Source organism: Hymenobacter sp. NBH84 (genome assembly GCF_014217645.1).
GTDB classification, from domain to species: Bacteria; Bacteroidota; Bacteroidia; order Cytophagales; family Hymenobacteraceae; genus Hymenobacter; species Hymenobacter profundi.
In genome coordinates this window covers 2,119,590-2,350,275 of the sequence record NZ_CP043644.1, presented here as the reverse complement: position 1 = coordinate 2,350,275, position 230,686 = coordinate 2,119,590, and the positions used below count along the sequence as shown (strand labels likewise).

General features: G+C 58.0%; 190 protein-coding genes, 3 tRNA genes and 3 pseudogenes (2 of these 196 only partly in view). 99 read left to right on the top strand and 97 right to left on the bottom strand.

The features are described 5' to 3' along the window. From F1C16_RS09845 to F1C16_RS09820, 7 genes and pseudogenes are all read right to left on the bottom strand, one after another. Positions 1–2,078: the 5' portion of a flotillin family protein gene (locus F1C16_RS09845; protein WP_185284143.1), read on the bottom strand. It extends 97 nt beyond the left edge of the window; the window shows 2,078 of its 2,175 coding nt (coding positions 1–2,078); it begins with the start codon at positions 2,076–2,078; its stop codon lies off the left edge, out of view. A 140-nt stretch (positions 2,079–2,218) separates the two neighbouring features. Continuing rightward, complete coding sequence (locus F1C16_RS09840; protein ID WP_185284142.1) at positions 2,219–2,617, bottom strand: PH domain-containing protein; 399 nt, start codon at positions 2,615–2,617, stop codon at positions 2,219–2,221. A gap of 32 nt (positions 2,618–2,649) precedes the next feature. After that, positions 2,650–3,312 (bottom strand): hypothetical protein, encoded by a 663-nt coding sequence (locus F1C16_RS09835; protein ID WP_185284141.1) that lies wholly within the window; start codon positions 3,310–3,312, stop codon positions 2,650–2,652. 294 nt (positions 3,313–3,606) lie between these two features. Further along, a complete protein-coding gene (locus F1C16_RS09830; protein ID WP_185284140.1) occupies positions 3,607–3,825 on the bottom strand; it encodes a hypothetical protein in 219 nt (72 codons plus the stop codon). A gap of 55 nt (positions 3,826–3,880) precedes the next feature. Then, the gene (locus F1C16_RS09825; RefSeq protein WP_258049095.1) at positions 3,881–4,363 is read right to left on the bottom strand and encodes a PspA/IM30 family protein; all 483 of its coding nucleotides are present in this window, start codon (positions 4,361–4,363) and stop codon (positions 3,881–3,883) included. A gap of 112 nt (positions 4,364–4,475) precedes the next feature. After that, a pseudogene (locus tag F1C16_RS22995) lies at positions 4,476–4,589 on the bottom strand (PspA/IM30 family protein); the annotation flags it as partial. 176 nt (positions 4,590–4,765) lie between these two features. Then, positions 4,766–5,164: a YbjN domain-containing protein gene (locus F1C16_RS09820; protein WP_185284139.1), complete on the bottom strand. Its 399-nt coding sequence runs from the start codon at positions 5,162–5,164 to the stop codon at positions 4,766–4,768. Between the two features lie 208 nt (positions 5,165–5,372). On the opposite strand from F1C16_RS09820, the gene F1C16_RS09815 reads away from it, so the two are divergent. Further along, positions 5,373–6,149 carry a LexA family transcriptional regulator gene (locus F1C16_RS09815; RefSeq protein ID WP_185284138.1) on the top strand — a complete coding sequence of 259 codons (777 nt, stop codon included), beginning with the start codon at positions 5,373–5,375 and terminating at the stop codon, positions 6,147–6,149. Positions 6,150–6,268: 119 nt separating this feature from the next. Here the strand turns inward: F1C16_RS09815 and F1C16_RS09810 are convergent, their stop codons facing one another. The 3 genes from F1C16_RS09810 to F1C16_RS09800 all read right to left on the bottom strand — a co-directional run bounded on the left by F1C16_RS09810 (position 6,269) and on the right by F1C16_RS09800 (position 9,164). Continuing rightward, positions 6,269–7,057: a TerC family protein gene (locus F1C16_RS09810; protein ID WP_185284137.1), complete on the bottom strand. Its 789-nt coding sequence runs from the start codon at positions 7,055–7,057 to the stop codon at positions 6,269–6,271. A 48-nt stretch (positions 7,058–7,105) separates the two neighbouring features. Then, complete coding sequence (locus F1C16_RS09805) at positions 7,106–8,035, bottom strand: J domain-containing protein (RefSeq protein WP_185284136.1); 930 nt, start codon at positions 8,033–8,035, stop codon at positions 7,106–7,108. A gap of 226 nt (positions 8,036–8,261) precedes the next feature. After that, on the bottom strand, positions 8,262–9,164 hold the full coding sequence (locus tag F1C16_RS09800) for a histone deacetylase (protein ID WP_185284135.1): 903 nt from the start codon (positions 9,162–9,164) through the stop codon (positions 8,262–8,264). A gap of 1,003 nt (positions 9,165–10,167) precedes the next feature. On the opposite strand from F1C16_RS09800, the gene F1C16_RS09795 reads away from it, so the two are divergent. From F1C16_RS09795 to F1C16_RS09785, 3 genes are all read left to right on the top strand, one after another. Beyond that, positions 10,168–11,484 (top strand): PcfJ domain-containing protein, encoded by a 1,317-nt coding sequence (locus F1C16_RS09795; RefSeq protein ID WP_185284134.1) that lies wholly within the window; start codon positions 10,168–10,170, stop codon positions 11,482–11,484. A gap of 80 nt (positions 11,485–11,564) precedes the next feature. After that, positions 11,565–13,142 (top strand): TROVE domain-containing protein, encoded by a 1,578-nt coding sequence (locus F1C16_RS09790; protein WP_185284133.1) that lies wholly within the window; start codon positions 11,565–11,567, stop codon positions 13,140–13,142. A gap of 1,068 nt (positions 13,143–14,210) precedes the next feature. Continuing rightward, positions 14,211–15,482, top strand: a complete 1,272-nt coding sequence (locus F1C16_RS09785) for an RtcB family protein (RefSeq protein WP_258049094.1) — start codon at positions 14,211–14,213, stop codon at positions 15,480–15,482. Positions 15,483–16,083: 601 nt separating this feature from the next. Here F1C16_RS09785 and F1C16_RS09780 read toward each other — a convergent pair. Both F1C16_RS09780 and F1C16_RS09775 read right to left on the bottom strand, forming a co-directional pair. Continuing rightward, on the bottom strand, positions 16,084–17,037 hold the full coding sequence (locus tag F1C16_RS09780) for a nucleoside hydrolase (protein WP_185284132.1): 954 nt from the start codon (positions 17,035–17,037) through the stop codon (positions 16,084–16,086). Between the two features lie 146 nt (positions 17,038–17,183). Further along, positions 17,184–17,699, bottom strand: a complete 516-nt coding sequence (locus tag F1C16_RS09775) for an MOSC domain-containing protein (protein ID WP_185284131.1) — start codon at positions 17,697–17,699, stop codon at positions 17,184–17,186. A 450-nt stretch (positions 17,700–18,149) separates the two neighbouring features. Here F1C16_RS09775 and F1C16_RS09770 point away from each other — a divergent pair, with 450 nt between their 5' ends. Together F1C16_RS09770 and F1C16_RS09765 are read left to right on the top strand one after the other, a co-directional pair. Then, positions 18,150–18,602 (top strand): Dps family protein, encoded by a 453-nt coding sequence (locus tag F1C16_RS09770; protein ID WP_258049093.1) that lies wholly within the window; start codon positions 18,150–18,152, stop codon positions 18,600–18,602. Between the two features lie 329 nt (positions 18,603–18,931). Continuing rightward, a tRNA-Leu gene (locus tag F1C16_RS09765) sits at positions 18,932–19,013 on the top strand. 108 nt (positions 19,014–19,121) lie between these two features. Here F1C16_RS09765 and F1C16_RS09760 read toward each other — a convergent pair. The 5 genes from F1C16_RS09760 to F1C16_RS09740 all read right to left on the bottom strand — a co-directional run bounded on the left by F1C16_RS09760 (position 19,122) and on the right by F1C16_RS09740 (position 26,592). After that, positions 19,122–20,486 carry an NFACT RNA binding domain-containing protein gene (locus tag F1C16_RS09760; protein ID WP_185284130.1) on the bottom strand — a complete coding sequence of 455 codons (1,365 nt, stop codon included), beginning with the start codon at positions 20,484–20,486 and terminating at the stop codon, positions 19,122–19,124. Positions 20,487–20,714: 228 nt separating this feature from the next. Next, positions 20,715–21,077, bottom strand: coding sequence for a cupin domain-containing protein (locus F1C16_RS09755; RefSeq protein ID WP_185284129.1), 363 nt, complete (start codon positions 21,075–21,077; stop codon positions 20,715–20,717). A gap of 86 nt (positions 21,078–21,163) precedes the next feature. Next, positions 21,164–21,934, bottom strand: a complete 771-nt coding sequence (locus tag F1C16_RS09750) for an MBL fold metallo-hydrolase (RefSeq protein WP_185284128.1) — start codon at positions 21,932–21,934, stop codon at positions 21,164–21,166. Positions 21,935–22,039: 105 nt separating this feature from the next. Beyond that, the gene (locus F1C16_RS09745) at positions 22,040–22,417 is read right to left on the bottom strand and encodes a response regulator (RefSeq protein WP_185284127.1); all 378 of its coding nucleotides are present in this window, start codon (positions 22,415–22,417) and stop codon (positions 22,040–22,042) included. A gap of 62 nt (positions 22,418–22,479) precedes the next feature. Further along, on the bottom strand, positions 22,480–26,592 hold the full coding sequence (locus F1C16_RS09740; protein ID WP_185284126.1) for a PAS domain S-box protein: 4,113 nt from the start codon (positions 26,590–26,592) through the stop codon (positions 22,480–22,482). A 157-nt stretch (positions 26,593–26,749) separates the two neighbouring features. Here F1C16_RS09740 and F1C16_RS09735 point away from each other — a divergent pair, with 157 nt between their 5' ends. Both F1C16_RS09735 and miaA read left to right on the top strand, forming a co-directional pair. Continuing rightward, entirely contained in the window at positions 26,750–27,880 is a 1,131-nt protein-coding gene (locus F1C16_RS09735) for a glycosyltransferase (RefSeq protein ID WP_185284125.1), read from the top strand. Positions 27,881–27,950: 70 nt separating this feature from the next. Next, a complete protein-coding gene (gene miaA, locus F1C16_RS09730; RefSeq protein ID WP_185284124.1) occupies positions 27,951–28,853 on the top strand; it encodes a tRNA (adenosine(37)-N6)-dimethylallyltransferase MiaA in 903 nt (300 codons plus the stop codon). Positions 28,854–28,855: 2 nt separating this feature from the next. Here miaA and F1C16_RS09725 read toward each other — a convergent pair whose 3' ends face one another. Continuing rightward, entirely contained in the window at positions 28,856–29,479 is a 624-nt protein-coding gene (locus tag F1C16_RS09725) for a hypothetical protein (protein WP_185284123.1), read from the bottom strand. A gap of 146 nt (positions 29,480–29,625) precedes the next feature. After that, positions 29,626–30,597, bottom strand: a complete 972-nt coding sequence (gene pfkA / locus F1C16_RS09720) for a 6-phosphofructokinase (protein WP_185284282.1) — start codon at positions 30,595–30,597, stop codon at positions 29,626–29,628. 269 nt (positions 30,598–30,866) lie between these two features. On the opposite strand from pfkA, the gene F1C16_RS09715 reads away from it, so the two are divergent. After that, complete coding sequence (locus tag F1C16_RS09715; RefSeq protein ID WP_185284122.1) at positions 30,867–31,310, top strand: TerB family tellurite resistance protein; 444 nt, start codon at positions 30,867–30,869, stop codon at positions 31,308–31,310. A gap of 137 nt (positions 31,311–31,447) precedes the next feature. Here the strand turns inward: F1C16_RS09715 and F1C16_RS09710 are convergent, their stop codons facing one another. The 4 genes from F1C16_RS09710 to F1C16_RS09695 all read right to left on the bottom strand — a co-directional run bounded on the left by F1C16_RS09710 (position 31,448) and on the right by F1C16_RS09695 (position 34,329). Beyond that, positions 31,448–32,641 carry an aspartate aminotransferase family protein gene (locus F1C16_RS09710; protein WP_185284121.1) on the bottom strand — a complete coding sequence of 398 codons (1,194 nt, stop codon included), beginning with the start codon at positions 32,639–32,641 and terminating at the stop codon, positions 31,448–31,450. A 185-nt stretch (positions 32,642–32,826) separates the two neighbouring features. Further along, on the bottom strand, positions 32,827–33,249 hold the full coding sequence (locus F1C16_RS09705) for a Spy/CpxP family protein refolding chaperone (RefSeq protein ID WP_185284120.1): 423 nt from the start codon (positions 33,247–33,249) through the stop codon (positions 32,827–32,829). Positions 33,250–33,309: 60 nt separating this feature from the next. Continuing rightward, positions 33,310–33,744, bottom strand: a complete 435-nt coding sequence (locus F1C16_RS09700; RefSeq protein ID WP_185284119.1) for a hypothetical protein — start codon at positions 33,742–33,744, stop codon at positions 33,310–33,312. Between the two features lie 30 nt (positions 33,745–33,774). Continuing rightward, positions 33,775–34,329 carry an RNA polymerase sigma factor gene (locus tag F1C16_RS09695; protein ID WP_185284118.1) on the bottom strand — a complete coding sequence of 185 codons (555 nt, stop codon included), beginning with the start codon at positions 34,327–34,329 and terminating at the stop codon, positions 33,775–33,777. Positions 34,330–34,565: 236 nt separating this feature from the next. Here F1C16_RS09695 and F1C16_RS09690 point away from each other — a divergent pair, with 236 nt between their 5' ends. Further along, a complete protein-coding gene (locus F1C16_RS09690) occupies positions 34,566–36,452 on the top strand; it encodes a sugar-binding domain-containing protein (RefSeq protein ID WP_185284117.1) in 1,887 nt (628 codons plus the stop codon). Between the two features lie 74 nt (positions 36,453–36,526). Next, positions 36,527–39,271 (top strand): glycogen debranching protein, encoded by a 2,745-nt coding sequence (locus F1C16_RS09685; protein WP_219733474.1) that lies wholly within the window; start codon positions 36,527–36,529, stop codon positions 39,269–39,271. A 143-nt stretch (positions 39,272–39,414) separates the two neighbouring features. On the opposite strand, the gene F1C16_RS09680 is transcribed toward F1C16_RS09685, so the two are convergent. Further along, positions 39,415–40,164, bottom strand: coding sequence for a DUF481 domain-containing protein (locus F1C16_RS09680; protein WP_185284116.1), 750 nt, complete (start codon positions 40,162–40,164; stop codon positions 39,415–39,417). Positions 40,165–40,377: 213 nt separating this feature from the next. On the opposite strand from F1C16_RS09680, the gene F1C16_RS09675 reads away from it, so the two are divergent. The 3 genes from F1C16_RS09675 to F1C16_RS09665 all read left to right on the top strand — a co-directional run bounded on the left by F1C16_RS09675 (position 40,378) and on the right by F1C16_RS09665 (position 46,781). Then, positions 40,378–42,258, top strand: a complete 1,881-nt coding sequence (locus F1C16_RS09675) for a mechanosensitive ion channel domain-containing protein (protein WP_185284115.1) — start codon at positions 40,378–40,380, stop codon at positions 42,256–42,258. Positions 42,259–42,441: 183 nt separating this feature from the next. Further along, positions 42,442–44,055, top strand: a complete 1,614-nt coding sequence (locus F1C16_RS09670) for a family 43 glycosylhydrolase (protein WP_185284114.1) — start codon at positions 42,442–42,444, stop codon at positions 44,053–44,055. 71 nt (positions 44,056–44,126) lie between these two features. After that, positions 44,127–46,781 (top strand): alpha-L-rhamnosidase, encoded by a 2,655-nt coding sequence (locus F1C16_RS09665; RefSeq protein ID WP_185284113.1) that lies wholly within the window; start codon positions 44,127–44,129, stop codon positions 46,779–46,781. 73 nt (positions 46,782–46,854) lie between these two features. On the opposite strand, the gene F1C16_RS09660 is transcribed toward F1C16_RS09665, so the two are convergent. The 10 genes from F1C16_RS09660 to F1C16_RS09615 all read right to left on the bottom strand — a co-directional run bounded on the left by F1C16_RS09660 (position 46,855) and on the right by F1C16_RS09615 (position 58,062). After that, entirely contained in the window at positions 46,855–47,448 is a 594-nt protein-coding gene (locus F1C16_RS09660; protein ID WP_185284112.1) for a T9SS type A sorting domain-containing protein, read from the bottom strand. 116 nt (positions 47,449–47,564) lie between these two features. Next, positions 47,565–48,320, bottom strand: a complete 756-nt coding sequence (locus tag F1C16_RS09655; protein ID WP_185284111.1) for a hypothetical protein — start codon at positions 48,318–48,320, stop codon at positions 47,565–47,567. 355 nt (positions 48,321–48,675) lie between these two features. Next, entirely contained in the window at positions 48,676–49,632 is a 957-nt protein-coding gene (locus F1C16_RS09650) for a transketolase family protein (RefSeq protein WP_185284110.1), read from the bottom strand. 173 nt (positions 49,633–49,805) lie between these two features. After that, a complete protein-coding gene (locus tag F1C16_RS09645; RefSeq protein ID WP_185284109.1) occupies positions 49,806–51,200 on the bottom strand; it encodes a VWA domain-containing protein in 1,395 nt (464 codons plus the stop codon). A 148-nt stretch (positions 51,201–51,348) separates the two neighbouring features. After that, positions 51,349–52,236: a transketolase gene (locus F1C16_RS09640; protein ID WP_185284108.1), complete on the bottom strand. Its 888-nt coding sequence runs from the start codon at positions 52,234–52,236 to the stop codon at positions 51,349–51,351. A gap of 203 nt (positions 52,237–52,439) precedes the next feature. Continuing rightward, positions 52,440–53,843 (bottom strand): hypothetical protein, encoded by a 1,404-nt coding sequence (locus tag F1C16_RS09635; protein ID WP_185284107.1) that lies wholly within the window; start codon positions 53,841–53,843, stop codon positions 52,440–52,442. Positions 53,844–53,928: 85 nt separating this feature from the next. Then, complete coding sequence (bcp, locus tag F1C16_RS09630; protein ID WP_185284106.1) at positions 53,929–54,375, bottom strand: thioredoxin-dependent thiol peroxidase; 447 nt, start codon at positions 54,373–54,375, stop codon at positions 53,929–53,931. 141 nt (positions 54,376–54,516) lie between these two features. Further along, positions 54,517–55,071 carry a lipocalin family protein gene (locus tag F1C16_RS09625; protein ID WP_185284105.1) on the bottom strand — a complete coding sequence of 185 codons (555 nt, stop codon included), beginning with the start codon at positions 55,069–55,071 and terminating at the stop codon, positions 54,517–54,519. Positions 55,072–55,141: 70 nt separating this feature from the next. Beyond that, complete coding sequence (locus F1C16_RS09620) at positions 55,142–57,175, bottom strand: M23 family metallopeptidase (RefSeq protein WP_185284104.1); 2,034 nt, start codon at positions 57,173–57,175, stop codon at positions 55,142–55,144. A 272-nt stretch (positions 57,176–57,447) separates the two neighbouring features. Continuing rightward, the gene (locus F1C16_RS09615) at positions 57,448–58,062 is read right to left on the bottom strand and encodes a fumarylacetoacetate hydrolase family protein (protein WP_185284103.1); all 615 of its coding nucleotides are present in this window, start codon (positions 58,060–58,062) and stop codon (positions 57,448–57,450) included. Between the two features lie 240 nt (positions 58,063–58,302). Here F1C16_RS09615 and F1C16_RS09610 point away from each other — a divergent pair, with 240 nt between their 5' ends. Both F1C16_RS09610 and F1C16_RS09605 read left to right on the top strand, forming a co-directional pair. After that, positions 58,303–59,139, top strand: a complete 837-nt coding sequence (locus F1C16_RS09610; protein ID WP_308461655.1) for a M48 family metallopeptidase — start codon at positions 58,303–58,305, stop codon at positions 59,137–59,139. 17 nt (positions 59,140–59,156) lie between these two features. After that, positions 59,157–59,741, top strand: coding sequence for a hypothetical protein (locus tag F1C16_RS09605; RefSeq protein ID WP_185284102.1), 585 nt, complete (start codon positions 59,157–59,159; stop codon positions 59,739–59,741). A gap of 362 nt (positions 59,742–60,103) precedes the next feature. Here F1C16_RS09605 and F1C16_RS09600 read toward each other — a convergent pair whose 3' ends face one another. From F1C16_RS09600 to F1C16_RS09580, 5 genes are all read right to left on the bottom strand, one after another. Next, complete coding sequence (locus F1C16_RS09600) at positions 60,104–61,327, bottom strand: 5-(carboxyamino)imidazole ribonucleotide synthase (RefSeq protein ID WP_219733472.1); 1,224 nt, start codon at positions 61,325–61,327, stop codon at positions 60,104–60,106. A 23-nt stretch (positions 61,328–61,350) separates the two neighbouring features. Further along, entirely contained in the window at positions 61,351–61,863 is a 513-nt protein-coding gene (gene purE / locus F1C16_RS09595; protein ID WP_185284101.1) for a 5-(carboxyamino)imidazole ribonucleotide mutase, read from the bottom strand. Between the two features lie 52 nt (positions 61,864–61,915). Then, entirely contained in the window at positions 61,916–62,161 is a 246-nt protein-coding gene (locus F1C16_RS09590) for a hypothetical protein (RefSeq protein WP_185284100.1), read from the bottom strand. 132 nt (positions 62,162–62,293) lie between these two features. Continuing rightward, positions 62,294–63,571: a dihydroorotase gene (locus tag F1C16_RS09585; protein WP_185284099.1), complete on the bottom strand. Its 1,278-nt coding sequence runs from the start codon at positions 63,569–63,571 to the stop codon at positions 62,294–62,296. Positions 63,572–63,650: 79 nt separating this feature from the next. Further along, complete coding sequence (locus tag F1C16_RS09580) at positions 63,651–64,631, bottom strand: aspartate carbamoyltransferase catalytic subunit (RefSeq protein WP_185284098.1); 981 nt, start codon at positions 64,629–64,631, stop codon at positions 63,651–63,653. A 45-nt stretch (positions 64,632–64,676) separates the two neighbouring features. Here F1C16_RS09580 and F1C16_RS09575 point away from each other — a divergent pair, with 45 nt between their 5' ends. The 3 genes from F1C16_RS09575 (at position 64,677) to F1C16_RS09565 (ending at position 66,517) form a co-directional block, all read left to right on the top strand. Then, a complete protein-coding gene (locus F1C16_RS09575; protein ID WP_185284097.1) occupies positions 64,677–64,814 on the top strand; it encodes a hypothetical protein in 138 nt (45 codons plus the stop codon). 784 nt (positions 64,815–65,598) lie between these two features. Beyond that, positions 65,599–65,811 (top strand): hypothetical protein, encoded by a 213-nt coding sequence (locus tag F1C16_RS09570; protein ID WP_185284096.1) that lies wholly within the window; start codon positions 65,599–65,601, stop codon positions 65,809–65,811. Between the two features lie 502 nt (positions 65,812–66,313). Next, positions 66,314–66,517: a hypothetical protein gene (locus F1C16_RS09565; RefSeq protein WP_185284095.1), complete on the top strand. Its 204-nt coding sequence runs from the start codon at positions 66,314–66,316 to the stop codon at positions 66,515–66,517. 13 nt (positions 66,518–66,530) lie between these two features. Here F1C16_RS09565 and F1C16_RS09560 read toward each other — a convergent pair whose 3' ends face one another. After that, positions 66,531–69,203: a glucosidase gene (locus F1C16_RS09560; RefSeq protein ID WP_185284094.1), complete on the bottom strand. Its 2,673-nt coding sequence runs from the start codon at positions 69,201–69,203 to the stop codon at positions 66,531–66,533. Positions 69,204–69,754: 551 nt separating this feature from the next. Here F1C16_RS09560 and F1C16_RS09555 point away from each other — a divergent pair. Next, complete coding sequence (locus F1C16_RS09555; RefSeq protein WP_185284093.1) at positions 69,755–70,666, top strand: LEA type 2 family protein; 912 nt, start codon at positions 69,755–69,757, stop codon at positions 70,664–70,666. 129 nt (positions 70,667–70,795) lie between these two features. Here F1C16_RS09555 and F1C16_RS09550 read toward each other — a convergent pair whose 3' ends face one another. The 4 genes from F1C16_RS09550 to F1C16_RS09540 form a co-directional block, all read right to left on the bottom strand. Beyond that, the gene (locus tag F1C16_RS09550; RefSeq protein ID WP_308461654.1) at positions 70,796–72,415 is read right to left on the bottom strand and encodes a bifunctional alpha,alpha-trehalose-phosphate synthase (UDP-forming)/trehalose-phosphatase; all 1,620 of its coding nucleotides are present in this window, start codon (positions 72,413–72,415) and stop codon (positions 70,796–70,798) included. Further along, a complete protein-coding gene (locus tag F1C16_RS23210) occupies positions 72,303–73,019 on the bottom strand; it encodes a trehalose-6-phosphate synthase (protein WP_308461653.1) in 717 nt (238 codons plus the stop codon). The genes F1C16_RS09550 and F1C16_RS23210 overlap by 113 nt, the downstream gene beginning before the upstream one ends. A gap of 36 nt (positions 73,020–73,055) precedes the next feature. Further along, a complete protein-coding gene (locus F1C16_RS09545) occupies positions 73,056–73,901 on the bottom strand; it encodes a cyanophycinase (RefSeq protein WP_185284092.1) in 846 nt (281 codons plus the stop codon). A 294-nt stretch (positions 73,902–74,195) separates the two neighbouring features. After that, positions 74,196–74,630, bottom strand: coding sequence for a hypothetical protein (locus F1C16_RS09540; RefSeq protein WP_185284091.1), 435 nt, complete (start codon positions 74,628–74,630; stop codon positions 74,196–74,198). A gap of 339 nt (positions 74,631–74,969) precedes the next feature. Between F1C16_RS09540 and F1C16_RS09535 the strand changes: the two genes are divergently transcribed. Both F1C16_RS09535 and F1C16_RS09530 read left to right on the top strand, forming a co-directional pair. Further along, entirely contained in the window at positions 74,970–75,689 is a 720-nt protein-coding gene (locus F1C16_RS09535) for a YetF domain-containing protein (protein WP_185284090.1), read from the top strand. Positions 75,690–75,695: 6 nt separating this feature from the next. Next, entirely contained in the window at positions 75,696–76,388 is a 693-nt protein-coding gene (locus F1C16_RS09530) for a DUF421 domain-containing protein (RefSeq protein ID WP_185284089.1), read from the top strand. 335 nt (positions 76,389–76,723) lie between these two features. Here F1C16_RS09530 and murC read toward each other — a convergent pair whose 3' ends face one another. After that, a complete protein-coding gene (gene murC, locus F1C16_RS09525) occupies positions 76,724–78,112 on the bottom strand; it encodes a UDP-N-acetylmuramate--L-alanine ligase (protein ID WP_185284278.1) in 1,389 nt (462 codons plus the stop codon). Positions 78,113–78,553: 441 nt separating this feature from the next. Here murC and dnaB point away from each other — a divergent pair, with 441 nt between their 5' ends. Both dnaB and proC read left to right on the top strand, forming a co-directional pair. After that, a complete protein-coding gene (gene dnaB / locus F1C16_RS09520; RefSeq protein WP_243900256.1) occupies positions 78,554–80,095 on the top strand; it encodes a replicative DNA helicase in 1,542 nt (513 codons plus the stop codon). Between the two features lie 157 nt (positions 80,096–80,252). Further along, positions 80,253–81,056, top strand: coding sequence for a pyrroline-5-carboxylate reductase (gene proC, locus F1C16_RS09515; protein WP_185284087.1), 804 nt, complete (start codon positions 80,253–80,255; stop codon positions 81,054–81,056). Positions 81,057–81,095: 39 nt separating this feature from the next. On the opposite strand, the gene F1C16_RS09510 is transcribed toward proC, so the two are convergent. Then, the gene (locus tag F1C16_RS09510; RefSeq protein WP_185284086.1) at positions 81,096–81,464 is read right to left on the bottom strand and encodes a helix-turn-helix domain-containing protein; all 369 of its coding nucleotides are present in this window, start codon (positions 81,462–81,464) and stop codon (positions 81,096–81,098) included. Between the two features lie 216 nt (positions 81,465–81,680). Between F1C16_RS09510 and F1C16_RS09505 the strand changes: the two genes are divergently transcribed. The 3 genes from F1C16_RS09505 to F1C16_RS09495 all read left to right on the top strand — a co-directional run bounded on the left by F1C16_RS09505 (position 81,681) and on the right by F1C16_RS09495 (position 85,921). Next, entirely contained in the window at positions 81,681–82,277 is a 597-nt protein-coding gene (locus tag F1C16_RS09505) for an FMN-dependent NADH-azoreductase (protein WP_185284085.1), read from the top strand. A gap of 253 nt (positions 82,278–82,530) precedes the next feature. Continuing rightward, positions 82,531–83,364 carry a 4,5-DOPA dioxygenase extradiol gene (gene ygiD / locus F1C16_RS09500; protein WP_185284084.1) on the top strand — a complete coding sequence of 278 codons (834 nt, stop codon included), beginning with the start codon at positions 82,531–82,533 and terminating at the stop codon, positions 83,362–83,364. Positions 83,365–83,461: 97 nt separating this feature from the next. Then, positions 83,462–85,921: a M1 family aminopeptidase gene (locus tag F1C16_RS09495; RefSeq protein WP_185284083.1), complete on the top strand. Its 2,460-nt coding sequence runs from the start codon at positions 83,462–83,464 to the stop codon at positions 85,919–85,921. Between the two features lie 42 nt (positions 85,922–85,963). Here the strand turns inward: F1C16_RS09495 and F1C16_RS09490 are convergent, their stop codons facing one another. Further along, positions 85,964–86,398, bottom strand: a complete 435-nt coding sequence (locus F1C16_RS09490; protein ID WP_185284082.1) for a helix-turn-helix domain-containing protein — start codon at positions 86,396–86,398, stop codon at positions 85,964–85,966. Positions 86,399–86,497: 99 nt separating this feature from the next. Between F1C16_RS09490 and F1C16_RS09485 the strand changes: the two genes are divergently transcribed. Next, positions 86,498–87,358 carry an SDR family oxidoreductase gene (locus F1C16_RS09485; protein ID WP_185284081.1) on the top strand — a complete coding sequence of 287 codons (861 nt, stop codon included), beginning with the start codon at positions 86,498–86,500 and terminating at the stop codon, positions 87,356–87,358. A gap of 152 nt (positions 87,359–87,510) precedes the next feature. Here the strand turns inward: F1C16_RS09485 and F1C16_RS09480 are convergent, their stop codons facing one another. Beyond that, complete coding sequence (locus F1C16_RS09480) at positions 87,511–88,347, bottom strand: MIP/aquaporin family protein (RefSeq protein ID WP_185284080.1); 837 nt, start codon at positions 88,345–88,347, stop codon at positions 87,511–87,513. 105 nt (positions 88,348–88,452) lie between these two features. Beyond that, positions 88,453–90,822 carry a TonB-dependent siderophore receptor gene (locus F1C16_RS09475; RefSeq protein WP_374940600.1) on the bottom strand — a complete coding sequence of 790 codons (2,370 nt, stop codon included), beginning with the start codon at positions 90,820–90,822 and terminating at the stop codon, positions 88,453–88,455. A gap of 294 nt (positions 90,823–91,116) precedes the next feature. On the opposite strand from F1C16_RS09475, the gene F1C16_RS09470 reads away from it, so the two are divergent. Beyond that, positions 91,117–92,451: a PepSY domain-containing protein gene (locus F1C16_RS09470; protein ID WP_185284078.1), complete on the top strand. Its 1,335-nt coding sequence runs from the start codon at positions 91,117–91,119 to the stop codon at positions 92,449–92,451. A 10-nt stretch (positions 92,452–92,461) separates the two neighbouring features. On the opposite strand, the gene F1C16_RS09465 is transcribed toward F1C16_RS09470, so the two are convergent. Together F1C16_RS09465 and F1C16_RS09460 are read right to left on the bottom strand one after the other, a co-directional pair. Next, positions 92,462–92,914 carry an ankyrin repeat domain-containing protein gene (locus F1C16_RS09465; protein WP_185284077.1) on the bottom strand — a complete coding sequence of 151 codons (453 nt, stop codon included), beginning with the start codon at positions 92,912–92,914 and terminating at the stop codon, positions 92,462–92,464. 243 nt (positions 92,915–93,157) lie between these two features. Then, positions 93,158–94,186 carry a bile acid:sodium symporter family protein gene (locus F1C16_RS09460; protein WP_185284076.1) on the bottom strand — a complete coding sequence of 343 codons (1,029 nt, stop codon included), beginning with the start codon at positions 94,184–94,186 and terminating at the stop codon, positions 93,158–93,160. A 326-nt stretch (positions 94,187–94,512) separates the two neighbouring features. Here F1C16_RS09460 and F1C16_RS09455 point away from each other — a divergent pair, with 326 nt between their 5' ends. From F1C16_RS09455 to F1C16_RS09440, 4 genes are read left to right on the top strand one after another with little or no spacing between them, the layout of a single operon-like run. After that, entirely contained in the window at positions 94,513–95,256 is a 744-nt protein-coding gene (locus F1C16_RS09455) for a hypothetical protein (RefSeq protein ID WP_185284075.1), read from the top strand. Between the two features lie 9 nt (positions 95,257–95,265). After that, positions 95,266–98,022, top strand: coding sequence for a carboxypeptidase-like regulatory domain-containing protein (locus F1C16_RS09450; RefSeq protein WP_185284074.1), 2,757 nt, complete (start codon positions 95,266–95,268; stop codon positions 98,020–98,022). Between the two features lie 6 nt (positions 98,023–98,028). Next, on the top strand, positions 98,029–99,171 hold the full coding sequence (locus tag F1C16_RS09445; RefSeq protein WP_185284073.1) for a DUF4249 domain-containing protein: 1,143 nt from the start codon (positions 98,029–98,031) through the stop codon (positions 99,169–99,171). 3 nt (positions 99,172–99,174) lie between these two features. Next, positions 99,175–101,586, top strand: a complete 2,412-nt coding sequence (locus F1C16_RS09440; protein ID WP_185284072.1) for an MG2 domain-containing protein — start codon at positions 99,175–99,177, stop codon at positions 101,584–101,586. Between the two features lie 81 nt (positions 101,587–101,667). Here the strand turns inward: F1C16_RS09440 and F1C16_RS09435 are convergent, their stop codons facing one another. Both F1C16_RS09435 and F1C16_RS09430 read right to left on the bottom strand, forming a co-directional pair. Then, complete coding sequence (locus F1C16_RS09435) at positions 101,668–102,714, bottom strand: LLM class flavin-dependent oxidoreductase (RefSeq protein ID WP_185284071.1); 1,047 nt, start codon at positions 102,712–102,714, stop codon at positions 101,668–101,670. Positions 102,715–102,900: 186 nt separating this feature from the next. After that, positions 102,901–104,499, bottom strand: a complete 1,599-nt coding sequence (locus F1C16_RS09430; protein ID WP_185284070.1) for an MDR family MFS transporter — start codon at positions 104,497–104,499, stop codon at positions 102,901–102,903. A 134-nt stretch (positions 104,500–104,633) separates the two neighbouring features. Between F1C16_RS09430 and F1C16_RS09425 the strand changes: the two genes are divergently transcribed. Both F1C16_RS09425 and F1C16_RS09420 read left to right on the top strand, forming a co-directional pair. Further along, the gene (locus F1C16_RS09425; RefSeq protein ID WP_185284069.1) at positions 104,634–105,404 is read left to right on the top strand and encodes a TSUP family transporter; all 771 of its coding nucleotides are present in this window, start codon (positions 104,634–104,636) and stop codon (positions 105,402–105,404) included. Positions 105,405–105,461: 57 nt separating this feature from the next. Next, on the top strand, positions 105,462–105,662 hold the full coding sequence (locus tag F1C16_RS09420) for a hypothetical protein (RefSeq protein WP_185284068.1): 201 nt from the start codon (positions 105,462–105,464) through the stop codon (positions 105,660–105,662). 3 nt (positions 105,663–105,665) lie between these two features. Here the strand turns inward: F1C16_RS09420 and F1C16_RS09415 are convergent, their stop codons facing one another. Then, positions 105,666–106,133, bottom strand: coding sequence for a hypothetical protein (locus tag F1C16_RS09415; protein WP_185284067.1), 468 nt, complete (start codon positions 106,131–106,133; stop codon positions 105,666–105,668). A 196-nt stretch (positions 106,134–106,329) separates the two neighbouring features. On the opposite strand from F1C16_RS09415, the gene F1C16_RS09410 reads away from it, so the two are divergent. The 3 genes from F1C16_RS09410 to F1C16_RS09400 all read left to right on the top strand — a co-directional run bounded on the left by F1C16_RS09410 (position 106,330) and on the right by F1C16_RS09400 (position 111,084). Further along, on the top strand, positions 106,330–107,355 hold the full coding sequence (locus tag F1C16_RS09410) for an SDR family oxidoreductase (RefSeq protein ID WP_185284066.1): 1,026 nt from the start codon (positions 106,330–106,332) through the stop codon (positions 107,353–107,355). Between the two features lie 317 nt (positions 107,356–107,672). Then, on the top strand, positions 107,673–109,697 hold the full coding sequence (locus tag F1C16_RS09405) for a tetratricopeptide repeat protein (protein ID WP_185284065.1): 2,025 nt from the start codon (positions 107,673–107,675) through the stop codon (positions 109,695–109,697). A gap of 220 nt (positions 109,698–109,917) precedes the next feature. Then, entirely contained in the window at positions 109,918–111,084 is a 1,167-nt protein-coding gene (locus F1C16_RS09400; RefSeq protein WP_185284064.1) for a hypothetical protein, read from the top strand. Here F1C16_RS09400 and F1C16_RS09395 read toward each other — a convergent pair. Further along, positions 111,060–111,233, bottom strand: a complete 174-nt coding sequence (locus F1C16_RS09395; RefSeq protein ID WP_185284063.1) for a hypothetical protein — start codon at positions 111,231–111,233, stop codon at positions 111,060–111,062. The genes F1C16_RS09400 and F1C16_RS09395 overlap by 25 nt on opposite strands. A 28-nt stretch (positions 111,234–111,261) precedes the next feature. Between F1C16_RS09395 and F1C16_RS09390 the strand changes: the two genes are divergently transcribed. The 10 genes and pseudogenes from F1C16_RS09390 (at position 111,262) to F1C16_RS09350 (ending at position 121,248) form a co-directional block, all read left to right on the top strand. Beyond that, the gene (locus F1C16_RS09390) at positions 111,262–111,891 is read left to right on the top strand and encodes a response regulator transcription factor (RefSeq protein WP_185284062.1); all 630 of its coding nucleotides are present in this window, start codon (positions 111,262–111,264) and stop codon (positions 111,889–111,891) included. 65 nt (positions 111,892–111,956) lie between these two features. Continuing rightward, positions 111,957–113,513 (top strand): tail fiber domain-containing protein, encoded by a 1,557-nt coding sequence (locus F1C16_RS09385; RefSeq protein WP_185284061.1) that lies wholly within the window; start codon positions 111,957–111,959, stop codon positions 113,511–113,513. A gap of 57 nt (positions 113,514–113,570) precedes the next feature. Next, a complete protein-coding gene (locus F1C16_RS09380) occupies positions 113,571–114,404 on the top strand; it encodes a glycine-rich protein (protein WP_185284060.1) in 834 nt (277 codons plus the stop codon). Then, a pseudogene (locus F1C16_RS22990) lies at positions 114,389–114,586 on the top strand (hypothetical protein); the annotation flags it as partial. The gene F1C16_RS09380 and the pseudogene F1C16_RS22990, both read left to right, overlap by 16 nt. A 6-nt stretch (positions 114,587–114,592) precedes the next feature. Further along, on the top strand, positions 114,593–115,429 hold the full coding sequence (locus tag F1C16_RS09375) for a tail fiber domain-containing protein (protein ID WP_308461658.1): 837 nt from the start codon (positions 114,593–114,595) through the stop codon (positions 115,427–115,429). Positions 115,430–115,495: 66 nt separating this feature from the next. Beyond that, complete coding sequence (locus tag F1C16_RS09370; RefSeq protein WP_185284058.1) at positions 115,496–117,226, top strand: hypothetical protein; 1,731 nt, start codon at positions 115,496–115,498, stop codon at positions 117,224–117,226. A 42-nt stretch (positions 117,227–117,268) separates the two neighbouring features. Then, positions 117,269–119,017 (top strand): hypothetical protein, encoded by a 1,749-nt coding sequence (locus tag F1C16_RS09365; protein WP_185284057.1) that lies wholly within the window; start codon positions 117,269–117,271, stop codon positions 119,015–119,017. Positions 119,018–119,029: 12 nt separating this feature from the next. Beyond that, the gene (locus F1C16_RS09360) at positions 119,030–120,445 is read left to right on the top strand and encodes a T9SS type A sorting domain-containing protein (protein WP_185284056.1); all 1,416 of its coding nucleotides are present in this window, start codon (positions 119,030–119,032) and stop codon (positions 120,443–120,445) included. Between the two features lie 211 nt (positions 120,446–120,656). Further along, on the top strand, positions 120,657–120,881 hold the full coding sequence (locus F1C16_RS09355) for a hypothetical protein (protein ID WP_185284055.1): 225 nt from the start codon (positions 120,657–120,659) through the stop codon (positions 120,879–120,881). A 130-nt stretch (positions 120,882–121,011) separates the two neighbouring features. After that, on the top strand, positions 121,012–121,248 hold the full coding sequence (locus F1C16_RS09350; RefSeq protein WP_185284054.1) for a hypothetical protein: 237 nt from the start codon (positions 121,012–121,014) through the stop codon (positions 121,246–121,248). A gap of 242 nt (positions 121,249–121,490) precedes the next feature. On the opposite strand, the gene F1C16_RS09345 is transcribed toward F1C16_RS09350, so the two are convergent. From F1C16_RS09345 to tkt, 4 genes are all read right to left on the bottom strand, one after another. After that, positions 121,491–123,137 carry a hypothetical protein gene (locus F1C16_RS09345; protein WP_185284053.1) on the bottom strand — a complete coding sequence of 549 codons (1,647 nt, stop codon included), beginning with the start codon at positions 123,135–123,137 and terminating at the stop codon, positions 121,491–121,493. A gap of 279 nt (positions 123,138–123,416) precedes the next feature. Beyond that, positions 123,417–123,770, bottom strand: a complete 354-nt coding sequence (locus F1C16_RS09340) for a spore germination protein GerW family protein (RefSeq protein ID WP_185284052.1) — start codon at positions 123,768–123,770, stop codon at positions 123,417–123,419. Positions 123,771–123,897: 127 nt separating this feature from the next. Next, positions 123,898–126,708 (bottom strand): bifunctional transaldolase/phosoglucose isomerase, encoded by a 2,811-nt coding sequence (locus tag F1C16_RS09335; RefSeq protein WP_185284051.1) that lies wholly within the window; start codon positions 126,706–126,708, stop codon positions 123,898–123,900. A 227-nt stretch (positions 126,709–126,935) separates the two neighbouring features. Further along, complete coding sequence (gene tkt / locus F1C16_RS09330; RefSeq protein WP_185284050.1) at positions 126,936–128,987, bottom strand: transketolase; 2,052 nt, start codon at positions 128,985–128,987, stop codon at positions 126,936–126,938. Positions 128,988–129,223: 236 nt separating this feature from the next. On the opposite strand from tkt, the gene modA reads away from it, so the two are divergent. The 5 genes from modA to F1C16_RS09305 all read left to right on the top strand — a co-directional run bounded on the left by modA (position 129,224) and on the right by F1C16_RS09305 (position 133,071). Beyond that, a complete protein-coding gene (modA, locus tag F1C16_RS09325; RefSeq protein WP_219733471.1) occupies positions 129,224–129,985 on the top strand; it encodes a molybdate ABC transporter substrate-binding protein in 762 nt (253 codons plus the stop codon). A 168-nt stretch (positions 129,986–130,153) separates the two neighbouring features. Further along, complete coding sequence (modB, locus tag F1C16_RS09320) at positions 130,154–130,828, top strand: molybdate ABC transporter permease subunit (RefSeq protein ID WP_185284049.1); 675 nt, start codon at positions 130,154–130,156, stop codon at positions 130,826–130,828. Next, on the top strand, positions 130,825–131,676 hold the full coding sequence (locus F1C16_RS09315; RefSeq protein ID WP_185284048.1) for an ATP-binding cassette domain-containing protein: 852 nt from the start codon (positions 130,825–130,827) through the stop codon (positions 131,674–131,676). The genes modB and F1C16_RS09315 overlap by 4 nt, the downstream gene beginning before the upstream one ends. An 85-nt stretch (positions 131,677–131,761) precedes the next feature. After that, positions 131,762–132,622 carry a DNA-formamidopyrimidine glycosylase gene (gene mutM, locus F1C16_RS09310; protein WP_185284047.1) on the top strand — a complete coding sequence of 287 codons (861 nt, stop codon included), beginning with the start codon at positions 131,762–131,764 and terminating at the stop codon, positions 132,620–132,622. A 44-nt stretch (positions 132,623–132,666) separates the two neighbouring features. After that, the gene (locus F1C16_RS09305; RefSeq protein WP_185284046.1) at positions 132,667–133,071 is read left to right on the top strand and encodes an STAS/SEC14 domain-containing protein; all 405 of its coding nucleotides are present in this window, start codon (positions 132,667–132,669) and stop codon (positions 133,069–133,071) included. A gap of 181 nt (positions 133,072–133,252) precedes the next feature. On the opposite strand, the gene F1C16_RS09300 is transcribed toward F1C16_RS09305, so the two are convergent. Then, positions 133,253–134,131, bottom strand: coding sequence for a membrane-binding protein (locus tag F1C16_RS09300; RefSeq protein ID WP_185284045.1), 879 nt, complete (start codon positions 134,129–134,131; stop codon positions 133,253–133,255). A 215-nt stretch (positions 134,132–134,346) separates the two neighbouring features. Beyond that, the gene (locus F1C16_RS09295) at positions 134,347–136,665 is read right to left on the bottom strand and encodes a hypothetical protein (RefSeq protein ID WP_185284044.1); all 2,319 of its coding nucleotides are present in this window, start codon (positions 136,663–136,665) and stop codon (positions 134,347–134,349) included. Between the two features lie 396 nt (positions 136,666–137,061). Between F1C16_RS09295 and F1C16_RS09290 the strand changes: the two genes are divergently transcribed. The 3 genes from F1C16_RS09290 to F1C16_RS09280 all read left to right on the top strand — a co-directional run bounded on the left by F1C16_RS09290 (position 137,062) and on the right by F1C16_RS09280 (position 140,386). Further along, positions 137,062–137,493 carry a YsnF/AvaK domain-containing protein gene (locus F1C16_RS09290; RefSeq protein WP_185284043.1) on the top strand — a complete coding sequence of 144 codons (432 nt, stop codon included), beginning with the start codon at positions 137,062–137,064 and terminating at the stop codon, positions 137,491–137,493. 39 nt (positions 137,494–137,532) lie between these two features. Then, on the top strand, positions 137,533–138,387 hold the full coding sequence (locus tag F1C16_RS09285) for a YsnF/AvaK domain-containing protein (protein ID WP_185284042.1): 855 nt from the start codon (positions 137,533–137,535) through the stop codon (positions 138,385–138,387). Positions 138,388–138,583: 196 nt separating this feature from the next. Next, a complete protein-coding gene (locus tag F1C16_RS09280) occupies positions 138,584–140,386 on the top strand; it encodes a glycoside hydrolase family 15 protein (protein ID WP_185284041.1) in 1,803 nt (600 codons plus the stop codon). Between the two features lie 105 nt (positions 140,387–140,491). Here the strand turns inward: F1C16_RS09280 and F1C16_RS09275 are convergent, their stop codons facing one another. From F1C16_RS09275 to F1C16_RS09265, 3 genes are all read right to left on the bottom strand, one after another. Continuing rightward, positions 140,492–142,684, bottom strand: a complete 2,193-nt coding sequence (locus tag F1C16_RS09275) for a bifunctional alpha,alpha-trehalose-phosphate synthase (UDP-forming)/trehalose-phosphatase (RefSeq protein WP_185284040.1) — start codon at positions 142,682–142,684, stop codon at positions 140,492–140,494. A 575-nt stretch (positions 142,685–143,259) separates the two neighbouring features. Beyond that, positions 143,260–143,487 carry a hypothetical protein gene (locus tag F1C16_RS09270; protein ID WP_185284039.1) on the bottom strand — a complete coding sequence of 76 codons (228 nt, stop codon included), beginning with the start codon at positions 143,485–143,487 and terminating at the stop codon, positions 143,260–143,262. Positions 143,488–143,853: 366 nt separating this feature from the next. Next, positions 143,854–144,867, bottom strand: a complete 1,014-nt coding sequence (locus tag F1C16_RS09265; RefSeq protein ID WP_219733470.1) for a chemotaxis protein CheB — start codon at positions 144,865–144,867, stop codon at positions 143,854–143,856. Positions 144,868–145,045: 178 nt separating this feature from the next. Here F1C16_RS09265 and F1C16_RS09260 point away from each other — a divergent pair, with 178 nt between their 5' ends. Both F1C16_RS09260 and F1C16_RS09255 read left to right on the top strand, forming a co-directional pair. After that, a complete protein-coding gene (locus F1C16_RS09260; RefSeq protein ID WP_185284038.1) occupies positions 145,046–148,117 on the top strand; it encodes a CheR family methyltransferase in 3,072 nt (1,023 codons plus the stop codon). A gap of 168 nt (positions 148,118–148,285) precedes the next feature. Further along, positions 148,286–149,941, top strand: a complete 1,656-nt coding sequence (locus tag F1C16_RS09255) for a PAS domain S-box protein (RefSeq protein ID WP_185284037.1) — start codon at positions 148,286–148,288, stop codon at positions 149,939–149,941. Between the two features lie 7 nt (positions 149,942–149,948). Here F1C16_RS09255 and F1C16_RS09250 read toward each other — a convergent pair whose 3' ends face one another. From F1C16_RS09250 to F1C16_RS09240, 3 genes are all read right to left on the bottom strand, one after another. Further along, on the bottom strand, positions 149,949–150,188 hold the full coding sequence (locus tag F1C16_RS09250; protein ID WP_185284036.1) for a hypothetical protein: 240 nt from the start codon (positions 150,186–150,188) through the stop codon (positions 149,949–149,951). Positions 150,189–150,436: 248 nt separating this feature from the next. Beyond that, positions 150,437–150,508, bottom strand: a tRNA-Glu gene (locus F1C16_RS09245). Positions 150,509–150,974: 466 nt separating this feature from the next. Further along, positions 150,975–151,046: transfer RNA gene (locus tag F1C16_RS09240), tRNA-Glu, on the bottom strand. 338 nt (positions 151,047–151,384) lie between these two features. Between F1C16_RS09240 and gap the strand changes: the two genes are divergently transcribed. The 5 genes from gap (at position 151,385) to F1C16_RS09215 (ending at position 154,868) form a co-directional block, all read left to right on the top strand. Then, positions 151,385–152,392: a type I glyceraldehyde-3-phosphate dehydrogenase gene (gene gap / locus F1C16_RS09235; RefSeq protein ID WP_185284035.1), complete on the top strand. Its 1,008-nt coding sequence runs from the start codon at positions 151,385–151,387 to the stop codon at positions 152,390–152,392. Between the two features lie 147 nt (positions 152,393–152,539). Then, positions 152,540–153,406 (top strand): diacylglycerol kinase family protein, encoded by an 867-nt coding sequence (locus F1C16_RS09230; protein ID WP_258049091.1) that lies wholly within the window; start codon positions 152,540–152,542, stop codon positions 153,404–153,406. A gap of 111 nt (positions 153,407–153,517) precedes the next feature. Next, a complete protein-coding gene (locus F1C16_RS09225) occupies positions 153,518–153,862 on the top strand; it encodes a translation initiation factor (protein ID WP_185284033.1) in 345 nt (114 codons plus the stop codon). Positions 153,863–153,897: 35 nt separating this feature from the next. Further along, entirely contained in the window at positions 153,898–154,467 is a 570-nt protein-coding gene (locus tag F1C16_RS09220) for an HPP family protein (protein WP_185284032.1), read from the top strand. Continuing rightward, positions 154,464–154,868 (top strand): DUF1622 domain-containing protein, encoded by a 405-nt coding sequence (locus F1C16_RS09215; RefSeq protein WP_185284031.1) that lies wholly within the window; start codon positions 154,464–154,466, stop codon positions 154,866–154,868. The genes F1C16_RS09220 and F1C16_RS09215 overlap by 4 nt, the downstream gene beginning before the upstream one ends. Before the next feature lie 137 nt (positions 154,869–155,005). Here the strand turns inward: F1C16_RS09215 and kdsB are convergent, their stop codons facing one another. Beyond that, complete coding sequence (gene kdsB / locus F1C16_RS09210; RefSeq protein WP_185284030.1) at positions 155,006–155,752, bottom strand: 3-deoxy-manno-octulosonate cytidylyltransferase; 747 nt, start codon at positions 155,750–155,752, stop codon at positions 155,006–155,008. 177 nt (positions 155,753–155,929) lie between these two features. Between kdsB and F1C16_RS09205 the strand changes: the two genes are divergently transcribed. The 4 genes from F1C16_RS09205 to F1C16_RS09190 all read left to right on the top strand — a co-directional run bounded on the left by F1C16_RS09205 (position 155,930) and on the right by F1C16_RS09190 (position 161,473). Beyond that, complete coding sequence (locus F1C16_RS09205; protein WP_185284029.1) at positions 155,930–156,916, top strand: LysM peptidoglycan-binding domain-containing protein; 987 nt, start codon at positions 155,930–155,932, stop codon at positions 156,914–156,916. A gap of 226 nt (positions 156,917–157,142) precedes the next feature. Further along, entirely contained in the window at positions 157,143–157,925 is a 783-nt protein-coding gene (locus F1C16_RS09200) for a TIGR02757 family protein (protein ID WP_185284028.1), read from the top strand. Positions 157,926–158,146: 221 nt separating this feature from the next. Further along, positions 158,147–158,770, top strand: a complete 624-nt coding sequence (locus tag F1C16_RS09195) for a DUF4136 domain-containing protein (RefSeq protein WP_185284027.1) — start codon at positions 158,147–158,149, stop codon at positions 158,768–158,770. Positions 158,771–159,025: 255 nt separating this feature from the next. Further along, positions 159,026–161,473: an endonuclease MutS2 gene (locus tag F1C16_RS09190; RefSeq protein WP_185284026.1), complete on the top strand. Its 2,448-nt coding sequence runs from the start codon at positions 159,026–159,028 to the stop codon at positions 161,471–161,473. 225 nt (positions 161,474–161,698) lie between these two features. On the opposite strand, the gene F1C16_RS09185 is transcribed toward F1C16_RS09190, so the two are convergent. The 6 genes from F1C16_RS09185 to F1C16_RS09160 all read right to left on the bottom strand — a co-directional run bounded on the left by F1C16_RS09185 (position 161,699) and on the right by F1C16_RS09160 (position 167,598). Beyond that, positions 161,699–162,682, bottom strand: a complete 984-nt coding sequence (locus tag F1C16_RS09185) for a mechanosensitive ion channel family protein (RefSeq protein WP_185284025.1) — start codon at positions 162,680–162,682, stop codon at positions 161,699–161,701. 104 nt (positions 162,683–162,786) lie between these two features. Beyond that, positions 162,787–163,818, bottom strand: coding sequence for a UDP-N-acetylmuramate dehydrogenase (gene murB / locus F1C16_RS09180; protein WP_185284024.1), 1,032 nt, complete (start codon positions 163,816–163,818; stop codon positions 162,787–162,789). A 262-nt stretch (positions 163,819–164,080) separates the two neighbouring features. Next, complete coding sequence (locus F1C16_RS09175) at positions 164,081–165,478, bottom strand: sugar MFS transporter (protein ID WP_185284023.1); 1,398 nt, start codon at positions 165,476–165,478, stop codon at positions 164,081–164,083. A gap of 132 nt (positions 165,479–165,610) precedes the next feature. Then, positions 165,611–166,027: a DUF1810 domain-containing protein gene (locus F1C16_RS09170; RefSeq protein WP_185284022.1), complete on the bottom strand. Its 417-nt coding sequence runs from the start codon at positions 166,025–166,027 to the stop codon at positions 165,611–165,613. A gap of 6 nt (positions 166,028–166,033) precedes the next feature. Then, positions 166,034–166,471 carry a hypothetical protein gene (locus F1C16_RS09165; RefSeq protein WP_185284021.1) on the bottom strand — a complete coding sequence of 146 codons (438 nt, stop codon included), beginning with the start codon at positions 166,469–166,471 and terminating at the stop codon, positions 166,034–166,036. Between the two features lie 149 nt (positions 166,472–166,620). Further along, positions 166,621–167,598 carry a hypothetical protein gene (locus tag F1C16_RS09160; RefSeq protein ID WP_185284020.1) on the bottom strand — a complete coding sequence of 326 codons (978 nt, stop codon included), beginning with the start codon at positions 167,596–167,598 and terminating at the stop codon, positions 166,621–166,623. Between the two features lie 236 nt (positions 167,599–167,834). Between F1C16_RS09160 and F1C16_RS09155 the strand changes: the two genes are divergently transcribed. The 3 genes from F1C16_RS09155 (at position 167,835) to F1C16_RS09145 (ending at position 171,446) form a co-directional block, all read left to right on the top strand. Then, positions 167,835–168,989 carry a class I SAM-dependent RNA methyltransferase gene (locus F1C16_RS09155; protein WP_258049089.1) on the top strand — a complete coding sequence of 385 codons (1,155 nt, stop codon included), beginning with the start codon at positions 167,835–167,837 and terminating at the stop codon, positions 168,987–168,989. A gap of 48 nt (positions 168,990–169,037) precedes the next feature. After that, complete coding sequence (locus tag F1C16_RS09150; protein WP_185284018.1) at positions 169,038–170,798, top strand: M14 family metallopeptidase; 1,761 nt, start codon at positions 169,038–169,040, stop codon at positions 170,796–170,798. A gap of 66 nt (positions 170,799–170,864) precedes the next feature. Further along, a complete protein-coding gene (locus tag F1C16_RS09145) occupies positions 170,865–171,446 on the top strand; it encodes a hypothetical protein (RefSeq protein WP_185284017.1) in 582 nt (193 codons plus the stop codon). Positions 171,447–171,460: 14 nt separating this feature from the next. Here the strand turns inward: F1C16_RS09145 and F1C16_RS09140 are convergent, their stop codons facing one another. From F1C16_RS09140 to F1C16_RS09115, 6 genes are all read right to left on the bottom strand, one after another. After that, a complete protein-coding gene (locus F1C16_RS09140; RefSeq protein ID WP_185284016.1) occupies positions 171,461–172,264 on the bottom strand; it encodes a hypothetical protein in 804 nt (267 codons plus the stop codon). A gap of 135 nt (positions 172,265–172,399) precedes the next feature. Beyond that, positions 172,400–173,638 carry a bifunctional 3,4-dihydroxy-2-butanone-4-phosphate synthase/GTP cyclohydrolase II gene (locus F1C16_RS09135; RefSeq protein ID WP_185284015.1) on the bottom strand — a complete coding sequence of 413 codons (1,239 nt, stop codon included), beginning with the start codon at positions 173,636–173,638 and terminating at the stop codon, positions 172,400–172,402. Between the two features lie 60 nt (positions 173,639–173,698). Then, complete coding sequence (locus F1C16_RS09130; RefSeq protein ID WP_185284014.1) at positions 173,699–174,922, bottom strand: glycosyltransferase; 1,224 nt, start codon at positions 174,920–174,922, stop codon at positions 173,699–173,701. A gap of 11 nt (positions 174,923–174,933) precedes the next feature. Further along, the gene (locus F1C16_RS09125) at positions 174,934–176,181 is read right to left on the bottom strand and encodes a glycosyltransferase family 4 protein (protein WP_185284013.1); all 1,248 of its coding nucleotides are present in this window, start codon (positions 176,179–176,181) and stop codon (positions 174,934–174,936) included. Between the two features lie 141 nt (positions 176,182–176,322). Next, on the bottom strand, positions 176,323–178,362 hold the full coding sequence (dnaG, locus tag F1C16_RS09120) for a DNA primase (protein ID WP_185284012.1): 2,040 nt from the start codon (positions 178,360–178,362) through the stop codon (positions 176,323–176,325). A gap of 101 nt (positions 178,363–178,463) precedes the next feature. Continuing rightward, the gene (locus tag F1C16_RS09115; protein WP_185284011.1) at positions 178,464–179,117 is read right to left on the bottom strand and encodes a head GIN domain-containing protein; all 654 of its coding nucleotides are present in this window, start codon (positions 179,115–179,117) and stop codon (positions 178,464–178,466) included. Positions 179,118–179,271: 154 nt separating this feature from the next. Between F1C16_RS09115 and F1C16_RS09110 the strand changes: the two genes are divergently transcribed. From F1C16_RS09110 to F1C16_RS09100, 3 genes are all read left to right on the top strand, one after another. Then, positions 179,272–180,372, top strand: coding sequence for an Mrp/NBP35 family ATP-binding protein (locus F1C16_RS09110; RefSeq protein WP_185284010.1), 1,101 nt, complete (start codon positions 179,272–179,274; stop codon positions 180,370–180,372). A 55-nt stretch (positions 180,373–180,427) separates the two neighbouring features. Beyond that, positions 180,428–180,763, top strand: coding sequence for a NifU family protein (locus F1C16_RS09105; RefSeq protein ID WP_185284009.1), 336 nt, complete (start codon positions 180,428–180,430; stop codon positions 180,761–180,763). A 227-nt stretch (positions 180,764–180,990) separates the two neighbouring features. After that, positions 180,991–181,935 carry an ADP-ribosylglycohydrolase family protein gene (locus F1C16_RS09100; RefSeq protein WP_185284008.1) on the top strand — a complete coding sequence of 315 codons (945 nt, stop codon included), beginning with the start codon at positions 180,991–180,993 and terminating at the stop codon, positions 181,933–181,935. Positions 181,936–182,051: 116 nt separating this feature from the next. Here the strand turns inward: F1C16_RS09100 and F1C16_RS09095 are convergent, their stop codons facing one another. Next, a complete protein-coding gene (locus F1C16_RS09095) occupies positions 182,052–182,408 on the bottom strand; it encodes a four-helix bundle copper-binding protein (RefSeq protein WP_185284007.1) in 357 nt (118 codons plus the stop codon). A gap of 176 nt (positions 182,409–182,584) precedes the next feature. Between F1C16_RS09095 and recQ the strand changes: the two genes are divergently transcribed. Continuing rightward, positions 182,585–184,816, top strand: coding sequence for a DNA helicase RecQ (gene recQ, locus F1C16_RS09090; RefSeq protein ID WP_185284006.1), 2,232 nt, complete (start codon positions 182,585–182,587; stop codon positions 184,814–184,816). An 81-nt stretch (positions 184,817–184,897) separates the two neighbouring features. Here recQ and F1C16_RS09085 read toward each other — a convergent pair whose 3' ends face one another. Beyond that, positions 184,898–185,593 (bottom strand): bifunctional precorrin-2 dehydrogenase/sirohydrochlorin ferrochelatase, encoded by a 696-nt coding sequence (locus F1C16_RS09085; protein ID WP_185284005.1) that lies wholly within the window; start codon positions 185,591–185,593, stop codon positions 184,898–184,900. 271 nt (positions 185,594–185,864) lie between these two features. Between F1C16_RS09085 and F1C16_RS09080 the strand changes: the two genes are divergently transcribed. From F1C16_RS09080 to F1C16_RS09070, 3 genes are all read left to right on the top strand, one after another. Then, entirely contained in the window at positions 185,865–186,869 is a 1,005-nt protein-coding gene (locus tag F1C16_RS09080; RefSeq protein WP_308461652.1) for a LexA family transcriptional regulator, read from the top strand. A gap of 11 nt (positions 186,870–186,880) precedes the next feature. Further along, a complete protein-coding gene (locus tag F1C16_RS09075; protein ID WP_185284004.1) occupies positions 186,881–187,600 on the top strand; it encodes a pirin-like bicupin family protein in 720 nt (239 codons plus the stop codon). A 323-nt stretch (positions 187,601–187,923) separates the two neighbouring features. After that, the gene (locus F1C16_RS09070; protein WP_185284003.1) at positions 187,924–188,628 is read left to right on the top strand and encodes a GAF domain-containing protein; all 705 of its coding nucleotides are present in this window, start codon (positions 187,924–187,926) and stop codon (positions 188,626–188,628) included. A 65-nt stretch (positions 188,629–188,693) separates the two neighbouring features. Here the strand turns inward: F1C16_RS09070 and F1C16_RS09065 are convergent, their stop codons facing one another. Together F1C16_RS09065 and F1C16_RS09060 are read right to left on the bottom strand one after the other, a co-directional pair. After that, positions 188,694–190,553, bottom strand: a complete 1,860-nt coding sequence (locus tag F1C16_RS09065; protein WP_185284002.1) for a M2 family metallopeptidase — start codon at positions 190,551–190,553, stop codon at positions 188,694–188,696. A 105-nt stretch (positions 190,554–190,658) separates the two neighbouring features. Next, positions 190,659–191,345, bottom strand: coding sequence for a GNAT family N-acetyltransferase (locus F1C16_RS09060; protein ID WP_185284001.1), 687 nt, complete (start codon positions 191,343–191,345; stop codon positions 190,659–190,661). Positions 191,346–191,544: 199 nt separating this feature from the next. Between F1C16_RS09060 and F1C16_RS09055 the strand changes: the two genes are divergently transcribed. After that, positions 191,545–192,330 (top strand): sterol desaturase family protein, encoded by a 786-nt coding sequence (locus F1C16_RS09055; protein WP_185284000.1) that lies wholly within the window; start codon positions 191,545–191,547, stop codon positions 192,328–192,330. Between the two features lie 67 nt (positions 192,331–192,397). Here the strand turns inward: F1C16_RS09055 and F1C16_RS09050 are convergent, their stop codons facing one another. Beyond that, on the bottom strand, positions 192,398–193,345 hold the full coding sequence (locus tag F1C16_RS09050; RefSeq protein WP_185283999.1) for a zinc-dependent peptidase: 948 nt from the start codon (positions 193,343–193,345) through the stop codon (positions 192,398–192,400). Between the two features lie 205 nt (positions 193,346–193,550). On the opposite strand from F1C16_RS09050, the gene F1C16_RS09045 reads away from it, so the two are divergent. Beyond that, positions 193,551–193,808 (top strand): hypothetical protein, encoded by a 258-nt coding sequence (locus F1C16_RS09045; RefSeq protein ID WP_185283998.1) that lies wholly within the window; start codon positions 193,551–193,553, stop codon positions 193,806–193,808. An 84-nt stretch (positions 193,809–193,892) separates the two neighbouring features. Here the strand turns inward: F1C16_RS09045 and F1C16_RS09040 are convergent, their stop codons facing one another. Next, a complete protein-coding gene (locus F1C16_RS09040; RefSeq protein ID WP_185283997.1) occupies positions 193,893–194,255 on the bottom strand; it encodes a low molecular weight protein tyrosine phosphatase family protein in 363 nt (120 codons plus the stop codon). 209 nt (positions 194,256–194,464) lie between these two features. On the opposite strand from F1C16_RS09040, the pseudogene F1C16_RS23340 reads away from it, so the two are divergent. From F1C16_RS23340 to F1C16_RS09015, 5 genes and pseudogenes are all read left to right on the top strand, one after another. Further along, positions 194,465–194,623: pseudogene (locus tag F1C16_RS23340) on the top strand (integrase core domain-containing protein); the annotation flags it as partial. 197 nt (positions 194,624–194,820) lie between these two features. Further along, on the top strand, positions 194,821–195,210 hold the full coding sequence (locus F1C16_RS09030) for a MerC domain-containing protein (protein WP_185283996.1): 390 nt from the start codon (positions 194,821–194,823) through the stop codon (positions 195,208–195,210). 28 nt (positions 195,211–195,238) lie between these two features. Beyond that, the gene (locus F1C16_RS09025; RefSeq protein WP_185283995.1) at positions 195,239–195,688 is read left to right on the top strand and encodes a hypothetical protein; all 450 of its coding nucleotides are present in this window, start codon (positions 195,239–195,241) and stop codon (positions 195,686–195,688) included. Between the two features lie 179 nt (positions 195,689–195,867). Beyond that, positions 195,868–196,125 carry a hypothetical protein gene (locus tag F1C16_RS09020; RefSeq protein ID WP_185283994.1) on the top strand — a complete coding sequence of 86 codons (258 nt, stop codon included), beginning with the start codon at positions 195,868–195,870 and terminating at the stop codon, positions 196,123–196,125. Between the two features lie 83 nt (positions 196,126–196,208). After that, positions 196,209–198,002 carry a M14 family metallopeptidase gene (locus F1C16_RS09015; RefSeq protein ID WP_185283993.1) on the top strand — a complete coding sequence of 598 codons (1,794 nt, stop codon included), beginning with the start codon at positions 196,209–196,211 and terminating at the stop codon, positions 198,000–198,002. A gap of 85 nt (positions 198,003–198,087) precedes the next feature. Here the strand turns inward: F1C16_RS09015 and F1C16_RS09010 are convergent, their stop codons facing one another. The 3 genes from F1C16_RS09010 to F1C16_RS09000 all read right to left on the bottom strand — a co-directional run bounded on the left by F1C16_RS09010 (position 198,088) and on the right by F1C16_RS09000 (position 201,737). After that, complete coding sequence (locus tag F1C16_RS09010; protein ID WP_185283992.1) at positions 198,088–199,551, bottom strand: DUF3526 domain-containing protein; 1,464 nt, start codon at positions 199,549–199,551, stop codon at positions 198,088–198,090. An 83-nt stretch (positions 199,552–199,634) separates the two neighbouring features. Next, a complete protein-coding gene (locus tag F1C16_RS09005) occupies positions 199,635–201,029 on the bottom strand; it encodes a DUF3526 domain-containing protein (protein WP_185283991.1) in 1,395 nt (464 codons plus the stop codon). Then, on the bottom strand, positions 201,030–201,737 hold the full coding sequence (locus F1C16_RS09000) for an ABC transporter ATP-binding protein (protein ID WP_185283990.1): 708 nt from the start codon (positions 201,735–201,737) through the stop codon (positions 201,030–201,032). It abuts the gene before it with no gap. A 482-nt stretch (positions 201,738–202,219) separates the two neighbouring features. Here F1C16_RS09000 and F1C16_RS08995 point away from each other — a divergent pair, with 482 nt between their 5' ends. Further along, on the top strand, positions 202,220–202,516 hold the full coding sequence (locus F1C16_RS08995; RefSeq protein WP_185283989.1) for a hypothetical protein: 297 nt from the start codon (positions 202,220–202,222) through the stop codon (positions 202,514–202,516). Between the two features lie 215 nt (positions 202,517–202,731). Here the strand turns inward: F1C16_RS08995 and F1C16_RS08990 are convergent, their stop codons facing one another. Then, complete coding sequence (locus F1C16_RS08990; protein ID WP_185283988.1) at positions 202,732–202,932, bottom strand: hypothetical protein; 201 nt, start codon at positions 202,930–202,932, stop codon at positions 202,732–202,734. 129 nt (positions 202,933–203,061) lie between these two features. Beyond that, entirely contained in the window at positions 203,062–204,465 is a 1,404-nt protein-coding gene (locus F1C16_RS08985) for a DEAD/DEAH box helicase (protein WP_185283987.1), read from the bottom strand. Between the two features lie 170 nt (positions 204,466–204,635). Between F1C16_RS08985 and F1C16_RS08980 the strand changes: the two genes are divergently transcribed. Further along, a complete protein-coding gene (locus F1C16_RS08980; protein WP_185283986.1) occupies positions 204,636–205,979 on the top strand; it encodes an NAD(P)/FAD-dependent oxidoreductase in 1,344 nt (447 codons plus the stop codon). 168 nt (positions 205,980–206,147) lie between these two features. Here the strand turns inward: F1C16_RS08980 and F1C16_RS08975 are convergent, their stop codons facing one another. Next, the gene (locus tag F1C16_RS08975) at positions 206,148–207,104 is read right to left on the bottom strand and encodes a YihY/virulence factor BrkB family protein (protein ID WP_185283985.1); all 957 of its coding nucleotides are present in this window, start codon (positions 207,102–207,104) and stop codon (positions 206,148–206,150) included. Positions 207,105–207,279: 175 nt separating this feature from the next. On the opposite strand from F1C16_RS08975, the gene F1C16_RS08970 reads away from it, so the two are divergent. Next, positions 207,280–207,726 carry a DUF2062 domain-containing protein gene (locus tag F1C16_RS08970; protein WP_185283984.1) on the top strand — a complete coding sequence of 149 codons (447 nt, stop codon included), beginning with the start codon at positions 207,280–207,282 and terminating at the stop codon, positions 207,724–207,726. Positions 207,727–207,867: 141 nt separating this feature from the next. On the opposite strand, the gene F1C16_RS08965 is transcribed toward F1C16_RS08970, so the two are convergent. The 4 genes from F1C16_RS08965 to F1C16_RS08950 form a co-directional block, all read right to left on the bottom strand. Then, positions 207,868–208,836 carry an enhanced serine sensitivity protein SseB C-terminal domain-containing protein gene (locus tag F1C16_RS08965; protein WP_185283983.1) on the bottom strand — a complete coding sequence of 323 codons (969 nt, stop codon included), beginning with the start codon at positions 208,834–208,836 and terminating at the stop codon, positions 207,868–207,870. 169 nt (positions 208,837–209,005) lie between these two features. Continuing rightward, positions 209,006–209,422 carry a cytochrome c gene (locus tag F1C16_RS08960; RefSeq protein WP_185283982.1) on the bottom strand — a complete coding sequence of 139 codons (417 nt, stop codon included), beginning with the start codon at positions 209,420–209,422 and terminating at the stop codon, positions 209,006–209,008. Beyond that, a complete protein-coding gene (locus tag F1C16_RS08955) occupies positions 209,419–210,123 on the bottom strand; it encodes an SCO family protein (protein ID WP_185283981.1) in 705 nt (234 codons plus the stop codon). Before F1C16_RS08955 ends, F1C16_RS08960 begins: the two co-directional genes overlap by 4 nt. Beyond that, complete coding sequence (locus F1C16_RS08950; RefSeq protein ID WP_185283980.1) at positions 210,120–210,551, bottom strand: hypothetical protein; 432 nt, start codon at positions 210,549–210,551, stop codon at positions 210,120–210,122. Before F1C16_RS08950 ends, F1C16_RS08955 begins: the two co-directional genes overlap by 4 nt. Before the next feature lie 267 nt (positions 210,552–210,818). Here F1C16_RS08950 and F1C16_RS08945 point away from each other — a divergent pair, with 267 nt between their 5' ends. The 7 genes from F1C16_RS08945 to F1C16_RS08915 all read left to right on the top strand — a co-directional run bounded on the left by F1C16_RS08945 (position 210,819) and on the right by F1C16_RS08915 (position 221,279). Next, positions 210,819–211,496, top strand: coding sequence for a response regulator transcription factor (locus F1C16_RS08945; protein WP_185283979.1), 678 nt, complete (start codon positions 210,819–210,821; stop codon positions 211,494–211,496). A 174-nt stretch (positions 211,497–211,670) separates the two neighbouring features. Beyond that, on the top strand, positions 211,671–213,047 hold the full coding sequence (locus tag F1C16_RS08940; protein WP_185283978.1) for a HAMP domain-containing sensor histidine kinase: 1,377 nt from the start codon (positions 211,671–211,673) through the stop codon (positions 213,045–213,047). Positions 213,048–213,242: 195 nt separating this feature from the next. Then, complete coding sequence (gene rluF / locus F1C16_RS08935; RefSeq protein WP_185283977.1) at positions 213,243–214,364, top strand: 23S rRNA pseudouridine(2604) synthase RluF; 1,122 nt, start codon at positions 213,243–213,245, stop codon at positions 214,362–214,364. A gap of 348 nt (positions 214,365–214,712) precedes the next feature. Then, on the top strand, positions 214,713–215,018 hold the full coding sequence (locus F1C16_RS08930) for a hypothetical protein (protein WP_185283976.1): 306 nt from the start codon (positions 214,713–214,715) through the stop codon (positions 215,016–215,018). A gap of 58 nt (positions 215,019–215,076) precedes the next feature. Next, positions 215,077–216,228: an efflux RND transporter periplasmic adaptor subunit gene (locus F1C16_RS08925; protein ID WP_185283975.1), complete on the top strand. Its 1,152-nt coding sequence runs from the start codon at positions 215,077–215,079 to the stop codon at positions 216,226–216,228. 107 nt (positions 216,229–216,335) lie between these two features. Further along, positions 216,336–219,503 carry an efflux RND transporter permease subunit gene (locus tag F1C16_RS08920; protein WP_185283974.1) on the top strand — a complete coding sequence of 1,056 codons (3,168 nt, stop codon included), beginning with the start codon at positions 216,336–216,338 and terminating at the stop codon, positions 219,501–219,503. 306 nt (positions 219,504–219,809) lie between these two features. Next, a complete protein-coding gene (locus tag F1C16_RS08915; protein ID WP_185283973.1) occupies positions 219,810–221,279 on the top strand; it encodes a TolC family protein in 1,470 nt (489 codons plus the stop codon). A 155-nt stretch (positions 221,280–221,434) separates the two neighbouring features. Here the strand turns inward: F1C16_RS08915 and F1C16_RS08910 are convergent, their stop codons facing one another. Then, positions 221,435–222,595 carry a LacI family DNA-binding transcriptional regulator gene (locus tag F1C16_RS08910; protein WP_185283972.1) on the bottom strand — a complete coding sequence of 387 codons (1,161 nt, stop codon included), beginning with the start codon at positions 222,593–222,595 and terminating at the stop codon, positions 221,435–221,437. Positions 222,596–222,920: 325 nt separating this feature from the next. On the opposite strand from F1C16_RS08910, the gene uxuA reads away from it, so the two are divergent. The 5 genes from uxuA to F1C16_RS08885 form a co-directional block, all read left to right on the top strand. Further along, complete coding sequence (gene uxuA, locus F1C16_RS08905) at positions 222,921–224,171, top strand: mannonate dehydratase (protein ID WP_185283971.1); 1,251 nt, start codon at positions 222,921–222,923, stop codon at positions 224,169–224,171. 78 nt (positions 224,172–224,249) lie between these two features. Further along, positions 224,250–226,349: an alpha-glucuronidase family glycosyl hydrolase gene (locus tag F1C16_RS08900; RefSeq protein ID WP_185283970.1), complete on the top strand. Its 2,100-nt coding sequence runs from the start codon at positions 224,250–224,252 to the stop codon at positions 226,347–226,349. Between the two features lie 38 nt (positions 226,350–226,387). After that, entirely contained in the window at positions 226,388–227,206 is an 819-nt protein-coding gene (locus F1C16_RS08895) for an SDR family NAD(P)-dependent oxidoreductase (RefSeq protein ID WP_185283969.1), read from the top strand. Between the two features lie 30 nt (positions 227,207–227,236). Further along, a complete protein-coding gene (locus F1C16_RS08890; RefSeq protein ID WP_185283968.1) occupies positions 227,237–230,365 on the top strand; it encodes a TonB-dependent receptor in 3,129 nt (1,042 codons plus the stop codon). Between the two features lie 155 nt (positions 230,366–230,520). Further along, positions 230,521–230,686 carry the 5' portion of a RagB/SusD family nutrient uptake outer membrane protein gene (locus tag F1C16_RS08885; RefSeq protein WP_258049084.1) on the top strand. Its footprint extends 1,652 nt past the window's final position, so only the first 166 of its 1,818 coding nucleotides appear in the window; the start codon lies at positions 230,521–230,523; its stop codon lies beyond the right edge, outside the window.

Below are 230,686 nucleotides of genomic sequence, written 5' to 3'. Positions count from 1 at the left end.
CCAGCTTGGTTCATCATCTTCAGCAGCAGCGCCGAGACGCTCAGGTTCTTCATGTCCTCACTGCTCAGGCCGAACTGATCCACGAAGCGGCGCAGGTTGGTTTTGAAGTCGCCACCGCCGTTGCCGTCGAGGGAGAAGAAAGCGTCCTTCACGGTGCCTAGCACCTCGGAGTTGTGCACGGCGCGGTCTACCATTTTACCCTTCGTGATGGAGCCGATGATCTGGTCGAAGAACATCGTTTCCCCGCCCACGATGTCGATTTTGGCGGCTTTGAGGGCCTCGCCAATCACATCGGCTTGCGAAGCGGCAATGTCTTTCTGGATGCTGATCTGGGCCAGCTCCACCGACTTCTCTTTGTCGAGGCGCAGCTTGAATTCCTCGTGGTCTTTGCCTACCCCGTCGAGCTTCTTCATGGCGTCGGCCTTGGCCTCGATGCCCTTGGCTTCCACCGCAAATTTTTGCTCCGATACGGCGGCTTCGGCCAAGCCCTTCTTCTGGTCGGCGTCGGCGCGGGCCTGAATGATGTCGGCGTCGGCGAGGCCTTTTTCGCGGTTGATTTTGGCGGCTACCAGACCCAGCTTTTCGTCGGCTTCGGCCTGCGCACCGGCTTTGGCCTGAATGGCCTGCGCCTCGGCGGTAGCGGTCAGTTGCAATACGGTGGCTTCCGACTCGCCTTCTTTCTGGCGGGCAGTAGCTTTGGCCTGCATCACCTGCGCTTCGGCTAGGCCTACTGCAGCGGCTTTGCTGGCTTCGGCTTCAGCTAGCGTGCGGATAGCCTGGGCTTTGAACTCGGCAGAGGCTTTCTCGGCTTCGGCGTCAATCAGGGCCTGCTTAGCGCGGAACTCGGCGGCCTGGCGCTCCATATCGGCGTTGCCGACCATGGCTACCGTAGCGGCTTCGGTTTCCTGCTTGGCCGCCGTGAGGGCTACTAGCTTGTCGCGCTCGGCCAGGGCCTGGGCGCGGGTGTCCTTGATCTTTTCTTCTTCCTGCACCGTGGCTTTTTCCACCACAATTCGCTCCCGGATAATCGTCTGGATGTTCTTTTTCTCTTCTTCCAGCGCCTTTTCCTTTTCAATCTGGGCCAGGGCCACAATCCGCTCGCGCTCGTTGGCTTCCAAGGCTTTAGCCTGGGCCACGCGCTCAGTTTCCACGGCGTCGGTGCGCTGCTTGTTGCGCTCGGCTACCAGCACCTGCCGGTCGCGGTTCTGCTGGGCAATGCCTACCTCTTCCTCGGTGGCGATGCGGGCGCGCTCCGATTTCAGTTTTTCTTCTTGCTGTACCTTCTCGGTTTCGGCCAGCTCTCGGGCCTTGATGTTGGCAATTTCACGCTTCTGCTTTTCCTGGTTCTCAACGAGTTGTTTATCAAGTTGCAGAATGGTTTCCTGGGCTTCCACGTCCTGCTTCTTGATGGTTTTTTGCATCTCGCGGGCAATGGAGTTGGCTTGGATTTTCTGCTCCGAAGTCAAAGCCACAATCTTCTTGATACCCTCGGCATCCAGAATATTATCCTGGTTGAGCGAGGCCAGCGGCGTTTGCTCGAGGTAGTCGATGGCGCAGTCGTCGAGCACGTAACCGTTCAAGTCAGTGCCGATAATGCGCAGAATTTCCAGCTTGAACTGCTCACGGGAGTTATATAATTCGATGAAATCGAACTGCTTGCCTACCGTCTTCAATGCCTCTGAGAACTTGGCATCGAACAGGTTTTCCAGCGCGGCTGGGTCAGAAGCGCGGCGCGTGCCGATGCTCTGCGCCACCTGTACCACGTCGTCGTGCGTCTTGTTGACACGCACGTAGAAATTGACCTTTAAATCAGCCCGTAGGTTGTCTTTGCACACCAATCCTTCGGAACCAGCCCGCTGGATGACGATGGTCTTCAAGGTGATGTCCATCACCTCCAGCTTGTGCAATACGGGCACCACAAAGATGCCGGAGAAGGATACCTTCGTGTCGCCGAGGCCGGTGCGCACAAGGGCCTCGCCCTGCACGGCCTTTTGATACATTTTGACGAGCAGCGCGAACAAGCCCAGCAGCAAAAAGCCGATAATGAGCAGCACTGCCCACGATAATTGAGCAACCATAGAAGTAGGGAGTAAGAGTAGGGAAATAAATTCGGGGAAAAGATTAATCAAAGAGGGTATCCAACAGGCCCTCTACCAAAGATTCGGCCACGGACTCGTTGAGCCATTGCCAAGAGCGTTTCAACCGATGAAGCATGGTGCTAGCCTACCTGAATCTGTAGGTTCACTTGCCGCAGCACTTCAATGAAATTCGCCTTATCGCGGGGCGACACTAGAATTTCGTCGTAGCGATTGTAATAGATCTTCAAGCGGTCAAGTGAAAGCGCGGGCGAGGAAAGCACGTTGTGCGAGGGCTTGATGCGGGTGATGCTGGTAACCGGTATCTGCCATGTGAGTGGCCCAGATACAATGCGTAGCATCTGCGTCTGCGGCTGCACCTCATAATAGGTAGACCGCAACAGCCATATCATAAAGACTAAAGAAGGCAGTATGAAAACCGGAACGACGTATGCCCCGTCGGCTATGGCCATCATACTGATTACCAATTGTACTAGCAAGATGGACCCAAACGACCACCAGCTGATTTTGGAAACGAACATGTGGGGTAGGGTAGGAGACATGGCGATGGTGGTCAGATAGTTTCGTACGGTTCAATGAGGTAGCAGCGCCGTTGCGCGTCGAAGTCGATGACCAGGGCCGAGTCACCCTTGCGTAGCTCGGTGACCGAGGCGGCGCGCACGTTGAGTACCAATGGCGCGCCGCTGGTTTGCGGCACCGCTGCTTGGCCCATGCGCTCGTGCGTGGTGGATAGGAGCACGGTGCATATCTTGCCCAGCGGTTGCCCGTCGGCATCGTGGTCTTTTTCCAGTGCCGCGAAGAGTTTAACGAAGGGCATGGTAAGCACCTTCGCCAGAAAAAGGCTTCCTACGAGCAATGGAAGCAGGAAAACTATACCTAATAACCAAAAAGTATTCTGCGTATAGTAATTGAGCAGGATGCTGCCAGCCCACAAGGGTAGGGCCACAAAGCTTAGAAACACCATCAGCGGCACGCGGCCCAGGTTGAAAAAGACCAAGGCATTGTTCAACCAATCTACCCCTACCTCGCCGTGGTGCAGGTGCAGCCCGGTGTGTGCGTCGAGGTCAACATCTGCGTCGGTGGCTACGTCCACGTCCAGCGCATCAATATGCACCAGCCCTACCACAACCGTGAGCCAGTAGAGCAGCACGAACACCAGCAGCCCGGTAGGGACCAAGTTGGGCGGCGAAACGGCGGCTTGTAGTAGCTCAGTCATGACGAGGGAAGAAAAAAGCCAAAGGGTACTTGCGCAGAAGCTGCGTTCTGTACTCAGACGTTAGATTGGGGTAGTAGAGAGTTGCCGCTTTAACTCGTTATTCTCAGCACGAAGGCGATGCGTATAGCGACCAAAGGCTATGGTATATAATATGAGGCCCGCTGGAAATAGTCGAACCGCAGCAGTGGAATCGAGCCAACCAAACCAGTGTGAAAGAATAACAGCACTCAGTATAGCGGCACCGCTCCAATGAAATAGCTTCTCTTTGGCAGTCATCGATAGAAAGCGTAAAAATTATAGCTGTTGATGCTGAGTTAGCTGCTCCTCCAACTCTATGTTGCGCTGGGCCAGCCGGCCCGCATACTGGGCGTACACCCTATTCGTCAGAATGCTACAGAGTAGTATCGCAATCATGCCCCAACCGGGGTCGAGCAGGTGAAACAGGCGCAATCCAACCACCACAATAACGATCAGCGAAGCGGCGTAGTAAAGAAACTTTTCGGTGGTAGTCATGAGAAGGAAATGGTTGGTTTGCTAGCTGTTAAGACAGATTACGTCGCCCTTTTTTCTACTCCGTGAGGCCCAGTTTCGCCTTCAGCGCCTGCACATCGGCGGCGGCTTGGCTGGTGCTGCTGCCAGCCAGGGCTTTGTCAATCTCGCCGTCGATGCTTTTGCTTTCGTTGGCGATTTGCCCGTACGATTCGGCTAGTGCTTCTTCCACGGCTACCTTTTCCTTCATGCGCTCCAGCAGCGCCACCGTGCCCGACGAATCGAGCTGAGCCAACTGTTTGTTGATGGTTTTGGTGGCGGTGCTCACCGTCTGACGGGCCTTTAGGGTCTTCAGCTCGTTTTCCCACTGCGAAAGGGTCTGCTTGAGCTGCTGCACGTTCTCGCTCAGCTGCGCCGCCGACTTCTCAAACTGCTCCTGATCCTGGGTAGCGCGGGTGGTTTGGGCTTCGTTCTCGGCTTTCTTGAGTAGGGCTTCGCCGGCTAGCCGGTCGGCTTCGGCGCTGTCCAAATCGCCCTTGTGTGCGCGTTGTAGTAGGAGCACAGCCTTGTTTTCGTAGTCGAGGGCCTTGGAGCGGAAGTTTTTCGCCCTCGTTGCGCGCCCGGATGGCCATGGCTTTCACCTCGGCCAGCGCTTGCAGGCTCTTGTCGAGGTCCTGGCGCAGGTCGCGCAGGCCTTGCTCGGTGAGGTGAATGGGGTTTTCGAGCTGGTCGACAGCGGCGTGGGCTTCCGATTGCCCAATTTTGAAGAGGCGGGATAAAATGTTCATGTTGTTGATTTTTAATAGGTTGACTATTGATTTATTCTCTGTGTCTTTGTCATCCTGAGCAGAGAGAAGGACCTTGTCACATCTGCCCGACAGGCGTACCAACGACTCGTTCTCTCGTGAGAAGGTCCTTCGCTCTGCTCAGGATGACAGAGACTCTTACAGGACGATAGAAATTCTCAGCCCTTCGCGAAGCCAATCAGCTCCTCCGAATACTCGCTCAGCAGCAAACCCAGCGAGTTGAGCACGGCTTCCAGCTCCTGCCGGCCAGTGGTTTCAATTTGCAGCGTATCGCGGAAAATCACCTTGCGGCCCGATTCATCCAGGGCAAAAGCGCCGTGAATGATGTCGCGGTTTTTCTGGAGCAATTGCTGGTACACCTCGCACGAGGGCGCGGGCAGCTCCAGCAGGTATTGCTCCAGCAGCAGCAGCGGATCGGCGCAGCCAATCACCAGATTGCGAATGCCCAGCTCCGGCTTATCGACCACTAGGATGCCATCGGCTTCCACGGCCCGGCGAATGTCGAAGCCCAGCTCTAGCAGGTAGTTTTGGATGGTAGGGAAGTAGCAGTTTTTCATAGCAAGAGAAGGAAAAGCATCCATAACGTTGGCAACTTAACCAGATAGAGCCACCGCCGGAAACCGGAACATTTTTCTGGTGGTAGCCCAGGCTCAAAAAAATAGCAGTTGTAAAAATGCTTCTGGTTGTATTGTAGTAGCTTTACGCTACAAGAATACTAAAAGTTGAAGATAAGCTCAAAGTTTGAGCATAAATATTTTTTCGCGCATGACTTATATCGGAAAGAACATCCGCAAAATAAGAACTGTTAAGAAGCTGAGTCAGGCGGCTTTCGCTGATTTATTTGGTCTAGCTCGGCCCAGTGTTGGGGCTTACGAAGAAGGAAGATCGGAGCCGAAAATGGAGACGCTGATCCAGATTGCTCAGCATTTTGGCTTATCAGTAGACTTGCTACTAACGAAAGAGCTAACCGTAAATGAGCTCTACAATTTTGATATTTTTCAGGAAGCATTGAAGGAAGCTCCTGTGGAAGAAGCCGCTTCCGAAGCCGACCGTCAAGCTCTGCTGACGCCGCTGGTGCCTGCCCGACGCATACTGGAATATATTGTAAACTACCACGATAAGAGTTTTATCGATGGGTTGCAGCCGCTCACGTTTCCGCACACGCTGGGGCCGGTAACGCGGGCTTTTGAAATCAGCGGGGCCGATATGCAGCCTACCTTGCGCCACCAGGATGTGGTGCTGTGCTGCCGCGTAGACAAGGCTGTGCCGGTGCTGCACGTGGGGCGGCTCTATGCGTTTGTCACACAGAGCTGGCTGCTGGTGCGCCGCCTTGCCGAGCGCCTACCCAACGATGTGCTCAAACTACGAGCCGACAACCGCGACTATCCTGCGCAGGATTTTGCGCTCAGTCAAGCGCTGGAAATTTGGGAAATCAAAGCGCAGTTTACCACGCACTTGCACACGCCTACCTTGCTAGAAGATCGGGTGCAGGTATTGGAGCGTCAAGTGGAAGAATTGCTGGCCCGCATTGAGGGCTCGTGAGAACGTTGTTTCGCACAGAGTTAAAGGAGTAAAACAGGGAGTTAACAGGGGTCTGTTCATATAACTGAACTTCCCTGTTAACTCCCTGTTTTACTCCTCTAACTCTGTGCGGAATGGAATTATTCGGCGTTGTGCGTCTGGCCCTGGTGGTGAGGAAAGCCAAACAGCCAGGACGTGAGGATGGGTACCAAGAAGATAGCGACCGTTAGGACCGTGAGGCCTACCTCGGCGGCAGTACTGGCCAGAAACTCGCTGACGGGGTGTTGGGGTAGGAAGTGCTCAAACAAAGAGAACAATAGCTTCAGACCCAAAATGACGATGATGAGGAACGCGGCCGTTTCAAGAAAAGGGTATTTGCCCATGAGCACCACGAACGACTGCGCCACCAGTCGCATGGCCAGAATGCCGATAAACACGCCCGCACAAATCAGAATCAGATTGTTGGTGAAGGCCACGACGGCAAATACGTTGTCGATAGAGAAAGCCAGGTCCATTAGCTCGATAAGGGCCACGGTGGCCCAAAAGCCTCCCAGCAAGCGCTTGGTGGTGCGGTATATCCAACTCTTTTCCTTTTCGACGGTTTCTGCCTCGTCCTCTTCTGCGGTGGGTTTCTTGCGGAAATGGTCGTAGGCAAGATACAGCAGGTAGAGGCCGCCAATGGGCTTCAAAAACCAGAATTGAATCAGAAACGAGGCAAAAACAATGCAAAGCGCCCGGAACACGTAGGCGCCAAAAATGCCGTAGCGTAGTGCCTTCACACGCTGGTCGCGGGGCAGGTCGCTGACCATAGTAGCCAACACAGCAGCATTATCGATGGACAGTAAGCTCTCGATAATCACCAAGTTGCCTACGATAGCCAGCGAGGGTAGGGGGTGCGCGAGGATGTCTTGTAGGTGCGGAAGAAACATAGAGAAAAAGCAGTGCGAAGCGCCAAGGTAAGGAAGCTAGCGCAATGGTTAGAGGGTAGCGTGCGTGGCGGCCAGCTCGCGTAATAACGCACGCAGGTCGGTGGGCGTGTGCAGTTGCCGGGCTACCTGGGCCAGATAATCCGCTTCGGTGCGCAGCTGGCGCTTGAGCTGGCGCAGGCCGGCCTCCTGCTTTTTAGGCGTACTCCCCAGGAAGCTCCACGGGCCAAACTTCACTTCGTTGAGCTGCTGGCGCAGGTCGTGGAGCTGGCGGCGCAGGGCTTCGGTGTAGCGGATAAGTAGGGAGTCGTCGGTGGGCTCGGTTTCGTCTTCGGCCAGCAAATGCAGCAGCGTGTAGAGGTCGTGGGCCTCGTAGGCTTGCGTGATGCGCTGCATGCGGGTGGTTTTTTCGGCGGCCCGGGCGGGGTCGCGCTCTAGGTCGGGGTGGTTGGCGCGGGCCAGGCGGCGATACACGGTTTTGGCATTCACCAGCAGGCTTTGCTGATCTTGCTCTGCTTGTAGGGCCTCGGCGGCAGCGGCGCGCTCGGCTTTGGTCTGCCGCCGCGGGGGGCGTTCGGGCTCAGCGGCTGGCGTGGTAGCCTTCCCCGTTTCGGACTGCTGGGGAGGGGCGTATTTTAGTAAAATATCCAGGGTTTCTATCCCAAAGCGCTCCTGCAAATCCTGGGCGTTGGCTACTAGCAGCTCCGTAATTTGGCGCTCCTCGTCCCGGCTGAACGCGTTCCACAGCAAGGCATCTTCCAACGGCGCAAACAACGCTTGGCGGGCCGTCACCACGGCGTCGGCCAGCGGGCCTACCTGCTGCCAGTACCGGCGCCGGGCTTCTGCCTGCGTCGTTTCGGCCCGGCGCAGCTGCTCGCGCAGATTTTCTACCTCCACCAACGCCCGCTGGAAGGCTTGCTGGGTGAACATATTGGCCGTGAACGGACCACTGGAAGGCGTAAAAGAAAGCGGAGCCGACATGCGCGGGTACTAAATCAATGAATTCAACGAGACTACTCTATAAAGCCGCAACCCGGCCGGATGGTTCGGGGAAATACGGAGTAGGCGGGCCTTTGAATGAGGTAAAGTGGTTTTCATAGCTGTTCTTAAATAGATATGCCGATTACCCCACCCCCAGCCCACACTCGCAGGATGTCGCGCATCAAGCGAGTGTGGGCCGGGGGTGGGGTCACGGGGGTAAGCCTCCCTACCCCCACAGCGCATACGCCACCCGAAAGGTGTTGCAATGCGCGTCTACAATATCGGCGAGGCGCTCGGAGTAGCCGCCGCCCATGCTCACGGCCACGGGTAGGCCGCGTTGTTGGCACAGACCCAATACCAGTTCGTCGCGGCGCTGGCAGCCGGCTTTGGTGAGGGCCAGCTTGCCCAGTTTATCGGTGGCCAGCACATCTACGCCGGCTTGGTAAAACACGAAGTCTGGCTGCACCTCGTCGAGTAGGCGGGGTAGGGTTTGGCCGAGCAAGTCGATATAAGCCGTATCGGTGGTACCTAGAGGTAGGGGCAGGTCCAGATCCGATTGCTCTTTGCGCAGTGGATAGTTGGCCCCGGCGTGCATGGAGAAAGTAAACACGCGCGACTCATCACGGAAAATGCTGGCCGTGCCGTCGCCCTGGTGCACGTCCAGATCCACGATGAGCACCTGCCGGGCCAGTTGGTGGTGCAGCAGGTAGGCGGCGGCAATGGCCTGGTCGTTGAGCACGCAAAACCCCTCGCCTCGGTCGGCAAACGCGTGGTGGGTGCCGCCGGCCAGGTTCAGGGCCACCCCTTCGCGCAGGGCGTGCCGCGCCGATTGCAGTGTGCCCGCCGAGCTACTGAGGGAGCGAAGCACCAACTGCGGCGTTTGGGGTAGGCCCAGCCGCCGCACCTCCGCGGGGGAAAGCTGTTGGTCGCGCACTTTGCCCCAGTAGTCTGGTGTGTGCACCCGCAGCACGTCCTCTTCGGCGCACAGGCCGGGGTCATAAAAATCCTCGGGCGGCGCGATGCCTTGCCATAACAACTGCTCCCGAATGAGGGCGTACTTCGCAATGGGAAAGCGATGGGTAGGGGGTAGGGCAAGCGTGTAGCGGTCGGAGGTAGCGAGGCGGGGCATGGCTACCTACAGACGTAGCGACGCGCAGCGGTGTTTCGTTATGGAGCTATTGGCGTTACTGTAGATTCCTGCACAATGTATATTGGGCGTGTGCAGATGCATGCTTGCGTCTCGTTGCCTGCGTTGTGTAGGGTTTGTTGTTCAACAACGAGACGATGCGTCGCTACACCACAATAATGTATGCGCGATAAATAAAAAGTGGTGCCAATTAAAAGACACTCTTTTAATACGATATTCAGGATAGATAAGCGTGGGTAAAACTGGAATTACTAAGCATGGAGTAGTCGAATATAAAATTTATAAAATATTTTTTATTTGACTATTGATTTATAAAATAACCTTCTTACCTTTGACACGTTCAAAGCACAAAATACAAATAATTCCAACGACTTCACTCGTCATGCAGCGCCATTTTAATCAATACCCCATGCCATTAAGCTCGCTGGATAGCAAGATCCAGCCGGGGTTCGGCGCGCATACCACAACGTGAGGTTTCACCGATAGAAACTACACAGTGCGAAACGCCCGAATCCCACCAGATTCGGGCGTTTTGTTTTATCTCTACCTACTAGTTTACTCCTAACTACCTTACTGTTATGTTACCTATCCAATTCCTTTCGCCCTCTTTCCCGGCAGCTGTTCGCTCTTGTTACATCGATAGCAACTCGTGGAAATCAGTCGATAGCTGCCCGCGAAAACGCGGGTAATTACTCTTGGTGATTTATTACCAGAGGTAGTAATAAATCACCAAGAGTAATAAATAAAAAAATATTTCCTGTGAGTGAACAGCTAAAAAAATAGCTGATAGGTAACATATTGTCTTGTTTTAGATAAATATGTAACGGTAATTAATTAAAAATTGCCGAATGATTTTGTGCACCCTTTTTACGCAAATTATTATGTACGACGCTTTTCGACTTCTGCTTTATCCGGTGGCTTCTATGCCTGCCGCATCACCTACTTCTTTATTCGGTAATCGTCCCCGCGAGGGCACCCCCGACCGATGGCTAACCGCTACAAACCCTTATCCCACGAAGCCTGGCAAGCTGAACAAGCAGTAATTATTCTAGCAGCCTCGCGGCGTCTCGACTGGCGCCGCTGGTCGGCTACCCAGCAGGTAGAGTACCTGTGCTCCTTCAATGGGTCGTTGCCCGTGGTGGAGGCCCACTTGGGTGCTGGCTCGGTGCTAGTCGAATTCTACCGCAATTGCCTGCACAACCGTTCTAATGCGGAGCAGCAGCAGTGCAGGAAAGTACTCTTAGCCCTAGCTTATAAGCGCAGCGAACTACTGTGGCGCCCCGAGCTAAGCGTTGTGCTGGCCGCACTGGTTCGGTTTTACCCCCAGCGCTGCCGCGAACTGGCCGAGTGGCAACCCCGCAGCCGCAACCCGTTTCGGCAGCTGGAAAGCCTGGTGCGGCACTTGTTCGACCAATACGGCGACCTACCCACCTGGGTGCTGAATGCCTGGACAGCCAATCGGCTGCATGATGGTATCAACATCGCCGACCTGACGACGCATTTGGGGCGGGGTGGCGCCCTCCGGACGTTTCACAAGCTGCCGGTACCCCTCACTCGAAAGCTGGAACATCATCTGCGCCAAGCCCCAGCTAACTACACTTTTCTGGAAGCGTTGCGCTATGCTCAACTGGTCGCTCGCAACCAGTTGGCGTGGCTAGGACCAGTGCTCGACTCGCGCCTTGGGCGTGGAATCAGCCGCGACGACGAGTTTTATCTACGCGTAGTCGATTTTTTTGCGGCTGCTCCGATGGTTGACCCGCATCAGTTTGGGCCGGTGTGCGACTGGATTCACCAGAAGCGCCGGGTAGGCATCGGCGACGAGCCCGCTCAACCCGGCTTCTCGCTGAAAGGTAGGTCGATGGCGGGGGTGCTGGCCCACACGGCTAAGTGGCACCGCCAGTTGGCCCGAGCGCGCAACAGCCCCGATTCTCGTCACCCTCAGGAGACATTTGCCTCCACCTGGGAGCCGCTACCCGTGCCCAACTTCACGGGTGGTGACAGGGGGCAGGTGCGCATCACGCAACTAAGCAGTTACTGGGAACTGATGGATGAAGGAAGTACTCTGCACCATTGCGTGTCGTCCTACCTAAACTCCTGCCGGCGCGGACGGTGTGGTATCTTCTCGCTCACCCTCAATGGCGTACGCACGCTTACCCTGGAGGTGCTGGCCAATCGCACCATCATACAAGCCCGCGGCAAATACAACCGCCGCATCACCGACACCGAGTATGTGTGGGTGACCCGCTGGGCCGCCGAAGCCCGCCTGCTGATACCAAAGCATCTGTTTGATGCCGGTAGGTAATACCTGCTCGTCGTGTCGAGTACTAGGAGACATCCTGCATGCCACCGGCGATGCGCTAACCTTTTGATTATTTGCTTTCTATGCGATTCAATACCCACTCTAGCAACCCCTCGGCGCCTACTGCCGTGAACCACGAAGGCGCGCCTGCTTACCAACTCACACCGCAGCTGGAGCTGTACGCTGCCGTGGCTACTGCGGCCCTCAGCAACCAGTTCTATGAATCGGCCGGCACGCGCTTGCAGCGGTTGCGCCAGCTAATTGCCCAGAACGACCCGCAGTTTGTGGCTCGGTTGGCGGTGTACGCCCGCGAGCAACTGCACCTGCGCTCGGTACCCTTGGTGCTGGCCGTAGAGCTGGCCCAGGTGCACCGCGGCAACGACCTCGTGAGCCGCCTAGTGGCTCGCGTGGTGCAGCGCGCCGACGAAATTACGGAGGTGCTAGCCTATTATGCTGCCGCCAACCAGCGCCAGGGCACCAAAACCCTGAACCGCCTCTCCAAACAGGTGCAAAAAGGTCTGGCCTTAAGCTTCAACCGTTTCGACGGCTACCAACTGGCCAAATATGATCGCGCCGGCCAGGTACGCCTCCGCGACGCCCTGTTTCTGGTGCACCCCACCGCCAAAAGTCCCGAGCAGCAAGCCCTGTTCGACCAACTGGTACGCGGCGAGCTGCCTACTCCCTACACGTGGGAAACCGAGTTGTCGGCGCTGGGGCAGCAGGCGTTTGCTACGGATGAGGAACGGCAAGCGGCCTTTCGGCAGAAGTGGCAGGAGCTGATTGGCAGCGGCAAGCTGGGCTATATGGCTCTGCTGCGCAACCTGCGCAACATCCTGGAGGCCGACGTATCGGGTGCGGCGGTAGCGCAAGTGTGCGCTACCCTCGCCGACCGCACAGCGGTGGCGCGCAGCAAGCAGTTGCCCTTCCGGTTCCTGGCTGCCTACCGCGAGGTAGTAGGCCTGGATGCAGGTTTGCTCCGGCGTGCGGCCGCGGCCATCGGCATCGGCAGCAGCAACGGCCACGTGCCCGCGGTGCTAGCAGCGCTGGAAACGGCCATCAGCCACTCGGCCCACAACCTGCGCGGTTTCGATGCTAATACGCGGGTAGTCATCGCCTGCGACGTGTCGGGCTCTATGCAACAGCCTGTGTCGGCGCGCAGCAAAGTGCTGCTCTACGACGTGGGACTGGTGTTAGGCATGTTGCTACAAAGCCGCTGTCAGCACGTGGTGGCGGGTATGTTCGGAGATATCTGGAAGCGAATCAGCCTGCCCAAAGGCTCGGTGCTGCGCAACGTGCAGGAGCTCTACCGCCGCGAAGGTGAGGTAGGTTACAGCACCAACGGGCACCTGGTAGTGCAAGACCTACGCCAGCGCCAAGAGGTGGTCGAGAAGGTAATGATCTTCACGGACTGCCAGCTCTGGAACAGCCAGCACAACGGCGATACCCTGACCGCCGAGTGGCGCGCCTACCGCCGTGCGGTGGCTCCGCAGGCCCGCCTCTACCTCTTCGACCTGGCCGGCCACGGCACGGCGCCGCTGGCAGTGCGCGAGCAGGATGGGGTAGCCCTCATCGCCGGCTGGTCCGATAAGGTGTTCGATGTGCTGGCAGCCCTGGAAAACGGCGGCTCAGCCGTAACGGAAATAAAAAATATAACTCTGTAAATCAACTACACGCGGCTCAGGGAGCGGCAGATACACTAAAGCGGCTGCCGCTCCCTCCTAATACATATCCACTTGTATGAAACGCTAAAACAACATCTTTCTACTCTATAGGCAAGGTGCCGTAGATGGGCGCTACTTCGTGGTTATTTCTTCGGCATAGTAGGGGCAACCCCTACAACCGCCTGCGGGTTCGATTCCCGACTCTGCTACCCAGCGGAGTAAAGAAAATGCCGCCCGCCGCCTGTTGCCCTTGCTAACGGGGAGAAAGAAAATACCGTGTTGGGTGTCATAGCGGAGCGTTACTTCGGGTCGCGGGTTTGAGTCCCGCCTGCTCTTCGGGAGTAGTAGCTCAGCGGGTAGAGCAGAACGGCGTTTTGCGCTGTGTCTTTCGCTCCACGCTTTGTTGCCCCAACATTCTTTTTGCATCGGGTGCCGTAGGGTAGCCATACTTCGCACTCTTAATGCCCAGGTTGCGGGTTCGAATCCCGCCGGTTGGTACTAGCCAATCGTAGCTCAACTGGCAGAGCAGGACTGGAGGCTGCGCGCTTGTTGCCCCGGTGCTTTTGTTTATATCTGACAGGTGCCGTAGCATAGCCTTCCTTCGCTTGGGGCGCTGAGGTCGTGGGTTCGAGTCCCACCTGCTTCTTGAGGCAGTAGCTCAGTTGGTTAGAGCACAGTTTAACGGTGGCTATGCGTTTGTTGCCCTGTCAGTTTTGATAGGAGAAAGGAAGGTGTCGTAGAGTAGTCATACTTCGTACTGAAAATACCAAACGACTATTCGTTTTCACCCTTCCTACCTCTTACTGCCTACTACCAGATGCCGTAGGTCCGCGCTACTTCGACCTATCACGTCGGCTATCAGCCACGCGCGAACCGCCCGTTGCTCTGGTAGCAGTAAGCAACCAGTTAACCATTCAACAATCAACCATTTAGCATAATGGCACAACAACTACGCGGCAACGACCTTCGCCAACTGGGATTCCGGAAGGTCGGGCCATTGGGCTCGCGCTGGCACAATTGCAGCGCAAGCACCTCAAAAAACTTTCGCACACGGAGCAGCTGGCCTTGTTGCAACACCTGCTCGCCAACCCTAACGACTACCTCACCCACCTCGACTGGAGCCACACGGCGGCGGCCTTGCTGCCGCCCCCATCGCGCCACATTGCCCTGGCCGAGCGCAAGCCCTACGCCTTGTTCGGGGCCGAGCACATCGACCAAGGCGCCATCCATCAGATGGAAACGGCCATGAAGCTGCCCGTGACAGTGGCCGGCGCCCTCATGCCCGACGCCCACCACGGCTATGGCCTACCCATCGGGGGTGTGCTGGCCACCGATAACGCTGTGATTCCCTACGCCGTGGGCGTGGACATTGGCTGCCGGATGGCGCTGTCGGTGTTTGCGCTGCCGCCCAAGCACCTGGAGCAGCGCGTGCAGGAGCTGCGCAAACTGCTGATCGACAACACCCGCTTCGGCAACCGCGACGTATTCCGCCACGGCCAGAAGCTGGACCACGCCGTGCTCGACCGCGCCGAATTCCAGGAAATCAGTTTTCTGCGGAATAAACTGGACACGGCGGCTACCCAAATTGGCTCGTCGGGCGGCGGCAACCACTTTGTGGAGTGGGGCATGGTGGATATCCTCGACCCCGCCAACGAACTGGGCGTACCGGTGGGGCAGTATCTGGGGCTGTTGTCGCACTCCGGCTCGCGGGGGCTGGGCGCCAGCATCGCCAACCACTACACCAAACTCGCCAAAGACGTGTGCCAACTGCCCAGCGAGGCGCAGCACCTGGCCTGGCTCTCGCTGGAAAGTGAAGCCGGCCAGGAGTACTGGGCTGCCATGAACCTGGCCGGCGACTACGCCTCGGCGTGCCATCACCAGATTCATCAGCGCCTGGCTAAGGCCCTAGGCGAGCGGCCCCTGGCAAAAGTGGAAAACCACCACAACTTTGCCTGGAAGGAACGTCTGGCCACTGGGCAGGAGGTAGTGGTGCACCGCAAAGGCGCCACGCCGGCCGGCGCGGGTGTGCTGGGCGTCATCCCCGGCTCCATGACGGCCCCCGGCTTCATTGTGCGAGGTAGGGGTGAGGCAACGTCGCTGGCATCGGCCTCGCATGGGGCCGGGCGGGCCATGTCGCGCACCCGCGCCAAGCAGGAACTAGGCGAAGCAGACGTGCGCCGCTACCTGCAACAGCACCACATCGAGCTGATTGGGGGCGGGGTAGACGAGGCCCCTCAGGCCTACAAAGACATCCACGCCGTGATGGCCAGCCAGCACGATCTGGTGGATGTGTTGGGTACCTTCACACCGCGCATCGTGCGGATGGAAGGCGGCGTGTAACCCTTGCTAGTAAAAGCATGAAAAAGGCACGGATACCTAGGTGTCCGTGCCTTTTGTGTGTTGTTCTACATGAAAACGTACGATAATGCTGCGCAATTATCGTGTTTCGGAACCTACCTGTGCTACACCGCACGCTGACTGCGGCGCCGACAGTGTAGTAGGCGCTTAGCACAGGGGTAGGAGCGGGAAGATGATCGGGTGGTGGCGTTACAGACGGAAGAGGTAAGAATGACCCCACTGGAAAGCAGCAGCAGCGCTAAGGCTGTAAGCGTAAGGGGCGAAGAAGTGTTTGAATTCATAGGGTAGGAGGTAAAGAGCGGAAGCTTATCAAGTAGGTATCAATAAGGCAGAAAGCAGTGTGCCGTAGAACACAGTTAGAGTTGCTGCGTAACCGCCAGGAAGTAGCAAAAATTATAAAAAACCTAGTTCATTGTAAAATACGAACTTATGCGCTTCCTGGTTTAGCTATAGCGCAAACTGACTACGGCTCGACCGGCAAGCCAACTTCACGCCATTTTAGTCACAGATTAGAAAGATGCTGTTTCACCTTTCTTTTGACCATGGTAGCTGATTTGACCACGACAGCTGAGCTGTACTCTGTTCACAGAGGTTGCCGCAGCTGTCGGAATAGATAAGCGTAAAAATCTTCTTTTCGCACGTTTACGGCCATTTTCACCCATTGCCCCGAGCCGGGGGCGCGGTGGGTATTGCCGGCGCTGGCGCCCATGGGCGTCGCTTCCAGCTCTACCATTTCAAAGTCAAAGGCCTCTGGAATAGCGAGGTAGCTGGTCGTCAGTACGTCCCACATAAAGTAGGTGTACTCGTAGGCCGGAATAGTATCAATGGTAGTCGCCCAAAACTGTCCGGCCAGATTGGAGAAAAAGTAGTCCGACTGCCGGGCCAGCTGTTGCAGAAAATCGAAGCTGACGGGCACGTGGTTGGTGGCATCTAGCGGCACGATGGTAACGGGCAGCCCCGCCCGGAACAGCTTGTGCGCCGAAATCGGGTCCCAGAATACATTCCACTCGGCGGTGCCGTTGTGGTTGTACGTCTTCACGTTGCCGATAACGTCCACCGCGCCACCCATCCAGACCACCTCGCCCACCTTGGCTGCCAGGGTAGGGTCCTGTTCCAGCGCGTGCACCAGGTTGGAGCACGGCCCCGTGAGCAGCACCGTAACCGGGCCAGGCGCGGTGGCCAGCTTGCGCCGGATAAAGTTTACGCTGTCATCGTAGTGGGCCGCGCCTGGGGTGTCTACGTTAATCATATCCGGCAGCGCGTTTAGAATCTTGGGCTTGGCCCGCCAGTCGGAGGGGAAGGCATTTATGCCGTGGTAGTTGCCGCCGCTTACCTCAATATCCGTGCGCTGGGCCAGCGCCAGCAGCTTGTGCGTGGTCAGCAGGGCGGTTTCCAGGTAGCAGTCGGCGGGCGTTACGGAAATGCCCAGCAGCTCAATGTGGGGCATGTGCAAGAGCAGGAGCAGCGACAGAAAATCGTCTACCCCGCCATCATGGTCAAACAAAACATACTGCTTGGGTAGGTGTATATCAGGCATATGAAGAGAATGAGTAAGGGAAGCAACCTATGCAGTAAAGTTGGAGTGCTTTCATTAGAATACAGCTGGGCGCGAGCTAGGCAGGCATAAAAGTAGGCGCGGTAACCAGACGCGTGCAGCTTCAGCCTCTGCCACCAGAAAAAGCGCTACACTACTACCTGCACGGCATCGCCTACCCGAATGGTACCGCCGTGCAGAATGCGGGCCGTGAGGCCGCCGTGGCCGCGCATGGCGTTGTAGCCGCCCGGCCCCAGCTCTTCTTCCATTCGTGAGCAGGGGTGGCACTCGCCCGTAATTTCCAGCACTACCTCGTCGCCAATGCGTACCTGTCGGTTTTTCAGCGCCAGCAGGTTCAGGCCGCTCACTACTAGGTTGGGGCGCAGCCGGGCCGGGTCCACGGCTTCCGTCAGTCCCAGGTAGCCAGCCACAGCGGGTAGGTGCTCGGCCTGAATAAGCGTAATCTGCCGCTTGCCGCCGGGCTTGGGGCGGGCATGGTCGCCGGAGAGGTGGCGGTCGGTTTCCACGGTAGCTTCCTGCATGGTCACCATCGGCGCACGGCGCACCGGCCGAATGCCAATCCACTCCAACTGGCCCACCTGGGGTAGGGTGTTCAGCAAACGGGCAATTGTTGATTTATCGTCTCCGACGAAAGGAAAAGGCATGGGCGGAAAGCTGTAGAAGATGTAGGAAAACGGCGTCGGCGGCAAGATACGGGACCTATTGCCAGCGTGCGTGTCTCTGTATGTGTAAAATAGGGGCAAGACGGTTTTGCCCAATGAAATTAGGTTAACCCCGGCCGTAATTGTGCGTACATAGAGGCAGGTCGGCCACAGGATGCGTAGGTAGTTTACCACGCATTGGTCTACCCTTCCAAACTGTTTACTGTCTTGTCATGGCCCTTCCAAGCACCAATAAAAAGGCTCCCGTAGCCGCCAAAGCCGCTCCTGCAAAAGCAAAAGAGAGCAAAAAACGCCGTTGCAGCTCCTAACCCGGCCGTCAACGTACAGCCTATCCTGAATCAACAACAAAATGCGCCGGCTCCTATCCAGAAGTACGGCACCGTATCGCAGCGCCTACCCATTGGGCTGAGCGAGGATGTTCGCCGCGAAAGCGTGGAACTGCTTAATCAGCTGCTAGCTGACACGTGCAGCCTGCGCGACATGTACAAGAAACACCATTGGCAGGTAGTAGGTCCTACCTTCTACCAACTGCACTTGCTGTTCGATAAGCACTACGAAGAGCAAAGCGAACTAGTAGACACTATTGCCGAACGCATCCAGATTCTGGGCGGCGTGGCCGTAGCAATGGCTGCCGACATTGCCGAGCTAACTAGCATCCCACGCCCACCCCGCGACCGGGAAGAAGTGCCCGTGCAGATCTCGCGTCTGCTAGAAGCTCACCAGATCATTCTGGGACAGTGCCACGACATTGCCAAGAAAGCCGATGATTCCGGTGACGACGGCACCAACGATATGGTAATCAGCGACGTACTGCGCGCCAACGAACTGCAAGTATGGTTCGTATCGGAGCATTTGGTGGAAGCGCCGCTCACCCAGTCGGAATAGTCCTACCCCACTTATAAAAAGGCCCCTGACCAGTAGTATTGGTTAGGGGCCTTTTTTGTAAGTATGTGCGAGCCATGCTGCTTAGCCGGCTATACATTGCGTTTGAAAACGCTTTATAATGAAAGAAACAGGTAGTGCGAAAAAAAATATTAATCTGTTGCAGGCTGATAATGAGCCGAAAACTACTGTTTAACCAATACGACAAGAGAAAAATACGCCTCAGGACTTGCATGACCGATGTCATCCTCCTACTTTTGTGCCCACTTCGCCGCCTCAGCGAAGCCAGAAGCTTGCTTTTGGACCCAGAAGTTGTGTTTTTCTAGCCTACTGCGCACGTGGTGAAACTGGTAGACACGCCATCTTGAGGGGGTGGTGCCTTCGGGTGTGGGAGTTCGAATCTCCCCGCGCGCACTTCAATAAAGTCCGACCTACATAGGTCGGACTTTTTGTTTGTAGGTAGTATGCAGCCAGCCGCTTGCATCTGTAACTACGCGAAAGGGCGCTTCACTTACTTACTGGTTACGCGCCTACGCGCTCAAACGGATTACCGGGCACTACCAGTACCACCCGCTCGCGTTCTACCACTACGGCGCCCGGTGCGGCGCCTTTGGGCTTGCGTACAAACTTCTTGGGTGTCACGGTAACGGGACACAGCGAGTCGTGCTGGCGGCGCGAGTACCACGCGGCCAACTGGGCAGCACGTTCTACCACAGGCTCGGGAACCGGCTGACCCGACCGATGCCGAATCACCACGTGCGAGCCGCTCACGTCTTTGGCGTGCAACCACAAGTCGTCTTTATGCGCATATTTCTGCGTGAGTAGGTCGTTGTTTTGAGCGTTGCGGCCCACCAGAATCGTAAAGCCGCTATCCGTAAACACCTTAAACGGCAACTCGTTGCTTGTGACTTTGGCTTGGGTAGCCGGGTCGAGGCCGTGCTTCTTGCGCCAGGTACGGAGCGTGCGTAGATCAGTCAAGCCAGCTAGTTCTTCTAACCGCTCCAGGCACCAGAAAGCCTCGGTTTCGCGCTGCTCGATGCGTTGACTGAGCTGTTGCAGCTCGATTTGCTGGTTTTTGGCTTTGCGGTAGAGGTTTTGAGCCGTGCGCTGGGGCGTTTCGGTGGGCTTCAGCTTGATAATGCGCGGCTGATTATCCTGGTAAAAATCAATGACTTCCACCTGTGCCGCCCCAACCGGAATCTGGCTTAAGTGGGCCATAATCAGGTCGGCAGTTTGGCGGTAGCCGGCGGTATGCTCCAGTGCATGGCGACGCGTGCGCGCCATCTGGGCGCTGGTGCTGGCTTCCTCGGCGCGCTTCTCCAGCGTCTGGCGCACCTGGCGCATCTCCGTCTCATACGCCCGCCGACTCAGGAAAAGCGGTACAAACTCGCGTAAGGCGGCAATAGGGTCGGCGGCGGGTAGGGTTTGCAGTACCTCCCCGAGGGGCAGTAGGCTCAAGCGCGTACGGCCATCCAGCAGCACAATGTAGAAGTACGCAGGCTGTTCCAGTTGCCGGATAACAGCCTGTACTAACTCCTCCCGCTGGGGTAGGGGCGCGGCGTCGTAGCCGTGGGCGCGCAAGTAGCGGGCAGGTAGGTCGCTAAGGGCGGGGTAGCGACGGAGTGGGTCGGCCTCGTGGGAGCGGGTGCTGGTGTCCGGCGCCGCGGTAGGGGGTAGGGGCTGAATGTCGGCGTCGGCGGTATAGCGCTGGTGAAACAGCTCGGCGGGCGCATCCAGGGTAGGGCGGAAGATGGCGTTGGGCCTGGGGCCGAATAGCTTTAGCAGCAGGGTAGCGCCGTCGGTGAATGTGAATTGCAGAATCCGGTCCTGCGGCAGCACATCCACCTGGCCTACCTCGCGTCCCAACAAATCGGGTAGCAAATCCACGGAGTTTTTGCCGGGCGCGGTGGAACGTCTCGGGCAGAGCCAGCGCCGGAAACGCCGCCGATAGTTGGGCTTTCAGCCAGAACTCAGCCGCGCCGTTGGTTAGACCAAGTACCAATTCATCTTTCTCCTGCGAGAAGCACGTAGCTACCCGATAGCCCGCTAACGCTTGGGTTAGGGCAGGAGCAAGTAGGCGCAGGAAGTAGTAATTGGTATGCAATAGAATTGCCGTTAGATCTGCTCCAGCGTATGGCGAGTCCGCTCACTTTCTATATCACCAGTATTCACCGTTGACTGTGGCTCGATCATCATAATCCAAGTTTCCCCTTCACTATGCGGACGATGATCTGTGCCACGAGGCACTACCAGTAACTCACCGGGGTTGATTTCGGCGGTTTGACCATCGCGGAAATCAATGTACAATCGGCCTTTCACAACCATGAACAGCTCGTCCTCCTGAGCATGATTATGCCAGATAAATTCGCCCTGCACACGTGCGATTTTAATATGCTGGTCGTTCAACTCTCCAATAATGCGCGGATTCCATTGATCGGTGAATTGCGCAAACTTATCCTCTAGCTTAATGACCTTCATAGAACGGTGGCGTTGTACTGCTACAGTAAATAAATGTATTCGTGAGAATGATCTGCTGATGCTTTAGTCTATACCCTAAAGCAGTCCTAATCCAGCATTATCTGCAACCCATCGTACGCCAGCCGCACAAAGTCCGGCAGCGTTGCCTCTACCTCGTGGTGCAGGCCTAACTGGTGACTGATGTGGGTAAGGTAGGCTTGTTCAGGAGCCAGGTCTTCCAATAGCTCCAGAGCCTCGGGCAATGAAAAATGCGAAATGTGCTTTTCGTGACGCAGGGCGTTGAGTACAATCACCCGCGAGCCGCGCACCTGGGTCAGTGCCTCTTCCGTCAGATAGTTGGCGTCGGTGATGTAAGTGAAGTCGCCGATGCGGTAACCGAGCACGGGCAGCCGGTAGTGCAGGGCTCGAATGGGCTGAAACGGCACGCCTTCCACCAAAAACACCTCTGTGTCGCTGGTAATCGGGATGGTTTTCACGCGGGGCACACCGGGGTACTTATTCTCCGCGAAGATGTAGGCAAACTCCTGCCGCAGCTGGTTGAGCACGCGTGGCTCAGCGTAGAGCGGCATGTCGCGCTGCTGAAGGAAGTTGTAGGAGCGAATGTCGTCGAGGCCAGCGGTGTGGTCTTTATGCTCGTGGGTGAATACGAGGGCATCCAACTGCTCAATCCGCTCGCGCAGCATCTGTTGCCGAAAATCGGGCCCCGAGTCAATCACAATGCTTTTGCCCGCTACCTGCACGTGCACGGCCACCCGCAGGCGCTTATCGCGGTAGTCCACCGAACGGCACACGGGGCAGTGGCACCCAATCACGGGCACCCCCTGCGACGTGCCCGTGCCGAGAAAGGTAATCTGCATTATCAATTAAGAATTAAGAATTAAAAATTAAGAAGTGAGCGTAAAATCAACAGGCATTGATACACTCCCAATGCCTCAGATTTCTAATTCTTAATTCTTAATTCCCTACCCCACATGCTGCTTCACCACGCGCACCAGCGCGTCGAAGTCAAGGGGTTTGGGAAGGTAGTCGGTTACGCCAGCCTCGCGGAACTGCTCCATCGAGTAGTTGTTGGCGTTGCCGGTGATGGCAATAACCGGGATTTGTGCAATGCGCGAATCGGGGTTGCGGCGGATTTCGCGGGTGCACTCCATACCGTCCTTCACCGGAATATTAATGTCCATCAGAATGCAGTCAATCGGCTGGCTCTCAACCTGCTTAATGACTTCACCCCCATTTTTTGCCGATATGATGCGGTACTTTTGCAGCTCGAGTATTTTCTTGGTGAGGTTTAGAATAACGGAGCTGTCTTCCGCAATCAAAATAGTTTTCGAATCAGCCATGCGGGTAGTTGTGTTGAAGATGTAGGTTGGGAAAACGTGATGGATAAGATCAGATTTGCCGGTTACGGCACTTGCGTGACCTGCTGATATACGGCCTTAAACTGCGCAAAGTAACGCAGTAGGCGTTGAAAATCCTGAACAACGTTGGTCGTTTCTCCTTTCTTGAGGTCATGCTCCAGCTCTTTAGCACCTTCGGCCAGCCGGTTTATGCCCAGCGTGAAGCCTGTACCCTTCAACTGGTGCAAGTGCGGCAGAATAGCTTCGAAGCGCCCGGCACTCACCAGGTTACCGGCTTCGGTAAGTAGCTGCTCGGCCTCAGTCTCAAAATCGGAGTAGAGGCTGGCCGCGAAATCGTCGCCGCCCAACTGCCGCAACTGGTTGATTACTTCGGCATCGATGCAGCCTTCCAGCTCTTCGGGCGCCAGCTCCTCGGCGGTTACGGGTATGGGCGCGGGCGTGGCGTCCACTGTAGTGGGGGCGGGCTCGGCGGGGGGTAGGGCCGTGCCCATATCACGCGTGGGCAGCACGGCTCGCTCGGTGGTGCTAGTCCAGCGGCGCAGCACGGTGTAGAGGTCCTGCGTTTTCACAGGTTTCGACACGTAGTCGTCCATTCCTTCCTGCACGAACCGCTCGGCATCCTCCTTCATGGAGTAGGCCGTCATGGCGACCACCGGCGGGCACTGTTTACCCAGGCGACGCCGGATTTCGTGCATAGCCGTCACGCCATCCATCTCCGGCATCTGAATGTCCATGAAGATGATGTCGTAGCGGTTCTTGGGCGAGTCGGCCTTGCTGATGGCCTCGAAGCCATCGGAAGCCATTTCTACGTGGCAACCCAGCTTATCGAGCAGGCGCGAGGCTACCTTCTGGTTGATAGGGTTGTCGTCGACGAGCAGCACCCGCGGCACCGACTCGAAGCGGACTACCTCCTGGGTCCGCTCGCGGGCCATCGTGCGCTGGTGCAGAATTTCCTCCTCGTTGTGGGCAACGTCGCACTGAATGGTGAACCAGAACGTGCTGCCTTCCCGCACGTGCGAATCGACCCCAATCTCGCCGCCCAGTAGATCGGCTAGCTGCTTACTGATGGCCAAGCCCAAGCCCGTGCCGCCAAAAGCTTTGGTAGGGGTAGTATCCAGTTGGGTGAAGTTGGTGAACAGCAGCTTGGCGTCTTGCTCCGAAATGCCAATGCCCGAGTCTTGCACCGCAAAGCGCAGCGTGTGCCGCTCTCCATCGGTGGCAATAGACGACACCTCAATGCTGACTGTGCCTTGGTTGGTGAACTTGATGGCGTTGGACGTGAGGTTGGACAGGATTTGCAGCAACCGCGTTTCGTCGGTAAGGATGAAGCGCGGCGTGTGGGGCGTCACATGATACGTGAACTGCAAGTCCTTCTGGCTGGCACGGTTGGCAAACAGCGAGTGAATCTTGTCCAGCGTGTAGTACAGGTCCAGACCGTGGGCGTGCAGCTGTAGCTTGCCGGCTTGGATCTTGGACAAGTCCAGAATATCGTTTAGAATGGCCAACAGCGCTTCCGACGATTTGCGCAACGTGTCCACGTAGTCTTCCTGCTCCTCCGACGTCACCGTCTGATGCAGCAGGTCAATCATGCCAATGATACCATTCATAGGCGTGCGCAGCTCGTGGCTCATGTTAGCCAGGAACTGCGTTTTGGCTTCCAGGGCAGTTTCGGCTTCGTCCTTAGCGCGGCGCAAATCGTCCTGAATCTGCTTCAGTTCCGTAATGTCGCGCCCGATGCCCTCTGTGCCGCCCGTCTGCCCCGGCGCAGGACGGGCATTGATGAGCATACTCACATAATGCCCGTCTTTGTGACGGATGGACGTTTCAAAGTTGCGTAGTACGCCCTTTTCCTTGATTTCTTGCTGTAAACGGTCGTAATCGGCCGGGTCGGCGTAGTGCGAGGGTAGGTGCTTGCCAATGGCCTCTTCGGGCTGGTAGCCCAAGGCTTCATATACCGATGGGCTCACCAGCGTGACGTGGCCGTTCTCGTCGGTACGGTAGTAAATATCCTGGAACGACTCGAAGATGGCGCGGAATTTCTCCTCCTGCGCCGCCAATTCCAGCTGCGAGGCCTTGGTCTCGGTGATGTCGTGGGCCATGCCCGATATTTCCTCAAACGAGCCGTCGTCGAGGTAAATCGGGTTGAGGTAGATTTCACGCCAGGTATCGTGGCCGCGGGCGTCGCGCAGGCGCACCTCAAAGCGCTGCGGATGCCCCTCAAAGGCCAGCTTGTAGTTCTCTACAAACAAGTCGCGGGCCTCTTCGGCTACCATGGCAAGGTCGGCCTGCCACAGGTTCACGTTGAGGGTAGGGTACACCCCGTTGTTGCGCAGGAAGTAGGCAGCGTAGTTGCGGTTGAAGGACGTCAGGCGCGAGTGCGTATCCACGGACCACATCAGGTGGGAGCCACTCTCGAAAATAGCGTTTAGGCGCGCATTCTGCTTATTGATCTGGACCTCATTGCGCTTGCGCTCAATAGCCAGGGCTACCTGGTTGGAGATAAAGTGCAGAATCTCAATGTCGCCCACCGCGTAAGCATCGGCCTTGTGGTAGTCCTGCACGGCTATAACGCCGATGATTCGCTCCCCAATGCTCAGGGGAGAACACAGCATTACCTCCGGTATCACACCGTAGGCGGTAACGGACCCGTTGCCGATCAGCTCCTCCAACTCGGCCCGCAGCAAAAATTGCGGCCGCCCCGTGCGAATAATATACTCCGACACCCCGGACGAAAACGGCCGCGCCTTGGTGGGCTGTTCGTTAGAAGAGCTTTGGTCTACATAATACACAAACTGCAACTGCGTGCGGGCGTCGTCGCAGAGGGCAATGTAGAAGTTGTTGGTTTCAATAATCTTGCTCAGTTCCCGGTGAATGGCCCCGTACAGCGCATGCAAGTCTTTGGAGCTAATAGCCAGGTTGGCAATGCTATAGTACACCTTCTGCAAGCGCTCCGCCTTAATTCGGTCGGTGATGTCGTGCAGAATGGCGCGGGTGCTCACAGGCTCGTCTTCCTGCCAGGCGCAGGAAATGGAACCAATAAGATGCACTGGCTTACCGCTTTTCGTCAGGAAAACGGTTTCCAACTTATTGACTTTCTCGCCCTTATACAGATTGCGCAGCTGATAGAGCAGCTTGGCTTTATAATAGGGGTGCACCACGTCGTTGAGCGTGAGCTGGGGTAGGTCCTCCTCCGAGTAGCCCAGCTTTTCGCGCCAGGCCTTGTTCACGGACAAAAACCGGTTGTCGACGCTCAGATTCTGAATCAGGTCGTGGGCATTGTCGAAGAAATCCTGGAGGCGGTTGCGGTTATCGTTGAGGGCGCGGGCCGTCACGTGGCGGTCCGTGCGGTCGCGCCCGATGAAGAACATACCCGTCACGTTGCCGCTCAGGTCGCGGGCCAACTCAGCGTGCCAGAACACCTGCCGGGACTTGCCGGAACGGGTCAGAATCACCCGCTCCATATCGTCTGCCTCCTTTTCGCCCCGTACAACCACCTCAAAGTGCCGCCGCCGGGCGTCGCGCTCGGCCGCTGGCACAAAGAGAGCATGGTAATTTTTACCTAGAATCTCGTCGCGGGTGTACTCCGTGAAGTTGAGGAAAAACTCGTTGACGTCCAGAATTTTACCTTCCGGATCAATGAGTACATAAGCTTGGTCGGTGCGGCTGAGCACATCGCGCAGCTCGCGGCGAGTACGGTCGAGCAGGCCCGCTTGGTCAGGAAGGCGCTGGGCCGGCCGGGGTGCCCGCGTAATATCGCGCAGGGTAAGCTGCACATGAGCACCCATTGGGGTAGGTATACGGTGCAGGGTCACCCACCCATCGAGGCGAGATTGATTGGTGCCCAGGCCATGCCAGGTTTTAGCGTAGGTTTGGCCGGTGCGGGCCGTATCGAGCACGGCTTCACGCAGCATGATATCCGATTGCCAGAAATCTTCACCGCTGGTGCCGCCGTGGGGACGGGTAAAGCTCATCAGACCGGCCATGAGCAAGTGGTTGCGGGTAGTGCCCAGCAAGTGGACTGCCGTCCGGTTGCAGTCGATTAGCTTGCCTCGCTCGTCGTAGAGCAGCAGTGCATCGTACGCATCTTCAAATAAAGCCCGATACAAAGCATCGGCGGCAGTGGCACCTGGAGTAGCGGGCAGAGAGCGAGTAGGCATTAGAAAAGTAAAATCCGAGCGACAGGTAATGCGGCCGTAAGCTAGTAGGCGTATTTATTAAAACAGGCTAATTTCCTAAATTTGTCAAAAATAACTCAATTTTCAGGCTTCTTCCTCAGGAATTTATCCAACAAGCGCAACTAGCGTCTTTTCGAGTATGCGCTCTTTGCTCTTCGCCGTTACGACCGATCTGAATTATGACCAACGGATGCAACGGATCTGTGGTAGTCTGGCCCGGCAGGGCTACCATGTAACGCTGGTAGGCCGCGCCTGGCAACAGTCGGAACCGCTGCAATCACAACCATATCAACAACACCGGCTGCGGTGCTGGTTCACGAAGGGCAAGCTGTTCTATCTGGAATTCACCGTACGCCTGCTGCTCTACCTGCTGCGGCAGCGGGCCAGCGCCTGGTGCGCCATCGACCTAGATACGGCTTTGCCCGTATGGCTGCGCGCCCGGCTGGGAGGGCAGCCCTTTGTGTACGACGCGCACGAACTATTTACGGAAGTGCCCGAGGTGGTGAGTCGCCCCGCGGTGCAGCGCGCCTGGCGGTGGGTGGAAGAGTTTATTGTGCCGCGCACGACGTTGGCTTACACGGTAGGGCCCGCGCTGGCAGGGGTGTTTGAGACCCGCTACGGCCGGCCTTTTGCTGTAATTCGCAATATCAGCCAACTTACGGTGGCAGAGAAAAAGGCACATTTGCCGACTCCCGAGAGCTATATTCTCTACCAGGGCACACTAAACGTAGGGCGCGGCCTGGAGGCGCTATTAGACGCCATGCCGCACGTGCAGGGGCGGTTGGTGCTTTGTGGTGAGGGCGACTTATCGGCGGAGCTACGGGTGCGGGCCGAGCGGCTGGGGCTGCTGGCCTCGGGCAAGGTAGAATTTCGAGGCTACGTGCTGCCCAACGAGCTACGAGCCGTGACGAAGAGGGCGGCCGTAGGTATTATGCTGCTCGAAAAGCAAGGCTTGAGCTACTATTATTCGCTGGCCAACAAGTTCTTCGACTATCTGCATGCGGGCGTGCCACAACTGATAGTAGACTTCCCCGAGTACCGAGCGCTAAACGATGTGTATGATGTAGCCGAAGTGGTGGCCCTCACGCCTGCGGCTATTGCGCACGCGCTCAACCAGCTGCTACACTACGCGCCCGGCCGCTACCAGCAGTTGGTGCAAAACTGCTTGCAGGCGCGACAGGTACTCAACTGGCAGCACGAAGAGCAGCACCTACTACAGCTGTATGCTGGTTTGTGGCCGGCCCACGAAGCACAGCCTACCCATGGGTAGGCTGAAACCGTCGTATTTTTGCGAGACACTGTATTGTCCTTGCTGCGGTGGTCAGATTTTTTACTTCTCTATGCTTGATCTTGCTTCGCTGGCTGCGGCCACTCGCCCTACCTTGTTGGTTATTGCTGGCCCCACGGCCGTGGGCAAAACGGCGCTGTGCGTAGCACTGGCTCAGCAGCTAGGCACCGAAATCGTGTCGGCCGACTCGCGGCAGTTTTTTCGGGAGATGAGCATTGGCACGGCCAAGCCTACCCCGGCCGAGATGCAGGGCGTACCGCACCACTTCATCAACTCGCATAGCATCACGGAAAGCTACAATGCTGGCCGGTATGAAGTTGATTGCTTGGCGCTGCTCGATCAGCTGTTTCAGCGGCACCGCGTGGTGATTCTGACGGGCGGCTCGGGCCTGTATTTGCAGGCCGTAACGGATGGCTTTGATGCCCTACCTACTATCGACCCGACCGTGCGGGTTGGTATTCAGCAGGAGCTGGCGGCGCATGGCCTACCTGCACTGGTAGCAGAGCTGGCCCGCCTCGACCCAGTGGCGCACGCCCGCATCGACCCGCAAAATCCGCAGCGCGTAGTGCGGGCTTTGGAGGTGACGCGGGGCACTGGGCAGCCTTTTTCCAGCTTCCACGGCCAGCAAACCAAGGTGGCACGACCCTTCGACGTGGTGAAGATTGCGCTGAGCCGCGAGCGGGAGGAACTCTACCAGCGCATTGACCAACGCGTGGATGAGATGCTGGCCGCGGGCCTGCTGGCCGAGGTAGAAAGCGTGCTACCCTACCGCCAGCACAATGCCCTGCAAACGGTGGGCTACCAGGAAATCTTCGGCTACCTTGATGGCGCCTACGACTGGGCGGAGGCTGTGCGTCTGCTCAAGCGCAACACCCGCCACTATGCTAAGCGCCAGCTCACATGGCTCCGCCGCGATGCGCAGTACCAATGGCTGCACCCAGCCGAAGTAGGGTAGGGCTAGAAGCGCCTCCCTACCTTCAACTGCAACGTGGCCAACGTATTACCGAACGTATCATTCTGAAAAGAAGCTTTGCCGCCAGCCAACCATTGGCGGTCGATGCCAAGGGCTACATCCAGGTTCAGGGAGAGCATGTAGCCAGCATGTACGCCCTGTTCATGTTCTAGATAGTTAACGGCGCCTCCCAAACCTGCATCCCAACGAGTTTGAGGTGCTCCATAGCGGTTGGAATAGCCTACGTAGCCACCGCCACCTACGGCAAACAGCACCTGCCTATTATTGCCAAAAGGATATAGGTAAAATTCGTGTTCCAGATTGGTAGCCTGGTAGGTCATGGCATAGGGCACGTTCACACCGGTACTGCCAGGCCGTGGAATTGGGTCGTACACCGTTGAAACAGACTCTCGGCTGCCACCAATAAATGCCAGGCGCGTACCTGTGCCTAGGTGGCGCCCGAAGAGCGGGGCATATTCCACATGAGCTTTCAGGGCCTTGTAGTCGCCGGTGCCTACCAGCGCAGAGCCTACCCCCAGTTGGATGCTGGCCGGACGTTGAGCAACAGCAGAAAGCGATGAAACACAGAGCGCAGCCACCAGGCCGGCTACTTTGTAAAAAATCAACATGAATGCGAACGATAAGAATACTTGTATAAGAACGGTGGTCAAGATAAAGGATTGTTGACTACAGGTTACTACTATATAGTAAAAAAGCAACGCCTCCATGTAGGAGGCGTTGCTTGTAAGTAAAAGTCGCACACGCGACTGTTTAGCTACGAGTTCAAAATCTCTACCATCCGCATAAAGCTCTGGTTGATAAGCTTTTTCTTGCTGATGGTGTCAGCGAAGGGAGTGTAAACTAGCTTCTTATCCACAATGCCGGCCATCACGTTGCGCATGCCGTTGACTAAGCCCTCTACGGCTGCAATACCGATCTGAGAGCTGAGCAAACGGTCGGCGGCGGTGGGCGAGCCCCCGCGCTGAATGTGCCCCACGATGGTGACGCGGGTATCGAGCTGCGGAATAGCCGCCTTCACGCGCTTGGCTACCTCGTGTACGTTGCCCTCTACCTCTCCCTCGGCCACAATCACGATGAAGGACGTTTTGGAACGCTTCCACCCCTCGCGCAGCGTGTCAATCACGGCTTCCGTAGACATTTGCGTTTCCGGGACCATCACGATTTCGGCGCCGCCGCCAATGGCGCACGGAATGGCAATGTAGCCCGAGTCGCGACCCATCACCTCAATAAAGAAGCACCGGTCATGCGAGTCGGCCGTGTCGCGGATTTTGTCGATGGCCTCTAGGGCCGTGTTCACGGCCGTATCGTAGCCGATGGTGTAATCCGTGCCGAACAGGTCGTTATCAATCGTACCGGGCGCGCCTACCGTGGGAATGCCAAACTCTTGCTCGAAGAGGGTAGCGCCCGTGAAGGTACCGTTGCCACCAATGGCAATCAGGCCTTCAATACCGTTGTTCATGAGTTGATCGTAGGCCTGCTGACGGCCTTCTTTGGTCATGAATTTCTGGCTGCGAGCCGATTTGAGGATGGTGCCGCCTCGCTGCACTGTGTTGGAGACGGAGGCCGAGTCGAGCTTCACGAACTCGCCCTTGATCATACCCGAGTAGCCGCGCATGATTCCATAGACTTCGATGCCGTGGTAAACGGCCGTGCGCACCACGGCCCGAATGCAGGCGTTCATACCGGGCGCGTCACCGCCGCTGGTGAAAACTGCAATACGTTTCATCATTATGTTCCTTCTGTGCTACCCGTAGGGGTGGCAGTGAGGCAGCAAAGTTGGTGAATCTGCACGGAAAGTACAGCGTCTGGGCAAGGAAAGACAAAATCAGGGTGTGTAAGCCAGCTTTTTTTTCTGAATTGCGTAAGCGGAGCTATTGGAAGAATCTTAGCTTTCTTTTAACTTTCACAACTTACTGACATTGTAAGCTGGCCTTACAGCGTCATGTACGCTCGTTGCCGTGCCCGCCCTTTTGTCATTTCTAAACCCCGCCCAGTATGTTTGGTTTTTTTGAAAACGAGCAGACCAAGAAAGTGAAAAGCCATCTGCTGAACCTAGCCGCACTGGCTAAAGCAGACGGACACATCGACGAACGGGAAATGAATTTTATCGTGTCGGTGGGCCGTAAAAACGGCATGCGGGCCGGGGAAGTGCGCGATATCGTGGCAAATTCCAATACCGGCGCACTCATCATCCCCGACAACGACTCCGAGCGTTTCGACCAGATTTTTGACCTCGTGGACATGATGCTGGCCGATGGGGTAGTGGACGAAAACGAAATGGACTTCTGCGTAGGCATGGCCGGAAAGTTGGGCTTCCGGCAAGCCATTGTGGGCGTATTGGTGCGCAAAATCTCCATGGGCGTGCGCGACGGCCTACCCCGCGAGCAAATCAAAGAAGACACCCAAAGCTTTCTGAGCCAGAACAGCCAGGCAAACTGATTGCATCTGGGAAGCGGAAGTAATTCTCTGTCATCCTGAACACAGTGAAGGACCTTCTCACGTAGAAACGAGTCGTTGTTACGATAGTCGTTCTCGCGTGAGAAGGTCCTTCACTGCGTTCAGGATGACATTTTTTATTACCCCACCACAAACTCCACCGCCCGCAGTAGCGCGGCGCAGGCCTCGTCAATCTGGTTGTTGGTGATGATGAGAGGCGGGGCGATGCGCAGAGAGTTGTCGCAGAACAGGAACCAGTCGGTGAGAATGCCTTCGTGAAACAGGGCGCGGTCGATGATGGGCTTGAGCACGTCGAACGACTCGAACTCCACGGCCATCAGCAAGCCGCAGCCGCGCACTTCCCGAATGGCCGGGTGCTGGAGCTGCGCCCGAAAGCGCGCCGCTTTCTCGGCTACGCCCGCCAGTAGGTTTTCCTCCTGAATAGCGCGCAGGGTAGCCAACGAGGCCGCGCACGATACTGGGTGCCCGCCAAACGTGGTGCAATGACCCAGAATTGGGTTGGTCTTGAAGCCCGCCATAATCTCCTGCGTGGAAATGAAGGCGCCGATAGGCATACCGCCGCCCATACCCTTGGCGCAAAGCAGAATATCAGGCTCGATGCCGAACTGCTCGAAGGCCCAGAAGGTACCGGTGCGTCCAAAGCCGCATTGGATTTCATCCAGAATCAGCAGGGCGCCTACCTCCGTGCAGCGCTGGCGCAGGGCGGGTAGGTACTCCGGGGCCGGCACGCGCACACCCGCTTCGCCCGCCACCGTTTCGATGATAACCGCCGCTGTGCGCTCCGTAATAAGCGCCAGATCGGGCAGGTGGTTGGGCTCGATGTGGCGCACATCGGGTAGGAGGGGGCGGTAGCTACGCTTGAATTCCTCGGACCCCGTGACCGACAAAGCACCCTGTGTAGAGCCGTGGTAGGCGCGGTGGCAGCTCACCAGTTCGGTGCGGCCGGTGTGGCGCTTGGCTAATTTGAGGGCACCTTCCACAGCCTCGGCGCCTGAGTTGGTGAAATAAACGGTATCGAGCTGTTGGGGTAGGGTCTGGTGCAGGGCCTCGGCCAGCAGTGCCGGCGGCGCCGACACCAGCTCACCGTACACCATCAGGTGCAGAAACTTATCAGCCTGATCCTTAATGGCCTGCACTACGCGCGGGTGGCGGTGCCCCACGTTGCTGACGCCAATACCGGCAATCAGATCAAGGTAGCGGCGGCCGTCGGGGGCGTACATATACACGCCTTCGGCCCGTTCAATCTCCAACAGCAGCGGAAAATCGGAGGTTTGCGCTTGGTGGCGCAAGAAAAGCTGGCGAGGGGTAAGCATCCCGCAAAGATACCGAATGGTGAAGTTGTGAAGTTGTGAATGTTAAAGCGTCTGTCATCCTGAGTGCAGCGAAGGACCTTATGCCAGTTGAACGATAATCGTATTAACGACCTCGTTCAACTGGCATAAGGTCCTTCGCTGCATTCAGGATGACAGACGCTTTAACATTCACAACTTCACCTTTTTCACCTTCTCCGGCTTCGGGTTACGCGCTGTAATACTTCGCGGGTGAACTGGCGCTCGGCGGTGTAGAGCTGGCTTACTTGCCGGATGCTCAGGACTTTCTGAAACTGTCGAAGGTAGTCTTTATCAAGGTCTACTTCCTGCTGGCGTAAGGCCAATACCTGATTGAGATTGTCTTTGAGTTGCTGGTCGCTGAGGGTTTCGGGGCGGGTGGTGCGGAGCTGGCGCGAGCGTTGGTTTAGGTCGCGGCGCTTGGTGGCGTACTCGTTGTAGATGGGCCAGAACTGCTGTGCCTGCTCCTGCGTGAGGGACACCTTCTCGGTAAGGTAGGCAATGCGGGCGTTTTCGAGCTGGTTGAGACGGCCGCTGGGGGCAGTTTGCGCTACGCCGTGCAGGCTCAAGGCCAGCAAGAGTAGGAGCAGCAATGGGCGAATGGTACGGTGAAAAAAGGGAGACAACGGGTGCATGGCGGAGAAATCAGGCTTTTATAAGTACGAATCATCGGTGGGCTGGGCGTCGAGGGCGCGTTGCAGCTCGTCGGGGGAGGCGTGCAGGTAGCTGGCGGCGGTGGCAGGCGCGGTGGCCGACAAATCAGCCAAATCGGCCAGGGTCACGCGGGAGTCGTTGGCCAGCAGGTACTGCACCAACTCCTCCTGCGGCACGGCGGCCAGGGTAGCCGACGCCGAGGTAGGCGTAACGCTAAGCACCAGCGACGCCGCAAAACCTCCCAGCAGCAGCGTAGAGGCCAACGCGGTGCGCAGGGGTAGGGGCAGGCGACTTAGCCAGCTGAAGGCCGGTGCTTCGGTGGGCTGCACGCGGTCCATCACGCGGCGCGGCAGCTGCTCGAAGTACCCGGCCGGGGGCGGCGCCAGCGGATACGGCCGGCGCGGGTGGTCATCCAGACGAAAAGGCGTGTTCATATGCATTAGAAGCGGCGCAAGCCGCAGGGTTTAATCGTTGACAGACTGAGTGGTAACGTACTGCTCAATTTTCTTCACAGCGTGGTGGTAGGAGGCCTTCAACGCTCCCACCGACGTGCCCGTGACATCGGCCATCTGCTCATAGGTCATGTCCTCATAGTATTTCAGGTTGAATACTAGGCGCTGTTTGTCGGGCAGGCGCAGAATAGCTTTTTGCAGCTTTTGTTCTACCTCGTCGCCGGAGAGCAAGCCGGGGTCGGCTTCCACTTTGGCTAGCAACTCGGCCCCCACATCATTAAGAGGTAGGAAAAACTTGCGCCGCTTGGCCGACAGGAAATTCAGGCACTCGTTGGTGGCGATGCGGTAAATCCAGGTGAAGAGGCTGGCATCTTGCCGGAAATTCTCCAGGTTCTTCCACACTTTCACAAAGGTGTCCTGCGTGAGGTCGTCGGCGTCCTGATGGTCTACCACCATTTTGCGCACGTGCCAATACACCCGCTGCTGGTACTTGCGCACCAACTGGTTGAAGGCCAGATTTCGGGAGGCCGGATCAGCAAACTTGGCGAGTATCTCCTGGTCTTCCAATCAGAAGCGGGGTTAGGGCGAAATAGAATGTGTTCTGGTTAGACGCAGGGAGTGGGGTAGGGTTTAATTGACCTATGAAAAACAAATTCGGGAGAGCCATGCGCCCCAGGGCGAAATAGGGAAGGACGTTCGTAATGGCGCTACGGGCAGCCAAAAGCCAGCGCCTGTCGTACTACCGGAGGTCGGCTAGCGTTTCACCTATACGTCTCCCATTTCCGTCATCAACCCGCCCCTGCATGGACCTCACCCATTCCAACTACGGCCTATCGGCCAGCAAAGAAGAAGAAGAGTATACCGCCGTTGCTGGCGAAAAAACGCCTGTTGCCTACCCCGACGAAGACCCCGGCAACCCCTTACCCCGCGCCGTGCTGCGCCTCAACAACCACCAGCTGCTCGATGGAGAGTGGAAGTTTGCCGTGGATACCAACGACGATGGTCTGCACAATGGTTGGCACCTGGGCCACGACTACCAGCACACGGCGCAGTGGCCGGGCTCGGTGGAAATGCACATGGCCGCCGCCAAGGGAGAACCCAGCCCCATTGCCTGGAAAGACAAAGTAGTGGTGTGGTATGAGCGCGAGTTTGTGCTGCCCGAGCGCGATGAAGTGGAGGAGCGCTCCATGCTCCAGCTCACCTTTGGCGCCTGCGGCTACGAAACCCGCGTGTGGTTGAATGGTCACCCGTTGCAAACTATTGAAGGCGAAGAGATTCACTACGGCGAATACACGTCTTTCTCCTACGAGCTACCCGACGAAATCCTGCACCTTAGCAACCGCCTCACCGTGCGCATTGCCGACACCATGGATGCCGAAACGCCCCGCGGCAAGCAGGAGTCGCACGTGTATAAGCGAGGCGGTATCTGGTACCAAACCTACACCGGTGCGGTGCGCTCGGTGTGGCTGGAAATGGTGGAGCGCAACCGCCTCCGCTCCCGCGTGGGGGTAGTGAGTGTGGTAGAAGACCAACTGGTGCGCTTCAACTTTACCCTGCGCATCCACGACCCTGGGCAGTATGTGATTCGCTTGCAAGTGTTTGGGAAAGATTCGGATGAAGCGCAACCACTGGCTACCTCCGATTTTTTGATGCTCTTGGAAGCGGGCCAGCGCGAGCAACGCGTGGTGATGGAGCTGCCCGGTGCCGAGCTATGGTCGCCGGCCTCGCCCCATCTCTATCGGCTGGTAGCCCAGCTCATTGATGCCAATGGCTACGCGGCTCAGATAGAAGCGTATTTCGGCCTGCGCAAGATTGAGGCGCGGGGTTGCTACGTGTACCTGAACAATGAGCGCATCTACCTCGACGGCATCCTCTACCAGCCCGGCACAGCCACTTACGCCGAGATGCAGCGCCATTTCTACGCCATGAAGGAGCTGGGTTGCAACCTGGTGCGCGTGCACATTGCCGGCGTCGACCCGCGCATTTATAACCTGGCCGACGAACTGGGGCTGCTGCTATGGGTGGAAGTGCCTAGTCCGCACAGCTCCACCACGCGTAGCCGGCGCAACCACCGCGCCGAGCTGCTACGCATGGTGGCGCTCATGGAAACGCACCCGTCCATCATCATCTGGAGCTTGTATAATGAGGATTGGGGCGCGCAGGACATTGCCACTAACAGCAAAACCCGGCAGTACATCGTGGATACGTACCACTACATGCAACTGGCGCACCCGCAGTTTTTGGTGGTAGACAACGACGGCTGGCACCACATTTCCTACCTGGGTAGGCTGAAGTCGGACCTGCTGACGGCCCACCTCTACACGCCCGACGCCAACCGCTGGCGCGAGCTGCTCGACCGATTGGTGCGCGGCGAACTGGAAGGCACGGCCGCTTTCCCCCTAGTGGTAGGCGACCCATTTTTCTACCGCCGCCAGGTGCCGCTGCTGGTAAGCGAGTGGGGCGGCTTCGGCTTTCCCGACTACGGCGGCCCCCAGGACGATGCCGAGCGCGCCGAGCGCATTCGGCTGTTCAAGGACGAGCTGCGCGCCCGCCCCATTGCCGGCGACGTGTACACCCAGGCCACCAACATCGAAGACGAGCGCAACGGCCTGATCGACCCGCACACCGGCGAGCTGAGTGTGCCGGCCGGGCTGCTGGCCTCGGGGCCGCCACCCGCGCCGTTGGGGTAGGGAGCGGCGTGCGTACTTTTGCCCGTCAGTACGAGCCTGCTCACCCCGCCCGCAATCCTGCATTTGCCATTTCCATGAAACATTCGCTTTGGCCGGCCGGCCTACTGCTGGCCGGCGCCTTGCTACCTGCCTGTCACATGCAGAAACCTACGGCCCCTGCCGCCGCCGCTACCACGTCCGAAACCCTGGCTGCCGCGCCGGCCGTGTGGCAGTCGGCGGCCTACACGCTCTACCCTGACCGCGTGGTGCAGGGCGAGTTTGAAGCCAGGGCGTTGTCGCGCACGGAGCTGGTGTCGAACTACCAGAGTCCGGCCAACGCATTCGTAGATCCGCGCATTGAGTTCAAATTCAGCCTCAACGGCATAGACAACGAGCTGCCGGTAGGGCGAAACCACATGCTGGTAGCAGTACCGAAAGCAGGCCAGAACGGGCCGTTGGAAACGCCCGTGATACCCTTCGGACAGCATTTCACGGACCCTACCCCGGTGCCGGTCAACACCTATCTGGCCCCCAACACTGCGCTGAAGATTCGGCTGGATATGCGGCCGGTGCTGGCGGCGTTCAAGCAGCAGGGATACTACACCACCGCCAAAGGCGATAAGCTCTACCAAGCCGACTTCAAGCACGTGTTTGTGGCGGGTAGCGTGGCGCCGCTGAGCTGGGATTTTGATAATCTGGTAAACAAGCCGGAGTTGGAACTGAAGGACCCCGACGGCGACGGCATCTACGAAGTGACGCTCACGCTGAACGCGCCCGCCAACGCCAAAACCACGGCCGGCCGCTGGCAGCAAACCATCAACACCGACGACTTTCCGCAGTACCACTCCGACTACCCACTTAGCGACGCGCTCTATAACCTGGCCCTGGAGGAAGCCTGTCGCGCCGTAGAGCCCGACAGCACCTTCCGCACCGGCAAGGAGTGGGCCGGCGTTTGGACCCGCGACATCAGCTATTCCATTATACTAGCACAGGCCACGTTGCAGCCCAAAGTGGCCATGAACAGCCTCCTGCGCAAAGTCACGCCCGAGGGCCGCATCATTCAGGACACGGGCACGGGCGGTGCCTACCCCTGCTCCACCGACCGCATGGTGTGGGCCGTGGCCGCCTGGGAAATCTACAAAGTGACCGGCGACGAAGCCTGGCTGCGCAAGGTCTATCCCATCATCACGAAGTCTATCGAAGACGACGTGCAGAATGCCTACGACCCGGCCACTGGGCTGGTGCGCGGCGAGTCGTCGTTTCTGGACTGGCGCGAGCAGACTTACCCGCGCTGGATGCAGCCCGTGGACATCTACCAGAGTGAAAACCTGGGCACCAACGCCGTGCACTACCAAGCCAATGTGGTAGCCGCCCACATGGCCCAACAATTGGGCGATGCCGCCGCCGCTACCCGTCACCAACAACTAGCCGCCCGCATCAAGCAGGGCCTCAACCAGCACCTATGGCAGCCCGACAAAGGCTACTACGGCCAGTTTCTGTACGGGCGCAATTTCCTCACGCTTTCCCCCAAAGCCGAGGCGCTAGGCGAGGCGTTGAGCGTATTGTTCGGCGTGGCCGAAGGCGAGCAGGCGCAGCAGGTGGTGAGCAAAACCCCTACCGTTCCTTTCGGCGTTCCGTGCATCTACCCGCAGATTTCGGGCATCCCGCCCTACCACAACAATGCCGTGTGGCCCTTTGTGCAGAGCTACTGGGCGCTGGCCGCCGCCAAGGCCGGCAACGAGGCGTCCGTAATGGAAAGCATTGCCGCCATCTACCGCCCCGCGGCGCTGTTCCTGACCAACAAGGAAAACTTTGTGGCCGAAAATGGCGACTTCGCCGGTACGCAGATCAACAGCAGCAACATGCTTTGGAGCCTCTCCGGTAGCCTAAGCCTGGTATATAAGGTGCTGTTTGGAATGCAGTTTGAGGCTGATCGGCTGGTGTTTAAGCCCTTCGTGTCGCAGGCGTTGCAAGGTACGCGCACGCTCACGGGCTTTCGGTACCGCCAGGCGCTGCTGGACGTGGAGATGAGTGGTTTCGGCAACCAGGTGCAACGCATTACCCTTGATGGTCAGCCGCTGGCCGGTGCCGCCGTGCCGGCTACCCTCACCGGTCGCCACCAGCTCCGTATCGTGCTCACCAGCCAAGCGCCCGTAGCCGCGGCCGTGGCGCGGGTAGCCAACCGCTTCTCGCCCGAAACGCCCGTGGTTGCCTACGCTAACAACCAACTGACGTGGCCGTCCGTGCCGGGCGCCACGGCCTACCAACTCCTGAAAAACGGGCAGTTGGCCGGCCGCACCACCGAGCCGCATTTTGCTGTGTCGGCTGGTGAGTATGCAGAGTACCAAGTGGTAGCGGTAGGCGCGGCGGGGCTGGAGTCGTTTGCCAGCGAGCCGCTGCCGGTGGGTAGCCAGTCCCAGCAGGTGCAGCTAGAAATGGTGGCTGCCAAGTCGGCCCTACCTTACAAAGGGTTCTCGGGCAAGGGTTTTGTGGAAATCAGCCAGACGGAGAATCGTACGCTCACCATTCCCGTAACCGTGGTCGAAGCTGGGCTGTACGCTGTGGATTTTCGGTATGCCAACGGCAATGGCCCTGTCAACACCCAAAACAAATGCGCCATTCGCACGCTGCGGCGCGGCGCCGAGCTACTGGGCACGGTAGTGCTACCCCAGCGCGGCACCGGCGAGTGGTCGAACTGGGGCTACACCAACCCGCTGCCGGTGCGCCTACCCAAAGGCAAGACCCAACTGACCCTGACCTTCGAGCCCGCCAATGAGAACATGAACGGCGAAGTCAATCAAGCTATGCTGGATTGTATGCGGGTGGTGAAGTTGCAGTAGTAAATAGAACTGTCATCTCTTCCCATCTGCCATCCTGAATGCAGCGAAGGACCTTATATGCCTGAACGAGTCGTTGTTGCGAGCATCGTTCTAGCGCGATAAGGTCCTTTGCTGCACTCAGGATGACAGATGCTTTTCAATGCTCACCTCTTTGTAGAGTAAGAAAAACCAACGGTAATATTCGTGTTATCAGGGACTTTACCTTCGCTGTATTGGCTTTCGTGGGTGTAATTGTAGCTGAAGTTGAAGGCTAGATGATTGGTAAGCTTAAGGGCGGCCGTGGAGACGTTGCTGAAACGGTAGTTATTGAAGTTAGCCAAAGACGGCTGATAGAAGGTGGTAGAGCTAACCGTCAGAATTTTAATGGAATACGCTACTTTCAAGCGCACTGAGTTGCGAGCGGTGAGCTTGAAGGTACCGTCCTGGAAGTTGGTTTTCTCCCGAATAATCAAATTGCTGATCGACACTTCCCGCCCCAGCGTATCGGAGTAGAAAGCCCAGCCCGGCCCGGCGCCCAGCTGCACGCGGTCGGTGATGCCGCGCAGGTTACTGCGCTCAAATCCCCCGATGGCATAGGCCCGGAAGCGGCCCTTGTAGTAGTAGGGGGTAGCATTGAGCAGCAGTTCGCGTTCCCGCAGCAAGCCATCCTGCTTACCATAGATAAAGCTGCCATTCAGCGGCAGGCCATAGTGCTGACCCCTAGTGAAGGTGAGGGCCTGAGTGGTCGACAACAGCGCTCGGTTGACGCCACCTTTGCTGAAAGCACCCGTCAACTGACTGTTGTAAACAATGAGCGTGGTATCGCGCTGTTGTTGGTTTTGGGCGCGGGCCGCTGGGGCCACGAGCAGCAGAGCCGCCAGGAACAACAGGCAAAAGCAGTACAGTTTTGGCATAGAAATCGAGCTGAGCGAGCCGCAGCAAGTAGCCGTCGGCAACAGCAATAGGGCAAGGGAGCAAGTGCTCCCGTCTGGGTATGGAGAGCCGCAAAGGTAAGGCCGCCACCCCGACTTGCTGGTGCGTGGTATTGAGAGCTACCAAAGTATATTGCACGATAAGCCTCCGTATTGCAGCTTATTCCTCACGTTTTATGAGTTTGTTTTAGAAAGATGAGTATTCGCTTTTGGCGCTATTTCCTGTTGATAATAAGTGTGTTGTGCGTAGGAGAGCAGGCTGTGGCTCAAGCGCCCGCGCCTACCCGCCGCGACTCCGTGCGTACCCAGGCCCTCAGCACCGACACGCGCCAGCTACGGCAGCTCGACTCGCTGCGGCGCCAAAACACCGACCGCCTCGCGCAATTGCAGCAAGAGCTGCTCTCGCTGAAAGGCCAAGGCCAGGACCGCACCCGCGAGCGGGAGCTGGTGCAAGAGCTACGCACCATGCAATGGGCCGACTCGCTGCGCCACTTGCGCGCCCGCCAGCACATCGACTCGCTGAAGCGCCACGCCCGCGGCTACCCCGTAGTGCCGCATGATGATACACTGTTCTACGTGTATACCAAGCTGGGGCCATTTTCGCCGCAGGAGCGCGCCAATCTCATTGCCGAAAAAGTGCAGCGCCTGGAGTCCGACGTGTTCTTCCGGCCCGATTCCCTGCGCCTCTACCCCTCAGAGCAGACCATCGACCTGATGTATGGCGCCCTGGTGATACAGAGCATTTCCGACAACGATGCCCTCTGGCTCGACACCTCCCGCGACTCGCTGGCCGTGCGCTACCGGGCACGTATTGTGGAGGTGGTAGCGGCCTACAAGCAAGAGCACAGCTTGTATAATATACTGAAAGAGATTGGGTTGGCGCTGTTGGTATTGGTGGTGTTCTACTTTACCATACGTTTCGTCAATCAATTTTTTCGCTGGGTGCAGCGCAAGCTTATAGACCACGAAACCACGTGGTTTGGGGGCATCAAGCTGGGCACTTACGAGCTGTTTACGCCCCGGCGCGAGCTGGATGCAGCCTTGCTGCTGGTGAACGTGCTACGCTGGGTGGTCATTTTTCTGGTGATTTACCTAGTGCTGCCCGTGCTGTTCAGCATCTTCCCCGGCACCCAGGACGTGGCCGATACGCTGCTGGGCTACGTCATCACGCCCCTGCGCAAAATGCTGCTGGCGCTCTGGAACTACCTGCCCAACCTCATCACGATTGTGGTGGTCGTCACGGTGTTTCGGTATATTTTGAAGGGCGTGTACTTCCTGAAAGAAGAAATCCGCCAGGGGCACCTCACCATTCAGGGCTTCTACCCCGATTGGGCCAACCCTACCTACCAGATTGTACGGGTACTCATCTTCGCCTTTCTGCTGGTTGTTATCTTTCCCTACCTACCGGGTTCCGATTCGCCTATCTTTAAAGGTGTTTCGGTGTTTCTGGGCTTCCTATTCACGTTTGGTTCGGCGGGGTCGTTGTCGAACATTGTGGCCGGGCTGGTGCTCACCTACATGCGCGCTTACAAACTGGGCGACCGGGTGAAAATCGGGGACGTAACGGGCGACATCATCGAGAAAAACCTGCTCGTCACGCGCATTCGCACCATCAAAAACGAGGAAATCACCATCCCAAATTCCTCCATTATGAGTAGTTACACCACCAACTACACCAGCGCCGCGCCCACGCTGGGCTTGGTGCTGCACACCACCGTCACCATCGGCTACGACGTGCCGTGGCAGCAGGTGCACCAGTTGCTCATCACCGCCGCACTGCAAGCCGAAGGCGTCCTGCCCGAGCCCAAGCCCTTTGTGCTGCAAACCAGCCTCGACGACTATTACGTGAGCTATCAATTGAACGCCTACACCCGCGAGGCCAGTAAGCAGGCCGTGCTCTACTCGCGTATTCACCAGAACATTCAGGACCAGTTCAACGCGGCTGGCGTAGAAATTATGTCGCCCCACTACCGCGCCGTACGCGACGGCCACCAAACCACCATTCCCACCGACTACCTCCCAAAAGACTACGAGGCCCCAAAGTTCCGGGTAGAGGGAATGGGCGAAAAAGGGTAGGGAAGACCCAACGGATAACGCGCAGCAGCAAGGTAGCGGAAGCGCAATCGTGCAGCCCGGCGCTACCCTTTCAAGCAATGAAGCCTGGCGTCAGCAAGAGCCCTCCGAACGGCTATACGGCAGGCTGCCTGCTTGAATGCCTTTTATTTAGCTATACTGCGGGGACTATTTAGCTAAATGAAAATGGCACATATCCATCTAGGTAGCCCGGCAAAGTGGACCTATCTCTTCTTGCTTGCACTGCTGGCCGTGGTTGGCATTTCCTATGCTGCTAGCTATTCCTTGTTGCAAAAGGCAACTATGGCCTCCTTACGGCCAATACGTTCCAGCAGCATAAGCAACAAAGACAGCCGCCCGCGCCAGGAAAACCCGGTTATTCCCGGCGACTTTGCCGATCCGTCCATTATCCGGCAGGGGAAGGTGTACTACGCTACGGGCACTTCGTCGGAGTGGGCGCCGCACTTTCCGCTGTTCCAATCCACCGATTTGCTGCACTGGCAGCCCATGGGCTACGTGCTGCCCAAAACGCCCGACTGGGCCGCTGCTTCCTTTTGGGCGCCCGAGCTGTTCTACCGCAACGGCACCTACTACGTGTATTACGTAGCCCGCCGCAAGAGCGACAATGTCTCCTGCATCGGCGTAGCTACTTCCTCCAATCCGGCGCAGGGCTTCACCGACCGGGGCATTGTGCTGGCCTACGGCAAGGAGGCCATCGACCCGTTTGTGCTGGAAGAAAACGGCCAGCTCTATATCACCTGGAAAGCCTACGGGCTAGACCAGCGCCCCATTGAGCTGCTGGGTAGCCGGCTTTCGGCCGATGGGCTGCGGGTGGAGGGCGAGCCATTTATGCTGCTTCGCGACGATGCCAAAAAAGGATTGGAGGGCCAGTGCCTGGTAAAGCACGGCGGCTATTATTACCTGTTCTACTCGCTGGGAGATTGTTGTGGGCGACACTGTAGCTACCAGGTGGAAGTGGCCCGGTCGGCCACGTTGCGCGGACCCTACACCCGGTCTGCCAGTAACCCCATTCTGGCCACCACCCAGGAGTGGAAATGCACTGGCCACGGCACCGTCGTGACTTCCGAAGAAGGCAAAGACTACTACCTATACCACGCCTACAGCAAAACCGCCGACGTGTATACCGGCCGGCAGGGCATGCTGGGCGAAGTACGCTGGAACGAGTCGACGGGGTGGCCGACCATCCAGCCGCTGGGCAATGCTGCCGCTCCTGTGCAAAACTTCCGGGATGAGTTTGCCGCAAAAACGCTGGCCGATGCCTGGCAGTGGGATTTTCGCCACAGTCAGCCCACGTGGCAGGTAGCCAATGGGGCGTTGTCGCTGACCGGCCGCCCTACCGCCGATAACCTGACCGGCACGGCCCTGACCGTTCGGCCACTCGCCGGCTCGTATACCCTGACCACGGAGGTAGTCAAACCCAATGCGGCCCTGAAGGGACTGGTCCTCTACGGCGACGCTGGCCAAGCAGTGGGCGTGGGCGTCCGCAACAACACGGTGGAAGTATGGGAGGTGAAGGACAAAAAAAGAACAGTAGTGCGCGATGCCGCGGTGAAGGCCAGCCAGCCGGTACAGCTGAAAATGGCGGTGCAGAATGGGTATCAGTGCCGATTCTTCTGGCGGAGCAACGGCAAGCAGTGGAACGAACTTCTGACGGGCAATTCCTTCTACAACGGCGACTTCCTACCCCCGTGGGACCGTAGCCCCCGGCCCGGCCTACTCCACCAGGGCAGTGAAACAGAACTGGCCGTTTTTGGCTTTTTCGAGCTTGCTTATCAATAAAAATCAAAAGTTCGGGCGCTAGCTAGGTAGAGGACCACCCCAGTATCCAGCGCGCCCCACTGTTCGTTGTCATGCTGAAAACCACGCTGGCCTTTTGCCTGCTTCTACAGACCGCGTACGCCAGTTCGCCGGCTACCGTTACCGGCTTGCAGTGCGAATACCTGGAGCGCCCCCTCGGCCTCGACGCGCCTACCCCGCGCTTCACGTGGCGGCTACAAGATGTGCGGCCGGGCGCCCGCCAAACTGCCTACCGTGTGCTGGTGGCTACCGATTCGGTGGCGTTGGCGCAGGGTAGGGGGGCGGTCTGGAACTCAGGGGTGGTGAAATCGGGCACTACGTTGGTGACGTACGCCGGGCCGACGTTGCAGCCCTTTACGCGGTATTACTGGCGCGTGGAGGTGAAAGACCATCAGAAACAGCCGGCCAGTAGCCCCATCACCAGCTTCGAAACCGGGATGCTGGATCAGCGCAACTGGCAGGGCGCCTGGATAGCCGACGCCCACGACCAGCACACCAGGCCCGCACCCTACTTCCGCAAGGTGTTTGAGGCAAAAAACAGTATTAAATCGGCGCGGGCGTATGTGGCGGCGGCGGGGTTGTATCAGCTGTCGGTGAACGGTAAACGGGTAGGCGACCATGTGATGGACCCGCTGTACACGCGCTTCGACCGGCGCACGCTCTACGTCACCTACGACATCACTCGGCTGCTGCAAACTGGCCAAAATGCCCTGGGCGTGCTGCTCGGCAATGGGTGGTACAACCTGCAATCTACGGCCGTGTGGGACTTTGACAAAGCTCCCTGGCGCGCCCGCCCTACCTTCTGCATGGACGTGCGCATCACCTACACCGATGGCCGCGTGGAAACCATCTCGACCGGCAAGGACTGGAAAACGGCTCTGAGTCCCGTCGTCTTCAATAGCATATACACCGCCGAACACTACGACGCCCGCCAGGAGCAGCCCGGCTGGAATACGGTGGCGTTCAACGATAAAGCCTGGAAAGAGGTCATCTACCGCTCCGCGCCTTCGGGAAATATCGTGGCGCAGGCCGTGCGGCCCATCCGCAGCACTGAAGAACTACCGCCCAAGAGCGTGCACCGCCTCAACGACACCACCTACGTGTTCGACCTGGGTAGGAATATTGCTGGCGTGAGCCGGCTGACGGTGCAAGGACCGGCGGGTACCGTAATTCACCTGAAACACGGCGAGCGGCTCTACCCCAACGGCCACGTGGATCTATCAAACATCGACGAGCACTACCGCCCTACGGATAAATCGGATCCTTTTCAGACCGATATCTTTATTCTGAGCGGGAAGGGTAGGGAAAGCTTTATGCCACGCTTCAACTACAAAGGGTTTCAATATGTGGAGGTGACGAGCAGCCGCCCGCTGACGCTCACCAAGGAAAGTCTGACGAGCTACTTTCAGCACAGCGACGTGCCAATGGCGGGCCACATTGCCAGCGCCAATCCTACCCTGGATAAGCTCTGGCAAGCTACCAACGCCTCCTACCTCTCCAACCTGTTTGGCTACCCCACCGACTGCCCCCAGCGCGAGAAAAACGGCTGGACCGGCGACTCGCACATTGCCCTGGAAACGGGCCTATACAGTTTCGACGGCATTACGGTGTACGAGAAATGGCTGGCCGACTACCGCGACGAGCAGCAGCCCAACGGCGTGCTACCCTCCATAGTGCCTACCAACGGCTGGGGCTACGAGTGGGGCAACGGCCCCGACTGGACCAGCAGCGTAGTGCTGATTCCGTGGAACATCTACCTGTTCTATGGCGACAGCAAGCTGCTCTCCGACTGCTACGAGAACATGCGTCGCTACGTGGACCACATCACCGAAATCAGCCCTACCCACCTCACCACCTGGGGCTTGGGCGACTGGGTGCCCGTCACGGACAAGCCGCCCGTGGAGTTCACCTCCACCTGCTACTACTACGCCGATGTGGCGATTATGGCGAAGGCGGCGCGGCTGTTTGGCAAAACAGCCGATGCGGCCCGGTACGAGGCGCTGGCGACGGCTATCCAGCAAGCCTTCAACGCGAAATACCTCAACCCGCAAACGGGCCTCTACGGCAAAGGCACTCAAACCGAGATGAGCATGCCGCTCTATTGGCACTTGGTGCCCGAAGCCGCCAAAGGGCAGGTGGCCGCCAACCTCGCTAAACAAGTAGCTACCGACAACTACCACCTGAATGTGGGCTTGTTGGGCCAAAAAGCCATCCTAAATGCGCTCAGCGAGAATGGCTACGCCGACGTGGCCTACCGTATTGCGGCCCAGGAGACCTACCCCTCCTGGGGCTGGTGGATCAAGAACGGCGCCACGACGCTGTATGAAAATTGGAACATCCAGGCCAAGCACGACATTTCCCTGAATCACATCATGTTCGGTGAAATCGGCGCTTGGCTCTACAAAGGCCTCGGCGGCATCCACCCCGACCCGGCCCAGCCCGGCTTCCGTAACGTGCTGCTCACCCCGCATTTCGTGCCCAACCTCGCACACTTCGAAGCTAGCCACGAGGCGCCTCAGGGCACCATCCGCTCCGCCTGGACCCGTACCGGCCATGCCGTGCAGTACACCGTGACCGTTCCGCCCAATGCTACGGCTACGCTGCGCCTACCAGTAGTAGAGGGCTTGCAGCCCTACCGGGAGGGTAGGGCAGTGAAGAGCGAAGAGGTGGAGTTGGTAGCTGGGAGTTATGTATTCGAGTGGAAGTGAGCTTGTAGGGCTACAAAAAGTTGGGCGCGTACTGCACTTCGTTGTGCAAGTATTCATGCACCTTCTCGTTGCGCTACTTTACTTGTTTCACAAATCGTGTGGTCAGGCGCTGTTCACCTTTGAGCCAGCAAAGGGTATACACGCCTAGTGCCAGCGCGGAAACATCTAGTCTCTTCGCATAGGAATCGACGAGCATAACCGTTTGTCCCAGCGAGTTAACAACCGTAACTTTTCCTCCTGCTATGTTTTGGGTGCCTTGTAGCGTGAGGTAGTCCGTTGCCGGGTTAGGGAAGACCCGTAGCTCGTCGGTGCTGGTCGCACGGCGGGCGGTAGCAAGCGGCGTAGTGGTGGCTTGCGCTACCCGCAAGATGGCCGCTGCCGCACAGGCTTGGCCCATCATCTGGATGGAACTAGGGGAGATGTAGCGGCGGTCCAGATTCCAGGTGCCATCCGCATCGTTGTAGGAGCCGGGGTAGTAGCCTAGCTGGTCGCGGCCGTACTCTATCAGGTAGTCCACTATGTTTTGGGCCGCGGCGAGCCACTTTGGGTTGTGGTCTACGTCGTAAAAATCCACCAGCATTTCTACGATGTCGCTGCCGCCCCAGAAGGAGATTTCGCTTACCCCCTTGCCCGGCGTGTACCATTGCTTCAAGCAGGCATCGGCCATAACTCTCGCGTCGTCGAGGTAGCGTATGCTGCCCGTTAGCTGGTAGAGTTTGAGGGCTAATTGAATGTTGGGCGTGGTTTGGTAGGCGCGGTAGCCCGCCCCGTTTTCGCCGTGCCCTACCAGGCTCCAGCTGCCGTTGGCGTAAAAGAATACTGATTCAGCAGGTTTGTATTGCCATCACGCAACTTCCAGCTTACATCATTGATGAGGTCGTAGTAGCGTTTGGCTATGGTCAGGTAGGTAGGGTCGGAGCTGTTTTTGGCGATTAGTGCGCAGTGAAGCGCCGGCAAAATCGTGGCCTGCGAGTAGAACTTGCCCCACCCCAGCTCTGCTTCTTTTTGCGGAACACCCCAGTTTGCGTCGCGCGCGTTCAGGCAGTAATTGAGACCAATAAGGGAGCGGTCGTAGAGGCCGCTTTCGGTGGGCAGCACCTGTTGATAGGCATCCATCAGCGCCAGCCCTATAATGGCGTTATCATCGTACAGCGGATCGGCGCCGGGCACAATGTCGGAGGCGTACTTGCCATGTTGCTGGTATTGGTCGAGGGCATAGGCGTAGGACTTGAGCCGCGCCGTATACTTCGCCGGATTCACCAAGGACCCATACCGCAGCGCCCGCAGCATATGCGACGCAGGCCACACGTAGCTCGCGCCGCCGCGCTCCACAAGTATGTTTTCGTTGGCATCAATCTGCTCCACGTACAACTGCTTGCTGGCGTTGTAGAACTTGGTATTGAGCTTATCCAGAATAGCCTCGCCCGCCACTTGGTATTTGTTTTGGCCAAAGGCGGTAGGGACGAGCAACAGGCAGCAGGCTGTTAAAAGCAAACCAATGCGCTGCTTCCCGGAAAGCACAGCAGAAAAGTTCAGCATAATCCGTTGGAGATAAGTAGGATAGTTAGCAGTCTTTAATCTGCTTATGATTGTAATATATGCAATTGAAATTTATTTTGATTGTTTTAAATATAAACGAGCGTTTTTAGTATAGTGTTTTCTATATGAATTCTCGAATCAAGGGTTATTTGCATTCATAGCTACTTATATCAGGTTTATGAATTATGAGACCCAAAGCTAAATATCTCGGCTGATGGGTAGGACGTTACACGAAACTGCCCCGTAGCCCGGAGCTTTAGCCATAGGACGTATGGTTCACAGAACTACTATGAAAGAAGAAGCCCCAGCAGGTACATGCTACTGGGGCTTCTTCTGTTTTAATATCTCAACAATTCTACTTCCGGCGGGCCATTACTTTTTCAACGGCGGCTACAATAGCCGCTTCGTTAAGGCCGTATTTTTCCATCAACTGATCAGGAGTGCCGCTTTCGCCGAAGGAGTCGTTTACGCCGACCATCTCCAGGGGTAGGGGCTCTTCGCGGGCCAGTAGCTGGGCCACGCTGTCGCCGAGGCCGCCGTTGAGCTGGTGCTCCTCGGCCGTTACGACGCAGCGCGTTTTGCGCACCGAGTTCAGGATGGCTTCCGCATCTAGTGGCTTGATGGTGTGGATGTTGATGATTTCGGCATTGATGCCTTTCTCCGCCAATAGCTTACCGGCCAGAATGGCCTTCCATACCAAGTGGCCCGTGGCGAAGATGCTCACGTCGGTGCCTTCGTTCAGCATCACGGCTTTGCCAATGATAAACTCCTGGTCGGCGGGGGTGAACACCGGCACCACGGGGCGACCAAAGCGCAGGTACACCGGACCTTCGTGGTCGGCAATGGCGATGGTGGCGGCTTTGGTTTGGTTGTAGTCGCAGGGGTTGATAACGGTCATGTGCGGCAGCATCTTCATCATGCCGATATCCTCCAAGATCTGGTGGGTAGCACCATCTTCGCCCAGCGTCAGGCCCGCGTGCGACGCGCAGATTTTTACGTTTTTCTGCGAATACGCAATGCTCTGGCGAATCTGGTCGTACACGCGGCCCGTGGAGAAGTTGGCAAATGTGCCCGTGAAAGGAATCTTGCCGCCGATGGTGAGACCAGCAGCCAAGCCCATCATGTTGGCCTCCGCAATGCCTACCTGGAAGAAACGCTCGGGGTTGTCCTTGATGAAGGCATCCATTTTCAGTGAGCCTACCAAGTCGGCGCATAGGGCCACTACGTTGGGGTTGGTTTTACCGAGTTCTTGTAGGCCGGCGCCAAAGCCCGAGCGGGTATCTTTTGATTCGGAGTAGGGAAAGTCTTTCATGTATTGTGTAGGAGAAGTGTAGAGAGTAAAAGCAGTGGTCCTCCTCGTCTGTCATCCTGAGCGCAGCGAGGGACCTTCTCACGTTAGAATTACTACAGAACGATTTCGTTCAGACGTGAGAAGGTCCTTCGCTGCGCTCAGGATGACAGACCAAGAGGATAGATTTAGGTATGTCATTTCCCAAAAATGCTAACCGAGGTAACCTGCCCCGAGCGAATGGAAAAATTGCGCGTGTCGGTAAACTTGCTACCCAGCGCGTTGGCCGAGCGGAACACCAAGCGGTAGTTGCCCGGCTGCATGGGTAGGTTGAGCCGGCTGCTGCCACCGTTAGGGAGGGTGTATACCCACGTTTGCGAGTCGTCCTGGTTTACCTGGTAGATGCTGCCGTAGCCTTTCAGATCCGACACGATGTTGAGCGTACCGGGCGCCTCATACGTCACGGCCGTTTCTTGGCCCTGCTTCACCGTGATGCGGCGCACCAGGCGGGGTAGGGTCAGCAGTTCCACTTCGTAGTTGCCGGCCAGCAGCTTTTGCTTTGCGCCGAAGGGCAGGGCCACTACCGTGGCCGCGTTGCCCTGCGCCCGCACTACGGCCTGCATAGTGCCGTAGGGGTTGGGCGTGAGCGACGGATTGCGAAGTGCCAGCGTGCCCTGGGGCGTTTTGTAGGTCAGCACGTTGGCTTTGCCGGGCCGGATGGGCAGGTTGCGCTGCACCACTGGCGGCACGGTGTTTATCACCAAATCGTAGCTCTGCAAGGCGTCCACATCCAGCACGTCGGGCTTGCCCTGGGTGTTGCGGTAGTGCACGTAGTTGTACTCCGGCTGCTCCGTCACGTTGTTGATGAACGTGAGGTTGACGTTGCTTTCCACCGGCCTACCCTGCTCATCGGTGAGGTTTACGGCCACGGTGGTTTTGCTCAGGGTTTGGGCAATCACATCGTTGAGCACCGTGCGGAAGGTGCCCACATCGGCCGCGTTGTAGTACTGGCCCAGGCATTCGAGCTGTCGGCCAAATTCCTTTTCAGCCCCAATGCCAATCACAAACGGCTTCAGGAACACCCGCTTGCGCTGCAACGCCAGCGCCGTAGCGCAGGGGTCGCCCTTGCAGGATTCGAGGCCGTCGGTGATAAGGATGAGCACGTTGCGGGAGTTGGGGTCGGTGGGGAAGTCCTGGGCCGACTGTTGCAGAGAGTAGGTAATGGGCGTGTTGCCCTTGCCTTCGATGGTCTTGAGCTTCTCGCGAATAGCGCGGGCATTTTTGCTGGCAAACGGCACTTCCAACCGCGAGTCCTCGCAGTTGTTCTCCTTTGCCAGGTGCTGATGGCCGTACACACGCAACGCCAGCTGCAAGTTGGGGTAGGTATCCAACGAATCGGCCATACGGGCGAGCAGGCGCTTAGCGACGTCCATACGCGGGCCGCCTTCCCACGGCGCATTCATCGAGCCCGAGGCATCGAGCAGGAACAGAATGCGCGTGGTGCGGGGCTTTGTGTCCTGGGCACGCAGGGGGGCTGCGAGTAGTAGGAAACTACCCAACAAAACCCCACATACGCGTCCTAGTGTCAGCATACGGCAAACCTCACCCCCGGCCCCCTCTCTTCGGGGAGAGGGGGAGCCAGACGGTTTTGTTAATGATGAGCTACTGCCATATCATCTGTGCAGCAACCACAATCGGCTATAAAATCCGATGAATCCGGCTAATCCGAAAAATCCGTGATTAGTAGTCGCTAGCTTCTTCTACTAGCAACTGCTGCAAGGCTTTTTCCAACTGTTCGTCGTTGGGTGCGGTGCCGTGCCACTTGTGCGTACCCATCATATAGTCTACGCCGAAGCCCATTTGGGTGTCCATTAGGAACATTACGGGCTTGCCGTTGCCTAGCAGCGACTTCGCTTCTTCCAGGGCCGGCAGCAAGGTTTCAAACTGGTTGCCGTCGGCTTCCAGCACTTGCCAGCCAAAGGCTTCAAACTTGGCGCGTAGGTCACCCAGGCCGCCTATTTTCTCGGTAGGGCCGTCAATCTGCTGACCGTTGCGGTCTACGATGGCAATGAGGTTGTCTACTTTGTGGTGTGGAGCGTAGAGAGCAGCTTCCCACACCTGGCCTTCTTCCAGCTCGCCGTCGCCCATGAGCACGTACACAGTGCGGTCGTCGTTGTTCAGCTTCTTGGCTTGGGCTGCGCCCGTAGCCACACTCAGGCCCTGGCCCAGCGAGCCGCTGGCAATCCGAATGCCGGGCAGGTGCTCAGCGGTGGTAGGGTGGCCCTGCAAGCGCGAATCGAGTTTGCGGAAGGTGTTCAGCTCACTTACCGGAAAGTAGCCCGAGCGGGCCAGCACCGAGTAGAGGGTAGCCGAAATGTGGCCGTTCGACAGGAAAAACAGGTCTTCGCCGATGCCGTCCATCGAAAACTCAGGGTTGTGCTTCATCACTTTGAAGTACAGGGCCACCAGCAAATCGGTGCAGCCCAGCGAGCCGCCGGGGTGACCTGAGCTAACGGCGTGCACCATGCGCACGATGTCGCGCCGCACCTGCGCGGCAATTTGCTTGAGTTGGGGAACGGATTTGGGTTCCAGAGAAATCGGGGGCGCGGGGGCAATCGGCTGCGTCATTATTACGTGAGAGTAGGTATGACGGTAAAGGTAGCAAGGATTGCCACACTCCCAAATTTTCAGATTGCTTTGCTGCTAATACGGTCAAATAATGTCGATTTTAGGCCGCTAATGCCGTTTTTACTAACACAATCGTTTGTGATAGCAACTCAGTAATCTTTGGATGCTATAGGACGTGAGAAGTTTGCCCCTGTGAGTTCAGCTTACAGCTTTAATGTGTTGAAAGAGGCGAAATCTCCTTTAACCGTTTCCTGATTCTGTAATACAGGCTGCGCAGGGTTTAAAACTCGTTTGCCATCAATGTAAAAGCAATACTTCACTTCTTCTCGATTTGATTTCAGCCGTAACCGCCAACCAGTAGGCGTCTTTTGCATGAATCGGAAAAAATTATAGTCTCCTTTAACCTCTACAACAACGGACTTCGCTTCTGCATATCCACTTAGTTCAATTGTGGTGTTGGCTTCTTCTGTATCCCGAAGATTCGCCAGCAACGCACTGGTTTTCCAACTAGGTTTTCTAAGCGTCTCCAACACCTGAATGGCTTCTTTATTTCTGCCATTGACGGCTAATACCTCTGCTTTCGTAAACTGTACTTCTGTACTGTCTAAGCGCTTATTGGTGTACATATGCTGCTCCCACAGAGGAAAAAGGACGTTTGCTCTAGCAAACTCCTTGTCAACATAGAAGTCATTTAAAAACGCCAGGCGCAACTGCGATTCTTTTTGGCTCGCACTGAATTGGCTGTCTTGCAAAAAGCGACCAACTGCTTGCGGCGTACTCTTCGTTTTCAAAAGAGCAGCAAGGCGTCGGCTAGCATTTTGCGGAAATCTACTAGCCAGCAGGATGTGTTGTTTGCCTTGCTTCAGCAAAGTAGCTACACTCGTATGCCAGGGCGTTTGGTATTCTTCGGCTAGATAGAACCAGATTTCTCCGGTCGATAAGTTGTGAATGTTCGTGTAAACTGAAGTTGTAAACTCACGTTGGGACGTAGCAGCCGCAATCTTGACGAGGCTTGCATGACTGACACCTTCTTCCGCCAGCAATTTTTGTGCAATAGGGTAGCGCCAGCAATTCTGCTTTTGCGGACCAGTATCACACACGTTGAAATTCGTGGAAGTGAGTTGCTTGGTTGCCCGAAGGATAGTATCAGGAGCAATAACAGCCAGATTGCCATACTTATCGGCAATATGGATTTGGTCTCCCAAGTCGGGTAAATAGTACGTGTCCCACAAAGCCAGAAATTCCGGTACCGATTTACAATGCTGAAGCATGTATTCCAGCATGTTGCCGTGAGGAAATGGCTTTCTGCCGACGCTTAGTTTGTACTGCTGCGGTGGCGGCAATGCGTTGATATCAAAGAAGAGACCTGCTTCGTTCACGCCCCCTTGCACGCTACTCTCCGGCGAGCCGTACGTGAGGGTGATGTAGCCCAATGTGTACTTGTCTTTGGCCGGAAAGACGTTCACATAATTAGAAGACGTATGGAAAAAGTCCTCATTATTCATGGCCCACGTCTGGCCCTTCCGGTCTGTACCCGAAACGATGGTACAAGCAGACACCCAGCTTTTCGGCAGGAGTAAAAGAAGCAGGAGTAGAGCGGTTCGCATAGGTGGTGATTACGTTAATGAGTAAGCGGTAACCCGACTACTATCCAAACCAACTTCTACTCAGGGTATCTGCAAAAAGCGTAGCCTAAGCCAGCTGCTCGGTGTGATTCTTGGTATCTACCTTCGTGATAACCTTCTCAATCACACCTTCTTCATCAATAAGGAAGGTAGTGCGCACGATACCCATGTAGGCGCGGCCGTAATTTTTCTTTTCCTGCCACACGCCGTAGGCTTCCACCAACTGCTTGTCTGTATCGGCAAGTAGGGGAAAGGGTAGATCGTATTTCAGGGCGAATTTTTTGTGGGAGGCTTCGCTGTCGGTGCTCACGCCGAGCACCTGCACATTTTTGGCGGTTAGCTCCTCCTGGTGGTCACGTAGGTTGCAGGCCTGGGCCGTGCAGCCAGGAGTATCGTCTTTGGGGTAGAAGTAGAGCGCCACTTTTTTCCCCCGGAAATCGGAGAGACTAACGGTATTGCCATCTTGGTCGGTAGCGGTGAAGGCAGGGGCGGTATCGCCGGCTTGTAAGGCCATAGCAGTGAAATGGTAAGTTTGTGAAGCTGTGAAATTGCAAAGAAAAAACATCTGTCATTCTGAGCGCAGCGAAGGACCTTCTCACATGAAAAGGTCCTTCGCTGCGCTCAGGATGACAGATTAATTGAACAACTGCCTACTCTAAAACGCAGGTGGGGCCTGCTGCGTGAAAATCAGCTTTTCGACGGGGAAGCCTAGTTCTTGGCCACGCTGTACCAGTTCGTTCTGCACGATGACGGGCAGTTGCGGGGTGCGGCTCAGCAGCCACAGGTTCTCGCGGCTGGGCTCGCCTACCATGGCGTAGCGATAATCGGAGTCGAGGGCCAGAATCCAGTAATCACCTTTGAAAGGCCAGAAAAACTGCACTTTCAGCTTGGCGTTGGTGGTAGGGTCGGCCACGGTGGCAAGGCCTTCGGCCTTTTTTACTTTGCCCGTGGGCGTGTGTTTGTGGCAGGTGTTCACTACCGTCACGTCGCCATCGGGGCGGATGGTGTACTGGGCCGTCACGCTGGTGCAGTCTTTCTCGAAGGAAGCAGGCAGGCGGGCAATTTCGTACCACTTGCCCGCGTAGCGCGGCAAATCGACGTAGGGGACGGTAGGCAGCGGCGCGTGGCGGCGCGATTTGGCGTACAAAGCAGCCACAGCGGCCACGGTGGTAGCCACGGCTCCTACAATAATCGGACGGCGTGCAGACATAGCAGGGGTTGGTTGAGGTCAAAAGAAGCTCTTTCTACGGGCGATGCTGCGAAAGAGTCGGTCGAAGGTCTTATTTCAGCTTCACCGGAATCACTTTTTTGTTGCCGGCCTGGTCTTCCAAGTGCAGCTCAGCGACGCCGTGCAAGGGCGGACCAAGAGTATCTTCCTTCACCGTAAACAGGGTAGCGTTTTTATACTCGTAGCGCAACAGGCGCCATTGCCCGTTCACCAGTAAGCGGTAGCTGCTCAGGCCCGAGAGGTTGTCGCCTACCACGAAGGTGAGGCCGGCCGGTGTGTTGCGTATTACCCGCGCCGAGGGGGCAATGGTATCCGTGAGCACCCGAAACATGCCGAAAGTCTTGATGGGCGTGGTGATTTGGTTGCCAGCCCACTTGCCGCCCTGGTAAATCTTGCCGCCTTTGGAGTTGATCATGTATACCGCCGAGCGGGCTTTGTCAGTTACTTCCTGCTCCGGTTTCAGGGTCAGGCGCAGGGCTTGCAGCAGGGGCGTGCGCAGGTTTTGCACGGTGTAGGTGCCGCCGGCCAGTGGTTGGTAGCTGGTCTGTAGATACAGTGTGTCGAACAACGTGCGTGGGGCAAATGCCAGGTTCAGATGAGTGTCGGCAAAGGTCCAATCCCGACCACTGGGCACCAGAGCTTGCCGGTTGAAGGCACGGTGCACTTTCCCAAATAGTAGGGAATCGGGAAGGCCGGCGCGCAGGTCGTAGAGGTACACGTTTTGGCTTTGCTGCACGTAGCTGGGGCGCAGTTGCAAGCGCCGGGCACCGCGCGTGAGCGTGAGGTTGCCTACCTGGGTGGCCGTGTCGGGGTCGGCTACCAGTACTTTCAGGATATTCCGGGTGATATCGTAGCGCAGGCTGGGCTGTTTCACGGCCGCCGAGCGGGTTTTGAAGTAAGCCGGCTGCTGCCCGCGCAGCACAAACGACACGGGCGTGGTGTTGCCGTAGGAGTCGCGCATGCGGATTTCCACGGTGTAAAGCTGCCCGTCTTCCACCCGCAGCGTGCCCTTGCCGGGGCCAGTGGTATAGAGCGGAATGGTATTGCCGTCGTCCACAAATAGCTTTTCTAGCGTGCGGCCAGTCATTTTTTGCCAATCGTAGTCGATGTGGTCGGAAATCTGGCGCGACTCCGTGAAGGGCACGCCGTCGATGCGGTGCTCGTACAGGGGCTGGCCGTTCACGGTCACGGCCACGTGTTGCAGGCCGTACTTGTTCCACACCCCATCAAACCGATCCACGGCTTGCAGCAGCAGTCCTACCGTACCGTAGGCCTGAATGGTATCGGGGTGGGTGTAAGGGGCGTTGGGGGTAGGCGTTTTGGGTAGAAACACGCGCTTCTCAAACAATCCCTGCACGCGGGCATCGATGGTGAGCGGCTCCACAGCAAAGGAAAGCAGGGTAGGCGGCACGTGGTCCTGAATCTCGGGGAAGCCGCCCCACTGCAAGGGATTCAGCTGCTTGTCTTTGGCTGTGCGCACCTCCCAGTGCACGTGCGGCCCACCCGAGCCGCCCGTATTGCCCGATAGCGCCACTATTTGCCCCCGCTTCACCGGAATCTGGTCTTTATCGAAAAACAGCTCCAGCTCGTAGGTCTGCTTTTGGTACTGACGCCGCAGCAGCGTGTCGGCCACGGGACCGAGGAAACGGTTGAGGTGACCGTACACCGTTGTCAGCCCGTTGGGGTGGGTGATGTAGAGCACATTGCCGTAGCCGAAACTGCTCTGCTTCAGGCGCGAAATGTAGCCATCGGCGGAGGAATATACTGGCAAATCCACCCGGCCATCGGTCTTGATATCGAGGCCGCCGTGAAAGTGGTTGGGGCGAATTTCGCCCATGCTGGCCGCCAGAAAGTTGGGCTTGCCGGGTTTAATGGGAAACAGAAAGTACCCTTTGGGCACTTCTACAGGCGTAAACATTCGGCTGGGTACCACCACCGACGAAGAATCGGGTGCGGCCGAGGTAGGCGCGTCTGCTGCAGGCGCTGGCACCTCGCCGGCAAAAGGGACCGGTCGCAGGCCCAGCGTTGTCAGCAGCAGAGTAGCCACCGTTGCGCCCAGCCGCCAGCCGGAAAAAGAAGTAAGCATTCGGAAAGGAAATCTAGAAGACGGGAGTTGGGAGCTGGTTTCTCTGCTTTCTGAAAAGGGAAAGGAGGTAGCAAAATCGCTGTTTGTGCCGTCATCCTGAGCTTGCGAAGGACCTTATTATGTGGGCACGAGTCGTTTGTACGATGATCGTTTTGACGTGATAAGGTCCTTCACAAGCTCAGGATGACAAGCTAGCGTATCAGCTATATAGGCAACGAGTTTTGCTCCTTCCTAATTTAGTTTCACCCTTAAACTCCCAACCGCACAAAAAATTATTTAACCGCTACATCCAGCACGCGTTCCTGCTCGATGAAGCCCGCCAGCCGGTCGCCGATTTTCACGGGACCCACGCCGCTGGGCGTGCCGGTGAAAATCAAATCGCCGATTTTTAGGGTGATGAAGCGGGAGATGTAGCTGATGATGGCGTCGAAGGGGTGCAGCATCAGGCTGGAGTTGCCCCGTTGACGCACTTCGCCGTTCACTTCCAGCCGGAAGTTGATGTTTTTCAGATCGGCAAAGTCGCCTACTGGTTTGAACACCGTGCCCAGCGGCGCGGAGCCATCGAAACCCTTGGCCAGCTCCCAGGGTAGGCCCTTGGCTTTGAGCTTGCTTTGCAGGTCGCGGGCCGTGAAATCGATGCCCAGGCCGATGGCATCGTAATACGTATGCGCAAATTTCTCCTCGATGTTCTTGCCGTTTTTGCTGATGCGCAGCACCAGTTCCAGTTCATGGTGCACGTCCTGCGAAAAGTCGGGGTAGAAGAAGGGCATCCCGCGCTGGAGCAAGGCCGTGTCGGGCTTGGCGAAGATGACGGGTTCGGAAGGTGTTTCGTTTTGCAGCTCGGCAATATGGTCGGCGTAATTGCGGCCGATGCACAGTATTTTCATGCGAGTAGAAAAGTCTGGTAGGTAGGGCGTCGGGTGGCTGCGGCGGTAGTACCAGCGTTGCCAGCAAACCACAACGGAAAGCATCAAAATTAGCCCTTATTTCGCGGGGCGCAACCCAAAAAGGCCTCGTTACCTCGGAAAGAGAACATTTTACCCAATGCCTGTCGTATAGCACACCACAGGCTGATACGTACTAGTCGCTCCGATGTTAACTGGGGTCGGTTGGGTAGGTACTTCTGCTTGTCCCTTTTTCTCTTTCCCTCCAAAACCACTCGCGAGATGCTCAAGAAGTTTATAACGGTTGCCAGCCTCTGTGTGCTGAGCGCCTGCTCAACGGTTCCTATTACGGGGCGTCGTCAGCTTAGCCTAGTTCCTGAAAGTGAGATAATTAACCTGGCTCAGCAACAGTACAGACAAGTGCTGGATACCAGCAAAGTAGTCAACAGCGGTGCGCAGGCTGCTATGGTGAAGCGGGTAGGCCAGCGTATACAGCAGGCCGTAGAACAGTATTTTCGCCAGCAAAACCAGTCGGAACAGCTAGCAGGCTATCAGTGGGAGTTCAACCTGATTCAGGACGATTCTCAGCAGAACGCCTGGTGTATGCCCGGTGGCAAGGTGGTGGTGTATACTGGTATCCTACCCATCACGCAGGACGAAAACGGCTTGGCCGTAGTAATGGGCCACGAAATTGCCCACGCCGTAGCCCGGCACGGTTCTGAGCGCATGAGCCAGCAGCGTGCCCAACAAGTGGGCGGCAGCTTGGTTAGCGAGGCACTCACAGGCCGTTCGCCTGTGGCCCAGCAGTTGGCAGCACAGGCCTTTGGCCTCTCAACCAGCTTGGGCATTCTGCGCTACGGGCGCAATCAAGAATCAGAAGCTGACCATCTGGGTCTTATCTTTATGGCGATGGCTGGTTATAACCCACAAGGTGCCATCACGTTCTGGCAGCGCATGGATGCCCGCGAGAACCAAGCTGCGCCGCCGGAGTTTCTGTCCACTCACCCCTCCAATGGCACGCGCATCGCGGCTATTCAGCGTGAATTGCCAGAAGCGCAGAAATACTACACTGCCCGCTAATTAGCTATCTGATATTTATGCCCCATTTCCTCCGTTTGCCGCTACGTCTAGTCAGTGTTGCACTGCTGAGCTTGCTTCTGCTGCCGGCTTGCGAAACCTCTAAGCGTAGCTTCCCGGAATTTGGCACGCCTCCTTCCGATAATCCGGAGGAGGATATTGCCCGTCGCCGCCGGACGGAGGCCAAAAGCAAGCTGGTGGCCTGGGCCAGCACCAAGGACGATAACGTGGAGTACGTGGTGCCTCGCGCCCAGCTAGCCACCGAGTTCATCCGGCAGTTCGGCGACGGCACGGTGGTAGACCGCGTCACGATCCGAAAGGTGCAGGACACGCCCAAGGATAAGGCCGTGTACTACGTGGTAGGGTTAGGGCTGCGCAACGGTATGTTCCAAGCTATGGCCATTCCGCTGCAAACATCCTCCGACAACTCCTTGTATATGACCTCCAATGCGGCCCGCTACATCATCACCAGTGTGGGCTGTAGCACCTGCTATTTCGACTTCGAAAACAGTCAGATTACGGGTACCAGCTGCGCCGAGAATAACGGTGGCGGCCGCTGCGACTTACGTGTGGAGAACGGCAACTCCTTCTTTGTACGCCAATGATTAGTCGGAAATGGATTTTACGCCTTTCGCTCACGGCCTTGGCCCTACTTATTACAACAGACAGGGGTAGGAAGGTGAAGACAGAAGAGTAAAACAAGGGTCATCCTATTCGCAGTGAAGGATGACCCTTGTTATTTTTAGCCTGCTTGCTGCGCACTTTCTAATAGGAGAATGCAACGCTAGAAGCGGTACCGCGATAAGAGGTGACTCGTTTTTGGCTTTCTGAGCAGACTCCGTCCATACTCACTACTGCCAACTTGCCAAGCGGGTAGGCTAAACGTTGAGGTGGTCTAAAAATGACGGACAGAAGTTAACAAGACCTGCGGCCTTCGGTTGACTTAGTCAAGTTCAGACAATAGTGCCTAGATATCTTCTAGCCCCGGCAAGCTGAGCAGACTGGCAGCACGGCGCGCCACAGTTTTGACACTGGCGACATCTGGGCCGGTGATGGTCAGGTGGCCCATCTTGCGGCCTACACGCGCTTCCGACTTGCCATACAGGTGCAGGTGCGTACCCGGCAAACTCAGCACGGATTGCCAATCTGGCTCCCGCAGTTGACCACTGGCATCAAACCACACGTCGCCCAACAGGTTGAGCATAATGGCCGGAGAATGCTGACGCGGCTGCGGCAAGGGCAAGCCCGCCATGGCATGCACTTGCAAGTCAAACTGCGACGCATCGCAGGCGTCTATGGTATAGTGGCCGCTGTTGTGTGGACGCGGTGCCATTTCGTTGACTACCAAGCCACCGTGCGCGCTGCCGTCTTCCACCACAAAAAACTCGACGCACAGCACCCCGACATAACCGAGATGATGCGCGATGGAAACGGCCGCCTCGCAGGCCTTATCGGCCAGGGCAGGTGGCATGTTGCCTTCGTAGGCATGGGTCACGGCCAAAATGCCGTCGACGTGCACGTTGCGCTGTGGGGCGAAGCTAACGACCTGTCCATCCCAGCCGCGCGCCACCAGCACCGAACACTCGGCGGTGAGCGGCAGCATCTTTTCCAGCACGCAGGCCACACCGCCCAGCTCCGCCCAGGCAGCAGCCAATTCAGCGGCGGTCTTGACGCGGACCTGGCCTTTGCCGTCGTAGCCCATGCGCGCCGTTTTCAGGATGCCGGGCAGCAAATCTGCCCGGTCGTTCTGGACGGCTTGTAGCTGGGCTGGCGTTTTAATTACCGCGTAGGGCGCACAGGTCACCCCCGAAAGGTCAGCGCAGGCCGCGAAGTGGGCCTTTTCCTCAATGCGGTTTTGGGCAATGGCCACCACGGCCGCACCCGGCGCCACGGGGCGGGTCTTCGCCAGCGTTTGCAGGGCCTGGGCCGGCACGTTTTCAAACTCGGTGGTGATGGCCTGGCACAGCTGCGCCAACTGCGCCAGCCCGGCCGGGTCGTCATAGCCAGTCTGGATGTGGTGGTGACTCACCAGCCCGGCCGGGCTTTGCGCGTCGGGCTCCAGCACGGCGGTGAAGTAGCCCAGGCGCTGGGCGGCGTGCACAAACATTCGGCCCAGTTGGCCACCTCCCAGCACACCTAGGGTAGCCCGCTGGCCCGCAGCGTCTACGCTACCTGGAAAAACAGGAGGCATGGTTGTCATATCAGTTCCCTCGCTCATACTGGCAACGTCATAGCACGAGCAGCTTCGGTTTGGTCGGCGCGAAACGCCTGTAGCTTGGTCGCCAGGTCCGGGTCGTGCAGGGCCAGCAGGCTAACCGCGAATAGCGCGGCATTGGCCGCCCCGGCAGTACCAATGGCAAACGTGGCCACGGGTATGCCTTTGGGCATTTGCACGATGCTGTGCAGCGAGTCTACCCCCTGCAAATGGCGACTGGCCACCGGCACCCCCAGCACAGGCACTGTAGTTTTAGCGGCTAGCATGCCCGGCAGGTGGGCAGCTCCCCCTGCGCCGGCAATAATGGCCTGCAAGCCGCGCGGGCCAGCTTGTTCGGCGTAGGCAAACAGGTCGTCGGGCATGCGGTGGGCCGATACTACACGCGCTTCGTGGGCCACGCCAAACTGCGTGAGAATCTGTACGGCATGCTGCATGGTGTCCCAGTCGCTGCTGGAACCCATCACTACGCCGATCAAGGGTTTGGGATTATTGGAGGAGGAAGGTGTATTCATCAAAATTATTTGGTCGTCGTGCTAAGCGAAACGGAGGGAATTCGAAGCATCTCTACCGCTTCTCTGCTGTAAGGGTCATCCCCTCGTGCAACTGAAACAGATGGTGGCCGCAATGTTCGGTAAAAACGGCTATTTCTTTGAACTCAGGCGCTTCAATGGCAAAAGCATATCTGAACTCAACTTTTGAGTCGTCTTCTAACTCAATGCGTACCATGCTGCTAACTGGAAAGTCAGAAACACTGAGTGTTTCAGGGCTGCTCCCTTTCGCAGTTAGGTAATTTCGCAGCTTGTTTTCCAATGCTCAGGTAAATCTGAGCAGCGCATCTAGGTAGTGATTTTGAGGATGCAACTGCGTCATCTGAATGTGAGTAACGAAGCGGTAGAGATGCTTCGACAAGCGGACGCCAGATCAAGCATGACGTTCTACTTATCAGCGCTCCAGCAGAATTTCCGTCCCCAAAATCACCAGGTCTACCCGGCCTTTCAACGTCTGGTCGATGAAGGGCGTGTTCTGAGATTTGGACTTCATGAATTCCTGCGTGAAGGTCGTTTCTGCTTCGGTATCGAACAAGACGCAGTTGGCTTCCTGGCCGACTTCGATGGCGGGTACCGATAGGCCCATCAGACGGCGCGGCTCCGCCGAATAGCGCTTCACTACCAGGTCCCACCCAAATTTTTCGGGCCGCACGAAGAAGTGATACAGCGACACCAGTGCCGTTTCCAGGCCGGTGATGCCGTTGGGCGCGCTGATGAAATCCTGGGCTTTTTCAAACGGCGTGTGCGGCGCGTGGTCTGTGGCAATCAGATCGAAGACGCCCTCGATGAGCCCTTCGAGTAGGGCATCGCAATCCGCCTGCGTGCGTAGCGGCGGGTTCATCTTGTAGTTGGTGTCGTAGTCGCCGATGTGCTCATCGGTGAACAGCAGGTGGTGCGGGGCCACTTCGGCCGTCACCTTCACATCGCCACGCGATTTCCACCAGCGGATGGTTTCCATACCCAGCTTGCTCGACACGTGCTGGATGTGCACATGCGCGCCCGCCGCCCGGGCCAGGCGAATGTCGCGGTCGATGATGATTTCCTCTGCGCACGCCGGCGAGCCCTTGATGCCGAGCCGGTAGCTCATCACGCCTTCGTTGAGGGCGCGCGGCCCGGCTAGTTCGGGTACTTCGCAGTGGCTGGCGAAAAACATCCCAAACTCAGTGGCGTACTGCATGGCCCGCAACAGTACTGCCGGGTCGTTGGTGGTGTCCCCGTCGTCGGTGAGCATGGTTACCCCGAGTCGGTGCATACCTTCAATTTCAGCCAGTTCCTTACCCTCGCGGTTCTTGGTGACGCAGCCGGAGGTGTACACCGGAATGCGCGACCGGTGCTTGGCATTTTCCAGCACAGTGGCTACTACTGTCGCTGAGTCGATGGCCGGGCGGGTGTTCGGCATCATCACCACGCCGGTAATACCGCCATTGATGGCGGCCTCGCTCCCCGTAGTAATGGTTTCCTTGTTCTCAAACCCTGGGGCGCGAAAATGAACGTGCGCATCAAACATACCTGGCATAAGCACCCGGCCGCGTGCGTCGATGACACGCACGCCCTCGGGAATGGCTAGGTTGCTGCCGATGTCCTGAATTTTTCCTTCGACAATCAGGACATCGCCCTCGAGCAGCACAGGTGAATTTTCGGAGGCGATGCGGGCGTTTTGAAGGAGAAGCATGAAGTGATAATTTCTGTAAACCGGCTAGGGTTGTTGAAGATGTAAGTTAAAAAGCGGCGTCAGCTGTTGCGTCTGGCGGTTAGGGCATAACTAGCTTCGAGCTAGCCCGCTGCTGCGCAGCATACGACTCCTGCCGCGGAAATTCCCCGCCCGGCGTGAGCCAGTCGAGCACAGCCATGCGGATGGAGATGCCGTTTTCGACCTGGTTGGTGATGAGGCTGCGCTCGTAATCCATCACGGCGTCGCACAGCTCGACCCCGCGGTTCACAGGACCGGGGTGCATGATGTAGAGGCCCCGGTCGCGGATTTCGGCCAGCCGGGCAGTGGTGATGCCGTAAACCCGGTGGTATTCGCGGACGCTGGGGAAGAATTGCACGTCCTGGCGCTCCATCTGCACGCGAAGCAGGTACACCACATCGGGCGCCCAGGCCATGGCCGTTTCATAGTCGGTGAAGCGGGGGATGGTTGCCGGGCCGTACTTGGGTACCAGCGAGCCTGGGCCCAGGTAAGCGACTTCAACGCCCAGCTTTTGCAGCAGGGTGCTGGTAGAGCGCGCAACGCGGGAGTGGAGGATATCGCCGATAATGAGGACTTTTTTGCCCCGAGGGTCGGAGAATTTTTCCCGAATGGTGAAGGCGTCCAGCAGGGCCTGGGTGGGGTGCTCGTGCGCCCCGTCGCCGGCGTTGATAACTGAGGCCGTGGTTTGGCGGGCAATCATGCCGGGTAGGCCGGGGTGACTGTGGCGGACGACGATGTAGTCGGTGCGCATGGCCTGGAGCGTCTCGATTGTCTCGCGCACCGACTCGCCTTTGGTGATAGAGGAGTGGTCGACGTTGAAATTCGTTACCTCCGCCGAGAGGCGTTTGGCGGCCACCTCGAAGGAGGAGTGCGTCCGGGTGCTGGCCTCATAGAATAGCATGAGCACGGACTTGCCATCGAGGGCAGGAATTTTCTTCACCGATTGGGTGAACAATTTTTTAAAGGACGTGGATTGGTCGAGCAAAAACTCGATTTCCTCACGGTGAAGGGATGCGATGTCGAGCAGGTCTTTACGTGCCATACCGGAGTTGAGGAAAAGTGAGGTTGTCTAACTAAAAGGAACAAGGTGAAGTCTTATCTGCTACTACCCATGATGGAGCAGCCACCTACTCGCGTGTGGGCTGAGGCATTAGCGGCAGCAACCACGGTTGGGGGCGAGCGTGTTGGTGTTCAGGGGGGTAGGGTAGGGGGTAGGAGCGTTTAAGGTATGCCCTACAAATTGGTGGCGGGGCGACAGCCGACGAACGCACTGGGCATAAAAAAACCGTTTCGAAATCCGAAACGGTGGCGGCGCAACACCCAGAAAAAACAACGGAAATACCAGAAGCAAAATCGGGAAAACCAACGGTGGCGAAGACCTTGCGGCCTACTCGCGGCTCCCCGCCGAGCAGGGCCCCGCGCTTCATCATCAAGTTTTTTGGTTGAAGCACGATGCAAAGCTACGGTATTGTTACGTATTCTTTAAGCATGTTAAGCAAGAATTTCTGTTGAGGCAAACGTACGCATTGAGGAAAAACGAGCAAAAAACCTCCGGCTTACTACGCTACGCGGAAGCGTTTCGGGCTGATTTGGTGCCTCTATTCCTTCAGCTGTAAGTTGGGTCTTGGGGGTAGACGCATGGCTTAGGGTAGAACTCCTGTCGAAAAGCAAAAAGCGCATCTAAATCAAGGCTCAGGGCATCTTGTAAATCCTCGTTGGAGAAATCAAATTCTCAGTGCGGAGGCGGTGGTCTGATGGTATTTTTAGTAGGCCTACCCTGCTGGTGCCACAAACTACAAACCTCTCCTTCGCGGACTTGATAGATTGTAAAATAAACATATAATCTTCTTGATTTCAGATGGTTATTTTTTTAAAGCACGGCCAAGGCTTACCCCAGCAACCCAAAGCGCTCTAAAAAAAAGCGTGCTATAATCAACTGTGTTGAGCGAAAGTCGGTAGATACTCGTTGCCACACACGAACCTTTTCGTAACGCTCCTGTTGTCCTGATATGTCTGACTCCACTAAACGCGCCCGGGTACGCAAGCCCGTTGAATCGCCAAGCACACCTCTTTCTTCGGCAGAACATCTGGCAGCACTCCACGCCCGTGAAGCGGGTAAAACCGTCATGTATCAGGTAGACGCCTGGGGTCATGTGGAAACGCGCTTTGTTCGGTCGCAGAACGTTGAGGCGTGGCTCGCCAAAGGCTTCTTTGTTCGCTAGCCCCGCGCAACCATAGTGCATTCCTGAAGCTCCGTTGATAAACGGAGCTTTTTGTTTTTCCACCTGGTACCTCAAGCCGCCAGCATGTGGCTACCAGGGGTAGGGCGCGCGTAGAACTAGAGAATTCCGCCAAGGGATTGAAAACTGCTAATTCATCGTCCTTTTACAGTATCGAAGCCCTGGCTACGGCATTCGCTTAGTAACCACTAGTTGCAACAGCCCTTGTTGGCGGTGCTCTTATCTTAGAGGAGCGACGTACGTACGACGCCCGATTTTTTCGGTTGGAGGAATGCGCGTACCGCCATTAGTTTCAGAGCAAAGATTGATTTGCGAAAAAATTGCATCCATCCTCTGCTAACAGCTTACGTAGAAAGTGTGTAGCAGCTAGTGAGGCCAACTGTAGCCTACCCTACCCGCCGAGCCCAAACGGCCACTACCCACGCACCGCTGTGCGTATCCAGAATGTATCGCAGACATTAACCTTCGAAAACTGTACGATTTTATGAGTGACTTAGCTAACCTACAGACTTTGCTTGGCCAAACCCTTCGCATACAGTACCAGCTCCAAGGCTCGGAGCAGGGTAACGCCACACTCACCGTGCAGCCCGACGACCAATTAGTAGTAGGGCCCGCGGGCAGCCAGCTCGTGTATTCGTTTCAGGATGGGCGCTTCGTGAGCCTGGAGATTCTGGTGGCCGCGGGATGATGCAGCGGGTGCTTTAGGGAACGGCACCGGCTTTGGCATCCTGCTCGGCAGAAATGCGCGTCAGACTCTGAGAAGTGAGCAAGCAGGCCAGCAACCCGGTCCAGCCGGTTTGGTGGCTGGCACCCAGGCCGCGTCCGTCGTCGCCATGGAAGTATTCGTAGAATAGGGGGTAGTCGCGGAAGTGTGGGTCATATTGCAGCCGCTCGTTGGTCCCAAAAGATGGCCGACGCCCTGTAGAATCCTGCAAAAACAGCTTGTTCAGGCGTTCTGTGAGGGCGTTGGCAATTTCTTGCAGGGTGCAGTGGTGGCCGGAGCCCGTTGGGTATTCCACCTGGAAAGCATCGCCGTAGTAGGCGTAGAAGCGTTGCAGTGACTCAATAAGGAGATAATTAATCGGAAACCAGATGGGGCCGCGCCAGTTGGAGTTGCCGCCAAACATATCCGAATCCGACTCGCCGGGTAAATAGGCTACAGTGAAGTTGGCCTCGGCCATGGGAAAGTAGTAGGGCTGCTCTTGGTGGTAACGCGACAACGCCCGAATGCCAAACTCCGACAGGAACTCCTGCTCATCCAGCATGCGGGTGAGCAAACACCGGAGGCGGTGGCTGCGTAGCAACGACAGCCGATGCCGCGCGCCCTGGCCCGGCACCTGCCAGTGCGACACTAGCTCGGCCAGGTGCGGACGGTTGTGGAGCAGCCAGCGCAAACGCTGCGCAAATTCGGGTAGGGCGCTGAGCAACGTATCATCGAGTACTTCCACGGCAAACAGCGGAATCAGCCCCACAATGGAGCGTACTTTTAGCTTGGTACGCACGCCGTCGGGGGTGTGCAGCACATCGTAATAAAAGTTGTCTTCCTCGTCCCAGAGGTTGAACTGCCCGTCGCCCCCTTTGGTCATGGCTTCTACGATGTAGAGGAAATGCTCGAAAAACTTGCTGGCCATTTCCTGGTACACGGGGTTGGTGAGGGCCAGCTCCAGGGCAATGCGCATCAGATTCAGTGCGTACATCGCCATCCAGCTGGTGCCGTCGCTCTGCTCGATGTGGCCGCCAGTGGGTAGGGGCGCCGAGCGGTCGAACACACCAATGTTATCCAGCCCCAAAAAGCCGCCCTCGAAGATGTTGCGGCCGTTGCGGTCTTTCCGGTTCACCCACCACGAGAAATTTAGGTTGAGCTTATGAAACATAGCCTCCAGAAAGACCGTGTCGCCGTGGCCGTTCCGCTGCATCTGATCCATCTGGTACACGCGCCAGGTAGCCCAGGCGTGCACGGGTGGGTTGGCATCGGAGAGGTTCCACTCGTAGGCGGGCAGCTGGCCGTTGGGGTGCATGTACCAGTCGCGGGTGAGCAGGCGCAGCTGCTGCTTGGCAAACTCGGCATCGACCATGGCCAGTGGGATGCAATGGAAAGCCAAATCCCAGGCCGCGTACCAGGGGTACTCCCACTTGTCGGGCATGGAGATGATGTCGGCGTTGTAGAGGTGGCGCCAGTTATTATTGCGGCCCGTGCGCCGCTCGCTCGGGGGCGCCACAAACTTGGGGTCACCGTCGAGCCACTGGTTCAGGTCGTAGTAGTAGAACTGCTTGCTCCAGAGCATGCCGGCAAAGGCCTGTCGCTGCACGTTGCGGGCATCGGGGTCGGCCATACCCTGTTGTAGGGTGGCGTAGAACGCATCGGCCTCCTGCCGGCGCTGGGCGACTACCTGATCGAAATCAGCAAACGGAGCCGGGAGGGGCGTTTTACGCAGGCGTACCCGCACGGTCTGCGCCTGGCCAGCGGCTACAGTCAGCTGGTAGTGGGCCGCTACTTTGGTGCCGTATTGCGCCGTGTTGATGGCCTCCTGCCTACCCTCTACCAAGTAATCGTTGATGCCGTCTTTGTAGAATTTTCCTTCCTCGGGCCTGTTATAGAGGCGGACGCCATTGGTGTCGTTATCGCAAAAAAGCAGCGCCGGGGTCTGGTCACAGTAGAGCTGATACTCTCCTAGCTCCGGGTGCGTTAGGTGCACGGTACCCGGCCCTGTACTGCGTAGCTGCGGGCGGGGACGGTAGTGCTCAAAGGCCCAGGTGTTCCGAAACCACGCCTGAGGCAACACGTGCAAATTAGCCGTTTCGGGGCCTCGGTTATGCACCGTTAGTTGCAGCAGCAGGTCTTCCGGCCCCGCCTTGGCGTATTCAATGAACACGTCGAAGTAGCGACTTTCGTCGAAGATGCCCGTGTCGAGCAGTTCATATTCGGGCTCCTGCCGCGTGCGTTGCGCGTTGTGCGCACGCAACTGTGCATACGGAAACGCCTGCTGTGGATACTTATACAGCATCCGCATGTAGGAGTGGGTAGGAGTGCTGTCGAGATAATAGTACAGCTCCTTCACATCCTCGCCGTGGTTGCCCTCGCCGTTGGTGAGGCCAAACAAGCGCTCCTTCAGCATCTCATCCTGGCCGTTCCAGAGGCCCACACCCAGGCACAGTAGCTGCCGCGCGTCGCTAACGCCGCCGAGGCCTTCCTCGCCCCAACGGTAGGCGTAGCGGCGGGCCATATCGTGAGTGATGTAGTTCCAGGCATTGCCATCAGACGAGTAGTCTTCGCGCACAGTGCCCCATTGTCGCTCCGTTAGGTAGGGCCCGAATTTCTTCCAGGCGGCTGTTTCGGCGTGATCTTCCGCTAATCGTAAGTGTTCTGGGCTCATAGAAAAAGAAGGCGCAACGGGTGCGCGTAGTCAGCATACCAACTTGGCACCCGACAGGCAGTACCGAATTCACGACTTTGACCAGTGATAGTTCACTGGCCAGGCAGTCGCATCAATACAAGAAAGAAGGAAAGTAGTACGCCGTAGCACGTGTCAGACCTCAGGTGAAGAGAGGTATAGCAGGCGTGAATATACAGCGGGCGCCCTGGTCATACGCGGGCTCTAAAAGCTGAGTTTTCGGCGAGCTGAGCCGTATAAGTACTTTTTCTGCCCTCGTCGAGGCTGGCCGAAGCCGCGCTACGGGCGGGAAGGGCTACGGCGTGCTGCGTTGCACGGCCGGCAACCCATGAGGCTGTGGCCAACGAGAAAAACACCTAGTGTAAAATCCCTATTTAGCCAGATCGAATTACGTATTTTCTGGATGGTGGCCTACAAAGGCCAGGGCGTATAACCAGTAGGTGCAAGGCCCGGCAACTACAAGAGGCCTTCTCCATCGCTCGCCATCGATTGATCGGGCCTACTGTCGCGTTTCCGTATCCCTTTCTTTTCCTATGGCCACCTCTTCTGCTGCCCGTCATCACCCGGTGCTCACCGGCCTCCTTGTGCTGGTTGGGGTACTGTTGGTAGGCGGCGTTGTTGCCTACTTCGCCACTGATAAAGGCAAGGACTTGCTGCCTACCCTAGAGCAGCCGACGCTCAACATCAGCAACGTCACCCGCGAAAAAATCAAGGGCCAAATGGTGGTGCAGCTGCATAACCACGCGCCCCTCACGCTTCGCATCGACAGCCTGCGCTACGTGACCCGCGTAGATGGGAAGCAACTGGCGCAGGGCCACAAAAGCCAACCGCTTGTGGTCCAAAAAAATGCCACCAACCGCCTGGAGCTTCCGCTGGAGTTGAATTTGCCCGAACTAACCCGCAAAGCCAAAGAAGCGCAGCGCGACTGCGTAACGGTGCACATGCACACCGTGCTCTACGCCGATTTGCCTGGCGTGGGTCCTCAGCAGATTCCGGTAGATGTGCGCAAGCGCGTATACATTCCTAAACTGCCTAAGATTGAGGTAGCCGATGTAGACGTGACCAAGCTAGGCCTAAAAAACGGCGAAGCAGTGGTAAACCTACGCGTGACGAATTACGAATCCCTCCCATTTACAGTCGAGCAAGTGAACTATCGTTTCCAGATAGAAGACGACCTCGACGTGAAGGGCCAGGAAACCAAGAACGTTACGTTCCGCAAGAAGGGCATCGAGCTACTGCCCATTCACGTTCGGTTCGACACCAAGTCGATGCCGAAGGTGCTGTTCAAGTCTCTTTTCAAGGCCAAGAAAACCGACTATAAACTCACGGGCACCGCCACTGTGGCGGCCGGCGAGGCCAGCGCCCGCGACGCTACCATGCGCTTCAACAGCACCGGCACCGTGAAGGACCTGAAGGAGCTGGCCAAAGCCAATAAGGAAAAGTGAAAGCCGAACGGCACCTGCACGAAGTCGGTCTAACATAATGCCGCCGCCCGCAGCAGAGCTGCTGGGGCTAGCACAGCCGAGCGAGTGCAGAAAGGGCAGAAGTTCTACCTGAATACAAAAAGCACAGCACTAGACCTTGACAGCCGTTTGCATGTCTACTACCTCTGGTTGCAGCAGGCTACCTAGCAGCTGGCGCACGGTAGCCACGTTGGCCACGGCATAGCGGGCCAGCGAGCGAGGCGTGGGGCCTACCTTCAGGGTATACGCTTCCGGGGGTAGGGCCACAAAGGTGTCCTCGTCGGTGCGGTCGTCGCCCAGGGCCAGCACAAAAGGCGGGGGCTTGGGTCCGAGCCACTGAGCAGCGGCCGTGCCTTTGTGGATGCCAGCGTTCTTGATTTCGAGCACCTTCTTGCCTTCCAGTACGTGCAAATCGGTGTTAGACGTCATAAAAGCGAGGTGGTTTAGCAGGTCGCGGGCACGCAAGGCACCCAGTCCGGCATCGGCGCGGCGGTAGTGCCACACCAAGGAGTAGTCTTTTTCTTCGATGAAGGCGCCCGGCGTACGGCCCACATACTGCTCCAGAATAGGCCGAATATCGCGCTTCCACTCGGCGCGCAGACCTTCCTGAAACAAGTGCCACCTGCTGCCAGCCCGGCGCAGCCACACGCCGTGCTCGGCAATAAAATCGATGGGCAATTGACCCAGCCAGTCGTCCAGCGTCGCCCGGTCGCGCCCGCTGATAACGACTACCTGATTACGCGCATCGGCTGCCAGGTTGCCCAGCAGCTCCAGTAGTTCTTGGTCGGGGCGGGCCTGCTGCGGATTGTGTTGGAAGCGCACCAGCGTACCATCGTAGTCCAGCAGCAACAGGCGCCGTTCGGCCACTTGGTAGTCGTGGCGCAGCTGGCTTTGGGCATGGGCATCGAGCACATCGGTGGCTAGAGTTTGCTGTTTGATTTTGCTATAGGTCAGTCGGTCCATAAATAGCCGCGTCCAAGCAAATACATTGTACTGCCGCACTAGCTGCTGCATGGCTGCCATGCGGGTCTGTTGCTCCTCGTCGGGTAGGTGTAGGGCTTCGCGCAGGGCTTCTACCACTTGGTTGGTGTTGGTCGGGTTGATGAGCAACGCCTCGGCCAGCTCCTGCGCCGCCCCGGCCCGCTCGCTTAGAACAAGCACCCCGCGCTGATCGGCTTTGCTGGCAATGAACTCCTTGGCGACCAAGTTCATGCCGTCGCGTACGGGTGTCACCAGGGCCACGTCTGCCAGGCGGTACAAGGCCGATAGCTCCTCAAAGGGAAACGAGCGGTAGAAGTAGTGAATGGGATTCCAGCTGATGGTGCGGTACTGTGCATTGATGCGCCCCACCAGCTCGTCGATTTCTTCCTTGAGGGCAGCGTATTGCGGCACTTGGTCGCGGGAGGGCACCACCACCATCAGCAGATTCACCCGCTCACGCCACTCGGGGTAGCGCACCAGCAGCGCCTCGAAGGCATGTAGGCGCTGCGCAATGCCCTTGGAGTAGTCGAGCCGGTCGATGGACAGCACCACTTTCGCGTCGCCCAGTGCTTGCCGGTACGCCTGCTCGTGCTGCTGCGCGGCCTCCGAAATGGCCGCGTCGGCGTAGCGTTGGTAGTCAATGCCCATCGGAAAGGCATCGACCAGCACCGGACGGTCGGGCATTTCCACCTGCCCGTTGTGGTTGGGCAGCCCCAGCAGGTGCGACACCGCGCTCAGGAAGTGGTGCATGTAGTCGAAGGTGTGGAAACCGATGAGGTCGGCGCCCAACATGCCGCATGCCGCGCACTAGCTCGGTGCCCCAGGGTAGGGCCCGCAGCAGCTCGTAGGAGGGAAACGGAATGTGCAGGAAGAAGCCAATAGTAGCCTCCGGCCGCTCGCGGCGCAGCATTTCGGGTAGCAACAGCAGTTGGTAGTCGTGCACCCAGATGGTGTCGTCGGGGCCGGCCAGCGCCAGTACGGCCTGACAGAATTTCTCGTTCACGGCCACGTAGGCGTCCCAGTGCGCTTGCTCGTAAGTGGCATACTGCGGGAAGTAGTGGAAGGTAGGCCAGAGCGTGGAGTTGCTGAAGCCCTCGTAGAAATCCCGGATTTCGGCTTCGGTCAGAAACACCGGGGCCATGCTGTCGGCGCTCAGTTGCTCGCGTACGTGGTCCTGCTCGGCGGGGTCGTCTACGGAGAGGCCGGGCCAGCCTACCCACACGTTGCCCTCGGCCCGGTAGATGGAGCCCAGGCCCGTGGCCAGCCCGCCTTCGCTGGGCTGAAACGTAAGGCCCGTGGCCGCGCGCTGTACTTTGGTGGGTAAACGGTTGGAAATAATAATGGTTCTGGACATAAGTCGAAAGCGATAGGCAGGGTAGGAGAGAAGACCTTATTCTGCCTCGTTGAAATCCGGCAGCGTGAAGCGCTGGCCCCTGGAAAGCAAGTGCAGGCGCAGGTCGCGGATGGAGAAGACCTCGCCGGGCGCAATGTCAGGGATGGTGTTGCCGGTGCAGTGGTGCCCATCGAGCACCACCACCATGCCATTGCCGATAACCTCCACCTCGCGGCCTTTGCTTATCAGCACCGCCGTATCTTCTTCCAGCCCCAGCCCAATGCAGCCGGGATTGGTAGCAATAATCTGGGCCATACGCACCATGCGGCCACGGGCAATAAAGTGGGTGTCGATGGCCACATCGCGCAGCAGTTGCAGACCCGTGGTGACATGAATTTCGTCCTTGACAAACCCGGCATCGTTGCGTCCCTGGTAAATCATGGGCGTGCTCATGGCCGTGGCCCCGGCGCTGGTGCCGGCAATGAGAAGAGGCTCGTGGAGGTAGCGCTCGGTGAGGCAGTGCAGCAGCTTGGTGCCACCAAGCAGGGCCGTGAGGCGCAATTGGTCGCCGCCGGTGAACAGCACGCCGTCGGCCCGATTGATAATCTCCAGCGACTCGGGGCTGTTGGCCTGCTCGCGGCTCTGGATGTCGAGCACTTCCACTTGCTCAATTCCCAGCGAGGAAAACACCTCTACGTAGTCCTGAGCAGCGGCGGCAGCGTCTTCGGCCGCCGTGGGGATAACCACGATGGTGCGGGAGCCGTGCAGCTCATCCACAAAGCGCTGCAAAATAAAATCGGCCGATGTATCGTGGTCCTGCGCCTGCTCATCGGCCTTGTGGCGCTGTTCGTGGCCGCCAATAGCCAGTAGGCGGCCCTTTGGTCGTGGGGTATGGGTAGACATGAATGAAAAGCAAGGAAAAGGTAGGCAGCAAACACGCTCCTACCCGCTGTAACGGGTAGGAGCGTGCACACTAATCAGTTGGGGACGACAACAGCGGCGTGGTAGCCAGCCACATCCCAGCCCTTCGATACGGGTTGCCGTAAGGACGGACTCAGCTTGTTGTACGGTGCGAAAAGCCAGCAGGAGACGTCAAAAACACGGATTTGGAACAGGGGAAACGCGTATTTTCTTCAACGAATACCAGTGCTTTCGGTCGGTGGGCCTACCCCAGAAGGGAGCACGCCACCCGCAGACTCAGTTTACCTGCTTGCCTGCGTGCCCCACGGGCGTAAGCTGCCATAGCTGCCCGCCGCCGGTAGGCAAACAGTGCAGGCGGTAGTAGCCACGGAGCTGCTGCCCGCCAGAGGTGAGGTGGAGCATGCCGCGTGCCAGCTGGGTGCGCAGACTGGCGTTAGTGCCAGCGGTAGCCAATACCACTTGGACTGAACCTGTTTCCAGGGACCGTAAAGAAGGAGTAGAATCCTCAGTAGCTAACCGCCAGAGTAAGACAGGGTGCTTGGCTACCTGCTGTAGTGGTTGAGACACCACCCAGCTGGCCACCACGCCCGTGCCGTCCTCCAGTACCAGCTCAGGGTAGGTAGGAATACTTGGCGAGCAGCCAATAGCAAAGCGGAGAGCCGGGTGGGGTGGTACTACCACTACATCGGCAAACATGAGTTCGGGATTCATAGCGAGGGTAGGACGGGATAGTAGCATGCTCTATATAACGGCGCCTACCCAGATACAGCGGTACAGAAAATACGGATTCTTCCAAGGTTCATTCTCTGGTATACTCCGAATTTGTACCTAGTGCGCACAGCGGGAATTGTCTTAAAATATTGATAAAAAGAGGATTGCTTAGTAAGTGTTTTCTGCGAAATACTCCTTTAGGCAAACGCTTGACTATAACTATTAGACGCGCCAAGCAGTAAAGCGTTGGTGGTTAAAGTATAGTTATTGGGGACTGACTGCACTAGTACCTGAGCCAGTACGCTGATGCAGCGGCGGTAGCGCCCTTGCCGGCTGGTGATGGAAGAGCAGAGCCTCACGCAGAATATGAAGAAAGAGGAGATACAGATAACGGATTGGCAACGAATTCTGCTGGGGCAGGCCCCGTTTGAGTTTCTGTTGGAAGTGGTCGTGCGCACGCTTATCATCTACGTGGTGCTGGTGCTGGCCATGCGCGTGTTGGGTAAGCGCATGAACGCGCAGCTCTCCGTGGCCGAGCTGTCGGTGATGATTATGCTGGGCGGCATCGTGTCGGTGCCCATGCAGGTGCCCAACCGGGGCCTGCTGCACGGTATGCTGGTGCTATCGTGCATGGTGGGCATGTACCGGGGCATCAACTGGCTGGCCTACCGGTTTCGGCGCGTCGAGCAGCTGACCCAGGGCAACCTGCACATCATCGTAGCCGATGGGGTGCTGAACCTGCAAGCCATGCACCGCGTCCGGCTCTCGCGGCAGCAGTTGTTTTCTTACCTGCGCGCCGCCCATATGCAGCAGCTTGGACAGGTGAAGCGGGTGTACCTGGAGGCCAATGGCAAGTTCAGCATCTACCCGCAGGAGCCTCCCCGCCCTGGGCTGTCGCTCCTACCCGAGAAAGACCCGGCCATTCGGGAGGCCGAACCCGCAGACCACACCGTGAAGGTGTGCCAGCAGTGCGGCCACCCCGAGGCGGCCGACCACAAACCATGGCAGTGCCCCCACTGTGGGCATCAGCACTGGGCAAATGGTGTATGTAAGCTCTGATCTACTATGAAGCCAGAAGACATTCACCTCACCGATTGGCTCCGCATCCTGGTGGGCGAAGTGCCAATCAGCTTCTACCTCGAGGCCGTTCTGCGTGTGGTGTTCATCTACCTGCTCCTGTTGGCCTGTATGCGCTTGATGGGTACCCGCATGGGCTCGGTGCTCACCCGCAACGAGATGGTGGCCATGGTGTCGTTGGCGGCTGCCAATGGCGTTGCCCTCATGGCGCCCGACCGGGGACTGGTGCCGGTGGTAGTAGTGGCGGCCATCATTGTAGGCTACCAACGTCTGATTGCGTGGTGGGCGCTCCGCAGCAAGAAATTCGAGAGTGTCGTGCTAGACGATGTGCGGATTCTGGTACAGGATGGCCGTTTGCAACTAAACGGGCTACAGGCTAGCGTGTTGTCACGGGAGCAAATGCTGGCCAAGCTGCGGCAGGAAAGTGTTCGTAACCTGGGTATGGTGCAGCGGGCCTACCAGGAGGCCAGCGGAGATTTCTCTGTTCTAATGTTCACGGAGCCGCAGCCCGGCCTGTCCATTCTGCCAACAGAAGACGCGGCTTTCCGGGACGAGCAGCAGAAAGTCGAGGGCCAGTTTGCCTGCGGCAGCTGCGGCCACCTGGAGTCCAATGCACAGGTGCCTACCCACCAGTGCACACGCTGCGGCGAACAGGAGTGGCAGCCCGCCGTGCTGGGGTAGGAGGCGACCAGGCACGGCGGGCTCTAGATTCCCCTTAGTTCCGCCCTTTAAGGTGCGGGCACGAGGGGTGGAGGCGAAAAACGGGAGCAGTAGTGTGTACTACTACAGCGGTTTTGCAGGCCGTGTACCCGCTGGCGTGACCCCACCCCCAGCCCCTCCGGGAGAAGGGTGCGTTCTAATGGAGCTATTAGCTAACAGCCATTGGCTATCAGCTTCGTCTGGCACCCCTCTCCCGGAGGGGAGGGGCTGGGGGTGGGGTCACGCCAGCGCAACCTGTACACCGACTACAAAATGGCTGTAATAAAGCCTGCGTTTTGCCACAGCCACACTTGTTGTTATTTATCAACCACCTCTGTTGCCAGCGCTGCCAAATCCAGCCCATCAAATGTGCCAGAGGTCATCATCAGCAAGTTGGTGTTCTGCCAGTTTTGCTGATGCAGAAAATCGGCCAGGGCCTTGCTATCGGTGAATACCTGCAAATTGGGACGTTGGAAGGCCTGTTGCACGGCCTCGGGGGGTAGGGCCGGTAGGCGCTTGTGTTCCAGCACGTGCGGGTTGAAGTAGACTACCGCCACATCGGGCGCATCGAACGTGTGGGCGTACTGGGGTAGGAAGGCTGGGTTGAGTGAGCTGAAGGTGTGCAATTCCAGGCAGGCTACCAGCCGGCGCTTCGGGAACTGCTGTTTTAGGGCTGTGGCCGTGGCTTTCAGCTTGCTAGGCGAGTGCGCAAAGTCCTTGTACACCACTGAGTCTTGGCCCTCGCGCACCAGCTCCAGGCGGCGTGCGGCGCCTTTGAAAGTCGCAATGGCTTCGTAAAAATCCTTGCCTTTGATGCCCAGTTGTTTGCACACCTCCTTGGCCGCCGAAATGTTGCGCAGGTTGTGGGCGCCAAATACCTGCACAGGCACCTGCTCATCGCGCTTGGTGAGGAGGTAGGTTTTGCCATCGCGCAGCACATGCTCGTGCGGGCCGTAGCCCACGTACTTCACGTCGGGCGAGGTAGGTACGGTCACGAGCTGCACCTGCTCGTCGTCTTGGTCGTAGATGAGCGTGCCGGCCTTGGGCGTCATCTCCGCGAAGATTCGGAACTGCTCGCGGTAGATTTCCTCCGTCGGAAACACATTGATGTGGTCCCAGCTGATGCCGGAAATCACGCCGATGTGATGCTGATAGAGGTGGAACTTTGGCCGCCGGTCGATGGGCGACGACAGGTACTCGTCGCCCTCAATGATGATAATGGGCGCATCTTCCGTCAGCTGCACCATCAGATCGAAGCCCGCCAACTGGGCGCCCACGGCGTAGTCGAACTTGCGCTGGTGGTAGCGCAATACGTGCAGAATCAGCGAAGTAATGCTGGTTTTGCCGTGCGAGCCGCCAATCACGATGCGCTGCTTGTCCTTGCTGGCCTCGTAGATGAACTCCGGAAACGAGTACACGCGTAGGCCCAGCTCCTGAGCGCGCAGCAGCTCGGGGTTGTCGGGACGGGCGTGCATGCCCACAATCACGGCGTCGAGGTCGGCGGTGATTTTCTCCGGGAACCAGCCTTCTTCGGCCGGCAGCAGCCCGGCAGCTTGCAGGCGACTTTTGGCGGGCTCAAATATCTCGTCGTCGGAGCCCGTGACGTGGGTACCGCGCTGGTGCAGGGCCAGGGCCAGATTGTGCATGATGCTGCCGCCGGTAGCAATCAGATGAAGGCGCTGAAAAGAGGAAGGGGTAGCGGGCATTGAGTAAGCGAAACGATGCAAGCGAATGGGCGGCAAAGGTAGGCAGATAGAACATACCAGCCGGAGTAGAGGTTAGGGAGGGACGCAACCAGAGCCGGCCGGTTATTGAGTGGGTAGGCGTGGCGTGCTGTCGCCTACCCACCCAAACAGGCAAATGGTCCTGCTGTCTGGTCGACACACACCATGTAACATAGTAAAAGAAACTGTATTTCCCACACGTGTTTTCTTCGCGTTAGCCGTTAGTTTTGTACCCCTTTTGCCTGGCCTGGCCGGGTGTGCGCCGGGCACGGCCGACTGAACATTTTTTGGTGCAGTCGCCGGCTGCTACTCCAGTTCTGCTTACCTTGTATTTCCCTCAACCCAATGAATGACCGGATGGATGACCGCCTGAAACAATCGGCCTCGCGGGCCAAAGCCGCCTGGACCAGCCGCCCGCCGGCTATGTCGATGGCTGCGCCTGCCGGCAAATTGCCCCCCCAGGCCCGCGAGCTGGAAGCAGCCGTTCTCGGCGCGCTCATGCTGGAAAAGGACGCCCTCACCACCGTTATCGACATCCTGAAGCCCCAAAGCTTCTACGACGACCGCCACCAGAGCATTTTCAAGGCTATTCTGAGCCTGTTTGATAAGTCAGAACCCATTGACCTGCTCACCGTCAACCAGGAGCTGAAGGAGTTGGGCGAGCTGGAAATGGCTGGTGGCACGCACTACGTGGCCAACCTTACTTTCAAGGTGAACTCGGCGGCCAACATTGAATACCACGCCCGCATCATCACCGAAAACGCCATCAAGCGCGAGCTGATTCGCATTGCCAGCGAAATCCACCGCGACGCGTTTGAGGATACCACCGACGTGTTCAACCTGCTGGATGCCACCGAGCAGGCGTTGTTTGAAGTGTCGGAATCCAACATCCGCAAAAACTTTGACGACATGCGTTCCTTGATGGGCAAGGCCATCAAAGAGCTGGAAGAAAAGAAAAACCAGAAGGACGGTCTCACCGGCGTGCCCTCCGGCTTCTCAGCCCTAGACCGTGTGACGAGCGGCTGGCAACCCTCTGACTTAGTGATTATTGCAGCTAGGCCAGGCATGGGCAAAACTGCTTTCGTGGTATCAGCCATGCGCAACGCGGCCGTGGACCACAAGAAGCCGGTGGCCATTTTCTCGCTGGAAATGTCGTCCATTCAGCTCGTGAATCGTCTGATTTCGGCGGAGGCGGAGCTGGATTCGGAGAAGATCAAAAAGGGGAACCTGGCCGACTACGAGTGGGCGCAGCTCAACCACAAGATTTCCTCGCTGTCGTCGGCGCCGATTTTTATCGACGATACGCCCGCGCTCAGCATCCGCGAGCTGCGCACCAAGTGCCGCCGCCTCAAAGCCCACCACGACATCCAGATGATCATCATTGACTACTTGCAGTTGATGACGGGCAACTCGGATGGGGGTAAGGGCGCCGGCAACCGCGAACAGGAAATTGCCTCTATCTCGCGGGCACTCAAGGGAATAGCCAAAGAGCTGAACGTACCCGTGCTGGCGCTGTCGCAGCTCTCACGCTCCGTAGAAACCCGCGGCGGCGATAAGAAACCGCAGCTGAGTGACCTGCGTGAATCTGGTTCTATCGAGCAGGACGCCGACATGGTGGTGTTCCTGTATCGCCCGGAATACTACAAGATTACGGAAGACGAAATGGGCAACCCTACCCAGGGCATGGGCGAGGTAATCATTGCCAAGCACCGGAACGGCTCCCTAGAAACGGTGCAGCTCAAGTTTATCGGTCGCTTCACCAAGTTTGCCGACCTCGACGGGGTAGGCGGCTTCGAGGGTGGCGGCGACTACAATCCCGGCGCCTTCCCTACCAGCACCTTCGACGAGGACCCGAGTGCCTTTGCCCCAAACACCATTCGTCTGGGCTCGCGCATCAACAATGACACGCCGCCCCCGCAGGCCTTCCCCCGCAGCAACTTCGGCAACGAAGACCCGCCGTTTTAAGAATAAAACCTTGTCATCCTGAGCACAGCGAAGGACCTTATCACAGTAGAACGACAAGCGTCAGATAGTAATTCTAACGCTTGTCGTTCTACTGTGATAAGGTCCTTCGCTGTGCTCAGGATGACAAAAGAGCTTTCAACCTTCTACCCTCACAGCAATGCGCGTAGCAATTATTGGATGCGGCAACATGGGCATGGCCTACGCCAAATCCTTCCTGCAAAACAACCTGGTGAAGCCCGAAAACATGCTGCTGGTGGCTAAGAGCCCGGCCCGGCAGACGGAGCTGGAGGGTAGGCAGGCCGGGCGCGTACTGTTGGGTATCACGCAGGAGGTAGGCCAGTATGACCTAATCATTGTGGCCGTGAAGCCCCAGGACTTCAGCGCGGTAGCGCGGGAACTGCGCGATGTGGTACAGCCCCATCAGATGGTGCTGTCCATCATGGCCGGCATTCCCATTGCGCGGTTGCAGCAGGAGCTGGCGCATCCGCTCATCATTCGGGCCATGCCCAACACGCCGGCTCTCATCGGGCTGGGCATGACGGCCTACGCCGCCGCCGAGGGCCTGACGGTGCGGCAAATCCGGCAGGTGGAAAACCTGATTAACTCCACCGGGCGGGCCGTGTTTCTAGAGCAGGAAAACCTGCTCGACGCCGCCACAGCCGTGAGCGGCAGCGGCCCGGCCTACTTCTTCTACATTGTGCGGGCCATGATTGAGGCCGGCCGCCAGCTGGGCTTCGACGAGGCCTTGGCCGCGCAGTTGGTGAAGCAAACGATGTTGGGCTCCTTCCACTTGCTCAACAACTCCGAAAAGTCGCTGGATGAGTTGATTAAGGCCGTAGCCTCGAAGGGCGGCACCACGGAGGCGGCCCTCACGGTATTCGGGGAGCGGGATTTGGCGGGGGCGCTGATTGGGGGAATTAGCGCGGCCGAGCGCCGGGCGGGGGAGCTGTCGAAAGGGTAGGGTACAGGATACATACCATTCCCACTCGGCTTGCCTAGCCTATACTTCCTGTGTATGGGCAGCCGAGGCAGCATCTAATCGAAGCTGATGCGCATTTCCCCAGTCTTTTAGGATGCTGATAACGGGCTCAAGCGTGCTGGCATAGGGCAGCGCTTGGTATTCGACTACAACCGGCGGGCCGGGATGCACCGTGCGCGCAAGGAGCTGGTGGGCTTCTAAGTCCTTGAGCTCCTTGGCCAGCACTTTCGTGGAGATACCCGGAATACTGCGCTCCAGGCCCCGGAAGTGATGCACACCTGAGAGCAGCGCTACGATTATTTGCAGCTTCCATTTGCCGCTGAACACGGTCAGCGCGCTACGTAATCCTTCTATGGTGTGGGTGCATTCCGCGGCGTTATGCTTGAGCATAGTAGAGTAAAGAAAAATTGTGATTTGGAAGAAAAACAGCTGATTACCTACCGGAAATCAGGTTACGAGGGCGTAATCTGCAACTTCTACGGAGAGCAAACAAAAGGGTAGCTGATTACTTGAGGAAACCAGAGTACCAGTGGTACGTCGAAACAGGGTGGGTAGATGCTGCCCGTTTTCGCATCGTTTTTTCTTCCTCATTTTACCTTTTTTCCTATGCAGATCCTGCAAATTATTTCCAGCGCCCGCGGGGCCGAGTCGTACAGCACCCAACTCAGCCAGGGAATTATCGACAAGCTACGCGCGGCGCATCCTGGTAGCTCCGTGGTAGTACGCAACCTGGCTAAGAATCCGTTTCCTCACCTGGAAGAAGCCCATCTGCAAGCCTATTTCACACCGGTTGAGGCGCGTTCGACGGAGCAGCAGCAGGCCGTGCGCCACTCCGATGAGGCCATTGCGGAGGTACTCGCTGCCGATGTGCTGGTCATTGGAGTGCCGTTTTATAACTTCTCCATTGCTTCGTCGCTGAAATCGTGGCTCGACCACCTGACGCGGGCGGGCATCACGTTCCGCTACACGCCTACCGGCCCGGAGGGACTGATAACGGATAAGCGGGTGTACCTGGCCGTAGCCAGTGGCGGCATCTACTCCGAGGGACCCATGCAGCCCTACGATTTTGCTACGCCCTACCTACGCTGGATGCTCGGGTTCCTGGGTATGACCGACATAACCGTAGCCCGCGCCGAGGGCGTGAAGCTACCCGAATTTCAGGCCCAAGCCCTGCAAAAAGGCCTAGATAGCGTGGCCGTCTAGCCATTACCTCAGGCGAGGCGTACCAACCCGACGGCCGCTGGGCTGGGGCGCCTCGCCTGAGGTAATGGCTGAATGATTTTGCGCAGTTTGCCTCATTAGATTGTTATCTTAAGTGAAATAGCTGGCCTTGTTCCTACCCTATAATTAGGGTTCTGCTGCTACGGACGCGGTACTGTTGTTGCAAGTCAACGCTGCCCTCGGATAGTAGTAAGATTCCCGGAAAACCCAGCGCTACCACCCCTTCGCCTTTGCTATGAACTCTCTGCAAGACCTCCACAAAACCGCTTCCGCGTTTCAGAAAACCGATAAAATGCCGGTGCTTTTCGTGGGGCACGGCTCGCCCATGAACGCGCTGGCCGATAACCCCTTCACCCAAACCCTGCACCAGCTGGGTAGGGATATCCGAAACCGGCAACCGCCGCGGGCGGTGCTGGTGGTGTCGGCGCATTGGCTCACGCGCGGCACCTACGTGGCCGTGAACGAGCGGCCCGAAACCATCCACGACTTCGGCGGCTTTCCCGACGAGCTGTTTGCCATGCAATACCCCGCGCCCGGCGCACCTGACGTGGCCCAGGAGGTGCTGGCCGCCCTACCCGACGCCCACCCCACCGACGAGTGGGGCCTCGACCACGGCACCTGGACGGTGCTGCACCACTTGTTTCCGGAGGCAGATATTCCGGTGTTTCAGCTCAGCATTGACTACGGCCGGCCGCTCACCTTCCACGCCGAGCTGGCCCGGCAGCTCCAATTTCTGCGCCGGCGCGGGGTGCTGGTGGTAGGCAGCGGCAACATTGTGCACAACCTCCGTCAGAGCATGCCCCACTTCCTGCACAACAACCCCGCGCCCCACGCCTGGGCCGCGGAGTTTGACGCCTGGGCCAAGCAGAAAATCGATCAGCGCGACCTGTTGGCGCTGGCACACTACCAGCAGGCCGGCGCCGCCGGTTCCCTCGCCGTGCCTACCCCCGACCACTACATCCCGATGCTCTACAGCCTGGCCCTAGCCGAAGCCGACGACGATATCCGGCACGCCTTCGAGGAGGTGAGCTTTGGTGGGATGAGCATGCGCACGTTTGTGGTAGGGTAGGGGCGGCGTTCTAGTGCTGGCTACCCGAGTGGACAGGCAACCCTCTGCGCCGGCCGTACATCTACCATAGCACAAGTCTATTCATCTTGTGCACCTGATGCGAAATCTACTTCTGCTGCTGCTCGCCTTTGCCGTTGCTACCCCGGCGGTTGCCCAGCAACCGACTGATACCGTGTATCGCGCCACGCCTCGCAAAGTCAACGAACTGGTGCACACGCGGCTGGACCTGCGGTTCGACTACGCCAAGCGCTACGCCTACGGCAAAGAATGGCTAACGCTAAAGCCGCACGCCTACGCCACCGACTCGCTGCGGTTGGATGCGCAGGGCATGGATATTCAGGCAGTGGCCTTGATGAAGGGGGATGTGCCGCAGCCCCTGCCATACGACTACAACCAGCGGCAATTGCTGATTCGGTTGGGGCGAATGGTGCCGGCGGGGGAGGCGTATACCATCTACATCGAGTACACGGCCAAACCCGACGAGCTGCACGCGAAGGGCTCGGCGGCTATTCGAGATGCCAAGGGCCTCTACTTCATCAACCCCGACAGCGCGGAGGCCGGCAAGCCTGTGCAAATCTGGACGCAGGGCGAGACGGAAGCCAATTCGGCCTGGTTCCCAACCATCGACAAGCCCAACCAGAAGTCTACCTCCGAAATCAGTCTGACGGTGCCCGCTAAGTACGCTACCCTCAGCAACGGCCTGCTGGTGAGCCAGGTGCCTGCCGGCCCCGGCCTGCGCCGCGACACTTGGAAAATGGCGCAGCCCCACGCGCCCTACCTATTTATGCTGGCTGTGGGCGACTTCCAAAAAACCACCGATACCTGGCGCGGCAAGGAGGTGAGCTACTACTTGGAGCCGCGGTACGCCGCGCAGGCCCGCGCCATTTTCGGGCAGACGCCCCCCATGCTGGAGTTTTTTTCTAAGCGTTTGGGCGTGGAGTTTCCGTGGCAGAAGTACGCCCAGGTGGTGGTGCGCGACTACGTGAGTGGGGCGATGGAAAATACCACGGCCTCGTTGTTTGGGCCGCACGCCCAGGGCACCGCCCGCGAGCAGCTGGACTGGGAGTACGCCGATGTGGAGCGCGAAATAGCCCACGAGCTGTTTCATCAGTGGTTTGGCGACTACGTGACGGCCGAAAGCTGGAGCAACCTGACCATGAACGAGTCGTTTGCCAATTTCTCGGAGGTGCTGTGGGCCGAGCACGCCCACGGCCCCGATGCTGGCGCCGCCCAGGCCGACCGCAGCCTGCGCAACTACCTGAGCAGCGCCGGCAACTATGCCAAGCCGCTCGTGCGCTTCACCTACGCCGACAAGGAAGACATGTTCGACGGGGTGAGCTACCAAAAGGGCGGTAGCATCCTGAACATGCTGCGTAGCTACCTGGGGGAAGAAGTGTTTTTTAAGGGCTTACAGCGCTACCTGACCCAAAACGCTTTCGGAACCGGCGAGGCCCAGCAGCTGCGGCTGGCCCTGGAAGAGGCATCGGGGCAGGATCTGAACTGGTTTTTCAACCAGTGGTACTACCGCGCCGGTCACCCCATTGTCACGATTGACTACGCCTGGGATGCGGCTCGGAAGGAGCAGCAAGTCACCATCAGGCAAACCCAGCCGGGACCGGCCTTTCAACTGCCGCTGGCCGTGGATGTATACGCGAATGGCCAGCCCACGCGCCACCACATTACCGTGCGGGCGGCCACCGAAACCTTCCGCTTTCCGTCGGCCAGCAAGCCGGATTTGGTGAACGTGGACGCCGAAAAGGTGCTGGTCTGGCAGAAAACCGACAACAAGCCGCTGGCCGCGTACGCCTACCAGTTCCACCACGCCCCGCGCTACCTCGACCGTCGCGAAGCCCTGGCGGCCGCCCAAACGCAGGTTACCCAGCCAGTGGCCCAACAGCTACTGGTAGCGGGCCTGGCCGATCAGTCGCCGGTGCTGCGCCAGTTTGCTATCGAATCCCTGGCGCTCCAGCAGGCGGGTTTGCGTAAAGCGGCTACGCCCGCGCTGCTACAGCTCGCTACAATCGATTCGTCGGTGCAGGTGCGGGCGGCGGCGCTGCTGGCGTTGGGTTCGCTCAAGGAGAAACGGTATGCCCCGCTGTTTGCGCAGGCTTTAGAAAGTCCGTCGTACCGGGTGCAGGGGGCGGCGCTGCAAGGGCTGTTGCCGCTGAATCCGAAGCTGGCTCTGACCCGCGCGTTGGCTTTGGAAGCCGACAATACGGGTGCCCTCACAGTAGCCCTGGTGCAGGTATACGGCCAGGTAGGCACGCTGGCGCAATGGCCCCTGATGCGGAAAAAGTACGACGCCGCTACCCCCATAAACCGTCTGGACATGCTGCCCGGCCTGGGCGAAATCCTAGGCCGCCTCGACGACCCTACCGCCCTGACCGAAGGCATCACCCGCATCAAAGACCTGACGGTAGGCTTCAAACCCTACCTGGATTACAAGCGGCTGATTGGCCTGCTCCGCCAGATTCAGCGGCGCCAGGCCGGCCGCCCCAATGCGGCGCTTGCGGCTACACTGGTAGCGCAGGCCGTAGCAGAAATAGAAGCGGCGTAGGCGAGGAGGTAGAACGAAGAACGCGGGTTGTTGGCTGGGTTTCTACCTCTCCGTCTTTTCCCGCGCCGCAAACGCCTGCCGGGCCTGGGCTACCTCCTGCGCGTGCGCATTGGCCCAGGTGCCCAGGCCCGAGAAGGCAACAAGCAAGCTGTGGCCCAGCGGCGTGAGCTGATACTCCACGCGGGGCGGCACCTCGGCGTATACGTGGCGCTGCACTAGCCCATCGGCTTCCAGGGAGCGAAGCGTGACGGTAAGCATGCGCTGCGATACGTCGCCGATTTGCTTGCGCAACTCGTTGAAGCGCAGCGTGTCGGTGGCGCCCAGGTGCAGGATGCAGAGCAACGACCATTTATCGCCGATACGGTCGAGGACGTGGCGCACGGGGCAAATGCTGGCGGCCGTTTGGGCATCTTGCAAAATTTTTTGCGCCTCAGCTCGAAAAACAAGGGGCTGATTATCAGTGATAGTTACGTGCATGTGCCTAAGGAATAAGAAAATGCCTTCTTGCAGACGATAAACACACCTGCTAGCTTTGGGTTACTAAAAGTAACTATTGTATTTAAAAGAACCAAGCCCATGATTGCCATCACCGGAGCTACCGGCCACCTCGGCCAGGCTACCCTCAACGCTCTATTGTCTAAAGTTCCTGCCAACCAACTGATTGCGTTGGTGCGAGACCCGCAAAAAGCCACCGACCTGAGTGCCCAGGGCGTGCAGGTGCGACAGGGCGACTACAACGACCCCGCCACGCTGCAAGTTGCCTTTCAAGGCGCGGAGAAGGTGCTGCTGATTTCTGGTGACGACTTGGAAAACCGCTTGCAGCAGCACAAAAACGTGATTGACGCGGCCAAAGCAGCGGGCGTGCGCCACGTGCTGTATACCAGCGTTATCAATCCTTCGGCCGATTCGCACTTCGGCGCCTCGCCCAGCCACGTGGCCACCGAGGCCTACCTTAAAGAGTCGGGGCTGACATACACGCTGCTACGCAATACGCTGTACCTGGACATCCTACCTATGATGATCGGGGAAAACGCCCTACCCAGCGGCCAGCTCTACGCTGCGGCCGGCGAGGGTAAGGTGAGCTACGCGCTCCGCCAGGACCTGGCCGAGGCCACGGCCGCCATCTTGGCTACCTCCGGCCACGACAACCAGACCTACGACCTGGCGCCCGCACCGGCCTATTCCTTCCAGGATGTTGCGGCTACGCTGAGCGAGGTTGCCGGTCAGCCCGTGCAGTATGTGCCCATTACGCCGGAAGCCCTGGCCGCCGGCATGCGCGAGCACCACGTGCCCGAACCCGTAGTGATGATGATGGTCGGCTTATCAAAAGCCATGGCGGCCGATGAGTTCAACCTCAGCAGCCCTACCCTGGAGCAACTGCTAGGCCGCCGCCCCACCGACTTGAAAACGTTCCTGACGGGCGTTTACGGTAAGTAAACAGCAGAATTATTCAGCAAACGGCCTCCGTTTTTACTTTACTCTGTAAGGTAAAAACGGAGGCCGTTTGCGTAATGTAGAGAGGCATTAGGTCACGTCACTGTACTGCCTGTTCTAGCCCAAGCGGGTAGATAGGGGAGGAGAACCAGCAGCTACTTGTCGCCCTGCGGATCGGGGAACTGGGGCTGTTGCCGGGCATACGGACCGGCTTCGGCGGGGGTGGCGCAGCCGGCCAAAACGGCGCATTCAAATGTCGCGCCGTGGTAATAGCGCTGAAAGAGCACCGCCACCAGCCACATAGAGGCAATGGGCGCCACAAAATACACCCACAGCCCCGTGAAATTGCCAGCCGCTACGGCTGTGCCCAGCGACCGGGCGGGGTTCAGGCTCATCCCTGAAAGCGGCGTTTCGAAGGCAATGTAGAGGGCCAGCAAGCCGGCCAGCAGCCAGCCGGCATACTTGCGCCGCTGCTCGGAGTGCAGCGCCCAGAGCAGCACAAACATGAAAAAGGCCGAAATAGCGGCTTCGGCCAGCAGTGCCACACCCACGCCCCAGTCGCCGGGCACCGTCACGTTTTGCTTGATGTCTGGGTGAGTATACCAAGGCGCCAGTACCTGCTCCATCAGGAAGCCGCCGGTCAGAGCGCCCGCAAACTGAAACACCACGTACCAAAACGTATCGGTGGCGCTGAGGCTACCTAACTGCCAGAACGCCAGCGTGACGGCCGGGTTGAGGTGCGCCCCCGAGCGCTGCCCCCAGGCACTATACGTCATGAGGGCCACGGCTAGGCCAATGGGTAGGCCCAGTACCACGTGGCGCAGCAACTCATTGTCGCCCAGCCACTGCCGCACTGGCGAGGTAGGGTGTTGCACCACCACCGCCGCGCACGACGCCACAATGATAAACGTGGCCGCTCCGGCTGCTTCCGCTACATAGTAGGTCCAATGGCGCCGGAGGGTAGCGAGCAGGCCAGAAGTGGAGGTGGACATAAGCGGGAGCTGCGTGAAGCAAATAGTATTCGCTTAACGCAGCCCCGGTTAAAGTGTTGGCTTCCTACGATTCAGCTTTTTTCGCTGATCTACCCCAACCTTTTTTTACAGTTGATACGTGAGCGTAGCGGCCATTTGGCGTGGCGCAATGGGGTTGATGCTGTTATCGTCGTGAGCGTTGTAGCTAAGCTTATCGAGCAGGTTGGAGAGCTTCAGGCGCAGCGTGAGGCGCTGGTAGGCATAGCCCACCGACGCATCAAACTGCGTGTAGCCAGGCAGCGGAATCAGCTGAAACGTGTCGTTGATGGGCTGGCCGTTGCTGCCAACCAGGCGGGTGTTGCGGCCCGCCTGCCGCTCGCCCACATAATAAGCCGTGAAACCCGCTTGCAGCCCGCGCAGCGTGGAGTGGTCGAGGGTGTAGAACACGCTCATGTTGGCCGTGTGGTTGGGGTTGTAGCGCAGCAGGCTTCCTACCTCGTAGATGTTGCTCTTGGTGTAGGAGGTGTGGTTGTAGCTATAGCCCCCAATCAGCGACCAGCCTTTATAGGGCTTGCTAAGAATGTCCACTTCTAAGCCCTTGCTGGTCACTTCACCCGCCAATTCTTGAGCATTGGGAAAATCTGGATTAAAGCGCGGGCTGTTTTGCAGAATGGTCTGTACCTGTCCGTCGTTCACGATGTGGTAGGCCGTCACGTTGGCCGATACGGCTCCGTTGAACAGGTCGTTTTTCACACCTACCTCAAACTGATTGAGGGTGGACGGTGGCAGCGCACCGCCAGTTTGACTAATACCCGAGTTCAGCACAAACGAGTTGGAGTAGGAAGCAAAGATGGAGCTGGTCTTGATGGGCTGATACACCAGGCCCAGGCGCGGCGAAAAAGCGTCGTCGTAGCGCTTGCTCTGCGTCACGGAGTAGTCCTTGTATGACAGCGACTTCGTACCGGTTTCCTGATACGTATAGCGCACGCCGGCCAGTATCTTCACTTTTTCGTCCACGCTGATCAAATCCTGCACGTAGGCCCCTACCCGCCGGATGGGAGTATTATTACGCGAGGCCAGCGATAGGGCCGGCAGGTCGCCACGCTGCGTGTACTTATCCAAGTCCAGGATATTGATTTTGTCGTAGGCTACGGCCGTATAGGAGGGCGTAGTGGTGTTGTACTTATCGGCATCCATGCCTACCAGCACAGCGTGGCTGAGGAAGAACGTTTTGAACTTACCCGTTACGTTCAGCTCACCCAGAAAGTAGTCCTGCATAGTCTGGCTGCCTTGGGCGTTGCGGCTCCAGTCGCCGTTTTCGAGCACTCCAATGGGACGGGAAGTGCTGCGCTGGTCGTTGTCGTAGGCTTGGTAGCCGCCAATCAGGCGCACTTGCCAGCGGTCGGAAAGGCGGTGGGTGAGGGTAGTGGTGAGGCTGGTCTGGTCGGTGTTGTTATACGCCCATTTGGATCCTAAGAACCGGCTGCGCGGCACGTCCACAATGCGGTAGTTGATGGTGCCAATGCCGTAGTCAGGGGTGCGCTCGTCGTGGAGGTAGTCGCCTTCCACCAGCAAATCCGTTTTCTCGCCTACCTTGAAAAGCAGCGATGGATTCACGTAGAAGCGGTTCGACGACACGCCCTGGCGGAAGCTGCGGGCGTTTTCGTAGGTGGCGTTCACCCGGTAAGCCACGTGCTCGGAGCTGTTCACGGCGCCGTACACATCCACAAACGGCTTGTAGAAATCGTAGCTACCCACGCGCATCCCTACCTGCCCGCCCTGCTCGAAACGGGGCTTTTTGGTGACTAGATTGATAATACCGCCAGCCGCCACGTTGCCGTACAGAATAGCGTTGCTACCCTTCATCACCTCGAAGCTTTCCAAAGCCGTGGCTTCCGGCAGCGCGCCGTTGTTGTAGCGCACGCCATTTTTGAAGGTGTTGCTGCTACCCATCGAGAAGCCCCGGCTGGCCAGTTCTTCCTGAGTGCCGCCGGTGGTACCCATCACATACACGCCACTCACGTTGGCCAGCGCGTCGCTCAGGCGCAGCACCTGCTGCTGCTCCAGCACCTGCTGGTCGATGGTGACGATGCTCTGGGGCAAATCCAGCGGGCGCACCGGCAGCTTGCCCACGGCCACGGGCTTTTCGTTGATGGTGCGGTTGCCCGTCACAGTCACCTCCGAAAGCTGGCGTTGGTCTTTTGCCAGCGTTAGTGGGGCCATCGCAATGGCCTGACCGGCTTTCACTTCCACCGTCAGTAGTTGAGTTACATAGCCTACGTGGGTAACAGCTACCGTCAGCCAGCCCGCAGGCGCCTGCAAGCGAAAACGCCCGTCTGCATCCGTATTCGTGCCCAGCGAGGTGCCCTGCACAAGCACTGCCACCGACTCCGCGGCTTGCCCGTCGGCTAGCCGTATCTGGCCGGTTAGCGTTCCGTTTTCTTGTTGCACTTGGCGAGCTGCCGTACGCGGTATAGACTGCGCCAAAGTATCCACAGGGAACGCAATGCCAAAAAACAAAGGGAGGAAGAGGAGACGTGTTGCCATACCTTATTTGTAATGATTCAAAATATTGGCAAAGCAACTTCCAAATTAGAATTAAAACAAATAAGCCTTAGTCTATTTTTATTATTTCTAAATAAGAGGTAAAATTGAATAATGAAACGCTTGACCCATGAAGAGCGGGTATGCAGAAAAGATGGATCCCACACGTAGCGATTTAATTTATAATTAATCTAAATTAGCGTCGCCTTCTTCCTTATTCATTTCCTACCCTTCATTCCGTTTCCCGTGACAACTGAGAAAAGTGGTTACACGCTACGCAAGTTTATCCTAGACATTCACCTATGGTTGGGGGTAGGTAGCGGCCTTATCCTGTTCATTGTGTGTCTGAGCGGCACCCTCTATACCTTCCGCACCGAAATTACACAGGCCGTGGAGGCAGATGCCTACCATGTAACTCCGCCCGCCGCCGGGCAGCCGCTGCCGGCCTCTACTCTGGTAAGCCGCCTGGAGCAAGCCTACCCAGCCAGCAAAGTGGTAGCCCTAAGCATTCCCGCCGACTCTGAGCGGGCCTGGGCCTTCTCGCTGACTACCCGGAAAGCCCTGGCGCGCCAGCAAGCCGAGGAAAAGGCGGAGCAACAAGCCGGGGGTAAGCCCGGCCATGGAGGTCACCGGGGCGGCGGCAAGGAGGGCCGGGGTGGCAAAGGCGGCAAGCGCGGCAACCAGGACTCGCAGACGCTGCTCGTGAATCCCTACACCGCCGCCGTGCAAGGCAACACCGAAACCGGCCTGTCCAAGTTCTTTATGGGCGTGATGGGCCTGCACCGCTGGCTGCTGATTGAAGGGGGCGTGGGCCAGATACTGGTAGGAACTGCCACACTGATTTTTGTGGTGTTGCAGCTAACCGGGCTGGTGTTGTGGGCGCCGGCTAAGCTAAAGCAGTGGAGCAAATGGAAAATGTGGCGGCCCGGCTTCGTCATTAAAACCAACGCAAGCCGTAAGCGCCTCAACCACGATCTGCATAATACACTGGGATTCTACGCGCTGGGCCTGCTCACAGTGATGTCGCTGACGGGCCTGTGCTGGTCGTTTGAGTGGTACCGCGATGGCCTAAGCAGCTTGTTGGGCGCCAAAGTATTTGGAGGAAGGGGCGAGAAGCCACTGCCTTCGGCCGTGCCCGCCGCCGCTGGTCGCACCCTCTCCGCCGACGACTACCTGGCCCTGGCTAACCGCCAGTTGGCCTACCCCGGCGATGTACGCCTAACCCTACCCAAAGGCCCGGAAGGCTCGGCTAGTGTTCAAAAAACAAAAACGGGCTTCTTTGCCCTGGCTGGCACCGACCGCCTCACGCTGGACCAGTATAGCGGCACCGTGCTCAAGGCCGATATCTTCGCCGCCAAGCCCTTCAATGAGCAACTGACTATCCTCATCAAACCCCTGCACACGGGCGAGGTAGCAGGCACCTTTTCCAAGATTCTGTATTTTCTGGTTTGCTTAATCGCCACCAGCCTACCCATTACGGGGGTAATTATCTGGCTGAACAAGCGGCAGAAAAGCAATCGGCGTTCTAGTGCACGGTCAGCGGCTATTGGGCAACCGGCAGTGGTAGGCCGGCCGGCGTAGCACCCTAGCGCTACTTGGTTTTGGGTTCGAGGAGGGCAACTACGGCAGCGTGGTTGCCCTCTTTGGCGAGTGCCAAGGCGTTCTTGCCGTCGTCGTCCTGCATCTTGGCGTCGGCGCCGCTAGCGAGCAATAGTTGCACTACCTGAACATGGCCTTTGGCGGCAGCAGCCATTAGGGGCGTATTCCGAAAGTTATCTGCTTTGTTTACCGAAGCCTTGTGTTGGAGCAGGCTTTTCACAATATCGAGGTGGTTTTGCCCGGCTGCGATAATCAGATAGGTGGTCGGGAAACCCGGTACCATCTCTACGGAAGCGTTGGCATCGGCCCCGCTGGTAAGCAGCGCTTCTACCTCAGCCGACTTATTCTTGAGAACTGCGGTGTATAAGTCTTTGGCTGGCGTTTGTGCAGAGGCAATACTTACAAGCGTCAGGGATACTAATAGCGTAAGGAAAAGTTTGCGCATGAGAAAGCGAATAGAAAAATCGGTCGACCAAAAACAGTAGGTAAGCGCGAGGCGTAACCAAAAATTGTGCGCGAACTGATAGATCTACTGAAAATCATGTTTCACCGCGTAATAAAGCACTCGTTATTAGATAAAAATTAAATTTTTTGAAGTTAGAGGTAGCTATAACGATACAAAATAGAGTCTCTGACAAGAGCAATTTGGCTACTACTGCACGCGATGCGTGTTACACGCTCTTTGTGTTCACACGACGGAAATGACTGCTCGTTTCCCCATGCGCTGCGCCATGGTACTCGCCACAATGATTTGCAACGCGTGATATAGCATCAGCGGAAGCAATAAGGCCCCGGCAGCCGCCCCCGGAAACAGCAGGCTGGCGAATACGCTGCCGTGAACCAATGATTTTTTAGAACCGCAAAAAACGGCCGTAATCCGGTCTTCGCGCGGAAAACCCAATAGGCCACTCACTCCCCATACAATTCCAAATACGGCGAAGTACAACCCTACCATACCCAAGCTTAGGCCCACTACATCTTGCAAGGCATAGCTACTGAACACGCCCTCGGCAAAGGATTCGCAAAATGCTGTAAAGACGATCAGTAGGATAATCACCTGATCGGAAATGCGCAGCAGCTTGCCATTGCGCTCGGCAAAGGCGCCCAGCCAGCGATTCAGCAGCACGCCGGCCGCCACGGGCACAATCACCTGCCCGACCAAATCCAGTATCAGCTCTTGCAGCGGAATGCCAGTGGCGCTGGTTTGCAGCACCAGTCCGGTAAGCAGTGGGGTCAGTGCAATGCCCAGCAACCCCGACAGCGTGGCGTTGAAAATAGCCGCCGGAATGTTGCCCTGCGCAATGCTCACCATCACCACCGAGGTAGAAACTGTGCTGGGCAGGGCACACAGGAAGAAGATGCTTTGCCAAAGCAACGCGCCCTCTGCACCCGTGAAAAAGGGCCGTACGGCCAGCGCCAGCAGCGGAAAAAGCGCGAAGGTAGTTAGCTGCGTAACCAAGTGAAGCTGCCAGTTGCGCATGCCGGTTTTCAGCTTGGCCGGGCTCAGGCGCAGACCATACGCAAAGAAAATGATGCTCACGCCCACCGTTTTGATGGTGTGCCAGGGTAGGGGACTGGCGTCGCTGCCAGCATTTGGAAAAAGGTAGGCAAGCAACACCACGCCAGCTAGACCTAATAAAAACCACTCACTGGCGATGCGGGCTAGCAGGGCAGAAAAGCCAGTAGGAGGGGTCGGCGTGGGAGCTGGTTGGGACATGAAAAGGGAAGATAGTATACCGGCAAAAGTACTACAGCTATAAGGGGGCTGCTATTAGAATTTCATTAGATAAGTGCTGGGTAGCTCAAGTTGCGGAGTAGCCGCGTAGCGGGTAAGGAGGACGGCAACAGGAGTGAGGGTAGGGGAGAAGGTTGAGTTATTCGTAAGAACAAGGGGTGAGCAGCAAAAGTATGAGTCGCGGCGCGGGCTGCTAGGCAAACTGAAGAATAACACTATCTTGTATCGCGTATTTGTGGGCAATGAGCCGTGCGTATCGCGTTAGCATAAAAATGGCTGTATAAATTATTTTTTAACGTGTTATTGATATGAATATACTGCGCATGCTGTGTATTTTTTTTGCGATTATCGGCAGCTGTACTGTTGATCTATTTGCTCAAAAAATACTTGTGGATTCTGTGGTCGAAAATTCTTCTATAACCTATGCAAAAACAGTTTATTACGACAGAATAAACGTGCGAAAAACTGTTTTTATCGGCCCTGAATATTCGGTATTTCTGGGATATGACAAGCAACACTACCCTTATTTTCAGATCGATTCTGCCGGGCAGGGTAGCATCGTGTACGATGGTTTAGCCGTGGCCGGTGTGCGCCTACTCTACGACATTCAGGCCGACCAGCTGGTGATGCAGTATCCGGAAAGTCCACTGCGTTTCCTGCTGGATACGGCCCGTATTACCGATTTTACGCTAGGCGGGCACGTTTTCCACCGTTTCGCGGCCGATAGCACCCGGCCTGCCGGTCTGGCAACCGGCTTCTACGATATACTACTGCCCACTGGGCCGCTGCAGGTAGTGGCCAAGCGTCAGAAACAACGGCAGGACCAAGTAAAGGACAGACGCGAATTACCCTATTATTTACTAAAAGATAAATTTTATGTTATCGAGAAGAATCAAGCCAAACCTGTTAAAACGAAGAAGGATTTATTTAGGCTTCGGCCTGAAAATAGGAAAGTGCTAGTTACCTATTTACGTGAAAAAAAGTTGATTTTTAGAGAAGATAAAGAAGCTTGGATATTGTTAGGGGTAAAATATTTAAATACGATTTTATAAGTCAGAAGAATGAAAAATAATTACGTATTGCTATTCTTGCTATTGATTTATGCTCCGTGCTTGTTGGCGCAAACCGCCCGCCCGGCAGTGCCCATCACCCTCGACCTGAACAATACATTTTTCGGGAATCTGGTGCAGGCGGTAGAAGCGCAGTCGGACTATCATTTCTACTATGACGAGCGGCAAATCGGAAACCTGCGCGTGACGGTGCAGGCTACAGCGCAGCAACTGCCCGCAGTGCTGGCTTCAGCCTTGCGCGATACGGGGCTACGGTTTGCCATTGATGATGCGCATAATATTTTCATTACCAAGGAAACAGGTATTGCTACGCAGCTGCCAGACCCGCGCACTAAGGTGCCCGCGTCCGTTGCCGCTACCTTGGCGGCAGTAGACCAAGACCGCTACGGGCCGGCGTACTTCGCGGCGCTGGAGCGCCGCCTTTACGAAATTGGGCGAGGAGGTGGCCAAGGCGAAACCAGCACTATCTCGGGCTTTGTGTACTTCGTGGGTACTACCGATCCAATACCAGGAGTAGCCGTGTACGTAGACCCCTCGCTGGCTAGCACTGCCACCGACGCCCGCGGCCACTACGCCCTTACACTGCCCAATGGCCGCTATACGCTCTGGGTCAAAGGTCTGGGCCTGCGGGCCAGCAAGCGCCAGGTACTACTGCGCGGCGATGGCCGCCTGAACGTGGAGATGGGCAGCGGTACCATGACCCTGGCTGAAGTGCGCGTGGAGGCCGACCGCGACAAGAACGTGGTGAGCACGCAGATGGGCGTGGAAAAGCTCGATATTAAAACCATTCGCCAAGTACCTACCGCCCTGGGCGAGGCCGATGTGCTGCGCGTGCTGCTCACGCTGCCGGGGGTGAAGTCGGTAGGGGAGGGTAATACCGGATTGAACGTACGCGGCGGCTCGGCCGACCAGAACCTCGTGCTCCTGAATGGTGCTACCGTGTATAATCCTTCGCACCTATTCGGTTTTTTCTCGGCTTTCAACCCCGATGTGGTCGACAACGTGGAGCTACATAAAGCGGCCATTCCTGCTCGTTTCGGTGGGCGATTGTCGTCGGTGCTGGATATTACGTCGCGTGGCGGTAACGGGCAAAAGCTGAAGGGCGCTGGTGGCATCGGCTTGCTCACCAGCCGCCTGACGCTGGAAGGACCTATTGGCAGCGACAAAACGACCTTTTTGGTAGGTGGGCGCAGTACTTACTCCGACTGGTTGATGCGCCAGCTACCACAGAAAGAATTTAACAGCAGCTCGGCTTCCTTCTACGATCTGAACGCCCAACTGCGGCACGAATTCAGCCCTTCTAATAGTTTATCTTTCAGTGGTTATATGAGCAAAGACCGGTTTCGGTTGGCTTCCGACACCGTCTATCAATATACCAATCAGGCCGCTAGCCTGAAGTGGACGCACATAGTAAGTGAACGGCTGACGACCGCAGTTGCGGGAACCTACAGCCGCTACCACTATGATATCAGTACAAACGGTAACCCAGCGCTGAACTCAAATTTGAGTTACAATCTACTACAGATTGGCGGGCAGGCCGATGCCAACTATTTGCTTAATGACCGGCACACGCTGAGCGCTGGCCTAAGCTCCTTACTCTACCAGGTGGAGCCGGGCCGCCTGCTGCCAGCCGGGGACGAGTCGCTGGTGGCGCCGCAGGTATTAGGACGGGAGAAGGCCCTGGAAAGCGCCATCTACGCGGCCGATAAGATTACACTTTCGCCGCGGCTGTCGGTGGAGCTGGGGCTGCGCTATTCGCTCTATAATGCCCTAGGACCGCGCAGTGTGTACCGTTACCAAGAAGGCGTATCGCGCAACGAGGCCACCATCACTGACACGGTGGCCTACGCTGCCAACAAGGTGCTGGCTACCTACCACGGCCCCGAGTACCGGGCGTCGGCGCGCTACGTGCTGGACGAGAATTCCTCGGTGAAAGCCAGCTACAACCGCACCCGCCAGTACATCCACATGCTCTCGAATACGACCACCATGTCGCCAACCGACGTGTGGAAGCTCAGCGACGCCAACGTGCGCCCCCAGCGCGGCGACCAGCTGGCCCTGGGGTACTACCGCAACTTCAAGCAGAACCTGATTGAAACGTCGGTGGAGGTGTACTACAAAAAGCTGCACGACGTGGTGGACTACAAAAGCGGGGCGCTGCTGCTGCTCAATCCGCACATTGAAACCGATATTGTGAATGCCCGCGGCAAAGCCTACGGCGCCGAGTTTCTACTTCGCAAAACGCGCGGCAAGCTCAACGGCTGGCTGAGCTACACCTATTCCCGCACGCTGGTGCAGGTGAAAGGCGCGGCGCAGGACGAAACCATCAATGGCGGGCGCTACTACCCCAGCAACTTCGACAAGCCCCACGACGTGAGCCTGGTAGGCAATTACCGGTTCAATAAGCGCTTCAGCACCTCCCTGAACTTCACCTACAACACGGGCCGGCCCATTACGCTGCCGCTGGCCAAATACACGTACGGCAGCACCACACGCGTGTACTACTCCGACCGCAACGCCTACCGCGTGCCGGATTACTACCGGGTGGATATGGGGTTGAATATTGAGGGCAACCACAAAATCCGGAAGCTGGCCCACAGCTCCTGGACGGTGGGCGTGTACAACCTGACGGGCCGGCAAAATCCCTATTCCATCTATTTCAAGTCGGTAGGCGGTGCTATCAAAGGCTATAAGCTGTCGATTTTCGGCCAGCCGATTCCTACGGTTACCTATAACTTTAAATTCTAGCGCTATATGCGACACGCGAAAAATGGCGGGTGGAAGCTGCTTGGTTTCCTGCTGATGCTGTTTCTGGTGGGTTGTTTGGAGGAATACACCCCCCCGGTGACGGCCGCCCAAACGGCGCTGCTCGTGGTGGATGGCTTCATCAACAGCCAGGGCATCACCACCATCAAACTTTCGCGCACGGCCAGCCTGACCACAACCGCCGCGCCGCCGCCGGAAACCAAGGCAACGGTGTTTATTGAGGACGCCGCCGGGCAGCGGCAGACGTTGCCGGAAACCAGTCCCGGTACCTACGCCTCGGCCCCGCTGATGCTGGACCCGGCAAAGAAATACCGCCTGCACCTGCGCACCGCCGCCGGGCCAGAATATGCCTCCGATTTGCAACCCGTCCTCACCACGCCCCCCATCGACAACCTCTATTGGACCGCCGATGGCGATGGGGCAAGCATTTATGTGGACGCCCACGCTGCGGCCAACGTCCCGCCGTTTTACCGCTGGGATTTTGTGGAAACGTGGGAGTTTACCTCGGCTTTCCTCACCGATATCGAATACAAGAACGGTAGGATAGTGCCCCGCACGGAAGACGTATACCGCTGCTGGGCAACGGCTAACTCCACGAAAATAAACGTGTTGAGCACCACCACGCTCAGCGAAAATACAATCCGGCGGCACGCCATTACGGTGGTGCCCAGGTCATCAGTGAAGCTGTACTACAAATACAGTATTCTGGTGAAGCAGCGGGTCCAGAGCAAGGAGGAATATGACTACCTGACGCTGTTGAAAAAGAACACGGAAGACATCGGTAGTATTTTTGGGCCGCTGCCCGTGCAGCTCACCGGCAACATGCACGCCCTCGCCAACGCCGACGAGCCAGTGATTGGCTACGTGGGCGTGGGGGCCGAAACGCAGAAAAGAATCTTTATCAGCCGGGGTGAGCTGCCGAGGGAATGGCGGCCGTCGGCAGGCTTGGCCGAGCAGTGCACCACGCCCGATACGATAGATGATGTACGGCGTTTCAACGGCGGCAATCCGCTGCCGATCAGACGACTAGAGGCTGGGGAGCCCAGGGCGGGCTCCTACCTAGGAGCCGGCGCTGTCTGTATCGACTGCCGCCTGTCGGGCACCAACGTCCGGCCCTCTTTCTGGCAATAGCGCATGGCACCTATGACGCGGCAATACAACAATTTGTTTACTGGCTGCTGGCTGCTGCTGGCCCTGCTGCTGACCAGCGGCCGGGTGCGGGCGCAGGTGCCGGCAATAGACCAGCAACTGGCTGCCTACCACACCCGCACGCTGGTGGAGAAGGTATACCTGCACACCGACCGCAGCGCCTACCTGGCCGGCGAAACTATGTGGTACAAGCTCTACGTGGTAGACGGCGCCCACCACCGGCCGCTACCCCTGAGCACGGTGGCCTACGTAGAGGTGCTAAACGCTGACAACCAGCCCGTAGCGCAAGGTCGTATCGCGTTGCGTGGCGGCCGCGGCCACGGCGCTTTCAGCCTACCCGACACGCTGGGCACGGGCCGCTACCACGTGCGGGCCTATACCCACTGGATGCAGAACTTCGACCCCGCCTATTTTTTCAATGCGCCGGTGGATATTCTGGCGGCTGTTCGCTCCTCGGCTGGTGCGTTGCCCGTTGGTCTGACTGCCGCTAATTACGACGCGCAGTTTTTTCCGGAGGGAGGACAGCTGGTGCAGGGCCTACCCAGCAAAATAGGCTTCAAGCTAACCGACCGGCAGGGCCAGGGGGTGGCTGCCCGTGGCGTGGTAGTGGACCAAGTGGGGCAGCAAGTAGCCGAATTTACTACCCTACGCTTTGGTATGGGTAGCTTCGAGTTTACGCCGGTGCTTGGCTCGGCTGCCTATACCGCCGTGCTCACGCTACATAGCGGCGAGGTATTGCGCCGCCCATTGCCTGCCGCGCAGCCTACCGGCTACACGCTCCGCCTCCTCGACGAAACCCCGACCCAACTGCGGCTAGTGGTGCGGGCTGCGCCAACTGTTTCGGCCCCGGTGCTACTGCTACAGCATACCCGGCAACTGCCACCAGTGCTTAGCAAACAGCCGCTGGTAGATGGGGCCGCCGAGTTTGTGGTGAGCAAGCAGGCACTGGCCGATGGCATCACTCATTTCACGGTATTCACAGCCAACCAGCAACCTGTCTGTGAGCGGCTTTATTTCAAAGCACCGGCTCAGCTAACAATACAAGCCCAGACGGCGGTAGCTTACAGCACCCGCCAGCGGGTGGAGTTAGCCTTGCGCACAGCCACCCCGCAGGGTCAGGCTATGCCCGCAAACCTATCAGTGGCCGTGTACCACCTAGACTCGCTGACGTCTATTGAAGCCGCGCCGGCCCTTGTGCCCTACCTCTGGCTGACTTCCGACTTGCGCGGGCATGTGGAGCAGCCTTCTTTTTATCTCTCCGCTGCCCCCGACGCTGCTACCGCCGCCGATAACTTGATGCTGACCCAGGGCTGGCAGCGCTTTGCCTGGGCCGATGTACTGGCGCCTGTGGCACCGCTTCCCACTTATGCGCCCGAGTTGCATGGCCCGCTTGTGCGGGGCACCGTGTTCACGCGTGGTACTAATGCGCCCCGCGGCCAAGTGCCTGTTTACTTAGCTAGCCCCGGTAAGGCGGGGCGGCTCTACAACGACGTGAGCCGGCCTGATGGAACAATATTGTTCGAGTTAAAAGATTTCTATGGACCGCGGGAGCTAGTAGTGCAGCCCAATAATGAGGTAGATAGTGCGTACTACGTGACGCTGCAAAGCCCCTATTCCAGTGCCTACCTGCCCACCACTGCGTTTGCCCTTACTCGGCTCGGCATCAGCGAAAATGTGCTAACTCAGCGTTACCTACAGCGGCAACTGCTGACCGCTTATTATCCTGACCGCCAGATCCGTACGCAGTATCCCTTGCCCGATACGGCGACCTTCTACGGCCACCCCGACTATTCCTACCGGCTCGACGAATACACCCGCTTCAAAACGATGGAGGAGGTGATGCGCGAATATGTGCGCGGTGTGACGGTGCGCAACCGCCGGGGACGGTTTCATTTTATGCTTTATAATAAGACAACCGACGATGTGTTCAAGGATGATCCAATGGTATTGCTCGACGGCGTACCCATCTTCAACCTAAATACCGTCATGGCCCTGGACCCGCTGAAGGTGAAGCAAGTAGACGTTATCACCAGCCAGTACATACAGGGGCAGCTGACGTATAATGGTTTAGTGAGCTACTCCACGTATAAAGGCGACTTGCAGGGCCTACCCCTCGATGCCCGCGCCCTGCTGCAAACCTACGAGGGCCTGCAAATCCCCCGCGAGTTCTATGCCCCGCGTTACGATACTAACCAAGCTAAGCAGAGTCGCCTGCCTGATTTCCGGAACCTGCTGTACTGGAATCCGGAGGTGGTGACGGGACCTGATGGCAAACAGCAAGTGGAGTTTTACACCTCTGACCAGCCTGGTACCTACCGCGTAGTTGTGCAAGGCCTTTCGGCCAATGGCCTTGCGGGTAGCACTAGTTATACATTTGAAGTGAAAAGGTCGTTATAAAGGAGAGGATACGATAATAGTGTGAATACAGAAACGGACCGATGTTTTCACCGGTCCGTTTCTGTTGTGGTGCCAGAAATGTTATGCTTCTACCTGCTCAGCATCGACCACCGGCTGCAACGCAAACGCCTCCGCCAGCAACTCATACGAGCGGAGCCGATCCTGAAAATCATAGGTGATGGTAACGGCCATGATTTCGTCTACGCCGTATTCGGCGGCCAGCTTTTCCAGCTGCATTTTCACCTGAAGGGGTGTGCCGCTCACCATGCGCTGGCGGTTGTACTCCAGACGGGCGCGCTGGGCGGGCGCCAGGGGGTAATCGCGCACGGTAGCGTAGGGCGGGGTAGGGCCGCGCGAGCCGGTTTCGAGCAGGGTCATTTGCAGGGCCAGCGTGTCTTCCAGCTCCTGAGCTTTCTCCTCCGTATCAGCGCAGAGCACGAAGATGGCCATGCTGGCTGCGGACTTGGGTAGGCGCGTGGAAGGCCGGAACTTCTCGCGGTATTGCTGCACCGCCTCGGGGCCACCGTGAGGGTTGATGAAGTGCGCAAAGGTGAAGGCCATGCCCAAGTAGGCCGCAAACAGCCCGCTTTGCCCGCTGCTGCTCAACAGCCACAGCTCGGGCACGGTATCAATCAGCGGGGCGGCTTTGATTTTGGTTTGGATGGTTTCCGGGTCGGCGCGGTCAGTGAGGTAGCGGTCCAGGTCCATGAGTTGCTCGATGAAATCCTGTTCGCTGAACTGATTGCTGGGGTTGAGCACCTGCGCCGTGAGGCGGTCGGCACCAGGTGCCCTACCTATTCCCAGGTCAATGCGATTGGGGAACAGGCCTTCGAGCAGGCGAAAGTTTTCGGCCACCTTCAGGGCCGAGTAATGCGGCAGCATTACCCCACCCGAACCAATACGAATGTGCTTGGTCTGACCCGCCAAATGGGCCATGAGCACCTCGGGAGTAGTGCCCGCCAGCGACTCCGAATTATGGTGCTCCGACACCCAGAAGCGAGTGTAGCCCAGGGCCTCGGCGTGCTGGGCCAGCTGCACCGTTTCGAGTAGAGCCTGCCGGGCCGTGCCGCCCTGCCGCACCGGCGACTGGTCGAGCACGCTCAGATGGATAGAAGAAGGCGTTTTCATATAAGATAGTCGTCAGTTGTTAGGGAATAGTTGTCAGGGAAACGTCTGTCATCCTGCGCTTGCGAAGGATCTTATCACGGCAGAACGAGTCATCAGCACCTATTGGTCAACGTGATAAGGTCCTTCGCAAGCGCAGGATGAGAGTTTCTCTATCGAACTTACTAACAATTAGCCCTACCCAAAGTTCTACTCGGCCAGTGCCGGCTCACTCACCTCATTGGTTTTGCGGAGGGGCCTTTCGGGCACAAACCATGTGGCTGCCCAGCCCAGCGCAGCCAGTGCAATCACCACCAGGTATACCCGGTGAATGGCTTTGGAAAATGCTGCACGTACTACCGGCGTTGGGCCGGCGGCGGTAGGTGCGCTGGCTAGCTCCGGCGACAGGGTAGGGCTATCGGTGGTGGTAGCGGCTGTGCGGGAGGCGGCGCCGGCGGCTGTTTGTGCCGTGGCGGGTAGGGCCTCGGTCAGCGTGAGCGTGAGCACCGTACCCAGTAGGGCTGTGGTAATGGCGCCGCCAATCTGCCGGAAAAACTGGCTAGCAGAGGTAGCCTGACCCATTAGTGGCGGCTCCACGGCATTCTGAATAGCCAGTGTGTAGAGCGGCATGGTAGGGCCTAACCCGATACCACAGATGGCGAGGTAGACCAGCACGCGGGTATAAGACACATCCGCGGGCATGGTGGCAAGTAGGCTCAGACCCGCGAGCAATACTACGCCGCCCCCCAGCATCCAACGCTTATAATGCCCGAAGCGCGACACCATCTGCCCGGCCACCACCGAGCCTGTCACGACCCCCAACGACTGCGGAATCAGGCTGATACCGGCCTTGGTGGCCGATACGCCCAGCACGTTCACCATAAACAGCGGCACAAAAATCACCAGTCCCAAAAATGCCCCGCCTAACAGAAAAATAGCCACATTGGCTGCTCGAAATACCGGATTTTCAAACAGGCTGAAGGCCAGGATAGGATTGTCGGAGCGTAACGACCGGAGTACAAACAGCGTGAGGGATACAACGGCCCCTACCAGCAGCCCTAGCGTGAGGGGAGAGGTCCAGCCGTAGGTAGCCTTGTTGAGTTGTAGGGCAATAACCAGCGGTACCAAGCCCGTCAGAAGTAGTAGGGCCGCCAGGTAGTCGAGGCGTTTGCCGGTTTCCTGCGGAGCCAGCTTGGGCATATAGGTCAGAATAAACCACAGGGCCAGCGCGCCCAGCGGCAGGTTCACGTAGAACACCAAGCGCCAGCCCGCCACACCTGGAATCCAGCCGGTGCCGTGGTCGGTAAGCAAGCCGCCCAGAAAGGGCCCCAGCACCGACGACGTGCCGAATACGGCCCCCGTGTACCCCTGGTATTTGCCCCGCTCGGCCGGCGGAAACAAGTCGGCAATGATGATGAACGCCAGCGCAAACAGCCCCGCACCGCCCAGTCCCTGAATCCCCCGAAAAATGACCAGCTGGTTCATCCCGTCGCCCAGCAGAGGTAGGGGGCCAAACTCGCCCGCCAATCCGCACAGCACCGAGCCGATCAGAAAAATAATGACTACCGTGATTTCCAGCGTACGGCGCGGATACATATCAGCCAGCTTGCCGTAGATGGGCACCAGCGTAGTGCTGGCCACCAGGTAGGCCGTGGCCACCCACGTGAAGCGCTCCAGGCCGTTGAGGTCTTCTACGATGCGGGGTAGGGCCGTAGATACAATAGTTTGATCGAGTGCGCCGAGGAACATGGCCAGCAGCACGCCGGCCAGCGTCAGGAGTTTTTCGCGGTGGGAGAGGGTCTCCGTCATACGGGGGAGGGTAGGATTCCCGCAGAGGTACGCGCCCGGTGCGTGGAGGTTGGTAGAGTGAAGCTATTAGCTGATGGCTAATAGCTAATAGCTTTTGTTCGAGCTATCAGCTAATCAACTCTATCTTCGCCCGCATGATTGCCACAAGTACCATTGCCCTGCTGTGCGGGTTTGCCTTTCTGGCCGGTTTCATTGATTCCATCGTGGGCGGGGGCGGCCTGATTCAGACGCCCGCCATGCTTCTGCTGCTACCCGGCGTGCCGGTGCCCACGGTGCTGGGTACCGGTAAAGTGTCGTCGATGATGGGTACGCTGATTGCCCTGCGCCGCTATGCCGGGCAGGTGCCCATTCGGTGGCGAGTGGTAGGGCTGGCAGCAGGCACGGCAGGCGCTTTTGCGCTGCTGGGGGCGCGGGCCGTGAGCCACTTGCCGCAAGATTTGGTGCGGCCGTTGGTGCTGGGGTTGCTGGTGGTTATTGCCATCTACACCTTCTGGCGCAAGGATTTTGGGCAGCTGCACGCCCCGCGTCTTTCGCACCAGCGCGAGCTGCTCTACGGTGTGCTGGTGGGAGTAGGGCTAGGCTTCTACGATGGCTTTTTCGGGCCGGGCATGGGCAGTATGCTGCTATTCACGTTCGTGGGCCTGTTCGGCTACGACTTTCTCACGGCCTCCGGCTCAGCCAAAATGGTGAATGCCGCCACCAACTTCACCAGCCTTGCCTACTTTGCCTTCACTGGCCAAATCATCTACCGCGTGGCCTTACCCATGGCTGCCTGCAATATGCTGGGTGCCACCCTAGGTTCTCGCCTTGCCCTGAAAAAAGGGGTAGGCTTCGTGCGGGTGCTGTTTCTGGTAGTGGTCAGCGGCGTGATTCTGAAGCTGGCTTGGGAGACGTTTGGGGGATGAGGGCAGATTGCTTTGATGTAAACAGTCTTACATTACACTCAACTAACCTTATCTGCTATGAGCTTCCTCGGAGACCTATTAAACCCTACGCCTACCTCTGTCGAAATTCGTGGACGAGTGCTGAAATGCCAGATTTGTGAGCACCATGAGTTCTGGCGGCGGCAAGTGCGCCTGCACGAAAGCTTTGCTATAGACCCCCGCGCCATCTGCTACGAGTGCGACTACTGCGGCTACCTGCATTGGTTTATGCCGCGCTGAGTATTATTCACCGTAACCGCCGGGTAGGCCAGGGGCAGGGTTGCCTTGGGCGGCGCTGCCGCTGGGCACGCCCATTTTCTCTTCGCGCTTGCGCTGGTAGCGGTCAAACTGGGTAGGAGAGAGAACGTCCTTCAGCGCGGCCAGGCGCGACTGACTTACGTCTTCCACTACGCCGGCCATCTTGCGCAGGTCGCGGCGGTACTGGGCGCGGGCGGTTTCCACGGCCCGAATGCTGGTAAGGTTGATTTTCTGTACTTTCTCTACCTGCTGCGGATTCAGGCCCAGACCTTTTTGCATATTGACGGTGAGGCTAGTGGCGCGCTCCGTGAGCTGGGTTTCGTTAAGCAACGGCGTGGCGGTTGAGGCGGCCGACGTGTTGGTTTTGCTGGGCAATGGTTTGGTGTTTTGCGCCAGCAGGGTAGCAGGTGCGGCCAGCAAAAAGACCGATAAAAGCAGGGAGGTTGATTTCATATCGAATGCAAAACTACGGCAGAAAGCGAAAGGTGGGCTGGGCGTAAGCACGCCGCCTGTGCTACTTCCTCTAAAGATAGTGCCAGACTATCTGGCTTAGCCCAACACACGACCGGTTGTTTTGATGCCCGGCACCGCAGAATCTGTGCGCGTCGGGCGTAACCTTTTGGGCGTACTTTGCATACAGCTTTCTATTATGAAGCGAGAAACCCGAACGAATTGGCTGACCGCCCTAGGTGCGGGCGCCCTGTTGGCCGCTGCCACGTTGTATACTAACCGCCGGGGCAGCTACGAGCTGCGCAACCGCGTGGTGCTCATCACGGGCGGCTCGCGTGGGCTAGGCCTGCTGCTGGCCCGCCAGGCCGTAGCCGAAGGCGCCAAAGTAGCCATCTGCGCCCGTGATGCTGACGAGCTGGAACGCGCCCAACGTGAGCTGACCGCCGACGGCGGGGAAGTAATTGCCCTGGTGCGCGACCTCACCGACCCCGTAGCCGTGCGTACGCTCGTCACGGAAGTGCAAGGGCAGCTTGGGCCGATTGATGTGCTGATCAACAACGCCGGCATCATCTCCACCGGTCCGCTCGACAACCTGGACGAGCGCGACTTTCAGGACTCGATGAATACGCACTTTTGGGCGCCTCTGCATGCCATGCAGGCCGTACTACCCGATATGCGCCGCCGGGGCGAAGGCCGCATTGTGAACATTGCTTCCCTGGGTGGCAAAGTAGCCGTGCCGCACCTGATACCCTACAGCGCCAGCAAATTCGCGCTGGTCGGGCTTTCCGAAGGCTTCCGTAGTGAGTTAACTCAGCACGGCATCAAGGTAACCACCGTATGCCCCGGCCTGATGCGGACGGGCAGCCCCCGCCACGCTATTGTGAAGGGCCAGCACCGCAAGGAGTACGCCTGGTTTATGATTGCCGACTCGCTACCCGCCATTTCCATGAATGCCGAAACAGCGGCCCGCCAGATCTGGAATGCCTGCCGCCGCGGCGACGCCGAGCTGATTCTGGGCCTACCCGCCAAATTGCTGGCTACTTTCCACGGTCTGTTTCCCGGCCTCGCCGCCGACGTGCTGGGCTGGGTCAACCAAACCCTCCCCGACCCCGCCGGCGACCTAGGCGACGTGCGCCGCCGCGGCAGCGAACTGGAATCGGACATCACGCGCTCTTGGATAACTACGCTGACACAAGAAGCGGAGGAGGAAAATAACGAGGTATAGGATATTGTTGCTGATTAGACTGTGTTTTGTGAAACGAGGCTCCACGTGGTTTTGCATGAATCACGTTGGAGCCTCGTTTCAGCGTTTTGATACACTGACCTATACAAAGACAAGGGCATTAGACGTATTCTTCAAGAACAAGTCTATTCTGTATCTGCTTCAGAAAAAACAGGCAATAGGCTGTTAAAGAGATAAATAGCGACTGTCGGCAGGCCGCGTGCTGGTGCCTATAGGTGCTTTGCTGAGTGGCAATATGTCGCGGATGTATTTCCTACTGACATAGGTGAAAAGCGCGGTTGTTTTGTTTCTTTGCCTGTATGGCGCAACGGTATCCATTTGGTTTCTGCTGGATCATCCTGTTGCTGCTATACCCAATTGTTGGTTTCAGCCAAACCGTGCCGCTTCCGCCGGTTCCAGATAGTTTGCGTGCCGTAGTATCGGCCACCAGTCCTCCCGCTGCCGCGGCGTTGCTGCGGGTAGCACAGGCTTATATGGGACCGTTCGACTCGGCCGGGGTGGTAGGATACGCACGTGCGGCTGAGCGCGCCGCTCACCGCACCCATCAGCCTCATATTGCCGGGCAAGCACTGGATTTGCGCGGCGACTATTACCGCCAGGCTGGCCGGCCGGCGCTGGCGCTGCCGCTACTGCAGCGCGCTGGGCAACAACTCATCGGTGCCCCAGCCCGGCTGCAGGCCGAGACCCGCTACCACTTGGGCATGGCCCTGGGCGACCTGGGCCAGCCCGGCCGGGCCCTGGTGCTATACAGCGAAGCTGGCCGCCTGGACCCCACCAACCGCGAGCTGCAGGCACAGCTGCTAAACTCCACGGGCCTGATTTACGCCCGGCAAAGCCAGCTCGATTCGGCGGCAGCCTGCTTTTTCCGTTCGTTGCGGCGGGCCGAGGGGTTGCCGGCGGGTACTGGTCCCGCGGCCGCCACACTAGGTAATCTGGGGCGGGTATACCTGCGGCAGGGTCGCTGGCGCGAGTCGGCCCGCTACCTGCGCCGGGGCATGGCCCTGGAAGCGGCCGACCTCGACACGATGGGGCTGGCCTCCTCCTGGCAGTTCTTGGGCGAGGCGCTGCTGGCCCAGCCCGATAGCCTGGCGGCAGCGCTGGCCTGCTTCCGGCGCTCGGAGCGGCTGGCCCGGCGCAGCCACTTAGCCAACTACCTGCCCGCTGCCTGGCTGCTGTTGGGCAAGACCTATGAGCAGCGCGGCCAGCTCGACTCGGCCCAGTACTATCTAATGCGGGCCGTGGCGGCCCAGCAGGCTCGTGGGGCAGCGGGGACGCTGGCCCCAGCCCTGATGGCGCTGGCCGAGTTCAGGGGGCGGCGGGGCCAGTGGCCGGCCGCCGAGCAGGCGGCCCGGCGTGCCGAAGTGGCCCCCGGCACCACGCTGCCCCTGCGGGCTGAGGGCTGGGAGGTGCGCCGCCGCGCCGCCCTGGCCCGCCACGACTACCCGGCTGCCTACGCCGCCCTGGTGCGCCAGCAAGCCGTGCTAGACTCCGTACGGGCCCGCGACAATCAGCAACTCACGGAGCTGATGCGGGCCGCGTACGAAACCGACGAGGCTGAGGCCCAGGTAAATGCCCTACGCCACGAGGGCGAACTGCTGCGCCTGCGCCAGCAGCGGCTGCTGTTGGTATTGGTGCTGGGGGCAGTGCTGCTACTGGCAGGCGCGGGGCTGCTGCTGAGTGCCTACCGCCGCCGCCAGTTGCGCCAGGAGCTGGCCTTGCGCACCCGGCTCTCGGCCGATTTGCACGATGAGGTAGGGGGCTTGCTGACGCAGATTTCGATGCAAACCAACCTACTGGGAGCCGGCCTCTACTCGCCCGCCGAGCAGCAGGTGCAGCTGCAAGAAGTGGCTACGGCCAGCCGCGCCGCCGCCGCCCAGCTGCAAGACGTGGTGTGGGGCTACGATGCCCACAACGACACGACCAGCAGCCTGCTCGACCGCATGCGCGACTACGCCTACGAGCTGTTGGGCAGTGGCGAACGGACCCTGCTCTTCACAGCCGACGCGGCCCAGCTACCGCCGCAGCTACCCATGGAAACGCGCCGCGCCCTGTATCTGATTTTCAAAGAAGCCCTGCACAACGTGGCCAAGCATGCCCCACTGGCCCAGCAAGTAAGCGTGACGCTGGCTGCCGCGGAAGCCGAGCTGGTGCTAACGGTGGCCGACGATGCCCCCGCCCCGGTTCGGGCGCCGCGGGCCAGCGGCCACGGCCTGCGCAACATGGCTGCCCGGGCCGAGGCGGTAGGCGGTAGTTGCAACGCGGGCTACGGCGCCGTGCCGGGCCACCCGGGCTGGGGCGTGTGGGTGCGCGTGCCGGTGGGGTAGGTTGGGAGGGTAGGAGGGTAGAGGTTTTGGGTCAACATTCCTGACCTGCCTGCGCCCTGTCCCGAGGTTTGAGAGGGTATGGGATAGGGGCTTAGGGAGTGTAAGCTCATTCAACTAGTAGCAACTTCCAGACTCTTACTCTACCAACCTCCTACCCCTCCACCACTGGTACATCAAGATGTACTTACGCCGTATGGGGGTAGGGCCGTGCTTTGCAGACATGAAACATCCCTACCTGCTCGTCGCGCTGTTGGCCCCGCTGGCCGCTACGGCCCAAACCGGCGGCGTGGGCATCGGCACGAGTGCGCCTGATGGCTCGGCCGTGCTGGAGCTGTCGGCGGCGAACAAGGGGCTACTCGTGCCCCGGCTGGATTCGGCCGCACGTGTGGGCATTGCCAATCCGGCCACGGGCCTGCTCGTGTTCCAGACCGCGCCGCGCCTGGGATTCTACTACTACGGCGGTGCGGCCGGCTGGCTGTTTCTGGCTGATAAGGCCCGTGGCGGCGACAACCTAGGCAGCCACACCGCCACCCGTAACCTGAACCTGGGCGCCCACCAGCTGGTGGGCAACGGTGGCACAGCGGGCCTGGCCGTCAGCAGCGTCGGCCACGTGGGCATCGGTACGGGTAGCACTGCCCCGCGCGGGCCGTTAGACGTGGCAAGCGCCGGCGACACGTACCTGGTGCGGGACCCCGCCAACAGCAGACTCCAGAGCGTGTACCTGCCCGGCCACCTGTACCTGGCCCCGTACAGCAGCGCCGATCCGGTGGCCTATGTGCAGGCCCGCGTGCCTAGTCCCACAACCAGCACCAACTTGGGCCTGACCCTGCGCACCACCCATGCCGGCACGCTTACAGATGCCCTGGTCCTGAACGCCGATGGCAGCGCCAGTACCGCTGGCCCGCTCAGCACCCAGGGCAGCATAACGGTGCCCGCCACTAGTGCCTTCGCCTATGCCGCGCCCAAAGCCTACGTCCTGCACCTGAGCCGGGCCGACTTTACAGCGCAGAGCGGCGGGGCAGCGCGGCAGGATGGCGTGCTGCGTACCTTTTTCCTGAGCAGTGGGGAAGGGGTGTTTGAAGCCCCGGTACATCTGCCCCAGGGAGCTGCTATTACCAGCTACGACGTGTTTTTGCGCGATACCAATGCCAGCAGCTCCCTGACCGTGTCCCTGCAAGCGGCCGACTTCACGGCCAGCACCCAGATTACGCTAGGGGCCTTATCGTCGGTGGACAACGCCGATTACCAAACCATCAACTTACCGGTGAGAGGGGTAGTCGATAACACCATGTACAGCTACTTCCTGCTGGTGCGCTTTCCTACCAACAGCGCCAACCTGAGCGTGGGCAGCGTACGGATACACTACACCATTACCCAGGCCGAGTAAGCCCCGGCCGGTCCGGGTCGCTGACGCTTTACAACGGGCCGGGCTTCGTTAGCTTCGCGGGTGGTAGCAGCACTGGAAAGTTGCTGATGCGCACCTACAATGCAGGCGGCACGCTCACCGGCCAGGGCTTCTGCTTCGTGGTATTTCAACCCTAAATTTCTACCGTTCTTTATGGCTATGCCGTTGACCCTCGCCATCATCGAAGACCTGCCGGCCGTGCGTCGGGGGCTGGAAACCTACCTCTGCGCCCAGCCCGAGTTTAGTTGCACGCTGGTGGTGGGCTCGGTGGAGGAATTCCTGGAAAAAGTCGGGCAGGAGGCTACCCCGCCCCGGCTGGTGCTCTCCGATATTGGCCTGCCCGGCCGCTCGGGCATCGAGGGCGTGGCCCTGATCAAGCAGCGTCTACCTCAGACTGAAGTAGTACTCCTCACAGCTACTATGGGCGACCCGGCCCGCGTGTTTCAGGGGCTGTGCGCCGGGGCGGTGGGCTTCTTTCTAAAAACCACCCCGCTGCCCGACCTCAAGGCAGGCCTGCTGGCCGTGGCCGAGGGCGGCAGCAGCATGAGCCCGGCCGTGGCCCGCGAGGTGGTGAAATACTTCCAGCCCGCCCCCGACCCCACGCAGGTGCTCTCGGCCCGCGAGCTGCAAGTGGTGCGCGCTATCGAGCAGGGCCTGAGCTACAAGCTGATTGCCGACCAGCTCGGCATCAGCCTCAACACCGTACGCCGCCACATCAAAAGCGTGTACGCCAAACTGCACATCAACAGCAAAGGCGAACTACTGGCCCGCAACGTGCGCCGCGGCTAAACCCGCCCGGCAGGTACATCAAGATGTACTTTCGCCATATAAAGTAGGACGCGTGCTTTGCAACCATGAAAGCACTTCTCCTCCCTACCCCTTGCCGGCTGCTGTTGTTTGTGCTGCTACACGCGGCGGCCCTCACCACGCAGGCGCAGACGGGCGGTAGCGTGGGCATCGGCACTGCCACTCCGGACGCCTCGGCCGTGCTCGACTTGTCGGCCCCGAACAAGGGCCTGCTCATCCCGCGCCTGGACTCGACGCAGCGCGTGCGCATCGCGGCCCCGGCCACGGGTCTGCTCGTGTTTCAGACCAGCCCGCGGGTAGGCTTCTACTACTACGCCGGTAGTACCGCGGGCTGGCGCTACCTGCCCGACCAGACGCGCAGCAGCAGCGGCGACAACCTGGGCAACGGGGTAGCCACCACCACCGTGAACCTGCAAGGCAATGCGCTGGTGGGCAATGGGGCCGAGCTGCCGGCCGGCGTGCGGGGGGTAGGCGTACGCGCCGATGGAGGCCTGAATGTAGGCCAACACACGCCAGGCGAGAATTTGTACCTGGGCTACCAGGCCGGGCAAGCCAATACGGCCGGCTACTACAACCAGTTTATTGGCTACCAGGCCGGGCAGGCTAGCACGACCGGCAATTACAACCAGTTTATTGGCTACCAGAGCGGCTATTATAACACGACTGGTAACTTCAACGAGTTCAGCGGCTACCGGAGCGGCTTCTACAACACAACGGGCAGTAATAACTGGGCCTTCGGCTACCTGGCCGGCCCTACCACAGGCGACCTGACCAACGCCGGGGCTATCGGCAACCAAGCCCAGGTCAGCCAGAGCAACTCGCTGGTGCTAGGTGGCACGGGCCGCAACGCCGTGCGCGTGGGCATCGGCACTACGGCGCCGTATTCGCAGCTCAGCAACACGGCCGACAACGTGGTGGGCAGCGACGGCTTCGGCGTGAGCAGCCCTTCGCTGACGTGGAGCAGTCCCGAGCAGGGCTACACGGCCGCCTTCTACAACGGCAACACGAGTGGGGCCGGTGGTGGGGCGCTGGCCGTGAAGGTGGCCTCGGCCTCGGCCGGTACCGCAGTCCTGGACGTGAGCCGGGGAAGCACGCAGAACGCCACGGGTACGACGCTGCTGCGCGTGCGTGCTGATGGTAACGTGGGCATCGGTACGAGCAGCCCGGCCTACATGCTGGATGTGGCCGGCACCATTCGCGGCAACAACGTGTCGCCTTCTGATGTGCGTTTCAAGCAGCAGGTGCGGCCGCTAACCGGGGCCCTGGCCGGAGTGCTGGCGTTGCACGGGGTGCGCTACCGCTGGAACGCGCTGGGCGTGGCCCACGGCGGGGTAGCCGGGGCCGAGCAGGTAGGCTTGCTGGCACAAGAGGTGGAGCAGGTCTATCCGGAGCTGGTGAGCACGGATGCGCAGGGTTATAAGGCCGTCAACTACGCCCAGCTCACGCCCGTGCTGCTGGAGGCAATCCGGGAGCTGGCGGCCCAAAACGAGGTGCTGCAGGCGCAGCTACGCCTGCAACAGCAGCGCGCCGATACCAGCACAACCGCCTTCGAGCAGCGCCTGCGGGCCCTGGAAGCTGCCGCCGACCGCGCCGCCGTCCGCTAGCCCGGCAACCGTCGCAGCCATTTCTCTTCCGCACTTCCACACTTCACCTATCACGATATGAAACACACTCTACTACAAGCCTGCCTATTACTGCTGCTGAGCCTGCTGGCCGGCCCTACCCTGGGGCAGACGGGCGGCAGCGTGGGCATCGGAACCGCTACGCCCGCCGCCTCCGCTGCCCTCGACCTGACGTCAACGAGCAAAGGCTTTTTGCCGCCGCGCATGACCGTGGAGCAACGCAACGCCATTACCAACCCGGCGGCCGGCCTCAGCATTTTCAACACAACCAGCGGCCAGCTGAACTATTACGACGGCAAGCAGTGGCGTGAGTCGGTGGCGGTAGCGGCCGATAATACGAGTGTACCGACTGGAGGTACCTACACGTACACCGTACCAGCCGGCGTTACCAGCCTGCGGGTGGAGCTGGCCGGAGCAAGCGGCGGCAGCTCCGTTGGCAATGGTGGGCGGGGTGGCCTGGTACAGGCGCAGCTCAGCGTGAAGCCAGGGCAGGTACTGTACGCCGTGGTGGGTAGGAGTGGGGTCCAAGGGCCGATAAAGCAAGGTGGCGGCGGCATAATTCTCCGTACCACCGACAATGGAGGCAGCGGCGGCTTCAACGGCGGCGCTAGTACGATGTCTGGCGTTGCGGGCGGCGGTGGCGGGGCCAGCGACCTGCGCGTGGGTGGTACGGCGCTGGCCAACCGGGTGCTGGTGGCCGGCGGCGGCGGTGGCGGTGGCTACTACCTAAACTCAACCGGGGGCGAAGCAGGCGGCAGCGGCGGCAACCAGACCGGGGCTACGGGGCTCTACCACGGTGCCCTTACCGGGGGAAAGGCGGTAGCCAGACGGCGGGCGGAAAAGGCGCGACCAACGATAATCCCTACTGGGTAGGGAACGACGGTGTGCTGGGCGAGGGTGGTATTGGGGGTGGAGGTGGGGGCGGCGGCGGCTACTACGGCGGGGGAGGCGGAGCTAACTACCGAACCCAATACGCTTACCAGGAGTATGGCAGCGGCGGGGGCGGTGGCAGTTCCTACGCCGCGCCATCAACCTCCGAGCTGGGCATCAGCAATGTGACGATGACGCCGGGCGTGCAGTCGGGCGATGGGTACGTGACCATCACGCCGCTCTACGCCAGCTACCCCGCCCCGGCCCTGGACGTGCGCAACTTCGTGAACAGCCCTTGGCGCAAGCAGGGCACTATGGTAAGCACAACGGTGGGGAGCGACCTAGTGGGCATTGGCACCAGCTCGCCTTCTGCCCAGCTTGAGGTGCAGTTGCCTGCATCCACGGCCGCCGCCTCGCTCAAGCTTGAGCACCGCGGCTCCAACCTGATTGTGCGCCCGCTCAACGGTGGCAATTCGGCTAGCATCATCGAAAACACAGCCGGCAACCTGTTGCTCGAACCCAGCGGCCAGGGCAACGTGGGCATCAACCAGACCAACCCTACCTACCGCCTCGACGTGGGCGGCAGCATCTACGCCACGGGGGTTATCATCTCGTCCGACCAGCGCTTTAAAACGCAGGTACGCCCGATTACCGGGGCCTTGGCCGGGGTGCAGCAGCTACGCGGGGTGCGCTACCGCCTCAACGCGCTCGGGCTGGCCCGCGGCGGCAATGCGGGCGAGCAGGTGGGTTTTCTGGCGCAGGAGCTGGAAAAAGTGTATCCCGAGCTGGTGAGTACCGATAACCAAGGCTACAAATCCGTGAATTACAGCCAGCTGACGGCCGTGCTGGTGGAGGCCCTCAAGGAGCAGCAGCGCCAGCTCGACCAGCAGCAGGCCAAGCTCACGGAGCTGCGCGCCCGCCTGGCCGATCAGCAGGCCGACCACGCCGCCCTACTCACGCTGCAAGCCCAACTGGCCCGGCTTCTGGGCGAGGCCCCGCCGTCAGCGCCGGCCCCCGCCGCCCGCTGATTCGCCCGTGTTCCGCGTCTCAGCGCCTACCCTCATTCTTTCCGCAACGATTAGCACGCTTACTACATGAAAAAAGTATTCCTGATACCCCTGGTAGTCCTGCTACTGGGCCACCGACCAGCGTGGGCCCAGCAGGAGCGGGTCGGTATCGGCACCCTCAACCCGACCCAGACGCTCGACGTCGACAGCACCCTGCGCGTGCGTACCCTCACGCCGCCCAGTGGCAACCAGCTGCTGGTGGCCTTGTCTGATGGTACGCTGGGCCTGAGTGAGCCACTGGCAGCTACGGCGGGCCTGGGGCTGTATGCCCAGGTGGCCGGCACCAACCCAGTGACGATAGGCCCTGCCAGCGGCACGGCCTACACGCGGGTGGCGGCGGCCGGGCGCTACCTGTTCGTGGCCGGCGGCGACCAGTTCAAAGTCTACGACGCGCAGGCTACTCCCACCTTACCCGTCTACACGGGCATCAATTCGTCGATGAGCGGTACGGTAGGCGCGCTGGCTGCCAGCGGCAATACCCTATACGCGGCCTCTACAGCGGGGCTGGACAAATTCACCATCTCCAACGGCTCCACCTTGGCGCTCTTCGCCCAGTACAACCTGCCCCTGGCTCCGGCCGGCACCACCAGCACCGCTATCTATGACGCTGTAGTGGCGGGTCGCTACCTCTACGTAGCGGCCTGCTTCAGCAATTCCAGCAACACCGTGGTGCGCGTTCTTGAGTTGAGCACCGGCCAGCCTACGTCCGTGGCCACGCTGCCGCTGGGCCTAACTGGCCGGGTGCAGCTGGCGGCCGACGAAAGCCGCGGCCGCCTGCTGGTAGCGCCCGATGCAGGGGCTTTGCAGGTGTACGCCCTGGCCACGCCGACGGCGCCTACCCCTGTGCTGGTTGCCACGGCTCCGGCTACGGCGCCGAGCCTACCTACATTCGAGGGAGGGGTGGCGGTGGTGGGCGGTATCCTCTACGGAGCCAACAACGCCACCACCCCGCCCACCCTCGACGTGTACGACGAAGCCAGCCCGGCCGACCCCTCGCAGCCCGCGGCGCTGGGCGTGGTGCGCCTGCCCAAGAAGGTGCGCGACCTGGCCGTGGCCGGCGAATACGCCTACCTGCTCACGGACGATGCCAGCAGCTACGAGCTGGTGGCGGTGCGGGTGGCGGCCCCAGCCCTGGTGGGCCTCGACGCGGCCGGCAACGTGGCCAGCGTGGCGCCGGTGCTGCCACCCGCCGACAACCTGGGCAACCACCGCGCCACCCAAAACCTGAACCTAGCGGGCTTCCAGCTCGTGGGGAACGGCGGTAGTCAGGGCCTGCGCCTCGACGCGGGCGGGCGAGTAGGCGTGCTGACGGCCCCCAGCAACAACTTCCGCCTCGACGTGGGTGGGACGTTGCGTACCACCAATATGGCGGTGACGGGCACCCTCGCCACGCCGACGCTTACGGCCACTGCCAGCCTAAGCACGCCCAGCCTGCTGGCCCCCGTTACCGGCGCGCACCCGTGCCTGGCGGCGGCTACCGGCCAGGTAATCGTCATCGGGAGCAATACGGCGAGCAGCGGCAGCGACAATTACTCGGTGATGCGCACCGGCGCGGGCACCTACCGCCTCACGTTCACGGCCGGCCCGCTGGCGACGGGCAATCTGCAGGCGGCCGCCTTTTTGGCCGCGCTAGTGGGCACCCCGGGGTTCGTTACGTTCACCGCCTCCACTACCAACCCCTACATCGACGTGTACACCCGCAACCCCAGTGGGACGCTGACCGACCGGGACTTCACCTTCAGCGTGTTTCTACCTTAACCTCAGCCCTACCTTTTCCTTCTATCCACGCTTTTTTCTGATATGACTACACCTTCTACCCTCTTATGGTGGCGAATGGGGCTGTTGCTAGTGAGCCTGCTGCTGAGCGGCACCGCGGCTCTGGCCCAGCACATTGGCATCAGCACCAACGCACCAACCCAAACCCTCGACGTGAACGGCAACCTGCGCGTGCGGGGCCTGAGCAACCCCGGCCGCAACGGCCGCCTGCTCTCGGTGAAGCCCGATGGCACGCTCACGGTGGGCGATACGCTGGGCGGGCTGGCGGGCCTGGGAGCCAGCTCGCAGTTGCTGCCCGCGCCCGTGCTATCCCCAATACCCCTGGGCAACAACACGTACTACACCGATGAGGCAGCCGATGACCGCTACCTCTACCTGCTGGGCAACAAAGAAGTGCGCGTGTACGACATGGCGCGGCCCACCCAGCCCACGCTGGCGGGCCCGCCGTCGGCCATAGTCCCCAATCGGGGAAAACGGCTAGTTGTAGCCAACGGCTACGCCTACGTCTTCAACTTTACCGATACGCTGGACGTGTACCAGCTCACCACACCCACCACCTTCGCCTTCCGGCGCACCGTCATCAACCGGCCGCCCGGGGCCTCCAGAACGGCGTATATGGACATAGCAGTGTCTGGCAACTACCTGTATTACGTGGGCTACTTCCCCGGTCTTAGCCCAACCATTAAGCTGCTGACCTATGACCTGACCGACCCGGCCAATCCCACGCTGCTGAACATGCTGGACGTGCCCAATAGCCAAGGGGAAGTCCGCCCCGTGCAGCTGGCCGCCGACGAGCAGACCAATACGCTGTACGCCCACATCGGGGGGTACCCCTATTCACTATACCAACTGGCCGCGCCGGGTAATCCCACGTCCCTGCGCACCACGGGCCCCTTGAGCGTCACGAGCCCGCGCTTGGTGGAGAAAATGGGCGCGTTGGGCGGAATGCTCTATCAGATAAATATCGACCACGTCCACCTCCACATACTCAACGTAAGCGGTAGCCCCGCTGCTCCGCAGGACCTCGTTTCGATACCCATTCCCACCCGCGTTTATGACGTAGACATTATCGGCCGCTACGCTTACCTTTCTGGTTCTACGAGCGGCGGGTATAGCGTATACGCGGTCCAGATAGCGGCGCCCTCGGTGCTGGCCTTCGACCCCAGCGGCAACATCAGCACCCAGTCGGCGGTGCTGCCTACCAACTCTGATAACCTCGGCAACCACACGGCCGTGCAAAACCTGAACCTGGCCAGCTACCAGCTCGTCGGCAACGGCGGCGGCAGTGGCCTGAGTATCAGCAGCAGCGGCCAGGTGGGCATTGGCACCAATACGCCCGCTGCTACCCTCGACGTGAACGGCGCCACCCGCGCCACCAACCTAACGGCCACCGACGCCATCCAGGCCGCTACAGTGCTAGCCAGCACCAACGTGCAAACCTTCGCCGTGCTCACGCCCGCCACCGGCAGCCACAACATGCTGGTGCAGGCCTACGGTTCTATCGGCAGCGCGGGCAATGCCTACGGCTCTACCGACAATTATTCCGTGAACCACACGCCCGGCAGCAACACTTACCGCATCCGTTTCACTCCCGCCAGCGGCCTGGGTACTACCGTCCTCAGCGCCGCCGTGGTCAACCTCACGCTCTATGGTGCTAACCCCGGCTTTGCCACCTACACGGCCACCGAGTCGGGTAGTATCGACGTGACGACAACCAACGCCAACGGCCAGGCGGCCGAGCGAGGTTTCAGCTTTACCGTGTACCTACCCTAACCCGTCATCGTTATGCAACAATTCATTTCAATGGCGGGTCTGCTGCTAGGACTCACGGCAGGCACCGCCGCCGCCCAAACCCTCACGACCACCGCCGGTAGCAGCCTGACCGTGCAAAGCGGCGCCACGCTCTACGTAGTGGGCGGCGTGCAGCAGGCCAGCGGGGCTACCCTCACCAACGCCGGCACCGTGCAGCTTACGGGCGACCTACTCAACACCGGCACGCTGACTTCGCCAGGCCTGCTGCTGTTTAGTGGTAGCCAGGACCAGACATTCTCGCCCGGCTCCGCTACGGTGGACAAGCTGACGGTGGCCAACACCGGTGGCGCTGGCAATAATCGCCTGCTACTGCCGGCCGACCTTACCATCGGCACCCAGCTCACGCTCACGCAGGGTTTGCTGCGCACCCAGGGTAGTGCTACCCTGCTGATCCCCAACGGCGCCCGCGTGGAGGGCGAGGCCGACGGCCGGTACGTGCAGGGCCGTCTGCAAGTGAAGCGAACAGCGGTAAATGGCACCGTGGACTTCACCAACGGCTTCACGCTCACTACCAACAGCCAGAACCTAGGCACCGTGACAGTAACGCGTACGGCGGGTTTGCAAGTAGGCGGGGTCAGCTACGGGCAGAGCGGGAGCGGCACCAACCAGGGCATCGACCGAATGTGGCAGGTGGAGGCTACCCAGCCGCTCGACCCGGCTACTCCGGCCACTGTGAAGGTGAGTTGGGTGGCCGACGACGACCACGGACTGACGCTGCCGACCACGGCGCAGCTCTGGCGTGCCGAACAAGGCACGGGCCCGTGGGCGCCGCAGGGTGCGCCGGTTAGCGTCAGTGCCCGTTCGTTTACGGCCAGCGTTGGGCAGCTGGGCATGCTTACCCTTAGCAGCTCCAATCAGCCCCTACCTGTGGAGCTGGTGCGCTTCACGGCCGAGCGCCGCGGCACCGCGGCGCTGTTGCGGTGGAGCACCGCCTCGGAGGTGAACAACGACCGATTTGAGGTAGAAGTGAGCGAGGATGGGTACGCGTTTCGGCGTATTGGCCAGGTGTCTGGGCACGGCACGAGCAGCCTACCCCACGAGTATCAACTGCTGGACCCAGAGTTGGCTCGCTACGGACCAGCGCTGATATACTACCGCCTGCGGCAGGTAGACCACGATGGTACCACCCACTTTTCGCCCGTGCGCACCCTAGTTGTCAGTGGGCAGCTGGAGCTGGCTTTGTTTCCAAACCCAACCAGTGAGGCTACCACACTAACGGGTGCGCTACCCGGAGCAGCGGTGAGCGTGTATGACTCTATGGGCCGCCTGGTGCACACGAGCACCGCCGATGCAGCCGGCTCGGCCCAGCTACGGCTGCCGGCTGGCAGCGCCGCGGGGGTATATATGGTGCGAACTGGTCAGCACGCCCTGCGCCTGATAAGGCAATAGGTAGGCAGTAACTATTCCCTCATGGGCTTTATTCAGCCTCCACAATCCACCCGCCGACGTGCTGGGCTGAGTTAAACCGTGACGCAGGAAGTGGAGAAGTAGGAAGGGTAGCGCAAGAAGTTGAGCAGTGCAAACTACTCAGGCCTTCAACCCGTTATGTTGAGGACCTGAGTAGTTTCCGTATATTCCATCAACGAACCAAGCCAAACGCATGAAAACCATCTCGATTCTCCTTGCTAGCGCTACGCTGCTTTACATCTCGGTTTCGGCTGCTGCTCAAACAGCTCCGAAACCTAAGGTTAAAACAACTACATCTTCTCAACCGCGCACCACTAAGAAAGCGCCTTCTAAAAATCTGGCTGTTATTAGAGATACAGCTACCTTCCTGCGTTCGAGCCAGCCAAATGATGGCCGGATACGTGTTCCGATCCTGTGAAAGTTAGAAGTATCGGGTAAGCCTTACTTCAATATAACTACCTGTATAGTTTTGGCAGGCTCCGCAGTGGTAGCCATGCTTACGCACTCACTCGGCACGGTCGAAGCCCTAAATAAACTAAGATAATACTATGAAAACCCTATCCATGCTTCTTGTAGGCGGCACTTTGTTGTGCCTTTCGCTATCAGCCGCCGCACAAACAACGCCGGCTGCAAAACCGAAGGCTAAGACAACCATTGCCGATCAACCGCGCACCAATAGAAAAGCGGCTTCTAAAAATCTTACTGTTATTAAAGATACGGCCGCTTTCCGCCGTTCGAGCCGGCCCGGCATGATGCCTATTCGTGTGAAGCCCAGTCTTAAGTAGGCATTACTCAGCTCTGACGCGAACAGTGGTTTATGTTTTCCGCCATAGGTTCCGCACCAGCGCCCACTTTACTACTCAGCTCATAGCAATAATGGAAGCCGTGGAGCCACGGATAGGCCGGAAGTAAGTAGTGCTGTCTCTCAGTTCGATATAGCTAACAGGCGTGCCGACCACACCGCCGCCAAGGTGGTAAAATACTAAGAATGAGCTCGGTGTAGGGTAATGTTGATGTAAAGAACTCTCTAGCTTAACAAATTCTCCTCGTAGCTGGCAGAATCGGCTACAGCACTGGCTTCTGCCGGCGTGGTCAGGTGCGTGCTATTCGGCTGCACCCGCGTAGCCAAGGAGGCGCTGAGCGCCTGCGCCGCCGCTACCACCTGCGCCGGATAATGCAGGCGAGCCAACAACCGAATGGCATTGCGCGTGGTGAGCGGCCCAACCTTGAGGCGGTAGTCGAAATACCAGTCATCCTCCGTGACGGTTTCGCAAAAGTGGTACTCAATAAAGCACGACTGCAAAAGCGTGCCCAGCTCCCCGTCGTGGGTGGCTGCCACTACCCAGCTGCGGGGCTGCAAGTATTCTAGCACAGCCTTGTTGGCAGCGATGCGCTCCTGCGTGTTTGTGCCTTTGAACAGCTCATCCAGCAGCAGTAAGTAGCTGCCGGGGGCCGCGTCGCAGGCCAGCAGCAACTGCCGCATGGTTTCGGCCTCGACCAAATAATAGCTTTTGCCCGTGGACAGGCTGTCGGCCAGGTTGAGGCTGGTGAGTACCCGGCAAAAAGGGGCGCGGTAGGCAGTGGCGGGGCATGTGGCTATTGTTTGGGCCAGTAAGGCGTTTATGCCCAGCGTGCGCATGAAGGTGGTTTTGCCCGCCATATTCGAGCCGGTAAGCAGTACGCCGAATTCGTTTAGGGTTAGGTCGTTAGGCACGCACCCTGGCACCAGCGGGTGGTAGCCGCCTTGCAATTGGATGCCCGCGGTGGTCGGCCCAAAGTGCGGCACGCAGGTGGCATGGCGCTGGCGGAAGCTGGCCACCGCCAAGGCGCTATCTACATAGCCCACGGCCTCAAAGACAGCTCGAATGGCGGGCGCCTGCCGCTGTATAGCCACCCGGCAGCGGGCATACAACAGCTGGTCAACTAGCAGCAGCATCTTGAGCAGTTCCAGCAGCCCCATATTATCCTCTACCTGAAAGAAAGCCGCTTGCCGCAAAACACCTCCCAATCGGGCCAGGGGCGCGGCCAGCAGTTGCAGCGGCCGTAGGGGTAGGGCTGCCCGCTGCAACTCTCGCCCTGCCCGGTGCAAGCGGCCCAGTTGCAGCAGCGGACGAACATAGAGCTGAATCCGGGCGCGATGCCGAAGGTGAAACACCGCATTGAAGCAACCAAACGCAAGCGTGCCCAACCAAAGCACGGGCAGCCAAAAGCCCCCGAGCAACGTGGTCAACAGCCCCAGCGCGAGCAGCGCCGCGAAGCGTACGTTGGGCAACGCGGGCAGGGGCTCATCGCCCAGCAAATCAACCAGGTAGTACGCCTCTGGGGCCGTCAGCTGGTCGAGGGCGAGTAGGGCTTGCCCGCGGGCTGCGGGTTGCTGCGCCAACAGGGTCGCGGCGGCGTCAAACTCCTGTAGGGCAGCCTCATCGGCGAGCGGGCTGCGCAGGCGGTGGTAGAGGCATTGCTCGCCTACCGGGCTCACAGTGGCATCGAGCAGACCGAAGAGCGCGTCGCCGTTCAGGTCGGCCCAGGTTTGGTCGGGTAGGCGGTGGTAGGCGGGCTCGTGCTGCACATGGTTGTAGTAGCGGGCCACTAGGGGAATACGAGGAGTGTGCGCAGCCGGCTGTTGCCAGGCCGCTTCCAAGCGGCGTAAGCGCTTGCGGGTAGAAGTCCACATAAGAGGATAGGGTAGCTACCAGGGCGTAGATGGTGAAGTGGCGCCACTGGTCATTATAAGTAGCACGAAAGGTAGCGCAGTAATGATTAATAAAAGGGCTTAGTCCCGAGTCGTCTGCCGGTCGGATGCCTACGGCGTCCGACCGGCAGACGTCGATAGAAGCTTGGTGTTTAAGTACTGTTTAAGAGAGAATTACTAGACTGGTTACAATAGATGAGCGAGCTAAAAAGTGTCACTATTTCGAGGCGAGTCCAATAAGTCTGGCTACCTTCAACGCCACTACCGCCACAGCTTCGGCAGGCTCCGCAGCAGCGCCCATGCTACGACCCCGCTCACGGCAATGATGGAAGCTGTAGAACTGCGAATCGGCCGGAAGCGGGTAGTGCCTTCCTTCATCTCGATATACCCAACAGGCGTGACGACCACGCCACCGCCGCCACCGGAGCCAGCTGCTTCGGGAAGGCGGCCGCCCCCGCCGCCACCAAAACCGTAGCATACCCGCGCCACGGGAATCACGGTGGTGCCGTTGCGTTCTACAGGCTCACCGTATACGGTGCGGGCAGTGACGGTAGTGCTGAGTTGTTCGGCCAAGTTTTGGGCGACTGTGAGGGTAGGGGAATCAGAAGGAGTCATGAGAAAATCATTTGATAAAAGACTGTCATGCTTCGTCAAGCTCAGCATGACAGTCTAAAGAAAGTAAACAAAAAGAAGCCAGCGGCATACACCGCTGGCTTCTTCTCTATTCAACTGAAAACCTGTTTTAGAAAGCCGCCAGCAGTGTTTTCAACCCAGCGGCGGCATCGTTGCCGAGGTGCACGTGCAGGGTACGGCGGTCGGCGCTTTGCAGGGCTTCCAGGTCGCCTTGCGCTTGTGCATCTTGCAGGGTGCCGAAGGAGTAGGAACGGCCGGGCAGGGGCAAATCCTGCGGGTGGCCCGCCGTCAGTTGCAGGAACAGGCCTGTGTTGGGGCCGCCCTTGTGGTACTGACCGGTAGAGTGCAGGAAGCGCGGACCGTAGCCAAACGTGGTAGCCACGTGTAGCTTGTCCTGAATCTTCTGACGTAACTCCGTCGTCTCCTCATTCACCGCTGCCGATTCTGTGAGGTAGGCTTGGATGGATACGTAGTCGCCGGCCTTCGCTTGCGCGAAGAACTGCTGCACTAGCTCCTTAGCCGAGCTACCCGATACCGATGAGTAGTAATCCAGCCCGCCTTCCGACAGGGCTTTTTCCTGCTCCGGCAGGCTGCCTTTTTCGGCTACCTCCTTCATAATCTTGTCGGTAGCCGTTTTGGCGGCTTGCACGTTGGGCTGGTCGAAGGGGTTGATGCCCAGCACCGCGCCGGCAATGGCCGTAGCGGCTTCCCAACGGAAGAATTCGGCACCCAGGTCCAGGGCATCCCTCATGCGGATAGTGATAACCGGGTGGCCGGCCTCTTGCAGCGTCTTCAGCTTCTGCGTGTTATCTTCATCGGCTTCGTTTTCGTAGCCCACGTACACAAACACGCGGTCCTGGCCGTACACCTCGGGCTTACCCAGGTGCTCGCCGGCAACCGGCAGAATGCCTTTGCCTTCTTTGCCAGTGCTTTCAGCCAGCAATTGCTCCAGCCACAGGCCCAGGTCGCTGAGCGACTTGGGTACCACTAGCGTGAGCTTGTCGCGGCCTTTAGTAGATAGCACGCCCAGAGCGGCGCCTAACTGCAAGCCAGGGTTGTTGTCGCTGGGGCCGTAAGCACCGCAGGCACGCATCATGATAACGGCGCGGGCCAACAACTCGCCCACGTTGATGCCGTAGAGCGCAGCCGGTACCAAACCGAAGAACGTGAGGGCCGAGAAACGGCCGCCTACCTCGGGGAAGTTCAAAAACACCTTGCGGTAGCCCAGCTCCTTGGCCGTTTCGATGAACGGGGAGCCGGGGTCGGTGATGCCGATGAAGTTTTCGCCGGCTTTATCGCCTTTTACGGCTTTCACCTTCTCGTAGAAATAGTCGCCGAACGCCAGCGGCTCGGCCGTAGTGCCCGATTTGCTAGCTACGATGAACAGCGTGTTTTCCAGCGGTACAGCCTTTTCAATCTCTTGTACTGTACCAGGGTTGGTGGTGTCCAGAATCAGCACGTCGAGGCCGTTTTCACCTTTCGGGAACGACTTCTCGAACACGATGGGGGCCATGGTGCTGCCGCCCATGCCCATTACCACTACGTGGGTGAAGCCGTCGGCCTTGGCTTCCTGCGCAAACTGCTCCAGGCGGCCTACCTCGTCTATCATGGTTTCGGCTACGCGCAGCCAGCCCATGTAGCTGCGGATGCTCTCTTGACCTTTAGCGTCTTGCGTCCACAGATCGGCCTGCTTGTTCCAGAAACCCGTGATGAACTCCGACTTCTTGTACTCCTCAATCTTGGCGTCTACCTCTTGCTGGTACTCGCCTAGTTGCATCTCAGCTTCTACCGGCTGCAAGTCCAGGGCTTGCACGCGCTTTTTCTCAATCGAGTCGATCAGCTTAGCGAAGGGTTCCTTGAACTTCTTGCCGCCGTCTTCCTCCAGGAATTGGGTACGCTCTTTCAAGTCGATGCCCAGCTTGGGTAGGGCGTTCAGCACTTCGTCTACTTGGTCGAGGTTGGTTTCCAGCGTGTTGGCTACTTTGCCTTTCTCGCGGAACAGGTCCAGGGTTTCCACCGGAATGGTGTTCACCGTTTCCGGACCAATGAGGCCGTCTACGTAGCGCAGGTCGTCGTACTTGGGGTTTTTGTTGCCGGTGCTGGCCCACAACAGGCGCTGCGAGTTGGCACCTTTCTCCTTGAGGGCTTCCCAACGTGGTCCGGCAAAAATGCCTTTGTAGAGCTGGTAAGCCTTCTTGGCGCTGGCCAGAGCTACCTCGCCCACCAGGGGCTCGGCCAGCTTGGCCTTCTCGCCGCCTTCTTCCACCATTTTCTCTAGCACGGGATCCAGCAGCACATCGATGCGCGAGAGGAAGAAGCTAGCTACGGAATTGATGTTGTCGATGGCGCCGCCGGCTTTCACGCGGTCTTCCAGGCCCGAGATGTAGGCTTCGGCTACGGCCTCGTAGCGCTCCAGCCCAAAAATGAGCGTCACGTTCACGTTCACGCCTTCCGAAATGAGCTTGCGGATGGCGGGCAGGCCTTCGAGGGTAGCCGGCACCTTAATCATCACGTTGGGGCGGTCTACGGCTTTCCAGAAGCGCAGGCCTTCCTCAATGGTGCCCTCGGTATCGTTGATGAGGTTGGGGCCTACCTCCAGGCTCACGTAGCCGTCGCCGGAGTTATCGTGGCTGTCGTAGAGGGGGCGGAACAGGTCGCAGGCGTGCTGCACGTCGGCCACGGCCAGTTCAGCGTAGATGTCGTCGGCCGATTTGCCTTGCAGGGCTAGGGCCCGGATGGTGGTATCGTAGTCGTCGCTGCCGCCAATGGCTTTCTCGAAAATAGCCGGGTTCGACGTCACGCCACGCAAATCTTCTTCCTTGATGCGCTTTACCAGCTCACCGTTGATAAGGATTTTGCGACGGATGAAGTCCAACCAGATGCTTTGGTCGAATTCGCGGATTTTGTTGAGTGCGTTCATAAAAAATGGGTAGAAGCTGGGGCCGGAGCCCCGGCCGGAAATGTGTTAGGACAGTTCGCGGCGCTAAGCTAGGGAAAACCAAATATTCAGGCTAACGGATTTAAGAGGGAGAATACCGAAACCGTTGCCGAGGTAGGGCAGAAGAGTTGTCATTCCGAACGTAGTGAGGAATCTGAGTAGCAAGTAGCTGTTTCCCTCAGATTCCTCACTGCGTTCGGAATGACAGATTACTTCAGCACTTCCTTCTTCTCAATACCCACGTCGTTGCCTTTCAACAACTCGCGGGCTTGCTTCACAACGTTTTCTACGCTGAAGCCAAATTCGGCCATCACTTCCTCGCCGGGGCCCGATTCGCCGAAGCGGTTCATACTGATGGTCGTGCCTTCGTCAGTCACGTATTTGTGCCAGCCAATGGGTGAGCCGGCCTCAATGGCAATGCGCTTGCGCACGGCAGGGGGTAGGACTTTGTGCTGATATTCAGCTTCTTCCAGCTCAAACAACTCCCACGAGGGCATACTTACCACGCGCACGGCCACGCCTTCCTGCGTCAGCTTCTCCTGGGCTTCCAGGGCCAGCGACACTTCTGAGCCGGTACCAATCAAAATTAGCTCTGGTTGGCCGTTGTCGGCGTCTTTCAGGATGTAGGCGCCTTTAGCCACGCCTTCGCGGGCTGAACCCATCGTTTCCTGGTCCAGCACCGGCAGTTTCTGACGGGAGAGGATAAGCGCTACCGGCGTTTCGGCCTGGGTGAGCGCAATGCGCCACGATTCCACGGTTTCGTTGGCGTCGGCGGGACGCAACACAATTAGATTGGGCACCGTGCGCAGGCCGATTACCTGCTCCACCGGCTGGTGGGTAGGGCCGTCTTCACCTAGGCCAATGCTGTCGTGGGTGAACACGAACGTGGCCGTGGACTGGGCCAGCGCCGTGAGGCGGATAGAGCCGCGCATATAGTCGGAGAAGTTCAGGAACGTGCCGCCGTAGGGACGCACGCCACCGTGGCGGGCCATGCCGTTGAGGGCACCGCCCATGGCGTGCTCGCGCACCCCAAACCAGATGTTGCTGTCCTCATAGCGGCCCGGCTGGAAGCTATCCTCGCCCTTAGTCGACATTTCGTTGGACGAGGCTAGGTCGGCGGAACCGCCAAACAGGTAGGGCACGCTCTTTTTGAGAGCCGTAAGGGCTTTACCCGAAGCCTGACGGGTAGCCAAGGGGCCATCGGCGGGCTTGAACACGGGCAGTTCGGCATCCCAACCCTGGGGTAGGTCGTGGCTGAAAGCGGTTTCAAACGCCTTTGCCTCGGCCTCAAATTCCTTTTTATACGCAGCAAACTGCTCGTTCCATTCCTGTTGCAGCTTGGCGCCGCGCTGGCCGGGTTCCAGCAAGTGTTGCTTCACCTCATCAGGCACAAAGAACTTCTCGTCCGGATTCCAGCCCAGGAACTCCTTGGTTTTGCGCACGTTTTCAGGGCCGAGGGGCGAGCCGTGCGACTTATTCGTGCCTTCCAGCGGCGAGCCGAAGCCGATAATCGTCTTCACGGCAATAATCGACGGACGGTCCGTTTCGTTTTGGGCTTCGCGAATAGCAGCCTCAATGGCGTCCAGGTCGTTGCCGTCGCCTACCGTCTGGGTGTGCCAGCCATAGGCGTCGAAGCGGGCCATAGGGTCCTCGGTGTAAGCGAGGCTAGTAGGACCATCGAGCGAAATGCTGTTATCGTCGTACAGATAAATCATCTTGCCCAGCTTGAGGTGACCCGCCAGCGATGCGGCCTCCGAGGCAATGCCTTCCATCAGGTCGCCGTCGCTCACCAATACGTAAGTATAATGGTCGACTACATTGTGGCCGGACTTGTTGTAGGTGGCGGCCTGAAAAGCCTCCGTCATGGCCATGCCTAAGCCGTTGGCAAAGCCCTGGCCCAATGGTCCGGTGGTTACTTCCACGCCCGCCGTCAGGTTCGACTCGGGGTGGCCGGGCGTTTTGGAGCCCATCTGCCGGAAGCGTTTCAGCTCCGACATCGGCAAATCGTAGCCGTAGAGGTGCAACATGCTGTACAGCAGCGCCGAACCATGCCCGGCCGACAATACAAACCGGTCGCGGTTGGGCCACTCGGGGTCTTGGGGGTTGAAGCGCAGGAAGCGCGACCACAGCACATAAGCCATGGGAGCGGCACCCAGTGGCAAGCCGGGGTGGCCGGAGTTGGCCTCCTGCACCATATCAACGGATAACAGACGTAGGGTATTGACGCTCAGCTGGTCCAGGGATTGTTGGTTTTCGGGCATGATACGGAAAGATTGAAAGAAATTTAGGTGCAAAAGAAGCGTAACCGGCATCGTTGCCAGTAGCCTTGGGGGCTGGTTGCGCCCAGAGACGTTACTACTTAGTACGGAAAAAATCGTGTAAACGATGAATAAAACCTGGGGCTGACGGGCAGAAGCGCAGCCGAAAAACTAGATTCATCGTTATACCTTTGCGTATACAACGCTCGTTCTCGCACACCACCCCGCTTCTACGTATAATGTTCCGTTTGCATCTCGCGTTGCCTGCGCTGTTGCTGCTGCTGTGCCTGGTAGGCGCTACTCCGCCCCAGTCAGCAGCGCCCCTTACCATTGCCGCCGCCTCCGATTTGCAGTACGTGATGGATTCGCTGCTCACCATCTACCGCCGCCAACAGCCACAACAGCAAGTGAAGGTGGTGTACGGCTCCTCGGGCAAATTCTACCAGCAGCTCAGTCACGGCGCCCCGTTCGATATCTACTTCTCCGCTGATAGCAACTACCCTCGCAAGCTGTACCAGCAGGGCCTCACGGCCAGCGCGCCCCAACGCTACGCTACCGGCCGGCTGGTGGTGTGGAGCAAAAAGCTCGATCCACGCCCGCAGGGTATGAATATCTTACTGAACCCAGCCATCCACAAAATTGCCATGGCCAACCCCGCCCACGCCCCCTACGGCCAGAAGGCGCAGGAGGCTCTGCAACACTACGGCCTGTACGATAAGCTGAAACCGCGCTTGGTGCTGGGCGAAAACATCAGCCAAACGGCCCAATACGCCACTACCGGCGCCGCCGACGCAGGTATACTCGCCTTGTCGTTGGCCCGTAGTCCGCAGCTACGCCGACAAGGGCACTACTACCTCATTCCTGCTGACGCGCACACGCCTTTGGAGCAGGCGTATGTGGTGATAAAGCGAGCCGCCGGCAATCCGGCGGCAGCTTCGTTCACGGCGTTTATCAGCAGCGCCTCGGCCAAAGCCGCGCTGAAGCGGTATGGGTTTGAGTAGGGTAGGAGCCTTGAAAGTCGTCCGTCATATTTATCTGTCATCCTGAGCGGAGCGAAGGACCTTCCCACGGCAGAACGAAGTCGTTCATTAGTAACTCCAACGTGAGAAGGTCCTTCGCTCTGCTCAGGATGACAACCTAAGAAAACATAAAAGAATACTGCTTCCACTTTGTCTGACTTCTCCCAAACCCTACTGCTCACCGCCAAGCTGGCCGCTCTCACTACCCTGCTGCTCTTGCTGCTGGGCGTGCCATTAGCCTACTGGTTGGCGTATGCCCGGTTTCGAGGCAAGGCGGTGGTAGAGGCGCTGGTGAGTTTGCCGCTGGTGCTGCCGCCCACGGTGATTGGGTTTTACCTGTTGCTGGCTTTCAGCGCCGATAGTGGGGTAGGACACTTCCTGGTGCACACGCTGGGACTAGAGCTGAACTTCACGTTTGGCGGCATTCTAATTGGGTCGTTGGTATATAGCCTACCCTTTATGGTGCAGCCAGTGCAGGCCGCCTTGCACAATGTGCCCCGCTCGTTGCGGGAGGCCGCGTACACGCTGGGCAAGTCGCGGCTGACGACCTTGTGGCGGGTGTTGCTACCCAATATCCGGCCAGCGTTGCTGAGTGCTTCGGTACTGACGTTTGCGCATACCGTGGGCGAGTTTGGGGTAGTGTTGATGATTGGCGGCAACATTCCGGGCCAGACGCGGGTTGCTTCCATCGCCATCTACGACGCCGCCGAAAGCCTCGACTACGCCCGCGCCAACCACTACGCGCTGGTGTTGGTAGGACTGTCCTTTGCGGGGCTATTGCTGCTGGCCGCTTTCACCAAACGCTCTGCCAGCCGACTATTGTGATTGATCTGCACCTCACCAAACCCCTGCAAACCGCGCACGGTCCGGCGCTGCTAGATGTGCGCCTGTCCGTGGCAGCCGGTGAGCTGGTGGCCATCTACGGCGCGTCTGGCGCCGGCAAAACCACGCTGTTGCGCTTGCTGGCAGGCCTGAGCCGGCCGGCCAGCGGCTATTTGCGGATAGGAAATGAGGTGTGGTACGACCAGCAAAGCGGTATCTGGATGCCACCCCAGCGCCGCAGCATTGGCTTCGTGTTTCAGGATTACGCGCTGTTTCCGAATATGACGGTGCGCCAGAATCTGGAGTTTGCCCTACCCGATGCGTCGGGCAAGGCGTTGGTAGGCGAGCTGTTGGAACTAATGGACCTGGGCGAGCTGGCCCGGCAGCGGCCGCAGCAGCTTTCAGGGGGGCAGCAGCAGCGCGTGGCCCTGGCGCGGGCGCTGGCGCGGCAGCCCCGCCTGCTTCTGCTCGATGAGCCCTTGGCGGCCCTGGACGTGCCTACCCGCCTGCGGCTGCAAGAGGCATTGGCGGCGGCACACCAGCGGTTTCAGCTCACTACCTTGCTCGTAAGCCACGATTACGCCGAAATAACCCGGCTGGCTACTCGTGCTGTGGAGCTAGACGGAGGCAAGGTAGTGCGCGACGGTGTACCATCGGCAATACTGCCCGGCGCTGACGCAACACCTGCCTTCCGGCTGACCGGCACCGTAGTAGCCGCCGAGCCTTCGGCTAACGGCCAAACCTTGCGCGTGAGGGTAGGAGAGGAAGTGGTAAGGGTAGAAGTAGATGCCACCACGCCCTACCAGGTAGGCGATACGTTGGTGCTAATGGGTAGCGTGCAAAGGGGGTAGCACAGAAACGCCTGCCGCCCACGAAACTCCACCGTACGGCAGCGCGTTCCTTACTCACTATTCCACCACTCACCCCTTCCCACCCGTGCCCGAATTACCCGAAGTCGAAACCTACCGCCGGTTTCTGGATGACCTTATTCTACATCAACCCATTACGGCAGTAGAAGTGCGCGACGCCCATGTGCTCACCACCGATGAGGACACGCTGCGGCGCTACCTGGTGGGTAGGCAGGTAATGGCCACGCGTCGCTTGGGCAAAAACTGCTTTCTCGAACTCGACAACGACACTGTGCTGGCCTTGCACTTTGGCATGACCGGCGACGTGGGCGCCTACCGCGACGACCCCGACGCCCCGCGCTTCACCCGCGTGGCCCTACACCTGGCCGACGGCATGCGCATCGCCTTTGTAGACCCGCGCAAATTCGGCCGGATCCGGCTGGCCGGCAGTGTGGCCGAATACCAGAAGCTGAAAAAGCTTGGTCCCGATGCGCTCGATATCACTTCTGAGCAGCTGCAAGCGGCGCTCAGCAAAAAGAAAACGCTGCTGAAGCCTGCTCTACTCGACCAGCGCATCACTGCCGGCTTGGGCAACTGGATTGTGGATGAGGTGCTGTTTCAGGCTAAAATCAACCCCGAACGGCTGTGCAATACGCTTACCGAGAAGGAGTTCAAAGCCCTGCACGCGTCCATTCAACTGGTGCTGAAAACGGCTATCCAGCAGGAGGCCACGTACCGCAACTTCCCGGCGTCGTTCCTGATTCATGCGCGCGAGTGGGACGACTCGGCCACGCCGGGTACCGACAAGCACCGGTTTTGCCCGCGCCACCCGCGCACCGAAATTGAGAAGAAATACGTGGGTGGTCGGGCTACCTACTACTGCCCCAAATGCCAGCCAGTGCCCGTCACGGCCAGTGAAAAGCCAACGGCCAGCGGAACCCAGGGGTAGGGAAAGCGTAAAAAGTAGCCCCTCCACTTTTAACGAATTCGCTTATGTTTCGCGCAGTTGATTATCCCGATGAAAACCTGCTGGCCCTTTATATCGGTGGCACGCTCACCAAAGCCGACTACCAAGGCGTGGTGCCTACCCTCGAAAAAAAGGTACAGCAGTACGGTAAGGTGAACGCCTACCTTGAATACCAGGGCATTGAAGATGTGACTTTGAAAGCGCTCTGGGAAGAGTTGAAAGAAGATGTAAAGCACTTCACCAGTTTCAACCGCGTGGCTGTGGTCAGCAACGACAATACATTGGTGAAAGCCGGGGCGGCGCTCAGCTCCGTCATCACGCCCAGCGATGTGAAGCACTTCAACCCCGACGAAAAAATGGTAGCCCTGCAATGGGTGCGCGGCGAAAACGCCGTGGCCTCACCGCGTACTGTAGACGTGTATTCCTCGTAGAATCAGTAGAGGAGCGTTACGCGCGCCCATCGTTGCGTCTGTTTTGGTGGGAAAAACCAAGTTTTCAATGCCAAGTCAGTTGAATATGAAGCAACAGACGCGTGCAACGCGCCCTTACAACGCAAAAGAGCCAACCGCACGCGGTTGGCTCTTTGTATTTCCTGCTACGCCTTCTTTTTGCTTACGAAGCGTCGGTGAGCATCGCTACCAAGCGGCCGTTGGGGTTGTACACCGCTCCAGAAGTATCGATGTATAGGCGGCGCTGCTTGGAATCAACCAGGATCAGGGGGAAGTCCTCGTCGTCGGAGCGAGTGATGCGGCCCACTACTTCGGCGGTGCGGGTGCCGGGCTCTACGTGCACCACGTTCAGGCGGTCGGTGAGGTAGAAGGGCTCATCCGGAGCGTCGCGGAAAGTAAGCTTGCCCACAATGGCGGTGCGGTTAGCTACGTTGCGGGCCACGGCAGGCGCCGTAGTCTGCGGACGCAATACGGCCGGCGCGGACGAAGGAGCCGTAGTACGCGTACTGGCCGCAATCTGGGTGTTCGACTGCTGCCAGCCCCGGCTGATGGCCGCGAGGCGTTGGCTACGGCCAGGGTGGGTTGCGGAGCCATGCTCGTCCGATATCACCGCCATAGCGGCCTGCGCTTGGGCCAGGCTGGCGCCCATCTTGCGCAACACAAAGCCCGAAAACTCATCGGCCTCCAGCTCGTCGGCGGGGTTAGAGCCGCGGCTCGTGAGGGTATGACCGTTGAGGTGGTGCCCCATTTCATGGGCCAGAATGCTGGTGCCGGCCCAGTCGGTGCGGCCGGCGCGGTTTACGGCTGCCACAAACTGCGGATTATACAATAGGTAGCGCTGGCCATTGTAGACCACGGCCGCGGCATTGTCTACCTCCGAGGTAGCCTGCAACTCGAAACGCGGTTTCAGGCCTACTACCGAGGTGATATCGCGCAGCACGTCGCGCTGACCGGTGGAGGATTGGGCGTAGGAAGTGCTGGGCAACAGAGCCCCCAGCACCAAGAAAAGACCCGCCAAGCGGCGGAAAAAGGCGTAGGACATGGAAGTGAGTTCTGAGTGGCTGATAACAGAAGGCAAATAATACGCCATAAAATCCTATTTGGCAGACATATCGGCTTCTATCTATACAACGCAGAACGCTACCTTTTTCGTTTACTTTTCCTGCCCTGGGGAGCCTTTTTTACAGAAAAATCAACCAAAATACAGCGGGGCGCCTCCCATCCGGAAAGCGCCCCGCTGTATGATAGGTAGTAGGGCTATAAGCGCACGCCGATACCCGGCCCAAAGAGGAAGAACAATTTCCCGCCATTTACTAAGTAGCCTCCGCCAAGATAGAGTGGGAACGTAAGCTTAGCGTCGCTGCGGGTCGGGTAGACCGAGCCGAGCACTACAATACCCAAGTCGCGGTTGGCATTGCTAGTAGGACTCAGGTTGAATGCATTGAGTGCTACGAAACCTGCACCTACTTTATAAGGGCGGGGCTTGTTGATTTTATTGGGATTGTAAAACGTTAGTTGGGCCAGCGTGGCTAGGCTGATGCCGCTAAAGGCTGTATAGTTGTTGTTCTCGCCGTTGCCATTTATTTGCTTGGTAAGCAAACCGGCCGGGAAGCTAATGTCGATGTCAAACTTCACCCTACGCTGCAACACTAGGTCTAGCGTTTGCGAGTAGCCCTTGTCGCCGTACTGGCTGGCCACGTGCTGCACGGTTACGTAGATGTGCGCCCAATCGTCGAGGTCGTAGGTTTTGCGGGAGAGCAGGCTGTTGAGGTTGATGTTGCCGACCTGGCACTGCGGGTCGCGGTAGAAAGCGGCCCGCAAGGAGTTGTCGCCGGGACACACCACCACGTTTTCAATGGTGCGCATCTCAATCAGGTTGCCTTTGGCGTCCTGGGTTCTGATCTGAAACGTGAGGTACTGCTTCCCATACAGCTGCTGGTCAGCGTCGATGGCGTTGGCATCGAAGGAAAACACCACGTCGCGCACGGTACGGGGGTAGAGGATGGGGCCGTTGAGGGTCGTAACGGGGCGCGCTGCCTCCCCAAACGTCACCTTCACGAAGTCCAGCGGGTGAGGGCGCTGAAACTCGCGCACGTTCAGGCCCTGGCCCGTGTTTTCATTGCCGTTGTAAATGGCCACGCGCTTCTTATCAATCCCAACGGGCACCTGCAAGCGGTAAATCACCGCCGACTCCGAGCGCACCGATGAGTCGGAGGGAACCACGCGCACATCCTCGAAGCGAAAAGGCGCCTTCAGCAGCGACTCGCCCTCTAGGCGTACATCTACCGTTTCGCCGGGATTCACGTTGGTGTTGGTGGTCCAGTCGCCGCCGCGGTGCCGCACGCTCACCGTAGTAATGGTGGTTTTGGGCGAAATGTTGAGGTTGGTGATGTATTTGGGCTGGTCACCGTCCTTTATATATAAGTAGCTGTCCGTTTGGCGGTGGGTGTTGTATACGCGCAGCCAGCACAGCACCCGGTCGTTGGAAAGGTACTGGCGCGTGAAAATTTCAGCAACGAGTGCCCCGCCGGCTTCTTCCTGATCTTCTACCCGGTAGGTGTGCTTCAGGTCGAAGGTGCGGCCGTTGTCGAGGATGATTTCTACGCCTTTGCGGCGGGAGCTTTCATCCAGCGTAATTTCTTTTTTGTCGACGCTCAGGAACCGTAAGCGGCTGCTCTTCACCGTGAATTCCTGCCGGATAGGAGGTAGGGAATAGCTCAGCTTTCGACCATTCTCAATCAGAAAGGGCCGCTCGGTTTGCATGCGCAGCGTGATGCTGCGCGTGCCCGTTACGTTGGGCAGCACGTGCAGCTTCAGGCCGCCATTTTCCTGCGCTATGCGGTAGTCGATGTCCTGGCCGTGGGTCCACTCACCGGTGGCGCGCACGTTTTTCACGTTGTTGCTGGTCAGGTCGAACACCTTCTCCTCGCCCACAAACAGCTCCGTATCGGTAGGGCGGAAGTCGAGGGAAGTGCGAGTGACAGGCAGCAGCTGCACCGTTTGGGTGAACTGCGGGCCGCGCAGGCTGTCGAGGTTGGCCTGGGCAAAAGTGAGGCTGAGGTAGCGCACCCCGGTCAAGGCCTTGAAGCGAATTTTGGTGCGATAGTACTCGTTGTTGACCGGTGTGAGCGAATCCAGCTGCTGGAAGTCGGCGGAGCGCACCAGGCGCAACGGCGCACTGGGGTTCATGCGCACAGGATAGGCCATAATTTCGGCCGTTTCGTCTTCCTGACGATAGTAGAAATACAGGTTCAGCTCGCCCTGCACGGCAATCATGTTGCGGCTGAGGGCGTAGTTGGTGGTGTCGGTGCGCAGCAGCAACTCGCGTAGCAGCGTGGCGCTACGGGTGGCCGCAGGGCTAACTGTCGTTGGGGCCGGTGCTTGGCTGGTGCGATAAGTAGGGGCAGGGGTAGAGGCTGGCACATCCGGTACCGGGGCCGGGCTGGTAGGCTGCTGGGCCCAGCTACGAGAAGGAAACAACCACAATAGCACAAAAAACGACAACCAACCTGTGCCCCGTAGGGCACGACGCAACAAAGTAGGCAATAGCACGGGCAGCAGAACAGAGGCGAACAAACAAAGCAAGCGCCGAAGCGCAAGCAAAGGTAGGGCCACGAGGCCGATTCGCGCAGAAAATTCGGCTTGTTACCCCTCTACATGCCGGTTCCTACTGGAAAGGCAGGCTTGCACATTGAGTTAATTTCAACTTTTTATTGTCCATAAAAGCCCACGGAGCGCAGTCATTTTCTCCAACTTCTAGCCTACCCTTGAAGAGAGACCAAACGGACTGATACGGTGTGTATAGGGGCAGATAGCAAGCCAAAGAAGAATAGGCTATATATAAGAATAATTATATCAATAAAAAGAGCTGTATACTCAACAGTAAATTGATTTTCAATAACTTAATAGGAGAGGTCGCGTAAGATAAGACAGATAGTTTAGAATCTGATCCAGGTTAAAAGCCTGTTGCCAATGCCTACCAACGACCTTGCTAATCAGCCGCCACTTTCGTCAGCGAAAGTCCCCATAATAGAGGAGAGGGCGGTGATTCACCGCGAGGTAGTGGAAAGTGGTCGGGTGCGGTTATCCAAAACCGTACACGAGCACCAGGAGGATGTAGACGTCATCCTACGCCACGAGGAAGTGCAGGTAGAGCGCGTCGCCGTCAACCAGTTTGTGGCCGATGGCGTGGCCCCTCCCACACCGCGATACGAGGGCAATACACTCATTGTACCAGTAGTACGCGAAATCGTGATGAAACGTCTACTGATTGTAGAAGAACTACACATTCTGAAACAACAAGTGGAAACCCGTGAAACGGAAACCGTAACGCTACGTCACGAGGAAGTGAACGTGGAACGCTACCCCGCCAACGAAGCAACTGACGCTTCTCCTGATCAGTAACATTCTCTCATACTTAACCACCACCTAACCCCTAAAAAAATGACTCATACCGTAATTGGAATGTTCGATACCGCCGACCAGGCAAAATCTGCTGCTCAACAACTTGCTAGTGCTGGCTTCAGCCTAGACCATGTAGACGTAGCCTCGCGTAACGACGATACAACCGATACTAATGATGTAAATCGTGGCCGGTACCGCAGTAATACCAACCGCACCGAAGAAAGCTCCACCGACAGCATCGGCGACTTCTTCAGCAATCTGTTCAGCGATGATGACGACAACGCTAATCGCTATGCTCATGCAGCCCGCGAAAGCGGCTCGTTGGTAACCGTACATGCTCACTCCGACGAAAACGCCCGCCAAGCCGCCGAAATTCTGGACCGTTGCGGCGCTGTTGACGTGAACGAGCGTGCCGAGCAGTCGGGTTATAAGGGCAAGGCTACGAATGCAAACGCAAACAACGCGAATGCCAACGCCAACGCAACCAACCAAAACACCAATGATCAGGTGTCGGCGAAGGTAATCGAGGAAAACTTACAAGTAGGTAAGCGCGTGGAGCAAACGGGCGGTGCCCGTCTGCGTAGCCGCATCATCGAGCGCCCCGTGGAAGCCAGTGTGCGTCTGCGTGAGGAGCATGTGAACGTAAACCGCAAGCCGGTAGACCGTCCTGCTTCGGAAGCTGACTTTGAAGCTTTCAAAGAAGGTAATATCGAAGTAACCGAAAGCGCCGAGCGCGCTGTAGTGGGCAAAGAAGCCCGCGTAGTGGAAGAAGTAACGCTGGGCAAAGAAGTAACCGAGCGTGAAGAAACCATCCACGACACTGTGCGCAAGACGGAAGTAGACGTAGAGAAGTTGAACAACAACGACCGTCCTGCCGGTGACCCACGTCGCTAGAATCAAGGACCAATCCTTATAAATACGTAGAAAAGACGGCTGCTTTGCAGCCGTCTTTTTTATGCTCATTGCCTAAGATTTACTGCTGTAGCATGGTAAGAATGCCGCATTGCGCAACCCAACACTAGCCTGCACGGTATTAGAAAAGCACTAGGTACCTGCCATAGTGGCCGGGCCATTCCTTTCACTTTCCCGAATGACCACACCTCCCCCTACCTCCCGCACCCATACTTACAACATGGGCCTGATTGGCAACTGCGCCTTCCTGGGCCTGATTGGAACTGATACGGCCGTGCGCTGGCTGTGCTGGCCGCGCTTCGATAGCAGCTTTGTGTTTGGTAGTCTGCTTGACTCCCACAAAGGCGGTGAGTACAGCATCCGGCCCGCCGAGGGGGAGTTTCGGAGCAACCAGTACTACCTCGACAACACCAACGTGCTGTGCACCGAGATTGAAACCCCTGACGGCCGCTACCGCGTCACGGACTTTGCCCCGCGCTTCACGCAGTACGAACGTAACTACAAGCCCCTGATGTTTGTGCGGAAGGTGGAGCCCTTGCAGGGTACGCCCCGCGTGCGGGTGCGCTGCCAGCCGGTAGGGCAGTACGGCGAGCAGGCACTCAGCCGCCGCCGCAGCTCCAACCACATTGCGTTTCTGGGCTTGGAGGAAGAAATTCGTCTCACTACCAACATTCCACTTACCTACGTGCTCGATGACCAGGATTTTGTCCTGAACGACACGTTTTATCTAGTGCTCACCTACGGCGCTCCGCTGGAAGCACCCTTGGAAAGCACCGCCGAACGGTTTCTGCGCGAAACCACCCAGTACTGGCGCAAGTGGGTGAAGAGCATGAGCATTGGCACGTTCCATCAAGCAGCCGTAATTCGCTCAGCGCTAGCCCTAAAGCTGCACCAGTACGAGGACACGGGCGCTATTATTGCGGCCACTACTACCTCCCTACCCGAAGCGCCTGGCTCGGGCCGCAACTGGGACTACCGCTTCTGCTGGATGCGCGACACCTATTATATCCTCACGGCCTTCAACAACATTGGTCACTTCGAGGAGATGGAGCGCTACTTCCACTACATCGCCAATATCTCGACCAAGGTAGAAGACAAGTACCAGCCGCTCTACAGCATCAGCGGGGCTTCCAAGCTGATTGAGGAGGAACTGGACCTAGAGGGCTACCTTGGCAACCGCCCCGTACGTATCGGCAACGATGCCTACACGCACATTCAGAACGACGTGTATGGGCAAGTGCTGGTTGCGCTGCTGCCGCTCTACGTAGACCGGCGCTTCATCGATTTTGAACGCACCCACACCGAAAAGCTGATCTACGACGCCCTGCGCCTGATTCGGCAAACCATGAACCAGCCCGACGCCGGGCTGTGGGAGTTCCGCACATTGTCGCAGTACCACGCCTACACTTACCTGTTCCATTGGGCGGGTAGCCACGCGGCGTGCAAAGTAGCCAGCTACTTCCAGAACCCTGAAATCCAGCGTATGGCGCAGGAGTTGATGGACGAGGCTGCTGATAAAATTGAACAGTGCTACAACCAGCAGCGCGGCGTATACACCAACGCCATCGGCTCGCCCCACCTCGATGCCAGCACTATGCAGTTGATCCTGATGGGCTACCTCGACCCAGCTTCCGAAAAAGCCCGCCAGCACTTGGTAGAGTTGGAAAAGGAGCTGATGACGCCTGAAGGCTTGTTCTATCGCTACCGCCACGCCGACGACTTCGGCACGCCCGAAACCACGTTCCTGATTTGCTCTTTCTGGTACGTAGAAGCCCTGGCCGCCGTCGGCCGTCTTGATGAAGCCATACGCGAGTTCGAAAAGCTGCTCAAGTACACCAACCATCTGGGCCTGCTTTCCGAAGACGTAGACGCCAAAACCGGCTCGCAGTGGGGCAACTTCCCGCAGGCTTACAGCCACGTGGGCTTGGTAAACGCCGCCTACCGTATCTCCAAAAAGCTGGACCGCCCGAACTTCTTGTAGGGTTATAAAAAAGCTGTTGGCCGTTAGCTGATAGCTGTTAGCTTTCTATCTCTTAGAGAAGCTAACAGCTATTAGCTAACGGCCAACAGCTTTTTTACAGTAATACTACTGCGGCACGCTCACCTCTGCCAGGCTTTGCAGTAGCTCCTGCACCTCTGTGGTGCCGGGCACGTGGAAGCGCGCCAACGAGCGGCTGTTGCGGCCTACCTTAATAGTGAAAGCATCTTTGGGCATCGCGCCAAAGGTATCCTCGTCGGTGCGGTCGTCGCCGATGGCCAGGATGAAGTCGGGCTGGTAGGTGGCCACCCAACGGGCGGCGGCGGTACCTTTGTTGAGACCGGCAGCCTTAATCTCAATCACTTTGTTGCCCTCCAACACTTGCAGGTCGCTGTTGCTGGTCAGGAAGCTGAGGTGGCTGATAAGCTCGCGCACGCGCACGGCAGCTAGCTCGGCATCGGCGCGGCGGTAGTGCCACACCAGCGAGAAGTCTTTGTCTTCAATAAACGACCCCGCCGTGCGGCTCACATACAGCTCCAGGGTAGGGCGAATTTCCTTCATCCAGTCGTTGCGCATGGGCTGAAACAGCGTCCAGTCCTGGCCCGCGGCCCGCAGCCACACGCCGTGCTCGGCAATGAAATCGACGGGCAAATGGCCCAGCCATTTCTGCAGCGTCTGCCGGTCGCGCCCGCTGATAATCACCACGCGGTTGTGTGGGTCGGCGCTCAGCGTAGTCAGGGTTTCCAGTATTTCCGCCGAGGGCGCCGCCTTCTGCGGGTTGGGGTGGAAGGGCGCCAGCGTGCCGTCGTAGTCGAGCAGCAGCAGGCGTTGCGAAGCGGTAGTATATTGTTGGCGGAGCGTGGTGGCTTCCGTCGCATCCAGCATTTCTGTGGCGAGGGTCATCTGTTTGATTTTAGTATACGCCAGACGATTCATAAACAGCTCCGTCCAGTGGTAAACGTTGTAGTGCTGCACCAAGGCCTGCATATTGGCTAGGCGCATTTTCTGCTCCTCCTCGGGCATTTCCAGCGCCTCATGCATGGCTTCGGCTAGCTGGTTCATGTCGGAGGGGTTGATGAGCAGGGCGTCGGACAGCTCGCGGGCGGCGCCGGCCCGCTCACTCAGGATCAGCACACCGCTACGGTCGGCCTTGCTGGCAATAAACTCCTTGGATACCAAGTTCATCCCGTCGCGGATGGGCGTTACCAGGGCTACCTCCGCCATGCGGTACAGGGCCGTTAGCTCTTCCAGGGGTAGGGAGCGGTAGAAATAATGAATCGGGTTCCAGGTGATGGTGCGGTAGTCAGCATTGATGCGGCCCACCAACTCGTCAATCTCCTCCTTCAACTCCTGATATTGCGCTACCTGGTCGCGCGAGGGCACTACCAGCATAATCAGCGTAGCGCGGCCCTGCCATTCGGGGTAGCGCTGGAGCAGCAGTTCAAAGGCCCGCAGTCGCTGGGCAATGCCCTTGGTGTAGTCGAGCCGGTCGATGGATAGAATGATGCGGGCGTTGGGTAGGGCCGCCAGGTAGTTTTGCTCGTGCTCCTGCGCCACCTCCGAGGCCGCGGCATTAGCGTAGCGCTCATAATCAATGCCCATCGGGAAAGCATCAATCAGCACCGTACGATTCTTCAACTCTAAGCGGCCGTTCTGGCTGGGGTAGCCCAGTAGCTGCGACACTGAGCTGAGGAAGTGACGCATGTAGCCAAAGGTGTGGAAACCAATCAGATCAGCGCCCAGCATGCCTTCCAGCAATTGCGTGCGCCAGGGTAGGGCGCGCAGCAACTCATACGACGGAAACGGAATATGCAGGAAAAAGCCAATGGTGCTATGCGGCCGGGCCTTGCGTAGCATTTGCGGCAGTAGCAGCAGTTGGTAGTCGTGTACCCAAATGGTATCATCGTCGCCGGCTGCTTCCAGCACGGCGTCGCAGAATTTCTGATTCACGGCCACATACGTCTCCCAGTGCTGCTCATTGTACACGGCATACTGGCTGAAGTAGTGGAAGGTAGGCCACAGCGTTTCGTTGCTGAACCCCTCGTAAAAACCCTTTATTTCGTCGTCGTTCAGGAAGACCGGCTGCATGCTGTCGGCCTGTAGTTTGGTGGTAATCTGCTGCCGCTCCGTTTCGTCGTCTGCTACCAGGCCGGGCCAGCCGATCCAGACGTTGCCCTCGGCCCGGTAAATAGAGCCCAGCCCCGTCGCCAATCCGCCTTCACTGGGTGTAAAAGCCAGATCGTCGTCGGTGCGCTGTACTTTGGTAGGCAAACGGTTAGAAACAATAATAGTACGCGACATAGAAAGAAAGCTTGGTGAAAGAAAGAGTAGGCATTCAAGTAATAAGTAGTACGGAGTAGAATTGTTTATTACCGAATGGGAATAACGATTATTACAAACGATAGGTTAGGGTAAGGTCATCAGGCACAAGTCAACACCGCAGTAATTCTGTTTTTTGGTATAATGGCTGATCTTATTGCTACTCACAGAATACAACAGAAATTACTATAGTACTACTGTAATCGTCAATAATACTATCGTGCTGTGCTTTGCTGCACGACTGTTCTGTGTGGTGCAGTTATTCCAGTGGTCGTAGGTAAAGAAGACTATTGATTTTTAGGGGTGATGTGCTGTACATGAGTAGAGCATTGAAAATCTGTCAACATTTTTTCAATAGAGAAAAATACTATTGTCCTTACGCGGTATAGAATATCCTGCTGTCAGAGTACACAAGCAAGTAACCCGCATTTCATGAGTTAATTGCTGTGGTACAGATGTAGCGAAGTGTAGCTTGGGGTAGATGAACCAGTAGCACTAAAAATAAAAGTCCGATTAGCGGCAGCTAATCGGACTTTCAAAAACAGGGGCCGGATAAATTACTCGGCAGTTTCGGCTTTGCGCGGGCGGCCAGGCTTGCGGGCACCTTCGGCACGAGGCTTACGCTCCTTGGCGGTAGGCGTGTAGCCAGGCTGTAGCATTTCGTTTAGCTCTTCTAGCAGCGAATTTACTTTCGTAACGTTTTTGCGAATCTGATTGAGTAATTGCTCGTTGGTGGCGGCATTATCAACAATTTCCTGCAGGCGGGCAATATCCATGGTTGCCATTATGAGTTAAGTTGTGAGTTTAAATTAACGTGTTGTAAATGTTACGTGACAAATATAGTGTTAGTTCCTGAGTGGTAATAATAAAAAATAAATTAATTAATAGATGTATGAATGATATGGTTTGCACAAGATTGCGCCTGCGTTTCTTCTCTTGTTTTTTATTATTACGTCAATGTGTGTAATGGTTATGCTGAATGGTTGAAAGACAAATTTTTAATGACGCTGCTATCTAAAAAGATGAAAAATACGCTCACAGCTTACTTTATATACTTGAAATGAATATATCTAAGTAGTTCAGTAGTAGTTGTTAAAGATGAGTGTATTCTGCAACACGTTGCAAATGCTGCTTATAGCCACAGCAGTAGACTATACTTTTCTCGCAGCTGAACTAGTATTTTCACTACCGCTCAGCAAAAATTCGCGCAGCCGGTTGATGTGGCGTTTTATTTCTTCGATGCGTTCTTCCTGCTGGGCGCTCCAGTACCCTTCGCCGCGGCTGGCCATATTGCTGAGTAGGTTTTTGCGCTCTTCCATCATGCGCAAGGCCACCCACAGCGTTTCCTCCATTTCCTGCTGCGAAGATTCGAGCAAGGACTCAGCGGTGTAGGCGTGGCCAGTGTGGCAACGAAAGCGCAGCACGCTGCCTTCGTTCACTTTCCACAGGTTACCACCGCAGCCGGGACACGTGAGGGGTACTTGGTGCCCAATCTCACTAACTTCGTCTACTGTACCCATAACACGCTCGGCAATAGCCGCTTCTAGTTGTAAGTCGTGCGGAATGTGTGGGCGATGCTCCGGTTTACTGACCTGCTGACCTACCAAATCCATCAGCAGTGCCCCCATCTGGCTGACGGGCACCACGTAATCTACGGCCACGTGGCGCAGGGCGCTTTCGGGCATGCTGGCAAACTCGGCGTCGGCGGGGTCTTGCACCACGGCAATGCCGCCGCAACGCTTCACAAAGTCGAGGCCAGCGGTACCATCGTGCAGCATACCCGTTAGGACCACGCCAATCACGTACGAGTCGAAGGCCACGGCGGCCGAGCGAAATAGCGCATCGGCGGCCGGGCGGTAGTTGTTTTCGTGCGGGCCTTTGGTAACCAGTATGCGGTCTTCGTGCGTGAGCAGGTGCCGGTCGGGCGGGGCCAGGTAGAGGGTACCTGCTTGCAAAGGCGTTTGGTCTACTGCCAGCTGGCAGTGCAGGGAGGTGTGCATGGACAGCCTGTGCACCAGGGGCTGGCCCGTCGAGTCGGGGGCCAGGTGTTGCACTACCAATACGGCTGCTGGAAGCGTAGCAGGAAGTTGCGCTACTAGGCGCGTGAGAGCCGGCATACCACCGGCGGAAGTGCCAATAACAATAAGATAAGAAGGAGCAGCCACGGAAAACGTAAAAGGTTAAGATAGAACGCCAGGCGCAGGGCGGTTGTATACTACGCACCAAAACCACAAGCGGGCTATGTCGAATTAACTTATTTTTAATTGAAATTTGTCGATTCTGTGCCCTGGAACGCGTTTACTGTTCTGCTTATTTCCTTCTTCTATTCCCTTCTGATTGTGTATGAGTTCATCTAAACAGCCTTCCAAGCAACAGCACAGTGGCCCAGCTGCCCAACCCGTGGAGGAGGCCACAACTGATGCTACGCCGGCTCATCTGATTCAGGAGCCGTTGGGGGTAGGCGTCGCGCCTGTCCGCCACGAGGAAGACCGGTTTACGGTGGTGGCGCTGGGGGGGGCGGCGGGCTCTCTGGAGGCATTCAAACAGTTTTTTCAGCATTTGCCCTCGCATACGGGCCTGGCCTACGTGGTGGTCACGCACTTGTCGCCCACACAGGAGGGGGAGATGGCGCAGGTGATGCAGCACTTCACCACCATGCCCGTTATGGAAGCGAAAGACGGCATGCGGGTGCGGCCCAACCACGTGTACGTGATTCCGTCCAACCACGACCTGAGCCTGCTGCACGGCATTCTGTACCTGCTTAAGCCCACCCAAGCGCCGGGGCGCCGCCTACCCATCGACTTTTTCTTGCAGAGCCTGGCCAAAGACGTACGCGAGCGGGCGGTGTGCATCATCTTCTCCGGCATGGGCTCCGATGGTAGCCTGGGCCTGAAGCTGGTGATGGAGAACTTTGGGATGGTGATGGTGCAGGACCCCGAAACGGCAGCGTACGACTCGATGCCCCGCGCCGCCATGGCCACCGAGTTTGTAGACTTTGTGCTGGCGCCGGAAATGATGCCCGCTAAGCTGCTCGACTACGTAGAGCGGCCCCTGCTGGGGCGCCCGCCCCGTCTCAGCGAAAATCGGGACGACGCCAATAGCAAACCGGCCCACGCCCTGCAAAAAATCTTCCTGCTGATTCGCTCCCAAACCGGGCACGACTTCAGCTACTACAAGCGCAACACGGTGTTTCGGCGCATCGAGCGGCGCATGAACGCGCACCAGATCAAGGAATTCACCCACTACGTGCGCTATTTGCAGGAAAACCCCCACGAGGTAGAGCAGCTGTTTCGAGAATTACTGATTGGCGTCACCAAGTTCTTCCGCGACCACGAGGCCTTCGAGCACCTGAAAACGCATCTGCGGCCCGTGTTGCAGCGCAAAGAAACCGATAGCACCATACGCGTGTGGGCGCCCGGCTGCTCTACCGGCGAGGAGGCCTACTCGCTGGCCATGCTGCTGCTCGAATGCCTGGACGCGGTGGACCCCAGCCGCTACCTTAAGATTCAGATTTTTGCCACCGATATCAGCGCCGAGAGCATCGACTTTGCCCGCACTGGGCTCTACCCCGAGAACATCGTAGCCGATGTGAGCCCGGAACGCTTGGAGCGCTTTTTTCAGAAGGTCGACGGCCACTACCAGATTCGCAAGGAGGTGCGCGATTTAGTGGTGTTTGCCCTGCACAACATCAACAAAGACGCGCCCTTCACGAAGCTGGACCTGCTGTGTTGCCGCAACCTGCTGATTTACCTGAGCGGGGAACTGCAAAAAAACCTGCTGCCCGTGTTTCACTATGCGCTCAACCCCAACGGCATTCTGTTCCTAGGGCCGAGCGAAAACATCACGGGCTTTCAGGATTTGTTTCAACCCCTGGATGTGAAGTGGAAGATTTCGCGCCGCACCGAAACGGCCGCGTCGTTGCCGCGGCTTGCCAATTTCCCGTTTTCTCTATCAAGCCATCCCATGGCTTTGCCCGTACCGCCCGTGCTAGTTCCTGCTTCTTCTTCTGCCCGCCGCGATGGTGGACCTTTTGCCTCCCTTATTCAGAAAGAGCTGCTGCGCACGTACGCGCCGCCGGCAGTGGTTATCAACAGCAAGGGTGAAATCCTGTACGTGAATGGCCGCACGGGCAAATACCTGGAGCCTGCCCCCGGCCTGAGCGGCATGAACCTGTTCGAGATGGCCCGCGAGGAGCTGAACTTTGAAATCAGTGGGGCCGTGTTCCGGGCTACCCAGTCGCGCGAGGATGTGGTGGTCGACAACGTGCGGGTGCGCACGGATACGGGCCAGCAGGTGCTGCGCCTATCGGTGCGGCACCTGGGCGAGACCGACAACCTGGCGGGCTTGCTGCTGGTGGTGTTTGAAGATCAGCCTACCCCCCGCCGCTTGCGCCTGGGCAAGCAGAGTGGTTCCCTTGAGCAGCGCAACGACGTCGCCTCGGCCCTCGAAAAGGAACTGCAATACACCAAGCACCGCCTCCAAACCACCATTGAGGAGATGGAAAGCAGCTTGGAAGAGCTGAAAAGCACCAACGAAGAGCTGCAATCGGCCAACGAGGAACTGCAAAGCACCAACGAGGAGGCCATGACCAACAAGGAGGAAATGCAGAGCCTGAACGAGGAACTGCTGACCCTGAACATGCAGTACATGGCGCGCACGGAGGAGCTAACGCAGTCGGCCAACGACATGAAAAACCTGCTCGATGCCACCGAAATTGCCATTATCTTCCTCGATAACGACATGCTGGTGAAGCGCTTCACGCCGCCTGTAAGCCGCATCGTCAACCTGATGCCCAGCGACGTGGGTAGGCCTCTAATGCACTTTGCTTCCAACCTGCGCTACGAGCACCTCGTTCGCGATGTGCAGCAAGTGCTCAGCCGCCTCACCAGCCAAGAGGCCAACATTCAGGCCGTAAACGGGCAGTGGTACACCATGCGCATTTTGCCCTACCGTACCCTCGACAACTACATCAGCGGCGCCGTCATCACCTTCACGGAAATCACCAGCCTGAAGCAAATGGAGAAGCAGCTACAGGAAAGTGCCCGCTTTGCGGCCAGCATTCACGAGGCCGTGCGCGAGCCCCAGCTCACGCTCGACAAACAGCTGCGGGTGCTAACGGCCAGCCGCTCGTTTGCCGAGGCATTTCGGGAGCAGGCCAGCGAGCTGCCGGGCAAACCACTGGTTAGCCTCAATGGCGGCGCCTGGGACAAGCCCGCCCTGCGCCACCAGCTGCACCAGCTGCTCGATCCTGAATCGGACCAAATGGAGTTCAACGACTTGACACTGGATATGGCACTGCCAGAGGTAGGGCGGCGGCAAGTGGTGCTGTATGGTCGGCGCCTGCTGCACTTGGAGCAGCCTACCAACCAGGTGTTGCTAGGCGTGAAAAGCATAGCAGAGGATACCACTCCCTAAGCCGCGCCGCCGCGCCAGGTTGCGTACCTATTGGTTCTTTATAGGGTAGGAAAAGCCCGTATATCTTCAGCAGCACAGAAAGCGGCTGCCTGGCTTTTTCAACTACACTCCGGCTCTGTTCCTACCCCCACTATCTACCAAATTCATTATCTATAACCGGCTTGTTGTATGGGAAGGCTTGAAGAAGGAGAGCAACCTCAAGATGTTTCCCGCGCTAAGGCAGCGCTGGAGAGCCTGCGCCAGCGCACCGAGCAGCGCCGCTATCTGGTTACGCAGCCCACACCAGTTGATACGCCGGCCGAAGTGCGGCAACTGGTGCAGGAGTTGCAAGTGCACCAGATTGAGCTGGAAATGCAGTACGAAGAACTGCTGCTGGCCCAAATGGAAGCCGAAAAAAGCCGTGCACAGTACATTGATCTATACGAGTTTGCGCCCATTGGCTACTGCACCATCGCCGCCAATGGGCAACTGCAACAGCTAAACCTGCGCGCCAGCCAGCTATTGGGCGCCCCAAGGCAGCAGTTGCTGGGGCGGCGCTTAGTGCTGTTTGTGGAAATGAGCAGCCGGGAGCCATTCGTAGAATTTCTGCAACGTCTACTCAGCACCGGACATCGGCAGACCCTGACGCTGCCCATGCGCCGTGTCGACAACATTTTGTTTTATGCCCGCCTGGAAGGCATGGCCACGTCTGCGGACCTATCTGAGCTATGCTGCCGCCTGGCTTTGTTTGATGTAACGGAGCAATACCAGGCGCAGCAAGCATTGACCATCAGCGAAAAGCGGTTCCGAACGCTCTTCGAGCTGAGCGAAGACGGTATGCTGCTGCTGCGCGACAATCGGTTTGTGGACTGCAACGACAGCGTCCTGCGCCTGTTGCAGCTACCCGATAGAAAAGCCTTACTTGGCCAGCATGCCTCGGCCTTCTCGCCCGAGAAGCAGCCTAATGGCCTGCGGTCCTACTCCCTGGCCAATCAGTATTGGGAAGAAACGCTGCTGCGCGGCTCCTTGCAGTTTGAGTGGTGCCGCCTGCGGGCCAACGGCGAGCCGTTTTGGGAGGAAGTGCTTCTTACCAGTATTCCTGAAGAAGTGGGTAGCGCGTTGGTGCACGCCAGCTGGCGCGACATTACAGACCGCAAGCTGGCGGAAGCCGAGCGGGCTACCCAGCAGCAGCGCCTCGCCGATGCCGTGCTGAACGCCCAGGAAGTTGAGAAGCGTCGCATTGCGGAGTCGTTGCACAACGGGCTGGGGCAGTCGCTGTACGCCGCCAAGCTGCACCTCGACCATATTCAGGTAGGGGACGACCAAGTTTCGCAGCAAGTGAAAGCGAAGATAGAGCAACTGTTATCCAGCGCCATCAAGCAGGCCCGTACGTTGTCGCACCAGTTGGTGCCCACCACGCTGGAAGACTTTGGCCTGGAGGCTGCTATGAGGGATATCTGCCAGATTTGCAGCAGCCCAGCCTTGCAGCTATGCTGCCACGTGCAGACCCTACCAACCAGCATCCCCAAAAACCTGCAAATTGCTGTGTACCGGATGGCGCAGGAGCTGACCAACAACATCGTGAAGCATGCCCAGGCCACGCAGGCAAGTTTACACCTACGCGAGGAACACGGCTACCTCATCCTCCAGGCCCGCGACAACGGCCAGGGCTTCGATGCGCAGCAACCCTCCTTCGATGGCTTGGGGCTGAGTGCCATTCGCGACCGGGTGCGCTTGCTGAACGGTACCCTGAACGTCGAATCGGGAGCAGAACAAGGTACGGATATCACGGTGTTCCTACCCTTGGTACCGGGCAAGCTAGCTGCTGCGCCGTTCCCAGGCTAAAGAATGCTTAAAGCAACTGACGGTCGGAGCCGAAGGGCACGGGTGAGGGTAGAGCGCTGGGCGCAGCCAGCAAGTCGCAGACTTCCTGCCAACTCAATTCGCCAGCCACGTACCGTTGATATAGGGCCTGAGCGCGAGCTGGCGTTTTGAGCCCCATATTTTCCCGCACAATCAGCATTTGCCGAAGCACGTGCGCCCGCTGTTGCGGCGTCTGGGCAAAGGGACCGAATTTAGGATTGTGAGCCATAAGAATAGTGGAAAGGGGAGGATAGAACGAGTAGCAAAATTGCCGAATAGTGTAGAAAGATTCAATCGTATAAACCCGTAAGTGACTTAGTAACAACTACGTAATTAGGGTAGCTGTAAAAAATACTATTGGCAGAACTGGTAGCACTGTAGTCAGTAAATACACAGTTGCAGTCAGTAAAAATACCTTGTTTGAGCAATAAAAAAGGCCTTCTGCTGGGGAGCAGAAGGCCTTGCAAAGCGGGGAAGTAGTCCGTAGGGGAATCGAACCCCTGTTGGTAGAATGAAAATCTACTGTCCTAACCCCTAGACGAACGGACCAGATAACGAAACCCTGATGCGCTTTGGTGCTGCAAAGGTAATACTAGATAATAAGAATGCAAGTAGGACGCAGAAAAAAATATTGCAAGGGCTTATTGCTGCATTTTCAGTAGGCTTTCCGGGCCTTGTTAAGCTGCTGAAAGCCAGGGCTGGCGCTGCTAAACGGCTGGCGGTGCTTCAGCATATACCGAAAGTAGGTGTTGCTGGTAGCCGAGTTTGTGACGGAGCCATTGGGTAGCACGTCCTACCCGTTGGTGCAGAGAAAATGGAGAATCGCGGCTTCGCTGGGAAACTTGCGTTTCCGGTCGGCCTCCCGCGTAGACAGCATACCTTTGCTCATGAAAAACGTGTAGTAAAAATCCCGAGAATATATTTCAGCTGTGCCATAGGGCTGCTTACAAGTCGCAAACACCGCAACAAAAAAGGCCTTCTGCTGAGGAGCAGAAGGCCTTGCAAAGCGGGGGAGTAGTCCGTAGGGGAATCGAACCCCTGTTGGTAGAATGAAAATCTACTGTCCTAACCCCTAGACGAACGGACCAGATAACGAAACCCTGATGCGCTTTGGTGCTGCAAAAGTAGCGTAGGGAAGCTTCAGCGCAATATCTGACGCGAAAAAAAAGTGTGTCCGCTGGCAAATAGATTGATTTACAGGTAGAAAATTTTTCGTTTTTACCTCATCATTGAAAATGGAATAGCTACGGACCGCCTTCTGTACGTACTAGAGGACACTTACCTGCCAGCGCGGAAGCACTTCCGAAACACTTGTCCTATCTGGCGGGTTAATTTGGCGAAGTTAAGGAGGCCCTTTACCTTCGCCTCGCCTAACCCTAAACCCGACCCGCACTTGTGTGGGCCGATTAACCCCTTTTTCCTGCTATGGCTAAGATTAAAGTCGCCATCAACGGATTTGGCCGCATTGGCCGCCTCACGTTCCGGTCGCTGCTCAAGCGCGACAACGTGGAGGTGGTTGCCATCAACGACCTGACCGATAACAAAACGCTCGCCCACCTGCTCAAGTACGACTCGCTGCACGGCCGCTTCGACGGCGACATATCGTACGACGAGGACAGCCTGACCGTGAACGGTCAGCGCATTACGGCCTTGGCCGAGCGCGACCCCAAGCTGTTGCCCTGGGGCGACATGGGTATTGATGTAGTGCTGGAATCGACTGGCCGCTTCGTAGACGAGGCAGGTGCTGGCCAGCACCTGACGGCTGGCGCGAAGAAAGTAGTGATTTCGGCTCCAGCTACCGGCAACATCCCGACGGTAGTACTGGGCGTAAACGAAGACATCCTGACCGGCGACGAGACCATTCTCTCCAACGCTAGCTGCACCACCAACTGCCTGGCCCCTATGGCTAAGGTACTGGATGATGCGTTTGGCATTGAGAAGGGCTACATCACCACGGTGCACGCCTACACCTCGGACCAGAACCTGCAAGACGCGCCGCACAAAGACCTGCGTCGTGCCCGCGCTGCTGCGTATAGCATCATTCCTACCAGCACCGGCGCCGCCAAGGCCGTAGGTCTGGTACTGCCCCAGCTGAAAGGCAAGCTCGATGGTATCGCCATGCGCGTGCCTATTCCAGACGGCTCTACCACCGATCTAACGGTAATTCTGAAGAAGGAAGTGACCAAAGAGCAGATCAACGAAGCCATCAAAACGGCTGCCGAAGGTCCGCTGAAAGGCATCCTGGAGTACAGCACCGATCCGCTGGTAAGCATCGACATCGTAGGCAACACGCACTCGTGCATCTTCGACTCGCAACTGACGGCTGCCAACGGCACGCTGGTGAAAGTGGTAGGCTGGTACGACAACGAAATCGGCTACAGCTCGCGCACCGCTGACCTCATCGAGAAGCTCGGTGTGAAAATGCAGGGCTAAGCTCCGCTTACAGTGCATCAAAGAGCGGCCTACCCACACCGGGTAGGCCGCTTTTTTGTTGTAGCATAAAAATAGATTTGTCGACTTTTGAGCGCCAAACGAATTCCCTTACCACTACCCAATCGTTCAAACTCACTACTCACCACCTTGCGCATCTGTTTTATTTTGAATCCAATGTCCGGCACCAATCGTCGGCAAGATGTGGCGGGCCTGCTGGCGCGCTACCTCGACCCGGCGCGGGTGACCTACGAAGTGCGTCACACCGAGTATGCCGGCCACGCCGTGCTGCTGGCCCGCGAAGCTGCCGAAGCCGGCTGCCGGGTGGTAGTGGCCGTGGGGGGCGATGGCACGGTGAACGAGGTAGGACGGGGGCTGCTGGGTACGGGGGCTGCACTGGGCATCTTGCCCCGCGGTTCCGGCAACGGCCTGGCTCGCCACCTGCACGTGCCGCTGGGGCTGTCGGCGGCCATTAAGCGCCTGAATGCGCCGGAATTTCAACGTATTGACGTGGGCTGCATCAATGGGCACCAGTTTTTCTGCACGGCGGGGGTAGGGTTCGACGCGCACGTGAGTAAGTGCTTTGCCGTGGCCGGCACCCGCGGGCTGGCTACCTACGTGAAGGTAGCCCTGCACGAATACCGCCACTACCAGCCCACGCCGGTACAGGTGCATTTTGCCGATAACGTGCTGCAAACCAACTGCTATGTGCTGGCCTTTGCCAACGCCGCGCAGTACGGCAACAATGCCTACATCGCCCCGAATGCCAACATCCAGGATGGTCTACTGGATCTATGCCTCATTGATGCGCTACCCTTGTTGCGGGCCGTGCGCGTGGGGGTAGGGCTGGCGCTGGGCAATCTGCCTACCTCGAGCGCTGCCGTATACCACACCGCGCAGCAGGTACGGGTAGAAGCCGCCCAGCCGCTCGGCTTCCACGTAGATGGCGATTATAAAGGAGAAGCCATCCACTTTGCCGTGGAGCTGACGCCATTGGCGCTGGAAGTGGCTGTTTGAAAATAATGTAGTGGTGCGTTTGATATTTTGGTTGCACGAACTACGCCATTTTCCCAAACCGTGCAGCCAGAACATCAAACGCACTACTTTCCCATTTCATAACTTCACCCTATGAAAGCCGACAAGAAGAGACCTGAAGGAGTTGTGTATTCCACCAACGCCGATTTTGCTTATCAATACAATGACGAAGCTGTAGTAACGACGCTGCCGCCCCAGCAGCAAAATCTGCGCGTGCAGCTCGACAAAAAAGCCCGTGCCGGCAAACAAGTCACACTCGTAACCGGCTTCGTAGGTACTGATGCCGACCTGCAAACCCTGGGCAAACTGCTGAAAACAAAGTGCGGGGTAGGCGGCAATGCCAAAGACGGCGAAATCCTCATCCAGGGCGACTTTCGCGATAAAGTGATGGCTGTGCTACTAGCTACCGGCTACAAGGCAAAAAAGGCAGGCGGCTAAACCAGCCTTGCCCGTGGGCGTATGCATAAGCCAGTATGCCCCCCTCTGCTCCCTCTCAACAATCAACCGCTCCGCTTGCCGATGCACCGTCCCGTGGCGTAGGCCGCAAGCGTCTGAGCGTGCGCGCCGAGCTGCTGTTAGCCTTGCTACCCACGGCTACAGTGCTGGCGGTACTGGCCTTGGTGGAGGTATATAGCCACCAGCGGCTGCTGTTTGCCTCTTTGGCTTCCAGTGCTTTTCTTATCTACCTCGACCCCGAGCACGCCACCAACAGCGGCCGTACGCTGCTGCTCTCGCAGTGCGCGGCAGCGCTGGCAGGTTTTGGCTTCTACGCGTGGCTGGGGCCGGGCTACCTCCCCGCTGCACTGGCCATGCTTACGGTTATCGGGCTGATGGTGGTGCTGGACGCAGTGCACCCGCCGGCCGTATCCACGGCTCTCAGCTTCGCCTTTCAGGGGCAAAAGGCCGATAACCTGTTGCTATTCGGGGCTGCCGTGGGGCTGATTCTGGTGCTCGTGGCTCTGCAACGGGGTTCAGTTTGGCTGTTGCGCCGCCTTACCCGTACGTCTTCTGCTGCCGCCGCGGCCCTTACCCAACCACAATGATTGCTACCCCCGAAAGTCTGGGAGTCGAAGGCTCCGTAATTGCTGCCGTACAATGGATCAAGCTGGCCGTAGAGGCCATTGGAGCAGCTATTATTGCGCTGGGCGTGCTCATAGCAGGCAGCCAGTTTGTGTTGGCTCTCCTGCGGCGACAAACGGCCAACTTCAACGCCATCCGCTTGATGCTGGCTCGCTACCTGGCCGTAGCCCTGGAGTTTGAGCTAGGCGCCGACGTGCTGAGTACCGCCATTGCGCCCGGCTGGGAACAAATCGGTAAGCTAGGCGCCATTGCCGTTATCCGTACTGCCCTCAACTATTTCCTATCTATTGAGATGAAAGAGGAAAGCGCTTCTGAGCAGGAAAAGAAAGTAGCCGCCCAAGCATCGGGGAGCGAAGGAGGGTAGGAAGGTGTGAGCTGAAAATATGTCATCCTGAGCTTGCGAAGGACCTTCTCACATCTGTACGACAAGCGCACAAGTACCAACGACCCGTTCTAGCGTAAGAAGGTCTTTCGCGAGCTCAGGAGGACAGTTCTACTTTCTTATTCTCCTAAAATCTGTGCTAAGGCGCGAATTACATCTTCCGGCGTGTCGATGCCCAGGGTAGCCAACTCAGTTTCAGCAGTGCGGATGCGGTAGCCGTGTTCCAGCCACCGCAGTTGCTCTAGGCTCTCGGCTATTTCGAGGGGGGAAGGGGGTAGGCGAGTTAGCTCGGCCAGCACGGCGGGGCGGTAGGCGTAGAGGCCAATGTGGCGCAGGTAGTGGTGGTAAGCCAGCCAGTCGGCGGGGTTGTGCTGGCGCTGGTAGGGTAGGGGGTGGCGGCTGAAGTACAGCGCTTCGCCTCGCGTATTCAGCACCACTTTGGGCAAGTGCGGGCTGCGTAGTTCCTCCTCGCTCACCACATGTTTCACCAGCGTGCCAATTTGCGTTTCCGCATCGGCAAACAAATCCAGCAACAGGTTGATTTGCGCGGGATGAATAAACGGCTCGTCGCCCTGAATATTCACTACGCAGTCGGCCGTTTCGCCCAGCTGCTGGTAGGCTTCGTACACGCGGTCGGTGCCGCTGGGATGGTCGGAGGAAGTCAGCACGGCTTCACCCCCAAAATCCAGCACGTGCTGGTGGATGCGGGCATCGTCGGTGGCTACTACCACGCGGCTCAGGTGGGCTTGCCGGGCCTGGTTCACCACCCGCTGAATCATGGACTGACCACCCAGGTCAATCAGTGGCTTGCCGGGTAGGCGGGTAGAAGCATAGCGGGCCGGAATGATACCAATGGCGTGTAGCATGGGCGGGAGGGTAGAGAAAATCAGAAACGACGCAAAATAAGCACCTTTCCGCCCGCGTTTCCTACCATAGAATGGTACTGTGCGGAGATTAATCTTTATCTTTCGGCCTTATTACGGGTAAAAAGCGTGGGCTGGAGCGTGAGGTTGCCCGGTGCTCTTTTCCACGATATAGTTGTTATGATTCGTCTTTCCTTTTTGTTGGTGCTACTTGTAGGTGCAAGCCGTGCTGTTTGTGCCACTACATTGCCGCCGGCCGCGCTGCCCGATTCTATTGGGGTTGAATACCGGGGCAACAAAATGCTGATCAAGCACCTGGTAACCGCCGGCGAAACGCTGTATGGCTTGTCGCGACGTTACAAGGTGACGGTGGAAAGCATTGTAGAGGCCAACCCACAGTTGCAGGGTGCCTTGGTGAAAGGCCAGGTGGTGCTGGTGCCCCGCACCCGCGTGGTACTCACGCCTGCTCCTGCTACCCGCGCCACGGCTGCTGCATCCTCTGCCGCAACGCCTGCTGCTCGTGCCCTACCCACCGACGCTCGCGGCAACCACGTGTATACCGTGAAGCCAGGCCAGACGCTGTTTTCCATTGCCCAACGCTACGGGGTGAGCACTACGGAGCTGATTCGGCTGAACCGCCTGCCCGCGTCGGGTGTCGTGAATGCCAACCAGACGCTGATTATTGTGCCGGCCGCCGCTGGCAGCGTGGCTGCGGCCAAGCCGGCGCCTACCCGGCCCGCGCCAACGGTGGTAGCGCCACCGGCCGCTGCTGCCGCGCCCCGCCCCGAAGACCCCGACCGCAACCGCCCGAAGGAAACTCTAGCGCCGGCGCCCACTGAAACCGCCACCACTGACGGCCCCGAGGAGGAACGGGCCCCCGAGCACGCCAGCGAAATTGTGAGCCGCGTGCGCGAAAGCGGCTTAGCTGCCATCATCGAAGGCTCTACCACCGAGAAGTACTTAGCCCTACACAAAACCGCGCCGGTGGGCACCATTATGCAAGTGCGCAACATTATGAATGGCCAGTCGGTGTACGTGCGCGTCATCGGCCACCTGCCCGACACTGGCGACAACGCCAATATGCTGGTGCGCCTCTCACCCCGCGCCGTGCAGCGCCTCGTCACCCCCGACCAGCGCTTCCGCGTCGAAACTTCCTACGTGCCGTAAAGAGTGATTGAGTGGGAGAGTAACTGAGTGCATGCTCAAGAAGGCTTCTTAATCACTCAGAATCTGTTTGCGTTAAATCGGTGGGCCGTTGACAGGGTGTAGAGACGCATACTTGCGTCTCATCGTTGAACGATTTCGTGGATATGGCGCATGCAATGAGACGCAAGTATGCGTCTCTATACGTTTGTATTTAACTCAAACAGGCTCTCAGTCAGTCTATTATTACATGAACACCGCCCAACTGCGGGATTTTCTGGAGGAGCACTACGACCGCTACGACCAGCCCGCTTTCATCGACAACGACCCCATCAGCCTGCCGCACCGTTTCACGCAGAAGCAGGATATTGAAATCAGTGGGCTGTTTGCGGCGCTGCTAGCCTGGGGGCAGCGCAAAACTATCATCAGCAAAACCAGCGAGCTGCTGCGCCGCATGGACGACGCTCCCCACCAGTTCGTGTTGCATCACTCCGACGAGGACCTGAAGCAGCTGCTGGGCTTTTGTCACCGCACGTTCTGCGATACGGACCTGCTGTATTTCGTGCACTGGCTGCGGTGGTACTACCAGCAGCACGCGTCGTTGGAGGATGCGTTTTTGCACGGCGCCACGCAAAAGGAGCGGTTACAAAATTTTCACAATCTATTCTTCAGCCTTGATGACGCACCTCAGCGCACCCGCAAGCACGTGGCTACTCCGGCCCGCGGTTCGGCTTGCAAACGCGTGAATATGTACCTGCGCTGGATGGTGCGCCCCGACGCGCGTGGCGTGGATTTTGGTCTTTGGACGCGCCTCGCGCCTGCCGACCTTATTTGCCCCTGCGACGTGCACGTAGAGCGCATTGCCCGCCGCCTGGGCCTCATGACGCGCACCCTTGTAGATTGGCAAGCTGCCGAAGACCTCACGACTCACCTACGCACATTCGACCCAAAAGACCCCGTGAAGTACGATTTTGCGCTATTTGGACTAGGTGTGGAAGAAAAGCTAGCAAACAAGCAACGAGCAGCTTTATAGCAGGCAATTGCTTGAATAATCTCATCGCCGTTAAGTGCTGGTAACAGCCATTATAATGCGATAAACAGCATATATAGCTTCTGCTTCAGAAGGCAAAATAGCGTCTAATTATAATGGTATAATTCCGTTGAAATATTATAAAATATTGTCATATTTTAAACGATATAGATTGCTCAGCGTAAATAAAGTATAGATATTTTTTCACAAAAACGCTGAAAATCATGAAAATAACTTCTTTATTCCTCGCTTGTGGATTAGCCGCCGGTATAGCTGGCTGCTCCGGTTCCGAATCGGCAGTAGTAGTAGGTAGCGACGAACGTGGCGATGCCAACCAAACTGCTACCCCGTACAGTAGCGTGTCTACTACTGATAACTCCGACGCTGTAGATTTCACGAAGTACAAAACGTATTCCTGGGCCTCGCAGGTGCGCGATGAGGCCAATACGGTGTACTTTCTCAACGACTTGGTATTCAAAGCTATGGTGCGCGACGCCGTGGACCATGAAATGGTTTCGCGGGGCTACACGTACTCGCCTAGCGGCGGCGACCTGCTGCTGAACTTTCGGGTATTCGACCAGCCTACTGAAATCAGATCCAACGAAAATCTAGGCACCGGTTACTGGGGTGCCAACGAAACCTACGCCTATAATACACGCAACCAAGTGAAACTGGATCGGGGTAGTATCTTGGTACAGATGATTGACCGCAACAAAAGTGTAGAAGTGTGGCAGGGCTATGCTTCTGGTCTAACTAACGGTAACGCTTTTGATAAAGACAAAAACAAAGTGTACACAGCCGTCGGGCAGATATTTAATAAATACGAATACCGCGGCGACAAACTGTAGTTGCTTGCTGCCAGGTAGTTATATGAATAAAAGGCCAGTGCTAATGCACTGGCCTTTTGCTTTGTGCTGCATCGTGGTGACGATGCACTTATGAAAGAGCTGACCGGTACACGGCCCGTCCGGAAGAAACGTTGTGCCCTACCCAGCTGCGTCGCCGTAAAAACCACGCTATATATCGTGCAAAGCGAATCTTTCTGCCATGCATCGGTGTTTATCTTTGTACGTTCTATCAAAATCGCAACGCGCACTTTACTATTGATTTTTCCGAATAACTTCGAACATAAAATAGGCTTCTCGCAGCTGCGGGAGCTACTGGACTCCTTCTGCCTGAGCCCATTGGGCCGGCAGTTTGTGGCCAAAATGCAGTTTCAGACCAAGCACGATCAGCTGCTGAAGCTGCTCCAGCAAACCGACGAATTTCGCCAGCTGTTGCAATCGGGCGCCGATTTTCCCGGTCAGCACTACCACGATGTGCACCCGCACTTGGTGCGCGCCAACCTGCCCGGCGCCTACCTTGATGTAACGGCGTTTTTCGCCATCAAAATGTCGTTGCGGACTATTCGGGAGGCGCTGGTATTTTTTGTGCACGCCGAGGAGGGGCTATATCCTACCCTACGCCTGCTGGGCATCGGGGTGCAGGTAGACCGCAACCTGCTGGCTACCTTAGACAAGGTAGTGGACGACGACGGCCACGTGCGCGATAATGCTTCGCCGCTGCTGTTCCAGCTACGCCAGGAGCTGATCAATCGCCAGGGAATGCTGCGTAAGCAGATTGCGGGCGTGTTGCGCCACGCCCGCGAGCAAGGCTGGGTGCCCGATGGGGCTGAGCCGACCATTCGGGGTGGGCGCTTGGTGCTGCCGGTGCTAGCCGAGCACAAGCGCCGCGTGAAAGGCCTAATCCACGATGAATCGGCGACGGGCCAGACGGTGTATATCGAGCCGGAAGCGGTGTTCGAGCTGAACAACGACATCAAGGACCTAGACAATGCCTACCAGCGCGAGCTGATTCGCATCTTGACCTCGCTCACCGACCAGCTCCGCCCGCACATTCCCGACCTGCGCAAGGCCTACCAGTACCTGGGGCTGATTGATTTCATTCGAGCCAAAGCCCGCTTGGCGCAGCGCCTGGAGGCCACGCTGCCTACCCTGCATCCGCGCCCGCTCATGCAGTGGCGCACGGTGCGCCACCCGCTGCTGTACCTCGCGTTTCAGGAGCAGAGTAAGAAGAAACGCAACAGTGACGAGCCGCAGGAGGCGCCCCGCGAGGTGGTGCCGCTGGATATCGACCTGACGCCGGAGCAGCGGATTCTGCTGATTTCGGGGCCGAATGCCGGGGGTAAGTCCGTGGCCATGAAGACGGTAGGGCTGGTGCAGTACATGCTGCAATGCGGGCTGCTGATTCCGGCCGATGGCACCTCCGAGGCGGGCGTGTTTGAGGACGTGTTTCTGGACATCGGCGACGAGCAGAGCCTGGAAAACGACCTGAGCACGTACTCTTCGCACTTGCTGAACATGAAGCAGTTTCTGCTGTTTGCCGGCAAGCGCAGCCTAATCCTGATTGACGAATTTGGTACCGGTACTGAGCCCGTATTGGGCGGCGCCATTGCCGAAGCCGTGCTAAATCAACTCAATCAGGTGCGGGCGTTTGGGGTAGTCACCACCCACTACACTAACCTCAAGAACTTCGCTGAGCGCACCGCGGGCATCGTAAACGGCGCCATGCGCTACGACCCCGAGCAGCTGCAACCGCTCTACCGCCTGGAAATCGGTAAGCCGGGCTCGTCGTTTGCCATCGAGATTGCGCGCAAAATTGGGTTGCCCAAGCAGATTGTGGAGCGCGCTACCCAGCTGGTAGGCAAGGATAAAATCCGCTACGACCGCCTGCTCGAAGGCCTCGAAAAAGAGAAAACCGAGTTGGAGCAGCGTACCGCCGAAGCCACGAAGCAGGAGCGCCGCCTGAAGAAAGCGGCTCAGGAATATCAGGACCTGAAGCGCTACCTCGAAGAAACCCAGCTCGACGTACTGCGCGACGCCAAGCAGAAAGCCAAAGCGCTGCTGAAAGACACCAATCAGCAGATTGAGGCGACTATCACCGAAATCCGCCGCTCGCAGGCCGAGAAGGAGCAGACCAAGGAGGCTCGCCAAAAGCTCGATACGTTTGTGCGCGAAAAGCTACAAATCGAGCCGCCCAAGCCTCGCCCTACCCGAGAAATGGCCGACGCCGCTACCCTAAAGGCCGGCGACCGGGTAGCTCTGCTGGGGCAGGAAGGCCACGGCGAAATCATCGGGGTGAAAGGCAAAAACGCCGAGGTGCTATTCGGTGGGATGAAAACCTTCGTGAAGGTGAGCCAGCTCGAAAAGCTGAGCCGGGCCGAAGTGCGCGAGCGGGAGAAGAAGGCCGAAAAAGCCGTGTACTCCGGTGCCGGCGCGGGCATGGACCTCACGGGTCGCATGGCCGATTTCAGCCCTACCCTCGACCTACGCGGCGAGCGGGCCGAGGACGCTCTGCACAAAGTAATGGCCTTCGTAGACGACGCCGTGATGTTCGGCATCCCCGAAATCAAGGTGTTGCACGGCCGTGGCAATGGCATCTTGCGCCAAGTGGTGCGCGACTACCTCCGCTCCGTGCGCAGCATTGCCACTGTGGGCGACGAGCACGCCGACCGCGGCGGCGACGGCGTAACGCTGGCCGTGTTGAAGTAAACGGGTAGGAAAATACGTAACACCTTCATGATGAGAATGTTGCGCATCAAGCAAGTGACGTAGCGGAGTTGAAGTATCTCGCGTGCTCCCGGTAATTTCCTGACGTTTGGGATTAGTGTAGCACGCGAGATGCTTCGGCAAGCTCAGCATGACGTTCTATCTCAACCAAAAGGCCCCACGCTTACAGGAAGCGTGGGGCCTTTTGGTTGAGGTAATTCCCGGTTCTTACGCGGGCTTTTCTTCCGCAGCGGGTTGGGTAGCCGCTGCTTGCTCTCGCGCCTCTTGCTCCACCACGCGGGCAGGGCGGGGCACGTCGCCGTTGCCGGCGGGCCAGCCTTCGCGCTGGGCGCGCCGGTCACCGTCGGTTTCTTCGGTCTGGTCGTGCAGCAGGATTTGCTGGGTAGGGAAAGGCAGGTCGATGCCATTGAGCACCAACTTGTTTTTGATGGCCTCCAACACGCCGTCCATCGATTCCATGTAGTCGGAGCGGCGGGGTGGGTTGATCCACCAACGAGCGCGCAGGTTCACGGTACTGTCGGCCAAATCTACCACTAAGGCTTCTGGGGCCGGGTCAGAAAGCACGCCTTCTACCTCGCGCATGGCCTCCAGCATCAGTTGGCGCGCCTTGGCAATGTCGTCGCCGTAGCCAATGCCTACGTCGTATTGCAGGCGGCGCTTTTCGTAGGCCGTGTTTACGGTTACGGAGTTGATAAAAAGTTCGGCGTTTGGAATCACTACCCGACGGCCATCGTAGGTTTTGATTGTGGTGGCGCGGGTCTGAATGGTTTCGACAGTGCCCTCAAAATCTTTGTATTTAATCTGGTCGTTGATTTTGAACGGTTCGGTAAGCAGAAGCAGAATACCCGCCAGGAAATTCTGGAAGATGTCTTTGAACGCAAAGCCAATGGCCACGCCGCCTACCCCCAGCGCGCTGATGAGCGTGGTAGGGGTGAAGCTGGGAATCATGACGGTGAACGTGACCAGAATGCCAACAATCAGCATAAACACGTAGGCCAGCCGGCTTAGTAGCAGCGTCAGGCTTTGGCTTTGCTGGCGGCTGGCCGTCACTTTCCGAACCAGCGACCGGACGCCGCTGGCAATAAACAGGAAGATAACGAAGACAACAATCCCCAGAATCAGGTTGGGTAGCAGGGCCATAAAATCCCTGCCCATGGCATTTATCTTCTGCCAGGCAATAGAAAAATTCATAGAAATACGCACTGGTAACCTGCCAGCAGCATAGCGGGCAGTTGGTAGGAGCTTGACAGTAGACACGTAAGTTGCCGCTCCAGGGTTACCAGCAGGGACTTCTGCTACATGATATTCACCTCGGGGTGCAGCTCCACGCCAAACTTGGCCCGCACCGACGCAATAATCTCATACGCCAGCGCTTGAATATCGGCGCCGCGTGCCGCGCCGTGGTTTACCAGCACCAGCGCCTGCCGGTCGTGCACGCCGTAGTCGCCGCGGCGGTGGCCTTTCCAGCCGCTGTGCTCAATCAGCCAGGCTGCGGGCACCTTCACGCCGCCGGGCACGGGGTAGCCGGGCAGGTCGGGGTAGGCGGCTTTCAACTCGTCGTATTTGTGCTGGGAGAGTTCGGGGTTTTTGAAGAACGAGCCGGCGTTGCCGATTTCGGCAGGGTCGGGGAGCTTGCTGCGGCGGATGCTAATAATCGCCTCGCTCACTTGGCGGGGGGTAGGGTCCGTGTCGATGCCCATGTCCTGCAAGGTAGTAGCAATGGCCCCGTAGCTAACGTTGAGCCGAGCCTCGCGCAGCAGGCGAAATACCACGCTGGTCACAATAAACTGGTTTTTCAGCGGACCTTTGAACACGCTTTCGCGGTAGCCGAAGCCGCAGGCAGCCCGGTCGAACGTACGCACCGCGCCGGTGCTGATTTCCATGGCTTCCAGGTACTCAAAGGTATCCTGCAACTCGGCACCGTAGGCCCCAATGTTTTGCAGCGGTGCGGCGCCCACCGTGCCCGGAATCAGCGACAGATTCTCAATCCCACTCAGGTCCTGATCCAAGGCAAACTGCACCAGCCCGTGCCACGACTCGCCCGCTCCGGCCCGCACCAGCGCCGTGCCGCTGGCCGTATCTTCCTCCGTAATCTCTAGCCCGCGAATCTCGTTTTTGAGCACCACCCCCTCGAAGTCCTTGGTGAAAAGCAGGTTGCTCCCGCCACCGAGAATGAGCTTCTCCGCTTGTTGCACGTCGGGTAGTTGCAGCAGCGCCCGCAGCTCCTCCGTGCTGGCAAAGCGAGCAAACAGCCGGGCGTGAGCATCAATGCCGAAGGTGTTGTAAGGGCGAAGAGAAACGTTGGTTTCGAGGGTAGGAGTACGCATAGCGCAAAGATAAGCCGTAACGCGAACCGGCGCTTTATCCAAACGTGCGCTAGCATTTAGAAGCTAGCTAAAAAGGTTTCCAGAACGGTGTAGAGACGCATACTTGCGTCTCGTCGTTAAACGATTTCGGCCACACAACGCGGCTGATAAGACGCATCCTTGCATCCCGTCATTGAACGATTCCGGCTACACGGCGCGGCTGATGATACGCAAGTATGCGTCTCTACTACCAAACAGCCCCTTGGCAACGCTACGTTGCGCGCTACCGCACCCGGTAGCCACTCACTGCATAGAACAGCAAGTAGGCGTAGCACAGCGCAGGTATGATGAAGGCGATGCGTAGCCCGCCGCCGCTGGTAGCAATGAAGCCCATGAGGGGCGGAATGATAGCGCCACCCACAATGGCCATAATCAGGTAAGACGAACCTTGTTTGGTGAATGCCCCCAACCCTTTGATAGCCAGCGGGAAGATAACCGGCCATATAATGGAGTTCATCAGGCCGCATAGCACAATCAGCCACAGGGCCGTTTCGCCGGCCATGAGCACCGACGCGAGCACCAGTCCTACCCCCATGGTGCACACCCCTACCAATAGAAAACGGTCGTTGAAGCGGCGCAGCAGCGGAATGCCCACAATGCGCCCTACCATCGACCCAAACCAGTAGGAGGCCACCAGCACGGCTCCCACCGCTTTGGTGAAGCCAGCGGTAGTGTCAATCGGATCGGGAGCCTGGCCGAACAGGGCAGCTGCCCAGCCCGTAGCCGCGCTCAGGCCGCGTACCAACTGCTGCGTGAAGCTGCTCAGCTGCGTTATGCCGTGCGACTCGCCGTAGCGAATCAAGAAAGAGCCTAGGCCTACTTCTACACCCACGTACAGGAAAATAGCCCCAATGCCCAGCACCAAATGGCGAAAATCCAGCGCCGAGCGACGGCCGGCCACTGGCGCCGCCACAGCTTCGGTTTCATCCACCGGAATGCTGTCGATTTCAGGCAGCTTCAGCAGAAAAAACACGCCTGCCAGCACCACTAGGAAAATAGCCAAACCCAGGTAGGGCGTTTTCACCAGCGCCGATTCTTCGGCCAGGCGCTGGGCGGTAGGTAAGGCCGCCAGCCGGGCCTTCAGCACCGCCGAGCCGCCAAACAGCAACAGCCCGCCCACCAGCGGCGACAGGGTGCCGCCCAGGTTATTGGCCACGCCCACAATGCTCACCCGGCTGGCGGCCTGCCGCGCCGGCCCCAGTACCGCCACGTAGGGGTTGGCCGCTACTTGCAGCAGCGTCACGCCCGCGCCCAGCGCCGCCAGGCCCGCCAAAAACAGTCCAAACGCCTGCGTATTAGCGGCCGGAATAAACAGCAACGCCCCGCAGGCCATAATCAGCAGCCCCAGCACAATACCGCGCTTATAGCCTACCTTCTCCAAGATGCGCCCCGCCGGCAACGACATCAGAAAATACGCCCCAAAAAACGCCGACTGTACTGCCGTCGACTCAAAGTCGGTGAGCTGGCACACGTCTTTGAGGTAGGGCATCAGCACGTCGTTGAAGTTCGTGACGGCCCCAAAGAGGAAGAACAAGGCCGTCATGGCGGCCATAGGCACGAAGTAGCTGCCCGTAGTGGCCGCAGCGGCGGTAGGCGAGGAGGTAGTAATGGGAGCAGCCATGCAGGCAAGAATAAGCGACGAAACAACAGAACGGCCCTTGCGGGCCGGGAGTAATGTTACGGAATTTAGGGGTAACTCCTCTACTATGTGGGGCTTGCCGCAAACACTGTGGCTGTGGTGCTATAGCTAGTCTTATCCGTGAAGGAGCCGCTGCGTTTTGTTGTCCTGAGCGCCGTTGAAAAACTTGTCCAGTACGTCCTGAAAAACCGGATTAGTCTTGGGTAGGGAAGCAAACAGCGTCATAGAAGATTTCAGCTTCAGATCATCGGGGCTGCCAAAAACGCTGGTTGCATTGCTGGCACTGAGCTTCAGCAATGCATTGCTGATTTCCAATAATCTGCTTCCCAAAACAGGGTGAGAGAGATACGCCTCGGCTTCTGCTGCGTCTTGTATAGCGTAGAATTTCGACGTTTCGCTGAAGCCTAAGCCTTGTATCTGTGGAAAAATATACCACATCCAATGGCTGCGCTTTCGTCCGTTTTTTATTTCGGATAAGGCAGTTTGGTAGTCGGATTTTTGGGCGTCGAGGAAGCGGGTTAGATTGGGCATATAAAGTTAAGCGCTGGTTTTGTTCATGTGCAACCACCATCTAATGGTGTTCAGCTTGCCTGCTTCGATTTCATTCAAATCTAATTTAGCAAAGGTCTCTTCCAGTTTGCCTATGCCGTAGTTATCTCTCAACCAAAAGGGAAGCTGTTCAACACTCTTATCCCAATTTTTTAAAACTCTTAGGAGAACTTCTTTTAAGTCTTTGCAAGACTTGGGATTAATGGTTTCTAGAATCTTTCCCGCAAATTCTTGCTCCTGCGAATACCTGTCAGTTCGACCTCCATTCTCAAAAATCTGAACGACACCCTCCACAATTACTTCAGGTTCTACTTCTGATAAAATGTGTATTAGCTGTCTAATTCGCAGGTCACCAAATTCTTTAGACTTATCCGAAGAAAGTAAGATTTCATGTTTTACATCACTAGCAGTCTTCGGAAAATTCATGGTAGTTGTAATTGCTCACTCCTAAATCTTTATGAACGCCACTTTAGTAGCTTTTGTATACTTCGTACACTATTAGCATAACGTCAATAGATATTAGGAGTAGTGATATTTTGTTAAGAATACTTCTGCTTCACTCGGAATACCACCCGTTACAGCGGCACGCGCCGCCGCAGCTCCCGATAAGCGGGCATGTCATCCTGCCCCGTCAGCGACTCGAACATGCTGATGAAGGTGCGCACCAGTTCAGGGTCGGCGGTTTGCATAGCGCGGGCGTCGGCTACCCGGTCGAGGTTATACTGGCCCAGAAACACCACTAGGGCGCGGAACGGCTCGTTGGCCTGTGCATCGGCGCGGATAAATAGCTGTAGCGGCAGCACCGAGGTAGCATAGTGCGGCGGTAGTTGCGCCTGGGTTTGATCGGTGTGCTGCGCAGCGGTTTCCTGGAAGGCTTGCTCTACGGCGTGCAACACCCGGTAATGCGCTTGGCGGTGTTCGTTCCACTCGGCGGCTGTGATTTGCAATTCGGGGTGAAATTGCTGCCACACGCCCTGTGTATAGCTGTGAAACAGCGTGTTAGCTTCTTTGGTGGGCGGGAATAGCTCCGAGGTTTCTTCGGTGGTGAGGGTAGCCATATAGAACTCGCGGGCATCGCGGGCACGGTCTACCAGCAGCGCCTGAATGCGGTCGGTGAGGGCCTGTGTCTCGCGTGGGTTGAGCGGAGGCTGGTGGTGGCGGGAGTAGAAAGTGCCAATGGAGGCCGAATCGGTGAGTATGGCCACGTATTCGCTACTCTTGGCATCGTCCAGAAACTTGCGGATTTCGGTCATAATCGGCTGAAAGCCATGGTAGAGCTGGCGGGTAGCGTCGCTGATGGTCGTCACGGCCTTGTCTATATGGCCTTCCACCGCGTTGCTGCGCTCCACTAGCTGCTGCGTTTCCTGACTGATCTGCTGCATTTTTTGTAGGGCCTCGTCGGTTTTGCGGGAGGCATTGTCGGCCGCTTTCCAGCTCTGAAACGCCACGAACAGGGCTAGAAAGGACGCCACACTACCAATAATAGAGTAGTGGGAACCTAACAGATTAGACGCCGCCAGCCCTGCCCCGATCAGCACTAGAAACAGCGCCATGTAAAAAAGGCTACTCTTGTTAGGGTCGAAAAGGAAAGAGGGCCGCATGGGGAAGCGCAAGTGATTGGGTAGGATGAGTAGAGCTATAGCTAGAATTAGAACTAGCTTGAGGCGAGGGTAGCTCTGATTTTAGCTCCCAACGATATGCGAGGTACAAAGTTCGCGCTACTCCCGACCTTTGCGCTTTCACTTATTTCTTTTGCCCTATGGCCAACCGCCGCTCCCGCCCCTTTCCAATGACTGCCACCACCCAATTTGGCCTCGAAGAGATACTGGCCGATGAGCTGTACCAGCTGGGTGCCCACATCGAAAAGGTAGGGCAGCGGGCCGTGGAGTTTAGCGGCGACAAGCAGCTGCTCTACGAAGCCGTGCTATGGTGCCGTACCGCCATGCGGATTCTGGTGCCCTTCGCCGGCTTCTACGCCCGCGACGAGAAAGCTCTCTACCGCGAGGTAGGCCGCATCGACTGGCAGGAGTTTATCGGGGCCGACCAAACCTTCGCCATTACGGCCGTAGTTAATAAGTCGTCGTTCGAGCACTCGCTGTTCGTGGCCCAGCTCACCAAAGATGCCATTGTGGACCAGTTCCGCAACCGCACCGGCCAGCGTCCCAGCGTGGACGTGAAGAACCCCGATATCCGCCTGCACCTGCACATGCTGGAAAACGAGGTGACCCTGAGCCTCGACGCGGCCGGCGACTCGCTGCATCGGCGCGGCTACCGCCAGCAAACTAACGTGGCCCCGCTCAACGAAGTATTGGCTGCCGGCCTGCTGCTGCTCACGGGCTGGGACGGTAAAAAAACGCTCATCGACCCTATGTGTGGCTCGGGAACACTACTTACCGAGGCTGCGCTCATTGCCCAGCGCATTGCGCCGGGCCTCTACCACCAAGGTAAGTTTGGCTTCGAGAATTGGCCCGATTTCGAGGCGGCGCTCTGGGAATCGGTGCAGCTGGACGCCCGCCAGATGCGCCTGGAGGAGCCGCAGGCCTACCTCGCCGGCTCCGATATTTCCCGCGAGTACATCGAACTGGCCCGCGAAAACGTGGACGCCGCCGATCTGGAGGATTTCATTCGCCTGGGTGTGCGCGACGTGGCCGAAGCTAAAGCCCCCGCCAAAGAAGCGCCCGGCATTGTCATCATGAACCCGCCCTACGGGGAGCGGATCGGGCAGGAATCGGAGATGGAGGCCCTTTACAAAACCATTGGCGACACGCTCAAAGCCGGCTTCCAGGGCTACGATGCCTATATCTTCACCGGCAACCTGGAAGCAGCCAAGCGCATCGGCCTGAAAACCTCTCGCCGCGTGCCACTCTACAACGGGCCGATTGAATGCCGATTACTAAAGTACGAGCTGTACCAAGGCTCCCGCAAAGCGGCACGCCCAGAGTAGGGAAGGGGTACTTTTTCCTAGCTTCACGCCGTCACTGATTTCACTTCTATGTTGCCACTGGTTCTTTCCGCGCTGCTTCTCGCGTCTTCACCCGCCACACCGCCCGCCGATTGGAGTACGCCGTTTGAGCGTAGCAGCGGCAACACAACGGCCACGTATGCCCAGTGCATTGCCTACTACCAGCGCCTCGATAAAGCCTACAAGGAAATCACCGTACGCGAAGTTGGCGAGACTGACTCGGGACGGCCGCTGCATGAGGTGGTGATTTCGACGGGCGGTGGCAAGGCCGATCCGGCTACTGCTCGTCGGCAGGGCCACCGAGTAGTGTTGATTCAGAACGGTATTCATCCTGGTGAGCCGGAAGGTATCGACGCAAGCATGATGCTAGCCCGCGACTTGGTACAAAAGCCAGCGTTACGCCAGCTGTTGCGCAATACGACCGTAGTGCTTATACCTATATATAATGTAGGTGGGGCGCTGAATCGCAATAGCACCACGCGCGTGAATCAGAACGGCCCCGAAAGCTATGGTTTTCGGGGCAACGCACGCAACCTCGATCTGAACCGCGACTACGTGAAGCAGGACTCGCGCAACGCCCGCGCCTTTGCGGAGCTGTTTCGCCGTTGGCAGCCCGATATTTTTCTAGACAACCACACGTCTAATGGCGCCGATTATCAGTACACCATGACGCTGATACCAACACAAAAGGACAAGCTACACCCTGCGCTCAGCCAGTATCTGACTGCTCAGTTGCTACCCGCTCTGTACCAAGGCATGGACCAGCGGCAGTGGCCCCTGACGCCCTATGTAGACTTCCTGGGCCGCACGCCCGACGCCCGCGGACTGGTTGGCTTCCTGGAAACGCCGCGGTATTCCACGGGCTACGCGGCGCTGTTCAACACCATCGGCTTTGTAACAGAAACCCACATGCTAAAGGCCTTTGCGCCCCGTGTGCGGGCTACCTACGATTTTATGGCAGTGCTGCTGCAAACTATTCAAGCACAGGATGGTGCCTTAGCACAGGCACGCACTGCGGCTGCACAGCAAATGGCTACGCAGCAAGAGTTTCCACTGGCTTGGCAGCTCGATACTACTCGCGCCGAAACGTTTACGTTTCGTGGTTACCTCGGCCACCTGAAACCAAGCGAAGTGAGTGGGCAGCCACGTCTTTACTATAACCAACAGGAGCCGTACACGAAGCCTATACCCTTCTATAATAGCTTCCGGGCCACTACCACGGTGCGTCGGCCAGCGGCCTACCTTATTCCACAGGCCTGGGGTGAGGTAGTGGAACGGTTGCAGCGGGCTGGGGTGCAGCTTCAGCGTCTGCGCCAAGACACCACCCTAACGGCCGAGTTCTACCACATCGACGATTATAAAACCAGCTCACGACCATATGAAGGGCACTACCTACACTCGCAGGTGCAGGTAACCGCACAGCCACAAACCGTACATTTCCTTCGTGGCGACTACGTAGCCCAACTCAATCAACCAGCAGCCCGGTATTTAGTGGAGATGCTTGAACCACAGGCTACGGATTCCTTTTTTGCATGGGGCTTCTTCGATAGTATCCTACAGCAGAAGGAGCACTTCTCTGATTATGTATTTGAGGATTTAGCGGCTGAGTTACTGCGCCAGCAACCCGAGTTGCGTCAACGCTTGGAAAAGCTCAAAAAAGAAAACGCAGAGTTTGCTTCTAATGGCCAGGCCCAATTGGAATGGGTCTACCGCAACTCTCCTCATTATGAAGCAGCCTACTTACGCTACCCCATAGCACGTTGGCAGGGTAGGGCGCTACTCGTTGACTAGGTAGTAGGAAATTCCTACCTTTCGTTTTTACTTATTCCTGCTAATTCTTATTCCCATAACTACCTTATGAAACAGTGTTTTATTGCAGCTATATGCATGGCTATGCTTGGAGCTACTAGCTGCCAGAAAGCTGATGTCGAGCCAGAAGATACCGCCATTCTGCACGAGAAGCTGCACGGAAAATATAAATTATTGAGTGCCAGTAGTTCCGAAGCGGTAGATAGTAACAACGACGGTTTGTTTTCTACTGACTTATTAGCCGAAGAAGCCTATCTAGCTAACGCAGACGTTGAGATACGTATCCTGAATGCGCAGCAGCAATATACAGGGGGCATTATGGGACATCTCTTCGTGCAGTGGTGGCAGCGGCCGTACGTTAATCCATACAGCACATCTGCGGATAATACCAAGGCCGGATATGTCATGCAGGCCGCGCCCGAAAAGTTTACGTTCGACGCTACTACGCAAACATTCCATTTTACGCCCCGGGAAATCCCGGATCCTGATTGGCCCGCTCCAGTTTCTGTAACGGTAACAGCTAATGAGGAATTGGTTGTTGTCTCAAAGCTACCAGTGTATTCGAGCACAATCGGTGTGCATTTTGTTACAGTTACGGCTCACTATAAACGCTATACAATAGTTACGTAGACTAGAGATTTGTACTAGTTATTGGCAGCAGCAAGTGAGTTTGCATAGTTCACGATATAGGCCAGCTCGCGGGCATTAGTGTACTCCAAATGATTCACCTTCGCATATGCCTCTATTTGGCGCTGCTGTTGACGAAAGGCATTGAGTAAATCCTTTTTAGGATTCCGTAGCGCGATAATACGCCCATCCGGGAGACCCAGATAGAAATCATCTTTGATGTCTGTATAGAATTGCGTTGCGGGAATACCTGCACCGTAGGGATATCCTCCACGGTAGGCACCGTATCCATACGGCGAATTATAATTGGCGGCGCGCTGTACCAACGATTCCCGGCGAAGGAGTAGGGTAGGGCCGTTGCTCAGTTGCTCAAAGAAGCCCGGCGACTTGAAGTCGCTATAGTCATTGCCACGATTCCAACGATACACCCGAAAAATCCGAACTAGGCTAGTATCAGAGCGCTCCTGGCGGCGCCGTAGTGGACGGGTGCTATAAAAAGGATTGCCGTAGTAATAGCCAGCGCGGGCATCGTAAAAGTCGTCGTAGTAATACGGATTACGACGACGGTCAATCTGCTCGCCCTTTACGGCGAAGCTCTGCACGGCTACGGCCGATAGAGTGCGCACCGAGCCATCGCCAAGCTGAATCTGCACTACATCCTCGCGGCGGTTGAGGGTAAGCGGACCCTCTAATGTGTCGCCATCCGCTAATAGAATAGAGCTATCCGTGAATTGCTGAACCAAGCCTTGCTGCTGGGCCTGCGCCGGACCCAGCCACAGCCAGCCTAGTAGGAAAATGAAGAAAGGAGCAGGACTTTTCATAAGCGTAAGCATAGTAAAATCTCACAACAATCTCCGTGTTACCTTCATTCCACAACACGAAGCCGGGTATCCGGTGTTCTTAAACAAGACAGTTTAAGAACACCGGATACCCGGCTATACGACAGGGTAAAGCTACTATTCGGCAGAAGGTGAGCCAGGTTGCTCCGACAGCAGCTGACTCAAAATTGTGTGGCCCAGCTTGTCGCGCTTGGTGGTGAGGTAGCGCTGGTTGTGTTCATTAGGCGCAATTTCAATCGGCACCGTATCTACTACTTCGAGGCCGTACGCAGCCAAACCAGTGCGCTTACGTGGATTGTTGGTGAGCAGGCGCATCTGCGAAATACCCAAATCACGCAGGATGGAAGCGCCTACCCCGTAGTCGCGCTCATCCATCTTAAAGCCTAATTCCAGGTTAGCCTCTACCGTGTCGCGGCCTTGTTCCTGTAGTTTGTAGGCTTTCAGCTTATTAAGCAGGCCGATGCCTCGGCCTTCCTGGTTCATGTAGACGATGATACCCCTACCTTCACGCTCAATCTGCTGCATGGCCTGGTGCAGCTGGGGGCCGCAGTCGCAACGGCAGCTCCCGAAGATGTCGCCGGTAACACAAGAGCTGTGCACACGCACCAGTACCGGCTCGGGGCCAGCAATATCTCCTTTCACCAGCGCCAAGTGCTGGGCGCCAGTGGAGCGCTGGGTGTAGGCAATGAGGTCGAAGTCGCCCCAATCGGTGGGCATCTTCACGGAGATTTCGCGGGTGATGAGGCTTTCCTTTTCAAGACGGTACTTAATGAGGTCCTGCACCGAAATCAATTTCAGATCCCACTTGTCGGCCACTTGGCGCAGCTCCGGCAGGCGGGCCATTTCGCCGTCTTCCCGCAAGATTTCTACCAACACGCCCGCCGGTTCGAAGCCTGCCAAGCGGGCCAGGTCTACGGCGGCTTCGGTGTGACCAGCGCGACGCAGTACGCCTTCTTTGCGGGCTTTCAAAGGGAAAATATGGCCGGGCTTGCCCAGGTCCTCCGGCTTAGTTTCGGGGTCGATGAGGGCTAGAATGGTCTTGCTCCGGTCGGAAGCCGAAATGCCAGTGGTGACGCCGTTCTTGAGCAGGTCGATGCTGACGGTGAAGGGGGTAGCATGCAGGGCCGTGTTGCGGCCTACCATCAAATCCAACTCCAATTCGTTGCAGCGAGCTTCGGTGATGGGCGCGCATACCAACCCGCGGCCGTGGGTGGCCATAAAATTGATAACCTCGGGGGTAGCGCAACGGGCGGCGCAGATAAAATCGCCCTCGTTTTCGCGGTCTTCGTCATCGACAACAACGACTACCTTGCCGGCGCGGATATCGGCAATGGCATCTTCTATGGAATCAAGCATCGGGATAATATTCGAAAAATGAGCAGTCAGCTACTCTACAACCAGTAGCAGGCCGCGAAGTTACGGCGTAGGCGCTGGAGAATCGGCAGGGGAAGTTACCACGTCCGCCGCGGTATGCAGGTGCATGATTTCCTCTAGGCGGGTAGTGGAAGCGCTCCAATTGTAATGAGTGCTTACAAACTGGAGACCTTGCTCGGCGAGGGTAGCGGCCGCTGTGGGGTAGGAGAGAAGCTTTATAATATGTGTGGCCAAGGTAATGGCAGTATCGCCAATTAATACCTGCTCATCGGGAGTGCCGCGCAGTGCCGCATTGGCCAGTGTGGTTGTAACGCAGGGTAGGCGCATTGCCATAGCTTCCAGTAACTTATTCTGTAGGCCAGTGCCTGTGCGCATAGGTGCCACAAACACGCGGGCACTCGCGTAAGCAGTCCGGATATCGGGCAGCCAGCCACTGATGGTGACGCCCTCCGTAGCGAGTGTCTGCACGCGTGCGGTGGGGGTAGTACCCGCAATCAGAAGCCGGGCATGGGGGTGTTGTTGGCGCACTAACGGCAGGATTTCTTCGGCCAGGAATACGGCTGCATCTATGTTTGGCGGGTAGGCCATGTTGCCACAGAATAACAACTCATATTCCTTAGGGGCTTCTGTAGGCTGGAAATACGTGGTGTCGATGCCATTTAGCACTACCCGAATTTGCTGGCGTTGGGGGTGGTCGATGAGCTGGCGGTCTTGGTCAGAGATGATGCTATGTGCGCGAAACCAATCGAAAACCAATGCCTCGTAGCGCCGCAAACGCTGCGCCTCTAGCTGGAGCACAGGGCGTTGCCAGCGCGGCGCCCGTGCCGCCCGGCGCGCTACCCCAGCCGAAAACACATCCATGTAGTCGAGCGTGCAGGGCCACTGCTGGTGATGGGGGCGCAGGTACTCCGCCATCCGAATCAGCTGACAGTACACGTGGTCGGGCCGGAAGGTATGGAGCAGCTGAGTAAGCAGCCGTTGTGCTGTCGCATCCTGAAAATACCCGATTTGCAGGGGTAGGGCAGTAGCCAGCGCAATGGCTAGGCCGCGGGCTATATTGGGGCGGCGCAAGCGGTGCACATGTATGCCACCTGCACAAAAGGAGGCTACCTGTGCGTGGGATGCCGTTGGCACGTCCTCATCGGTGAGAGCCAGCAGGCAGATGGTGTGGCGATGCGCCAGCTCCCGCAACTGATAAAAGGCGCGCAGCTTATCGCCTTTGTCGAGGGGGTAGGGAAAACGAGACAGCAAAACCAGCAGCTTCATACGCCGCAAACTTACGCGCTTTCGCGTAGGCTGCCTAGATTACTATATAATTGCAGGAAACGCTCGATTACCCGGCGGTTGTCGTATAGGCGGGCAATGGTACGTTGAGCTTCATAGCCAATCTGTTGGTAGGGCAGTTCACCTTGGTAGTAGGCCCTCAGCCGCGCCACCCACACTTGCGGCTCATCGCAAAGTAAAATGTCGTGTCCTTCGCGCACAGCAATACCCTCGGAGCCCAGGCCAGTGCTCAGAATACACTTGCCCAGCGCCATACCTTCAATAATCTTGATGCGCATGCCGCCGCCCGAGAGCAGGGGCACCAGCATGAGCTCGTACTGTTGCATGAAGTGAGCCGCCGACTCCACAAAACCATGTACGTGAATATTATCGCGGCCGTGGCGTTGCTGAATGTGTGGTGGAATAGCCCTGCCAGCCAAGTGCAATTCCAACTCGGGAAGTTGTTCGTGCACCTGGGGCCAGATATTAGTCAGAAACCACTCCACACCTTCCCGGTTGGGCAACCATTCGTGGGAGCCAATGATAAATGCTGTACGGGGTTGTGGCTGTATGGTGGGGTCGGGTGCCAGCCGGGTAGCATTCACGCCAGCCGGAATGAAGGCTACGGGTTCGGGGCAGCCTAGCGCCAGCAGGCGACGGCGGTCGGGTTCCGTAATAGCTGCCACGGCGTCGAAACGAGGAAGGTATTGCCGTTCAAACTGCTCTAAGCGTCGGGCCAAGTGGCGTAGGTACCAAGCCTTGGCGAAGTGGTGCTCGCGGCTGGCCAGCATCTGCCAGATAGTATATTCTACGTTGTGCGCACGTAGCACCACTGGCACATGTGGCGCAATACGGCGAATAGTGTCAATATACCACGCCACAAACGTGCCTTCTACCTGCACAATATCAATACTTTCGGTTTGTAGAATATGCGTAAGTTGCTCATCCAGAGATGGATTTACAAAACGCTCTACGGTATAGGGCAGCTTGCTCGTGAGCAGATTGCGTAGGGCATGCGTAGGCCGCATGCGCGTATCAATGGATACTGGTACCAGCCGTACGTTGGGGCCGAGGTGGTCCAGCACGTCGGCGTGCTGGGCGTGCTTGGGTGTATTGGCGGCTAGCACCGTTACGCGGTGCCCTGCCTGTGCCAACCCGGCTACCACATCGTACATGGCAATAGCACCCCCATCGTGGGGTGGGAAAGGAACACGCGGACAAAGTTGCAGGATATGCAAGGTAGAAGAGTAGGATGGGCGCACAAAGCTACAAAGAAGCGAAAGTCCTTCTCGGCCCGAACTCAATCAAATTGTGACATGCCACAAAAGGCCCTGATGTAGTATTCCTTATGGGCTGAGCAACGCCCGAAAAGCGTATGCGAAGCAGGGGAAGTAGCCTTTGCATCAGGCCCGACGTGGAATAACGGTGCCTAAGTGGCTAGCTAGCTCATTATCAAGGCGCTTGTAGAGCATTAGGGCTTCCAGAATCTTATCGACGGCGGCCGGGTCGGTGGCATCGCGCAGCTCTTGTTGCAACTGGTCCAACTCCCGCTGCACGGTTTCTTTTTTCAGGCGCAGCAGGGCGTTGTCGCAGGCAATTTGCAACTGATCCAACTCACGGGGTACGTAAATCTGGTGGGTGCTCCAGTTGGGGCTTAGCTCGTACTTTTCAGTGGCAAGGTCGCTCACCAAGGCCCGAATGTCGCCGCGGCTGTGCTGGATGAAGTGGCGCACGTCGGGCCAACGGCCCTCATTCATCTCTTCCTGGCACAGGTGCAAAAGGTCGGCGTAGATGGGCGTGCGTAGGGGCGTTTCTTCCAGTTGCGCCAGTATGTAGTGAGCCACGGTTACTTCGGGTTGCAGCAGTTGGGGCGCATAGAGTAGTAGTAGGCGCACAATTTCCCGCTCGCACACGGCCAGCACGTCTTCTACCAGCTCTACCTCTTGCGTAGGTGCAGCGCTGCCCAGTTCCTCGGGGGTAGCGCCATACATGAGCATCTCGGCTTCCTCTTCTTCCGAAAGAGGCCGAGCCGGGGCGGCGGGTTGCTGCCGGCCAGGGGTAGGGAGGGCCGGTGAAGCCGGGGCCGGGCTGGCGCCCCCGGCGGCCTTGCCCGAGGCGGTGCGCACCAGCTTGTTGTACTCCGTAATCAGCACTTGCTCATCAATGCTGAACGCGGCGCTGGTCTGCTGCAAAAATACCTGCCGCTTAATGGGGTCGGGTACTTTGGCAATGCTCTGAAGCACGTCGCGGATAGCCTCGGCTTTCTTCACCGGGTCTTGCGCTGCCTCGCGGGCTACTAGTTTGGTTTTGAAGCTGATGAAGTCCTGGCTCTGCTGGTCGAGGTGTTCCTGAAAGCGCTGGTCGCCTACCTTGCGGATGTAGCTGTCGGGGTCGTCGCCGTCGGGGAATAGCACCACGCGCACGTTCAGGCCGCCTTCCAGCAACATGTCTACCCCGCGCAAGGAGGCTTTGATACCGGCCGCGTCGCCATCGTACAGCACTGTTACGTTGTCGGAATAGCGCTTGATGAGGCGAATCTGCCCATCAGTGAGCGAGGTGCCCGACGACGCCACCACGTTCTTGATGCCACCCTGGTGCAGGCTCAGCACGTCGAGGTAGCCTTCTACCAGGTAGCACACTTCCTCCGTCCGGATGGCCTGCCGCGCCTGGTACAGCCCGTAGAGGATGTCCGACTTATGATAAATCTCCGACTCCGGCGAGTTCAGGTACTTGGCCGTCTTGTCGTTGGGTTTGAGCGTGCGCGCCCCAAATCCCACCACGCGCCCCGAAATATTATGAATCGGGAACATCACGCGCCCCCGGAATCGGTCGTAGCGGCGCCCGGTATCCTGGCCCGCGTCGTCGGTGCGGGTCACCACGAGGCCGGTCTTTTCCAGGTACTTGCGGTCGTAGCCGGCCTGCTCGGCAGTTTTTAGTAAGTCGTCCCACTGGTCGAGGGAGTAGCCCAGCTCGAAGGTGGTAATCGTAGTCTGATTGAGGCCGCGCTGGCGCAGGTAGCTCAACCCAATACCCTGGCCCTCATCCGATTTCAGCAGCAGCTTGTGGTAGTGGTCTTTGGCCCAGCTCGAAATGATGTACTGCGAATCCTTCTCGTTCTGCGCTAATTGCTGCTCGGGCGTTTTTTCTTCCTCCTGAACATCAATGCCATACTTCTTGGCCAGATACTTCAGGGCCTCTACGTAGCTGGTGCCCTCAATGTCCATGATGAACTGCACCACGCCGCCGGCCTTGCCGCACCCAAAGCACTTGTACAGTCCCTTGGCCGGCGCCACCGAAAAGCTCGGCGACTTCTCGTAGTGAAACGGGCAGCACGCCCACATATTCTGGCCTTTCTTCTTCAGGGGTACAAAATCTCCTACCACCTCCACAATGTCGGCGTGGTGGATGATCTGATCGACGGTTTCTTTGGGAATGCGGGCCATAGGGAGCAAAGATAACAAGGCTTCGCGGCGGCTCACCCTGAGCCGCCGCGAAGCCTTGTATACGGACGCGTTGCCTGGTGTTCCGGGCGCCGTCCGGCAACTTACTTGCGGTTGTGAATATCGCTGCTACCCGACGCCCGCGACGACAGCCGCACGGCCGACACGTAGGCGTCGCTGCTGCCGCTGGCTTGTACGGTAGCTTGCTCGCTGACTAGCTTGGCGGCGTGGTAGTCGCTGCTACCGCTGATCTGCACCTGCTGGCGCTCTACCTGGCCGGTGAGGTACACGTCGCTGGCACCGGAGGCCTGCACGTTCAGGGTTTTGGCGTTGAGCTGCAAGGTTACGTCGCTGGCGCCGCTGGCTTGAATGGCGAAGTTGTCGGCTGTAAAGGGCGTTCTGCCTTTCACATCGGTGGCGCCGCTCAGTTTCAGGGCCGTCAGGCTGGGACAAGTGACGTAGATTTTCACTCCGTTTTTTTCGTTGTTCAGCAGGTTACGCAGTGTAGCCGTCATACCCTCACTTTCGCGGTAGATGCGCAGTACGCCGTTGCGCACTTCCGTTTTAATGTACGATTGAGCTTCTTCGGGTGCTTCCACTACCACGCTCGTCTGTGGCCCCTGGGTTAAGTAAATAGTGGTGGCCCCGCTAGCCTCCAGTTGGGTGAAAGCAGCGAGCGGACGGTCTTGTTTGCTTTGCGCGGCAGCAAAGCCAGCGAGCAGACCCAGCATCCAGAGGGTGAGTGCGAAAAGTTTCATGGCGAAGAAGGGTGTATAGGTTGGCGATTGAAAGGGTAGATGCGTGGTTGCCGTTTGGGGTTGCCTGAGTTCCGTAAAAAGGTAGGGCGTCACCCGTCGGTAACTTCCGCCCGTGTTTCTGGGTTATCTTTACACCTCGGAAACACTCCTACCTATGGCTATTACTACCGAAGACGTCCTGAAAGCCCTCAGCTACGTCGAAGAACCGGATTTGGGCAAAGACCTCGTGACCCTCAACATGGTGGAGGATGTGCAGGTAGACGGCAAAAATGTGTCGTTCACCGTGGTACTTACTACCCCCGCTTGTCCGCTTAAAGAGCTGATTCACAACGCTTGCGTGCGCGCCGTGCATACTATGGTGGACAAAGACGCGCAGGTGACTGTCAACCTGACCTCGCGCGTGACCACCATGCGCCAGAACCGCGACATCCTGCCCGGCGTGAAGAATATCATTGCCATTGCCTCGGGCAAAGGTGGGGTAGGGAAGAGCACCGTAACGGCCAACCTGGCCCTGGCCCTGGCCCGCACCGGCGCCCGGGTAGGCCTGGTCGACGCCGATATTTCTGGCCCCAGCATGCCCTTGATGTTTGGGGTGGAAGATGCTCGCCCGCACGTTTTCCAGGGTCCGGACGGCCGTAACCTGATTCAGCCCATCGAAAAATTTGGCGTAAAGTTGATGAGCATTGGCTTCCTGGCCCCGGCTGAGTCGGCCATTGTGTGGCGCGGGCCGATGGCCTCGTCGGCGCTCAAGCAGTTCATCACGGAAGTGGATTGGGGCGAGCTGGACTACCTGCTGCTCGACATGCCCCCCGGCACCTCCGACATTCACCTGACCATGGTGCAAACGGTGCCTGTCACTGGCTCGCTCATCGTGACTACGCCGCAAAAAGTGGCGCTGGCCGATGCCGAGAAGGGCTTGCAGATGTTCCGCCTACCCCAAATCAACGTGCCCGTGCTGGGCGTAGTGGAGAACATGGCGTGGTTTACGCCTGCCGAGCTGCCCGACAACAAGTACTTCATCTTTGGTGAAGGTGGCGGCGCGGCCCTGGCCGATAAGCACGGCGTGGCCCTGCTGGGCCAGATTCCGCTGGTGCAGAGCATCCGCGAAAACGGTGACCAGGGTACGCCCGCCATTTTGCAGGAAGGCACTCCGGTGGCCGCTACCTTCGAGCAGTTGGCCGAGGAGCTGGCCCGCCAGGTGAGCATACGCAACGCCGTGGCGCCGCGCACCAACGTGGTGCAAATGAACTCCTAATCCGGTATCCGAATATTTTTTCGAACTTCGCGAACCGCCCACTTGTATATCTAGTATGACGCATACCCCCACCATTGCTGACCATCCGCTGTTGCCGCGCATCGAGCAGGCCCTGGACGGCATCCGTCCCTACCTGGCCGCCGACGGAGGCAACGTACGCGTGTTGGACATCACCGACGACATGGTGTTGCAACTGGAGTTGCTGGGCGCCTGCGGCACCTGCCCCATGTCGCCGATGACGCTGAAAGCCGGCGTGGAAGAATCGGTAAAGAAAGCTGTACCCGAAATCCGTTCCGTACAAGCTATCAACGTTACGCCCATGGCTGAGCAGCCTGCTGGCCAAACCGGCCACCCGCTGCCGCCCACGCCCGTGCCTACCCCGGATTTTTAGCATTTCTGCTACTACCTTATAAAACAGCGCCAGCCTTCTACAAAGAGGGCTGGCGCTGTTTATTTGTAGACTTGCCTCTTCTTCATCTGTCATCCTGAGCGGAGCGAAGGACCTTGTTACGTTGAAACGAGTCTTTGTTGCTAGTATCGTTATAGCGTGAGAAGGTCCTTCGCAAGCTCAGGATGACAGATGAAGAAAAATGCCATAAACGATTTGCAATAAGCGTTATGTTGAAAATATCGACCCTTGAATCTCAAGTAAGAGCAGCTTTATTAGGTCTGGCCGTAGGCGATGCGCTGGGTGTGCCCGTAGAGTTTGAAAGCCGTGCCCGTCGCAGGCTCGACCCAGTAGTAACGATGCGGGCCTACGGTACTCACCACCAGCCTGCTGGTACTTGGTCCGACGATGCCTCCCTGACATTTTGCTTAGCTGAAGCTATTGCTGACGGTTTCACGGTGCAGAAGGTTGCCCAGAATAGTGTCAACTGGTACTACGAAAACTTCTGGACGCCGCACGGCCGCGTGTTCGACATTGGCATCACCACGCGGGAGGCGCTGCAACGGCTGCGCACCAATAAAGACATGCTTTTCGCGGGCGGTACCGACGAATACAGCAACGGCAACGGGGTGCTGATGCGTATTCTGCCGCTGGCGTTCTATCAACCGGAAACGTTACTACAAAACCGCTTCCAGCTGATTTCGGAAGTGTCAGCCATCACACACGGACATGTACGCTCCGCTGTAGCGTGCCTGCTGTACCTGGAAATGGCGGCGCATCTGCGTGCTGGCTCAACGCCCGCTGCGGCCTACCTTGGCCTGTGCAAAGAGGCTCCTGCGCAGCTTCAAGCGTTGCATATTCCAGCTCAGGAGATACAGCGCTTTCAGAATATACTGAGCGGCCGCCTACCCAACTTACCGATACAAGACATCAATAGCGGCGGCTACGTGTTGCATACGCTGGAAGCGGCGCTGTGGTGCCTGTTGCGCCACGAAACGTACGCCGAAACTGTGCTGGCTGCTGTCAACCTCGGCGACGATACCGACACGACGGGTGCCGTTGTGGGCGGTTTAGCTGGTTTGTATTATGGTGAAGCTGCTATTCCCGCTGAGTGGCTACAGGTGCTGGCGCGGCGGGAGGATATCGAAGCTTTGTGCCATCGAATGGCGGTGTAGAATCTCTGTCATCCTGAACGCAGCGAAGGACCTTATCACGCGGGAACGAGTCGTTGATATGACCGTTGTTTTAGCGTGATAAGGTCCTTTGCTCTGCTCAGGATAACAAGGAAAACCTACGCAGCAGCATACTGCTTGCAGGCATCTACGCAGGCCTGGCAAGCTTGCGCGCAGTGCTGGCAGTGGTCGTCTTTGTGCTGGCCGCACTCGTCGGCGCACTTCTGGCAGATTTCGATGCATTCCTTGATGACGTGCTTGGCGTGGTCGGAGCTGCGGGCGATGAAAGCGGCGGTGAGGCGGCAGATATCGGCGCAGTCGCGGTCCAGCTCAACGCAGGGCACCATCATCTGGATATTGTCTTCGTGCAGGCAGGCATCGGCGCACATTTCGCAGGCCACGATGCAGCGGCTGAGTGCGTCGAGTACGGCTTGGTTTTTTTGCAGATTAGCAACGGAGGCAGGAACATGGCCCATAGGAGAGGAGATTTAGTTGAATGAAATACAGCAGAGCTAACTGCCCTGCGCTTCTAGGTATACGCAGGGTAGGAGCGGGGAGCCGGTGTAGAATTGTGGAAGATGTGTGCACGATTTCCGCGCCTATGCGGTTTATGAAAGCTGCAATTCCCGCCAAATCGCCGTATTTTTACCCAATGCTATTCACACCCGAACCGCTCGCCCCTACCCTCGACTCAGCCCGCCGTGTGCTGAAGCAGTATTATGGCTACGACCAATTTCGGCCCATGCAGGGCGATATTATTGAGTCGATTTTGGGCGGACAGGATACGGTGGTGCTGATGCCCACGGGCGGCGGCAAATCGGTGTGTTTCCAAGTGCCGGCCGTGGTGCAGGCGGGTGTGTGCGTGGTGGTGTCGCCGCTGATTGCCCTGATGAAAGACCAGGTAGAAGCCCTGAAAGCCAACGGCATTCCGGCGGCCTACATCAACAGCAGCGTAGGCCTGAGTGAGCAGCAAAGCATCACCTCTGACTGTTACAATGGCGCGCTGAAACTGCTCTACGTCTCGCCGGAAAAGCTTTTGTCGGAAGGCTTCCTGACCTTCTTGCAGCGTCTCAAAGTGAGCATGTTTGCCATCGACGAGGCACACTGCATCTCGTCGTGGGGGCACGATTTCCGGCCCGAGTACACGCAGTTGCGCGTGCTGCGTGAGCAGTTTCCGCAGGTGCCCATCATTGCTCTCACCGCCACTGCCGACCGCCTCACGCAACGCGACATCCAGCAGCAGCTGCGCCTGAATCAGCCGCAGGTGTTTCTGTCAAGCTTCGATAGGCCGAATATCAACCTCATTGTGCGGCCGGGCCAGAACAGGGTAGGGGGCGTGCTGGAATTTATTGAGCGCCGCCCCGGCGAGGCGGGCATTATTTACTGCCTCTCGCGCAAGCAGTGCGAAACGGTGGCCGGCAAGCTCAAGGAAAAAGGCATTCGGGCCAACCACTACCACGCTGGCCTCACGCCTAACCAGCGCGCCAGCGTGCAAGAGGCCTTCTTGCGCGACGATTTGCAGGTGATTGTAGCCACCATCGCCTTCGGCATGGGCATCGACAAGAGCAACGTGCGCTGGGTGATTCACTACAACCTACCCAAGAACATTGAGGGCTATTACCAGGAAATAGGCCGCGCCGGTCGTGATGGCGCCCCCGCCACAGCTGTGCTGTTCTACAGCTTCGGCGACGTGATGAGCCTGCGCGACATGCTCTCCAAGGACGACCCGAAGCTCACGCAGCTCAATCTCACCAAGCTGGAGCGCATGCAGCAGTTTGCCGAAGCAGCTTCCTGCCGCCGTAAAATCCTGCTCAACTACTTCAGCGAAACCCTACCCCAGGACTGCGGTAACTGCGACATTTGCCGCAACCCGCCCACTACCTTCGATGGTACGCTGCTGGCCCAAAAGGCCTTGTCGGCGGTGGTGCGCATGCGCGAGCGGGCCAGCATTGGCCTGCTCATCGATGTGCTGCGCGGCATGCGCAACCAAGCCGTACTCAGCGGCGGCTACGACCAGATCAAAACCTACGGGGCCGGCGCTGACTTGCCCTACCTCGACTGGTACAGCTACATCCATCAGATGCTGAACGATGGCTTAATCTACATTGCCTACGAGGAAGGCTACGCACTGAAAATAAATGAGTTGGGTAAGGAGGTCCTGCAAGGCCAGCGCCAAGTGTCCATGAAGCAGTTCAAACCTGCCGAGAAGGCCGTGAAGGGCAAGAAAGCTCCCCGCGAAGCAACGCCCGTGGCTGCCACGCCCGAGGCGCGGCTGTTCGAGGCCCTGCGCGCCCTGCGCAAGCGAATTGCCGACGAGCAAAACGTGCCGCCCTACGTTATCTTCACTGATACCACGCTTCAGGAAATGGCGGTAGAAAAGCCCGTGACGCGCACAGCCATGCTGGGCATTTCGGGGGTAGGCATGAAGAAGTTCGAGAACTATGGCGAGGCGTTTATCCGCGAAATCCTGGCGCACGGCGGTGTGCCCAGCCCCGACGATGCCGAGGACTCCATCGATTCCGATGATACTGTGGGTAGTCGCCCGCGCCGCCGCGAGAGCAAAGAAAGCGACGGCCCCAACGACACCCAGCAGGCTACTTTCCAGCTGCACCGCATGGGCCTAAGCCCCGAGGCTATTGCCGAGCGCCGCAACATGGCCTTGTCTACCATCCAAGGGCATCTGTTCACGGCCTACACCAAGGGCCTCGACCTGCGCCTGCAAGACTTTTTCACGCCCGATCAGTTTGCGGAAATCCAGCTTGGCATCGACCAGCTCGGCGGCGCGCCCATGCTCCGCGACCTGTTCGACCACCTGCGCGAGAAGTATGATTATTTCACGCTACGGCTAGCCTCGGCGTATAACAAGAAGTTGCGCGGGGAGTAGGGGAGTAATTATAGTTTAAACCGTCATGCTTGATTTGGCGTCTGCCTGTCGAAGCATGACGGTTATTCTGCTTAGAACAGCCTACCGCTTCCGCCACGCCGCCGCTACCACCGCGCCCAGTGCCAGCAAGGAGCCGGTAGCCACATAGCGCCAACGCCGTGTGGCCGGCGACTCGTAAGCGGGGCCGCCGGTTAGCTCAGCCGTTACGGCATTCAATGACTTCACTTTAGCAGCAAAGTCGCCTTGGATTTGCCCGCGGATGACGGTCATTTGTTGCAGCACCGTGTCCAGTTCTTCAGGTAGGGTTTCTTCCAGCATGGCGCGCAGGCGCTTAGCCACCGTGGGCGACTTGCCATTGGTGGAAATAGCAATTTTTAGGTCGCCCTTTTGCACTACCGAGGAGAGGTAGAAGTCGCACTCGGCGGGCGTGTCGGCTACGTTGGTGAGCAGGCCTCGGGCCGTGGCGGCGGCTTTGATGCGGCGGTGCAGGGCCGGATCGTCGGTGGCGGCAAAGACGAAATCGTGGTTTTCTAGATCAGTCTCGGCGAAGGGTCGTTCGTGTAGTTGAATGCGGGGGTAGGGCGCCGCCAGGGCACGTAACTCAGGAGAAATCCAAGTGGCGACTACCATCACGGCCGTGGCCGGACTGCTGCGCAGAATGGCCGTCAGCTTTTCCAGGCCCACGTTGCCGCCACCCACCAACAGCACCCGAAACTGCTCCAGTTTCAAAAATACCGGGAATAGCGGGTTGAAACCAGCAGGAGAAGGCGTTGACATACAGTGGATGAAAAGGCTTGTAGAACAAAGAATACGGCGAAAATAGGAAGGTACTTCAGGATAGTACGTTCAGGCAATACGATTCCGAAAGCGCGGGCAATGAGCAAATGTTTAGCACAGAAGAAGATACTACTGCGGAAAACCGGGTACCAGCAAGCCATTTTGCAGACAAGCGAGAGAAAGATCAAAAAATAATAGCAAAAAATTTAGCTAATTGAATTAGTATTCGCGTAAGCGCGTTCGTACTTTCGTGAGCCGGTGCTTTTTACCGATGCAGCCATTTCTCCGGCTCCCTACCCCGATGATCAACACGAACTTAAAATTCTGGCGGCGCGAACTTGGCCTAACGCAGGCCCAGATGGCCGAAAAATTAGGTATCAAACGCTCCCTGGTGGGCGCCTACGAAGAAGGCCGTGCCGAGCCTAAGCTTCTGACGCTGGTGAACATGGCCCGCCTGTTCGGCATCACGCTCGACGCGCTGGTGACAACTGACTTCAGCAAGAAGAAAAACGCCAAGGCCGCCATTCTGCAATTGCAAGCCCAGAAAAGCAGCGACCCCACGCCTACCCGCCCCGGCGGCGCGCTGCGGGTACTAGCGCTTACCGTTGATAAAGAGGAAAACGAAAACATCGAGTTGGTACCCCAAAAGGCTGCCGCTGGCTACCTCAATGGCTACGCCGACCCCGAGTACCTCGAAGAACTGCCCAAGTTTCGCCTCCCCATGCTGGGCACGGGCGGTACTTACCGCGCCTTCGAAATTGCCGGTGACTCCATGCTCCCCATTGCCTCCGGCACCGTGATTGTGGGCCGCTATGTAGATGACTGGCTAACGTTGAAAGACGGCACGCCGTGCATCGTGGTTAGCTCCAAGGAAGGCATCGTGTTCAAACGCGTGTTCAACCGCCTCAAAGACGGCGCCATGCTGGCCCTGCACTCCGATAACCCCGTGTACTCGCCCTACGAAATTAGCGTAGAGGATGTGGTGGAAATCTGGGAAGCCAAGGCGTACATCAGCAGCACGTTCCCTATTGCCGACCTGTCGCTTACCCGCCTGGCCAGCATCGTGCTGGATTTGCAGCAGCAAGTAAGCACGCTGAAAAAAAGCATAGCCTTATTGTTATTCCTTGCTATGCTCGGAATGACAGGAAAAAAGACCAGAAGCCCCGCCAGCTATACCGCTGGCGGGGCTTTTTGGCATATGGGTAGGAAGTGGCTTAGCCATCTATTTCAACTTACCAGGGGCGCGCTACGTATGTTTGGGCAACATTTGACTTGATTTCTACGCTCATGCTGAAATATATTCCTGCCATCGAACGCCACCACGCTGCACCGGTTGCCTGGCTGAACAGCCACTTCCTGTTCAGCTTCGCAGACTATTACGACCCGAATAACATGCATTTCGGGCCATTGCGGGTGTTCAACGACGATGTAGTACAGCCGCACTCGGGCTTTCCCCAGCACCCGCACTCCGAAATGGAAATTGTGACGCTGGTATTGCAGGGTGAGGTGACCCACGAGGATACGATGGGCAACAAAACCACCATTCGCAAGGGCGAGGTGCAGCGCATGACAGCCGGCACCGGCATTGCCCACTCCGAGATGAACCGCACCGATAAGTCGCTGCACATCTATCAGTTGTGGTTTCTGCCTAATCAAAAGGGCCTCTCGCCCAGCTACGAGCAAAAGGACATTGATTTCCTGAGTCACAAAAACGAGCTGGTGCCCCTCGTAACGGGGCAGCGCGTGCTGGAAGATGTGGTGTATATGAACTCCAACAGCACCGTATACTGGGCCAATCTGCGGGAGGAAAAGGAAATCGAATTCAAAACGTTTCCCATCCGCAATACCTTTGTGTACGTGAAGGAAGGCACCATTTACATCAACGGCTCCGAAATTGGTCCAAACGACCAGGCTCGCCTGACCGACGAGAACGTGCTCCACATTCGCGCCGAAAAAGACGCTCAGTTTATCCTGATTGATTTGCCAGCTGCAGAGGCGAATTACTAAAAAGCAACCGTAGCGCGGGCGTTGCAATCCGCGCTACGGTTATGTTGCTAGATGTACGAGGCCGTCGTTTGCCTCAGCTGTGTGCTGTTGCAACGAATGTTATAACTGCGACGCCGCTTCCGCTAAGCCCATTCATCCTGTAGTCTGTTGGCATCAAGGGAGATGCCGTTTTTGAATAGTTGAGGTAGTGTAAAGCGCTTGTGATTAGTAAGTTGTGTGCCTATTATCTCTGCGGATCAACATAATTTTCTGTTGGGCCAAACGTAACACCACACAATTCGTTAACTAACAAGCTCATCTTAAAGTCGAGCTACCCTGCCAGCGTGAGTGCATTGTTTCCCCAGTCCTTGATTCCCGATAATGATGCCATGCGCCTGCGGGTGCTACATCAGTATCAGATTGTGAATACCACGCCGGAGAAGATCTTCGACGACTACGTGGCCCTGACGGCGCGCTTGTTTAACCTGCCTATTTCGCTGATTTCACTGGTTGATGAAGAACGCGTATGGTTTAAAGCCAGCGTAGGCGCACCGGCCGGCATCACCTCCCTGGCCCGCCCCGACAGCATGTGCTCGGCGGCCATCTTGCAGGATACGCCCGTATTTTTCTCCGACTACACCCGCGAAAGTTGCGACCTAGTGAACCCCGCCACCGCCGAGGCGCTGGGCCTGCACTTCTATGCAGGCACCGCCCTGCTCACTACAGAAGGCATAAAAATTGGCGTGCTGGCGGTTATTGGCCGTGAGCACCGAGTATTTTCAACTGCCGAATCGGAGCTGCTTCAGGCACTGGCGCGGCTGGTCAGCAAAACCATTGAGCTGCGCGGCCGCTACCTGGACGCCAACAACCCAGACGGCTGGGAAAAAGCTCAGCGCGAGCTGGAAACGCAACTAGACGATAATTTCGCGCTGGCGCGCTACTTGGCTACTCGCACGCAAGGTATCAATCTGGAAGACGACGAAATAGCGCAGGTGATCAAGCAGCGGCTATCGAATATGGATGTAGTGTTGGATAATAAGTTGCTGTAAATCAGTAGTGTATTAATTAAAAAAGCCTGCTGTAAAAGCAGGCTTTTTTAGTTGTTGCAGATAAGTTACATCGTGTACTTCCTACCCTTGTTCTGCTCCTTGAGGTAGGCCATCAGTGGCTGGAAATATTCCACCATAGCGCGGGCCGAGAGGTCCTCGCCGGTTTTCTCTTTCAGCACCAAGCGCCAATCTTTGCTGGAACCGGGGCGCATGATGTCGGCCAGGAAAGCGCCTACCTCCTTGCTGCCGTAGTAGTTGGTGGCGTGCGGGTCTTGGTGTAAGATCTGCTTGGCAATGTGGTCGTGCAGCTGAAACAGGATGACGTACGACAGAGCGTAGTCGTAGTACTGCGCGGGGTCGTCGTTGATGTGAGTTTTGGTGGCCGGGTCAAGGTAGTTCTCGCCGCGGGGAGTAGGGGGCACAATGCCTTGGTACTGCTTGCTAAGTGCCCACCACTTGGCGTTGAGTTGGTCGGCGGGGAGGTTGTCGGCGTAGAAGCTGTTTTCCCACTCGCTCATCACGCCCGAGGCAAACGGAATGAACACCACCGAGCCCAGGGCCTCTTTCAGGAGCGCCTGCATGTCGTTGGTTTTCACTTTGGGGTCAATCAGCCCCAAACCCGCCAGGAAAGGCTTTTGGCGAGCGGCCAGGCCCATCAGGCTACCCATGGCCTCGTGGTAGGCACGGTTGGCGCCCTGGCGCAACAGCACTGGTACCTCGGGGTTGGTATAGGTGAGGTAGTAATAAATGTGGCCTAGCTCATGGTGGGTGGTTTCGTACCACTCGGTGTTGGCTTCCACGCTCATCAGACTGCGCACGTCCTGTTCCAGGTTCATGTGCCAGGCCGAGGCGTGGTTGTTCTTCTTGTAGTCGGCACCTTTGGGTAGGGGGTAGAGGCTCGATTTCTCCCAAAACACCGGAGGCAACGCCTGAAAGCCCAGGCTCTGGTAGAAACGCTCGGCCTGTTGCACCTGCCACTCGGCGCCTTTTTTGGCGAGCACGGGGTCCAAGTTAAGACCTTTCACGTCTACCATGCTGCTCCAGTCCTGCCCCCAGCGGTTAGGCAGCCAGGAGGCGGGTAGGTAGTCGGGCACCTGCTGCACGCCGTACTGCTTGGCCAGCTCGTAGCGGGCGTAGGTGTGCAACTCGCGGTAGAGCGGGCGCAGCTCCTGGTTGATTTTGCGCACCAGCGCCATCATCTCCTCCCGGTTCATGCCGTAGTCGGAAGCCTGGTAGGTGAAGTAGTCGGGGTAGCCCAGGGCCTGCACGGTCTGGTTGCGCAGGTCGCGCAGGCTGAGCAGGCCGGGTTTCAGGGTAGGGCCGATGGCCTTGCTGGCTTCCCAAATCTGCTGGCGCTTCTGCGGGTTCTTTTCTTTGCGCAATAGCTCGTCCAGATCGTTCGTCGTCACCGACTTACCCTGGTATTTGTAGTCGAAACCGTAGAGCTTTTCCGTTTGCTGGGTTTCGGCCTTGATGCGGCGCTTCACCACGTCGGCAGCAGTTTGAGGCGAGTTGGCGGCGTTGTACAAGGCCGTTTCCAACTGCTTCACCTGGATAGGTGTGAGGTCCTGCTTGTGCTCTAATAGTTCGCGCAGGCGGTTGATATTCTCGGTGCTGCCCGCAAAAGCGGCCATGCGCTCGTTGGCGCGGGCCGTGGCGGCAGCGTTGGTGGTATCGCCGGGCACGATGTGGGTGTTGGAGCGCCACTCGGCTTCCGACGATTGCGTGTAGAGTTTCTGGTATTCAGCAGAGTAGGCGGTCAGAAACTCCTGTGCCTGCTGTTGCCAACTGGCCGGCGCAGCAGCCTGAGGTGCTGCCGTAGGGGCTGAAGCAGATGAATCGGTAGAAACGGCGGGCGTTTTGGCGGTAGGGGCGCAGGCGGTAAGTAGAGCCGCTGTAAGCAGAGGTAAATAAGACTTCTTCATAACACTGCAAAGAAACGACGAAAAACGCAGCAAAATCCCAAGCCTACCACGGCGCAGCAACCCTACCCCGTCACCCAAGGGGTACGAAAGGAACAGTCGTACAAACTACCCCACCAGCTTTTCGAGCACGTAAATCTGCAACTGTCGGCGGGTTTGGAAGCCGAGGCGCTCGTATACGGCGCGGGCGCGGGTGTTTTCGGGGAGCACATGTAAAAATGGCACCCGCCCCGCTGCCAGTATGCGGTGCATCTGGTGTTGCAGGAGGCGGGCGGCGTAGCCTTTGCCCAGGTGCGCAGGGTGCGTGCAAACGGCGCTCAATTCGGTGTAGGGTGTGGGTTGTAGTCGTTCGCCTGCCATGGCCACCAACTCATTGCCCTCAAAAATGCCGTGGTATTCGCCAAACTCGATGGTGCGCTGAAGAAACGGGCCGGGGTTGGTTTGGGCCGTGAGTGCTATCATGGCAGAAATATGCGGCTGTTGCAGCGGTACCACATCGGTGCTGTCTAAAGCCGGGGGGGTAGGGTGTTCGTACACGAGTTGTAGCAAATCCTTCTGCACCAGTATCTTCCAGTTGTCCGGAATGGCTACCTCGCCGGCCGTGAACAGTACGGTGGCCGTGCCGGCCGGGGTCAGGTCGTGCAAATCGGCGAAGGCGCTGGCCGAGTACTCGCGCAGACCCGCAAACGCCCCGGCTTCCTTCTGCACGTAACGGGCCTGCTCGTTGCCTACGGCAAGGTGTGCACTGCCGGTGCACAAGGCATTCCAAATTGGGTTGTCGAGGACGTGCTGCATAGGGGAGGGTAGGGGCAAAGTCAGCGCAAAGCTACTCCCTACCCAACAAACCGGCGCGAGTCGCATGCCTCATGGCCTCATGCCGTCTGCACCTGATAACCTAGTTGATCATGTTTCTGGTTGAAGTAGTTTTGTGGTAGGATCAGGCACATTTTTCGCCGGCTTGCACGTTATACACGCAGCATCTTATCATCGTCATATGTTGTTTTTCTCTTCCACGGCTGCCGCTGCTGGTAGCCATTATCTTTCCAGTCTGGTGTTGGTTACCGTGCGCTACCTCGTGTTCGCGGGCGTGGCCTACGCGGTTTTCTGGGTGTGGCGCCGCGAGAAGTGGCAGCACCGCCGTATTCAGCCCAAGTTTCCCGAGCGCAAGCACATCGATACGGAAATCAAATACTCTCTGCTCACCTGCCTGATTTTTGCGATGGTAGGCGTAAGCATCTTTGTGGCGAAGCAACATGGCTACACGCTCATGTACAGTAAGATAAGCGACTACGGCTGGCTTTACTTCGTCTTCAGCCTATTAGTAGCCATTGTAGCGCACGACACCTATTTCTATTGGACGCACCGCTTCATGCACATTCCGGCGGTGTTTCGGCACGTGCACCGGGTGCATCACCTCTCGCACAATCCGTCGCCGTGGGCGTCATTTTCGTTTCACCCGCTGGAGGCCGTGATTGAAGCGGGCATCGTGCCACTGCTGGTGTTTGTCCTACCCATTCACCCGCTCACGCTGGGCATTTTCATGGTGTACCAGATGGGTATGAACGTGCTGGGCCACCTGGGCTACGAGCCCTACCCTCAACACTTTTTGCGCAGCCGCTGGGGCCGCTTACACAATACCAGCACGCACCACAACATGCACCACCAACTGGTAAAGTGCAACTACGGCCTCTATTTTAACTGGTGGGACCGGCTCATGGGCACCAACCACGCCAAGTACCCCGAGCGTTTCGAAAAAGCCGCAGGAAGTAAGGAGCGGTAGTAAATACAGTGAACGTCATTTCTCGACAAGTTCGAAATGACGTTCAACGCGTAGTCGAACGAGCGGCCTATGCAGCTTGCTGCTCTTGCTGCAAATGACAGTCTTTATACTTCTTGCCACTACCGCAGGGGCAAGGCGAGTTGCGGCCAAATTTTTTGTGACGGCTACGCAGGCTCCGAATCCACTCGCGCGGATCGGTGGCAAAGCGCAGGAAGCGCTTCTTGGGGTTCTGCCGAAACGCTCGCATCAGCAATTGGTACAGCTCGGGGTGGTGCTCCTGTAGCTTCTCTGGTTTCTCGAAGAAATACTCCGTAACGACGGCGAAGAACTCGGCTTCGTTGGTGGCGGCGTAGTCGTTAATTTCGGAGTGGCCGGCCCGGATGGCTTCCATTTCGCGGTGCATCACCTCGGTCCAGGGTTTCAGCAACTCGGTGGGTAGGGCCAGCTTGGGCACACCATCAATCACGCCGTCGGCCTGGTCCAGCATGTGCGCAAACTCGTGAATGCCCACGTTCTGCTTGTCGATGGTATCGGCAAATCCTTGCTCCAATGAGGCTTTGGATAAGTGCATATAGTGTGCGCCCTGAAAGCCGCGCACCGAGCCCAACAGCGTGCCGGCCAGGGGCTTCACTTCCTTGCTGGGGTCGTCGGGGCTTTGCCAGGCATCGGGCACAATCAATACTTCGCCCAGGTTGCCGTACTCCCATTCCGGAAAACCAAAGGTTGGGATAACGGCCGAGGCGGCTACCAGCAGGCGCGTGGTATCGTCTACCTCCGTTTGAATGCCCCGTACACTGGTTTGGGCCAGAAACACCTGAATTTTACGCTCGAAACGAAGCTTGTCGTCTTTGGTTAGCGACAGATAAAAGGCAATACGCTCGGTAAGAATCTGGCGCCAGTCGTCCGGAAACTCTTGCGCCAGCGCGGCGGCTCGTATGCGGCTGTCGCGGGTGGCGTAGCGGTAAAACAGAAAGATAACCCCAGCCACGAAGGCCGCGAAGAGTACGTAATTCATAGCCCGTTGCTAACGGACATCCCGCACGAAGGTTGGTAGACCGCAACGAATAAAGCGTCAAGGCAGCGCAGCAACGGGACACAAGACGCACAGCTGGCAGAAAATACGGAGGGCGCCCCTGGTAAAACTACTGAAAAAGCATGCTCGCTTATCTGCCGAAAAATAAGCGTGCGTACACAGGCACTCCACCAACCCTACCTATCCCATGCCACTACACCGCGAGTTAGATAAGAAGCTAAGCAAGACATACGAACCATCGACCAGCATCGACGACGTTTTCAAAGGCTACGATATCACCTTTATAACCAATGAGCACGGCGAGCCGGTAACCTTGTTTTTCGGCAAGCGCCGCCCCGATGGGTTGATAGCGGGCGAGCGATACACGCGGACCATCAAGCGCCAGCCCAATAGTTTGGAAGTGAAGTCGAGCCACTGGGATAATCGGGGCAAGATCTTGCGCTAGAACCAGTTGCATCTACCAACCCTAGCAGGGCTCCTAAGCCCTGCCAAGGCTTTGCGGAGGGTAGCTTTTTGGAACGGCTTGCTACTAATTGCTACCTGCTGTAAAAGCAGGTAGGTGCTCTGCCAGCCGCTCGCGGAGTAAATCCTGAAGTACGGCATCCAGAAACTGAAATTTATCGGGAATACGCAGGTTGATAATTTGCTTGCCTTCCAGTTCCGTTGCAAACTTCTGCCGCAAAATGTCGGTGTGCTTCTTTTCCATCACAAAGACCACGTCGGCCCAGCCCAGGTGCCCGGCCGTGACGCGCACCCTGGCCCCCGGCTCCGTGCCCGCCGAGCGGGCCTGGTAGTGTGGGTGGTCGTCAAACAGGCGCTCGGCCGTGAGGCTGCGCCAGCGGTTCTGGCTGCAAATGAATAGGAGCTGGTGCGGGGTAGGCGAGATAGGCATAGCAGAATAGAAAGATACACGAAAACCATTCACCGCTGCTCACGCAAGATCGTTGGCTGGGGCGTGCGTTACACAATGCCCGGATTCATTGTGCACTCCGACTTACGTGGTGCTTCGTCGGTCAGTACATGGCTACCCGTTTTCAGGATCTACTGGCTCGCCACCAAGTCCCGTTCAGCATGAGCCGATGAAGCAATTGCTACGATAACTTCCACATCGAGTCCATCTGGAGCCGGCTGAAAACCGAATTGCTCAATGGCGGTAGCTTTCCTAGCCTGACCGAAGCCCGGCTGGAAGTCAGTTATTCTATCGTCTACTACAACGCCGGACGCCGCCACGCCGCCCTGGGCTACCGTTCACCAGAGTAATTCGAGCACGACTTCCGAGTCAGCCTATCTTAGCGCACTGCCCATTTTTACTAGATTACCCCAGTGCAGTGTTGTTTCAAATGTGCCTGCCGTTCTTGCGCGCTAGCAAGCTATGAGAAGTGTTGGGTAGAATATAACGCGCTGCCTTGATATGCAACTAAGATGCAAAATAAGGAATAAAGGCCTATATTTGCCACATGAAACCTTCCTTATCTCGGGTGTGGGCCGATTACGGGGGCATCGTGAATGCGACGCTTTGTCTGCTGCACTGTGCGGCTGGTCCCTTGTTGCTAGCCTGGTGGAGCGGCACCCAAAGCGCCGCGCTTTCCTCGCATTGGGACACGCTGTTTCTAGTGCTGAGTGGCGTGCTGGTGATGGGAGCCACGTGGCAGCTAACCGCGCGCTGGCTCCGCCTGAGCCTGTGGTCTTGCTTTGCGTTGTTTGCCGTTACCGTGCTGCTGGCCGACCGCTGGCCGTGGCTGGAATTAGTGCAGTACGCCGCCTCACTGGGATTAGTGGGCATGCACCTGTTGAACCTTCGCCAGTGCCGTCGTTGCGCTGTGGTGCCAGCGCCTGCGGCTGGCTGATACACGCGCTGGCTGTTATTTGGTTGCTATGTATTCGCTGCTGTTGTCTTTTTTGCTGAGTGGAACCGCTGCTCCAACCCCACCAACGCTGGTTGGACGCTGGGCGATGCGACAGATCTACTTCGAAGCCCGTCGCCCGTTGCCGGATTCTCTACAGGACAGGCTAATGGATAGCCCCGTGGGCGACACCAACGCGGCCTTGAAAAGCGGTGAGCAAACCGCCCTGGTCACGTTCTTTCCCGATAGTACCTACCGTTACGAGCTGAGTCGCGCCGGCCAACCTACCCTGCAAGAGGAGGGTAGCTATACCATTCGGCAAGGTCTGCTGCGCGTTAGTACGCTCAATGCGCAGCCCATCTCAGCTCTTGACGGGCAGCGCATTGTAAAACTCACCCGCCGGGAGCTACGCCTGGAACATCCCATTTGGCAGCCGACGCAACAGGTATTTCGGCAAACGTACTACCAACGTCTGCGTTGAGGAAGGCCATTTGTCGACTGCGATAGAACTGCGTTTCAAGGATGACTTCCGTGGTTTAGCAGACTGTAGGTAGCTAAAGTAGGGTAGGAGCGGTAGGGAATTATGCGTTAGCTGCTCCTACCCCCTTTCATTGTAAAGGAAATATTGATGCGGTAATTCGTCACTGCAAACCTATCTGCATGAAACACTTTACGTCTTTTTATCCGGCACTGCCAGCCGCGCTAGTTGGTGTGGCGCTGAGCTTGAGCAGCTGCCAACCCAGCACCGAATCGACTACGGCCGCTGGTACTACCGAAGCCGCCGCCGCAACCAGCACGCACGAGCAACTAGTCGCCGACCATCAGCAAATGGAGGCAGACCATCGCACCATGGAAGAAGCCGGCTCTGATGCAGCGACTAGGCAAGAACGAGAGACGGTGAGTGGTGTAACCGTGTGAAACAACCCTAATAGCTGTTGGCAACCACACATGTTCTACCGTTACTCAACGGCCAACACGTTGCCTGACAACCCTTTTACAAGATGACGAATACCATAAGTTGCCGTACGACAGCCCTCGTCGCGGCGTTGATTTGCTTGGAGCCAATGCAGATGATAGCGCAGAATGTGTTGGACTTGCCTCCCGTTCTGCCGTGGTCCGGCAAGAGCGAGCGGCTAATTGCGAAGCCAAACGACCCGTGGATTACGCCGGCCGAGGCAGCTAATTTTCAGACTACGCCGCGCTACGCCGAGGTTCGGTCTTGGCTGGAGCGGCTCGATGCGGCTTCTCCTTTGCTGGCGATGCACACCTTCGGCCGCACGGGGGAAGGCCGCGACCTGCTGTACGTGCGCGCCAGCAAAGGCGGCGTTGCCAAGCCGGTAGTACTGGTGCAGGCGGGTATCCACTCGGGCGAGATTGACGGCAAGGATGCCGGCCTGATGCTGCTGCGCGACATCGCGTTGCGCGGGAAAGCTGATCTGCTCGACCAGGTCGATTTGGTGTTCGTGCCGATCTACAACATCGACGGCCATGAGCAGATGAGCCCATGGAACTTTGTGCACGTGCGTGGCCCCGCCGAAAAAGGACGCGATGCTAACGCCCGCAATATCGACCTGAACCGCGACTACGGCAAATTAGATGCGCCCGAATCGCGCGCCATGATTGGGTTGCTCCGGCAGTTAGACCCCATTCTCTACATTGATTGCCACGTCAGCGAAGGCTTCGACATGCAGTACGATGTGACCTTCACCTACGCGGGTTGGGGCACGTATGCGCGCCACCGCGCCACGGCCGACTGGCTGGACGGACGTTTCGGCCCGGCCGTGACGCAGGCGCTGACTAAGGCAGGCCACACCCCCATCAAGTACCCCAGCCCCATCGACACGCGCGAGCCAACCAAAGGTATCCGCTACAGCCCCGAAGGTCCCCGCTACTCCACCGGCTACGGCGACTTTATCAGTGTGCCTACTGTGTTGGTCGAGAACCACATGCTCAAGCCCTACCGCCAGCGCGTGCTGGGCACCTACGTGCTGCTAGAAGCCGCGCTGAAGATTGCGGCGGACGATGCCGAACGGATTGCTGCCGCCAAGGCCCAGGACCGCGCAAGCCGTCCTACCGAACTGCTCACGCGCTGGAAGCCCGCGCCGCAACCCATCGGCTGGATCGACAAGTTCAAGGGGGTAGCCTTTGAGTGGTACCAGTCGCCGGCATCGGGGCGGCTGGAGCAGCGCTGGCTCGGCCGGCCGATTACCTTCCGCATGCCCATCATCGGGCAGCAGCCCACCGAGACGGTGCAGTTGCCCAAGGCCTGGTGGGTGCCCGCCGCCCACACGGAGGTGCTGGACCGGCTGCGCCTGCACGGCATTGCGTTCGAGACGCTGACCGCCCCGCGGACGCTGCAACTCGACCAGGTGCAGCTCGTCGACCCCAAGCTGTTGCAGCCCAGCGAAGGGCGCGTGCCGATAACGGCCACCTTCGTGCACGAGCAAAGTGAGCAGGTGATGCCGGCAGGGAGCGTGCGCGTGCCCGCCGACCAGCCCAATGGGCTGCTAGCGGCCGCCTTGCTGGAGCCGGAAAGCCAGGACTCGTTCCTGGCCTGGGGATTCTTCCCCGAAATGCTGTCGCCTGCCCCAAACACGGACGCCTTCGTGCTGGCCGCGCTGGGTGAACGTTTGCTGGCCACCGAACCGAAGCTGAAAGCAGAATTTGAAGCCAAGCTCCGTGCCGAGCCTACCTTCGCCGCCGATCCGGACGCTCGGCTCACCTGGCTTTATGCGCACGCTGGGCCGGGCCATCCCTACCCGCTGCGCTACCCGATTTTCCGCGAGGTAAACTAGAGGGTGATTATGGTGGAGCCTGCTTCACTACGCTATGACCGGGCTACAACGCTGGCTCGCCTCGGCGCCGCACAGGGTAGACCACCTACCATGTCGCGTGCAGCAACCGCCGATAGCCCACCCCCAGCACGACGGCGGTAAGCCCCAAGTATAGCAGCCACGACGGGCCAATCGGTAGCCAATGGTAGTCGGCATACACACGGGGCTGAAACTGCGGGATGGCCTCGGCGTCGGCTACTGTGAAGGTGCGGTAGGTGCTTTCCTGGGCCATTTTGGGGTAAAAGAAACGCTGGGTGCGGTAGCGGAAAGCATCCACGTCGCGGCTGAAGTGATGGAACTGCTGCCAGTGCGTGCCCGCCAGCGCCGATAGGGTTTCCTGCAGGAGTAAGGCTGGGCTCGTGAGCTGCCAGCCACGCAAGGCCACTTGCTGTTGTTCGATCTGGCTGTAGAGCTGGCGCTCGGCCTGCTGGGTGGCCGCATCCTTGATTTCCTGGCTTTTATACACGATGACGCCGTAGCCGTACACCATGCCTGGCGTCACCACCGAAGCCTGCCGAATGAGCGTGCGCGGGCTGCTGAACACCTCCTGGGTCAGCGTCTGCCCATCGCGCTCGAAGTAGCGATTGATGGCGGCGCGTTCGGCGGTGGTAATGGCAATGCGGCTCGGGATGGGGTAGGCCCGGTCGAGGCCAAACTGCAACAGCGCCGGCACCAGCAGACCCAGCACCAGCCAGAGGAAGATGAGCGTCAGCGCATTCAGATTAGAGCTCAGCGAAAAACTATTGACCAGCAGCGCCAGCGCCACCCAAAAGGCGAAATACAGCGACACGGCCGCCACCAGCCACCACCAGTTGCTGGTCGCCAGGAAAGTCGGACCAACGAGCCCGGCTAATACCGGCGCGACAATGGCCCAGAAAAACAGCGTAAAGAGCCCGTAGCGAATCCCGAGCCGGGCCAGGGTGAGCTGGGCAATGGACTGGTTGCTGGTTTTGAGCAGCACCCACGTACCCTGTTCCCGCTCACTCGATACCACGTTGTAGGTGAACACAATCAGGAGCAGCGGCAGCAAATACACCACGACAAACGCAAAATCGAAGGTGCCCACGAATTGCAGGTAGCTGTTGTCAATCTCGCTCTCGTGCACCAGCTGCTGCTTTTTGGTGATGTAGACTTTATAGTAGAAGGGCTGCACCCCGCTCTGGCCCGTCACCAAGGCTTGCAGCGCAAAGGGCACCTTCGCGGCATACTGCGGGCCTTCGTTACGGGCCGTGTTGTAGGCGAATGTGGGGTCGTCCCAGATGAAGCCAGGGTAGTGCATGCCGTGCGCTTCCACGCGCCGGATGCGCTGCACCAAGCTGTCTTGCATCTCGTGGCGGTGCGCCCGGATGCGGCCTAATGTGCGTTGTTGGGTGTGCCATTGGCTGCTGCCGGCCCACAGCGCGGCCAGCAGCACCACCAGCACCAGCGAAAAAAGAACGACCAGCACCCGGTTGCGGTACAGGCAGGTAAGCTCGTGGCGCCACAGCACCCGGAATAAAGAAGCAGACATACAAAGCGATGAGCGATTGGCTTGTAGCGATAAGCTGCGATTGACGACCCGTTCGAAAGAAGCGAACAGGTAGCAGCCACTGGCTATAAGCTGATTTTTTTAGCTAGCACGAGCAGACTGACCGCTGCCGCACTCCAGCCCAGCAACAGCAGCACGGGCCCAGTGGCATGGCGCAGCCGCCAGCCTAGGCCAGGCGCCGCGTAGGCAAACTGGGGCACCGTGCGCCAAAAGGTGTTGCCTGCCACGGTGTTTTTCTGGTAGAACGCATCCACAATGCGGCCTACGCGTCGGCGGTGGGCTTCGGCTTGGGCGGCAAAGTCGCGGTGGGTATCCAGGTCGGTGGCGGTGAGGTGAAGCGACAGCTCGCGGAATGCCAAGAAGGGCGAGAGCAAGGCGCTTAGCTGCACCAGCCGGTTTTGCCGGGCTTCGTTGCGCTCAATGGCGGCGTAGGCCCGGTCCATCACCCGCCCGTCCGATTCCTCGGCCGCCTCAATGGTGATGGGGATAAAGTAGACGGGTAAGTCTTCCAGCCGCTTGACACCGTAATAGGCCATCACGCTGTCAGCCAACGCGGCGCGGCGTTCGTCTTTCGTCCCCTCATGGCCGACGCCGTACTGCATATCGTGAAAGGTGTAGTCATCAAATTCGACGGCCGTGGTGGCAGGATGCGTGCGCCGGGCCAACTCACCCGTCAGTCGCGGCACGAGAAACACGCCCAGCAGCCAGCAGCCGGCCAGCACCACCAGCGACAAGGCCGAGTTGCGCGTGAGCAGCGACACCGCCCCGCCCAGCACCGTGAGCAGCGCCGCGTACAGCACCAGCCCGGCCACATAGCAGGCGTAGGTAGGGAGCAGCGGCGCCAGCCCGCCCGGCCCGAGGTGCCAGGCCAACAGCCCCAGCGGCCCCAGTGCCAGCAGCAGCAGCACGGCCCCCACGACTACCCCCGCCGCCAGCAACTTACCCGCCAATAGCTGCACAGTGCTCACGCGTGCACTGAGCATGAGCTTAATGGTGCCGTTTTCCCATTCCTTGGAAAACAGGTTGTGGGTGAGTAGAAAAATGAACAACGGCAGCAACAACTGGGCAAAGTAACCCACGTTCAGAAAGCCGAAGCTGCGCAGGGCCGTTGCGTCGCTCACCTCCCGAAACTTCACCTCGCCGCGCTTGTGGGGCTCCAGGTAAAACGAGTTGCCGGTGTAGTCTTCTACCCCGTTGTCGAGCAGGGCTAAGTCGGCCGTGGGCTTGTAGGCATAGAAGCCGAAATGCGCCCCCAGGTGCGGATTCTTGTCGCCCTGCGCAATAAACTGCGCGTACGTAGTTTGCTGCGACTGGCGCAGAAAGGCGCTGCGCGTGGTGTAGTACGCATACCCGTTGTAGAGGGCCAGCCCCACCAATAGCGCCAGCCCGACCAGCAGCCAGGTGGCGTTGGTGGTGCGCCGCAGCTCGCGCAGTTCTTTGCCGATGAGTAAGCGCAGCATTTAGGCTGGTTGATTAACGGTGGCGAGGTAGAGGTTGGTCAGCTCGGCGTAGTCTACCTGGTCGGCGCGCAGCTCCTGGCGCAGACGGCCCTGGTGCATGATGCCGATGCGGTGACCCAGCTCCTTGGCCATCAGCAGGTCATGGGTCGCCATAAGCGTGCACACGCCCTGCTGGCTAAGGCGGCGGATCACCTGAGCAAACTCGTTGCTGGCGTGCGGGTCCAGGCCGGAGGTAGGCTCATCTAGAAACAGCGCTTTGGCCTGCTTGGCCAAGGCAATGGCAATGCCCACCTTCTGGCGCATGCCCTTGCTGTAGCCGCTAACTCGCTGGTCCAGGGCCTCTGCTTGCAGGCCCGCCGTGCGGGTAAAATCCGTTAGCTCGGTGTGGGAGTAGCGGAAGCCGGAGAGCCCACTGAAAAATGCTAGGTTCTCCAAGCCGGTCAGCGTTGGGTACAGATTCACGATTTCGGGAATGTAGGCCACCAGGTTGCGCGTCGCGTGGTTGTTCACCGCTACCTCCAGCCCGTCAATCAGCGCCCGCCCACTGCTGGCCGGCATAAAGCCCAGAAAGATATTAATGGTCGTGGACTTGCCGGCCCCGTTGGAGCCGAGCAAACAGTACACCTCGCCGGACGGAATAGCCAGGTTGAGATGGTCGAGGGCCAGGTGCGTGCCGTAGCGTTTGGTTAGGTTTTCAGCTTGCAGCATAAAAGGAGAGATGGCCGTGCGTGAACTGTAAAATCCGCGCAACAGTGTGCTTAACAACGTATAGCTGGCCGACAAACAGCCATTGATACCCAGCTAGGAAACCTAGTAGTAGAGGTCGTTGCGCAGCCAGGGTACCATACTCAGCGTACAATCGAGCAGGTTGTTGACCAGCAAATTTACTTTGAGATAGGAGCATATCCCATCGTGTACTGCTCACAGTTCTCGGATAAGAAGGTAGTTTTGGATAAGCAGTACAAGTAGACGGTTTGTGCCAAGCAAGGATTTGTTGCAGAGCTTAGGAAGAAGGCTACTCCGACAGAAGCAAACAGAAGAGCACGCCTGTTTTATACATTTCCCGGACTTGGTAATTGTGGGGGCCAGCGACGACGACCTAGCCGCTATCCTCACCCAGCGGGATACTGATCATAGGGCAGCACATCTTCGACGTCTTTCCCGACAACCCCGAAACGCCCGAAGTCAACGTGCGCGCTTCGTTGCGGCGGGTGATGGCCACCAAGCAGCCGCACGAGATGGCTCCTAGGGGTATTTACTGTGACCTCACCTACCCAGTCAGTTATAATAAGGCTGGGCAGATTGACGGCTTCTTGACCTACCCCTACGATGTGACCGAGCAGATGTACGCCCAGCGCGAGCGGGAAGACCAACGCCTACGCCTGCAACGGCTGTTTCTGGAGGCTCCCGCCACCATTTGTATCCTGAGCGGCCCCGACCTCCTGCTCACATACCTGGGGTGTCGAACAGGTGCAGCCGGTCTTTAGTTTATCGCAGATTGCCCCACGACCTCGGCCAGATCGGCGCGGCGGTACCAGCAGATGAGGCAGGATCCAGTGGGTACTCCTATTCTTCGAACAGGACTCCCATGAAGGCGGGTAATAATAAGGTAGGGCGCACCCCAAACTTCGCCGTCTCGTGGGGCCTTTTTTAGTAAGGCCCTACTTCCTAAACAGCTTCATAGTGTATGCAAAAGCCCATACTATGCAATAGGCTTTTGCTTGTGGAAAGCCTGTTGCAGCAAAAACATAATCAATCCGCCACTGATAGTCAGCGGTAGATAGGCTGTTGAAGACAGCACCGCACCTGTTTCAGCAGTAGCAAGGCCAGCTCCTAAACTGATTCCGAAGCTAACGCCGGCGAAAAGCAAGCCGATGAGGTGAAGGGGATGAACGAGCTTCATACTAAAATAAATATTTGGCTTATAGTAGCTTAAGTTAAGTAGAGAGCTTGTTGGGCTTCAACATAACAACTGCCCGAACGGTGGGCGGCTGCAAGCCGCCCCTACACCGCGCCGCCCGCCTAGCCCAAGTTACGCCACTACCGACACCCGCACTTTCTTGCCTTTCACCTTGGCGCCGGCCAAGCGCTCGACTACTTCCTGGGCTTGCTGGCGCGGTACGGCTACGTAGCTGTAATAATCGAACACCTCGATGTGGCCGACTTGCTCGCGGGCTACGCCGCCCACGTTCACGAAAGCGCCTACTAGGTCGTGGGCGCTAACTCTATCCTTTTTGCCCGCCGATACGTGCAGGGTCACGTTCTCGGGGCGTGGGGCTTTGGGTAGGGCATCAGGTAGCTTACCGGCCTTGATGGGCTGCCACTTGATGGTTTCGGCCACAGGCCATTTCTGCACGTGCGCCTGCTCCTTGGGGGTAGCCAGCAAGTGCGCTGTGCCCGCGGCACCAGCCCGCGCCGTGCGTCCGGCCCGGTGCTGGAAGCTGTCGGCCTTGTCAGGAGCATCGTATTGAATTACGCTGTCGAGGGCTGTCACGTCGAGGCCACGGGCAGCTACGTCGGTGGCTACCAGCACCTGGCTGGAGCCGTTGCGGAGCTTTAGCAGGGCCTTGTCGCGCTCGGGTTGGGGCATTTTACCGTGCAGGGTTTCGGCCGCAATGCCACGGCCTTGCAGGAAGCGCGTGAGTTCCTGGCACCGCTCGCGGGTGTTGCAGAACACCAGGGCACGGCCCGTGTCGGGGCGCTGCAAGAGGTGGTAGAGGGCGGCGGGCTTCTGCTCGGCGGTGCCCACGTGGCCGAACAGAGTCAGGTTTTCGGGTAGCTCGGCGGTGTCTTCGCCGGCATTCACTACGCGGGGGCGGGTCAGGTTCTTGCGAATCAGCTCTACCACTTTCTCCGACATCGTAGCCGAGAAAAGCAGCGTTTGCCGGCGCCGGGGTAGGCGCTTCACAATTTCTACCAACTCATCCTGAAAACCCAGCTCCAACAGCTTATCCGCCTCATCCAACACCAACGATTTCAGCTGATTGGGTATAATGGTACGCCGCTCAAAGTGGTCGAGCAGGCGGCCAGGCGTGGCCACTACCACGTGCGGGGCCTGCTTCAGCGAAGCCGTTTCTTCCCGAAAGGCGTGGCCGCCGTAGAACGCCGCCACGCGCAGGTTGGGCAAATATTTTCCTAGCTTCTTAAGCGCGTCGCGCACTTGCAGGGCCAGTTCGCGGGCAGGCACCAGCACAATGATCTGCACCGTATCCTGCTGCACATCAACCTGCTGAAGCACGGCTAGGCCGTAGGCCGCCGTTTTGCCCGAGCCGGTGGGTGCCTGTCCGGCCACATCCTGCCCATCGAGGGCCAGGGGCAGCACCTGCGCCTGCACGGGGGTAGGGGCCGCAAACTGTAGCTCGTCGAGGGCTTGCAGCAGGGTAGGGGCGAGGCCGAGGTCGGCGAAGGTAGGGGTGGGCGCGGGGGTAGCAGTCATGCGAGTAGAAACGAAACCGTAAAGGTAACCCCTAGCGGCGGAAGTGCGGGCATAAGCCCAACGGTGGGCAGAAGTTACCTAAACCACAGGGGCGTTTTTGCAGTTAATATCTGAAGGCGACGGCCTATTCTCCCTGTTTGGTTCTCTCGCTATCCTTTCCCTCTCGCTGTATGATAACTCCCGAAACCCTTTCTCTGAATATTCCGGCCACTAAAAAGCCCCGCGTTGTCATTATTGGTAGTGGCTTTGGAGGCGTCAATTTGGCTAAAAAGCTGGCCGGACACGAGTTCCAAGTTGTGATGTTCAGCAAGCTGAACTACTTCGGTTTCTGGCCGTTGCTCTATCAGGTGGCTACGGCCCGCCTGGAGCCCGAAACGATTGCCGAGCCCATCCGCAAGCTGTTCGATAAAGACTACCCCGACTTTCACTTCCGCCCAGTGCGGGTAACCAACGTCGACCCAACGGCCAAAACCGTGACGACCCTGGTAGGCGAGTTGAGCTATGACTACCTGGTAATTGCCACTGGCACGCGCACCAACTACTTCGGCAACGACCAGGTGAAGCAATTCGCCTTCCCCCTCAAGCAGGTGTCGGATGCTGTGAGCCTGCGCAGCCAGCTATTGCAGGCGTTCGAGCAAGCCAACATGACCAGCGACCCCACCGTGCGCGAGCAGCTGCTGAACGTGGTGGTGGTAGGCGCCGGCCCTACGGGCGTAGAAATGGCCGGCTCCATTGCCGAAATGCGCGCCCACGTGCTGCCAGAAGACTATCCCGGCTTGGATTTCAGCCAGATGCACATCTACCTGGTAGAGGGCCTGGACCGCGTGCTACCACCCATGTCGCCTGTGTCCAGCGCCCACACGCACGAGGACCTGAAGGAACTAGGCGTGATTGTGAAGACCAATACGCTGGTAGAAAACTACGACGGGCAGGTGGTGAAGCTGAAAAACGGAGAAGAAATCCGGGCACGGACGCTGATTTGGGCCGCCGGCGTGACGGGGGCCACAGTAGAGGGCATGCCCAAGGAAACGTTGGAGCGCGGCCGTTACGTGGTCAACTTGTTCAACCAAGTGCAGGGCTTCTCCGACGTATTCGCTATCGGCGACATTGCCCTGATGCGGAGCGAGAGATGGCCAAATGGCCACCCTGGCGTGGCGCAACCTGCCATTCAGCAGGGCGTGCACCTGGCCAAAAACCTGCACCGCCTACGCCGAGGTGAGATACTAGAGCCATTTTCCTACTTCGATAAAGGCTCTCTAGCCATCACGGGCCGCAACCGCGCCGTGGCCGATCTACCCGGCGGTAAGCACCTGAGCGGCTTTATGGCCTGGGCCGCGTGGCTATTCGTGCACATTTTCTACCTCATCGGTTTCCGCAGCAAGCTGGTGGTGATGGCCAACTGGGTGTACCGCTTCTTTACCTATCAAAGCGGTACGCGCGTGATTATCAGTCCGTACGTGCGCAAAGACGATGTGAAAACGCAGGAGTTCATGCAGCGTCAGCAGATGGAATAGTGGTGAATTTATGAGTGAATAGATAGACAAAGCGTCTGTCATGCTGCGCGCAGCAAAGGACCTTATCACGTTAGGACGAGTCGTTGTTACACTTGTCGTTCTACTGTCATAAGGTCCTTCGCTGCGCGCAGGATGACAGACGCTTTCTTGATTTACAACCTAACCACTTCACCCCTGGCTCTCCTCTTCCTCCTCAGCTAAATTCACCAGCCGGTAGCGTACGGCGTGGCGTTTGGGCTTGATGTCGTGGCCGATGTAGTGGGCATAGACTTTCGTGAAGCAGGCGCCGAAATAGAAAATCATGGCGCAGTAGAATACGAAGAGTAGCACCAGCACAATGCTGGATGCCGGCCCGTAAATAGGACCAAGATTGCGCGGCACCAACAAATAGCCTAAGATAAATTCGCCCAAATCAATAAGTATGGCCGTGAGTACGGCGCCGGGCAGCACGGCTCGCCACGAAACAATGGCCAGACTAAGCGTGCGGAAGGTGAAGGCAAACCACGCCACCAGAATCAGCAAAGACGCCAGTCGGTTGAGCGTTTGAACTACATAATAGCCGAAAGAAGCATTGAAATCGACGAGCGAGTGGGCAAATAGCGAGAGCAGCGCGTCTACCAGAAATGCCAGCATGGAAAGGCCCGCTGTGGCCAGCAACACACGTAACGAGCGGCCTCGCTCTTTCAGGAGATTGGAAAACGGCGAAAACCCATTCTCCGGCCGGATGCTCCAGAGCTGGTTGAGGGAGTGCTGAATAACGACAAACAGCGTAGTGGCGATGAATAGCAGGAACGCGAAACCCAACCACGTCACGGTGCGGCTGCGCTCCACGTTAGTCACGTTTTGCAAAATCTGCTGTACCAGCCCTGCGGCCGAAGCGCCCAGCAAATCGGCCACTTTGGTGAGCAGCATCTGCCGCACAATAGATTTGGAATAGAGCGACCCCAGCACCTGAATCAGGATGATGACGATAGGGGGTAGGGCAAACGTGGTGAAAAACGCCGTGGCCGCCCCTAGCCGCAGTGGGTCATTGGCCGACAGCATCCGACTGGCACGGCGCAGTAGCACGAAGAAATCCTTCCACTCTTTTGACCGAGGCTGGCCTGGCACGCGTACTTTTGTCATTCCCTGATTGATTCGCTGGCCAAGTAGCGCCGGAGCGGACTGCGAAGATACAACGCGGGGATGCCCGTCGTCTATCAATGCCTCAAAAACCTGCCTTGTTTTGGTTGAACCCGCCGCCCCGCTACCGCCCTCTTCATCGCCGCCTTCTTGGCTGCGCCGCCGGGTGCTATTGCCTTTGCAAAATATTCTCAAACAAGGGCTTACTCCGCACCAATTGGCCCTCACCACAGCCGTAGGGGTAGCCATTGGCATTGTGCCGGTGCTGGGCGCCACCACGTTGTTGGGCACGCTGGCGGCCGTACGCCTGCGTCTGAATGTGGCCGCCATGCTGCTCATCAGTCACCTAATGAGCCCGCTGCAACTGCTGTTTATGCTGCCGCTGCTGCGGTTTGGGGCGCCGCTGCTGGGCGCCAACGCCCAAACGCTGACGATGGGCCGCGTGCGTTATCTATTCACGCATGATCTGGGTGGTGCCTTCACGCTGCTGTGGCGCGCCGAGTTGGGCGCGTTGCTGCTGTGGCTGCTGGCCGCGGTGCCGCTGGGCCTTATCCTGTATTTCAGTGCCCGGCCAATCTACCAGCGCCTGTTGCAGAAGAAGGCTCTGAAGGAGTTGGAGGGCTAAGGAGTAGAGGACTTACATCCTTAAAGTAAAAAACAGGCCGTCATGCTGAGCTTGTCGAAGCATCTCTACAGGTAGTAAATTGATTACTCACAATAGAGATGCTTCGACTCCGCTCAGCATGACGGCCTTTATGTATCCTACTTACTTCTGATAAATCGGCTCGCTTTGCAGGAAGTACTGGTTAATGGGCTCGCCTGAAGCGGGGTCGATGAGCATCATGTCCAGCTGGGGCTGGTTGGTGAGGTGCTCTTGCAGCGTGGGGCCGAATTCCTGTAGGAAATCGGGGTTGGCGGCGGTGGAGTGGAAAGCCAGCAGCAGGCGCGGTGGCTCTGGTGAGCCCTGAATCTGCATCTGGGCTAGGTAGGCGGCTTCAATGTCAGGGTTGGTGGCGCAGTAGGTACGCACGGCCTCCGCCAGGCCAGCCGTCGACTCGTGGGGTGGGCCCAGCATCACCTGCATTTCCTGGCCTTCGCCCTCGCCAGGAATATTGGTGAGGTTGCCAGCCAGCAAATCGGCCAGCTCGGCGGCGGGTAGCAGCTTGCCTACTGGCGAGAAGGGGTTGAGGGCACAATCGGCACCTTGCACCATCTGAAACAGGTCGATGCCGCGCAGGCGCAGGTAGGAAATCGTCTCCTGTTCCACGGCGCCGTCACTCACGCGCTCCAGCGACGTAAATACCGGAATCTTGCCGTCGTTCAGCACTTGCAACTGAATTTCCATGCCTTCGGTGGGCGTCACTTCGCCGGGCTCCAGGCCTTCTTTGGGGTGCAGTACTACTACCACTTCTTCCTGTAACAGCGCCCGGTAGAAAATGGGGCGTGCACTAGGCTCGGCGGCGGCGCGCATCAGCAATTCCTCCAGCACGTTGGTGGGCTCAAAGTCAGGCATAGGCGGCATGGGCGGAATATATGGCTCCTGCATAGGAGGCATAGGGGGCATGGGCGGCGGTGCTGGCACACCGGCTTGCGGCGGCGAAGTATAATTGGAGCCTTTGTAGCGAGGGCCACCAGGGGTAGCGGGCTGCTCGGGGGTAGAGGGGGTAGGCGTTGCCGACGGTGTAGGAGTGGAAGTCGGCTCGTTTTTAGGTTTCAGAAAGTCAAACAGACCCATAGGAAAGGAATCAATAACGAAGCAAAGGAATAAGAAAAGTTGTTAGGGAGCAGTTGATAGTTGTCAGTCAACGATTTAGTTTAAAACCAACAATTGACAACTAATATCTGACAACTTAGGAAGGCCAAGCTAGGCAATTTGGGGCAAATTTATGCAGTGGCGCGGCCAATTACTGGCCGTCGCTGCCGTGGCAAGCATCCAGCAGCTCCGACACCTCCCGGATGGTGTACGTCTGATTTTGATTGCCCCACTGCTGCTGCACAAAGTTGAGAATATTGGTAATCTGCGAGTCAGTGAGGTCGTCGTGGCCGGGCATCACCTGGTTGAAGGTCACCCCATTGACTACAATCGGGCCTTGCTGCCCCTTGCGGATCAGGCAGGGTAGGACGGCGCGCTGCTGGCGGAGGTAGTCGGCGCCGGCCAGGGGCGGAATCAGGCGGCGCAGCCCCTCGCCCTGCTCGCCGTGGCAGCTGGCGCAGTGCGTGACGTAGAGCTTCTCGCCCTCATTCTGGCGGTTGGAAAAACAGCTGACCAGCAAGCTAGCCACTGCCAGACCCGCCGCGCCGCGCAGCCACCAGCTCCTCACGGCTGCTTAGCAGTAGCGGTGGCCGGGGTAGCGCTTACTTCCTGTAACAACACCGGAATTTCCTTGATTAAACGGTCTACCTCGTCCTTGTTCAGGCCGTCGTAGATGCCGCGCACGTGGCGGTTGGGGTCTACCAAGGCAAAAGCGCCGGTGTGGGCAAAGCCGCCGGGGGCTTCTTTGTCTACCTGAGCGCCCGTCATGTAGGCGCGGGCCAGCGCAAACACCGTATCGTGGGGAGCGGTGGCGAAGTGCCAGCGCGAGGCGTCGGTCACGCCCAGGCGCTCGGCATAGTCGCGCAGCACAGGAATAGAGTCGTGGGCCGGGTCGATGGTGTGCGACAGGAACACCACGCGTGGGTTGTCTTTATACTTTTCGTACACGCGCAGCAGTTCGCTCTGCATTTTGGGGCAAATGCTGGGGCAGGTAGCAAAGAAAAAGTCGGTGATGTAGACCTTGTCCTCGAACGTAGCGTTGGTGACGGGCTGCCCGGCCTGATCGGTGAGGTGGAAGGTAGGGATGGTGGCGTACACCGTATCGGCGGGGCCGCCGGTGGGGCTGGGCACCACTTCCCGCTCCCCAATGTAGGGCAACTGGGCAGTTTGCTGATCAGCGGAAGACGACGAGCAGGCGGGTAGCAGTGCGAGGCTGCCGAGGCCAAAAAACAACGGGCCGAGGGCACGGCGCAGGGCAAAACGAATCATTGAGCAGAACTAGGGGTAGGCGCCGCGCCGGCGGCCAGCACTTGCCGGGCCGAGTCGAGGCTACTGGAAATGAGAACAGCCACGGAGTCGATTTTGTGCTGCTGCTGGGCATAATACTGCAACTTTCGCTCGTGGTCAGTGGAGTCGGCCGGGCGGCGGTACTGGTGCATCCAGCCGGTCATGGCGGCTTCGGCGCGGAGCAGGCTGCGCACCTGCCGGCCCGTGCGGGCGGTGTCGGGGCCGGGCTGCTGTTGCAACTGCTGGCGCAGCTCGTACACCGGGCCGGTGGTTTGGGCCATGGCCTCGTCGTGCTTGCTCAGCACGGCTTTTTCGGCGGCTTCTTCTTTTTGCTTGTCGCTTTCCAGCGACAGACAGGCGGGTAGGGCGGCCAGCGTCAGCAGCCCCAATAGGAAAGTGGACGTTCTCACGCGGGCAAAGGTACAAAGGAGCGGGGGAGAAGGGTAGGGAGGTGTGAGGGTAGGAGGGTGTCAGGGTAAGAGGGTGTGAGGGTGTAGAGGTGTGAGGCTAGGTTGTCTGTCATCCTGAGCGTAGCGAAGGACCTTGTGCCAGTTGAACGACTGACTCAACAACGACTCGTTCTCACGTGATAAGGTCCTTCGCTGCGCTCAGGATGACAGACGACCTACCCCACTCACACCCCCATACCTTCCCCCATACCCTCATATCTTTGCCCCATGAAACTGCTGCTCGTCGAAGACGAACCCAAGCTGGCCTCTTTTATCCAGAAAGGCTTTGCCAATGAAGGCTACGATATTGAAGTGGCCTATGATGGGCGCGTGGGCCAGTCGCTGCTGCGGCAGAACAGCTACGCGCTGGTGATTCTGGACGTGAACCTGCCCTACCTCAATGGGCTGGAGCTGTGCCGCCTGAGTCGGCAGCTGCACCCCACGGTGCCCGTGCTGCTGCTCACCGCCCTCGATAGCCTCGACGACAAGGTGCTGGGGTTCGAGGCCGGCGCCGACGACTACCTCGTGAAACCCTTCGAGTTCAAGGAACTGCTGCTGCGCACCCGCGTGCTCACGCGCCGCGCCACCGAGGCCAGCACCGTGCAGCGGATACTGCGCATTGCCGACCTGGAACTAAACCTAGAATCGAAAATCGTGACCCGCGGCGGCCAGCGCATCGAGCTGACTACCAAGGAGTATGCCCTGCTGGAATATCTGCTGCTGAATCGTGGCAAGGTGATTTCGCGGGTGGATATTGCCGAGAAGGTGTGGGAACTGAACTTCGACACCAACACCAACGTCATTGATGTGTACGTGAGCTACCTGCGTAAAAAGCTCGACAAAGGCTACCCTATCAAGCTCATTCATACGATGGTAGGCATGGGCTACGTGATGCGGGAAGGGTAGGGAGTGAAGTTGTCTTGTCATGCTGAGCCTGTCGAAGCATCTCTACCGCTTCGCTGCTGTCATCGGGAATTACTATCAGTAGAGATACTCCGACTCCGGCTGTGCCTACGCTCAGTATGACCAGACAATTCATCATCTTACAACTTCACCGCTCACAATTTCACCACTTCTCCTTTGCTGATTCGGAATAAGCTGTTGTTGCGCTTTACGCTGCTGGTGGTAGGCATTCAGCTGGCGCTGTCGGCGTTTATTTACTACTTCAGTTCGTTTTCGCGGGAGCAGCGCTACTACCATCGTCTGGAGGGAAAGGCGGTGCTGGCGGCGCGGCTGCTCATCCGGCGGGCCAACCTGGATACGGCCGTGCTGCGCACTTTCCGCCGCGCCGACCTGCTGACCATGCACCAGGAATACATCGGCATCTACGACGAGCAGAATCAGCTGGTATACGGGCTAGGCAAGTCACTGCGCCCCCTACCCGATTCTGTGTATCTCAATCAAATTAGAAGCACACGCCCAGCGCACTTTCAGCTGGGCGGGCGCGAGGGGGTAGGGATACTGTATCAACATCAGGGCCGGAGCTACCGCGTGTTGCTGGTGGGGCAGGATGTGTTTGGGGCGCGGGAATTTGCCAAGCTGCGGCTGCTGCTGCTGGTAGGCAATCTGGGTGCGCTGGTGCTGATTATTCTGGCCGGCTGGTACTTCACCGACCAGGCCCTACGCCCCATTGCCCGCGTGGTGCGGCAGGTAAAGCGCATCACGGCCTCCAACCTGAGCCGGCGCGTGGCCGAGGGCAACCGCCGCGACGAAATCGCACAGCTGGCCATCACCTTCAACGAGATGTTGAGCGGGCTGGAGCAAGCTTTCGAATCGCAGAAAAGCTTCTTGTCGCACGCCTCGCACGAGCTGCGCACGCCCCTGGCCAACCTGCTGGGCACGCTGGAAACCTCCTTGGCCTACGACCACGACCTGAGCGAAGCCCGCCAGAGTACCGCGTCGGCGATGGAGGAAATTCGCCGCCTCATTGCCCTCACCAACGACCTGCTGGCCCTAGCCAAGGCCGATGACACGGCGTTCCGAAGGGAGCCCGTACGCCTGGATGAATGCGTGACCCAGGCCCTGACGCTGTGCAAGACCAAGTACCCTACCCGTACCATCCGCCTGGATTTCGACGATTTGCCTGAAGAGGTAGAAGACCCGTTTATGGTGCTGGGCAACGCTCAATTGCTGACCACTGTGGTGTTCAACCTATTGGATAATGCTTGCAAATACTCGGCGGGCGCTGTGAGTAGTACCCTGGGCTACGCCGATTCTGCTACTCTGCGCCTCACCATCACTGATGCTGGAAAAGGCATGAGCCCAGCCGAGCTGACGCACGTGTTTGAGCCGTTGTATCGTGGTGAAAGTGGCCGCCACATGCCCGGCCACGGCCTGGGCCTACCCATCACCCGCAAGATTGTGCAGCGCCACGGCGGGCAGCTCACGCTGGCGTCAGAGCCCGGCGCGGGTACCACGGCTACGGTGCTGCTGGCCGCCATGCAGGAGGTAGGGTAGGAGTCGCCAAAACTAGTTTGACCTGTGTGGTTACCGCATGCGCCACGCTGAAATCCACGCTAGATTCCTTACTTCAATCGAAATGCCCTGCGAGGTTAGCCGTATCTTTGCCGGCAGCCGACCCGCAGCGGGCTGGTCACTGCTTTTTTTATCGCTGGTCTAAGTACCCCGCACCCCGCGTTACGCTCTACTACTATGGCAACCCGACTCAATAAATACATCAGCGAAAGTGGCGTGTGCTCGCGCCGCGAAGCCGACCGCCACATCGAGCAAGGCAACGTGACGGTGAACGGCAAGCGCGCCGCCATCGGCGACCAGGTAACGAGCCGCGACCGGGTAGTGGTGAACGGTGTCCACATCGAGCCCCGGCCCGAGGAGGAGGCGGTGTACCTGGCCTACAACAAACCCCCCGGCATCGTCACGACCACTGATTTGGGCGTGAAGGACAACGTCATCCGAGCCATTAAGCACACGGTGCGCATCTTCCCCATCGGCCGCCTCGATAAGGAGTCGCAGGGCCTGCTGCTGCTGACCAGCAACGGCGACATCGTCAACAAAATCCTGCGCGCCGGCAACCAGCACGAGAAGGAATACATCGTGATGGTAGACAAGCCCATCAAGGATGATTTTCTGGAAGCCATGCAAAATGGAGTGCCCATTTTGGGCGTGATGACCCAGAAATGCAAGGTGGTGAAGGAAACGCCCTACATTTTTCGGCTGACGCTGATACAGGGCATGAACCGCCAGATTCGGCGCATGTGCGAATATTTCGGCTACGAAGTGGTGCAGTTGGAGCGCATCCGCGTCATGAACATCAGCATCAAGGGCCTGGGCCCCGGCGAATGGCGCGAACTACGCGAAAAGGAGCTGAAGGTGCTGTTTGAGATGATTGAAGACTCGAAAGGCACCGACGATGGCCGCACGCCGCGCCGCCGCAAAGTCGTATCCACGGCCGATCAGTGGGGCGACCGTTCGGGCCCCAAAACAAATCGCCCGACCATCGGCCGGGCCGATATCGTGCGTCCCGCCTTCGACCCCTCCCTGCGTGACGACGCTCCTCGCAAAGCCAAGTCCCTTCCTGCCGGCACCTGGCTCGACAAAGACACTACGCGGCCTGGCGCGAAGCCCAAGCGGCTGGTTACGGCCGGCCGCAGCGTCGCCTCCGGTCGGCCTACCGACAAGGCCGGCCCCCGACCCGGTAAATCGACCGGCCCGAAAAGCGGCCCCCAGGGCGACGCCAAGCGCCCGGCCAAGGGGGCCGGCAAACCGGCTAAAGGCAAATCCAGCGGTAGCCGCGGCGCCAGCCGGAGCCGGTAGCGCCGCGCCTTTATCTCGATTCTTTCCTATCTGAGTCTACCGAAAAACAGAAAATACCGGCTGGCGAGCTGTGCGTAGCGTTACGGCCGACTGAATCAGCAAGCGGACCGCTAAAAACTGATTTGGCTGGTATAATTATGCGACACGATACGCTGAAATCCGCTCTACTGTAGGAGGGATTATTCGCGGTAGAACTGTTCCGGCGCCGTGCGCTCGGCGCAACGTCGCGCCCTAGATAGACCAGCCACTTTATCTCGGTTGCGGTCTTTTTTAATCTTTTCTAATGTTATTCTAAGACGGCTCTAACGTCGCAGCGGTTGCTTTGTAGTACACAAGCCCGAAAACCGAATGCAACAAGATAGCCGGCACATCATGCTGATTTGGCTGCTGTTGGGAGCCCTGCTGCTGTCAACGGGGCTGAATTGCTACCTCGTGCTGCCGCAGAACGACACCGCCTGGGTAGGCTGGCTGGGTTCCGACGACGAAGATGAAGACGAGGAGTTGCCCAGCGTGCCCAATGCCATTGAAGAACTACGCCTCACGCGTGCCATGTTGGCTCGCTGTCAGGCCGAGCATCTACGTAAGGACAGTTTACTGGTAAGTGAAGCCGCCAGCAAGTTGCCGGCAACGGCTGCTGCCTCTGGTCTCAGATGACTACGAGCCGCTTTTTTGTTTGTGAATCAATCCTCCTACACCTTTTTACTTTCTCTCCGTGTCTCTTTCGGATTCCTCTTTCCGCCAGTTTTTCTGGTTTGTTTTACCGTTGGCTGCTGCTACGCTAGGTAGCTGCTCTGAAAAAAGCCAGGCCGATACCAACAAATCGGATGTGCCGGAGGTGCCGGTAGTGCAACTCGCCCCCCGCGACACCGTGCTCCACCACGATTACGTGGCCGATATTGAAGCAGTGCGCAACGTGGATGTGCGGGCGCGGGTACCTGGTTTTCTGGAGCACATTTACGTGGATGAAGGCCAGGTTGTGAAGAAAGGCCAACCCTTGTTCCGCATCAATGCGAGCGAGTACAAAGAGCGCCTGGCTAGCTCGGCGGCCAACGTGCGCAACGCCCAAGCCCAGGAACAGGTAGCAGAGCTGGAGCTGAACCGCGTGCAGATGCTGGTGAAGAAAAACATCATTGCTTCCTCGGAGCTGGATGTGGCCCAGGCCAAACTGAGAGCGGCACAGGCGATGGTGCGGGAGGCGCGGGCCACACAGGCCAATGCCAACTTCAACTTGTCCTACACGCTTATCAAAGCGCCCTTCGATGGCATCATCGATCGGATTCCGCTGAAAACGGGTAGCCTCGTCGACAATGGTACGTTGCTGACCAGCGTATCGGACCTGGGCGCTGTGTACGCCTACTTCAATGTGGCTGAAAATGAATACCTGGAGTACGCAAAAACCCGCCAGCGCACCAAGAAGTCTGGCCACGATAGCGTGACGCTGGTGCTGGCCGACGGCACGCCCTACCGCCACGGCGGCCGCATTGAAACCATGGAAGGCGAGTTTGAGGAAACTACTGGCTCTATTGCCTTCCGGGCGCGTTTTCCCAACCCCGAAGGGCTGCTGAAGCACAATGCCAGCGGCCGGGTGCGCCTTCAGAACGAGGTGAAAGACGCGTTGCTGGTTCCGCAACGCGCCGTGTTTGAGACGCAGGATAAAAACTACGTGTTTGTGGTGGGACAAAATGGCAAGATCAAGCAGCAGTCGTTCACACCCCAAGCCCGTTTGTCGGACTTCTATGTAGTGAAATCGGGTCTGAAAGCCGGTGAACGAATTGTGTACGAAGGCGTGCAGGACCTGCGCGACGGCAATACCATTCAGTCCCGACCCGTGACTATGAAAACGCTGCTGGCTGAAGCTCAGTAGTTAGAACGAACTCCCCTCCTCTGTTAAGGAGGGGAACTAGCCTAGCTTTTAGCCCTAGTTTCCAGCCTCCCACCCACTACCTCACCTAAGCATTCCTACCCTCCTCTATGTTCGACATATTCATTCGCCGGCCGGTACTGTCGCTGGTTATTTCGTTGGTTATCGTGTTTCTGGGCCTGCTGGCCCTGATTCAGCTGCCCATCACGCAGTTTCCCGACATCGTGCCCCCATCGGTGACGGTGACGGCGCGCTACACCGGTGCCAACGCGGAGGTGTGTACCAAAGCAGTAGCCACGCCCCTGGAACGCGCCATCAACGGCGTGCCGGGCATGTCCTACCTCACCTCAGTGAGTACCAACAGCGGCATCACGCTCATCACCGTGTTCTTCCAGGTAGGCACCGACCCCGACCTGGCGGCCGTGAACGTGCAAAACCGCGTGCAGACGGTGATTGACGAACTGCCGGAAGAGGTAATTAAGGCGGGTGTAAGTACCGAGAAAGAGGTGAACAGTATGCTGCTCTACCTCAACATCATGAGCGATGATAAGGCGGTGGGGGAGAGGTTTATTTACAACTTCGCCGATATCAACGTGTTGCAGGAGCTGAAGCGGATTGACGGGGTAGGATTCGCCGAAATCATGGGCTCGCGTGAGTACTCCATGCGAGTGTGGCTGCGGCCCGACCGCATGGTGGCCCTGAACGTATCGGCCGACGAGGTGATTGAGGCCATCCGGGCGCAAAACGTGGAGGCGGCCCCCGGCAAATCGGGCGAAAGCTCGGGCGAGGCCGGCCAGGAACTACAATACGTGCTACGCTACACGGGTAAGCTGTTCGAGCCCAAGCAGTACGAAAACATTGTGGTGCGCGCTACCCCCGATGGCTCGGTGCTGCGCCTCAAGGACGTGGCCCGCATCGAGTTCGGCTCGCTGAACTACGGCATGACCTCCAAGATTGACGGGCGGCCCTCGGCGGCCATCATGCTCAAGCAACGTCCCGGTTCCAACGCTTCGGAGGTAATCGAAAACGTGAAGAAGCGCATGGCCGAGCTGAAAGGCACGAGCTTCCCGCCCGGCATGACCTACAACATTGCCTACGACGTGTCGCGCTTCCTCGATGCCAGTATTCACGAGGTGCTGCGCACGCTGGTGGAGGCGTTTGTGCTGGTGTTCCTAGTGGTGTTCATCTTCCTGCAAGACTGGCGCTCTACCCTCATTTCGGCCCTGGCCGTGCCGGTTGCGCTCATTGGTACGCTGTTTTTCATGCAGCTGCTGGACTTTAGTATCAACCTGCTCACGCTGTTTGCGCTAGTGCTGGCCATTGGTATTGTGGTCGATAACGCCATTGTGGTGGTGGAGGCCGTGCACGTGAAGATGACCGAGGACCACATGAGTCCGAAGGAGGCCACGTTTGCGGCCATGCACGAGATTGGCGGCGCTATTATCGCCATCACGCTGGTGATGTCGGCGGTGTTCGTGCCGGTATCATTCATGGATGGTCCGGTGGGTGTGTTCTACCGCCAGTTCTCGCTCACGCTAGCGTTTTCCATTGTGATTTCGGGTATCAACGCCCTCACGCTCACGCCGGCTCTGTGTGCGCTGTTGCTGCGTCATGCCCCCGAGGGTGAGCAAAAAGGTCTGCTGGGTCGCTTCTTCGGCGGGTTCAACCGCTACTACGAGGGCCTGGCCCTGCGCTACCAGAAGCTGGTGCGCGTGGTGGCCAACCGCCGCGTAGTAACCATTGGGCTGATGCTGGTATTCTTTGTCGCCACATACGGCATCACCACCATCCTACCCACCGGCTTCATCCCAACCGAGGACCAGGGTATGATTTACGTGAACGTGACCACGCCGCCCGGCGCTACCGTGGAGCGCACGGAAAAAATACTCGACGAGGTACAGCGCATCGCCGCGAAGTTGGAGCCGGTAGAGTCGGTATCGACGCTGGCCGGGTATAGCCTGACTACGGAGGTAGCTGGCTCGTCGTACGGCATGGGCATGATCAACCTGAAAACCTGGGACGACCGCAAGGAGTCGGTGCAGGACCTGATTGCCATTCTGGAGGAGAAAACCCGCCACCTCAAAGACGCCGATATTCAGTTTCTACCCCCGCCCACGGTGCCGGGCTTCGGTAACTCCAGCGGCTTCGAGCTGCGCCTTTTGGACCGCACCGGTCGCGGCGACCTGCAACAGACCGCCCGTGTCTCGAACGAGTTTATTGCGGCCCTGCAAAAGACGCCCGCTGTGGGCTCGGCCTTCACCAGCTTCGACGCCAGCTTCCCGCAGTACCTTATTCACGTAGACCAGGAGCAGGCCGCCAAAAAAGGCGTGACCATTGATAAAGCCATGAGCACGCTGCAAACGCTGATGGGCTCGTTCTACGCCTCTAACTTTATCCGCTTCGGGCAGATGTATAAGGTGATGGTGCAGGCTGCACCTAGCTTCCGTACCAAGCCCGAGGACGTGCTGAAGATGTACGTGAAAAACAACCGGGGCGAGATGGTGCCCTACTCCACCTTCGTTCGTTTGGAGCGTGTATACGGCCCTGAGCAGCTTACGCGCTATAACATGTATACCTCGGCCATGCTGAACGGCGACGCCGCCAACGGCTTCTCCTCCGGCGACGTGATTAACACCGTAGCGCGGGTAGCCGCCGAGGAACTGCCCCGCGGCTACACCTACGAGTGGTCGGGTATGACGCGCGAGCAGGTACTGTCCGGCGACCAGGCCCTGTATGTGTTTGCGGTGGTGCTCCTGTTTGTGTACCTGCTGCTAGCCGCTCAGTACGAAAGTTTCCTGCTGCCGCTGCCGGTTATTCTGAGCTTGCCGGCCGGTATTTTCGGGGCGTTCTTGTTCCTGAAATTGCTGGGGCTGGAAAACAACATCTACGCCCAGGTGTCGCTGGTAATGCTGATTGGTTTGCTGGGTAAAAACGCCATCCTCATCATCGAGTTTGCGGTGCTGCGCCGCAAGCAAGGCGCATCTATCCTGGATGCGGCCGTGGAAGGCGGCTACTCCCGCCTACGCCCCATCCTGATGACCTCCTTCGCCTTCATTGCCGGTCTGCTGCCGCTCACGATTGCCACCGGCGCCGGTGCCCTCGGCAACCGCAGTATTGGTACGGCGGCAGCGGGTGGTATGCTCATCGGCACGCTGGTGGGGGTAATTCTGATTCCGGGGCTGTACGTGCTGTTTTCGCGGGAGAAGAAAGAGCCTGTGGAAGACAAGCACAGCCCAGTGGAACCTGTAGCCGAAGAAACCGCCCACGCTATAGCTTAATGCTTTGAGAAGTTAGAACAAATTCCCCTCCTTTTTCAAGGAGGGGGTAGGGCGTGGTAAAAGTCATCAGAACGATATCTAGGATTAGTTTTATCTACTCTTTGACTTACTAGGCTTAGCATCGTTCTAACAGTTTTACCACCCCGCCCTGCGGGCACCCTTCCTTGAAAAGGAGGGAAACTAACCCTAGGCCTTGGCTTCTAACTTCTGGTTTTATTCACTGCCTAGCTACTAGCCTCCAACAACCCAAACCATACGCCCAGCAGAAGACCGTCGCTGCCGCTGCCTTCTCTCCTCCATACCTGCATGAACCCATCTTCTATGACCCGCCGTTTCCTACCCTTGGCTGCTAGTCTGGCACTGTTGCTAGCTGGTAGCTGCCGCTCGGTAGGCCCGGTGACCATGCCCCGTGCTACCCCCATCCCCACTACCTTCGGCACCGTCACGGATACTACCAGCGTCACCGATACGGTGAGCATGGCCAACCAGCAGTGGCAGCACTTCTTTGCTGACCCCAACCTGGTTGCGTTGCTCGATACCGCTATTCGCTCCAACCCGGATCTGGGCATTGCCATGCAACGTGTAGAGGCAGCGCGTGCCAACGTGTTTATTACGCGCGGTGCTCTGCTGCCGGCCATCACAGGTGTGGCATCGGCCGGGGTGGAGCGCTACGGCAAATACACCCTCAACGGCACCGGCAACTACGACACCAACCTGTCGCCTAACATTGATGGTCGTCGCCTTATCCCAAACCCTACCCCCGATTTCTTTCTGGGCCTGCGTAGCGCTTGGGAATTAGATATCTGGGGTAAGCTACGCAACCGCCGCCGCGCCGCCTTCCTGCGCGTGCTAGCCACCGAAAAAGGTCGTCAGTTCGTGCAAACGGCCTTGGTGGCCGAAGTAGCTCGCCTCTACTACACCCTGTTGGCTCTCGATAACGAGCTAGTAGTGCTAGGCAAAAACCGGGCATTGCAGGAGCGCGCCGTGGAGATTGTGAAGATCCAAAAGGCCGGTGGCCGCGCCACGGAGCTAGCTGTGCAGCAGTTTATTGCTCAGCTCCTGCGTACACGCAGCCTACAATACGAAGCCCGGCAGCGCGTGGTAGCCGCCGAGAATGAGCTGAACCGCTTGCTGGGGCGCTACCCGCAGCCCATCACCCGCGGCGAGCCTATTGGCGTGCAGCCCCTGCCCGCCAGCGTGGCCGCCGGTGTGCCCGCTACCATGCTCCTGCGTCGCCCCGATGTACAGCAGGCCGAGCTGGAGCTAACGGCGGCCAAAGCCGACGTGGCCGCCGCCCGCGCTGCCTTCCTACCCTCGCTGGTGCTCACGCCCTACGTAGGCTTTAATGCCTACCGCACCTCCGTATTGCTGAATCCTAGCTCTTTGGCCTATGGCCTGTTGGGGGGCCTCACAGGCCCCATCCTGAATCGCGCCCCCCTCCGCGCCGATTATGCCCGTAGCGCCGCCGAGCAACGCACAGCCTACTATGAGTATCAAAAAGCCGTGCAAACCGGCTTTGAGGAAGTGGTAACCAACCTGAAAGGCATTGAGAACTACCAGCGCATGTACGAGTTACAGCAGCAAGAAGTGGAAGCCCTCAACAAAGCTGTTGACATCTCCAACGACCTCTACGGCGTGAATTACTCATCTTACCTCGAAGTAATTACGGCCCAGCGCAACGTGCTGGAGGCGGAGTTGAACATCACCAAAACCCGTCGCGAGCAGTTCCTGCTCCTCATAGACCTCTACCGCGCCCTGGGCGGCGGTTGGGAGTAAGTTAGGGTAGTAGGGTAGGAAGAAAATATGTCATCCTGAGCACAGCGAAGGACCTTATGGCAGCAGAACGATTGACGTAGCAACGACTCGTTCAACTGGCATAAGGTCCTTCGCTGTGCTCAGGATGACACATCTTCTTCCTACCCTACTACCCCCTAAGAACTCCTCTTCAACGACGACTGTCGCACTACTAAATCGCCGGCAATGACGAAGGTGCGGGGCTGGAAGTTTTCCTTTTGCTGTACCTGCTCCAAGAACAGACGGGCCGCTTGTTGCCCGATGCGGTAGGGGTGCAGGTCGATGGTGGTGAGGCCTGGCTCGATAAGGGCCGCCAGAAACTCGTCGCCGAAGCCCACAATGGCCACGTCTTGCGGCACGCGGAGGTTGCGCTGTTTCAGGGCCAGAATCAGATCGAAGGCGTTGGTGTAATTGATGGCGAAGATGGCGTCCGGCGGTTCGGGTAGGACCAGCCAGGTAGCCAAGGCTGCTTCGGCTGCCTCAGACCGGAAGTTGATGTGGGCGCGTAATTCGTCGAGTATCGGCAGGCCGTGTTTCTGCAAGGCGCTGAGGTAGCCCGCCTCCCGCTGCTGACTGATGAGCAGCGACGCAGGTCCGGCCAGAATGGCAATGCGCCTGCAGCCCTGCTCAATTAGGTGCTCCGTGAGCACAAAGGCGGCGTGCCAGTCGTCCAGAATCACTTTGGCGCTATCTATCTCGTCGCTGACTCTATCGAAATGCACCACCGGAATGCCCCGGCTGGCGGGCGGCTTCACATGGTCGAAATTTTCCGTTTCGCGGGAATGGCAGATCAGCAGACCGTCTACCCGGCTAGCTACCAACGCCTGCACGTTGCTCACCTCCATTTGATACGATTCCTTCGACTGGCAGATCATCACGCGGTAGCCCGCCTCGGCTGCTACTTGCTGAATACCGCTGACAGCCGTAGCAAAAAACGGCCGTTCAATATCGGGTATCACCACGCCAATAGTATTGGTTTCGCTGCTTTTCAGACTCTGCGCCAATAAGTTGGGCTGGTAGTCGAGTTGGCGGGCTACCTCCAGAATGGCTTGGCGCGTGTTGGCATTGATGTCGGTGTGTCCGTTCATGGCCCGCGATACGGTGGAGGGCGCCACGCCCAGCACTTTGGCCACATCGCTGATGGTAGTCTGGTGGCGCTTGCGCGGTGGGGTAGGAGGGGCCGAGGCGGCATCAGTGAAGTGATAGTCGCAGGCTTTGCAGAAGTAACGCTGGCGGCCCCGAATAAACCCAGCCCGCATCACAGAATCGGCTAAGCCGCACTTGGTACACTTCATCATAGTTGAATGGTATTTTGGGAAAGGGAAGTAGTATCAAACAAATAAACGCACAGGAATAGTCGTTTCATTATTCAAAGATAAACTACAAATATTTTTTTGACGAAGTAACGAAAAAAATACCTATCGGAACCGTTTTCGAAAACGTTTACGATAGTTTTATTTATGCAAACAGTCATTTGGAGGGTTACTGTAACGTTTGCGGAGACGATTGTATGGTTAACTTCGACAGAAATTAAGGCACAAAAGCAATAGAGTAACGTAGGCCTTCATACGTCTGCCTAAAGCTGTAATGTGTCTTAAAATTGTATTATAACAAGTAAAGGTCATGTTGCAAACCATGCGTTGGTTCGGTCCGCAAGATCCGGTTTCGTTGGCTGCTTTGCGGCAGGCAGGCTGCGCGGGAGTGGTAACAGCACTGCACCAAATGCCAGTAGGCGCAGTGTGGAGCGTAGAGGCTATTCAGGAGCGTCAGCAACTCATTGAAGCCGACAACGACAAGCAGACACCCCTGCACTGGGCGGTGGTGGAGAGCCTGCCCGTACACGAGGACATCAAGAAAGGTCGCCCCACCCGCGACCAGTACATTGCCGCCTATCAGGAATCGTTGCGCAACTTGGCGGCCTGTGGTATCCGCACGGTGTGCTACAACTTTATGCCCGTGCTGGACTGGTCGCGCACCAACCTAAGCTACCCCATGCCCGACGGCTCGCGGGCGCTACGCTTTGTGTGGCAGGACTTTGCTTTGTTCGACTTGTGCATTCTGCGCCGTCCCGGTGCCGAGGCCGACTACGAGCCCACCGTGGCCGAAGCCGCCCGCCAACAGTTTGCGTCCATGACAACGGAGGAAGTACAACTCCTCACCAACGTAGTGCTGCTGGGCCTGCCCGGCTCGGAGGAAGCGTTTGAACTGCACCAGTTTCAATCCTTACTGAACGAATACGCTGCCATCGACGCGGCTGCGCTGCGCGAGAACCTGCACTACTTCGTGCGGGCCGTGGCTCCCGTGGCCGAGGAACTAGGCATCGGCCTGTGTATCCACCCCGATGACCCGCCCTACCCCTTACTGGGTCTACCCCGTGTGGTGAGCACCGAGGCCGACCTCACGGCCCTGCTCGCGGCCTGCGACGTGCCTGCCAACGGCATCACGTTTTGCACGGGCTCGCTGGGCATACGCACTGATAACGACCTGCCCGGCATGATACAACGCCTGGGGCACCGCATCCACTTTGTGCACCTGCGCTCCACCAAGCGTGAGGAAAACCCGCGCAACTTCCACGAAGCCGACCACCTCACCGGCGACGTGGATATGTATGCTGTGGTGCGGGCGCTGGTAGAAGAAGAACTGCGTCGGAAAGCTGCTGGTGAAGAAAAAACCACCCTCCCCATGCGCCCCGACCACGGCCACCAGATGCTCGACGACCTGGAAAAGCGCACCTATCCTGGCTACTCGGCTATTGGCCGCTTGCGTGGCTTGGCCGAGTTGCGCGGGTTGGAGCTAGGTATCCGCCGCAGCTTGTCGGACCAAGCCGCCGCAGAGAAATCGACGCTTGCCATGCTCTCCGTTGATGCGCGCTGACAATAAATAACTAGCTGATTTTCAAAATAAAAAGACACAAGGATGGCCGGCTGAGTAGCTGACCAATTCGCTCCTCGTATGCCGTACCGCTACCTTCTGTTTCTGCTGCTAAGTCTACTCGCTCACCGTGGCCTCGCCGACGATGGCTACCGGCTGTGGCTGAAGTACGACCAGTTGCCAGAGGCCAGTCAGCGTAAGGCGGCGTTGCGCAATGCCCGCTTCATTGCTGTGCCGGCTAACGCGTCGGCTACCCTGCAAACCGCTGCTCGCGAGCTGCAAACGGGTTTGCAAGCGCTGCTGGGGCAGGCGGTGCCAGTAGGGGAGGCGCGCGGCAAAGGTGGGATTCTGCTAACCGTAGCCCCCGACCCCGCCTTAGGCCGTGAGGGCTACCGGGTAACCACCCAAGACGGCAACATCCGCATCAGCGGCCCTACCGATGCGGGTGTGCTCTACGGGAGCTTTGCGCTGCTGCGTCACTTGCAAACCGGTCAGTCGCTGGCAGGCATCAACCTGAGCAGTCAGCCGAAAATTCAATACCGCCTTCTCAATCACTGGGATAACCCCAACGGCACTGTGGAGCGCGGCTATGCAGGCTCCAGCATCTGGAAATGGCAGGAACTGCCCGAGGTGCTCGACCCACGCTACCAAGACTACGCCCGCGCCAATGCCTCTATTGGCATTAATGGGGTAGTGCTCAACAACGTAAATGCCAGCCCCCGCCTGCTCACGGCCGAGTACCTGCGCAAAGTAGCCGCCCTGGCCGGCGTAATGCGGCCCTATGGTATTCGGGTGTATCTGTCGGTGTTTTGGGCGGCGCCCAAAGTACTGGGTGGCCTTCCCACCTCCGACCCATTGGACCCACAGGTGAAGCGCTGGTGGGCGGCCAAAATGGACGAAATCTACCGGGCCGTGCCTGATTTTGGGGGCTTCGTGGTGAAGGCGAATTCTGAAGGCGAACCAGGCCCGCAGGACTACGGCCGCAACCACGCCCAAGGCGCCAACATGCTGGCCGAAGCCCTGGGCCAACACGACGGCATTGTGATGTGGCGCGCTTTCGTCTACAAGGCCGACGGGAGCGGCGACCGTTTCAAGGAAGCCTACCAGGAATTTCAGCCATTGGATGGGCAGTTCAACCCCAAGGTGCTAGTGCAGGTGAAAAACGGGCCGATTGATTTTCAGGCGCGGGAGCCGTTTCACCCACTTTTTGGCAAGATGCCCCGCACCCCGCTGGTGCTGGAAGTGCAGCTTACGCAGGAATACCTGGGCTTTGCTACCCACCTAGTGTACCTCGCTCCCCTGATCAAAGAATGCTTGGAAGCTGATACCCACGCTAAAGGACCGGGCTCGACAGTGGCTAAGGTGGTAGACGGCAGCTTAGACCAGCACCGCATCAGCGGTATTGCCGGGGTAGCCAACATCGGCGCTGACCGCAACTGGACGGGCCACCCCATGGGCCAAGCCAACTGGTACGCTTTCGGGCGCCTGGCCTGGGACCATACACTACCTGCTAAGGCTATTGCGCAAGAGTGGACGCAAATGACGCTGACCCAAGAACCCAAGGCCGCTGCTACCATTGTGGCGTTGCTGGAACAGTCGCGCAGCATTTACGTGCGCTATACTACGCCGATGGGCCTGCACCACATCATGGGGCAGACGTTGCACTATGGTCCCGAGCCCTGGTTGGCCAAGAGTGCCCGCCCCGACTGGACCGCCGTGTACTACCACCGGGCCGACGCCGAGGGCCTGGGTTTCGACCGTACCGCCCAGGGTAGCAATGCCCTCAGCCTCTACTACCCGCCCGTGCAGCAGCAATGGGGCACGTTGGCTACCTGCCCGCTCAACTACCTGCTCTGGTTTCACCACGTGCCCTGGGACTATAAACTCAGTACCGGCCGCACCCTTTGGAACGAGCTCACTACTCGCTACTACACCGGCGCTGACTCGGTGCAGTGGATGCAGCAACAGTGGGCGCAGGTGCAACCCGCCGTGGACCCCGCCCTGCACGCCGACGTGACGGCTCGCCTGCACGTGCAGCAGCGCGAGGCCCTGTGGTGGCGCGATGCCTGCGTGCTCTACTTCCAATCCATAGCGCGCCGGCCGCTGCCGCCGGGCCTGCCGCCGCCCACCCGCACCCTAGCCGACATTAAAGAACAAGTTGATACCTATCAACTTCGCTAGTTATTTTTCTCATTTTCAATTGCCTGGCTTCCTGGTACATGAACACGCATTTGGTTTCTCCTGCTTCTAACGGCCACGCGTCGCACCCGACGGCGCAGCCGCATAACGTTTTCTCCCTGGAAGGCCGCCTGGCCCTTATTACGGGCGGTGGCAGCGGCATTGGGCTAGAAATAGCCCGCTGCATGCTCACGGCCGGCGCTACTGTGGTGATTACCGGCCGCCGCGAGGAAGTCCTGAAGGAGGCTGTAGCCGGCTTGGGCGAACGGGCCGCTTACATGGTAAACGACGTGACGGAGCGGACTTCGCTGGAGGAACTGGTGGAGCAGATTGAGGCGGCGCACGGCCCGCTGGATATCCTCGTCAACAACGCCGGTATCAACATGAAGAAGCCCGCGCTGGAAGTAACCGACGAGGAATTTGACCGCATTGTGCACACCAATTTGAACGCGGTATTTGCCCTCACCCGCGTGTGCGCCCGCCGCATGATGGCCCGCCAGCGCGGCGTAATTCTGATGATTTCCTCCATGGCCGCCTACTACGGCATCGACCGAGTAGCCGCCTATGCAGCCTCCAAGGCAGGTTTGGAAGGGATGGTAAAAGTGCTGGCCTCGGAATTTTCAGGCGCTGGGGTGCGGGTGAATGCCATTGCACCCGGCTTCATCGAAACAGCCATGAGCCGCACCGCCATGAACAACGACCCCGACCGCCGCGACCGGGCCATGCGCCGCACGCCCATGGGCAAGTTTGGCCAGCCCGAGGACATTGGTAATGCCGCTGTGTTCCTGGCCTCCGACGCGGCCCGCTACATCACCGGCGCCTCGCTGCCCGTGGATGGCGGCAATTCTATTGGGTTCTAGTTTTTAATGTTTTTCCAAATTCCTACCACCATGCATTCACCATTACGAAAAACGGTCTTAGGCCTGAGTTTGCCGCTGTTTGCGGCCGTAGGACTACCCACTGTTAGTCTGTTTCTACCGACTGCGCAGGTGATGGCGCAAGCCTCACAAACAGTTTCCGGCCAGGTTGTCGGGGCAGATAGCAACGAAGGTATTCCAGGCGTTACGGTTCTGCAAAAAGGTACCACCAATGGCGTCTCAACCAATAGCAGTGGGGAGTATACGCTGTCGGTTCCTGCTGGGAGCACGCTGGTATTCAGCGCTATCGGTTATGTAAGCCAGGAAGCAGTTGTTTCGGGCGCCACTGTGAACATCAAGCTGGCAACTGATACCAAGGCGCTGGATGAGGTAGTAGTGGTGGGGTATGGTACTCAGCGCGCAGAAGCCGTAACGGGTTCAGTGGCTTCTATCAGCGGTGAAAATCTGCGTGAAGTGCCCTCGGCCAACATCTCACAGGCTCTGCAAGGCCGGTTGCCGGGTGTGCAGTTCTCGCAGACCTCCTCGCAGCCGGGCGCTGCCACGCAGATTCGCATCCGCGGGGTACGGTCCCTTACTGCTAGTAATGATCCGCTGATCGTACTGGACGGCATCCCGTTCCCGGGCTCTATCGGCGACATCAACCCCAACGACATCCAGAGCGTTGACATTCTGAAAGATGCCTCGGCCACCGCTATCTACGGCTCGCGCGGAGCCAACGGCGTGGTACTGGTAACCACCAAGCGGGGCAAAGTTGGGCAGAAGGCGCAAGTAGTGTACGATGGGTTTGTGGGCGCGAAAACACTCTTCGCCAAATACCCCATGATGAATGGGCCCGAGTTTGTGGAGCTTCGCCGGGCTGCGGGCCTGTACTCCAACCCCGCCACCGGCGCTGTTCAGTACGGCCTGGATGAGTCGCCTGACGTGGATACCGATTGGCAGGACAAGCTCTATCGAACTGGGATGCAGATCAACCAGAACGTGGGGATTTCCGGCGGCACGCAGAATGGGCGGTACAACTTCAACGCGGGCTATTACCAGGAAGAAGGCGTAATCCCTACCCAGCAGTACACCCGCTATACGGTACGTGGAGGACTAGACCAGGGCGTGGGTAAATATGTCCGGTTGGGTTTCACAGTAAACAATAGCTATAGCCTAACAGAAGGCTCCAACGTAGGCATATACGGTACATTGAACTCAACCCCCATTGCCAATCCGTACAACGCCGACGGCTCTTTAAAAAGAGTTATTAGCATGGTGGCAGATAACCAATGGGTGTATACCAGAGATGTCGTAGAGGCTAATAAAGATAGATGGTTGAGCCAAACGCGAAGCCTAGCCAGCTACAACTCCATATACGGGGAGTTTAAGATTCCGGGAGTAGAAGGATTGAAGTATCGCCTCAATTTGGGGGTAAACTACCGCCAGAGCCAGGGTGGCTCTTATACCGGGCAGGGTATCGGCTCCGACAATCCTACTAACCCTTCTACGGCCTCGGTTAGCAACTCCGTTACGACCGATTATACCGTCGAAAACCTGCTGACCTACGACCGCACTTTTGCTGGCAAGCATAATATAAATGCGGTGGCCCTATACTCGGCTTCCAATAACGTGTTTAACCGGTCGCAGATTAATGCCCGGGATATTCCTTCTGACGCCTTCCAGTTCTACAACCTGGGGCTGACGACGCCCGATTTAATCACGGTAAACCCTGGTGACCAGCAGTACCAAAAATTTGGTTTGTTGTCTTATATGGGCCGCGTGATGTATTCCTACGACGACCGGTATCTACTGTCGGCTACGGTTCGTTCGGACGGTTCCTCGCGCCTCTCGCCGGGCTACCAATGGAATACCTATCCCGCTGTATCAGTAGGCTGGAACGTAGCCCGCGAGTCGTTCATGCAGGATGTGACGGCCATAAATCTGCTGAAATTCCGGGCTGGCTACGGCGTCACGTCAAACCAGGCGGTTTTACCGTACGCTACCTTGGGCCTGCTGTCAACCCGCCCCTACAACTTTGGCCCTACCAACTACCAGACCGGCCTATTTGTAACCCAGTTGCCTAACTCAAAATTGGGCTGGGAGTACTCGAAAACCTGGAACTACGGGGTGGATTTTGCGGTCCTGAACAACCGTCTTTCCGGTACGGTTGAGTACTACGTTACTAAAACCGAAAACCTACTGCTTAGTGTAGGATTGCCGCCGACCTCAGGCGTAGGGAGCTACACGGCCAACGTGGGCTCCACCCAGAATAAAGGCATTGAACTTTCGTTGAACGGGGTAATCCTGGAAAATCTCAACGGCTGGACCTGGGAAGCGGGTGTCAACATGTACGCCAACCGCAACAAGATTACGGCGCTGGCCGGCGAGCGAACCCGGGACGAGGGAAACTGGTGGTTTGTAGGCAAGCCAATCAACGTAGTGTTTGACTATGAGAAAGTAGGGCTCTGGCAGCAAGAAGAGCCATATCGGGACATTCTGGAGCCCGGCGGAGCCGCAGGGATGATCAAGGTAAAATATACCGGTGACTACAATGCGGATGGCACTCCTACCCGCGCCATTGGCGCAGCCGACCGGCAGATTCTGGATACTAACCCCAAATTTCAGGGAGGATTTAATACCCGGGTTGCCTACAAAGGCTTTGATCTGAGCGCAGTGGCTGCCTTCCAAAACGGTGGTCTGCTCAACAGTACCATTTACGGCTCGGCAGGTTACCTGAACATGCTGACTGGTCGTCGCGGAAACGTGAAGGTGGATTACTGGACGCCTGAAAATACGGATGCCAAATACCCCAACCCAGCTGGCCCTAGAAGCGGCGACAATCCAAAATACGGCAGCACACTGGGCTACTTCGATGCCTCATATATGAAGATTCGCACCATCACCCTCGGCTATAACTTCGATAATATCAGCTGGTTGCAAAACAAGGGCGTGAGCAGAATGCGTTTTTACGTGACGGCTCAGAACCCCTTCGTATTCTTCTCGCCCTACAAGCGTGAGTCGGGCATGGATCCGGAAACCAACTCGTTCGGCGACCAGAACGCGGCCGTGCCTTATAGCGGCAACCTGAGCCGCATCCTGACCTTGGGTACCAATGCGCCTGCCACCCGCACCTATCTGGCAGGCCTTAACCTTACTTTCTAAGAAAATCAGACATGAAACGCTCTACTATAAAATTTCTGATTGGCGCAGCCGTGATATCGATGTCTGCGACCGGGTGTGAGGATATTTTGGACGAACAGCCCAGAAGTATCTATGAGCCGGGCTTCTTTCAAACCGAACGAGGCGTTAGCGGAGGGGTGACATCCTTATACGCTCACCTACGCTACATCTACGGGGATGCCTACTATTACAACACTACCGAAACCGGAACGGACGAAGTAACCTACGGGCAAAGCGCTGACGAGAACTTTCTGGCCATGGACTTCTCGGGCAGAGCGGTACTGAATGCCAACAACAGCCGTG

What these genes read in the sequence shown, in the direction of transcription:
- F1C16_RS09565 (WP_185284095.1), top strand. Translation starts at nt 66,314, where the DNA reads ATGAGTGACTTAGCTAACCTACAGACTTTGCTTGGCCAAACCCTTCGC.
- F1C16_RS09735 (WP_185284125.1), top strand. Translation starts at nt 26,750, where the DNA reads ATGCGCTCTTTGCTCTTCGCCGTTACGACCGATCTGAATTATGACCAA.
- F1C16_RS09015 (WP_185283993.1), top strand. Translation starts at nt 196,209, where the DNA reads ATGACGAATACCATAAGTTGCCGTACGACAGCCCTCGTCGCGGCGTTG.
- F1C16_RS09050 (WP_185283999.1), bottom strand. Translation starts at nt 193,345, where the DNA reads ATGAATTACGTACTCTTCGCGGCCTTCGTGGCTGGGGTTATCTTTCTG.
- F1C16_RS09000 (WP_185283990.1), bottom strand. Translation starts at nt 201,737, where the DNA reads ATGCTGCAAGCTGAAAACCTAACCAAACGCTACGGCACGCACCTGGCC.
- F1C16_RS09270 (WP_185284039.1), bottom strand. Translation starts at nt 143,487, where the DNA reads ATGGCAACCATGGATATTGCCCGCCTGCAGGAAATTGTTGATAATGCC.
- F1C16_RS09775 (WP_185284131.1), bottom strand. Translation starts at nt 17,699, where the DNA reads ATGCCTTTTCCTTTCGTCGGAGACGATAAATCAACAATTGCCCGTTTG.
- F1C16_RS09405 (WP_185284065.1), top strand. Translation starts at nt 107,673, where the DNA reads ATGGCGCAACGGTATCCATTTGGTTTCTGCTGGATCATCCTGTTGCTG.
- F1C16_RS09490 (WP_185284082.1), bottom strand. Translation starts at nt 86,398, where the DNA reads ATGCACGTAACTATCACTGATAATCAGCCCCTTGTTTTTCGAGCTGAG.
- F1C16_RS09830 (WP_185284140.1), bottom strand. Translation starts at nt 3,825, where the DNA reads ATGACTACCACCGAAAAGTTTCTTTACTACGCCGCTTCGCTGATCGTT.
- F1C16_RS09195 (WP_185284027.1), top strand. Translation starts at nt 158,147, where the DNA reads ATGAAAATAACTTCTTTATTCCTCGCTTGTGGATTAGCCGCCGGTATA.
- F1C16_RS09815 (WP_185284138.1), top strand. Translation starts at nt 5,373, where the DNA reads ATGACTTATATCGGAAAGAACATCCGCAAAATAAGAACTGTTAAGAAG.
- F1C16_RS09215 (WP_185284031.1), top strand. Translation starts at nt 154,464, where the DNA reads ATGATTGCTACCCCCGAAAGTCTGGGAGTCGAAGGCTCCGTAATTGCT.
- F1C16_RS09355 (WP_185284055.1), top strand. Translation starts at nt 120,657, where the DNA reads ATGAAAACCATCTCGATTCTCCTTGCTAGCGCTACGCTGCTTTACATC.
- F1C16_RS09440 (WP_185284072.1), top strand. Translation starts at nt 99,175, where the DNA reads ATGGCACCTATGACGCGGCAATACAACAATTTGTTTACTGGCTGCTGG.
- F1C16_RS09550 (WP_308461654.1), bottom strand. Translation starts at nt 72,415, where the DNA reads ATGCACCACTTCCTGAGCGCGGTGTCGCACCTGCTGGGGCTGCCCAAC.
- kdsB (WP_185284030.1), bottom strand. Translation starts at nt 155,752, where the DNA reads ATGCTACACGCCATTGGTATCATTCCGGCCCGCTATGCTTCTACCCGC.
- F1C16_RS09390 (WP_185284062.1), top strand. Translation starts at nt 111,262, where the DNA reads ATGCCGTTGACCCTCGCCATCATCGAAGACCTGCCGGCCGTGCGTCGG.
- F1C16_RS08890 (WP_185283968.1), top strand. Translation starts at nt 227,237, where the DNA reads ATGCATTCACCATTACGAAAAACGGTCTTAGGCCTGAGTTTGCCGCTG.
- F1C16_RS08980 (WP_185283986.1), top strand. Translation starts at nt 204,636, where the DNA reads ATGATAACTCCCGAAACCCTTTCTCTGAATATTCCGGCCACTAAAAAG.
- F1C16_RS09835 (WP_185284141.1), bottom strand. Translation starts at nt 3,312, where the DNA reads ATGACTGAGCTACTACAAGCCGCCGTTTCGCCGCCCAACTTGGTCCCT.
- F1C16_RS09055 (WP_185284000.1), top strand. Translation starts at nt 191,545, where the DNA reads ATGTTGTTTTTCTCTTCCACGGCTGCCGCTGCTGGTAGCCATTATCTT.
- F1C16_RS09010 (WP_185283992.1), bottom strand. Translation starts at nt 199,551, where the DNA reads ATGTCTGCTTCTTTATTCCGGGTGCTGTGGCGCCACGAGCTTACCTGC.
- F1C16_RS09075 (WP_185284004.1), top strand. Translation starts at nt 186,881, where the DNA reads ATGCTGAAATATATTCCTGCCATCGAACGCCACCACGCTGCACCGGTT.
- F1C16_RS08975 (WP_185283985.1), bottom strand. Translation starts at nt 207,104, where the DNA reads ATGACAAAAGTACGCGTGCCAGGCCAGCCTCGGTCAAAAGAGTGGAAG.
- F1C16_RS09095 (WP_185284007.1), bottom strand. Translation starts at nt 182,408, where the DNA reads ATGGGCCATGTTCCTGCCTCCGTTGCTAATCTGCAAAAAAACCAAGCC.
- F1C16_RS09535 (WP_185284090.1), top strand. Translation starts at nt 74,970, where the DNA reads ATGGAAGAGCAGAGCCTCACGCAGAATATGAAGAAAGAGGAGATACAG.
- F1C16_RS09455 (WP_185284075.1), top strand. Translation starts at nt 94,513, where the DNA reads ATGAATATACTGCGCATGCTGTGTATTTTTTTTGCGATTATCGGCAGC.
- F1C16_RS09370 (WP_185284058.1), top strand. Translation starts at nt 115,496, where the DNA reads ATGAAAAAAGTATTCCTGATACCCCTGGTAGTCCTGCTACTGGGCCAC.
- F1C16_RS09080 (WP_308461652.1), top strand. Translation starts at nt 185,865, where the DNA reads ATGCAGCCATTTCTCCGGCTCCCTACCCCGATGATCAACACGAACTTA.
- F1C16_RS09020 (WP_185283994.1), top strand. Translation starts at nt 195,868, where the DNA reads ATGAAACACTTTACGTCTTTTTATCCGGCACTGCCAGCCGCGCTAGTT.
- F1C16_RS09100 (WP_185284008.1), top strand. Translation starts at nt 180,991, where the DNA reads ATGTTGAAAATATCGACCCTTGAATCTCAAGTAAGAGCAGCTTTATTA.
- F1C16_RS09290 (WP_185284043.1), top strand. Translation starts at nt 137,062, where the DNA reads ATGCCTACCAACGACCTTGCTAATCAGCCGCCACTTTCGTCAGCGAAA.
- F1C16_RS09285 (WP_185284042.1), top strand. Translation starts at nt 137,533, where the DNA reads ATGACTCATACCGTAATTGGAATGTTCGATACCGCCGACCAGGCAAAA.
- F1C16_RS09380 (WP_185284060.1), top strand. Translation starts at nt 113,571, where the DNA reads ATGAAACACACTCTACTACAAGCCTGCCTATTACTGCTGCTGAGCCTG.
- F1C16_RS08955 (WP_185283981.1), bottom strand. Translation starts at nt 210,123, where the DNA reads ATGATTCGTTTTGCCCTGCGCCGTGCCCTCGGCCCGTTGTTTTTTGGC.
- F1C16_RS08945 (WP_185283979.1), top strand. Translation starts at nt 210,819, where the DNA reads ATGAAACTGCTGCTCGTCGAAGACGAACCCAAGCTGGCCTCTTTTATC.
- F1C16_RS09710 (WP_185284121.1), bottom strand. Translation starts at nt 32,641, where the DNA reads ATGCTTACCCCTCGCCAGCTTTTCTTGCGCCACCAAGCGCAAACCTCC.
- F1C16_RS09415 (WP_185284067.1), bottom strand. Translation starts at nt 106,133, where the DNA reads ATGAAATCAACCTCCCTGCTTTTATCGGTCTTTTTGCTGGCCGCACCT.
- F1C16_RS08965 (WP_185283983.1), bottom strand. Translation starts at nt 208,836, where the DNA reads ATGGGTCTGTTTGACTTTCTGAAACCTAAAAACGAGCCGACTTCCACT.
- F1C16_RS09150 (WP_185284018.1), top strand. Translation starts at nt 169,038, where the DNA reads ATGTTGCCACTGGTTCTTTCCGCGCTGCTTCTCGCGTCTTCACCCGCC.
- F1C16_RS09065 (WP_185284002.1), bottom strand. Translation starts at nt 190,553, where the DNA reads ATGAAGAAGTCTTATTTACCTCTGCTTACAGCGGCTCTACTTACCGCC.
- F1C16_RS09445 (WP_185284073.1), top strand. Translation starts at nt 98,029, where the DNA reads ATGCGACACGCGAAAAATGGCGGGTGGAAGCTGCTTGGTTTCCTGCTG.
- F1C16_RS09185 (WP_185284025.1), bottom strand. Translation starts at nt 162,682, where the DNA reads ATGAATTTTTCTATTGCCTGGCAGAAGATAAATGCCATGGGCAGGGAT.
- F1C16_RS09145 (WP_185284017.1), top strand. Translation starts at nt 170,865, where the DNA reads ATGAAACAGTGTTTTATTGCAGCTATATGCATGGCTATGCTTGGAGCT.
- F1C16_RS09545 (WP_185284092.1), bottom strand. Translation starts at nt 73,901, where the DNA reads ATGTCTACCCATACCCCACGACCAAAGGGCCGCCTACTGGCTATTGGC.
- F1C16_RS09530 (WP_185284089.1), top strand. Translation starts at nt 75,696, where the DNA reads ATGAAGCCAGAAGACATTCACCTCACCGATTGGCTCCGCATCCTGGTG.
- miaA (WP_185284124.1), top strand. Translation starts at nt 27,951, where the DNA reads ATGCTTGATCTTGCTTCGCTGGCTGCGGCCACTCGCCCTACCTTGTTG.
- F1C16_RS09175 (WP_185284023.1), bottom strand. Translation starts at nt 165,478, where the DNA reads ATGGCTGCTCCCATTACTACCTCCTCGCCTACCGCCGCTGCGGCCACT.
- murB (WP_185284024.1), bottom strand. Translation starts at nt 163,818, where the DNA reads ATGCGTACTCCTACCCTCGAAACCAACGTTTCTCTTCGCCCTTACAAC.
- F1C16_RS09485 (WP_185284081.1), top strand. Translation starts at nt 86,498, where the DNA reads ATGATTGCCATCACCGGAGCTACCGGCCACCTCGGCCAGGCTACCCTC.
- F1C16_RS09460 (WP_185284076.1), bottom strand. Translation starts at nt 94,186, where the DNA reads ATGTCCCAACCAGCTCCCACGCCGACCCCTCCTACTGGCTTTTCTGCC.
- F1C16_RS09110 (WP_185284010.1), top strand. Translation starts at nt 179,272, where the DNA reads ATGGCTATTACTACCGAAGACGTCCTGAAAGCCCTCAGCTACGTCGAA.
- F1C16_RS09680 (WP_185284116.1), bottom strand. Translation starts at nt 40,164, where the DNA reads ATGCCAAAACTGTACTGCTTTTGCCTGTTGTTCCTGGCGGCTCTGCTG.
- F1C16_RS09365 (WP_185284057.1), top strand. Translation starts at nt 117,269, where the DNA reads ATGACTACACCTTCTACCCTCTTATGGTGGCGAATGGGGCTGTTGCTA.
- F1C16_RS09635 (WP_185284107.1), bottom strand. Translation starts at nt 53,843, where the DNA reads ATGCGAACCGCTCTACTCCTGCTTCTTTTACTCCTGCCGAAAAGCTGG.
- F1C16_RS09480 (WP_185284080.1), bottom strand. Translation starts at nt 88,347, where the DNA reads ATGTCCACCTCCACTTCTGGCCTGCTCGCTACCCTCCGGCGCCATTGG.
- pfkA (WP_185284282.1), bottom strand. Translation starts at nt 30,597, where the DNA reads ATGAAACGTATTGCAGTTTTCACCAGCGGCGGTGACGCGCCCGGTATG.
- F1C16_RS09780 (WP_185284132.1), bottom strand. Translation starts at nt 17,037, where the DNA reads ATGCCTGATATACACCTACCCAAGCAGTATGTTTTGTTTGACCATGAT.
- F1C16_RS09420 (WP_185284068.1), top strand. Translation starts at nt 105,462, where the DNA reads ATGAGCTTCCTCGGAGACCTATTAAACCCTACGCCTACCTCTGTCGAA.
- F1C16_RS09620 (WP_185284104.1), bottom strand. Translation starts at nt 57,175, where the DNA reads ATGCTTACTTCTTTTTCCGGCTGGCGGCTGGGCGCAACGGTGGCTACT.
- F1C16_RS09205 (WP_185284029.1), top strand. Translation starts at nt 155,930, where the DNA reads ATGATTCGTCTTTCCTTTTTGTTGGTGCTACTTGTAGGTGCAAGCCGT.
- F1C16_RS09505 (WP_185284085.1), top strand. Translation starts at nt 81,681, where the DNA reads ATGCAGATCCTGCAAATTATTTCCAGCGCCCGCGGGGCCGAGTCGTAC.
- F1C16_RS09690 (WP_185284117.1), top strand. Translation starts at nt 34,566, where the DNA reads ATGGACCTCACCCATTCCAACTACGGCCTATCGGCCAGCAAAGAAGAA.
- F1C16_RS09200 (WP_185284028.1), top strand. Translation starts at nt 157,143, where the DNA reads ATGAACACCGCCCAACTGCGGGATTTTCTGGAGGAGCACTACGACCGC.
- F1C16_RS09540 (WP_185284091.1), bottom strand. Translation starts at nt 74,630, where the DNA reads ATGAATCCCGAACTCATGTTTGCCGATGTAGTGGTAGTACCACCCCAC.
- F1C16_RS09340 (WP_185284052.1), bottom strand. Translation starts at nt 123,770, where the DNA reads ATGACTCCTTCTGATTCCCCTACCCTCACAGTCGCCCAAAACTTGGCC.
- F1C16_RS09510 (WP_185284086.1), bottom strand. Translation starts at nt 81,464, where the DNA reads ATGCTCAAGCATAACGCCGCGGAATGCACCCACACCATAGAAGGATTA.
- F1C16_RS09645 (WP_185284109.1), bottom strand. Translation starts at nt 51,200, where the DNA reads ATGCTGACACTAGGACGCGTATGTGGGGTTTTGTTGGGTAGTTTCCTA.
- F1C16_RS09305 (WP_185284046.1), top strand. Translation starts at nt 132,667, where the DNA reads ATGTTTCGCGCAGTTGATTATCCCGATGAAAACCTGCTGGCCCTTTAT.
- tkt (WP_185284050.1), bottom strand. Translation starts at nt 128,987, where the DNA reads ATGCCCGAAAACCAACAATCCCTGGACCAGCTGAGCGTCAATACCCTA.
- F1C16_RS09670 (WP_185284114.1), top strand. Translation starts at nt 42,442, where the DNA reads ATGGCACATATCCATCTAGGTAGCCCGGCAAAGTGGACCTATCTCTTC.
- dnaG (WP_185284012.1), bottom strand. Translation starts at nt 178,362, where the DNA reads ATGGCCCGCATTCCCAAAGAAACCGTCGATCAGATCATCCACCACGCC.
- F1C16_RS08915 (WP_185283973.1), top strand. Translation starts at nt 219,810, where the DNA reads ATGAACCCATCTTCTATGACCCGCCGTTTCCTACCCTTGGCTGCTAGT.
- F1C16_RS09025 (WP_185283995.1), top strand. Translation starts at nt 195,239, where the DNA reads ATGTATTCGCTGCTGTTGTCTTTTTTGCTGAGTGGAACCGCTGCTCCA.
- F1C16_RS09275 (WP_185284040.1), bottom strand. Translation starts at nt 142,684, where the DNA reads ATGTCGCGTACTATTATTGTTTCTAACCGTTTGCCTACCAAAGTACAG.
- F1C16_RS08910 (WP_185283972.1), bottom strand. Translation starts at nt 222,595, where the DNA reads ATGATGAAGTGTACCAAGTGCGGCTTAGCCGATTCTGTGATGCGGGCT.
- F1C16_RS09495 (WP_185284083.1), top strand. Translation starts at nt 83,462, where the DNA reads ATGCGAAATCTACTTCTGCTGCTGCTCGCCTTTGCCGTTGCTACCCCG.
- modA (WP_219733471.1), top strand. Translation starts at nt 129,224, where the DNA reads ATGTTCCGTTTGCATCTCGCGTTGCCTGCGCTGTTGCTGCTGCTGTGC.
- F1C16_RS09555 (WP_185284093.1), top strand. Translation starts at nt 69,755, where the DNA reads ATGGCCACCTCTTCTGCTGCCCGTCATCACCCGGTGCTCACCGGCCTC.
- F1C16_RS09160 (WP_185284020.1), bottom strand. Translation starts at nt 167,598, where the DNA reads ATGGCGCTGTTTCTAGTGCTGATCGGGGCAGGGCTGGCGGCGTCTAAT.
- F1C16_RS09700 (WP_185284119.1), bottom strand. Translation starts at nt 33,744, where the DNA reads ATGAACACGCCTTTTCGTCTGGATGACCACCCGCGCCGGCCGTATCCG.
- F1C16_RS09410 (WP_185284066.1), top strand. Translation starts at nt 106,330, where the DNA reads ATGAAGCGAGAAACCCGAACGAATTGGCTGACCGCCCTAGGTGCGGGC.
- F1C16_RS09135 (WP_185284015.1), bottom strand. Translation starts at nt 173,638, where the DNA reads ATGCTTGATTCCATAGAAGATGCCATTGCCGATATCCGCGCCGGCAAG.
- F1C16_RS09655 (WP_185284111.1), bottom strand. Translation starts at nt 48,320, where the DNA reads ATGCTGAACTTTTCTGCTGTGCTTTCCGGGAAGCAGCGCATTGGTTTG.
- F1C16_RS09805 (WP_185284136.1), bottom strand. Translation starts at nt 8,035, where the DNA reads ATGTCGGCTCCGCTTTCTTTTACGCCTTCCAGTGGTCCGTTCACGGCC.
- F1C16_RS09570 (WP_185284096.1), top strand. Translation starts at nt 65,599, where the DNA reads ATGTCTGACTCCACTAAACGCGCCCGGGTACGCAAGCCCGTTGAATCG.
- proC (WP_185284087.1), top strand. Translation starts at nt 80,253, where the DNA reads ATGCGCGTAGCAATTATTGGATGCGGCAACATGGGCATGGCCTACGCC.
- F1C16_RS09725 (WP_185284123.1), bottom strand. Translation starts at nt 29,479, where the DNA reads ATGTTGATTTTTTACAAAGTAGCCGGCCTGGTGGCTGCGCTCTGTGTT.
- F1C16_RS09425 (WP_185284069.1), top strand. Translation starts at nt 104,634, where the DNA reads ATGATTGCCACAAGTACCATTGCCCTGCTGTGCGGGTTTGCCTTTCTG.
- F1C16_RS09085 (WP_185284005.1), bottom strand. Translation starts at nt 185,593, where the DNA reads ATGTCAACGCCTTCTCCTGCTGGTTTCAACCCGCTATTCCCGGTATTT.
- F1C16_RS09745 (WP_185284127.1), bottom strand. Translation starts at nt 22,417, where the DNA reads ATGGCTGATTCGAAAACTATTTTGATTGCGGAAGACAGCTCCGTTATT.
- F1C16_RS09345 (WP_185284053.1), bottom strand. Translation starts at nt 123,137, where the DNA reads ATGTGGACTTCTACCCGCAAGCGCTTACGCCGCTTGGAAGCGGCCTGG.
- F1C16_RS08930 (WP_185283976.1), top strand. Translation starts at nt 214,713, where the DNA reads ATGCAACAAGATAGCCGGCACATCATGCTGATTTGGCTGCTGTTGGGA.
- F1C16_RS09450 (WP_185284074.1), top strand. Translation starts at nt 95,266, where the DNA reads ATGAAAAATAATTACGTATTGCTATTCTTGCTATTGATTTATGCTCCG.
- F1C16_RS09625 (WP_185284105.1), bottom strand. Translation starts at nt 55,071, where the DNA reads ATGTCTGCACGCCGTCCGATTATTGTAGGAGCCGTGGCTACCACCGTG.
- F1C16_RS09790 (WP_185284133.1), top strand. Translation starts at nt 11,565, where the DNA reads ATGCGATTCAATACCCACTCTAGCAACCCCTCGGCGCCTACTGCCGTG.
- F1C16_RS09170 (WP_185284022.1), bottom strand. Translation starts at nt 166,027, where the DNA reads ATGCCCAATCTAACCCGCTTCCTCGACGCCCAAAAATCCGACTACCAA.
- F1C16_RS09840 (WP_185284142.1), bottom strand. Translation starts at nt 2,617, where the DNA reads ATGTTCGTTTCCAAAATCAGCTGGTGGTCGTTTGGGTCCATCTTGCTA.
- F1C16_RS09005 (WP_185283991.1), bottom strand. Translation starts at nt 201,029, where the DNA reads ATGCTGCGCTTACTCATCGGCAAAGAACTGCGCGAGCTGCGGCGCACC.
- purE (WP_185284101.1), bottom strand. Translation starts at nt 61,863, where the DNA reads ATGAATACACCTTCCTCCTCCAATAATCCCAAACCCTTGATCGGCGTA.
- F1C16_RS09140 (WP_185284016.1), bottom strand. Translation starts at nt 172,264, where the DNA reads ATGAAAAGTCCTGCTCCTTTCTTCATTTTCCTACTAGGCTGGCTGTGG.
- bcp (WP_185284106.1), bottom strand. Translation starts at nt 54,375, where the DNA reads ATGGCCTTACAAGCCGGCGATACCGCCCCTGCCTTCACCGCTACCGAC.
- F1C16_RS09300 (WP_185284045.1), bottom strand. Translation starts at nt 134,131, where the DNA reads ATGTCCTACGCCTTTTTCCGCCGCTTGGCGGGTCTTTTCTTGGTGCTG.
- F1C16_RS09255 (WP_185284037.1), top strand. Translation starts at nt 148,286, where the DNA reads ATGGGAAGGCTTGAAGAAGGAGAGCAACCTCAAGATGTTTCCCGCGCT.
- F1C16_RS09225 (WP_185284033.1), top strand. Translation starts at nt 153,518, where the DNA reads ATGAAAGCCGACAAGAAGAGACCTGAAGGAGTTGTGTATTCCACCAAC.
- F1C16_RS09060 (WP_185284001.1), bottom strand. Translation starts at nt 191,345, where the DNA reads ATGCAGCACGTCCTCGACAACCCAATTTGGAATGCCTTGTGCACCGGC.
- F1C16_RS09600 (WP_219733472.1), bottom strand. Translation starts at nt 61,327, where the DNA reads ATGCCTCCTGTTTTTCCAGGTAGCGTAGACGCTGCGGGCCAGCGGGCT.
- F1C16_RS09130 (WP_185284014.1), bottom strand. Translation starts at nt 174,922, where the DNA reads ATGAAGCTGCTGGTTTTGCTGTCTCGTTTTCCCTACCCCCTCGACAAA.
- F1C16_RS08900 (WP_185283970.1), top strand. Translation starts at nt 224,250, where the DNA reads ATGCCGTACCGCTACCTTCTGTTTCTGCTGCTAAGTCTACTCGCTCAC.
- F1C16_RS09465 (WP_185284077.1), bottom strand. Translation starts at nt 92,914, where the DNA reads ATGCGCAAACTTTTCCTTACGCTATTAGTATCCCTGACGCTTGTAAGT.
- F1C16_RS09560 (WP_185284094.1), bottom strand. Translation starts at nt 69,203, where the DNA reads ATGAGCCCAGAACACTTACGATTAGCGGAAGATCACGCCGAAACAGCC.
- F1C16_RS23210 (WP_308461653.1), bottom strand. Translation starts at nt 73,019, where the DNA reads ATGTCCAGAACCATTATTATTTCCAACCGTTTACCCACCAAAGTACAG.
- F1C16_RS09115 (WP_185284011.1), bottom strand. Translation starts at nt 179,117, where the DNA reads ATGAAACTTTTCGCACTCACCCTCTGGATGCTGGGTCTGCTCGCTGGC.
- F1C16_RS09155 (WP_258049089.1), top strand. Translation starts at nt 167,835, where the DNA reads ATGACTGCCACCACCCAATTTGGCCTCGAAGAGATACTGGCCGATGAG.
- F1C16_RS09040 (WP_185283997.1), bottom strand. Translation starts at nt 194,255, where the DNA reads ATGCCTATCTCGCCTACCCCGCACCAGCTCCTATTCATTTGCAGCCAG.
- F1C16_RS09375 (WP_308461658.1), top strand. Translation starts at nt 114,593, where the DNA reads ATGACGCCGGGCGTGCAGTCGGGCGATGGGTACGTGACCATCACGCCG.
- F1C16_RS09755 (WP_185284129.1), bottom strand. Translation starts at nt 21,077, where the DNA reads ATGAAGGTCATTAAGCTAGAGGATAAGTTTGCGCAATTCACCGATCAA.
- recQ (WP_185284006.1), top strand. Translation starts at nt 182,585, where the DNA reads ATGCTATTCACACCCGAACCGCTCGCCCCTACCCTCGACTCAGCCCGC.
- F1C16_RS09640 (WP_185284108.1), bottom strand. Translation starts at nt 52,236, where the DNA reads ATGACGCAGCCGATTGCCCCCGCGCCCCCGATTTCTCTGGAACCCAAA.
- F1C16_RS09750 (WP_185284128.1), bottom strand. Translation starts at nt 21,934, where the DNA reads ATGCAGATTACCTTTCTCGGCACGGGCACGTCGCAGGGGGTGCCCGTG.
- F1C16_RS09280 (WP_185284041.1), top strand. Translation starts at nt 138,584, where the DNA reads ATGACCACACCTCCCCCTACCTCCCGCACCCATACTTACAACATGGGC.
- F1C16_RS09430 (WP_185284070.1), bottom strand. Translation starts at nt 104,499, where the DNA reads ATGACGGAGACCCTCTCCCACCGCGAAAAACTCCTGACGCTGGCCGGC.
- F1C16_RS09250 (WP_185284036.1), bottom strand. Translation starts at nt 150,188, where the DNA reads ATGGCTCACAATCCTAAATTCGGTCCCTTTGCCCAGACGCCGCAACAG.
- F1C16_RS09400 (WP_185284064.1), top strand. Translation starts at nt 109,918, where the DNA reads ATGAAACATCCCTACCTGCTCGTCGCGCTGTTGGCCCCGCTGGCCGCT.
- F1C16_RS09435 (WP_185284071.1), bottom strand. Translation starts at nt 102,714, where the DNA reads ATGAAAACGCCTTCTTCTATCCATCTGAGCGTGCTCGACCAGTCGCCG.
- F1C16_RS09820 (WP_185284139.1), bottom strand. Translation starts at nt 5,164, where the DNA reads ATGAAAAACTGCTACTTCCCTACCATCCAAAACTACCTGCTAGAGCTG.
- uxuA (WP_185283971.1), top strand. Translation starts at nt 222,921, where the DNA reads ATGTTGCAAACCATGCGTTGGTTCGGTCCGCAAGATCCGGTTTCGTTG.
- F1C16_RS09665 (WP_185284113.1), top strand. Translation starts at nt 44,127, where the DNA reads ATGCTGAAAACCACGCTGGCCTTTTGCCTGCTTCTACAGACCGCGTAC.
- murC (WP_185284278.1), bottom strand. Translation starts at nt 78,112, where the DNA reads ATGCCCGCTACCCCTTCCTCTTTTCAGCGCCTTCATCTGATTGCTACC.
- F1C16_RS09795 (WP_185284134.1), top strand. Translation starts at nt 10,168, where the DNA reads ATGGCTAACCGCTACAAACCCTTATCCCACGAAGCCTGGCAAGCTGAA.
- F1C16_RS09685 (WP_219733474.1), top strand. Translation starts at nt 36,527, where the DNA reads ATGAAACATTCGCTTTGGCCGGCCGGCCTACTGCTGGCCGGCGCCTTG.
- F1C16_RS09105 (WP_185284009.1), top strand. Translation starts at nt 180,428, where the DNA reads ATGACGCATACCCCCACCATTGCTGACCATCCGCTGTTGCCGCGCATC.
- F1C16_RS09675 (WP_185284115.1), top strand. Translation starts at nt 40,378, where the DNA reads ATGAGTATTCGCTTTTGGCGCTATTTCCTGTTGATAATAAGTGTGTTG.
- gap (WP_185284035.1), top strand. Translation starts at nt 151,385, where the DNA reads ATGGCTAAGATTAAAGTCGCCATCAACGGATTTGGCCGCATTGGCCGC.
- F1C16_RS09810 (WP_185284137.1), bottom strand. Translation starts at nt 7,057, where the DNA reads ATGTTTCTTCCGCACCTACAAGACATCCTCGCGCACCCCCTACCCTCG.
- F1C16_RS08920 (WP_185283974.1), top strand. Translation starts at nt 216,336, where the DNA reads ATGTTCGACATATTCATTCGCCGGCCGGTACTGTCGCTGGTTATTTCG.
- F1C16_RS08990 (WP_185283988.1), bottom strand. Translation starts at nt 202,932, where the DNA reads ATGAAGCTCGTTCATCCCCTTCACCTCATCGGCTTGCTTTTCGCCGGC.
- F1C16_RS08895 (WP_185283969.1), top strand. Translation starts at nt 226,388, where the DNA reads ATGAACACGCATTTGGTTTCTCCTGCTTCTAACGGCCACGCGTCGCAC.
- dnaB (WP_243900256.1), top strand. Translation starts at nt 78,554, where the DNA reads ATGTCGATGGCTGCGCCTGCCGGCAAATTGCCCCCCCAGGCCCGCGAG.
- F1C16_RS09605 (WP_185284102.1), top strand. Translation starts at nt 59,157, where the DNA reads ATGCCCCATTTCCTCCGTTTGCCGCTACGTCTAGTCAGTGTTGCACTG.
- F1C16_RS09615 (WP_185284103.1), bottom strand. Translation starts at nt 58,062, where the DNA reads ATGAAAATACTGTGCATCGGCCGCAATTACGCCGACCATATTGCCGAG.
- rluF (WP_185283977.1), top strand. Translation starts at nt 213,243, where the DNA reads ATGGCAACCCGACTCAATAAATACATCAGCGAAAGTGGCGTGTGCTCG.
- F1C16_RS09385 (WP_185284061.1), top strand. Translation starts at nt 111,957, where the DNA reads ATGAAAGCACTTCTCCTCCCTACCCCTTGCCGGCTGCTGTTGTTTGTG.
- F1C16_RS09360 (WP_185284056.1), top strand. Translation starts at nt 119,030, where the DNA reads ATGCAACAATTCATTTCAATGGCGGGTCTGCTGCTAGGACTCACGGCA.
- F1C16_RS09260 (WP_185284038.1), top strand. Translation starts at nt 145,046, where the DNA reads ATGAGTTCATCTAAACAGCCTTCCAAGCAACAGCACAGTGGCCCAGCT.
- F1C16_RS09350 (WP_185284054.1), top strand. Translation starts at nt 121,012, where the DNA reads ATGAAAACCCTATCCATGCTTCTTGTAGGCGGCACTTTGTTGTGCCTT.
- F1C16_RS09715 (WP_185284122.1), top strand. Translation starts at nt 30,867, where the DNA reads ATGTTTGGTTTTTTTGAAAACGAGCAGACCAAGAAAGTGAAAAGCCAT.
- F1C16_RS09650 (WP_185284110.1), bottom strand. Translation starts at nt 49,632, where the DNA reads ATGAAAGACTTTCCCTACTCCGAATCAAAAGATACCCGCTCGGGCTTT.
- F1C16_RS09220 (WP_185284032.1), top strand. Translation starts at nt 153,898, where the DNA reads ATGCCCCCCTCTGCTCCCTCTCAACAATCAACCGCTCCGCTTGCCGAT.
- F1C16_RS09585 (WP_185284099.1), bottom strand. Translation starts at nt 63,571, where the DNA reads ATGCTTCTCCTTCAAAACGCCCGCATCGCCTCCGAAAATTCACCTGTG.
- F1C16_RS09580 (WP_185284098.1), bottom strand. Translation starts at nt 64,631, where the DNA reads ATGGCACGTAAAGACCTGCTCGACATCGCATCCCTTCACCGTGAGGAA.
- F1C16_RS09740 (WP_185284126.1), bottom strand. Translation starts at nt 26,592, where the DNA reads ATGCCTACTCGCTCTCTGCCCGCTACTCCAGGTGCCACTGCCGCCGAT.
- F1C16_RS09165 (WP_185284021.1), bottom strand. Translation starts at nt 166,471, where the DNA reads ATGAATTTTCCGAAGACTGCTAGTGATGTAAAACATGAAATCTTACTT.
- F1C16_RS09045 (WP_185283998.1), top strand. Translation starts at nt 193,551, where the DNA reads ATGCCACTACACCGCGAGTTAGATAAGAAGCTAAGCAAGACATACGAA.
- F1C16_RS09800 (WP_185284135.1), bottom strand. Translation starts at nt 9,164, where the DNA reads ATGCCCCGCCTCGCTACCTCCGACCGCTACACGCTTGCCCTACCCCCT.
- F1C16_RS08985 (WP_185283987.1), bottom strand. Translation starts at nt 204,465, where the DNA reads ATGACTGCTACCCCCGCGCCCACCCCTACCTTCGCCGACCTCGGCCTC.
- F1C16_RS09660 (WP_185284112.1), bottom strand. Translation starts at nt 47,448, where the DNA reads ATGGCCGATGCCTGCTTGAAGCAATGGTACACGCCGGGCAAGGGGGTA.
- F1C16_RS09335 (WP_185284051.1), bottom strand. Translation starts at nt 126,708, where the DNA reads ATGAACGCACTCAACAAAATCCGCGAATTCGACCAAAGCATCTGGTTG.
- ygiD (WP_185284084.1), top strand. Translation starts at nt 82,531, where the DNA reads ATGAACTCTCTGCAAGACCTCCACAAAACCGCTTCCGCGTTTCAGAAA.
- F1C16_RS09030 (WP_185283996.1), top strand. Translation starts at nt 194,821, where the DNA reads ATGAAACCTTCCTTATCTCGGGTGTGGGCCGATTACGGGGGCATCGTG.